The sequence below is a fragment of the Ruegeria sp. AL1 genome (genome assembly GCF_056540905.1).
On sequence record NZ_JBQFXP010000001.1, the window covers coordinates 169,101 to 394,308 of the forward strand.

At 58.7% G+C, this 225,208-nt stretch carries 234 protein-coding genes, 1 tRNA gene and 1 riboswitch (1 of these 236 running past the window's edge); of the genes, 142 read left to right on the top strand and 93 right to left on the bottom strand.

Going from position 1 to position 225,208, the window contains the following annotated elements; translation table 11 throughout:
• Positions 1-82: 82 nt before the first annotated feature.
• From ACRZ9X_RS00835 to ACRZ9X_RS00855, 5 genes are all read right to left on the bottom strand, one after another.
• Positions 83-400 carry a hypothetical protein gene (locus ACRZ9X_RS00835; RefSeq protein ID WP_480515252.1) on the bottom strand — a complete coding sequence of 106 codons (318 nt, stop codon included), beginning with the start codon at positions 398-400 and terminating at the stop codon, positions 83-85.
• Between the two features lie 51 nt (positions 401-451).
• Positions 452-1,429 (bottom strand): formylglycine-generating enzyme family protein, encoded by a 978-nt coding sequence (locus tag ACRZ9X_RS00840; RefSeq protein ID WP_480515254.1) that lies wholly within the window; start codon positions 1,427-1,429, stop codon positions 452-454.
• 130 nt (positions 1,430-1,559) lie between these two features.
• On the bottom strand, positions 1,560-2,837 hold the full coding sequence (gene eno, locus ACRZ9X_RS00845) for a phosphopyruvate hydratase (protein WP_480515255.1): 1,278 nt from the start codon (positions 2,835-2,837) through the stop codon (positions 1,560-1,562).
• A gap of 176 nt (positions 2,838-3,013) precedes the next feature.
• Complete coding sequence (locus ACRZ9X_RS00850; RefSeq protein WP_480515257.1) at positions 3,014-3,427, bottom strand: Fur family transcriptional regulator; 414 nt, start codon at positions 3,425-3,427, stop codon at positions 3,014-3,016.
• Between the two features lie 55 nt (positions 3,428-3,482).
• Positions 3,483-4,205, bottom strand: coding sequence for an endonuclease/exonuclease/phosphatase family protein (locus ACRZ9X_RS00855; protein WP_480515259.1), 723 nt, complete (start codon positions 4,203-4,205; stop codon positions 3,483-3,485).
• Positions 4,206-4,411: 206 nt separating this feature from the next.
• Here ACRZ9X_RS00855 and ACRZ9X_RS00860 point away from each other — a divergent pair, with 206 nt between their 5' ends.
• Positions 4,412-5,299, top strand: a complete 888-nt coding sequence (locus tag ACRZ9X_RS00860; protein WP_480515261.1) for a DMT family transporter — start codon at positions 4,412-4,414, stop codon at positions 5,297-5,299.
• Between the two features lie 48 nt (positions 5,300-5,347).
• Here ACRZ9X_RS00860 and ACRZ9X_RS00865 read toward each other — a convergent pair whose 3' ends face one another.
• Positions 5,348-6,763, bottom strand: a complete 1,416-nt coding sequence (locus tag ACRZ9X_RS00865; RefSeq protein ID WP_480515263.1) for a protein adenylyltransferase SelO — start codon at positions 6,761-6,763, stop codon at positions 5,348-5,350.
• Between the two features lie 84 nt (positions 6,764-6,847).
• Between ACRZ9X_RS00865 and ACRZ9X_RS00870 the strand changes: the two genes are divergently transcribed.
• Positions 6,848-7,270, top strand: a complete 423-nt coding sequence (locus tag ACRZ9X_RS00870; RefSeq protein WP_480515265.1) for a cupin domain-containing protein — start codon at positions 6,848-6,850, stop codon at positions 7,268-7,270.
• Between the two features lie 93 nt (positions 7,271-7,363).
• Here the strand turns inward: ACRZ9X_RS00870 and ACRZ9X_RS00875 are convergent, their stop codons facing one another.
• Positions 7,364-8,443, bottom strand: coding sequence for an anhydro-N-acetylmuramic acid kinase (locus ACRZ9X_RS00875; RefSeq protein WP_480515888.1), 1,080 nt, complete (start codon positions 8,441-8,443; stop codon positions 7,364-7,366).
• 340 nt (positions 8,444-8,783) lie between these two features.
• Between ACRZ9X_RS00875 and ACRZ9X_RS00880 the strand changes: the two genes are divergently transcribed.
• Positions 8,784-10,088, top strand: a complete 1,305-nt coding sequence (locus ACRZ9X_RS00880) for an MFS transporter (RefSeq protein WP_480515266.1) — start codon at positions 8,784-8,786, stop codon at positions 10,086-10,088.
• 93 nt (positions 10,089-10,181) lie between these two features.
• Positions 10,182-11,426 (top strand): tyrosine--tRNA ligase, encoded by a 1,245-nt coding sequence (tyrS, locus tag ACRZ9X_RS00885; protein WP_480515268.1) that lies wholly within the window; start codon positions 10,182-10,184, stop codon positions 11,424-11,426.
• Between the two features lie 86 nt (positions 11,427-11,512).
• Here the strand turns inward: tyrS and ACRZ9X_RS00890 are convergent, their stop codons facing one another.
• Positions 11,513-12,373 carry a hypothetical protein gene (locus ACRZ9X_RS00890; protein WP_480515270.1) on the bottom strand — a complete coding sequence of 287 codons (861 nt, stop codon included), beginning with the start codon at positions 12,371-12,373 and terminating at the stop codon, positions 11,513-11,515.
• A gap of 179 nt (positions 12,374-12,552) precedes the next feature.
• Between ACRZ9X_RS00890 and ACRZ9X_RS00895 the strand changes: the two genes are divergently transcribed.
• Positions 12,553-13,308, top strand: coding sequence for a 3-hydroxyacyl-CoA dehydrogenase (locus ACRZ9X_RS00895; protein WP_480515271.1), 756 nt, complete (start codon positions 12,553-12,555; stop codon positions 13,306-13,308).
• A 9-nt stretch (positions 13,309-13,317) separates the two neighbouring features.
• Positions 13,318-13,869 carry a sugar O-acetyltransferase gene (locus tag ACRZ9X_RS00900; RefSeq protein ID WP_480515273.1) on the top strand — a complete coding sequence of 184 codons (552 nt, stop codon included), beginning with the start codon at positions 13,318-13,320 and terminating at the stop codon, positions 13,867-13,869.
• Positions 13,870-13,878: 9 nt separating this feature from the next.
• On the opposite strand, the gene ACRZ9X_RS00905 is transcribed toward ACRZ9X_RS00900, so the two are convergent.
• From ACRZ9X_RS00905 to ACRZ9X_RS00915, 3 genes are all read right to left on the bottom strand, one after another.
• Complete coding sequence (locus tag ACRZ9X_RS00905) at positions 13,879-15,687, bottom strand: ABC-F family ATP-binding cassette domain-containing protein (protein WP_480515275.1); 1,809 nt, start codon at positions 15,685-15,687, stop codon at positions 13,879-13,881.
• A 68-nt stretch (positions 15,688-15,755) separates the two neighbouring features.
• Positions 15,756-16,490, bottom strand: coding sequence for a GNAT family N-acetyltransferase (locus ACRZ9X_RS00910; protein ID WP_480515276.1), 735 nt, complete (start codon positions 16,488-16,490; stop codon positions 15,756-15,758).
• A 98-nt stretch (positions 16,491-16,588) separates the two neighbouring features.
• Positions 16,589-17,065: an outer membrane protein assembly factor BamE gene (locus ACRZ9X_RS00915; protein WP_480515278.1), complete on the bottom strand. Its 477-nt coding sequence runs from the start codon at positions 17,063-17,065 to the stop codon at positions 16,589-16,591.
• Positions 17,066-17,150: 85 nt separating this feature from the next.
• Here ACRZ9X_RS00915 and ACRZ9X_RS00920 point away from each other — a divergent pair, with 85 nt between their 5' ends.
• From ACRZ9X_RS00920 to ACRZ9X_RS00955, 8 genes are all read left to right on the top strand, one after another.
• The gene (locus tag ACRZ9X_RS00920; RefSeq protein ID WP_480515280.1) at positions 17,151-17,687 is read left to right on the top strand and encodes a YceD family protein; all 537 of its coding nucleotides are present in this window, start codon (positions 17,151-17,153) and stop codon (positions 17,685-17,687) included.
• A 206-nt stretch (positions 17,688-17,893) separates the two neighbouring features.
• On the top strand, positions 17,894-18,100 hold the full coding sequence (gene rpmF, locus ACRZ9X_RS00925) for a 50S ribosomal protein L32 (protein WP_037316137.1): 207 nt from the start codon (positions 17,894-17,896) through the stop codon (positions 18,098-18,100).
• 24 nt (positions 18,101-18,124) lie between these two features.
• The gene (gene plsX, locus ACRZ9X_RS00930) at positions 18,125-19,213 is read left to right on the top strand and encodes a phosphate acyltransferase PlsX (RefSeq protein WP_480515282.1); all 1,089 of its coding nucleotides are present in this window, start codon (positions 18,125-18,127) and stop codon (positions 19,211-19,213) included.
• Between the two features lie 22 nt (positions 19,214-19,235).
• Entirely contained in the window at positions 19,236-20,207 is a 972-nt protein-coding gene (locus ACRZ9X_RS00935; RefSeq protein WP_480515284.1) for a beta-ketoacyl-ACP synthase III, read from the top strand.
• A gap of 98 nt (positions 20,208-20,305) precedes the next feature.
• Entirely contained in the window at positions 20,306-20,608 is a 303-nt protein-coding gene (gene ihfA / locus ACRZ9X_RS00940; RefSeq protein ID WP_480515285.1) for an integration host factor subunit alpha, read from the top strand.
• An 18-nt stretch (positions 20,609-20,626) separates the two neighbouring features.
• Positions 20,627-21,205, top strand: coding sequence for a MerR family transcriptional regulator (locus ACRZ9X_RS00945; protein ID WP_480515287.1), 579 nt, complete (start codon positions 20,627-20,629; stop codon positions 21,203-21,205).
• Between the two features lie 61 nt (positions 21,206-21,266).
• A tRNA-Pro gene (locus tag ACRZ9X_RS00950) sits at positions 21,267-21,343 on the top strand.
• A gap of 61 nt (positions 21,344-21,404) precedes the next feature.
• Positions 21,405-22,484, top strand: coding sequence for a 2'-deoxycytidine 5'-triphosphate deaminase (locus tag ACRZ9X_RS00955; protein WP_480515289.1), 1,080 nt, complete (start codon positions 21,405-21,407; stop codon positions 22,482-22,484).
• Here the strand turns inward: ACRZ9X_RS00955 and ACRZ9X_RS00960 are convergent.
• The 6 genes from ACRZ9X_RS00960 to argS all read right to left on the bottom strand — a co-directional run bounded on the left by ACRZ9X_RS00960 (position 22,481) and on the right by argS (position 28,110).
• Entirely contained in the window at positions 22,481-22,714 is a 234-nt protein-coding gene (locus ACRZ9X_RS00960; RefSeq protein ID WP_480515291.1) for a hypothetical protein, read from the bottom strand. The two genes, ACRZ9X_RS00955 and ACRZ9X_RS00960, sit on opposite strands and share 4 nt — an antisense overlap.
• A gap of 64 nt (positions 22,715-22,778) precedes the next feature.
• A complete protein-coding gene (scpB, locus tag ACRZ9X_RS00965; RefSeq protein WP_480515293.1) occupies positions 22,779-23,432 on the bottom strand; it encodes an SMC-Scp complex subunit ScpB in 654 nt (217 codons plus the stop codon).
• Positions 23,425-24,219, bottom strand: a complete 795-nt coding sequence (locus ACRZ9X_RS00970) for a segregation and condensation protein A (protein ID WP_480515295.1) — start codon at positions 24,217-24,219, stop codon at positions 23,425-23,427. The genes scpB and ACRZ9X_RS00970 overlap by 8 nt, the downstream gene beginning before the upstream one ends.
• Positions 24,209-25,216, bottom strand: a complete 1,008-nt coding sequence (nagZ, locus tag ACRZ9X_RS00975; protein WP_480515889.1) for a beta-N-acetylhexosaminidase — start codon at positions 25,214-25,216, stop codon at positions 24,209-24,211. The genes ACRZ9X_RS00970 and nagZ overlap by 11 nt, the downstream gene beginning before the upstream one ends.
• A complete protein-coding gene (locus tag ACRZ9X_RS00980) occupies positions 25,213-26,325 on the bottom strand; it encodes an SPOR domain-containing protein (RefSeq protein ID WP_480515297.1) in 1,113 nt (370 codons plus the stop codon). Before ACRZ9X_RS00980 ends, nagZ begins: the two co-directional genes overlap by 4 nt.
• A 39-nt stretch (positions 26,326-26,364) precedes the next feature.
• Positions 26,365-28,110 (bottom strand): arginine--tRNA ligase, encoded by a 1,746-nt coding sequence (gene argS, locus ACRZ9X_RS00985; protein WP_480515299.1) that lies wholly within the window; start codon positions 28,108-28,110, stop codon positions 26,365-26,367.
• 133 nt (positions 28,111-28,243) lie between these two features.
• On the opposite strand from argS, the gene ACRZ9X_RS00990 reads away from it, so the two are divergent.
• Positions 28,244-28,795, top strand: coding sequence for a putative pterin-binding protein (locus ACRZ9X_RS00990; RefSeq protein ID WP_480515301.1), 552 nt, complete (start codon positions 28,244-28,246; stop codon positions 28,793-28,795).
• Here ACRZ9X_RS00990 and ACRZ9X_RS00995 read toward each other — a convergent pair.
• Positions 28,777-29,934 (bottom strand): deoxyguanosinetriphosphate triphosphohydrolase, encoded by a 1,158-nt coding sequence (locus tag ACRZ9X_RS00995; protein ID WP_480515303.1) that lies wholly within the window; start codon positions 29,932-29,934, stop codon positions 28,777-28,779. The two genes, ACRZ9X_RS00990 and ACRZ9X_RS00995, sit on opposite strands and share 19 nt — an antisense overlap.
• A gap of 76 nt (positions 29,935-30,010) precedes the next feature.
• On the opposite strand from ACRZ9X_RS00995, the gene ACRZ9X_RS01000 reads away from it, so the two are divergent.
• Both ACRZ9X_RS01000 and xth read left to right on the top strand, forming a co-directional pair.
• Positions 30,011-30,334, top strand: coding sequence for a HesB/IscA family protein (locus ACRZ9X_RS01000; RefSeq protein ID WP_480515305.1), 324 nt, complete (start codon positions 30,011-30,013; stop codon positions 30,332-30,334).
• A 281-nt stretch (positions 30,335-30,615) separates the two neighbouring features.
• Entirely contained in the window at positions 30,616-31,395 is a 780-nt protein-coding gene (gene xth / locus ACRZ9X_RS01005) for an exodeoxyribonuclease III (protein ID WP_480515307.1), read from the top strand.
• A 4-nt stretch (positions 31,396-31,399) separates the two neighbouring features.
• Here the strand turns inward: xth and ACRZ9X_RS01010 are convergent, their stop codons facing one another.
• Together ACRZ9X_RS01010 and dksA are read right to left on the bottom strand one after the other, a co-directional pair.
• Positions 31,400-32,551: an FAD-dependent oxidoreductase gene (locus ACRZ9X_RS01010; RefSeq protein WP_480515309.1), complete on the bottom strand. Its 1,152-nt coding sequence runs from the start codon at positions 32,549-32,551 to the stop codon at positions 31,400-31,402.
• 71 nt (positions 32,552-32,622) lie between these two features.
• The gene (gene dksA / locus ACRZ9X_RS01015) at positions 32,623-33,045 is read right to left on the bottom strand and encodes an RNA polymerase-binding protein DksA (protein ID WP_480515311.1); all 423 of its coding nucleotides are present in this window, start codon (positions 33,043-33,045) and stop codon (positions 32,623-32,625) included.
• Between the two features lie 370 nt (positions 33,046-33,415).
• Here dksA and ACRZ9X_RS01020 point away from each other — a divergent pair, with 370 nt between their 5' ends.
• The 8 genes from ACRZ9X_RS01020 (at position 33,416) to ACRZ9X_RS01055 (ending at position 39,301) form a co-directional block, all read left to right on the top strand.
• A complete protein-coding gene (locus tag ACRZ9X_RS01020; RefSeq protein WP_480515313.1) occupies positions 33,416-34,261 on the top strand; it encodes an AAA family ATPase in 846 nt (281 codons plus the stop codon).
• A gap of 186 nt (positions 34,262-34,447) precedes the next feature.
• The gene (locus tag ACRZ9X_RS01025) at positions 34,448-34,837 is read left to right on the top strand and encodes an N-acetyltransferase family protein (protein ID WP_480515890.1); all 390 of its coding nucleotides are present in this window, start codon (positions 34,448-34,450) and stop codon (positions 34,835-34,837) included.
• Positions 34,834-36,198, top strand: a complete 1,365-nt coding sequence (locus tag ACRZ9X_RS01030; RefSeq protein WP_480515315.1) for a DUF2927 domain-containing protein — start codon at positions 34,834-34,836, stop codon at positions 36,196-36,198. The genes ACRZ9X_RS01025 and ACRZ9X_RS01030 overlap by 4 nt, the downstream gene beginning before the upstream one ends.
• Before the next feature lie 6 nt (positions 36,199-36,204).
• Complete coding sequence (locus ACRZ9X_RS01035) at positions 36,205-36,375, top strand: hypothetical protein (protein WP_480515317.1); 171 nt, start codon at positions 36,205-36,207, stop codon at positions 36,373-36,375.
• A gap of 3 nt (positions 36,376-36,378) precedes the next feature.
• Complete coding sequence (locus ACRZ9X_RS01040) at positions 36,379-37,563, top strand: vWA domain-containing protein (protein ID WP_480515319.1); 1,185 nt, start codon at positions 36,379-36,381, stop codon at positions 37,561-37,563.
• Positions 37,564-37,667: 104 nt separating this feature from the next.
• Positions 37,668-38,003 carry a cupin domain-containing protein gene (locus tag ACRZ9X_RS01045; protein WP_480515320.1) on the top strand — a complete coding sequence of 112 codons (336 nt, stop codon included), beginning with the start codon at positions 37,668-37,670 and terminating at the stop codon, positions 38,001-38,003.
• Between the two features lie 93 nt (positions 38,004-38,096).
• Positions 38,097-38,531: a lipocalin-like domain-containing protein gene (locus ACRZ9X_RS01050; protein WP_480515322.1), complete on the top strand. Its 435-nt coding sequence runs from the start codon at positions 38,097-38,099 to the stop codon at positions 38,529-38,531.
• Between the two features lie 80 nt (positions 38,532-38,611).
• A complete protein-coding gene (locus tag ACRZ9X_RS01055; RefSeq protein ID WP_480515324.1) occupies positions 38,612-39,301 on the top strand; it encodes a M48 family metallopeptidase in 690 nt (229 codons plus the stop codon).
• 75 nt (positions 39,302-39,376) lie between these two features.
• Here the strand turns inward: ACRZ9X_RS01055 and ACRZ9X_RS01060 are convergent, their stop codons facing one another.
• From ACRZ9X_RS01060 to ACRZ9X_RS01080, 5 genes are read right to left on the bottom strand one after another with little or no spacing between them, the layout of a single operon-like run.
• Positions 39,377-39,919, bottom strand: a complete 543-nt coding sequence (locus ACRZ9X_RS01060; protein WP_480515326.1) for an RSP_2648 family PIN domain-containing protein — start codon at positions 39,917-39,919, stop codon at positions 39,377-39,379.
• Positions 39,916-41,115: an RSP_2647 family RNA methyltransferase gene (locus ACRZ9X_RS01065; RefSeq protein ID WP_480515328.1), complete on the bottom strand. Its 1,200-nt coding sequence runs from the start codon at positions 41,113-41,115 to the stop codon at positions 39,916-39,918. The genes ACRZ9X_RS01060 and ACRZ9X_RS01065 overlap by 4 nt, the downstream gene beginning before the upstream one ends.
• Before the next feature lie 38 nt (positions 41,116-41,153).
• Positions 41,154-41,426, bottom strand: a complete 273-nt coding sequence (locus ACRZ9X_RS01070; protein WP_480515330.1) for a hypothetical protein — start codon at positions 41,424-41,426, stop codon at positions 41,154-41,156.
• On the bottom strand, positions 41,413-44,199 hold the full coding sequence (locus tag ACRZ9X_RS01075) for a [protein-PII] uridylyltransferase family protein (RefSeq protein ID WP_480515332.1): 2,787 nt from the start codon (positions 44,197-44,199) through the stop codon (positions 41,413-41,415). Before ACRZ9X_RS01075 ends, ACRZ9X_RS01070 begins: the two co-directional genes overlap by 14 nt.
• On the bottom strand, positions 44,196-44,624 hold the full coding sequence (locus tag ACRZ9X_RS01080) for a DUF4440 domain-containing protein (protein ID WP_480515334.1): 429 nt from the start codon (positions 44,622-44,624) through the stop codon (positions 44,196-44,198). Before ACRZ9X_RS01080 ends, ACRZ9X_RS01075 begins: the two co-directional genes overlap by 4 nt.
• Before the next feature lie 113 nt (positions 44,625-44,737).
• On the opposite strand from ACRZ9X_RS01080, the gene ACRZ9X_RS01085 reads away from it, so the two are divergent.
• The 3 genes from ACRZ9X_RS01085 (at position 44,738) to ACRZ9X_RS01095 (ending at position 46,558) form a co-directional block, all read left to right on the top strand.
• Positions 44,738-45,163 carry a DUF2852 domain-containing protein gene (locus ACRZ9X_RS01085; protein WP_480515336.1) on the top strand — a complete coding sequence of 142 codons (426 nt, stop codon included), beginning with the start codon at positions 44,738-44,740 and terminating at the stop codon, positions 45,161-45,163.
• 63 nt (positions 45,164-45,226) lie between these two features.
• Entirely contained in the window at positions 45,227-45,658 is a 432-nt protein-coding gene (locus ACRZ9X_RS01090; protein ID WP_480515337.1) for an RDD family protein, read from the top strand.
• A 75-nt stretch (positions 45,659-45,733) separates the two neighbouring features.
• On the top strand, positions 45,734-46,558 hold the full coding sequence (locus ACRZ9X_RS01095; RefSeq protein WP_480515339.1) for an arginyltransferase: 825 nt from the start codon (positions 45,734-45,736) through the stop codon (positions 46,556-46,558).
• Positions 46,559-46,796: 238 nt separating this feature from the next.
• Here the strand turns inward: ACRZ9X_RS01095 and ACRZ9X_RS01100 are convergent, their stop codons facing one another.
• The 3 genes from ACRZ9X_RS01100 to ACRZ9X_RS01110 all read right to left on the bottom strand — a co-directional run bounded on the left by ACRZ9X_RS01100 (position 46,797) and on the right by ACRZ9X_RS01110 (position 51,299).
• A complete protein-coding gene (locus tag ACRZ9X_RS01100; RefSeq protein WP_480515341.1) occupies positions 46,797-49,151 on the bottom strand; it encodes a TRAP transporter large permease subunit in 2,355 nt (784 codons plus the stop codon).
• A 17-nt stretch (positions 49,152-49,168) separates the two neighbouring features.
• On the bottom strand, positions 49,169-50,095 hold the full coding sequence (locus ACRZ9X_RS01105; protein ID WP_480515343.1) for a TRAP transporter small permease subunit: 927 nt from the start codon (positions 50,093-50,095) through the stop codon (positions 49,169-49,171).
• Positions 50,096-50,216: 121 nt separating this feature from the next.
• Positions 50,217-51,299, bottom strand: coding sequence for a TRAP transporter substrate-binding protein (locus ACRZ9X_RS01110; RefSeq protein ID WP_480515345.1), 1,083 nt, complete (start codon positions 51,297-51,299; stop codon positions 50,217-50,219).
• Positions 51,300-51,544: 245 nt separating this feature from the next.
• On the opposite strand from ACRZ9X_RS01110, the gene ACRZ9X_RS01115 reads away from it, so the two are divergent.
• Positions 51,545-52,978, top strand: a complete 1,434-nt coding sequence (locus tag ACRZ9X_RS01115; protein WP_480515347.1) for a cache domain-containing protein — start codon at positions 51,545-51,547, stop codon at positions 52,976-52,978.
• Positions 52,978-53,622: a response regulator transcription factor gene (locus ACRZ9X_RS01120; protein WP_480515349.1), complete on the top strand. Its 645-nt coding sequence runs from the start codon at positions 52,978-52,980 to the stop codon at positions 53,620-53,622. The genes ACRZ9X_RS01115 and ACRZ9X_RS01120 overlap by 1 nt, the downstream gene beginning before the upstream one ends.
• 81 nt (positions 53,623-53,703) lie before the next feature.
• Here ACRZ9X_RS01120 and ACRZ9X_RS01125 read toward each other — a convergent pair whose 3' ends face one another.
• Positions 53,704-54,087, bottom strand: a complete 384-nt coding sequence (locus ACRZ9X_RS01125; RefSeq protein WP_480515351.1) for a bleomycin resistance protein — start codon at positions 54,085-54,087, stop codon at positions 53,704-53,706.
• Between the two features lie 38 nt (positions 54,088-54,125).
• Positions 54,126-54,971, bottom strand: a complete 846-nt coding sequence (locus tag ACRZ9X_RS01130) for a HalD/BesD family halogenase (protein WP_480515353.1) — start codon at positions 54,969-54,971, stop codon at positions 54,126-54,128.
• Between the two features lie 424 nt (positions 54,972-55,395).
• On the opposite strand from ACRZ9X_RS01130, the gene ACRZ9X_RS01135 reads away from it, so the two are divergent.
• The 4 genes from ACRZ9X_RS01135 to ACRZ9X_RS01150 all read left to right on the top strand — a co-directional run bounded on the left by ACRZ9X_RS01135 (position 55,396) and on the right by ACRZ9X_RS01150 (position 60,115).
• Entirely contained in the window at positions 55,396-57,147 is a 1,752-nt protein-coding gene (locus ACRZ9X_RS01135; protein WP_480515355.1) for an acetolactate synthase 3 large subunit, read from the top strand.
• 59 nt (positions 57,148-57,206) lie between these two features.
• On the top strand, positions 57,207-58,454 hold the full coding sequence (locus ACRZ9X_RS01140) for a glycosyltransferase family 87 protein (RefSeq protein ID WP_480515357.1): 1,248 nt from the start codon (positions 57,207-57,209) through the stop codon (positions 58,452-58,454).
• Between the two features lie 38 nt (positions 58,455-58,492).
• A complete protein-coding gene (ilvN, locus tag ACRZ9X_RS01145; RefSeq protein ID WP_480515359.1) occupies positions 58,493-59,053 on the top strand; it encodes an acetolactate synthase small subunit in 561 nt (186 codons plus the stop codon).
• Positions 59,054-59,347: 294 nt separating this feature from the next.
• On the top strand, positions 59,348-60,115 hold the full coding sequence (locus tag ACRZ9X_RS01150) for a helix-turn-helix domain-containing protein (protein WP_480515361.1): 768 nt from the start codon (positions 59,348-59,350) through the stop codon (positions 60,113-60,115).
• Positions 60,116-60,168: 53 nt separating this feature from the next.
• Here ACRZ9X_RS01150 and ACRZ9X_RS01155 read toward each other — a convergent pair whose 3' ends face one another.
• The 3 genes from ACRZ9X_RS01155 to prfB form a co-directional block, all read right to left on the bottom strand.
• Entirely contained in the window at positions 60,169-60,945 is a 777-nt protein-coding gene (locus tag ACRZ9X_RS01155; protein WP_480515362.1) for a DUF2189 domain-containing protein, read from the bottom strand.
• A gap of 26 nt (positions 60,946-60,971) precedes the next feature.
• Positions 60,972-62,369 (bottom strand): amidase, encoded by a 1,398-nt coding sequence (locus tag ACRZ9X_RS01160; protein ID WP_480515891.1) that lies wholly within the window; start codon positions 62,367-62,369, stop codon positions 60,972-60,974.
• 184 nt (positions 62,370-62,553) lie between these two features.
• A complete protein-coding gene (gene prfB, locus ACRZ9X_RS01165) occupies positions 62,554-63,678 on the bottom strand; it encodes a peptide chain release factor 2 (protein ID WP_480515364.1) in 1,125 nt (374 codons plus the stop codon).
• Between the two features lie 77 nt (positions 63,679-63,755).
• Here prfB and ACRZ9X_RS01170 point away from each other — a divergent pair, with 77 nt between their 5' ends.
• Entirely contained in the window at positions 63,756-64,589 is an 834-nt protein-coding gene (locus ACRZ9X_RS01170) for an aminoglycoside phosphotransferase family protein (protein ID WP_480515366.1), read from the top strand.
• Here the strand turns inward: ACRZ9X_RS01170 and ACRZ9X_RS01175 are convergent.
• The 3 genes from ACRZ9X_RS01175 to ACRZ9X_RS01185 all read right to left on the bottom strand — a co-directional run bounded on the left by ACRZ9X_RS01175 (position 64,583) and on the right by ACRZ9X_RS01185 (position 69,615).
• Positions 64,583-67,069 carry a penicillin-binding protein 1A gene (locus tag ACRZ9X_RS01175; protein ID WP_480515368.1) on the bottom strand — a complete coding sequence of 829 codons (2,487 nt, stop codon included), beginning with the start codon at positions 67,067-67,069 and terminating at the stop codon, positions 64,583-64,585. The two genes, ACRZ9X_RS01170 and ACRZ9X_RS01175, sit on opposite strands and share 7 nt — an antisense overlap.
• Positions 67,070-67,164: 95 nt before the next feature.
• Positions 67,165-68,385 (bottom strand): N-acetylmuramoyl-L-alanine amidase, encoded by a 1,221-nt coding sequence (locus tag ACRZ9X_RS01180; RefSeq protein WP_480515370.1) that lies wholly within the window; start codon positions 68,383-68,385, stop codon positions 67,165-67,167.
• Between the two features lie 66 nt (positions 68,386-68,451).
• On the bottom strand, positions 68,452-69,615 hold the full coding sequence (locus ACRZ9X_RS01185; protein ID WP_480515372.1) for a pyridoxal phosphate-dependent aminotransferase: 1,164 nt from the start codon (positions 69,613-69,615) through the stop codon (positions 68,452-68,454).
• Here ACRZ9X_RS01185 and ACRZ9X_RS01190 point away from each other — a divergent pair.
• A complete protein-coding gene (locus tag ACRZ9X_RS01190; RefSeq protein ID WP_480515374.1) occupies positions 69,614-70,996 on the top strand; it encodes a M48 family metalloprotease in 1,383 nt (460 codons plus the stop codon). The two genes, ACRZ9X_RS01185 and ACRZ9X_RS01190, sit on opposite strands and share 2 nt — an antisense overlap.
• The gene (locus ACRZ9X_RS01195) at positions 70,993-71,751 is read left to right on the top strand and encodes a DsbA family protein (RefSeq protein WP_480515376.1); all 759 of its coding nucleotides are present in this window, start codon (positions 70,993-70,995) and stop codon (positions 71,749-71,751) included. The genes ACRZ9X_RS01190 and ACRZ9X_RS01195 overlap by 4 nt, the downstream gene beginning before the upstream one ends.
• A gap of 59 nt (positions 71,752-71,810) precedes the next feature.
• On the opposite strand, the gene ACRZ9X_RS01200 is transcribed toward ACRZ9X_RS01195, so the two are convergent.
• The 4 genes from ACRZ9X_RS01200 to hemA all read right to left on the bottom strand — a co-directional run bounded on the left by ACRZ9X_RS01200 (position 71,811) and on the right by hemA (position 76,294).
• On the bottom strand, positions 71,811-72,377 hold the full coding sequence (locus ACRZ9X_RS01200) for a hypothetical protein (RefSeq protein WP_480515378.1): 567 nt from the start codon (positions 72,375-72,377) through the stop codon (positions 71,811-71,813).
• A gap of 158 nt (positions 72,378-72,535) precedes the next feature.
• A complete protein-coding gene (ispG, locus tag ACRZ9X_RS01205) occupies positions 72,536-73,657 on the bottom strand; it encodes a flavodoxin-dependent (E)-4-hydroxy-3-methylbut-2-enyl-diphosphate synthase (protein WP_480515380.1) in 1,122 nt (373 codons plus the stop codon).
• Between the two features lie 71 nt (positions 73,658-73,728).
• Positions 73,729-74,943 (bottom strand): helix-turn-helix domain-containing protein, encoded by a 1,215-nt coding sequence (locus tag ACRZ9X_RS01210; protein WP_480515382.1) that lies wholly within the window; start codon positions 74,941-74,943, stop codon positions 73,729-73,731.
• A 127-nt stretch (positions 74,944-75,070) separates the two neighbouring features.
• The gene (gene hemA, locus ACRZ9X_RS01215; RefSeq protein WP_480515384.1) at positions 75,071-76,294 is read right to left on the bottom strand and encodes a 5-aminolevulinate synthase; all 1,224 of its coding nucleotides are present in this window, start codon (positions 76,292-76,294) and stop codon (positions 75,071-75,073) included.
• A gap of 337 nt (positions 76,295-76,631) precedes the next feature.
• On the opposite strand from hemA, the gene ACRZ9X_RS01220 reads away from it, so the two are divergent.
• Positions 76,632-78,023: a M20/M25/M40 family metallo-hydrolase gene (locus ACRZ9X_RS01220; RefSeq protein WP_480515386.1), complete on the top strand. Its 1,392-nt coding sequence runs from the start codon at positions 76,632-76,634 to the stop codon at positions 78,021-78,023.
• Between the two features lie 127 nt (positions 78,024-78,150).
• On the opposite strand, the gene lpdA is transcribed toward ACRZ9X_RS01220, so the two are convergent.
• The gene (gene lpdA / locus ACRZ9X_RS01225) at positions 78,151-79,545 is read right to left on the bottom strand and encodes a dihydrolipoyl dehydrogenase (protein WP_480515388.1); all 1,395 of its coding nucleotides are present in this window, start codon (positions 79,543-79,545) and stop codon (positions 78,151-78,153) included.
• A 215-nt stretch (positions 79,546-79,760) separates the two neighbouring features.
• Here lpdA and ACRZ9X_RS01230 point away from each other — a divergent pair, with 215 nt between their 5' ends.
• Positions 79,761-80,195, top strand: a complete 435-nt coding sequence (locus tag ACRZ9X_RS01230) for a hypothetical protein (protein ID WP_480515390.1) — start codon at positions 79,761-79,763, stop codon at positions 80,193-80,195.
• Here ACRZ9X_RS01230 and ACRZ9X_RS01235 read toward each other — a convergent pair.
• The 4 genes from ACRZ9X_RS01235 to ACRZ9X_RS01250 all read right to left on the bottom strand — a co-directional run bounded on the left by ACRZ9X_RS01235 (position 80,192) and on the right by ACRZ9X_RS01250 (position 86,734).
• Positions 80,192-80,770, bottom strand: coding sequence for a DUF924 family protein (locus tag ACRZ9X_RS01235; protein ID WP_480515392.1), 579 nt, complete (start codon positions 80,768-80,770; stop codon positions 80,192-80,194). The genes ACRZ9X_RS01230 and ACRZ9X_RS01235 overlap by 4 nt on opposite strands.
• Before the next feature lie 106 nt (positions 80,771-80,876).
• Positions 80,877-82,148: an MFS transporter gene (locus tag ACRZ9X_RS01240; RefSeq protein WP_480515394.1), complete on the bottom strand. Its 1,272-nt coding sequence runs from the start codon at positions 82,146-82,148 to the stop codon at positions 80,877-80,879.
• Positions 82,149-82,255: 107 nt separating this feature from the next.
• Positions 82,256-83,302 (bottom strand): tRNA preQ1(34) S-adenosylmethionine ribosyltransferase-isomerase QueA, encoded by a 1,047-nt coding sequence (gene queA / locus ACRZ9X_RS01245; RefSeq protein ID WP_480515395.1) that lies wholly within the window; start codon positions 83,300-83,302, stop codon positions 82,256-82,258.
• 45 nt (positions 83,303-83,347) lie between these two features.
• Positions 83,348-86,734, bottom strand: coding sequence for a YhdP family protein (locus ACRZ9X_RS01250; RefSeq protein ID WP_480515397.1), 3,387 nt, complete (start codon positions 86,732-86,734; stop codon positions 83,348-83,350).
• A gap of 69 nt (positions 86,735-86,803) precedes the next feature.
• Here ACRZ9X_RS01250 and ACRZ9X_RS01255 point away from each other — a divergent pair, with 69 nt between their 5' ends.
• The 4 genes from ACRZ9X_RS01255 to ACRZ9X_RS01270 all read left to right on the top strand — a co-directional run bounded on the left by ACRZ9X_RS01255 (position 86,804) and on the right by ACRZ9X_RS01270 (position 90,158).
• Positions 86,804-87,265: a peroxiredoxin gene (locus ACRZ9X_RS01255; protein WP_480515399.1), complete on the top strand. Its 462-nt coding sequence runs from the start codon at positions 86,804-86,806 to the stop codon at positions 87,263-87,265.
• Positions 87,266-87,324: 59 nt separating this feature from the next.
• Positions 87,325-88,164: a ferritin-like domain-containing protein gene (locus tag ACRZ9X_RS01260; RefSeq protein WP_480515401.1), complete on the top strand. Its 840-nt coding sequence runs from the start codon at positions 87,325-87,327 to the stop codon at positions 88,162-88,164.
• Positions 88,165-88,342: 178 nt separating this feature from the next.
• Entirely contained in the window at positions 88,343-89,668 is a 1,326-nt protein-coding gene (locus ACRZ9X_RS01265; protein ID WP_480515403.1) for a DUF5930 domain-containing protein, read from the top strand.
• Positions 89,658-90,158: a bactofilin family protein gene (locus ACRZ9X_RS01270; protein WP_480515405.1), complete on the top strand. Its 501-nt coding sequence runs from the start codon at positions 89,658-89,660 to the stop codon at positions 90,156-90,158. The genes ACRZ9X_RS01265 and ACRZ9X_RS01270 overlap by 11 nt, the downstream gene beginning before the upstream one ends.
• Positions 90,159-90,218: 60 nt before the next feature.
• On the opposite strand, the gene ACRZ9X_RS01275 is transcribed toward ACRZ9X_RS01270, so the two are convergent.
• Positions 90,219-90,911: a VPLPA-CTERM sorting domain-containing protein gene (locus ACRZ9X_RS01275; protein ID WP_480515892.1), complete on the bottom strand. Its 693-nt coding sequence runs from the start codon at positions 90,909-90,911 to the stop codon at positions 90,219-90,221.
• 102 nt (positions 90,912-91,013) lie between these two features.
• Positions 91,014-91,307 (bottom strand): hypothetical protein, encoded by a 294-nt coding sequence (locus ACRZ9X_RS01280; RefSeq protein WP_480515407.1) that lies wholly within the window; start codon positions 91,305-91,307, stop codon positions 91,014-91,016.
• Between ACRZ9X_RS01280 and aqpZ the strand changes: the two genes are divergently transcribed.
• Entirely contained in the window at positions 91,291-91,977 is a 687-nt protein-coding gene (gene aqpZ / locus ACRZ9X_RS01285; protein WP_480515408.1) for an aquaporin Z, read from the top strand. The two genes, ACRZ9X_RS01280 and aqpZ, sit on opposite strands and share 17 nt — an antisense overlap.
• Positions 91,978-92,025: 48 nt before the next feature.
• On the opposite strand, the gene ACRZ9X_RS01290 is transcribed toward aqpZ, so the two are convergent.
• From ACRZ9X_RS01290 to ACRZ9X_RS01300, 3 genes are all read right to left on the bottom strand, one after another.
• The gene (locus tag ACRZ9X_RS01290; RefSeq protein WP_480515410.1) at positions 92,026-92,475 is read right to left on the bottom strand and encodes a MaoC family dehydratase; all 450 of its coding nucleotides are present in this window, start codon (positions 92,473-92,475) and stop codon (positions 92,026-92,028) included.
• Positions 92,476-92,700: 225 nt separating this feature from the next.
• A complete protein-coding gene (locus ACRZ9X_RS01295; protein WP_480515412.1) occupies positions 92,701-93,249 on the bottom strand; it encodes a peptidylprolyl isomerase in 549 nt (182 codons plus the stop codon).
• Positions 93,242-93,748, bottom strand: a complete 507-nt coding sequence (locus tag ACRZ9X_RS01300; protein ID WP_170793244.1) for a peptidylprolyl isomerase — start codon at positions 93,746-93,748, stop codon at positions 93,242-93,244. Before ACRZ9X_RS01300 ends, ACRZ9X_RS01295 begins: the two co-directional genes overlap by 8 nt.
• 132 nt (positions 93,749-93,880) lie before the next feature.
• Between ACRZ9X_RS01300 and ACRZ9X_RS01305 the strand changes: the two genes are divergently transcribed.
• From ACRZ9X_RS01305 to ACRZ9X_RS01335, 7 genes are all read left to right on the top strand, one after another.
• Positions 93,881-95,071, top strand: a complete 1,191-nt coding sequence (locus ACRZ9X_RS01305) for a phosphoglycerate kinase (protein WP_480515414.1) — start codon at positions 93,881-93,883, stop codon at positions 95,069-95,071.
• 265 nt (positions 95,072-95,336) lie between these two features.
• Positions 95,337-95,636: an FtsB family cell division protein gene (locus ACRZ9X_RS01310; RefSeq protein ID WP_480515415.1), complete on the top strand. Its 300-nt coding sequence runs from the start codon at positions 95,337-95,339 to the stop codon at positions 95,634-95,636.
• 176 nt (positions 95,637-95,812) lie between these two features.
• Entirely contained in the window at positions 95,813-96,802 is a 990-nt protein-coding gene (pdhA, locus tag ACRZ9X_RS01315) for a pyruvate dehydrogenase (acetyl-transferring) E1 component subunit alpha (RefSeq protein ID WP_480515417.1), read from the top strand.
• Between the two features lie 15 nt (positions 96,803-96,817).
• Positions 96,818-98,188 carry a pyruvate dehydrogenase complex E1 component subunit beta gene (locus tag ACRZ9X_RS01320; RefSeq protein ID WP_480515418.1) on the top strand — a complete coding sequence of 457 codons (1,371 nt, stop codon included), beginning with the start codon at positions 96,818-96,820 and terminating at the stop codon, positions 98,186-98,188.
• The gene (locus ACRZ9X_RS01325; protein WP_480515420.1) at positions 98,188-98,448 is read left to right on the top strand and encodes a hypothetical protein; all 261 of its coding nucleotides are present in this window, start codon (positions 98,188-98,190) and stop codon (positions 98,446-98,448) included. The genes ACRZ9X_RS01320 and ACRZ9X_RS01325 overlap by 1 nt, the downstream gene beginning before the upstream one ends.
• Position 98,449: 1 nt before the next feature.
• Complete coding sequence (locus ACRZ9X_RS01330) at positions 98,450-99,751, top strand: pyruvate dehydrogenase complex dihydrolipoamide acetyltransferase (protein ID WP_480515421.1); 1,302 nt, start codon at positions 98,450-98,452, stop codon at positions 99,749-99,751.
• Between the two features lie 155 nt (positions 99,752-99,906).
• Positions 99,907-100,152, top strand: coding sequence for a hypothetical protein (locus ACRZ9X_RS01335; protein ID WP_480515423.1), 246 nt, complete (start codon positions 99,907-99,909; stop codon positions 100,150-100,152).
• Positions 100,153-100,164: 12 nt separating this feature from the next.
• Here the strand turns inward: ACRZ9X_RS01335 and cysE are convergent, their stop codons facing one another.
• From cysE to ACRZ9X_RS01350, 3 genes are all read right to left on the bottom strand, one after another.
• The gene (gene cysE / locus ACRZ9X_RS01340) at positions 100,165-100,974 is read right to left on the bottom strand and encodes a serine O-acetyltransferase (RefSeq protein WP_480515424.1); all 810 of its coding nucleotides are present in this window, start codon (positions 100,972-100,974) and stop codon (positions 100,165-100,167) included.
• Positions 100,975-101,458: 484 nt separating this feature from the next.
• Entirely contained in the window at positions 101,459-102,472 is a 1,014-nt protein-coding gene (locus ACRZ9X_RS01345) for a tyrosine-type recombinase/integrase (RefSeq protein WP_480515426.1), read from the bottom strand.
• A gap of 157 nt (positions 102,473-102,629) precedes the next feature.
• Positions 102,630-103,103 carry a helix-turn-helix domain-containing protein gene (locus tag ACRZ9X_RS01350; protein WP_480515428.1) on the bottom strand — a complete coding sequence of 158 codons (474 nt, stop codon included), beginning with the start codon at positions 103,101-103,103 and terminating at the stop codon, positions 102,630-102,632.
• Positions 103,104-103,238: 135 nt separating this feature from the next.
• On the opposite strand from ACRZ9X_RS01350, the gene ACRZ9X_RS01355 reads away from it, so the two are divergent.
• From ACRZ9X_RS01355 to ACRZ9X_RS01470, 24 genes are all read left to right on the top strand, one after another.
• Positions 103,239-103,529, top strand: coding sequence for a hypothetical protein (locus tag ACRZ9X_RS01355; RefSeq protein ID WP_480515430.1), 291 nt, complete (start codon positions 103,239-103,241; stop codon positions 103,527-103,529).
• Between the two features lie 112 nt (positions 103,530-103,641).
• Positions 103,642-104,136, top strand: coding sequence for a crossover junction endodeoxyribonuclease RuvC (locus ACRZ9X_RS01360; RefSeq protein ID WP_480515432.1), 495 nt, complete (start codon positions 103,642-103,644; stop codon positions 104,134-104,136).
• Positions 104,137-104,247: 111 nt separating this feature from the next.
• Positions 104,248-105,597 (top strand): DEAD/DEAH box helicase, encoded by a 1,350-nt coding sequence (locus ACRZ9X_RS01365; protein ID WP_480515434.1) that lies wholly within the window; start codon positions 104,248-104,250, stop codon positions 105,595-105,597.
• Positions 105,591-106,238 (top strand): hypothetical protein, encoded by a 648-nt coding sequence (locus ACRZ9X_RS01370; RefSeq protein ID WP_480515435.1) that lies wholly within the window; start codon positions 105,591-105,593, stop codon positions 106,236-106,238. Before ACRZ9X_RS01365 ends, ACRZ9X_RS01370 begins: the two co-directional genes overlap by 7 nt.
• Complete coding sequence (locus ACRZ9X_RS01375) at positions 106,231-107,505, top strand: DUF2800 domain-containing protein (RefSeq protein ID WP_480515437.1); 1,275 nt, start codon at positions 106,231-106,233, stop codon at positions 107,503-107,505. Before ACRZ9X_RS01370 ends, ACRZ9X_RS01375 begins: the two co-directional genes overlap by 8 nt.
• Positions 107,506-107,516: 11 nt before the next feature.
• Positions 107,517-108,119 (top strand): hypothetical protein, encoded by a 603-nt coding sequence (locus ACRZ9X_RS01380; protein WP_480515439.1) that lies wholly within the window; start codon positions 107,517-107,519, stop codon positions 108,117-108,119.
• 66 nt (positions 108,120-108,185) lie between these two features.
• Positions 108,186-108,452 carry a hypothetical protein gene (locus ACRZ9X_RS01385; RefSeq protein ID WP_480515440.1) on the top strand — a complete coding sequence of 89 codons (267 nt, stop codon included), beginning with the start codon at positions 108,186-108,188 and terminating at the stop codon, positions 108,450-108,452.
• Positions 108,449-108,742, top strand: coding sequence for a DUF2312 domain-containing protein (locus tag ACRZ9X_RS01390; protein ID WP_480515442.1), 294 nt, complete (start codon positions 108,449-108,451; stop codon positions 108,740-108,742). Before ACRZ9X_RS01385 ends, ACRZ9X_RS01390 begins: the two co-directional genes overlap by 4 nt.
• Entirely contained in the window at positions 108,739-108,930 is a 192-nt protein-coding gene (locus ACRZ9X_RS01395; protein WP_480515444.1) for a hypothetical protein, read from the top strand. Before ACRZ9X_RS01390 ends, ACRZ9X_RS01395 begins: the two co-directional genes overlap by 4 nt.
• Positions 108,927-109,154, top strand: a complete 228-nt coding sequence (locus tag ACRZ9X_RS01400; protein ID WP_480515446.1) for a hypothetical protein — start codon at positions 108,927-108,929, stop codon at positions 109,152-109,154. The genes ACRZ9X_RS01395 and ACRZ9X_RS01400 overlap by 4 nt, the downstream gene beginning before the upstream one ends.
• Positions 109,151-109,861: a DNA-methyltransferase gene (locus tag ACRZ9X_RS01405; protein WP_480515447.1), complete on the top strand. Its 711-nt coding sequence runs from the start codon at positions 109,151-109,153 to the stop codon at positions 109,859-109,861. The genes ACRZ9X_RS01400 and ACRZ9X_RS01405 overlap by 4 nt, the downstream gene beginning before the upstream one ends.
• Positions 109,858-110,358 carry a hypothetical protein gene (locus tag ACRZ9X_RS01410; protein WP_480515449.1) on the top strand — a complete coding sequence of 167 codons (501 nt, stop codon included), beginning with the start codon at positions 109,858-109,860 and terminating at the stop codon, positions 110,356-110,358. The genes ACRZ9X_RS01405 and ACRZ9X_RS01410 overlap by 4 nt, the downstream gene beginning before the upstream one ends.
• Positions 110,355-111,755 (top strand): DNA cytosine methyltransferase, encoded by a 1,401-nt coding sequence (locus ACRZ9X_RS01415; protein WP_480515451.1) that lies wholly within the window; start codon positions 110,355-110,357, stop codon positions 111,753-111,755. The genes ACRZ9X_RS01410 and ACRZ9X_RS01415 overlap by 4 nt, the downstream gene beginning before the upstream one ends.
• Positions 111,752-113,908, top strand: a complete 2,157-nt coding sequence (locus ACRZ9X_RS01420) for a DNA polymerase (RefSeq protein ID WP_480515453.1) — start codon at positions 111,752-111,754, stop codon at positions 113,906-113,908. The genes ACRZ9X_RS01415 and ACRZ9X_RS01420 overlap by 4 nt, the downstream gene beginning before the upstream one ends.
• Before the next feature lie 259 nt (positions 113,909-114,167).
• Positions 114,168-114,362, top strand: a complete 195-nt coding sequence (locus ACRZ9X_RS01425; RefSeq protein ID WP_480515455.1) for a hypothetical protein — start codon at positions 114,168-114,170, stop codon at positions 114,360-114,362.
• A 562-nt stretch (positions 114,363-114,924) separates the two neighbouring features.
• Entirely contained in the window at positions 114,925-115,707 is a 783-nt protein-coding gene (locus tag ACRZ9X_RS01430) for a hypothetical protein (RefSeq protein ID WP_480515457.1), read from the top strand.
• Complete coding sequence (locus ACRZ9X_RS01435) at positions 115,704-115,931, top strand: hypothetical protein (protein WP_480515459.1); 228 nt, start codon at positions 115,704-115,706, stop codon at positions 115,929-115,931. Before ACRZ9X_RS01430 ends, ACRZ9X_RS01435 begins: the two co-directional genes overlap by 4 nt.
• A 48-nt stretch (positions 115,932-115,979) precedes the next feature.
• Complete coding sequence (locus ACRZ9X_RS01440) at positions 115,980-116,318, top strand: hypothetical protein (RefSeq protein ID WP_480515461.1); 339 nt, start codon at positions 115,980-115,982, stop codon at positions 116,316-116,318.
• The gene (locus ACRZ9X_RS01445; RefSeq protein WP_480515463.1) at positions 116,315-116,704 is read left to right on the top strand and encodes a hypothetical protein; all 390 of its coding nucleotides are present in this window, start codon (positions 116,315-116,317) and stop codon (positions 116,702-116,704) included. The genes ACRZ9X_RS01440 and ACRZ9X_RS01445 overlap by 4 nt, the downstream gene beginning before the upstream one ends.
• A 301-nt stretch (positions 116,705-117,005) precedes the next feature.
• Positions 117,006-117,392: a hypothetical protein gene (locus tag ACRZ9X_RS01450; protein WP_480515465.1), complete on the top strand. Its 387-nt coding sequence runs from the start codon at positions 117,006-117,008 to the stop codon at positions 117,390-117,392.
• Entirely contained in the window at positions 117,389-117,766 is a 378-nt protein-coding gene (locus ACRZ9X_RS01455) for a hypothetical protein (protein WP_480515467.1), read from the top strand. The genes ACRZ9X_RS01450 and ACRZ9X_RS01455 overlap by 4 nt, the downstream gene beginning before the upstream one ends.
• Positions 117,766-117,969 (top strand): hypothetical protein, encoded by a 204-nt coding sequence (locus tag ACRZ9X_RS01460; protein ID WP_480515469.1) that lies wholly within the window; start codon positions 117,766-117,768, stop codon positions 117,967-117,969. The genes ACRZ9X_RS01455 and ACRZ9X_RS01460 overlap by 1 nt, the downstream gene beginning before the upstream one ends.
• Positions 117,966-118,124, top strand: a complete 159-nt coding sequence (locus ACRZ9X_RS01465) for a hypothetical protein (RefSeq protein WP_480515471.1) — start codon at positions 117,966-117,968, stop codon at positions 118,122-118,124. Before ACRZ9X_RS01460 ends, ACRZ9X_RS01465 begins: the two co-directional genes overlap by 4 nt.
• A gap of 44 nt (positions 118,125-118,168) precedes the next feature.
• Positions 118,169-118,852 carry a hypothetical protein gene (locus tag ACRZ9X_RS01470; protein ID WP_480515473.1) on the top strand — a complete coding sequence of 228 codons (684 nt, stop codon included), beginning with the start codon at positions 118,169-118,171 and terminating at the stop codon, positions 118,850-118,852.
• Here ACRZ9X_RS01470 and ACRZ9X_RS01475 read toward each other — a convergent pair.
• The 3 genes from ACRZ9X_RS01475 to ACRZ9X_RS01485 all read right to left on the bottom strand — a co-directional run bounded on the left by ACRZ9X_RS01475 (position 118,839) and on the right by ACRZ9X_RS01485 (position 123,074).
• The gene (locus ACRZ9X_RS01475; protein ID WP_480515475.1) at positions 118,839-120,122 is read right to left on the bottom strand and encodes a hypothetical protein; all 1,284 of its coding nucleotides are present in this window, start codon (positions 120,120-120,122) and stop codon (positions 118,839-118,841) included. The genes ACRZ9X_RS01470 and ACRZ9X_RS01475 overlap by 14 nt on opposite strands.
• Positions 120,122-122,686 (bottom strand): Ig-like domain-containing protein, encoded by a 2,565-nt coding sequence (locus ACRZ9X_RS01480; RefSeq protein ID WP_480515477.1) that lies wholly within the window; start codon positions 122,684-122,686, stop codon positions 120,122-120,124. Before ACRZ9X_RS01480 ends, ACRZ9X_RS01475 begins: the two co-directional genes overlap by 1 nt.
• 76 nt (positions 122,687-122,762) lie before the next feature.
• On the bottom strand, positions 122,763-123,074 hold the full coding sequence (locus ACRZ9X_RS01485) for a hypothetical protein (RefSeq protein ID WP_480515479.1): 312 nt from the start codon (positions 123,072-123,074) through the stop codon (positions 122,763-122,765).
• A 969-nt stretch (positions 123,075-124,043) separates the two neighbouring features.
• Between ACRZ9X_RS01485 and ACRZ9X_RS01490 the strand changes: the two genes are divergently transcribed.
• On the top strand, positions 124,044-124,214 hold the full coding sequence (locus ACRZ9X_RS01490; RefSeq protein WP_480515481.1) for a hypothetical protein: 171 nt from the start codon (positions 124,044-124,046) through the stop codon (positions 124,212-124,214).
• Positions 124,202-126,304, top strand: a complete 2,103-nt coding sequence (locus ACRZ9X_RS01495) for an AAA family ATPase (RefSeq protein WP_480515483.1) — start codon at positions 124,202-124,204, stop codon at positions 126,302-126,304. Before ACRZ9X_RS01490 ends, ACRZ9X_RS01495 begins: the two co-directional genes overlap by 13 nt.
• A 694-nt stretch (positions 126,305-126,998) precedes the next feature.
• Here the strand turns inward: ACRZ9X_RS01495 and ACRZ9X_RS01500 are convergent.
• The 3 genes from ACRZ9X_RS01500 to ACRZ9X_RS01510 all read right to left on the bottom strand — a co-directional run bounded on the left by ACRZ9X_RS01500 (position 126,999) and on the right by ACRZ9X_RS01510 (position 128,274).
• On the bottom strand, positions 126,999-127,181 hold the full coding sequence (locus ACRZ9X_RS01500; protein ID WP_480515485.1) for a hypothetical protein: 183 nt from the start codon (positions 127,179-127,181) through the stop codon (positions 126,999-127,001).
• A 234-nt stretch (positions 127,182-127,415) separates the two neighbouring features.
• Positions 127,416-127,634, bottom strand: coding sequence for a hypothetical protein (locus ACRZ9X_RS01505; protein ID WP_480515487.1), 219 nt, complete (start codon positions 127,632-127,634; stop codon positions 127,416-127,418).
• A gap of 121 nt (positions 127,635-127,755) precedes the next feature.
• A complete protein-coding gene (locus ACRZ9X_RS01510; protein ID WP_480515489.1) occupies positions 127,756-128,274 on the bottom strand; it encodes a helix-turn-helix transcriptional regulator in 519 nt (172 codons plus the stop codon).
• Between the two features lie 413 nt (positions 128,275-128,687).
• Here ACRZ9X_RS01510 and ACRZ9X_RS01515 point away from each other — a divergent pair, with 413 nt between their 5' ends.
• The 23 genes from ACRZ9X_RS01515 (at position 128,688) to ACRZ9X_RS01625 (ending at position 150,074) form a co-directional block, all read left to right on the top strand.
• Positions 128,688-129,167 (top strand): hypothetical protein, encoded by a 480-nt coding sequence (locus ACRZ9X_RS01515; RefSeq protein WP_480515491.1) that lies wholly within the window; start codon positions 128,688-128,690, stop codon positions 129,165-129,167.
• Between the two features lie 554 nt (positions 129,168-129,721).
• Positions 129,722-130,990: a hypothetical protein gene (locus ACRZ9X_RS01520; protein ID WP_480515492.1), complete on the top strand. Its 1,269-nt coding sequence runs from the start codon at positions 129,722-129,724 to the stop codon at positions 130,988-130,990.
• A gap of 8 nt (positions 130,991-130,998) precedes the next feature.
• The gene (locus ACRZ9X_RS01525) at positions 130,999-131,640 is read left to right on the top strand and encodes a DUF4376 domain-containing protein (protein WP_480515494.1); all 642 of its coding nucleotides are present in this window, start codon (positions 130,999-131,001) and stop codon (positions 131,638-131,640) included.
• Complete coding sequence (locus ACRZ9X_RS01530) at positions 131,628-131,894, top strand: hypothetical protein (RefSeq protein ID WP_480515496.1); 267 nt, start codon at positions 131,628-131,630, stop codon at positions 131,892-131,894. The genes ACRZ9X_RS01525 and ACRZ9X_RS01530 overlap by 13 nt, the downstream gene beginning before the upstream one ends.
• Positions 131,891-132,283: a hypothetical protein gene (locus ACRZ9X_RS01535; RefSeq protein WP_480515498.1), complete on the top strand. Its 393-nt coding sequence runs from the start codon at positions 131,891-131,893 to the stop codon at positions 132,281-132,283. The genes ACRZ9X_RS01530 and ACRZ9X_RS01535 overlap by 4 nt, the downstream gene beginning before the upstream one ends.
• Positions 132,280-132,861 (top strand): hypothetical protein, encoded by a 582-nt coding sequence (locus ACRZ9X_RS01540; RefSeq protein WP_480515500.1) that lies wholly within the window; start codon positions 132,280-132,282, stop codon positions 132,859-132,861. Before ACRZ9X_RS01535 ends, ACRZ9X_RS01540 begins: the two co-directional genes overlap by 4 nt.
• On the top strand, positions 132,861-133,682 hold the full coding sequence (locus tag ACRZ9X_RS01545; RefSeq protein WP_480515502.1) for a hypothetical protein: 822 nt from the start codon (positions 132,861-132,863) through the stop codon (positions 133,680-133,682). Before ACRZ9X_RS01540 ends, ACRZ9X_RS01545 begins: the two co-directional genes overlap by 1 nt.
• A 15-nt stretch (positions 133,683-133,697) precedes the next feature.
• Positions 133,698-133,889: a hypothetical protein gene (locus tag ACRZ9X_RS01550; RefSeq protein ID WP_480515503.1), complete on the top strand. Its 192-nt coding sequence runs from the start codon at positions 133,698-133,700 to the stop codon at positions 133,887-133,889.
• 50 nt (positions 133,890-133,939) lie between these two features.
• The gene (locus tag ACRZ9X_RS01555; RefSeq protein WP_480515505.1) at positions 133,940-134,125 is read left to right on the top strand and encodes a hypothetical protein; all 186 of its coding nucleotides are present in this window, start codon (positions 133,940-133,942) and stop codon (positions 134,123-134,125) included.
• A gap of 148 nt (positions 134,126-134,273) precedes the next feature.
• Entirely contained in the window at positions 134,274-135,872 is a 1,599-nt protein-coding gene (gene terL, locus ACRZ9X_RS01560; protein ID WP_480515507.1) for a phage terminase large subunit, read from the top strand.
• Positions 135,872-138,004, top strand: a complete 2,133-nt coding sequence (locus ACRZ9X_RS01565) for a hypothetical protein (protein WP_480515509.1) — start codon at positions 135,872-135,874, stop codon at positions 138,002-138,004. The genes terL and ACRZ9X_RS01565 overlap by 1 nt, the downstream gene beginning before the upstream one ends.
• 77 nt (positions 138,005-138,081) lie before the next feature.
• A complete protein-coding gene (locus ACRZ9X_RS01570; RefSeq protein WP_480515511.1) occupies positions 138,082-139,074 on the top strand; it encodes a hypothetical protein in 993 nt (330 codons plus the stop codon).
• Between the two features lie 15 nt (positions 139,075-139,089).
• Positions 139,090-140,172 carry a phage major capsid protein gene (locus ACRZ9X_RS01575; RefSeq protein WP_480515513.1) on the top strand — a complete coding sequence of 361 codons (1,083 nt, stop codon included), beginning with the start codon at positions 139,090-139,092 and terminating at the stop codon, positions 140,170-140,172.
• A 58-nt stretch (positions 140,173-140,230) separates the two neighbouring features.
• Positions 140,231-140,743 (top strand): hypothetical protein, encoded by a 513-nt coding sequence (locus ACRZ9X_RS01580; protein ID WP_480515515.1) that lies wholly within the window; start codon positions 140,231-140,233, stop codon positions 140,741-140,743.
• Between the two features lie 11 nt (positions 140,744-140,754).
• Positions 140,755-141,468 (top strand): phage adaptor protein, encoded by a 714-nt coding sequence (locus ACRZ9X_RS01585; RefSeq protein ID WP_480515517.1) that lies wholly within the window; start codon positions 140,755-140,757, stop codon positions 141,466-141,468.
• Complete coding sequence (locus ACRZ9X_RS01590) at positions 141,468-142,907, top strand: hypothetical protein (RefSeq protein ID WP_480515519.1); 1,440 nt, start codon at positions 141,468-141,470, stop codon at positions 142,905-142,907. Before ACRZ9X_RS01585 ends, ACRZ9X_RS01590 begins: the two co-directional genes overlap by 1 nt.
• Positions 142,907-143,356 (top strand): GNAT family N-acetyltransferase, encoded by a 450-nt coding sequence (locus tag ACRZ9X_RS01595; RefSeq protein WP_480515521.1) that lies wholly within the window; start codon positions 142,907-142,909, stop codon positions 143,354-143,356. Before ACRZ9X_RS01590 ends, ACRZ9X_RS01595 begins: the two co-directional genes overlap by 1 nt.
• Before the next feature lie 4 nt (positions 143,357-143,360).
• Positions 143,361-143,981 carry a hypothetical protein gene (locus tag ACRZ9X_RS01600; RefSeq protein WP_480515523.1) on the top strand — a complete coding sequence of 207 codons (621 nt, stop codon included), beginning with the start codon at positions 143,361-143,363 and terminating at the stop codon, positions 143,979-143,981.
• A 12-nt stretch (positions 143,982-143,993) separates the two neighbouring features.
• Entirely contained in the window at positions 143,994-144,683 is a 690-nt protein-coding gene (locus ACRZ9X_RS01605) for a hypothetical protein (protein ID WP_480515525.1), read from the top strand.
• 9 nt (positions 144,684-144,692) lie between these two features.
• Positions 144,693-146,114 carry a hypothetical protein gene (locus ACRZ9X_RS01610; RefSeq protein WP_480515527.1) on the top strand — a complete coding sequence of 474 codons (1,422 nt, stop codon included), beginning with the start codon at positions 144,693-144,695 and terminating at the stop codon, positions 146,112-146,114.
• Positions 146,114-148,954, top strand: coding sequence for a hypothetical protein (locus tag ACRZ9X_RS01615; RefSeq protein ID WP_480515529.1), 2,841 nt, complete (start codon positions 146,114-146,116; stop codon positions 148,952-148,954). Before ACRZ9X_RS01610 ends, ACRZ9X_RS01615 begins: the two co-directional genes overlap by 1 nt.
• Positions 148,951-149,562: a transglycosylase SLT domain-containing protein gene (locus ACRZ9X_RS01620; RefSeq protein WP_480515531.1), complete on the top strand. Its 612-nt coding sequence runs from the start codon at positions 148,951-148,953 to the stop codon at positions 149,560-149,562. The genes ACRZ9X_RS01615 and ACRZ9X_RS01620 overlap by 4 nt, the downstream gene beginning before the upstream one ends.
• A 173-nt stretch (positions 149,563-149,735) precedes the next feature.
• Complete coding sequence (locus ACRZ9X_RS01625) at positions 149,736-150,074, top strand: TraR/DksA family transcriptional regulator (protein ID WP_480515532.1); 339 nt, start codon at positions 149,736-149,738, stop codon at positions 150,072-150,074.
• Here the strand turns inward: ACRZ9X_RS01625 and ACRZ9X_RS01630 are convergent.
• From ACRZ9X_RS01630 to ACRZ9X_RS01705, 16 genes are all read right to left on the bottom strand, one after another.
• Positions 150,055-150,351 (bottom strand): DUF7742 family protein, encoded by a 297-nt coding sequence (locus ACRZ9X_RS01630; RefSeq protein WP_480515534.1) that lies wholly within the window; start codon positions 150,349-150,351, stop codon positions 150,055-150,057. The genes ACRZ9X_RS01625 and ACRZ9X_RS01630 overlap by 20 nt on opposite strands.
• 8 nt (positions 150,352-150,359) lie before the next feature.
• Positions 150,360-154,316 (bottom strand): baseplate multidomain protein megatron, encoded by a 3,957-nt coding sequence (locus tag ACRZ9X_RS01635; protein ID WP_480515536.1) that lies wholly within the window; start codon positions 154,314-154,316, stop codon positions 150,360-150,362.
• Positions 154,316-154,756: an NlpC/P60 family protein gene (locus ACRZ9X_RS01640; protein WP_480515538.1), complete on the bottom strand. Its 441-nt coding sequence runs from the start codon at positions 154,754-154,756 to the stop codon at positions 154,316-154,318. Before ACRZ9X_RS01640 ends, ACRZ9X_RS01635 begins: the two co-directional genes overlap by 1 nt.
• Complete coding sequence (locus ACRZ9X_RS01645; protein ID WP_480515540.1) at positions 154,753-155,637, bottom strand: DUF2163 domain-containing protein; 885 nt, start codon at positions 155,635-155,637, stop codon at positions 154,753-154,755. The genes ACRZ9X_RS01640 and ACRZ9X_RS01645 overlap by 4 nt, the downstream gene beginning before the upstream one ends.
• Positions 155,637-156,269: a phage distal tail protein, Rcc01695 family gene (locus ACRZ9X_RS01650; protein WP_480515542.1), complete on the bottom strand. Its 633-nt coding sequence runs from the start codon at positions 156,267-156,269 to the stop codon at positions 155,637-155,639. The genes ACRZ9X_RS01645 and ACRZ9X_RS01650 overlap by 1 nt, the downstream gene beginning before the upstream one ends.
• Positions 156,270-156,281: 12 nt before the next feature.
• Positions 156,282-156,944: a phage tail tape measure protein gene (locus ACRZ9X_RS01655; RefSeq protein ID WP_480515544.1), complete on the bottom strand. Its 663-nt coding sequence runs from the start codon at positions 156,942-156,944 to the stop codon at positions 156,282-156,284.
• Entirely contained in the window at positions 156,931-157,140 is a 210-nt protein-coding gene (locus tag ACRZ9X_RS01660) for a rcc01693 family protein (protein ID WP_480515546.1), read from the bottom strand. The genes ACRZ9X_RS01655 and ACRZ9X_RS01660 overlap by 14 nt, the downstream gene beginning before the upstream one ends.
• On the bottom strand, positions 157,137-157,451 hold the full coding sequence (locus ACRZ9X_RS01665; RefSeq protein WP_480515548.1) for a gene transfer agent family protein: 315 nt from the start codon (positions 157,449-157,451) through the stop codon (positions 157,137-157,139). Before ACRZ9X_RS01665 ends, ACRZ9X_RS01660 begins: the two co-directional genes overlap by 4 nt.
• Positions 157,451-157,864, bottom strand: a complete 414-nt coding sequence (locus ACRZ9X_RS01670; RefSeq protein WP_480515550.1) for a phage major tail protein, TP901-1 family — start codon at positions 157,862-157,864, stop codon at positions 157,451-157,453. The genes ACRZ9X_RS01665 and ACRZ9X_RS01670 overlap by 1 nt, the downstream gene beginning before the upstream one ends.
• Positions 157,865-157,884: 20 nt before the next feature.
• Positions 157,885-158,298 carry a DUF3168 domain-containing protein gene (locus ACRZ9X_RS01675; RefSeq protein WP_480515552.1) on the bottom strand — a complete coding sequence of 138 codons (414 nt, stop codon included), beginning with the start codon at positions 158,296-158,298 and terminating at the stop codon, positions 157,885-157,887.
• Positions 158,295-158,633, bottom strand: a complete 339-nt coding sequence (locus tag ACRZ9X_RS01680) for a phage head closure protein (RefSeq protein ID WP_480515554.1) — start codon at positions 158,631-158,633, stop codon at positions 158,295-158,297. Before ACRZ9X_RS01680 ends, ACRZ9X_RS01675 begins: the two co-directional genes overlap by 4 nt.
• Positions 158,630-159,229 carry a head-tail connector protein gene (locus tag ACRZ9X_RS01685; protein WP_480515556.1) on the bottom strand — a complete coding sequence of 200 codons (600 nt, stop codon included), beginning with the start codon at positions 159,227-159,229 and terminating at the stop codon, positions 158,630-158,632. The genes ACRZ9X_RS01680 and ACRZ9X_RS01685 overlap by 4 nt, the downstream gene beginning before the upstream one ends.
• Before the next feature lie 171 nt (positions 159,230-159,400).
• On the bottom strand, positions 159,401-160,579 hold the full coding sequence (locus tag ACRZ9X_RS01690; protein ID WP_480515558.1) for a phage major capsid protein: 1,179 nt from the start codon (positions 160,577-160,579) through the stop codon (positions 159,401-159,403).
• Between the two features lie 33 nt (positions 160,580-160,612).
• Positions 160,613-161,158, bottom strand: a complete 546-nt coding sequence (locus tag ACRZ9X_RS01695; protein ID WP_480515560.1) for an HK97 family phage prohead protease — start codon at positions 161,156-161,158, stop codon at positions 160,613-160,615.
• Between the two features lie 26 nt (positions 161,159-161,184).
• Positions 161,185-161,400, bottom strand: coding sequence for a GTA head formation protein, RCAP_rcc01685 family (locus tag ACRZ9X_RS01700; RefSeq protein ID WP_480515562.1), 216 nt, complete (start codon positions 161,398-161,400; stop codon positions 161,185-161,187).
• Positions 161,393-162,553, bottom strand: coding sequence for a phage portal protein (locus tag ACRZ9X_RS01705; protein ID WP_480515564.1), 1,161 nt, complete (start codon positions 162,551-162,553; stop codon positions 161,393-161,395). Before ACRZ9X_RS01705 ends, ACRZ9X_RS01700 begins: the two co-directional genes overlap by 8 nt.
• A gap of 232 nt (positions 162,554-162,785) precedes the next feature.
• On the opposite strand from ACRZ9X_RS01705, the gene ACRZ9X_RS01710 reads away from it, so the two are divergent.
• The gene (locus tag ACRZ9X_RS01710; RefSeq protein ID WP_480515566.1) at positions 162,786-163,661 is read left to right on the top strand and encodes a class I SAM-dependent methyltransferase; all 876 of its coding nucleotides are present in this window, start codon (positions 162,786-162,788) and stop codon (positions 163,659-163,661) included.
• A 233-nt stretch (positions 163,662-163,894) separates the two neighbouring features.
• Here ACRZ9X_RS01710 and ACRZ9X_RS01715 read toward each other — a convergent pair whose 3' ends face one another.
• From ACRZ9X_RS01715 to ACRZ9X_RS01730, 4 genes are all read right to left on the bottom strand, one after another.
• Positions 163,895-164,893, bottom strand: a complete 999-nt coding sequence (locus tag ACRZ9X_RS01715) for a glycosyltransferase family 2 protein (RefSeq protein ID WP_480515569.1) — start codon at positions 164,891-164,893, stop codon at positions 163,895-163,897.
• 108 nt (positions 164,894-165,001) lie between these two features.
• The gene (locus ACRZ9X_RS01720; RefSeq protein WP_480515570.1) at positions 165,002-165,613 is read right to left on the bottom strand and encodes a class I SAM-dependent methyltransferase; all 612 of its coding nucleotides are present in this window, start codon (positions 165,611-165,613) and stop codon (positions 165,002-165,004) included.
• Entirely contained in the window at positions 165,606-166,613 is a 1,008-nt protein-coding gene (locus ACRZ9X_RS01725) for a glycosyltransferase family 2 protein (protein WP_480515572.1), read from the bottom strand. The genes ACRZ9X_RS01720 and ACRZ9X_RS01725 overlap by 8 nt, the downstream gene beginning before the upstream one ends.
• Positions 166,614-166,833: 220 nt before the next feature.
• Positions 166,834-167,967, bottom strand: a complete 1,134-nt coding sequence (locus ACRZ9X_RS01730; RefSeq protein WP_480515893.1) for an NAD(P)-dependent oxidoreductase — start codon at positions 167,965-167,967, stop codon at positions 166,834-166,836.
• Positions 167,933-168,136: riboswitch (cobalamin riboswitch) on the top strand. It overlaps the preceding gene by 35 nt.
• A gap of 83 nt (positions 168,137-168,219) precedes the next feature.
• Between ACRZ9X_RS01730 and ACRZ9X_RS01735 the strand changes: the two genes are divergently transcribed.
• Genes ACRZ9X_RS01735 through cobJ form a run of 7 tightly spaced genes read left to right on the top strand, consistent with a single transcriptional unit; the run spans position 168,220 to position 176,188 of the window.
• Positions 168,220-168,600, top strand: a complete 381-nt coding sequence (locus tag ACRZ9X_RS01735; RefSeq protein ID WP_480515574.1) for a DUF1636 family protein — start codon at positions 168,220-168,222, stop codon at positions 168,598-168,600.
• Positions 168,597-169,652, top strand: a complete 1,056-nt coding sequence (cobW, locus tag ACRZ9X_RS01740; RefSeq protein WP_480515576.1) for a cobalamin biosynthesis protein CobW — start codon at positions 168,597-168,599, stop codon at positions 169,650-169,652. The genes ACRZ9X_RS01735 and cobW overlap by 4 nt, the downstream gene beginning before the upstream one ends.
• A gap of 3 nt (positions 169,653-169,655) precedes the next feature.
• Positions 169,656-172,949, top strand: coding sequence for a cobaltochelatase subunit CobN (cobN, locus tag ACRZ9X_RS01745; protein WP_480515577.1), 3,294 nt, complete (start codon positions 169,656-169,658; stop codon positions 172,947-172,949).
• A complete protein-coding gene (gene cobG / locus ACRZ9X_RS01750; RefSeq protein WP_480515579.1) occupies positions 172,946-174,085 on the top strand; it encodes a precorrin-3B synthase in 1,140 nt (379 codons plus the stop codon). Before cobN ends, cobG begins: the two co-directional genes overlap by 4 nt.
• A complete protein-coding gene (locus ACRZ9X_RS01755) occupies positions 174,085-174,714 on the top strand; it encodes a precorrin-8X methylmutase (RefSeq protein ID WP_480515581.1) in 630 nt (209 codons plus the stop codon). Before cobG ends, ACRZ9X_RS01755 begins: the two co-directional genes overlap by 1 nt.
• On the top strand, positions 174,711-175,439 hold the full coding sequence (locus ACRZ9X_RS01760) for a precorrin-2 C(20)-methyltransferase (RefSeq protein ID WP_480515583.1): 729 nt from the start codon (positions 174,711-174,713) through the stop codon (positions 175,437-175,439). The genes ACRZ9X_RS01755 and ACRZ9X_RS01760 overlap by 4 nt, the downstream gene beginning before the upstream one ends.
• A complete protein-coding gene (gene cobJ / locus ACRZ9X_RS01765) occupies positions 175,436-176,188 on the top strand; it encodes a precorrin-3B C(17)-methyltransferase (protein WP_480515585.1) in 753 nt (250 codons plus the stop codon). Before ACRZ9X_RS01760 ends, cobJ begins: the two co-directional genes overlap by 4 nt.
• Here cobJ and ACRZ9X_RS01770 read toward each other — a convergent pair.
• Positions 176,161-176,925 carry a cobalt-precorrin-6A reductase gene (locus ACRZ9X_RS01770; RefSeq protein ID WP_480515587.1) on the bottom strand — a complete coding sequence of 255 codons (765 nt, stop codon included), beginning with the start codon at positions 176,923-176,925 and terminating at the stop codon, positions 176,161-176,163. The genes cobJ and ACRZ9X_RS01770 overlap by 28 nt on opposite strands.
• On the opposite strand from ACRZ9X_RS01770, the gene cbiE reads away from it, so the two are divergent.
• The 13 genes from cbiE (at position 176,924) to mdoH (ending at position 191,635) form a co-directional block, all read left to right on the top strand.
• Positions 176,924-178,123 carry a precorrin-6y C5,15-methyltransferase (decarboxylating) subunit CbiE gene (gene cbiE, locus ACRZ9X_RS01775; RefSeq protein WP_480515589.1) on the top strand — a complete coding sequence of 400 codons (1,200 nt, stop codon included), beginning with the start codon at positions 176,924-176,926 and terminating at the stop codon, positions 178,121-178,123. The genes ACRZ9X_RS01770 and cbiE overlap by 2 nt on opposite strands.
• On the top strand, positions 178,120-178,488 hold the full coding sequence (locus ACRZ9X_RS01780; protein ID WP_480515591.1) for a cobalamin biosynthesis protein: 369 nt from the start codon (positions 178,120-178,122) through the stop codon (positions 178,486-178,488). The genes cbiE and ACRZ9X_RS01780 overlap by 4 nt, the downstream gene beginning before the upstream one ends.
• Positions 178,485-179,279 carry a precorrin-4 C(11)-methyltransferase gene (gene cobM, locus ACRZ9X_RS01785; RefSeq protein ID WP_480515592.1) on the top strand — a complete coding sequence of 265 codons (795 nt, stop codon included), beginning with the start codon at positions 178,485-178,487 and terminating at the stop codon, positions 179,277-179,279. Before ACRZ9X_RS01780 ends, cobM begins: the two co-directional genes overlap by 4 nt.
• Positions 179,266-180,588 carry a cobyrinic acid a,c-diamide synthase CobB gene (locus tag ACRZ9X_RS01790; protein WP_480515594.1) on the top strand — a complete coding sequence of 441 codons (1,323 nt, stop codon included), beginning with the start codon at positions 179,266-179,268 and terminating at the stop codon, positions 180,586-180,588. The genes cobM and ACRZ9X_RS01790 overlap by 14 nt, the downstream gene beginning before the upstream one ends.
• Positions 180,585-181,313 carry a uroporphyrinogen-III C-methyltransferase gene (cobA, locus tag ACRZ9X_RS01795; protein WP_480515596.1) on the top strand — a complete coding sequence of 243 codons (729 nt, stop codon included), beginning with the start codon at positions 180,585-180,587 and terminating at the stop codon, positions 181,311-181,313. Before ACRZ9X_RS01790 ends, cobA begins: the two co-directional genes overlap by 4 nt.
• On the top strand, positions 181,306-182,055 hold the full coding sequence (gene cobF / locus ACRZ9X_RS01800) for a precorrin-6A synthase (deacetylating) (RefSeq protein ID WP_480515598.1): 750 nt from the start codon (positions 181,306-181,308) through the stop codon (positions 182,053-182,055). Before cobA ends, cobF begins: the two co-directional genes overlap by 8 nt.
• A gap of 93 nt (positions 182,056-182,148) precedes the next feature.
• Positions 182,149-182,607 carry a DUF302 domain-containing protein gene (locus tag ACRZ9X_RS01805; RefSeq protein WP_480515600.1) on the top strand — a complete coding sequence of 153 codons (459 nt, stop codon included), beginning with the start codon at positions 182,149-182,151 and terminating at the stop codon, positions 182,605-182,607.
• A 78-nt stretch (positions 182,608-182,685) separates the two neighbouring features.
• Complete coding sequence (locus tag ACRZ9X_RS01810) at positions 182,686-184,305, top strand: thiamine pyrophosphate-binding protein (protein WP_480515602.1); 1,620 nt, start codon at positions 182,686-182,688, stop codon at positions 184,303-184,305.
• On the top strand, positions 184,292-185,476 hold the full coding sequence (locus tag ACRZ9X_RS01815) for a CaiB/BaiF CoA transferase family protein (RefSeq protein WP_480515604.1): 1,185 nt from the start codon (positions 184,292-184,294) through the stop codon (positions 185,474-185,476). The genes ACRZ9X_RS01810 and ACRZ9X_RS01815 overlap by 14 nt, the downstream gene beginning before the upstream one ends.
• Before the next feature lie 181 nt (positions 185,477-185,657).
• Positions 185,658-187,028, top strand: a complete 1,371-nt coding sequence (locus ACRZ9X_RS01820; protein WP_480515605.1) for a tetratricopeptide repeat protein — start codon at positions 185,658-185,660, stop codon at positions 187,026-187,028.
• 28 nt (positions 187,029-187,056) lie between these two features.
• Positions 187,057-188,274, top strand: coding sequence for an OpgC family protein (locus tag ACRZ9X_RS01825; RefSeq protein WP_480515607.1), 1,218 nt, complete (start codon positions 187,057-187,059; stop codon positions 188,272-188,274).
• Positions 188,271-189,770, top strand: a complete 1,500-nt coding sequence (locus ACRZ9X_RS01830; RefSeq protein ID WP_480515609.1) for an OpgD/OpgG family glucan biosynthesis protein — start codon at positions 188,271-188,273, stop codon at positions 189,768-189,770. Before ACRZ9X_RS01825 ends, ACRZ9X_RS01830 begins: the two co-directional genes overlap by 4 nt.
• Entirely contained in the window at positions 189,767-191,635 is a 1,869-nt protein-coding gene (gene mdoH, locus ACRZ9X_RS01835) for a glucans biosynthesis glucosyltransferase MdoH (RefSeq protein ID WP_480515611.1), read from the top strand. The genes ACRZ9X_RS01830 and mdoH overlap by 4 nt, the downstream gene beginning before the upstream one ends.
• A 1-nt stretch (position 191,636) precedes the next feature.
• Here the strand turns inward: mdoH and ACRZ9X_RS01840 are convergent, their stop codons facing one another.
• Both ACRZ9X_RS01840 and ACRZ9X_RS01845 read right to left on the bottom strand, forming a co-directional pair.
• Positions 191,637-192,452, bottom strand: a complete 816-nt coding sequence (locus ACRZ9X_RS01840) for a CE1 family esterase (protein WP_480515613.1) — start codon at positions 192,450-192,452, stop codon at positions 191,637-191,639.
• On the bottom strand, positions 192,449-192,940 hold the full coding sequence (locus ACRZ9X_RS01845; RefSeq protein ID WP_480515615.1) for a rhodanese-like domain-containing protein: 492 nt from the start codon (positions 192,938-192,940) through the stop codon (positions 192,449-192,451). Before ACRZ9X_RS01845 ends, ACRZ9X_RS01840 begins: the two co-directional genes overlap by 4 nt.
• A 203-nt stretch (positions 192,941-193,143) precedes the next feature.
• Between ACRZ9X_RS01845 and ACRZ9X_RS01850 the strand changes: the two genes are divergently transcribed.
• Genes ACRZ9X_RS01850 through selD form a run of 7 tightly spaced genes read left to right on the top strand, consistent with a single transcriptional unit; the run spans position 193,144 to position 201,239 of the window.
• Positions 193,144-196,014, top strand: a complete 2,871-nt coding sequence (locus ACRZ9X_RS01850) for a monovalent cation/H+ antiporter subunit A (RefSeq protein ID WP_480515617.1) — start codon at positions 193,144-193,146, stop codon at positions 196,012-196,014.
• On the top strand, positions 196,014-196,373 hold the full coding sequence (locus tag ACRZ9X_RS01855) for a Na+/H+ antiporter subunit C (RefSeq protein WP_480515619.1): 360 nt from the start codon (positions 196,014-196,016) through the stop codon (positions 196,371-196,373). The genes ACRZ9X_RS01850 and ACRZ9X_RS01855 overlap by 1 nt, the downstream gene beginning before the upstream one ends.
• Positions 196,370-197,914: a monovalent cation/H+ antiporter subunit D gene (locus tag ACRZ9X_RS01860; protein WP_480515621.1), complete on the top strand. Its 1,545-nt coding sequence runs from the start codon at positions 196,370-196,372 to the stop codon at positions 197,912-197,914. The genes ACRZ9X_RS01855 and ACRZ9X_RS01860 overlap by 4 nt, the downstream gene beginning before the upstream one ends.
• Positions 197,911-198,411, top strand: coding sequence for a Na+/H+ antiporter subunit E (locus tag ACRZ9X_RS01865; RefSeq protein ID WP_480515623.1), 501 nt, complete (start codon positions 197,911-197,913; stop codon positions 198,409-198,411). The genes ACRZ9X_RS01860 and ACRZ9X_RS01865 overlap by 4 nt, the downstream gene beginning before the upstream one ends.
• Positions 198,408-198,680 carry a K+/H+ antiporter subunit F gene (locus tag ACRZ9X_RS01870; RefSeq protein ID WP_480515625.1) on the top strand — a complete coding sequence of 91 codons (273 nt, stop codon included), beginning with the start codon at positions 198,408-198,410 and terminating at the stop codon, positions 198,678-198,680. Before ACRZ9X_RS01865 ends, ACRZ9X_RS01870 begins: the two co-directional genes overlap by 4 nt.
• 7 nt (positions 198,681-198,687) lie before the next feature.
• Positions 198,688-199,074 carry a Na+/H+ antiporter subunit G gene (locus ACRZ9X_RS01875; RefSeq protein WP_480515627.1) on the top strand — a complete coding sequence of 129 codons (387 nt, stop codon included), beginning with the start codon at positions 198,688-198,690 and terminating at the stop codon, positions 199,072-199,074.
• A gap of 5 nt (positions 199,075-199,079) precedes the next feature.
• Positions 199,080-201,239 (top strand): selenide, water dikinase SelD, encoded by a 2,160-nt coding sequence (selD, locus tag ACRZ9X_RS01880; protein WP_480515629.1) that lies wholly within the window; start codon positions 199,080-199,082, stop codon positions 201,237-201,239.
• Here selD and mnmH read toward each other — a convergent pair.
• Together mnmH and ACRZ9X_RS01890 are read right to left on the bottom strand one after the other, a co-directional pair.
• Positions 201,230-202,282 carry a tRNA 2-selenouridine(34) synthase MnmH gene (gene mnmH / locus ACRZ9X_RS01885; RefSeq protein ID WP_480515631.1) on the bottom strand — a complete coding sequence of 351 codons (1,053 nt, stop codon included), beginning with the start codon at positions 202,280-202,282 and terminating at the stop codon, positions 201,230-201,232. The two genes, selD and mnmH, sit on opposite strands and share 10 nt — an antisense overlap.
• A gap of 44 nt (positions 202,283-202,326) precedes the next feature.
• Positions 202,327-202,992, bottom strand: a complete 666-nt coding sequence (locus ACRZ9X_RS01890; RefSeq protein ID WP_480515632.1) for an SOS response-associated peptidase — start codon at positions 202,990-202,992, stop codon at positions 202,327-202,329.
• 49 nt (positions 202,993-203,041) lie between these two features.
• On the opposite strand from ACRZ9X_RS01890, the gene ACRZ9X_RS01895 reads away from it, so the two are divergent.
• Complete coding sequence (locus tag ACRZ9X_RS01895) at positions 203,042-204,694, top strand: tetratricopeptide repeat-containing sulfotransferase family protein (RefSeq protein WP_480515634.1); 1,653 nt, start codon at positions 203,042-203,044, stop codon at positions 204,692-204,694.
• A 61-nt stretch (positions 204,695-204,755) separates the two neighbouring features.
• On the opposite strand, the gene ACRZ9X_RS01900 is transcribed toward ACRZ9X_RS01895, so the two are convergent.
• A complete protein-coding gene (locus tag ACRZ9X_RS01900) occupies positions 204,756-206,342 on the bottom strand; it encodes a bifunctional metallophosphatase/5'-nucleotidase (protein WP_480515636.1) in 1,587 nt (528 codons plus the stop codon).
• Between the two features lie 108 nt (positions 206,343-206,450).
• Here ACRZ9X_RS01900 and ACRZ9X_RS01905 point away from each other — a divergent pair, with 108 nt between their 5' ends.
• The 4 genes from ACRZ9X_RS01905 to arsC are packed head-to-tail and all read left to right on the top strand — an operon-like array spanning position 206,451 to position 208,610.
• Positions 206,451-206,789 (top strand): DUF952 domain-containing protein, encoded by a 339-nt coding sequence (locus ACRZ9X_RS01905; RefSeq protein WP_480515638.1) that lies wholly within the window; start codon positions 206,451-206,453, stop codon positions 206,787-206,789.
• Complete coding sequence (locus ACRZ9X_RS01910) at positions 206,786-207,217, top strand: DUF1330 domain-containing protein (protein WP_480515640.1); 432 nt, start codon at positions 206,786-206,788, stop codon at positions 207,215-207,217. Before ACRZ9X_RS01905 ends, ACRZ9X_RS01910 begins: the two co-directional genes overlap by 4 nt.
• Positions 207,214-208,272, top strand: a complete 1,059-nt coding sequence (locus tag ACRZ9X_RS01915; RefSeq protein WP_480515642.1) for a quinone-dependent dihydroorotate dehydrogenase — start codon at positions 207,214-207,216, stop codon at positions 208,270-208,272. Before ACRZ9X_RS01910 ends, ACRZ9X_RS01915 begins: the two co-directional genes overlap by 4 nt.
• On the top strand, positions 208,269-208,610 hold the full coding sequence (gene arsC, locus ACRZ9X_RS01920) for an arsenate reductase (glutaredoxin) (RefSeq protein ID WP_480515644.1): 342 nt from the start codon (positions 208,269-208,271) through the stop codon (positions 208,608-208,610). The genes ACRZ9X_RS01915 and arsC overlap by 4 nt, the downstream gene beginning before the upstream one ends.
• Here arsC and ACRZ9X_RS01925 read toward each other — a convergent pair.
• From ACRZ9X_RS01925 to ACRZ9X_RS01935, 3 genes are read right to left on the bottom strand one after another with little or no spacing between them, the layout of a single operon-like run.
• Positions 208,607-209,923 (bottom strand): MATE family efflux transporter, encoded by a 1,317-nt coding sequence (locus tag ACRZ9X_RS01925; RefSeq protein ID WP_480515646.1) that lies wholly within the window; start codon positions 209,921-209,923, stop codon positions 208,607-208,609. The genes arsC and ACRZ9X_RS01925 overlap by 4 nt on opposite strands.
• A gap of 6 nt (positions 209,924-209,929) precedes the next feature.
• A complete protein-coding gene (locus tag ACRZ9X_RS01930) occupies positions 209,930-210,448 on the bottom strand; it encodes a PaaI family thioesterase (RefSeq protein ID WP_480515648.1) in 519 nt (172 codons plus the stop codon).
• A complete protein-coding gene (locus ACRZ9X_RS01935; RefSeq protein ID WP_480515650.1) occupies positions 210,449-210,868 on the bottom strand; it encodes a PaaI family thioesterase in 420 nt (139 codons plus the stop codon).
• A 116-nt stretch (positions 210,869-210,984) separates the two neighbouring features.
• Between ACRZ9X_RS01935 and ACRZ9X_RS01940 the strand changes: the two genes are divergently transcribed.
• The 8 genes from ACRZ9X_RS01940 to ACRZ9X_RS01975 all read left to right on the top strand — a co-directional run bounded on the left by ACRZ9X_RS01940 (position 210,985) and on the right by ACRZ9X_RS01975 (position 218,935).
• Positions 210,985-211,353: a MerR family transcriptional regulator gene (locus tag ACRZ9X_RS01940; RefSeq protein ID WP_480515652.1), complete on the top strand. Its 369-nt coding sequence runs from the start codon at positions 210,985-210,987 to the stop codon at positions 211,351-211,353.
• Between the two features lie 263 nt (positions 211,354-211,616).
• Positions 211,617-212,018, top strand: a complete 402-nt coding sequence (locus ACRZ9X_RS01945; protein ID WP_480515654.1) for a MerR family transcriptional regulator — start codon at positions 211,617-211,619, stop codon at positions 212,016-212,018.
• Between the two features lie 44 nt (positions 212,019-212,062).
• Positions 212,063-213,844 carry an acyl-CoA dehydrogenase C-terminal domain-containing protein gene (locus ACRZ9X_RS01950; RefSeq protein ID WP_480515657.1) on the top strand — a complete coding sequence of 594 codons (1,782 nt, stop codon included), beginning with the start codon at positions 212,063-212,065 and terminating at the stop codon, positions 213,842-213,844.
• 53 nt (positions 213,845-213,897) lie between these two features.
• Positions 213,898-214,110, top strand: coding sequence for a hypothetical protein (locus tag ACRZ9X_RS01955; protein ID WP_480515659.1), 213 nt, complete (start codon positions 213,898-213,900; stop codon positions 214,108-214,110).
• 281 nt (positions 214,111-214,391) lie between these two features.
• Positions 214,392-215,030 carry a glutathione S-transferase family protein gene (locus ACRZ9X_RS01960; RefSeq protein ID WP_480515661.1) on the top strand — a complete coding sequence of 213 codons (639 nt, stop codon included), beginning with the start codon at positions 214,392-214,394 and terminating at the stop codon, positions 215,028-215,030.
• 11 nt (positions 215,031-215,041) lie between these two features.
• Positions 215,042-216,253, top strand: coding sequence for an acetyl-CoA C-acetyltransferase (locus tag ACRZ9X_RS01965; protein WP_480515663.1), 1,212 nt, complete (start codon positions 215,042-215,044; stop codon positions 216,251-216,253).
• Positions 216,253-216,741: a cupin domain-containing protein gene (locus tag ACRZ9X_RS01970; protein WP_480515665.1), complete on the top strand. Its 489-nt coding sequence runs from the start codon at positions 216,253-216,255 to the stop codon at positions 216,739-216,741. Before ACRZ9X_RS01965 ends, ACRZ9X_RS01970 begins: the two co-directional genes overlap by 1 nt.
• Positions 216,734-218,935 carry a 3-hydroxyacyl-CoA dehydrogenase NAD-binding domain-containing protein gene (locus ACRZ9X_RS01975; protein WP_480515667.1) on the top strand — a complete coding sequence of 734 codons (2,202 nt, stop codon included), beginning with the start codon at positions 216,734-216,736 and terminating at the stop codon, positions 218,933-218,935. The genes ACRZ9X_RS01970 and ACRZ9X_RS01975 overlap by 8 nt, the downstream gene beginning before the upstream one ends.
• 57 nt (positions 218,936-218,992) lie before the next feature.
• Here ACRZ9X_RS01975 and ACRZ9X_RS01980 read toward each other — a convergent pair whose 3' ends face one another.
• On the bottom strand, positions 218,993-219,766 hold the full coding sequence (locus ACRZ9X_RS01980; protein WP_480515669.1) for a Hint domain-containing protein: 774 nt from the start codon (positions 219,764-219,766) through the stop codon (positions 218,993-218,995).
• A 403-nt stretch (positions 219,767-220,169) separates the two neighbouring features.
• Between ACRZ9X_RS01980 and ACRZ9X_RS01985 the strand changes: the two genes are divergently transcribed.
• Positions 220,170-221,183: a hypothetical protein gene (locus ACRZ9X_RS01985; protein ID WP_480515671.1), complete on the top strand. Its 1,014-nt coding sequence runs from the start codon at positions 220,170-220,172 to the stop codon at positions 221,181-221,183.
• 6 nt (positions 221,184-221,189) lie between these two features.
• On the opposite strand, the gene upp is transcribed toward ACRZ9X_RS01985, so the two are convergent.
• The 4 genes in view from upp to ACRZ9X_RS02005 are tightly spaced (each overlapping or abutting the next) and all read right to left on the bottom strand, a layout consistent with a single transcriptional unit that may run on beyond the window.
• On the bottom strand, positions 221,190-221,822 hold the full coding sequence (gene upp, locus ACRZ9X_RS01990) for a uracil phosphoribosyltransferase (RefSeq protein ID WP_480515673.1): 633 nt from the start codon (positions 221,820-221,822) through the stop codon (positions 221,190-221,192).
• Positions 221,819-222,805 carry an adenosine deaminase gene (locus ACRZ9X_RS01995; protein WP_480515675.1) on the bottom strand — a complete coding sequence of 329 codons (987 nt, stop codon included), beginning with the start codon at positions 222,803-222,805 and terminating at the stop codon, positions 221,819-221,821. Before ACRZ9X_RS01995 ends, upp begins: the two co-directional genes overlap by 4 nt.
• Positions 222,802-224,013 (bottom strand): phosphopentomutase, encoded by a 1,212-nt coding sequence (locus tag ACRZ9X_RS02000; RefSeq protein ID WP_480515677.1) that lies wholly within the window; start codon positions 224,011-224,013, stop codon positions 222,802-222,804. The genes ACRZ9X_RS01995 and ACRZ9X_RS02000 overlap by 4 nt, the downstream gene beginning before the upstream one ends.
• On the bottom strand, positions 224,010-225,208 hold the 3' portion of the coding sequence (locus tag ACRZ9X_RS02005; protein WP_480515679.1) for a thymidine phosphorylase. Its footprint extends 109 nt past the window's final position; only the last 1,199 of its 1,308 coding nucleotides appear in the window; its start codon lies beyond the right edge, outside the window; the stop codon is at positions 224,010-224,012. Before ACRZ9X_RS02005 ends, ACRZ9X_RS02000 begins: the two co-directional genes overlap by 4 nt.

Below are 225,208 nucleotides of genomic sequence, written 5' to 3' on the forward strand. Positions count from 1 at the left end.
CCTGTAGGAACAATTTCACACAAAATTCAACTTTTGTTAACTTTTTTCGGCTTTTTGGGCCAATCTTGGGGCTGCGCGCCCGTCAGGTGCAGTTCTTTCGCATTGTCTGCTCCATGGTTTTGAACTGCCGCGGCACGCGCTTTGGCTGTGGCAGGGCCTTTAACTGATCGGTGACATTTTCACCTGTGAACCAGGACCGGAACAACAGAGTCTTGATGTCATCATCCAGCACCGTATCAGCCACGTTATATGTACACAGGCACTCTTCCATCGTGATGTCGCCGCTGGGATCGGTTTCGACCATTTTCTGGCATACAGCTTTGGGGGGCTGCTCGGCCAAGGCAATCTGCGGCAGAAACAAAAGGGCTGTGCAGCCGAGTAAGTATTTGACGGCGATCATAAGTATCCCCTTGTCAGTGAATATGAAAACCCGTGAACATCTTCGGTCAGCCTACTTAACAACCTGGAGACTGTTCAACTGCCTCAGCACGCGAAAGCCCGAAACATGGGATTTAGACCCCACCACTCCGCTACCTCTCACAGCAACCCGCGAATAATCCATTGCAGCTGGATATGCCCCTCCCCGCGTTACAGTTCTTTGACACTTTGTATTGAGAGCTTGCTGCAGGTAGATGCTGGAATACGCCCAATCTTTATGCCTGTCCGTCCAACACGACATGGTTTCCTCCGCAACGTTCCCGGACATGTGCCGAAGCCCCCACGCATTCGCTGCATCAAGCTCATCCACGGGAACCGGTTTCCCACGCGACGCTAACTCGGGGCGTTTTTCTCCCAGCATTTTTTCAGTCGCGCGTCCGAGGAAATTCACTTGGTCGGTTGTGACTTCCTCCCCCTGCGCAAAGGGCGTTTGGGTGCCAGCGCGCGCGGCATACTCCCACTCAGCCTCGGTTGGCAGACGATAAACATCCGCACCAACTTTTGTATTGAGCCAATTGGTGTACGAAACGGCATCAAGGTAAGACACAGTGATGACCGGATGTTTTCCGGTGATCTTGGCACGGGGCGCGTTTCTTCGAAGCACATAGTCTTGTGGCACATATCCACCGCACCCGCCATCCGCCACGCACGTCATCCATTCATCGTAGGTAATTTCGTTGCGGCCCATGGCGATCGGCACGTCGATTGTCACTTTGTGTAACGGTCCTTCTTGATAAGCAATGTAGGGATCATCTGGCGTGACAAGGCGAATGTTTCCGACTTCCAAGTGGACATTCAGCTTCGACTCACCGGGAGGACCGCCCATGATGAAATCGCCTAGCGGCAAAACGATCATCTCGGGGCAGACGTCGCATTCCTGAAACATCTCAAGCGGCGAAACCGTCGAGCCATCGGTCAGCTTGTACTCAGCCCAAGCAGGCAGCGACAGCATGTTCAGGAGGCAGGCCATCAGGAGTTGTTTGTTAAGCAAGATGCGTATTCTCCAATCAACCCGCACAACTTATGCCAGCATTGTCGTGGAAGAAAACATGTAGGGCCCCGATGCAACGAAAAACCGGCCCCTGTGGCAGGGACCGGTCAAAGTCTTTGTCTGGACTGGTTTAGCGCTTCAGGATCGACGCCCCGGCATATTCTGCGACCTCACCCAGAGATTCCTCGATGCGGATCAGCTGGTTGTACTTGGCCAACCGGTCCGAGCGCGCAAGCGAGCCGGTTTTAATCTGTCCGCAATTGGTTGCCACGGCCAGATCGGCAATCGTGGCGTCCTCGGTCTCGCCCGAGCGGTGGGACATCACATTGGTGTACCGCGCGCGATGGGCCATATCGACGGCGCGCAGGGTTTCGGTGAGCGACCCGATCTGGTTGACCTTGACCAGCATCGAGTTGGCGCAACCACGGTCGATCCCTTCGGCCAGCCGTTCGGGGTTGGTCACGAACAGGTCGTCACCGACCAGTTGCACTTCGTTACCAATGGCGTCGGTCAGGGCTTTCCAGCCGTCCCAGTCATCCTCGGACATGCCGTCTTCGATGGAAATGATCGGATAGTCATTGACCAGCGCCGCCAGATAGGCCGCGTTTTCCTCGGAGGTCAGGGTTTTGCCCTCGCCCGACAGAACGTATTTGCCGTCCTTGTAATATTCGGTCGCCGCGCAATCCAATGCCAGATGGATTTCTTCGCCAGGGCGATAGCCCGCCTTTTCGATGGATTTCAGAATGAAATCCAATGCCTCGCGGGTCGAGGCGATGTTCGGGGCAAAGCCACCCTCATCGCCCACACCGGTGGCCAGACCAGCGGCAGACAGCTCTTTCTTCAGCGTATGGAACACCTCGGACCCCATGCGCACCGCATCGCGGATATTGCTGGCCGAGACCGGCATGATCATGAATTCCTGAATGTCGATCGGGTTGTCCGCGTGCTCGCCGCCGTTGATGATGTTCATCATCGGAACCGGCAGGATGCGGGCCGAGGTGCCGCCGACATAGCGATACAAAGGCTGCGTGGTGAAATCCGCCGCTGCCTTCGCGGTCGCCAGTGAGACACCCAGAATGGCGTTCGCGCCCAGACGGCCTTTGTTTTCGGTCCCATCCAGTTCGATCACGGCCTGATCGATGGCGACCTGTTCAGTCGCGTCAAAGCCCACCAGTTCCTCGGCAATCTCGCCGTTCACGGCAGCAACAGCCTCAAGTACGCCCTTGCCCATGTAGCGCGCTTTGTCACCGTCGCGCTTTTCCACCGCCTCATAGGCGCCGGTTGATGCGCCCGAGGGTACCGCCGCGCGGCCCATGGTGCCGTCTTCCAAAATCACGTCAACCTCGACCGTCGGATTGCCCCGGCTGTCCAGAATTTCGCGTGCGTGGATGTCGATGATCGTGCTCATGAGGCCGTCCCTGTGGCTGCATTCGGTTGCAGGCGTCATAGCAGCCCATCACAAAAAGTAAACCATGGATGTTATCGCTAACGGAGCCTCATGGCACTGTTTGCGCCAAACTGCGACGATCCGTCAGATACAAACAGAACAAAGCCCCAGACGCGAACCTGTCCTGTCCCAGGCGGTCAGTCTTTGTCTAGCGGAACACCGTATAATTCAAGACGATGCCCTTTGAGCTTGTAGCCCAGTTTGGCGGCAATCTTCTCCTGCAGGGCTTCGATTTCGGGATCCACAAACTCGATCACCTCGCCTGACTGCACGTCGATCAGGTGATCATGATGATCACGCTCGGCATCTTCATACCGCGAACGGCCGTCGCCAAATTCCAGGCGCTCCAGAATCCCGGCCTCTTCGAACAGTTTCACCGTGCGATAGACTGTCGCGATAGAGATGCCCGAATCTACTTTCGAAGCCCGCGCATACAGCTCCTCTACGTCCGGGTGATCCGCGCTTTGCTGCAGAACTTGCGCAATGGTCCTGCGCTGGCCTGTCATACGCAGGCCTTTTGCTTCGCAGCGAGAGATGATCGTATCGGACATGGTGACCCTCGGGGCTTATTCGGTTCTCTGTCTTAATATGTCTGCGCGGCGCGCGCTACCGGGGAAACGCCTCATGGGCTACACGCCGCAGGTCGGCCCAAATGGGCAGATGGTCTGATGCGATATGCGCCGGTCGCGCGTCATGCACACCGTGCACAACCGCCTCCAGCCCGGCGCCCAGCGCGATCCGATCCAGCGCGCCCAGCGGCTGAGCAGCCGGGAAACTGGGAACGGGCGGCAGAAAGCGCATGTCAGGCGCCAGATGATCCAGAACGGGTTGGCGCGACCATTCGTTGAAATCCCCGGCCCAGACCGTGGGCATCTGGTCAAGGTCCGCGTCGCAACGCCGGATATGCGTGATCTGCTGGCGGCGGGACGCTGGCAACAAGCCCAGATGCATCCCCATGACCCGCAGCGGTCCGATGGGCGTGTCAAATTCTACCCGAACAGCACCGCGCGGTTCCAGACCCGGAAGTTCGTGATGCCCTTTGCGCCGTTCCCGGATCGCATCGCCGCGCCAGATTACGGCATTGCCATGCCAACCCAGACTGCCCGCGCCGCCCAGATCAACCACCTGCCATCCGGCTTCGTCCAGCATGAAATGCGGCAGCGCGGCAGGGCGCGGCGGCAGGCGCTTGTCGGCCTCTTGCAGCACCACGATATCGGCCTGCATACCGTCGATCACCTGCATGATCCTCTGGGGCTGGCGTCGAAAGTCCAGCCCGACGCATTTCTGGATGTTGTAACTGGCAATGCGCAGGGTTGGATGAGTTTGCATGAGACCCCGATCAGACGACTGTCCACAAAGTGCCATTCTGAACGCCGGGCGCAACCCTTTCATCTCGATGATGTGACAGAAGCGGACTCACCCCCGCGCGCCGCCTGAAAACTGATCAATACTTGGCCGAGATGGTTGATCCCGGACACCGAGTGGCTTTATCCCGATGAGAAAGCCACCAACGGACCAACGCGCGAGGTTCAGCCGTGATTTCGAACGAAGTACAGCCAGGCACCCATATGCGCGCCGGTGTTGTTCTGGTGATCGGTGGCATGATGTGGGGTCTGTACTGGATTCCGGTGCGCTTCCTGCTGGATCTCGGGCTGACCGGACCTTGGCCGGGCATTGCGATGTACAGCGTCGCAACACTTGCGCTGACGCCTCTGATCTGGCGCGAACGTCAGATGCTGGCCGCGCAATGGCGCAATCTGATACTGAGCGGGATGTTCACCGGGGCGGCGTTCAGCCTTTATTCGATCAGTCTGGTCTATACCGACGTTGTCCGTTCGATCATTCTTTTCTACCTGACACCGATCTGGGGCACGCTGCTGGGCGTCCTGTTTCTGGGCGAACGTCTCAGCAGGCAACGTCTTGCGGGCCTGATTTCCGGTCTGGCAGGATTATTTGTCGTCCTCGGCGAAACCGGGCTGGTGCCATGGCCCCAGAATATCGGCGATTGGCTGGCACTTGCCTCGGGCTTCTGCTGGGCGCTTGGCACTTTGGGCCTTTACAAAACCAGCAGCGTTTCCGTGTCCGGCCAAGTCTTTGCCTTCGTCGCAGGCGCATTGATTCTGTCGCTGTTCAGCCTTGTCTTTCTGCGCGGCGAGGTGTTGCCATCCATCGCCCTAGACGATCAGGCCCGGGTTCTGACATTTGTTCTGCTTTCGGCGCTTTACACATTGCCGATGGTCTTCATGACGATCTGGCCCGCAACGCAGCTATCACCGGGACGGGTCGGTATTTTGCTGATGAGCGAGGTCGTCGTTGGCCTCGCCTCAGCCGCGGCCTTGTCAGGAGAACCCTTCGGGCTGCGCGAACTTATCGGCGCGACCCTGATCGTCAGCGCGGCGGTGCTGGAGATCGTGCGAAAATAGTCGGAATCGGCACGCGTCGAGTACACGAACCGGATCACACCACGCGCGCTATGTACCACAAAATGTCGCGTGAACCACTTCGGTCTCTGCTGGCGGTCTCGCATATTCCGCAGCGTCCGGCTGATCTGCGTACGGCTCTGCCAGAACCTCACTCAACCGAACAAAGGGTCCATAATCGCCCTGTACCGCCGCCTGTATCATCTGCTCGATCCGGTGGTTACGCGGGATAAAAGCCGGGTTGACCACAGCAAGATCGGCCGCTGCCCCCTCGCGCCGCCTGCGCGCCACCCATCCCTCGGCCCATTGATCATAGGCGGTGGGGTCCACAAACTGATCCCGCGCCGCATCAGAACCCAGTGTACGGAAAGTATTGGTGAAATCCGCCTGGTTCTGCGCCATCCGGACCAGAAGATCCGAGATCATCTCGGCATCCCCCTCTTCCGCTGTCGCCAGCCCGATCTTGGCCCGGAAACGCTCAAGCCAGCACTGCTGCAACAGATCAGGCATGGCGTGCACGATCTCGGTCGCTTCCTCTACCGCAGCGTCCTTGTCATCCATCTGCTGGATCAGCGCCGTCGCCAGCTGGGCCGCATTCCACACCGCGATGTCGGGCTGATTGGAATAAGCATACCGCCCGGTCCGGTCGATGGAACTGAAAACGGTATTCGGATGATAGCCGTCCATGAAAGCACAGGGCCCATAATCAATGGTCTCGCCCGCGATCGAGCAATTGTCGGTGTTCATGACGCCGTGGATAAAGCCCACACTCATCCACGCAGCAACCAGCTGGGATTGCGCCCCGACCACCGCCCGCAACAGGCCCATCGGGCCGTCAGCATCCGGGTAATGGCGTTGAATGGCGTAATCTGTCAGACGGCGCAAACTGTCCAACTGCCCGCGGGCAGCAAACACCTGGAACGTGCCAACCCGCAGATGGCTCCGGGCCACACGGGTCAGAACGGCGCCGGGCATCGGCCCCTCGCGCAGTACGACCTCGCCAGTCTCAACCGCCGCCAGCGCGCGGGTGGTGGGAATGCCAAGCGCGTGCATCGCTTCGGATACGACATATTCGCGCAATACAGGCCCCAACCATGCACGCCCGTCGCCCTGTCGCGAAAATGGCGTCGGCCCCGACCCTTTCAATTGTATATCGCGGCGCACACCGTCAGTGCCCACGGTCTCGCCCAGCAGAACCGCGCGCCCATCCCCAAGCTGCGGATTGTAAGATCCGAACTGATGGCCGGAATAAAGCTGTGCAAGGGGCTCGGCCCCGGCGGGCAACGCGTTGCCGGAAAACGCCTCGGCCATATCCTCAACATCGCCCGGAGTAACGCGTAAAATTCGCGCAAGCTCCGAATTGAACGCAATCAGCCGGGGGGCCCGCACTGGCACTGGCGCCTGTCGGGCATAAAAACTGTTGGGCAGCCGGGCATAGCTGTTATCGAATGGGATCGTCAGGGTCATGCGGGTTACTTATTCCTGTTCGACGCAAATACCATAGCCCAAAACGCGCTCCCGTGCATAATCGCCGAAACACAGGAAGGCGTCATGACCGCACAAGAGATCATCACACATCTGAACCTGCAGCCCCACCCCGAGGGCGGGTGGTTCCGCGAAACCTGGCGCGCCGACAATGAAGGTCGCGCCACGGGCACCTGTATCTATTTCCTGCTGACGGAAGGTCAAAGCAGCCATTGGCACCGGGTGGATGCCACGGAAATCTGGCTGTTCCACGCCGGCGCCCCCCTGGTCCTGTCGCTCAGCCCCGATGAAACCGGCCCCGCCAGAGATCGCTTGCTGACCCCGGACCTCAAGCACGGCGCCCCGCAACTGATCGTTCCCAAAGACCACTGGCAAGCAGCCCGGTCCACAGGCACCTATACACTGGTCAGTTGCGCAGTCTCCCCAGGGTTCGAATTCGACGGTTTCGACCTGGCCGAACCGGGCTTTGACATCCCCCGCGACCAATAGGCAAACGCCGCCCCCTGCCCCAAAGTCACAACTTCATCTTTTGGAAAATACTCCGGGGGAGTCGCGGTTTGCCGCGACGGGGGCAGCGCCCCCTTAAACCTGCGCCATCGCACTCTGCGTTGGCGTTGACACAATGCCCCCCCCGACCAGAGCCTTGACCCCGGTTGTCCCGGGACAGGAGGTCGGCATACCCCGCGCGACGCGAACCGCAAGGTAGGCAAAAGCCTGCGCCTCCAACATGTCGCCATTCAAACCCACCGCCTCAACCGGCTGGACCGGACATTCCAAAGACACCCTTAACATTTCCATCAAGACCGGGTTGTGGCGCCCTCCACCGGTGACCAGAACGCAGATCGGGGGTTTGGGGCAATGTTCCATCCCCTGCAGCACCCCCGCGGCGCACATCCCTGTCAGGGTTGCGACGGCATCCGCATCTCCGAGCTCTTTCACAAGCCCGATCATCTCCGAGAAATCATTTCTGTCCAGCGACTTCGGCGGCATGCGTGCAAAGAATGGCTCGGCCAGAAACAGCTCCAGCGCGCCGGTCTCGACACTTCCCTCGCGCGCCAGCGCACCGTCCCGGTCCATCGGCAATCCCAAACGGGCCTGAACCAGATCATCAATCGGCGCATTGGCCGGTCCGGTGTCAAAGGCCAGTACGGCCCCGTCCGCCTCTGGCCCTTCAAACGAGGGGTCCACATAGGTCAGGTTTCCCACCCCACCCAGATTGAGAAAACACAACGGTTCTTTGGCACCGAACCACTTGGCGCAGGCGAAGTGGAAAAACGGGGCCAGCGGGGCACCCTCTCCGCCAAGCGCCACATCATCGCTGCGGAAATCCCAGACCACCGGAAGCCCCAGGGCCTGCGACAGGCCGACTCCGTCCCCAACCTGCAACGTCCCTTTCCCGTGCGGATCATGGGCCAGCGTCTGCCCATGAAAGCCGATCAGATCTACATCTTCAAACTCTGACAACACATCCGCATGGGCATGAGTCACAAGCTCCGCCGCTTCATCCACCGGACCGCCGTGCCACAGACCCAAGGCTTGGCGCAGCGCGGTTTTTTCTGCGTCCGAGTAAGGCCTGTACTGCGTATCACCAAACCCAAATATGGACCGGCCATCGGTTTCCACCACTGCCGCATCCACCCCGTCCAGCGACGTGCCCGACATGGTTCCCAAAGCTCTGAGCACTTCGCTGTCTCTGATGGTCCGTCTCAAGCCTGTCTCTCCCGTTTAGCACGTCCGATGTGGATGTGACCTGCGCTGGCTGCACAACCATACAGTGAAACACGTTCAAACTGACCCGAGAACCCAAGACTGCGCAAGGCCCGACTCGCCAATCAGGTTTCGCGCCCTGTAACCAAGCGCCAAGTGTTGCAAGATGGCAAAACCTGGCGCGGCGGGAAACTGTTGCGCGAAAACGGTATCTGGGCAAACATGCCGCCAAAGCCGAACTGCCATGAAACTAAAACTCCACCCGAACATGTGACCACACAGGATAAAAAACCGCATGGTCGCTGAGCAGACCCCAAAAGCACCCAGGAATTCGAACACGTCGGGCGACGATCGCAACTATCAGCTGATTTTCTGGTCTGGCGCGCTTGCAACGATCGGTGGGCAGTTGGTCAATCCACGCCTCGTTTTGCCGTTCCTGTATCTCGCGCTAGGTGCACCCAGTTTCATCGCCGGATTGCTGTTGCCCTTTGTGACCGCCGCGCGCCTGATCGCCGAAATTTTTGTGTCACCCTTCGTCAATCGCATAACCCGGGCCAAACTGGCGGTTTATGTGCCGAACATCTTGACCGGTACAATTCTGGCCATCGTCGCCCTGTTCGCAACCAATCTGTCGCAATTGATGGTGGTTATGCTTTTTCTGACCACCGCCATCATCATGGGCTTATGTCAGGGCATTGCCAGCCTGGGGACCAGTCAAATCTACGGCGTGTCCGTCCCCGAGACCAAACGCAACCGGATGGTCTTTGCGCAGGCTACGGTGTCTGGAATTCTGGCCATCTTCGTGGTCTGGACAACCAAGGACCTGCTGGCCTCGGACCAGCCGATGCAACGCCATATCGTTGTCATGTGGTGCGGCGTGATCGCGATGTTCGCCGCCGGGATCAGTTTCGCCGGTGTTCGTATATTCGAAGAAGAGCGCACCGCACCCCCTGCCCCGACCGCCAAACCAAAACCCATAGCGGAACTGACAACCGGCTTTTACACCGGGATGGGATATCCTTGGTATCGCAGGTTCCTGACCGCGCGGCTGATGTTTGTCTCGGTCGAACTGGCGATGCCGTTTTATACGATCCACGCTGCCACCTTCCACACCGGCACCAAGCATTCCCTGAGCTATTTCGTGATCGCCGCCAGTGCCGGAACAGTGTTGGGCTCGATCATCTGGGGGCGGCTCAGCGATCGCATCTCGGTCAAGCCCGTGATGTGGCTGGGCTGCGTGACCTCTGCTTTCTCGGCGGTTCTGGCGATCGGCTTCACCCTGATGGGCTATGCCACCAATGTCTGGCTATATGCGCTGGTGATCCTGCTTCTGTCATTGGGCGGCAATGGCGTCATCCTGGGTCGCTATCTGTATGTCATTGAGATGACCAAGAAGACTGAACGCCCATACCTCGTGGCCCTCGGGGATGTAAGTGCGGGTCTCGTCGGCATTGTATTCGCCGCAGCCCTTGGAGCGCTGGCGCATCTGCACGATCCGATCACCCCGATTTTCATCCTTGCCATCCTCAACATAGCCGCCATGATCTTTGCTTTTCGCCTGCCTACCCTAGGCCAACCGGCTCCTTCCGAAGCATCATAGGCGCGCCAGGGACCGACGGATAAAAACGCATCTTTTCCTTACCCATCGCGCCGCCTATACAGTGCCCCGCAATATCAACCCAAAGGGCACGCCATGACCTACCACCCCAAATCGGATTTCATCGCCACGATGATCGAGCGCGGCTTCCTCGCCGATTGCACCGATTATCAGGGCCTTGATGAGGCGCTGATCAGCGGGGTGCGGACGGCCTATATCGGTTATGACGCCACCGCGCAGTCGCTGCATGTGGGCCACCTGATGAACATCATGGTGCTGCGCTGGCTGCAAAAGACCGGCCATAAACCGATCACCCTGATGGGCGGCGGCACCACCAAGGTGGGTGACCCTTCGTTCCGCTCGGATGAGCGCCCCCTGCTGGGGCCCGAACAAATCGACGCCAATATCGCCGGAATGCAGAAGGTGTTCGCCAAGTACCTGTCCTATGATGACAGCGACACCGGCGCGCTGATGTTGAACAATGCTGAATGGCTGGACAGCCTCAACTACCTCGATTTCCTGCGCGATATCGGGCGGCATTTCTCGGTCAACCGGATGCTGTCCTTCGAATCCGTGAAATCGCGTCTGGACCGCGAGCAGTCGCTCAGCTTCCTCGAATTCAACTACATGATCCTGCAGGCCTATGACTTCCTAGAGCTGAACCGCCGCTATGGTTGCGTTCTGCAGATGGGCGGCTCGGACCAGTGGGGCAACATCGTCAACGGCATCGACCTGACCCGCCGCGTGCTGGATCAGGAAATCTATGGCCTGACCACGCCGCTGCTGACCACCAGCGATGGCCGCAAGATGGGCAAATCCCAAGGCGGCGCCGTCTGGCTGAACGGCGACATGCTGTCGGCCTATGAGTTCTGGCAGTTCTGGCGCAACACCACCGATGCGGATGTGGGCCGGTTCCTGAAAATCTTCACCGAGTTGCCGGTTGACGAATGCGACCGCATGGCCGCGCTGCAGGGATCCGAGATCAACGAGGCCAAAATCCGTCTCGCAAACGAAGTCACCACCCTGCTGCATGGGGCCGAGGCTGCCGCGACCGCCGAGGCCACCGCGCGCGAGGTGTTCGAGAAAGGCGGCGTGGGCGGAGACCTTCCAACTCTGACGCTGAACGCCGAAGACCTGCCCGCCTCGATCGTGCAGATCATCGTGAAATCAGGTCTGGCGAAATCCGGCAAAGAGGCCAAGCGCCTGATCGCCGAAAACGGCGCACGGCTGGACGACGCGCCCTTGACCGATGCAGGGATGATGATCGACGCGGGCGCTTTGTCCTCGCCAATCAAGCTGAGCGCAGGCAAAAAACGGCACGCTCTGGTGCAGCTGGGTTAACCTCACACTTTTGGATCAAAAGTAACAAAAACGGCCACCCAGACGGGTGGCCGTTTCCACATACTCCAAAGAGTTACGCGGCTGACTCAGCGTTTGGACTTGCCCTTTCCGCCTTTCCCTTTCCCTTTGCCTTTACTCTTCCCCTTACTCTTACTCTTGCCTTTGCTTCTGCTCTTTCCCTTGGCTTTGCTTCCCGATCTTGCGGCTTCTGCTCGGGCTCTTGCAGCCTCGACCGCGGCATTGGCATTCTCACGGGCGGCTTCGGCTCGTGCCCGGGCTTCTGCCGCGCGGGCTTGCCCATCATTCAGACCGCCCGTTTCACCTTCTCCTTCTTCACCACCACCCGTTTCTCCTTCTTCACCGCCACCGGTTTCACCGCCGGTTTCGCCTTCACCGGTTTCACCGCCGGTTTCGCCTTCACCTTCTTCGCCGCCGCCGCCGGTTTCCCCACCGGCTTCGCCTTCGCCTTCTTCGCCGCCGCCGCCGGTTTCACCGCCGGTTTCACCTTCACCTTCTTCTCCGCCGCCGCCGGTTTCGCCTTCGCCGTCTTCGCCGCCACCGGTTTCGCCGCCACCGACATCATCATCGTCTTCGTCGTCAGGTGCGCTCGCATCGGAGCTTTGATCTTCGCCGCGGAAGGTTACGGCACCAGACACAGTTGCTGTCGGCAAATCGGTCAACAGCGAGGCAAGTCCCGGGCATTGCGCCCCGGTGAAACCCAAAACTGCTTCAAAGTCCGATCGCCTCTGCAGCCTCTTCAAAAAGCTCGGGGTGACCTGCGCACAATCGCACAACCCCGCATAATCCCCGGCATTGGCCAACGCCCGCGCCGTTCGTCCGTCACAGACCTCTGGCGCAGCAACCACGCTGCCGGTCATCATTACCCCCAGGACAGGTGCCGCAACAATCGCGCCCAGTGTCCGCTTCGCATTCGTTAACATAACCATATCGGTACCTCCTGAAACTTAAACACGCGCACTCTGCAGATTGTTCATTCACAAAATGCCCACGTTGATGTGATCTCTCAGCCCGAGAGTTCGCAGCCGGTCAAAACCATCAAAAAAGTGGACAGATCCCCATCGATCCGTTTAATGAACGAGTGTTCATATCTGGGGAGGAACCGATCATGCAACTATCCACCACCGCAGCGATCGTCACCGGGGGCGCATCGGGACTGGGCGAGGCTACTGCCCGCCATTTCGCAGACAATGGCGCGCAGGTCACTCTCTTGGACCGGGATGCCGAGCGCGGCCAGCAGGTTGCCTCAGAGATCGGCGGGCATTTTGCCCTCACCGACGTAACGGATGAAAGCTCTGTCGCCGCGGCCATTTCCTTGGCAATGGAACAGATGGGCAAGATCACCGCCGCTGTAAACTGCGCGGGCATTGCCATTGGCGCCAAGACCGTTGGGCGCGAAGGTCCGCACCCGCTAGAGGCCTTCCAGCGGACCATCGACATCAATCTTATCGGTACTTTCAACGTCTCGCGCCTTGCGGCGGTCGAAATGGCAAAGAACGCCCCGGAGCCGGATGGCGCGCGCGGCGTCATCATCAACACCGCCTCTATTGCGGCATTTGACGGGCAAAAGGGTCAATCGGCCTATGCGGCCTCCAAAGGGGGCGTGGTCGGCATGACGCTGCCGATGGCACGTGATCTGGCCTCAACCGGAATCCGGGTGATGGCCATCGCACCCGGGATATTCATGACCCCGATGCTGACAGGTCTGCCGGAAGAGGTGCAGCAGCAGCTCGCCGCCGATGTTCCCAACCCACCGCGTCTGGGCGATCCGCGTGAATACGGGCGGCTGGCCGGGTTCATCGTCGAGATGGGTTACCTGAACGGCGAAGTCATTCGCATCGACGGGGCCTTGCGGATGCGCTAAGCACGGCACATGACCGAGCGGGAGAAGATGGAAGCGGGACAGTGGTATTGCTGTCTGGACGATGAGCTTGAATCATTACGCGCCCAGGCGCGGCGCGCTGTTCATGATCACAATAGCTGCGATCCGGATCGTCGCGGCAGACTGTCTCCGGCGCTTCGGTCTCTGCTTGGCACAGTTGGTGAGGATTGCTTTGTCGAGGCGCCCTTCCACTGCGCCTATGGTCGGAACATTCACCTTGGACACCGCATCTATTTCAACTCGGGCTGCGTGGTTCTGGACACCGCCGCCGTTCGCATCGGCGACGGCACAATGTTCGGGCCGCATGTTCAAATCTATTGCGCCCAGCATGCCAAAGACCCGGTCGAGCGGGCACAGGGGCTCGAGATCGCCCGACCGGTCACCATTGGCGCAAATGTCTGGATTGGCGGCGGCGCGATCATCATGCCCGACGTCACAATCGGCGACCGCGCCATCATCGGCGCGGGCAGCGTCGTGACCAAAGATGTCCCCGTGGGCGAAACGGTTGTGGGCAACCCGGCGCGCGTACTGGCGACGCCATAGCCCCCGTTTCTAAGCGCCGTCAGCCTTTTCTTCCAGCATCAGCCACTCCTCCTCGGCGGCCGAGAGCTTTGCCTGCCGCTCGACCAAAGCTTCGGTCGCCTTTTGGAATTTCACAGGCTCACGCGTGAACAATTCGGGGTCGGACATCAATTCCTCAAGCTTGCCGATCTCGGCTTCAAGGCGCGCGATCTCGGCTGGCAGTTTGTCCAGGCGATGCTTTTCCGAAAAAGACAACCCTTGTTTCTGCGCGCTTTCCTGCTTGACCTTGGGCTTTGAAGCTTTTGATTTCTCCACTTTCTTACCCGCAACCTCACCGCCTTGGGCAATATAATCCGACCACCCGCCCGCATACACGGTGGCGCGGCCATTTCCCTCCATCGCGATGGTCGTGGTGGCGACGCGGTCCAGAAAATCCCGGTCGTGACTGACCAACAAAACCGTGCCGTCGTAATCGTCCAGAAGCTCCTGCAGCAAATCCAGCGTTTCCACATCCAGATCGTTGGTTGGCTCGTCCAACACCAGCAAGTTCGAGCTTTTCGCCATCAGCTTGGCCAGCAACAACCGCGCTTTCTCCCCACCGGACAGCGACTTGACGGCCGCTCTGGCCTGTGCGTCGTCGAACAGAAACTCCTTGAGATAGCCAACAACATGCTTGGGCTGCCCGCCAACCATCACCTGATCAGCCTTGCCGGATACCCGCATCTCGGGGTCACCGGTCAGGCTGTCCCACAGGGTCATCTCCGGATCCAACTGCGCGCGCGACTGATCAAAAACGGCGATTTCGAGATTGGTGCCCAGCGTGACCGACCCTTCATCCGCGCCTTCCTGCCCCAGCAACATCTTCAGCAATGTGGTCTTGCCAACCCCGTTCGGCCCGACAAAGGCCACGCGGTCCTCGCGCTGAACCAGAAGGTCGAAATTGCGCACAATCTGCTGCGCTTCGAAGGCTTTCGACAGGCCGCGGGCCTCGATCACCTTGCGCCCGGATTTTGGTCCCGCCTCCAGCGTCATTGCGGCCGAGCCCTGGCGTTTGATCTGCGCCGCCTTCTCGGCCCGCAACGCCTGCAGCGCCCGTACACGACCCTGATTGCGCTTGCGCCGCGCGCTGATGCCTTCGACCGCCCACTTCGCCTCGGACTTGATCAGACGGTTCAGCTTGTGCCGCTGCTGATCCTCTTCTTCCCAAATCTTGTCACGCCAACTCTCGAATGCGTCGAACCCCTGTTCCTGCCGCCGCACCACGCCGCGATCAATCCACAAGGTTGCCCGCGTCAGCGCCCGCAAAAACGCCCGGTCATGCGAAATCAGAACATAGGCCGCCCGCGTTGCGCCCAATTCCCGCTCCAACCATGCAATCGCTTCAATATCCAGATGGTTGGTCGGCTCGTCCAACAACATCAAATCCGGCGCTTCGGCCATCAGCTTGGCCAAAGCCGCGCGACGCCGCTCCCCGCCCGAGGCCGTTTCAACCGGGCGCGACGGATCGAATTTCAGACCCTCACCTGCCCGCTCGACTTTATACAGCTCGCCTGGTTCCAGGCCGCTGGATGCGTAGTCGCCCAAAGTAGAGAACCCGGCCATCTCCGGGTCCTGCTCCATGTAACCCACGGATTTACCGGGCGGGATAACGATGTCGCCGCGATCCGCCTCGACCAGCCCCGCCATTACCTTCATCAGTGTCGATTTGCCCGATCCGTTCCGCCCGACCAGCGCCACACGGTCGCCCGGCTGCACCACCAGATCCAGCCCCGAAAACACCGGATCGCCCCCGAAAGTCAGGGAAATGCCGGACATCTGCAACAAAGGAATTCTCGCCATGCCCGCCAGCTAAACCGGTGGGCGCAAGGCGTCAACGCCCCTGTTTCACCTTTTCCCAAATACTCAATTCACCCGGCCAAAGCCCGCAGCAACCGTTTCCGTGCCGGGGGAATCGCCTGCACCTCCAGCCCGGTGAACACATGCAGCGTGTTCATGTGTCGGTCCACAACCGCATGGTCGCTGACCCAACCGCCCATCATCAGATAGCTGCGCAACAAAGGCGGCATTCTCAGCATCGCCTTTTTCGCATCCGGCCGCCGACGCAACCGCGCGGCAAACCGAAACACATCCGGAGCCTTGACCCGCGGCAGCCAGCGCTTCGGGGCCAGATGCCGATGTTTGAGCATTGCAAACGCGTCCAGATACTCGGCCGTTTCCGTTCCCGCAAACGACGCACAGCCAAACAACATCTGCACATCATTGCGATCCACATATGCCGTCATCGCACCCCAGGCGACGCGCAGGATATCGGGATCGTTATATGCCGGGTGCACGCAAAACCGGCCCATTTCCACCAAGCGCCCCTCAAATCCCTCAAGTGCGGAAAGATCGTAAAACTGTGCGGAATAACTGCGACCGATCTCTGCGCCCTGATTCATTCTCAGCATGCGAAAGCAGCACACAAGCCGACGCCCGGCGCGGGCGTCTTCGACCAGAATATGCGTGCACACCGGATCGAACGCGTCATGGTCCCTTTCTGCAGTTCCAAACGCCAGCGTTCGCAGACGCTGCGCCGCAACGATATCCCCGGGTGAACAGGCCATACGCGCCCGGTACCGGTCTTGTCCAAACCCTGTCGCCATGGGCGCATCCTCCGGCAGTGCCGAGCCGTTCCCGGTCACACGATCTTTGTCACAATACATGTGACGAACAGGTGACCACCGCAAGCTGTTGCCGGAACTCAGTTCGATACACCCGGAAGATTGCCCGGATTGAAGTTGCCAATATTCCCCAGAAGCTGGCGCAGGAAACCGGTGTTTTGCACCGAGGATTCTGTCACCCGCCGCTCCAGCGGGATCACAATCCCATCCTCAAGCCCGAAACGTTCGATATTCCGGACCACTCCGCCCTGATCGAAACTGATCGCCACCAGTTCGCGGGACACGACTTTTGGCTTTCTCGGGCCGGATCGGCGAATCCGCGACCGGACATAATAAAAACCGGAATCACGGACCACACCTGACGAGCTGGGCGCGCCGACCGCCTCGACCACGCTTTCTCGGGTGTCTACACCGACCTGAATCTCGGCCAGTTCTTCGGGCGTCGGGATATATCCGTGATTCTTGAACACCGGCGAACATGCGCCGATAACCGCCAGACAGACCGCAAGGGCAAGCGTTCTTGACGCCGGTTTCAACCTGTTCACACCCATCACCATTCGCACCCTCTTGCCTTGGCCCCTTGCGGACCCTATCCGATTACATCAAACCGCAGCCCCGGTTCAACACAGGAAAGGGTCACGAATGAGCAACCAGACAGCCCTGCGGGTCGCTGACCTGCCGCAAAACGCGCCAACCGCCTTTGAATTGCGCCCCGATGCAACCGCTATGGGCGCCATCAAGGACGCGTTGGGCCTGTTGGGGCTACGTAAGGTCAGCTTTACCGGAGACGTTCGCGCGCAGGGAAAACGCGACTGGGTTTTGGCCGGAAAACTGGGTGCCACGGTGATTCAGCCCTGCGTCGTGACACTGGAACCGGTCACCACGCGGATCGATGTTGCAGTGGCCCGGACCTATCTGGCGGACTGGTCCGATCCGGACGAAGAAGAGTTCGAAATCCCTCAGGGTGACGAGTCGGAACCGCTGGGGGCGGAAATCGATCCATCTGATGTGATGATCGAGGCCCTGTCACTGGCCCTGCCCCAATATCCACGAAAAGACGGCGCCGCGCTGGAGCAGTCCGACTATACCGAACCGGGCAAACAGGCGCTGACGGACGAGGACGTCAAACCCTTTTCCGGGTTGGCCAGTTTGCGTGATGCAATGAAAAAAGACGAGTGACAGGAGCTGGAATTCCTGTCATAGCACGCCCTCAGAAAAATCGCTTGAACATGACGAGAATCGCAGTATTTTCGCGCGCTCATCGGAATTTGGGTTGGACATTGCGGGGCTCGTCCCCTAAACGCGCGTCAAACCACGAGAAAAACAAAGAATGTAACCCGGTCGGCGGCGAATCTGCTGACCCCAATTAGACAAAGGTTGAGACCATGGCCGTCCAACAGAACAAAGTTTCCAAGTCGCGCCGCAACAATCGCCGCGCGCACGACGCTCTGGTTGCTGCAAACCCGAACGAATGCGCAAACTGCGGTGAACTGAAACGCCCGCACCACGTCTGCGCGTCCTGCGGCCACTATGATGACCGCGAAGTCGTCGCTCAGGCCGACGAAATCGACCTGGACGAAGACGCGGCCTAAGCCTTTCGAAGCGCAGGCCAAGGCATGACGGAACAGCCCTCGCAAACCGGACGGATCACCATCTCGGTTGACGCTATGGGCGGAGATTCGGGGCCCGCTGCTGTTGTGGCGGGCATTGCCAAGTCAGCGGACATAAATCCTGATATCGGATTTGTCCTGCACGGGCCTGAAGAAATGCTGCGCAAACTTGTCGCCAAACGGCGTGTCCTGAACGGGCGCGTCGTTTTTCGTGATTGCCCGGATGTAGTCACGATGGAGGACAAGCCCAGTCAGGTTGTGCGCAACGGCAAGCAGACCTCGATGTGGTCGACGCTGGAATCGGTGCGCCAGGGTGAGGCGCACGGGGCTGTGTCCTGTGGCAATACCGGTGCGCTGATGGCTCTGTCGATGATGCGCCTGCGCAAACTGCCAGGCGTCAACCGTCCGGCCATCGCGATACTGTGGCCTTCGCGCAACCCGCAGGGGTTCAACGTGATGCTTGACGTGGGTGCGGATGTACGCGCCGACGCCAAGGACCTGCTGCAATACGCGCTGATGGGGGCCTCTTACGCACGTAACGGCATGGCTCTGGAACGCCCGCGGATCGGCTTGCTGAACGTGGGCACCGAGGAACACAAGGGCCGCGCCGAGCTCAAGGAAGCGCACACCCTGATCGCGGATTTCGCCGATCAGGCCAGCTTTGACTTTGTCGGCTTTGTCGAAGGCAGCGACATTCCCGGCGACAAAGCAGATGTCATTGTAACTGATGGGTTTACGGGAAATGTCGCCATCAAGACAGGCGAAGGCACTGCCAGCCTGATCGGAGACCTGCTGCGCGAGGCGTTCAAGTATTCCCCCCTGTCACGATTGGCGTCGATCCTTGCGATCACCTCGCTCAACCGCCTGAAAAAGCGCATCGACCCGCGTCGTGTGAATGGCGGGGTCTTCCTTGGCCTCAACGGAACGGTCGTCAAATCGCATGGTGGCGCGGATTCGACCGGTGTGTCGGCTGCTGTCAAACTGGCCTTTACGCTGGCGCAGTCCGGTTTCGCCGAAAAATTGGCGGCACGGGTTGCATCAACAGCCGAGCTTGCACAAGATGCCGCGCATGCACCGCCGACGGCGGGAGAATAACAAAAAAGGCAGTACCCCGAAAATGGCAGGCCGTTCAGTTGTAGTTGGTGTCGGACACTATTTGCCCGAGCGCATTGTTCCGAATTCCGAGTTTGAAAAGACGCTGGATACGACGGATGAGTGGATCCGGACCCGTTCCGGTATCGAGCGCCGCCATATCGCCGCCGAAGACGAGACCACGTCGGACATGGCCACAAAGGCCGCCGAGGCTGCACTGGCAGATGCCGGGCTGACTGCGGATGATATCGACGCCATCGTTCTGGCGACCTCGACCGCTGATCTGACCTTCCCTTCCGCCGCCACCATGGTTCAGTCGCGCCTTGGCATGACCAAGGGGTTCGCCTTTGATGTTCAGGCGGTCTGCGCCGGCTTCGTCTATGCGCTGACCAATGCCAACGCACTGATCCTGTCCGATCAGGTCAAGCGTGTTCTGGTGATCGGGGCCGAGACCTTTTCGCGAATCATGGATTGGACCGACCGATCGACCTGCGTGCTGTTCGGCGATGGCGCAGGCGCGTTGATACTGGAACGGCAGGACGGCGCGGGCACATCCGAGGATCGTGGCATTCTGGCGACCGATCTGAACTCTGATGGTCGCTACAAAGACATGCTCTATGTCGACGGCGGTGTTTCGACCCAGACCACCGGCTACCTACGAATGAAGGGCAATCAACTGTTCCGCCAGGCGGTTGAACGTCTGACCTCAACTGCCGAGGCCAGCTTGGAAAAAGCGGGTTTGACGCATGATGATGTAGACTGGATCGTGCCACATCAGGCCAATATCCGCATTATTCAGGGCACTGCCAAGAAACTCGGGGTTCCCATGGACCATGTTGTCGTCACCCTGCAGGACCATGGTAATACTTCCGCCGCGTCCATCCCACTGGCCCTATCGGTCGCCAAGCAACGCGGGCAGTTTAAACAGGGTGATCTTCTGATTACCGAAGCAATCGGGGGTGGTTTGGCATGGGGTTCGGTCCTCCTGCGGTGGTAACTGGCACAATTCGGCTTACACACCGACCTGCAATTCATTGATATTGACAGCGAATTTGCCCTGCCCCTATGCTCGACCATCAACAGGGGAAAAATAGCATGGGCGACAAAACACTGACCCGAATGGATCTGAGCGAGGCCGTCTTTCGTGAGGTTGGCCTGTCACGCAATGAAAGCGCGCTATTGGTTGAAAGCGTTCTGAACCATATGTCCGACGCGCTGGTGCGTGGCGAGCAGGTGAAGATTTCGTCTTTTGGCACCTTCAGCGTTCGGGACAAGACAGCCCGTATCGGTCGCAACCCCAAGACCGGCGAAGAGGTTCCGATTCAGCCCCGCCGTGTTCTGACCTTCCGTCCGTCGCACCTGATGAAGGATCGCGTCGCCGCAGGAAACCGCAAGTAAGCTCGGGACCAGAAAGACATGAGCAAATCCCCCGACGCCTTTCGCACCATCAGTGAAGTTGCGGATTGGCTTGGTGTTCAAGCTCATGTGCTGCGATTCTGGGAAAGCCGGTTCACGCAGGTCAAACCCGTCAAACGCGCCGGAGGGCGGCGATATTACCGCCCCAACGACATGCGACTGCTGGGTGGGATCAAGAAACTGTTGCACGAGGACGGTATTACTATCAAAGGCGTTCAGCGTATCTTGCGGGAACAGGGCGTGGCCCATGTCGCCTCGCTGTCGCCTTCGTTGAATGATGACGCCCCGACACAAGTTGTCGAGGATGCGGCAGACAATATCGTGGTGCCCTTCACGGCGCAGCCAGCGGCCAGCCAACAGATGGATATGGATCTGGACGCGCCCGTTGATGCCCAGCCTGCGCCGGTCTCTACCCACCCCACGTCAGTCAATCTGGATGAAGCCCCTTTGTTGGGCGGCATCGCTTCTCGGGCCTGGAGCAAGGTCGATTTCGACGACAATTTGCTGCGCCAGATCGCGCCCGTCGCGCAAGAGCTTCGGGCGGTCCTGAACCGAATCGAAACCCGGTCGGCGGGATAAAACAAAAGGCGATGATTTCCTCTTGCCCCTGCCGGGAAAGTCTTTATGAACACTCCAACGTCGGGCTATGGCGCAGCCTGGTAGCGCGTCCGTCTGGGGGACGGAAGGTCGCAGGTTCGAGTCCTGCTAGCCCGACCAAATCACACCGACGTTTAAGGCAGACAGGCCAGATCCCGCTCTGGCATCAGGGGGGATCGGAATGACAGGCGTATGCCCGAACCAGCAGATCGAAGGGATGATTGCGCGCGCCGAAATTATTGGCAGCCCTGACATTCTACCTGCGCAAATCCAACCCGCCAGTCTTGATCTGCGTTTGGGAACAGTGGCTTATCGGGTCCGCGCCTCATTTCTGGCTGGCGAAACCCGATCCGTGGCAGACCGTCTGACAGAGTTTGAGATGCACCGCATCGACATCACAAACGGCGCCGTGCTGGAAAAGGGCTGCGTGTATCTGGTGCCGCTGATGGAATCGCTGGCCCTGCCCGATGACGTCAGCGCCGTCGCCAACGCCAAAAGTTCGACCGGGCGGCTGGACCTGTTGACGCGCACGATCACCGATGGCGGCACCGAGTTTGACCGCGTGCCCGCAGGCTATAGCGGTCCGCTTTATGCCGAGATTTGTCCGCGCTCGTTCTCGGTGCTGGTGCGTCCGGGGATGCGTCTGAACCAGATCCGATTCCGTCAAGGTCAGGCAGTGCTGAGCGACGCGGAACTGACGGCGCTGCACAATGACTCGCCGCTGGTGGACGGAGCTGCCGTCATTCAAGACGGTTTGGGATTTTCAGTTGATTTGCAGCTGCCCGACACCGATCTGGTTGGCTACCGTGCCAAACCCCATACCGGCGTCATCGATCTGGACCGGATCGGCGAATACGACCCGCAGGAATACTGGGAAGAGGTGCACACCACCGAGGGGCGCATCATTCTGGACCCCGGTGCGTTCTACATTCTGGTCAGCCGCGAAGCGGTGCACATCCCGCCCATGTATGCGGCAGAAATGGCCCCCTATCTCGCCATGGTCGGAGAGTTCCGCGTGCATTATGCAGGTTTTTTTGACCCCGGTTTCGGCCATGCTTCCGCCGGAGGCGCCGGGTCACGCGGCGTGCTGGAAGTGCGCTGTCACGAAGCCCCGTTTGTGCTGGAGCATGGACAGGTCGTCGGGCGGTTGGTTTACGAGAGAATGGCCGAGATGCCGACGCAGTTATATGGTGCGGGTATTGCCTCGAACTATCAGGGACAGGGGTTGAAACTGTCCAAACATTTCAAACCGGTTGGTTAAAATTTCATGAACCGGCGCATCTGACGGCTCATCCGCTGCGCCTGTTTCATATTCTGCCGCTGCCGCTGCGCATCCTGCCGAACATGACTGCCAGCGTTCGGGTCGCCGGCGTCCTGCCCCGGTTTGCGCCCCATTCGGCCCGCCATGTCAAAGCCCTTGTCAACGCCTTTATTGACAAGGCGACGCATGACCTGACGCACAATCATATCGATCAGTCGATTGGCATTCATTGCTCGTCTCCGTTTCCTGATCCTCAACATAGAGGTCTCGTGCGGCCATAAAAGGGCGGCGTGATCACTCTTCCTCGAACAGTTCGGTCTGATCCTCGTCTTCCTCGTCCTGCCCATCGCTCAGCGGCACAGCTCCGGGCGGTGGGCGGTTTTCCAATAGCCCGGCAGCGCGCAACTCTTTCAGCCCCGGTAGATCGCGGGCATTTTCCAATCCGAAATGGTCCAGAAACTGCGGTGTGACCACAAAGGTGACCGGCCGGCCCGGTGTCATGCGGCGACGTCCCAACCTGATCCATTCCATATCCAGCAATTGATCAATTGTGCCGCGTGAGACGGACACGCCGCGAATCTCTTCTATCTCGGCCCGTGTGCAGGGTTGATGATAGGCAACGATGGCCAGTGTCTCGATTGCTGCGCGGCTGAGCTTTCGGGTCTCGACTGTTTCCTTCTGCATCAGGAATCCCAGATCGGGCGCGGTGCGAATGGCCCAGGCCTCGCCCACCCGAACCACACGGACGCCCCGCCCCTCATAGCGTTTCTGCAGCATTTCAACAGCTTGCGCCGCGTCGCTGCCATGTGGCATCCGCGCCTCAAGATCAGCGATCAACACCGGCTCGGCGCTGGCGAACAAAACCGCTTCGACCATCCGTTCCTGTTCGGCCATGGGCGGTGCTTCGAACAGGGTGCCGGTGCCTTCGTCCTGGTTGGCGTCAGTCACGGGTTTCAGTCCTTTTTCGCAGATGGATCGGGGCAAAGGTGTCGCTTTGCTTGATCTCCATATGTCCTTCTTTCACCAACTCCAGCGAGGCCGCGAAAGTCGCCGCCGTCGCCGACCGCCTGCGCACCGGGTCGGCGTCCCAGCCATCGGGCAAATAGGTTTCCATATCCGTCCAGGTGCCAGCAAATCCGATCAGAGGCCGCATCCGTTCCAACGCCTGTTCCATGGTAAAGACAGCGTCGCGATCCATCACAAAGGGGCGGAATTCGTCACGTGTCCGGATGCGGGCATAGCCTTGCATCAGGTCCAGCAGGGTGGCGGAATAGTTCACCGTCCGCAGGCGGGTCACGTCCTCGCCCTGTCCGCGTTTGAAAAAGTCGCGCCCCAGCTGATCCCGGGCCATCAGTCGCGCGGCGGCGTCACGCATCGCTTGCAGACGCTCAAGCTGGAACGCCAGATGCGCCGCCAGTTCCTCGCCCGAGGGGCCTTCGTCATCCGGGTCTGGCGGCAACAGCAGGCGGGATTTCAGGAAGGCCAGCCATGCGGCCATCACCAGATAATCCGCCGCCAGTTCAATCCGCAACTGCCGGGCTTTTTCCACAAAAGTCAGATATTGCTGCGCCAGCGCAAGAACCGAGATCTTACGCAAATCGACCTTTTGCGTCCGTGACAAGGTCAGTAGCACGTCCAACGGGCCTTCGAACCCGTCGACGTCAACGATCAGTGCCTCGGCGGCAAGACGGTCAGCAACCGAGACCGGGTCTTCGCTGAAAAGGTTATCCTGCATATACCTGCCCGCCCATTAGGGCAGATAGTTCCGCCTCGGCGGCTGGGATGTCAAGTTCCGCTGGCTTACGGCGCATCGAAAGCGCCTTCTCCGCGCGTTTTTGCGCCTGTGCCGTCATTTCACCGGCGGCGTCCAACACTCGTTTGCGCGCTTCAAACGAACCATTGCAATGCAGAACCACATCGCACCCAGCATCAAGCGCCTGCCGGCCGATCTGTTCTGGCGCACCGGACAGCGCTTTCATCGAAATGTCATCGGTCATGATCAAACCATCAAAGCCGATCTTATCCCGGATCAGACCAATCATTTTGACTGAGATCGTAGCAGGTTGAGGGTCGATTCTGTCATAAACCAGATGGGCCGTCATCCCCATCGGCAGGTCATTCAGTGCCCGGAACGGCGCGAAGTCTTCCTGCTCCAGCGCGTCTTGTGTCAGGTCCACATGCGGCAGGTCGTAATGGCTGTCCAACGTTGACAGACCATGGCCGGGCATATGTTTGAGAACGGGCAGGACTCCGCCATCCAGATGCGCATCAGCAACCGCGCGTCCCAAACCGGAAATCGTTTTTGAATCAGAACCATAACATCGGTTCTTCAGGAAGGCGTGGGTGTCTTCGCGCGCCAGATCGACCATCGGCGCGCAATTGCTGTCGATGCCCAGCTCAAACAATTCCAAGGCGATCAAGCGATAGCGCAGATACATGGCCCGTTCGGCCTGATCCCCGGCCCGCGCGACGTGATCCAGCGGTGGCATCCATTCCCGCGCCAAAGGGGCGCGTAGGCGCTGAACGCGGCCACCTTCCTGATCAATGGTGATCGGGCAGTTGCGCCCGACAGACTCGCGGAAATCATCGCAGAGGGCCCGTACCTGATCCGCGCTTTCGATATTGCGGGCAAACAGAATGAACCCGAACGGGTTCATCTCGCGGAACAGGTGCTTTTCGTCTGACGTCAGGCGCAGACCTTCGGCATCGGTGATCGCAGCGCCGAATGTCACCGCACGGAAACCGGAATACAATCGGCATCCTGGGCCACCAGCGCAGCACAGAACTGGCGGGATTCACTCAGATCATCAAACCCAAGCACGCGCAGACGGTAGAAAGTTCGTCCACCGCTTGAGGTTTTCTGAATAACGCGCTGTTTTCCATTCATATAATCGCCAAATCTGCTGTTCAAACGATCCCATTCGCCGCGCGCGACCTCGGGGCTTTCAAACGCTCCGAGTTGCGCCATACGGGTGCCCTTGGGCAGCGCGTCCGGGTCAACATCCAGACCCACAGCGGCTTTGACGGCGGCATTGATTGCGTCTTCGGTTTGGCTGTTTGGTGTGACGCCGCTGGGCGTCTTGCGCGCCGGGCGGACAATCGGCCGCAGCGACCGGCGTACCCCGGGCAGCGCGGCGATTTTGGGATCGGGCAATTGCGCCGCAAGATCAGCGGGATCAATCGCGGGTTCATCGTCGAGAGTGGTCAGCGCAGCAAGCTGGACGCCCGGAGCCTGTCCTTCGTCCGGTTTGTCCGCCTCGGTGGCCAGCTCGGCCACCAGAGCATCAACGATCCCTTGACGCAGCTTTGCCGCATCCTGTGTTGAGATTTCCTCCTCAACCTTATGCACTGCAGGCGTCGGCTTGAGGTTTTCGATCGGCGTGTCTTCGTCGGCCAGAGACACCGGGCGCGGTGCCAGGATCAGGCGATCCGCCGGAGGGGCCGCCGAACCAACCGCAGCCACCGCGTTCACTGCCAGTCCCTGATGGTCCGCCGGAGTGCCGCCGGGGCTTTCCGGCTGTATGCGCATCGGGCCTTCGACCGCTCGAACGACCGGCACGCCGCTGACATCTCGAACGACCAGCTTGTATCCCCAAACACCGATGCCCGCGACCAGCGCCAGCGACGCAACGGCGCCCAGCGCGTTGACAATACGTCCCAGACCTGCCCCGCGCGGAGCCGTCTCATAGTGCTGCGTATCACCGGAATAGTCGTACCCATCCTGAGGATCGGGTTGATTCGTGTAATGCATCTGCTCGGGACGCATTTGCCCCGAGTAATCGTAACGTGCCATATCCGCCTCACCGCCCGATTGCGCCTTAAAACGTGGCGCGCGGGTCATTTCTTGCCTACCTCGTACCGGCGGTTCGGGCGATATTGATTATCGCATCTCCTGCGCCGGGGTAACGCCAAGAATACCCAGGCCCGCTGAAATCACAACAGAAACAGCCCGGGCCAGTGCGATTTTCGACTGGCTTGTGGCAACATCGCCATCCTGAATGAACCGAAGCTGGGTTTCATCATTGCCCTTGTTCCAGAGCGCGTGGAAATCCCCTGCCAATTCATAGAGATAGAAGGCAACGCGGTGCGGCTCGTTCGTGCGGGCGGCGACCTCGACCAGACGTGGCCATTCGGCCAGTTTCTTGGCGACGGTCAGTTCCGAGGCATGGTCGTTCTTGCTCAGATCGGCCGCCACGAGCGCTGCGTCATCAGCCGCAATCCCGGCCTCGGCAGCACGGCGCAGCACACTCATAACGCGGGCATGGGCGTATTGAACGTAGAACACGGGGTTCTCGCGGCTTTGTTCCAGCACCTTGTCGAAATCGAAGTCCAAAGGCGCGTCGTTCTTGCGGGTCAGCATGACGAAACGGGTCACATCAGGGCCAACCTGATCAACCACATCGCGCAGGGTAACAAAGTTCCCGGCCCGCTTGGACATCTTGAACGGCTCACCATTCTTCCAAAGCTTCACCAACTGGGTCAGCTTGATATCCAGCGGCACCTTGCCATCGGACAGGGCCGAAACGGCGGCTTTCATCCGCTTGACGTAACCGCCATGATCCGCCCCAAACACGTCGATCAGCGCGTCAAAGCCACGGGTCACCTTGTCATAGTGATAGGCGATATCCGGTGCGAAATAGGTCCATGAGCCATCCGATTTCTTCACCGGGCGGTCCACGTCATCGCCATGTTCGGTCGATTTGAACAAGGTCTGCTCGCGCGGTTCCCAATCTTCGGGCTTCTTACCTTTGGGCGGCTCCAGCACGCCTTCATAGATCAGGCCCTTGTCGGTCAGGGACTGCAGCGCAGCCTCAATCCGGCCAGTGCCGTAAAGCGATTTTTCCGAGAAGAACACGTCCATCTCGACACCCAGCGCCTTCAGGTCGGCGCGGATCAGGTCCATCATCGCGTCGGTGGCGAAGCTGCGCAGATCTTCCAGCCATTCGCTCTCTGGCTTGTCGATCAGGCTGTCACCATATTTCTCTTTCAGCGCCTCGCCAATCGGGATCAGGTAGTCACCGGGATAAAGGCCCTCGGCAATCTCGGGGCTGAGGCCATTGGCCTCGCGATACCGTTCATAGGCCGAGCGTGCCAGCACATCCACCTGCGCGCCGCCATCGTTGATGTAATACTCGCGGGTCACGTCATGGCCCGAATAGGCCAAGAGGCTTGCCAAGGCATCGCCGAACACCGCCCCCCGCGTATGGCCCACATGCAGCGGGCCGGTGGGGTTGGCCGAAACATATTCCACGTTGACCTTCTGCCCATGACCCATGGTCGAGCGGCCATAGTCGGTGCCCGCTTCAAGCACCGCTGCCAGAACACCCTGCCAGACAGACGGCGCAAGACGCAGGTTCAGGAATCCTGGCCCGGCGACCTCGGCACTGGTGATACGCTCATCCGCCGCCAGTTTCCCGGCCAGCACGTCGGCAATATCGCGCGGCTTCATCTTAGCCGGCTTCGCCAGCACCATCGCCGCATTGGTCGCCATGTCGCCATGCGCGGCATCGCGTGGCGGCTCAACCGCCACGTTGCCAAAGCTCAGCCCCTCTGGCAGCGCGCCTTCGGATTGCATCTGCGTCAGCGCGTCCAGCACCAGAGCGCGGATCTCGGAAAACAGGTTCATTTCGAATGTCCTTTTGCTTGCCGCGGGGTTTACCACGCAAAGCGCCAAGGTCAATGGACGCCTAATATTTGCGCTTGGTTTGGCGCGCAGTCCGGATAGTCTCGGGCCAAACCGTACCAACCGGAGACTGCCCATGCGCCGCGCCCTGCCCCTTGCCCTGCTTCTCAGCACCACCCTGCCCGTCTGGGCCGAGATGCCCGCCCCCGAAGGCCATGTCATCCTGACGCTGGGCGGTGCTGTCGGTGAAACCAACCTGCCCGCGCGCGGGGCGGATGATGGCGGGTTGCTGGGCTATCTCGAAGTCACGCATGACGGTGCGGCAGGCTTTGACGCCGCCATGCTCGACGGCCTGCCGCAGATCGAGATCACCATTCCATACGGCCCACCCGACAAGCAACGCGACTATGCTTTCTCGGGCCCGTTGCTGTCTTCGGTGATGGCCATGGCCGGGGCCGAAGGCAAATCGGCCCTGCCCATGGCGCTGGACGGCTATCAGGCCGAGATCCCGTGGCAGAGCATCGAGACCCACCAACCCATCGTCGCCACCCACGCGGATGGCGCTCCGATGGGCATCGGTGGCTATGGCCCCACGATGATCGTTTTCCCCCCCACCGAGGACGCAGATCTCGCCCGGACACAGGCCGGGCAACAGGTCTGGGCGATTGCCTATATCGCGATCGAGTGATCGCCGGTCAGCCGGGCATGATCCTGCAACGCAAACCTGTCGGTCATGCCTGCGATATAGTCTGAAACAATGCGCGCCAGCGCGGTCTCATCGGGTGCGGCTTCGATATCGCCGTGCCAGTGACCGGGCATTTGCTTGGGATCACTCATGTAAATCGGGAACAGGTCCTCGACCACCTTGCTGACCTCGGCGCGCACCTTCATCACGCTGGGCGCGCGGTACATACGTGAGAACAGAAAGGCGCGGATTTGTTTGAGCTGCGCCCAAAGCCCGTCCGAGAACCGAATAACAGGATAGCCCAGATGCCTGATCTCCTCGACCGACCGCGCGCCTGAATCGGCGATCAGATCGCGTGAGGTGTCGATGACATCCGAGACCATGACACCGAACACCCGCCGCAAAGCCTCATGCCGGCGGCGATACGGGTCAAGCCCCGGATATCTGGCGTCGACCTGCGCATAACAGGCATCGAGAATGGGAAGCTGCTGAATGTCATCGTCGCTGAACAGACCGGCGCGCAGACCGTCGAACAAGTCGTGATTGTTATAGGCAATATCGTCCGACAGCGCGGCCACCTGTGCCTCGGCGCTGGCATGGGTATGAAGCTCCAAATCAAAGCTCTGATTGCACGCGGCCAGCGCCCAGGGCAAATCGCCCGTCACCGGACCGTTATGCTTGGCGATCCCTTCCAGACATTCCCAGGTGAGATTACAACCGTCAAACTCTGCATAGTGACGCTCCAGCCGGGTCACGATCCGAATGGCCTGCGCATTGTGATCGAACCCGCCATAGGGCTGCATCAAAGCGTGCAGCGCATCCTCACCCGTATGACCAAAGGGCGTATGACCCAGATCATGCGCCAGCGCCACCGCCTCGGTCAGTTCCGGGTTCAGGTTCAGGGCACCTGCAATCGTGCGCGCCACTTGCGCCACTTCAATCGAATGGGTCAGACGCGTGCGATAGCTGTCACCCTCATGCTCAACAAACACCTGCGTTTTGTGCTTGAGCCGCCGAAACGCGCTGGCATGGATGATCCTGTCGCGATCGCGCTGAAAACATGACCGAAAGCTGCTCTCTTCTTCCGGGACCAACCGCCCGCGTGCGTGCTCCGGATCGGAGGCAAAACCCGCTCTGTTCAAAGGTCTTATCCTTGTCGCCTGTCGTCGGGTTTCATATATTGTAGCCAATTGAGGAAATAAACCTTTGGAGCCCGGCATGAATCTGCCTCCAACAGTTACCGAACGCGCCTTTGATCGTTTGGCCGAAATCGGCGCAGCGGATCAGGGTCAAGCCTTGCGTGTTGCCGTGGAAGGCGGCGGATGTTCCGGTTTTCAATATGAAATCGCACTGGACACTCCCAAAGAAGACGACATTGTCCTTGAGGGCAAAGGCGAAAAAGTGATTGTCGACGCGATTTCGCTGCCGTTTCTGGAAAATGCGGTGATCGACTTCACGCAGGAACTGATCGGCGCACGCTTTGTGATCGAAAACCCGAACGCCACCTCATCCTGCGGCTGTGGCACATCGTTTTCGATGTGAACGCATGCGGGGGCTTTGCCCCCACACCCCCAGGATATTTTCAGCCAGATGAAGAGGGATCCGCTCTCTGACCCGAAGGCCAGAGAACTTCACCTGGCGCGGTCATCGGCGTCCCCGCCTGTACCGCCATAAAACTCTACGTATAGACTGGTTAAGAATCCGTTGCTTCATCTGGCTAAAAATATCCCGGAGCGCGAGGCAGTGCCTCGCAACCCAGGTCGGCCACTTGCCGCTCGGGCGTTTCTGCGCGATAGGTTGCCGCAAGCATCGGAGGATCGCGCATGAAAATCGCCACTTTCAATATCAACGGCATCAAAGCGCGGGCCGAAGCCCTGCCCCGATGGCTGGATGAGGCGCAACCGGATGTAGTTCTGTTACAAGAAATCAAATCAGTGGACGAGAACTTCCCCAGCGAGATTTTTGAGGCGCGCGGGTATAATGTAGAAACCCATGGTCAAAAAAGCTTCAACGGTGTTGCGATCCTGTCAAAGCTGCCGCTTGAAGATGTCTCGCGCGGCTTGCCCGGTGACACTGACGACGAACAGGCCCGCTGGATTGAAGCCACCGTGGTCGGAACGCAGGCGCTTCGGATTTGTGGATTGTATCTTCCCAATGGCAATCCCGTCCCGGGGCCGAAATATGACTATAAGCTCGCCTGGATGGAGCGGCTTTATCATCGGGCGCAGGACCTGATGGCCGCCGAGGGACCCGCTTTGATGGCAGGGGACTACAACATCATCCCGCAAGCCGAGGATGCTGCCCGGCCGAATGCGTGGCGAGAGGACGCGCTGTTTCGTCCAGAAAGCCGGGCAGCATTCCGAAAGATCCTGAATCTCGGGTTCACCGAAGCGTTTCGGGCGCGCACCCAAGGGCCAGGTCACTATTCATTTTGGGACTATCAGGCCGGAGCCTGGAACAAGAATGACGGAATTCGCATTGACCACTTCCTTCTGACGCCGCAGGCCGCTGATCTGATGCGCGATTGCCAAATTGACTCGGAAATTCGTGGGCACGAAAAGCCCTCGGATCATGTTCCGGTTTGGGTTGACCTCGATCTTTAATGGCTCAGACCGTCGGGTCGTAACCATAAACCCAATCATATCGCCGTGCCAGCCTGGGACCAATGGCCATCAAAGCAGCCTGCGCCGCCAAACGCATTGGTCCACGCAGATGAAAATTGCGCGCATTTGCGCCTGCGGCCAAGACCACTTGCTGCGCGCGGGATCGGCGGGTTGCTTCATAGGCCGCAAGGGCTTGAGTGACGCCGGATTGGGCTTCGAAAGCGCGGGTCAGAACCCACGCGTCCTCGAGCGCTAAACACGCGCCCTGGGCCATAAAGGGCAAGGTCGGGTGCGCCGCGTCCCCCAGCAGCGCCAGGCGCCCGTTTTGCCAATGCCGCGCGACAGGACGCAGAAACAGCGCCCACAGATGCACCTGCTGCACTTGTCCGAGAATGTCCCCAACAAGACCTCCGAAATCGGAAAACCGTTGCTGCAGGTCGACCGGATCCCCTTGCCGCCGCCAACCTTCTTCGCGCCAGTCCGAGCGTTCCTCGACCGCCACCACATTCATCAGCGTGTGATCGCGCAGCGGGTAGGTCACTACATGTCGCCCAGGCCCCATGGTCAGAACCGCGTGGGCGGTTTTGTCACTGCGGTTCCACGGGATCGTAGCGCGCCAGGCGACCTGATGGGTGAATTCAGGCGCTTCCGGCCCGTTTAGCTCGGAGCGGATTACGCTTCGCCCGCCATCGGCTGCGATAGCGCATTGCGCGCAGAAGCGGGCACCTTCATCAAGAACGACCTCGGCCTCGGCCGGGTGTTTGATAACGTCCTTGACACGGGCTCCCAACCGCAGGTCCACCCCGGCCCGCAGTGCCGCCTTGTGCAGCAAGCCCAAAAGGTCGGCCCGGTGGTAGTAAAAGGTCGGACCGGCGGCAGGGGGTGGGATTTCACCCACCAGCCGACCAGCCCGATAGTCACGCAGTATTGTGCCGCCGGATTTTACCGCCGCTTCGGGTTCGGCCCCCGCAACGCCAAGCGCGCGAAGAACTGCCATTCCATTTGCGCTGATCTGCAATCCCGCGCCAACCTCGGCCAGTTCAGGTGCCTGTTCGAACACCGTCACCTCGGCCCCGCGTTGCCGCAATGCCAGAGCCGCCGCCAACCCGCCAATGCCACCGCCGATTACGGCAAATCTCAACCCGTCGATATTCATGGCTCTGGCTTAACGCAAAAACGCCGGAGTGGAAGACCCCGGCGTTGAATGTGTGTTTTGATGGCCAGCGATCAATCGTCGCGGTGGACCTTTTCCCGACGTTCGTGGCGTTCCTGTGCCTCGAGCGTCATGGTGGCGATGGGACGCGCGTCCAGCCGCCTCAGCGAGATCGGATCGCCCGTCATCTCGCAATAGCCATACTCGCCCTCATCGATCCGCCGCAGGGCCGAGTCGATCTTGGCCACCAGCTTGCGCTGACGATCCCGGGTGCGCAATTCCAGCGCGCGATCCGTTTCCTCGCTCGCGCGGTCGGCAACGTCCGGAATGTTACGGGTGTTGTCCTGCAGCCCCTCGATCGTATCGCGGCTGCCAGCCAAAAGTTCGGTTTTCCAGTCCAGCAGCTTACGACGAAAATACTCAAGCTGCCTGTCGTTCATAAATGGTTCGTCTTCGGCTGGACGATAATCTTCGGGCAGAAATACTTCCTGCTTCATTTTTGCTCCCTCGGTGCGGCCTGCAACGCCGAGTGCGTTTTGTTCACCTGACATGCGGCAATCCCTTCTGCGGAGCGTTTAGCTGACGGCGTCGGGAATGTCACTATGCAAACTGAGCGTCGCCGTCGCCTTATCATGTGATGTCTAAATATGAGACATCAAACAACAAAACCTTGTTTTTCTGTGAAGATTAACGGGCGATTTCTGGGCAAATTCTAAAGTGTCGCACTGAATGTTAGCGCCCGAATCAACCAAAGGCATTGGAGTCATTGCGCAAATTCGCGTCAGGCGACGCAGCGGTCTGTCTTGTAAAAATCTCTGCCGCTCTGTAACCCGATAAGCACACACGGCGCCATGAGATGAGAGGCCAATGACCGCACGTTTCCAAAGCACAGCAGATTATGTTGCAACAGATGATCTGACCATTGCGGTGAACGCCGCCGTCACACTGGAACGGCCTCTGCTGGTCAAGGGCGAGCCCGGCACCGGCAAGACCGAACTGGCCAAACAGGTGGCCAGTGCGTTGGGTTTGACGATGATCGAATGGAACGTCAAATCCACGACCCGCGCGCAACAGGGTCTGTACGAATACGATGCCGTCAGCCGCCTGCGCGACAGCCAGTTGGGGGACGAGCGGGTCCATGACGTCTCGAACTACATCCGCAAGGGCAAACTGTGGCAGGCCTTTGACGCCGACGAAAAGGTCGTTCTGCTGATCGACGAGATCGACAAGGCCGATATCGAGTTTCCCAACGACCTGCTGCAGGAGCTCGATAAGATGGAGTTCCACGTCTACGAGACAGGCGAGACGATCCGGGCCAAGCACCGCCCCATCGTCATCATCACCTCGAACAACGAAAAGGAACTGCCCGACGCCTTTCTGCGGCGCTGTTTCTTTCACTATATCCGGTTTCCGGACGAGACCACGATGCGCCGCATCGTCGAGGTGCATCACCCCGGCATCAAGGATGCGCTGCTGACCACCGCGTTGACGCAGTTCTACGAAATCCGCGACACTCAGGGATTGAAGAAAAAGCCTTCGACCTCGGAAGTGCTGGATTGGCTGAAACTGTTGCTGGCCGAGGATTTGACCTCGGAAGACCTCAAGCGCGACGGCGCAAATGCGCTGCCCAAGCTGCATGGCGCCCTTTTGAAGAATGAACAGGATGTGCACCTGTTCGAACGTCTTGCCTTCATGGCGCGCAGTAAGCGTTAAACCGCCATATTTTCTTGGCGATCAACCGATCTCGGCTTGCCTTCTGTCATGCCGGGTGTCAGCATTGTTTCAAACATGGCCACAATCCGGTCGTACACCACATAATACTTAGAGCAGGACCCCCAATTGCCCGACGCCCCCGTCATCCGCGCGCTACGGCCCGAAGACCGTGCACAATGGTCCGAGATGTGGCGCGATTATCTGGCGTTTTATGAGACCGAAGTACCGGACGCCATCTATGAAAGCACGTTCGCGCGGCTTCTTGGCGACGACCCGCAGGACTTTTCCTGCTTCGTGGCCGAAGCCGAAGGCCGCTTGCTGGGTCTGACCCATTACCTGTTTCATCGCCATGCCTGGAAGGTTGAACGGGTTTGCTATCTGCAGGACTTGTTCGCCCGGCCAGAGGCGCGCGGAACCGGCGTGGGACGTGCCTTGATTCAAGCGGTTTATGACGAGGCTGACCGGCAAGATGCGCCAACAGTTTATTGGCTGACACAGGATTTCAACCAGACGGCCCGAAAGCTATACGACCGGATCGGAACCTTGACACCCTTCATCAAGTATCAGCGCCCATGAGACGGCTCGGGGTCGCGCTTCTGCTGACATTGCTGTCGGCCTGTACTTCGATCGAAACGATCGAGTTGCCGACACGCATCAAGGTGGTCGAGGCGTCGTTGCCGCCGACCAAATCCTTTGGTCTGGCGCGGCCCAGCCCTCCGGCGCGGTCTAACCAGAACATCGCCGCCGATTTCGTGTCGTTGCACTTCGCGTTGGAAAGCGGTGCCCCCCTGCCCGTTTTCACGCGATTTGAAGGCCCGGTCACCGTCAGGTTGACCGGCACCCCTGCACCATCGATGCAAACCGACCTGACCCGGCTGCTGACACGCATCCAGCGAGAAGCCCGGATCGACATTCGCCAGATCTCGGACGGCCCGGCCAACATCACCATCGAGGCGATCAGCCAGAAACAAATCCGCCGCATCCTGCCACAGGCGGCCTGTTTCGTGGTGCCCAACGCGTCCAGTCTGGAAGAATACCGCCGTGACCGCCGGAAAAGCAAAAGCAACTGGACCGAGTTGCGCAGCCGTGAACGGATCGGGATATTCATTCCGTACGACGTCAGCCCGCAAGAAGTGCGCGATTGCCTGCATGAAGAACTGGCGCAAGCGCTCGGGCCGCTGAACGACCTGTACCACCTGCCGGATTCGGTGTTCAACGACGACAATTTCCACACCGTGCTGACCGGGTTTGACATGCTGATCCTGCGTGCAGCCTATGCGCCTGAACTCCGCAACGGCATGACCCAAACACAGGTCGAGGCAGTGCTGCCCGGGGTTCTCAAACGCCTGAACCCCCGCGGAGAGGCTTTGGCGGCTCAACCGCTGTCCGACACTCCGCGTGAATGGGTCGATGCAATCCAGAACGCGGTTGGCGCAGGTGGTCCCTCGCCGCGCCGGGTTCGAGCCGCACAAAAGGCCGCGCGGATCGGGCAGCAACAGGGCTGGACGGACCATCGACGCGCTTACCCGCATTATCTGCTGGGCCGGATGACCCAGTTCGATGATCCGGATGCCGCACAGCAACAGTTTGCGCTGGCGCAGCAATACCTGAAAGCCACCCCCGGCACCGAAGTACAGCAGGCGCACGTCACCGCACAAACAGCCGCCTTTGCGCTGGCCAATGGGCGCGGCGAAGACGCCCTACCCGACCTTAACAAGGCAATCGACGTCATGACCCGTGCCGAAAACGCCGCGCAACTCGCGACCTTGCTGTTGCTGAAATCCGAGGCGCTGCGTCAGGCAGGTCGGATCAACCAGGCACGCGCCGTCAGGCTGGACAGTATCGGATGGGCACGCTACGGCTTTGGCTCGGATCTGGTGGTGCGGTCTGTGACACAAAGCGTGGCGCAGGCGACCTCTGTCAACACGGGTGGATAACGACACATGCTGGTGGTTGTGGGAATGGCTGTTCTGGGCGCGATCCTGGGGGGCCTGACGGCGCGCAAACGCAACGGAAGCGGCGCGGATATTGCCCAATATGCCGCCGGCTATGGCATTGCCTTTGCGCTTGTGGGGCTGATCTTGTCGCTGGTCCTTGTCCGTCTGGTGATCTGAGCGATGTTTCTGCCCTTTTTCGAAAACCTCCGTATAGCCGGTATTCCTGTGTCCTTACGCGAATATCTGACTTTTCTGGAGGGCATGAAGAAGGGTCTGGCCACCTATGATATCGAAGCGTTCTACTACCTTGCCCGCGTGTCGATGGTGAAAGACGAGCGCAATATCGACAAGTTCGACCGCGCCTTTGCTGCCAGCTTCAAAGGGCTGGAGGATATCAGTTTCGATCAGGTGCTCGAGGCCGTCGATATCCCGGCCGAATGGCTGCAGAAAATGGCCGAGAAACACCTGAGCGACGAAGAGAAGGCCGAGATTGAGGCCCTTGGCGGGTTTGACAAACTGATGGAAAAGCTGCGTGAGCGGCTGAAGGATCAGCAAGGCCGTCATCAGGGCGGCAACAAGTGGATCGGCACCGCCGGCACCTCTCCGTTCGGGGCCTATGGGTACAATCCCGAGGGCGTGCGCATCGGCCAGAAAGAAAGCCGCCACCAGCGCGCGGTCAAGGTCTGGGACAAACGCGAATTCAAGAACCTCGATGACACGGTTGAACTGGGCACCCGCAACATCAAGGTCGCCCTGAAACGCCTGCGCCGCTGGGCGCGCGAAGGGGCCGCGGAAGAGCTGGATCTGGATGGCACCATCCGCGCCACGGCCGAGCATGGTTATCTGGACGTCAAAACCCGCCCCGAGCGGCACAACGCGGTCAAGGTGCTTTTGTTTTTGGACGTCGGCGGCTCGATGGACCCGCATATCAAAGTGGTGGAAGAGCTTTTCTCGGCCGCGCGGACCGAGTTCAAGCATCTGGAATATTACTACTTTCACAACTGCCTGTATGAGGGCGTCTGGCGCGACAATCGCCGCCGCTGGGACCAGCAAACCTCCACCCACGAGGTGTTGCGCACCTATGGGCCCGACTACAAATGCATTTTTGTCGGCGACGCGTCGATGAGCCCCTATGAGATCGCCTATCCCGGCGGTGCCAGCGAACACTGGAACCCCGAGACCGGGCAGGTCTGGCTGCAACGTGCCCGGGAACAGTGGTCGTCAAATCTGTGGATCAACCCGGTGCCCGAGAAGTATTGGGAGTATACCCACTCGGTCGGCATGATCCGCGAGATTTTCGAGGACCGTATGGTGCCGATGACTCTGGCCGGGCTGGAACAGGGCATGCGCGAGCTGACGCGATAGACCGCTTACTTGGCTCAAAGAAAAAGACCACGACAATTGCATTTGAAATCCTGCGCTGCCAAGGTAGTGTCCAGATTTTCCGACCCACCTTTCAGGATAACCTTATGTCTTTCCCCAAATTCATCACAGACTTTCCAGGCCTCGACGTGCCGTTCCCAGAGGACGTCGTCACCACGGCAGTGATCAAATCCGAGGCAGGGTTGGTTGCATTCTTCACTTTTCATAAGGATATGGAACTTCCCGCACATGCACACGGCGCGCAATGGGGAACTGTGATTGAGGGCGAGATCGAACTGACTATCGATGGATCGACCAAAGTATATCGTCCTGGCGACAGCTATTCCATTCCGACCGGAATCGAGCATGGCGGCAAGATCAAGGCGGGCACGCGTGTGATCGACGTGTTTGAAGAAGCGGACAGGTATGCCCTCAAAAACTGACCAGCCACGCAATCCCGATTGTTTGACCGCGCCCCACCGAACAGACATGGGCAACGCGCCGCTGCCAAGCGTAATTCATGGAAAGATGACCCGATGAAAGGGACGACACCGCTGACCGGGACCTGGTCGTTGATGAATTGGTATAACGAGACCGAATCCGGCCAACACCTCTATCCCTTGGGGCCGAACGCAAGCGGTTACATCAACTACTCTCCGGATGGGTTTGTATTTGTGCAACTGATGGCGGCAGACCGGCGGTTGTTCAAAGAAAGCGACCCATTTGGCGGAACAGAAGCCGAGGATTCAGCGGCCTTCAAGTCACAGATCACCTATGCAGGACCATATGAGTATTACGGCGATCACGTGATACATCGCGTCACGCAGGCTTCTTTTCCGAACTGGGTCGGGACAGAACAGCGTCGTCAGGTAAGATTCCTGGACGGGACACTGCAGCTGAGCGCGGCTGAGGTCGTTTTTCAGGGACAGATCGTAACAGCCTGCGTCGAATGGCAACGCTCTACCGCTTGAGCTGGCAATTTTTTTGGGAAGCGAAACCCAAAAACCGATTTTGATTTGCTCTCTTTGGCAAAGACCCCCATATCCAGTTCATGCTGCGTTTGACCCCGATCCTGCTGGCTGTTGGTTATGCCATTGTGATGTACCGGATTTCCGTCTGGCGCACGCATCGGGATCTGGATGCGAAATCGACGGAGTTGGCGGACCCGGCGCTGAAGCGTATGACCGACAGGCTGGCTGCGGCATTGGGGATCGAACGGGTACCGGTTTACATCTACGAAATCGACCCGGTGAACGGATTGGCCGCGCCGGACGGTCGGATTTTCATCACACGCGGGTTTTACCGCAAGTTTCGCAACGGAGAAGTTTCGGCCGAGGAGATGGCCAGCGTGATTGCCCACGAGTTAGGCCACGTCGCGCTGGGACATGCGCGGCGGCGGATGATTGATTTTTCCGGCCAAAACGCGCTGCGGGCGGCGTTGATGATGCTGTTGAACCGGTTCATTCCCTTTGTCGGGGCGTGGATTGCGAATATGCTGACGCATCTGCTGGCCTCGCGCTTGTCGCGCGGAGATGAATATGAGGCGGATGAATATGCCGCCGCTTTGCTGACCAAGGCCGGGATCGGGATCGGACCGCAGAAATCCCTGTTTCACAAGCTGGAAGATCTGACTCAGCAGCGGGCGGGGGTCACGCCGGCCTGGTTGATGAGTCACCCCAAAACCGATGAGCGGATAGCGGCGCTGGAGGTTTTGGAAAAGCGGTGGGGGGCAGAAGGCTAGCGTTCGTGCAGCGAGGGGCCAGCCCCTCGCGCTCCCCGGAGTATTTTTGAAAAGATGAAGTTCGGGAGGTGGAGCTCAGGTTGACAGGGCTTTACCGAGCCGCGGCAGGCGCGCTTTTTTCATCAGGGTGCGCAAGGTCCACTGATCGCCGGAAAGCCGGTTGGCTTCGGTGAGAACACGGTTGGCCATTTCGCTGAGACCATGGGGATCAGTTTGCCAGAAGCCGTGCAACAAGGCGTCGGGATCGCGGCGGCTGAGCCCCTCTTCAGCCAGTATGTTTTTGGGAAAATCCTTTGCATTGAGCGTCACGATCATGTCGGCGGAAGAAGAAATGGCCGTGGCGAGGACATGTATGTCGGCTGCGTCCGGCAACCAGAGGCGGTGTTCGAGGCCCGGTGCCGGAGGGTGTTCGGCCTGTGGCCAGTTGGTCTGGCTCAGGGCGATTTCCGCACGCGCCTGTTCTTCGCCCGTTGGTCCCAGTTTGCGGGCGGCGCGGGCCCATTCTTCTAGAATTCGAGTAGACCAGATCGGTTGGAAATGTCCGAGTTTAGCGGCACCCAGAAGCATCTCGCGCATCACCGTCGGGTAGATGACGCAGGTATCGAGGACCGCTTTCACAGGCGATAGAACACGGCTTTGAGATAGCCGCTTTCGGCCAGTTGCGGCAATTGTGGGTGATCAGGTCCGGCAAAGCCCGTATGGATCAGCTGTGCCTGCCGCCCGGCCCGGCCCATCCCGCGCGAAGATGCATCCCGGAACCGGCCAAGATCGGCCGCGTGAGAGCAGGAACATAAACCGAGATAGCCACCCGGTTTAACCAGCGGCGCGGACAGGCGGGCAATGCGTTCATAGGCGCGCAGTCCAGCGTCCAGCGCTTGTTTCGAGGGCGCGAAGGCGGGTGGGTCGCAGATGACCACGTCGAACTGTGCCTGTTCCTCGCCCAGCGCTGTCAGCGTGTCAAACGCATCACCCTGGCGGATTTCAAAGCGATCAGCGACGCCCGACGCCTGCGCCCCTTGTGCGGCCAGGGCAAGCGCGGCCGCGGATCCATCGACCGACACCGCCTGATCCGCACCGCCTGCAAGCATGGCCAGACCGAAGCCGCCGACATGACTGAACACGTCCAGAACTCGTGCGCCCGGTGTAACCAGCTGCGCGGCGAAGGCATGGTTTGGGCGTTGATCATAAAACAGGCCGGTTTTTTGTCCGCCTGTCAGATCCGCCATATAAGTCGCGCCGTTCATCGGCACCGAAACCGGTGCCTTGGGTGCAATTCCGCGCAGCGTTTGGTTGACATTGTCCAAGCCTTCCAGACCACGGGTCCGGCCTGAGGCGTTTTTCAGAACCGTCGTGACCCCGGTGACCGAGATGAGCGCATCTGTCAGGGTTTGCAGATACGTCTCGGCCCAGGCGGCATTGGGTTGAATCACGCAGGTATCGCCGAAACGGTCAATGATGACACCGGGCAACCCGTCGGCCTCGGCATGGATCAGGCGATAGTAAGGCGCGTCGAAGACGCGAGCGCGCATATCCAGCGCGCGGCGCAAGCGGGTTTCGAACCAGTCGAGAGTCAACTCGGCGGTCAGGTCGCGATCCAGCACGCGACACATGATTTTCGAGGCCGGGTTCACCGCCACCAGAGCGATGGGCGCGCGCTTGTCATCTTCAAGAATCGCCAGAGCCCCTGCCGGAATTTTTCGGGTGCGTCGGTCGGCCACGATGTCATTGGCGTAAACCCAAGGGAAGCCGTGGCGCAGACCGCGCGCATTGGCTTTGGGTTTCAATCGGATACGGGGGCGGTCGGGTTGGGTCATAGCGCCCTCTTAGTGGCGAATGCACATGGGGGAAAGCCCTAGCGTTGACGCGCGCGCCAGCCGCCGCGCCGTTTTGGAGCCTGCGCCGCCTGCAGACCTTCGGCCAGCACCTGTGTCATCGGGTGATCTGCCGCCTGTGCCGAATACAGCGCATGTAGGTCCGACAGTGCCTGCCTTTGATCCCGATCAGCCGGAAGGCTCAGCGCCCAGTCCAGAAAGATGCTCCGGCATTCGGGCAACGAGATGCCGTCGATGTTATAGGCCTCGCGGATCAGGCCCTTGTGGTCGTTGGGATCGTCACTGCGCGCCATTGTCATCCTCTGTAATCACTGTGCCGATCAGCGCGGCGGCAGTGTCGTAACTTTCCTGCAGCGCGGCCTGAAGCTGTTCGACCTGTTCGAACCTGGTGGCCCGACACAGAAAAGCCGCGCCACCCTCACCGATCTTATCGGCCTCAATCACTTTGCCCGACAGCAGCCGGGCCGCGCATTGTACCGACCAGCATAGATCGTAGCAGTCTTTCAGCGTTTGCACCTGCGCGACATCGAACAGGCCAGCTGCGACAGCACCGTCCAGACCGGTATGCACATCGCGTTGCGCCAGTCCGGCCAGCAGGGCTCCGGTCTCGGCCATCAGCTCGATATCCATCATGCGCCCGGCTCCGGTTTTGGCATCCCAGATGCCAGCGGGCGACTTCGCGGCGGCCAGACGCGCGCGCATTTCGGCCACGTCGTGCAACACCTGCGCGCGATCCCTGGGACGCGCGAGAAGCGCGGTGCGGAACGCTTCGATGTCGTCAGCAAGGGCCGCGTCACCGGCCACCACATGTGCGCGGGTCAGGGCCAGATGTTCCCACACCCAAGCCTCATTCTGCTGATAGTTGGTAAAGCTCGCCCAACTGGTGGCCACCGGCCCCTGATTGCCCGAGGGGCGCAGGCGCATGTCTACCTCATACAGCCGTCCCTGTGACATCGGGGCCGAAAGCGCCGTGATCAAAGCCTGCGTAAACCGCGCATAATAGGTGCGGGTGGCCAACGGGCGCGGACCGTCGGACATATCCTGATCCAACGGATCGTAGATCACGATCATATCCAGATCCGATTGCGAGTTGATCCGCCCTGCCCCCAGCGATCCCATGCCCAGCACCGCAGCTCCGCGCCCCGGAGCAGGTCCGTGCTTGGCTGCAAACTGCGCCTCGACACAGGGCAGAATGGCGGCGATGACCGCACTGGCCAGATCGGCATATTGCTGGCCCGCCTGGGTTCCGGCGATCAGGCCACGCAGATGGTGAACGCCAACGCGGAAGTGCCATTCCTTGCACCACCGCCGGGCCAGGTCCAACTGGCTTTCATAGTCCGCCTCTTGCTGCAGCGCCTGTTCCAGATCAGCCTGCAAGGCGTCTTTTCCCGGCCAGTCATCGAAGAAACTGCCTCCGATCACCGCATCAAACACCGAGGCATTGCGCGACAGGTGCGCCGCCAGCGCGTGCGAGGTCCCCACGATATCGACCAGCAAATCGATCAGGTGCGGATTGGCCTCGAACAGAGAAAACAGCTGCACCCCGGCGGGCAGGCCGGAAAGGAACCCGTCAAGCGCCAGCAGTGCCTCATCCGGTTTCGCGGTCTTGGCGAGGCGCGTCAGCAATTCAGGCTTCAGCCGCTCGAATATCCGGGCCCCGCGTTGCGAACGCAGCGCCGGATAGGTCCTCCAACGCGCCATGACGCCCTTATCAAAGGAAATCTCAGGCGATGGCACGGAGGCTGCGGCACCGGGCGCAAAAAATCCCTCGGTAAGATCATGTACCTCGGTCAGGCGGCGGGTCAGGTCGGCGGCCAATTCGGTGCTGTCGATGCCCATCAGGCATGCCACCCGTTCAATACCGTCCGGCGACTGCGGCACTTTGTGGGTCTGGGCATCGTGGACCATCTGAATGCGGTGCTCAACTTCGCGATGCGCGCGATAGTGATCGGTCAGCTTCTCGGCCACGTCCTCGGGAACCCATCCCTTTTCGGCCAAAGCCGCCAGCCCCGGCACCGTCCCGCGTACACGCAGATCGGGGTCGCGCCCCCCGGCAATCAACTGTCGGGTCTGGGTAAAAAACTCGATTTCGCGGATACCGCCCTGCCCCAGCTTCATATCATGACCCGGAATGGTCAGAGCGCCACCCGTTCCCTTGTTCTCGCGAATGCGCAGGCGCATGTCATGCGCGTCCTGAATGGCAGCGAAGTCCAGGTGCCGCCGCCAGACGAAGGGGCGCAACGTATCCAAAAAGCGCTGGCCTGCCGCGACATCTCCGGCACAGGGCCGCGCCTTGATATAGGCGGCCCGCTCCCACGTGCGACCGAGGCTTTCATAATACCGCTCGGCAGCCTCAGCCGCGATGCAGACCGGGGTGACAGCAGGGTCGGGCCGCAGACGCAGATCCGTGCGAAACACATACCCGTCTGCCGTCTTTTCGCTGAGCGTGGCACAGAAATTCCGCGTCGCCCGCACCATCCCCTGACGCGCCTCATAAAAGTCATCAGGGTCGAATCGGGTCTCGTCAAACAGCACGATCAGATCGATATCCGAGCTGTAGTTCAGCTCATGCGCACCCATCTTCCCCATCGCCAGAATGATCATGCCAGCGGCCGTTTCGGCGTCTTGCTCGGTCATACCCGGCAGTTTACCGCGCCGGATCAGCGCCTCGATCTCGGCCCTGGCGGCCACATCAGCGGCTAAAGCGCCGAAATCCGTCAGCGCCGACGTGACTTTCTCCAAAGGCCATGCCCCTGCCAGATCGGCCAGGGCCGTCAACAGGGCCACCTGCCGCTTGGCCTGGCGCAATCCCGGTTTCAACTGATCCCGGGGCAATTCCTGCGCCGTTGCCATCACCTGTGCCAGCGCCTGATCCGGGTCCTGTAAAGCCTCCGGCAGCCACATTCTTTCGCGCTCGATCAGACTTTTCAGGTATGGGCTCGATCCTGCAGCACCCGCAATGAGGTCACCGTGATCCGGCCCCACATCGACCTGCTGTCTGGTCTCTTCGCCCAGCGACGGATCAAACGGACGCGGCATACGCCGGATAGCGATTGGCCCGGTCATTGGTCCTCCAACGGGGTATCCTGGCTGAAACTGTTGATCCAGACGCCATTGCGCCATTCCCATAGCGAGGTGATCAGCATGGCCTCCCCTCTGTCCGAGCCAGGACGCTGATAATCTGCGCGATAAGACAGAAGCACAATGTCCGGCGTCAGAACGCGTAACCTTTCGTCGCTAAGATCGAACCGCGCCATGGTCGGGGCGTCGGCAAACTGACCCACGTGATCGTCCCGGTTGGCGAACCCGCTGGGATAGACACCCAGGAAATCAGGGCTCAGCAACGCCCGGTCCGCAGCGGCGTCCCCTTCGACCAAAGCCGCCCACACCTGTTTCTCGAGATCCAGAATTTCAGCAAGCGACGAAGGGGATGTAGTCTCGGTATTGTTCATAGCCGGAACCTGCGCCTGATCCGAACCGAGGTCAACCAATCAACCGCCACCGCACATAAATGTAAATCTTTTTCACATTCACCTCTTGCATCGCCAGCCGGGCTCCCCATCTAGACAATGTGAACAAGATTTACATCAACCCGGAGATCAAAATGACCGCATTGTCTGAAACCGCCGTCCCTCAAAATCCGGGATGGCTGCACCGCGCTGAAACCTGGATGGACGCCAAGGGCAAAGGGGCCTGGATCGCCGCTATGGTTCTTGGTTTCATCTTCTTCTGGCCCGTTGGCCTGGCCCTTCTGGCCTATATGATCTGGAGCAAACGCATGTTCAGCAAATCCTGCAGCCGCCGTACGTCCTGGAACAGTCACATGAGCGCGATGAAACCTTCCGGCAACAGCGCCTTTGACGCCTACAAGGCCGATACGCTGGCCCGGCTGGAGCGCGAGCAGAAGGAGTTCGAGGCCTTCCTGCACCGTCTGCGCGAAGCCAAGGACAAGGCCGAGTTCGATGAATTCATGGACGAACGCGCCCGCGACAATCGCGATGACACCGAAAACGGTGCACAACCTGCTTGATCCAGCCTTGCCCTGTCCCGATCTTCGGGACAGGGTGCCTTTGACCAATAACCGGACCAAGACATGACCAACCTGCCTGATCCCGACAGCCAGCCGGAATTCTACCAATCCGTCGCCACCAAGCGTTTCTTCGCATGGCTGTTTGATATCGCTTTCATCTCGCTGCTGTGTACGGTGGCCATCCTGTTTACAGCCGGGCTGGGCCTGTTCTTTCTGGCCCTGATCTATGCCGTGCTCAGCTTCATTTACCGCGTCGTCACCATCTCGAACGGGTCAGCGACGCTGGGAATGCGCTTCATGGGGATCGAACTGCGCGACGCATTTGGCGAACGGATGGATACCGGCAAGGCGGTTGCCCATACCGCCGGATACTTCGTCAGCATGGCCTTTCCGATCCTTCAGATCATCTCGGTCATCATGATGATGACCAGCGCCCGGTGTCAGGGTCTGACCGACACGTTTCTTGGCACGGTCATGATCAACCAACGCGCCTGAAAATCACCTGCGTGAAGGGCTTGGCGGACCCGGGAACGGTTGCTATCATCCGGCCCGAGGAAACGCGGACCCTTCATGCGACACACGCTGCCAATTGCGCCACAATTCTATGTGACGGCTCCCCAGCCCTGCCCTTACCTTGAGGGCAGAATGGAACGTAAGCTGTTTACCGCACTGCAAGGCGAAGGTGCGGACGGGCTGAACAATTGTCTTTCGCAGCAAGGGTTTCGTCGATCTCAGAACGTGCTGTATCGCCCCTCGTGCACCGATTGCGCCGCCTGCCTGTCCGCCCGGATCGACATCTCGGCCTTTCGTCCCAGCAAAAGCCAGAAACGCGCCACGAAACGCAATTCCTACCTGAAACGCCGCGCCACCTCGCCCTGGGCAACGGATGAACAGTTCGATCTGTTCCGACGCTATCTTGATGCCCGCCACGCCGATGGTGGCATGGCCGATATGGATGTGTTCGAATTCGCCGCGATGATCGAGGAAACTCCGATCCGCAGCCGCGTGGTCGAATATGCCCACCCCGAAACGGACGAACTGATCGCTGTCAGCCTCACGGATGTTCTGGATGACGGGCTCAGCATGGTCTACTCGTTCTTCGAACCCGCGTTTCACCAAAAATCGCTGGGCACCTACATGATCCTCGACCATATCGAGATCGCGCGCGAGGCGGCGCTACCTTATGTATATCTGGGCTATTGGGTCCCGGGCAGCCCCAAGATGGGCTACAAGGCCAAATTCTCGGGCCTGCAGGCCTATCTGGGCGGCGAGTGGCGCAAAATTTCCAACCCTGAAGCATTCACCGACACCTCGCACCACCCGCTCTCGTCGCCACCGATTGCCGAGCAAGTGGCAAATATCCAGCTACCCGACCGGCACCCCACCAAAGGCTGACGCGCCCGGCAAAGCGCATCGACCCCATCTCACGATCCCGGACAGCCCTGAACTCATCTCGACACCCTCCGCTGCGCCGGTGCACCAAGGCGCCCGTGCAATTGCCTCCGATCCGCTCTTCATCTGGCAAAAAATATCCCGGGGTTGAATTGGCCAAAGGCCAAGAAGGGGCTGGCCCCTTCCAGAACAAAAGGGGGACGACGGCCCCCTTTTTCTCGTGCTCTTTCCGTTTACCGGCTCAATTCGGGATCAGATCCGGCACAATGGTCACGATGGACGGGAATGACCACAAGATCGCGATCCCGACCACCTGAATGATCACAAACGGAATGATCCCGCGATAAATATGCCCTGTCGTCACCTCTTTGGGTGCCACCCCGCGCAAATAGAACAGCGCGAACCCGAACGGTGGTGTCAGGAACGAGGTCTGCAGGTTCACCGCAACCATGATTGTGACCCATTTGGGATCGAATGACCCACCATAGATCACCGGCCCCACAATCGGGATCACGATGTAAATGATCTCGAGGAAATCCAGCACGAAACCCAGAACAAACAGCACCAGCATCACGATCAGGAAGACCGTGAACTCGTTGTCGAAGCTCTTGAGGAATTGCTGAATGTAGTGCTCTCCGCCGAACGAGATCACCACAAGGTTCAGCAACTGGGACCCGATCAGGATGGTGAACACCATCGACGTCACCTTGGCGGTTTCACGGACAACCGGTGTCAGAACACCGCCCGCAAACAACACCCAGCACCCGAACAACAGGCCGAACAGCGCATATAGATATGTCGAATATGCAAAGACGAAGGCGATCCAGCTTTCAACCGACACACCACCCTGATTGATCCGAAGGTCGAAGTTCACCCCCAACAACAAACAGATGATGATGGCAAAGGTCGACCAGATGATCACCATGCCGGATTTTCCCTGATCCTGCAGCTTGCGATAGGCCGCCAGCATGATGGCCCCGCCTGCACCCAGCGCCGCCGCAGGAGTCGGGTTGGTGATGCCACCCAGAATCGAGCCCAGAACCGCGATGATCAGAACCAGGGGCGGGAAGACCACCCGGATCAGGTCATTCGAGGAACATCGGATCGCCGCTTCCTTACAACCGTAGATCGCCAGCGCAAATGGCAAGGCCAGCAGCAGGAAGGTTGCGCCAGACGATGTCGTGGGCGCAATCAGCAACACATCGACCAGCAGCATCAGCAACAGTCCGATGGCCCCTAGGATCAAGGGCTGCGGTGATTTCGACGGGGCGATCCCGCGTCCCAGCACCAGCGTCAGGCCCAGCAGAACCACGATCACGGCAACACCGTTACCAATGGGCGCCGCAGCCGCAATCTTGGCTTCGCGCGCGGCAACCAGCTCTTCCTCGGTCAGACGCTGCGACTCTGCGGCGCCACCGGCAGCATCCAACGCCTCCTGCTCGGCCACCGCCTGATCCCAGGCCGATTGGCCATGTAGCTCGATCATCGACGCTTGGCACTCTTCCGACACGTTGGTGCGCAGCGACGCCCCTTCTCCGATATCCGAGAAGGCCGAAACCGTTGTGCTTTGACTGCCGATGACACCGGCACTGCCCAGCAACAACGCGCCTGCAATCAGGGCAATTGGTGCGCCCAGGAACCAGATCAGCCCTTCCGAGCGAGTGATCGGCTCTCCGGTGCCGCCAGCCATCTCAACAGCCGGCGCCTTATCCGGGTTCAGCATCGCATAGCCAAAGGCATAGAGTGCATAGAGAAGCGCCAGCATAATGCCTGGCAGCAGCGCCGCCTGGAACAGCGTCCCCACCGAAACCACCGCAGGTTCACCCAGATAGGTCAGCGCGTCGGTACAGCCTGCCTCGACCGCGCGGGTTTCCTGCGCAGTGGAGTAAAGATCACCGGCCAGTGTCCCCAGCAGAACGATCACAATCGATGGCGGGATGATCTGCCCCAGTGTTCCCGAGGCCGCGATCACACCGGTCGCCAATTCCGGCGAGTAATTGTTCCGCAACATGGTCGGCAGGGCCAACAGGCCCATGGTTACCACGGTCGCGCCAACGATCCCGGTCGAGGCGGCAAGGAACGCGCCCACAACCACAATCGACACCGCCAGACCGCCGGGCAGCGGGCCAAAGACACGCGCCATCGTGGTCAGCAGGTCGTTTGCGATCTTCGAGCGTTCCAGCGTGATGCCCATCAGGACGAACATCAGAACGGCCAGCAGAGTCTCGATGGACTGCCCGGCCAGAACACGCTCGTTCATCCGGTTCACGATGAAGGACACATTGCGGTCCAGCGCCGTTTCCCAACCCTGAACAAAGACCGGCTCGGCGATACGTGGCAGGTCCGGGTATCGGAACACGGACACCGTGTCCGGCTTGATCCCCGAATTTACCAAATCCCGATAAGCTTGCGAGCCGGTATCGATGGCCTGATGGATCAGCAGCCCGGCGCTGTCCAGCGCGGCGATGATCCCGAAGGAAATGATCCCGGCCCCGCCGATGGCGAAGGCCACCGGAAAACCGGACAGGATGCCTCCGAAAAGGCAAAAGAATACAATTATGAGGCCGATCTCGACGCCATCAAGTCCGAATAGCATAGTCTGGGTCTCCGTCCCTAATGCGCGCCTTCATAGGCTTCTTCACCTTCGCCAAGGCTGTCCTTGTCGAGGTATTTCCCGACACTCTCCGGCCCTTCCACAAATTCCAGATACGACCGGTACAGGAAGGCGACCGCGTGCAGGAAGACCATGCCCGCAAAGGCGACCAGCAGAATTTTGAACAGGAAGTAGGCGTTGAACCCGTTGGGGCTGAAGCCGATGGTTTCAACATTCCAGCGCAGGGCACGGGATTTGGCTACCAGCCGGTCCAGTGTGTCGCTGGCCGAAGGTTTCGGCACGATCAGGTGCCGCCACATGAAATACCAGCCATACATCCATGTCAGCACCGCCATCGGCATCATGAACAACACGGCCCCGCACATGTCGACCACACGTTTGGCGCGGTGACTGATGCCCGCATAGACCAGATCAACGCGGACATGGCCGCCCTGCACAAAGGTGTAGGTACAGCACAGGCAAACAACCATGGCATTGTAGAGTTTCAGTTCTTCCGCAAACCAGCTGATATCCATCTGAAACGGGATACCAAAGCCAAAGCTCATATCCGGTCGCGCGAAAACCCGCTGCATAAAGACAATGACGATCTGCTGAATCACCATCAGCAAGCCTGCCCATGCAAAGAAGCGGCCTGTGGTATTGGCAAAGCCTTCCAGCACCCGCACCACGCCCCACATGAAGCTGTTGCGGTAAAGGCCAACGGCTGTCACCACCAGAAAGACTGCGAAGATCACGAAAAAAAACTCGATCGACCCGCCGTAATAGACAAAGCGCATGATGGCTTGTTTGTCTGACCAGTCCAGCCAGAGTTGCGGATGCGTGATCGCGTATCCAAAGTTATAGAAGGCTTCGGCAATGTTCTGAATGAACCAGATCAGTCCATTCCACAGGGCGCCGAAAAACGAGATACCGTTATCGTCCTGCATGTTGTCCCCAGGTCGTCTCGGTTGCACTTTTGTTGAACGCGGTCAGTCCGAACCGCTTTTGCGCAACGGGAAAGGCCTCCCCGCACAAGCGGGGAAACCGGTCTGTTTGTTGCAAGTCAGCTTAGCCGCGTACGCGGTCACGCTGCGTGGTGTAGGCACCCGACGACAGGTTCTGCCACGCCGAAGATGCGGCCATCGAGGACATTGCGCTGTCGTGGATTTTCTTGAACAGTTCGTCGCCCATGTTCTCGTCCAGCACTTCCTGGCTGGCCTGACCGAAGGCATCCCAGACGCTGTCGGGGAATTCCAGAACCTTCACACCACCAGCCTGCAGGCGCTGCAGAGCGGCACCGTTATTGGCCAGGAATTGCGCCAGATTCCACTGGTGCGCTTCGGCGGCGGCGATCTCGATGATCTTCTGCTGTGCTGGTGTCAGTTCATCAAACACGTCGCGGTTGGTGGCCAGCGACAGACCTGCGCCCGGCTCGTGGAAGCCAGCGGTGTAGTAGGTCTTGGTGATTTCCTGGAAACCGGCTTTTTCGTCGGCCCAGGGACCGATCCACTCGGTGCCGTCAATCGCGCCGGACGACAGCGCCTGATACACTTCCGAGCCCGGGATGTTCTGCACCGATGCGCCCAGTTTGCCCAGCGCCTTGCCGCCCAGACCCGGCATACGGAATTTCAGGCCGTTGAAGTCTTCGGGGCTGTTAATCTCTTTCGAGTACCAGCCACCTGCCTGTGCACCAGTGTTACCGGCCAGGAAGGATTTCAGGCCGAAGATTTCGCCCAGCTCGTCATGCAGCTCCATACCACCGGCATGGTAGTACCAGTTCACCAGTTCCTGCGCGGTCATGCCAAACGGCACGGCCGTGAAGAATGCATAGCCCGGGTGCTGACCGACAAAGTAATAGTCCGCCGCGTGGTACATGTCCGCCTGACCGGACGATACCGCGTCAAACACCTCAAACGCGCCAACCAGTTCACCTGCCGCCTTGATGTCAACCGTCAGGCTGCCATCAGACATGGCGTTGATGCTGTCGGCACAACGCTGCGCGCTGTCAAACACACCAGCCAGACCGCGACCCCAAGATGTCACCATGGTCAGGGTGCGATTGCCCTGCGCATAAGCCGGTGCCGCCAGCGTGGTGGCCGCAGCTGCCGAGCCGCCCAGAGCAGATGTTTTCAGAAATGAACGACGATCCATATGAGTGTTCCTCCCCTGCATATTCAATACCCGGCACATACCGGGTCAGTCGTTGTCAGTGTGCGCAGCCTAATCAGGGGCATGGGAATGTGAATACCTACAACTGCGTAGACGCGCCCTTTTTTGCGCACTCAATTCCCTCTCAAGGCTCAATGTGATCCCAGTTGGTGCCGATCCGGGGCCAGATCACCCGGTTTGGCCCAATGTTTTTGCAATTTCCACGCAGCTTGCGTATCGATTCGGCTATGGGAGGAGTTCGAAACCTAATCAGGCTGACCTACGGACAGAAGCTGTCGCTTGTGGCTGCGATTCCGCTGATTGTCGCGGTGGCCGCCATTGCCGCACTTGTCACCTACGAATCCCGCGCGACAGCCGAACGCGAAATCCAGGCACTTGAACAACGCTTGATCGAGGCAAAAAGGGCCGAGCTGCGCAATTATGTTACGCAGGCCCGCAACGGTTTTGCCTACATATACGGACGCGCCGCGCCCGATGACGCCGAGGCGAAAAGCCTGGTGACCCAAATCCTGTCGGCGATGATCTATGGGAAGGACGGGTTTTTCTTTGTCTACGATTATGACGGCAACAACCTGGTCAGCCCACGCCAGACCGAATTCATCAACCGAAACTGGGAAGGCCTGACCGACAGCGACGGCACCCCTGTGGTCGACGAGTTTATCCGTCTGGCCCGTCAGGGTGCGGGCTGGCACAATTTCATGTGGCAGAAACCGTCAATCGGAGAAGAGGCGCAGATGATCGCTTATGTGGTCGGCCTGCAGGATTGGCGTTGGGTCGTGGGCACCGGCGTGTTCATCGACGACATCGTGGCGACCGTGGCCAATGCCCGCGCCGAGGTCGAAACCCGGGTTCGGCGCACTTTCATGTATATTGGCGGTATCGTTCTGGCCGCCGTGCTGATCGTGTTTGCCTCGGGCATGTTGCTGAATATCCGCGAACGCCGTCTGGCGGATGCCAAGCTCAAGGAACTGACGCAAAGAGTATTCGACACCCAAGAAGAAGAGCGTGGCCGGGTGGCGCGCGAACTGCATGACGGCATCAGTCAGATATTGGTGGGCGTCCGCTATGCGCTGGACAATGCCCGCCGTCGGCTGATCAAGGGGGATGAAGACGGGGCACGTGAACCTTTGCAGAAAGGCATCGACAATCTGGGCACCGCGATCACCGAAGTGCGCCGGATCAGCCGGGACCTGAGGCCCGGGGTTCTGGATGATCTGGGCCTGGGACCCGCCTTGAAAGCGCTGACCGATGATTTCCGGGAACGCACCGGTGTTGAAACCGAGTTTTCGACCGTGGTATTCCGCAACCGGCTGGACCAGGACAGCAAGATCGCCCTCTACCGCATCGCGCAGGAAGCGTTGACCAATATCGAGCGCCATTCCGGCGCGACCCAAGTGACCATCGACCTGAGAGGGCACAAGAAAGGCGCCACCATGCGCATCACCGACAACGGACGCGGGTTGCGGAATGAACCGGGCTCAGCCGGCACCGGGATCGGCCTGCGCAACATTCAGGAACGTGTGGACCGGCTTGACGGGACCCTGCGTATCCTGTCATCCCGGGGCACACGCAGTGGTACGGTGATCGAAGTGACCCTGCCGCTGAGCCACCTGCTGTCGCCTCAGGATGACGCAACCCCAACCCGAAAGGCAGGTTCGTGATGACAGAACCGGTACGCGTACTGATCGTCGATGACCACCCGATGGTGGCCGAAGGTATCCAGTCACTTTTGGAAAGCTATGACGAGATTGAAGTGGTCGGCACACTCTCGAGCGGTCAGGAGGCCGTCGATCAGGCCGACGCGCTGCGGCCGGATGTCGTGTTGATGGACCTCAACATGCCGGGTCTGAACGGGCTGAGCGCCACCGAAATCATTCTGGAACGCGCACCCGACACGCGGGTTCTTATCCTGTCGATGCATGACAGCCCCGAGTATATCTCGACCGCTCTCAGCCACGGCGCGCGCGGGTATATCCTCAAGGATGTGCCCACCGATGAGATCAAACAGGCGATCGACGCGGTGATGCGGGGCGAGCGTTATCTGTGCACCGGGGCCAGCGGCTCGCTCGAACCCAAGGACGGCAACACGCGCGAGGCATTGACCGGGCGGGAACAGACCATTCTGCTGGAATTGGCGCAGGGCAAATCAAACAAAGAGGTCGCCCAGACGCTGGATATCTCGGTCCGAACAGTCGAAACGCACCGCAAGAATATCAAACGCAAGCTTGGCATTTCCTCCACCGCCGGTCTGACCCGCTATGCGCTGGAGCATGGGGTTCTGCAGGGCACCGGTTCCGGCCTCTGACCGCAGCGCGGCACGCGCTGCCCGGCCCAACCGGCGAAGACGCGCCGCAGGCGTGTCTACACCGGGCGGGAGCGGCTTGGGTCAGCTTTTGCTCCGAATATCCTCGCCAAAGAAGATCAGCGTTCCATCCTCATCGATGACGTGAAATTCGCGCTGCTGATAGGGCTGATCAAACGGGGCGCGTATACGCCCGTCCGGCAAATCCTCCAACCCCGGACGAAGGCTGTCATACAAGGCATCAATATCCACTACGTCGATATAGAAAGACTGATCGGCACCCAGCGGCTTGCCATCCGGTCGTGGCGGGCATTCCAGCAGACGAATGGCCACCGGATCACGCCTGAGATAGGCGTAGTTCTCCTGCCGGAACGTGCAGGAAAACCCAAGTCGCGTGCAATAAAACGCGATCTGCCGTTCCAACGAGGAACACAAAACAAATGGCGTGAGGCCCAACAGGTGCGGCATGTCCCCTCCTGACACAGTTTGGTTCAGCCTATCACAGTTCAGTCCAGCAACCGATCCGTCCTGTTGCCATCGCGCGCATGATGATGCGGCAGCACGCGGCCATATAACTGCCGGGTCCGCTCGACACTGCCACACATGCCCGGTGCTTCGACAAACGAGAATATTCCTACATAACGCTTGCGCGCGCCCCTCACCGGCGCAACACGGTGCAGGGAATACCGGCCCCGGAAGATCTGCAGATCACCCGGTTGCAACTCGAGCCTGCGCACCCGCCCCATATTGCCATTCAGAACCGACGTGACGGCGGCAAAATTCTCATCATCTGCGCTTCGCAGATTGGCAGCGTATTCAAACGCCCCGCCTTCTTCGCCATTTTGGATCGCCAGCGTGACCGTGTAATTGTTGGTATCGAAATGCCAGGGAAACCCCTGCCCCTCTTCCACCACATTGATGATCACATCGGCCAGCGGATCATCATAGCGAAAGAACCGGTCTTCGGGCTCGTTCAGGGCCGTGCGGATGAAGGGCATGAAGCCTTCGAATTCGTATATCCGGCGCAGCGGGCCATCCTTGGCAAAGTTGTCAGCCGGCACAAAGGCGTTTGAACGGTCATAGAACCGGCGCAAAGGGTGCCCGATACCAAAACGCGGGTCATCCTTGGTAAAATACGCATTGGTCCGGTTGAACGAGCGATGGGCGTTGGGCGCAACCGCGTCGGCCTCGGCCAACAGCTGTGTCAGCCCTGCCTCATGAACAAAGCCCGGCAGCACCGCGCAGCCGTCCTGATCCAGATCACGGCGCAGGTCCTCGATCAGCCGGTCATAGGCATGCGAGCCCGAACAATCGATCGGATACCGGCCCAAATCCACCAGATCGTGCAACATGACAACCCTCGTTCACTCATCCTCTGTCTGAACAGCCTGACGCAGAGCACGCAGGTCATCATGCCTGTTTCGGACATCGCCCTGACGCATTTGACCCACGAATATTTCCGATTCAGCACCGTTAACCCCCATCAATTTCGCGGAAATTCCGAGTAGGCGGCGCCAGACGCAACAAAATGTCGCGAAATAGATCGCCTGAGATAGAAAATTTGCACAATTGCCTGTTGACGCCCCTCGCGCCCGCCCATAATGTCCGGTCCAGCAGAAAAGGAGCCTCTGGCGATGAGAACGCTAGTCGTAATCGTAGGAACCACGCGCATGGGCCGGTAACGGTAAACCATAATCGAACCCATGCGCCTCCGAGAAACTCGGGGGCTTTTTTTTGGCACAACGCAAGACACATGTCGCGAACGGAGCAAAGCAGATGACACGTGAGATGACCGGCGCAAAGATGGTGGTTCAGGCCCTCAAGGATCAGGGCGTGGACACAGTATTCGGATATCCCGGCGGCGCCGTCCTACCCATCTATGATGAAATCTTTCTGCAAAACGACATTCGCCACATTCTGGTGCGTCATGAACAGGGAGCCGTGCACGCCGCCGAAGGTTATGCGCGCTCGACCGGCAAGCCGGGTGTCGCGCTTGTGACCTCGGGTCCGGGCGCGACCAACGCGGTGACTGGACTGACCGATGCGCTTATGGATTCGATCCCGATCATCGTTCTGACCGGTCAGGTGCCCACCTTCATGATCGGCTCGGACGCTTTTCAGGAGGCTGACACCATCGGCATCACCCGCCCCTGCACCAAGCACAACTGGCTGGTCAAGGACACGGATTCGCTTGCCGGAACCATCCATGAGGCGTTCCATGTCGCCACGTCGGGCCGTCCGGGCCCGGTTCTGATCGACATCCCCAAGGATGTGCAGTTTGCGTCCGGTGAATACAGTGCACCCAAGCCGTCGACCTCGCATTACCAACCGGTTCTGAAAGGCGATCTGGAAGAGATCACCGAACTGGTCGCCGCCATGGAGATCGCGAAAAAGCCGATCTTCTATACTGGTGGCGGCGTCATCAACTCTGGCCCCGCCGCCAGCCAGTTGCTGCGCGAGCTTGTGGACGCAACCGGTTTTCCAATCACCTCGACCCTGATGGGTCTGGGCGCCTATCCGGCCTCGGGCAAGAACTGGCTGGGAATGCTTGGCATGCACGGCCTTTACGAGGCCAACATGGCCATGCATGACTGTGACCTGATGATCAATATCGGTGCCCGCTTTGACGACCGGATCACCGGGCGGATCGACGCGTTTTCACCAAACTCGATCAAGGCACATGTGGATATCGATCCATCTTCGATCAACAAAGTGATCCGCGTGGACATCCCGATTGTGGGCGACGTAGCCCATGTGCTGGAAGACATTCTGAAGGTCTGGAAAGCGCGCGGACGCAAAACAGATGCGTCCAATGTTCAGCAATGGCAAAACCAGATCGCCGAGTGGCGCAAGATCAACTGTCTGGCTTTCACCAACAGTGAAAAGACGATCAAACCGCAGCATGCGCTGCAACGTCTGGAAGAGCTGACGAAAACCCACGACCGCTACATCACGACCGAGGTCGGTCAGCACCAGATGTGGGCTGCGCAGTATCTGGGGTTCGAGGACCCCAATCGCTGGATGACATCCGGTGGTCTGGGCACTATGGGCTATGGCTTCCCGGCCTCGATCGGCGTGCAGATGGCGCACCCGGATGCGCTGGTCATCAATGTGGCTGGCGAAGCCTCGTGGTTGATGAACATGCAAGAGATGGGCACCGCCGCACAGTACCGTCTGCCCGTCAAGCAATTCATCCTGAACAACGAACGTCTTGGCATGGTGCGCCAGTGGCAGGAATTGCTGCATGGCGAGCGCTATTCGCATTCCTGGTCCGAGGCTCTGCCCGATTTCGTCAAGCTGGCCGAAGCGTTCGGTGCCAAGGGCATCTTGTGTTCCGACCCCGCCGATCTGGATGACGCCATCATGGAGATGATCGCTTATGACGGTCCTGTCATCTTCGACTGTCTGGTCGAAAAACATGAAAACTGCTTCCCGATGATCCCGTCAGGCAAGGCCCATAACGAGATGCTGTTGGGCGAGGCTGAAACGCAGGGCGTGATCGACTCGAAGGGATCAGTTCTCGTCTGACTTTTTTCAGACCCGGCCGACAAAACGTCAGCTTAACTTCAATTCGACAAGGCGCTCAGATGCATACGGACATACGTACCGAAAAGGACTACGCCGATGCGCGCCTGTCGATGTTTGAAAGTCGCCGCGCGTGGCAAGCCGGAACGTTGGTACCTGCACTTCTGATCCTGTTCTGCATCATCTGGAATTATACCAGCTATCTGGAAATCGTCCGCGATGGAAAAATCGCCCTGAACATAGATTTCAGGGTGTTTTGGGCAGCTTCGCGCCTTGCCATATCCGGAGCCCCCCTGGACGCGCTTGACATGGACAAGCTCATGCAAACGCACCAGATCATCAACGAAGACTGGATGCCATGGATATATCCAGCAGGTTTCCTGATTGTCCTCACACCTTTGGGAGCCCTGCACTTTTCAGTGGCATGGGCGGTCTTCACCGCAATATCTTTGCTGGCCTCTTTGGCCGCATATCGCCCCTTTTCGGGCGGAGTAACTCCTGTCTGGCTCGGGTTCGCGCTGGCCCCTGCCATGATGCCCAATCTTACCACAGGACAAACCAGCGTCTTGTGGATTGCAGGCCTGATCGGCGCGTTGGCTCTTCTTCGGGATGGTAAACCGATTTGGGCAGGTATCGTGATCGGCGCGCTGACATTGAAGCCCCAGCTTGGACTTCTGATCCCAATCGCGTTGATCGCATCAGGGTCCTGGGCAACGTTTTTCTCTGCAGCCGTCACAACAATTGCGATCACGGTACTGTCCACTTTCGTTGTTGGCGTCGAATACTGGTCTGAATTGCGCGCTCTGCTGGATTTACAGGTCGAATATGTAAGAAGCGCCAGCAGTGCCAACGATCTTATGATCAGCGCCTATTCGGTTTTCGCAGGGCTGGGTTTGCCCGACGCAATGGCATTGTCGATGCAATGGGTAATGGCAGCTTTGGCAGCAGTCGTTGTGTTCGTGACCTGGCGCAGCCCAAAAATCTGCTTTGATCTGCGCGTCGCCACTTTGTTGCTTGGGATTATCTGTGCAAGCCCCTACTTGTGGTTTTATGAATCCACACTGATCGCGGCCGCCGCCCTCTTTTTGCTGCGTGCAGGGGTGCTTGGCTCCAGCCCGGCAGGGCTGGTTTTGGCGGGCTTCATGTGGGTCGGGATCACCCCCGCTTTCGTGGTTATGTTCTTTACCGACTTTGACCAGTTTGAAATGCGCGCGGCTTTTGCCCCGGTTGCGTCAGCCGCGATCATTGTTTGTTGTGCAGCGATCATTCGACGATTGCGCACACCCGCCTCAACCGAGCCTCTGACTTGAGGCGCACCATGTATATTGTCTATCCGGAGTAATCCAACATGTCTGCTCTACACATCAAAAAAGGCTCGACCCGCCATTCGGCCTATAATCTACGCCCCACCTTCTCGGACGTTCAGGAACAGCACACCATCGCCGTTCTGGTCGAGAACGAACCGGGTGTTCTGGCCCGTGTGATCGGGTTGTTCTCGGGGCGCGGATACAACATCGACAGCCTGACCGTGGCCGAGGTTGACCATACCGGACATCTCAGCCGCATTACCATCGTGACAACGGGTACGCCGCAGGTGATCGAACAGATAAAGGCACAGCTGGGTCGGATCGTTTCCGTACGCGACGTGCATGACCTGACAGTCGAAGGCGCTGCGGTCGAGCGGGAGCTGGCGATTATTAAGGTCGTTGGTGAAGGCGACAAGCGGGTCGAAGCATTGCGGCTGGCCGATATCTTCCGCGCCAACGTGGTCGACAGCACGTTGAATTCATTCATATTCGAGATCACAGGCGCGCCGGATAAAATCGATGCCTTCGCGGATCTGATGCGCCCGCTGGGGCTGATCGAAGTAGCCCGCACCGGTGTCGCCGCCTTGTTGCGCGGTGATTGACAGATCAGGGGCTTTCATCTCATTCCAGATGAAAGCCTGTTTCCCGCGCGCAGAAACGCGGCCCGCCTGTGTCTTTGCAACAGTAAATTAGACCTAATGCAGGCATAACATAAATAAAACACAAACATAATTACTTTAATATGTTGCTTTTATTGGCAGCACGTATAGCCTGCAGCCTCAAGTGATCCTCGGGGATTGCTTGCAGGGGTCTTTTAACGATTTCGCAGGACGACAATGCAGCCCTCAGGCTGTGTACGTCATGTTTTGGAATGCCAAGATCAAACTGGGACAGACATGACTGAAACCACTCGCAGTCCCGCTGACTTGCGCGCCATGTTTGGCGCAAACTTGCGCCGGCTTGCGCAAGATTATCCTTCTGTCTCGGCATTGTGCCGTGAGTTGGGAATCAATCGGACCCAGTTCAATCGCTATCTCGCAGGAGAGAGCTTTCCCCGGCCGGACGTACTGGATCGTATTTGCCGGTTTTTCAACGTCGATGCGCGCATTTTGCTGAAACCGCTGGACGAAATTGACCCGCCTCTGGATCATCCAGCCGAGGCTTTGAACTGGTTCATGTCTCATCAGAACCGAGCGTCCCTGCCGACCGGATTCTTTCTGCTTCTGGAGGCACTTTCCACTGTTAACGAGGTATCCAGGTCTCGCCTGCTTTTTGTTCGACAGATCGGCGGAGTCACATTGGTGCGGGGATACGAGCCGCGCGCTCTTGCGGCGTCCGCGTCACCGCATCACCGCAAAGTCATGGGTTTTGTCGCTGGAACGAAAACCCATGTGTGTGCGTTGATCACACGAAAAGACGCACGACAGGGCCGGATGATCGTAGTGTCTGAGCAAAAAGGGCTGGACGCGCGTATCTGGGTTGGGAAAGGTTTCGACCTGTCTGCCGAAACCGGCGGCGATGTCAGACCGCAGCATGTTGAGTTGCACCACATAGGCACAGATCTGCCGACAGCATTGCGCATTGCGCGCCGCGCACCTTACTCTGATGGTTCCGATTTTCATCTCAGATTTCCGCCGAGCTCTGCGCCCACGTCGGAATCCTGACGGTTCAGCCCGGGCTATAATCGCTGGCCCGGCGACCCATAACCTTCCAAATTCTAAGCGCTTGCGGGCGGTTCCGATATCTGACGATACAGATGCCAACTGGCATGCCCCAGCAGAGGCAAGACAAGAAACAACCCCAGGAACCAGGGGATCATCGCCAGAAAAGTAATAACCGCAATGAAAGCCCCCCATCCCAGCATCACCTTTTTGTTGGCGCTGACATAGGCGAAACTGGCGATCATGGCGGTGACAAAGTCCAGTTCACGATCCAACAACATGGGAATAGACAGAACCGTGATCATGTAAAGCAGGATCGCAAACACGGCGCCGACTGCGGTTCCCACAGCCAACATGGTCACCCCGTTCGGCGTCAGAAACACTTCGAGAGAAGACGACACGTTCGTCATGGTGGACAGCCCCATGAACAAGGCAAAGATCATGTGGCCCAGAAAGAACCAGAACAGAAACATGACCACTATGATGGCGCAGATAGACGGCAATTGCCTGCGACTTTGCTGGACGACGACACCAAAAATTGCTGCGGAATCCAAGGGCTCGCCCTGATCCAGCCGATGCGACACCTCATACAGTCCGACCGCAGCAAATGGTCCGATCAGTGGAAATCCGATCGCGGCCAGAACCAGCCAGAAAGACGTGCCCGACTGAATGGTCACCCATGCCATCACCCAACCGGCCAGCACGTAAAACCCTGCAAAGATCAAGCCAAAAAGCGGCGCGCGCCGGTAATCCCGCCCCGCCTGGCGCAGCGCTTCTTTCAGCATCGCGGTGTCCACGGGTCTCAACGTCGGTACACCAAACTGTCTCTCCATTCTCGGTCTCTCCTCCCCGAAGATGTCTAAAATGCCGGTCGCCGTTGCGGCCAGGTTGTGGCTTCGTGATAGGCCGCGCCCATTGACAACAAGCGCGCGTCCGACCCGCGCGGTCCAAACAGCTGAATCCCCATCGGCAACCCATCGATCCCAAATCCGGCGGGCATGCCCAGACAGGGAAGACCCAGCAGGCTGACCGGAGTCACCACCTGCATCCAGCGATGGTAAGTGTCCATCAGACTGCCCGCGATTTCAGTCGGATAGGGGATATCGATCCGAAATGGCCAGACCTGAGCCGATGGCAGGACCAGCGCATCAAAATCTTCAAACACCCGAACTGCCTTACGAAACCAGTCCGACCGGATGACACTGGCGCGATGTATCTCCATCGCGCTCATCGCCAACCCCCGGTCAAGTTCCCACTGAGCACTGTCTTTCAGCGCGTCCTTTCGCTCGGACATCGGCTCTAACCCCGCCGCGATCGACCAGGATCGCAAGGTGATCCAACTCTCCCAGATAAGATCGGCATCAAATGGCGGGGCCACTTCGTCCACATGGGCACCAAGCTCGGCAAAGACCCGTAGTGCATACTGACAGATATCCGAAATACCCGCCTCATACGGAAATGCGCCGCCCCAATCCCCCAGCCACCCAATCCGCATACCGGACAGGTCAGATGGCAGCACCGGGCCGCCGTTCTCAAAGGGGCTGTTGTTGGGTAGCCTTGCATCCGGACCGGCCATGACATCCAGTAAGATCCCCAGATCTGCCGGTGACCGCGCCATCGGACCCAATGTCGATAGTTGATGCAGGAATCCATCGCCTGAAGGCTCTGATGGAACCACGCCCCAGCTTGGCCGAAAACCGTACACATTGTTCCACGCGGCAGGGTTGCGCAAACTGCCCATCATGTCCGAGCCGTCCGCCAAGGCCAGCATTCCGGTTGCCAACGCGACCGCGGCGCCCCCGGACGACCCGCCACAGGTCCGTTGGGCATTATAGGGATTGCCCGTCGCGCCATAGACCGGGTTGAAAGTGTGCGATCCCAATCCAAACTCCGGCGAATTGGTCTTGCCGATCAAAATCGCCCCTGCCGCCCGCAGCCGAGATGCCATCAAGTCATCAGCCTCGGGCACAAAATCCCGAAACAACGGCGAGCCCTGCGACGACACGATGCCCGCCACATTGACCAGATCCTTGACCGCCATCGGCAAACCGTGCAACGGCCCCCGAACGGGTCCTGCATCCAGCGCCTGCGCCTCTGCCAACAGCGACCGCTCATCGCGCATCGCAACAATGGCATTCACATCAGGATTGACCTGTCCGATCCGGTTCAGAGTGGCCTGCATCACCTCCGCACAGGACACGCGTCGATCGGCCAAATCAGCCAGCAGGGTCTGGGCGGAAATCTGGGTCAGGTCCATCAATGGCTCGAGCGTCCTCATCAGCGGTTACCAACCAGCCTAGCCAAGCCGTCCCGGCATTTAAACCCACTGTTTAGATGTATCTTTTCCCATCCGACCGCGCACCCGCCCCGGCTTCATCTGGCCAAAAATATCCCGGGGGAGTCGCGGCTTGCCGCGGCGGGGGCAGCGCCCCCTGCCCGACCTAATCGCCCTGCGCTTCGGACCGGCTTTTGCCTGCTACGTCCAGGGCCAGCGTTGCAGCCATGAACCCATCGAGATCACCGTCCAACACCCCTTTGGTGTCAGAGGTTTCGAAATTCGTCCGCAGATCCTTGACCATCTGGTAAGGCTGCAGAACGTAGGACCGGATCTGGTTACCCCAGCCCGCATCACCTTTGGCCTCATGCGCCGCATTGATATCCGCGTTCCGCCGGTCCAACTCTTGCTGGTAAAGCCGCGATTTCAGCGCCTTCATGGCGATATCCCGGTTCTGGTGCTGCGACTTTTCCGAACTGGTCACAACAATTCCGGTCGGGATATGGGTAATCCGCACGGCCGAATCCGTCGTGTTCACGTGCTGCCCACCCGCACCTGACGACCGGTAGGTATCGATCCGGATATCCGACGGGTTCACTTCGATCTCGATATTGTCATCGACCACGGGATACACCCAGACCGAGCTGAAAGAGGTGTGCCGCTTGGCCGCGGAATCAAAGGGCGAGATGCGCACCAGCCGGTGCACACCACTTTCCGATTTCAACCAGCCATAGGCGTTATGGCCGGAAATCTTGTAAGCTGCGGATTTGATTCCAGCCTCTTCCCCAGCCGTCTCGGACTGCAGCTCGACCGTATAGCCCTTCTTCTCGGCCCAACGCACATACATCCGCGCCAGCATCGAGGCCCAGTCACAGCTTTCTGTCCCTCCGGCGCCCGAGTTGATCTCGAGGAAGGTATCATTGCCATCCGCTTCACCGTCCAGCAGCGCCTCAAGCTCTTTCTTGGCCGCTTTCGCGCCCAGTTTGGCAATCGCATCCTCGGCGTCTTTGACGACTTCTTCGTCTTCCTCCATTTCACCAAGTTCGATCAACTCGATATTGTCGCTCAGATCGGTCTTGATCGACTCGTAGGTTTCAATGGCATCCACCAGCATCTGACGCTCGCGCATCAGTTTCTGGGCGTTTTCCGGGTTATCCCACAAGTTGGGGTCTTCGACCCGGGCGTTGAACTCTTCCAGCCGGTGCGGCGCGGTTTCATAGTCCATGCGCTGCGACAACAGCTCCAGCGACTTTTCGATGTCCGCCACGATATTCTGGGTTTCCGCGCGCATGGTTACGTCCCAACTTGCTCAATCAGGCCTGCGTGATAGCAAGAGGTTCAGGCCACCACAAGATGAAGGAGACGCGAATGCCTGCCGCTCTGGCGGATATCCTTGATGCATGGGGGCTGAGCGGGGCCATTCTGGTCTCGGAAACCGGCCACGCACGTGTGTGGAAGGTCCGGACGCAGGACGGGCAAATGGCGGCCCTCAAACTCTACAACCGCCAGGATCGTGGAAACGAAGCTGCGGGAACTCGAATTCTTCGGATGTGGAACGGTGCCGGGGCAGTCAGGATTTTGGCCGAGGCAGAAGAAGCGGTCCTCATGGAATGGCTGAGCGGCCCGACACTCGGCGATGTGGCCCGCGACGGCAAGATAATGCAGGCACTGTCCCTTTTTGCTGAAACGGCAGAACGGCTCCAATCAGCACCAATTCCCGATCATCCGGCATGGCGACCCCTCAGCCACATCTTTGATCCACTTTTCACTTGCACGTTTTCGTCGGATTGTCCGGTGGGGTTGAAAACCGATATGCAGATGGCCTGCGATCTGGCGCATCATATGCTCGACAACCAAACAAACCCCGTGCCACTGCACGGAGATCTGCACCCCGACAATGTGATCCTGACAAACACCGGACCTAAGGTCATTGACGCCAAAGGTTATGTGGGCGATCGCGCGTTTGAGCTGGCCAATGCCCTGCGCCACCCCAAGGGGATGTCAGATCTGGTCCGGCGTCCGGAACAGATCGAACGATGTCTGACGCTCTATGCTGATGCTATGAACGTATCGCGCGACCGGCTTGCGAAATGGGCTGCCGCCAAATGTGCGCTTTCAATCTTTTGGCGCGCTGGTGGAACAATCGGGCACGACCCCGAAGCCGATCTGTTGCGTCTGTTGCTGGAGGCAGCGGGTCAATAAAGCCCGCCGCCCTGCAGATCGCCCTGGCTGGCGTTCGGGCCAACCGTGATCGTGTTCCCGGTCGAGGTGGTGACCTGACGGCCCGAACTGGCCTCTTCGAACAACGGCAGGTCAGAGCCCATCGCAAAGCCGCCGTCATAGACGCGGTCGATGAAGCCATCGACGCCATCGCGGAAATACTCGGCGACCACATAGTCGCCGGTCGCGCTTTCGGGCAGGCGCGCGCCGCTGAAGCGGTCGATCTTGATGAAATGTCCGCCCTCTGGCACGTCGAACGGGCCGCCACCGTATTTCTCGGTCGCGTGTTCCATAAAGCTCTGGAAGACCGGGCCGCACATGGTGCCGCCATAGGCGCCACGTCCCATGGGGCGCGGGCGATCATAACCGATGTAACACCCGGCGACGATGTTGGATGTAAAGCCGATGAACCACGCATCCTTCGAGTCGTTGGTCGTGCCCGTCTTGCCCGCCGTCGGCACCGGCAAATTGACAAAGCTGGATGCGGTGCCGCGATCCACAACGCCTTTCATCATCGAGGTCAGCTGATAGGCGGTAATCGCGTCCATGACCTGAGACCTGTTTGTCTCGATTGTCGGAGCCTCGTCAGGCTCCAACCAGCTTGAGTTACAATCCAGACACTGGCGGTCGTCATGGCGATAGATGGTTTTGCCAAAGCGGTCCTGAATGCGGTCGACCAGTGTGGGCTCAACCCGCTCACCGCCGTTGGCGAACATCGCGTAGGCCGCGACCATCTTATAAAGCGTCGTCTCCTCGGACCCCAGCGAGTTCGCAAGGAACGCGCCCATCCGGTCATAGACGCCGAACCGTTCGGCATAACCTGCGACCACGGGCATGGTCACTTCTTGCGCCAGACGAATGGTCATTAGGTTCCGTGATTGTTCAATTCCGGTGCGCAGCGGTGTCGGGCCGTAAAACTTGTTCGACGAGTTCTTGGGACGCCAGAGCCCCTGCGGTGTGTTCACCTCAATGGGCGCGTCCACAACGATTGTCGCCGGGCTATAGCCACTGTCCAGAGCGGCGGCATAGACGAAGGGCTTGAAGCTGGACCCAGGCTGCCGCTGCGCCTGCGTGGCACGGTTGAACACCGAATCCTGATAGGAAAACCCACCCTGCATCGCCAGCACGCGGCCCGAGTTCACGTCCATCGCGACAAAGCCACCCTGTACCTCGGGCACCTGACGGGCCGACCATTGGCCGTCTTCGCCCGCCATGACCAGAATGACATCACCCCGTTTGAAATTGTCGAAGAAATTGCCCTGCATCCATTGGATATCCGAGCGTGGGACTGTCCCGTCGGCAGGGCCATCTTCGATTCCGACCGTCAGCGATTGCTCGGCCACGTTCAGCACAACAGCCGGATACCATTGCGTTGGCAGTACCACATCACGCGGGATTTCCAGCGTCGACAGGGCCTCGCGCCACTTGGCTTCATCCGCCAGCGTCTCATCGGCGATCACCTCTCCGGTGCCCCGCCACTTACCGCGTGAGCGGTCGTATTTCTGCAATGCCACGCGCAGGGCCTTGGCCGCCTCGACCTGCATTTCCTCGTCCACCGAGGCGCGTACGGTGAACCCGCCGGTAAAGAACTCACCCTCACCGAAATCCTCGCTCAGCTGGCGGCGGATTTCGTCGGTGAAGTAGTCTCGAGGCGGCAAAGCTGTGCGGAAACTTTCAAAATCGCCGTTCTGGACCGAGCGCAGCGGCATGGCGACCTCGGTCTCATAGGTTGACGCGTCGATATATCCGTTCTGATTCATCTCACGCAGAACGTAGTTACGGCGGTCCAGCAGGCGTTGTTTCTCGAACACGGGGTGATAGTTTGACGGGGCTTTTGGCATCGACGCCAGTGTTGCAGCCTCATGCGGGGCCAGTTCCTGCAGCGTCTTGTTGAAATAGGTCTGCGCCGCCGCCGTCACGCCGTAAGAGTTCTGACCCAGAAAGATCTCGTTCATATAGAGTTCAAGGATCTGTTCCTTGTCGAGCGTATCTTCCAGACGGGTGGCCAGGATGATTTCCTTGATCTTTCGCTCGGCCTGACGGTCGCCGGACAGCAGAAAGTTTTTCATCACCTGCTGGGTGATCGTGGACGCGCCGCGGACATTCGCGCCCTTGGATTGGACCGCCTCGACACCTGCGGCAACGATCCCGCGCGGATCATAACCCTGATGCGTATAGAAGTTCTTGTCTTCCGCCGAGATGAACGCCTGTTTCACCAGATCGGGAATTTCTTCGGACGGCGTAAACAGGCGGCGTTCCTGCGCGAATTCATCGATCAACTGACCCTCGCCGGAATAAATCCGGCTGATCGTCGGCGGCTTGTACTGCGCCAGCGATTCATGGCTGGGCAGGTCGCGCCCATACATCCAGAACACCGCACCGATCACCAGTGCGGCCATGAAGATACCCAGGGTTACGAGGCTGAAGATCGCCCCGAAAAACGAAAGAATGAAACGGATCACGTTACTGCCTTTTGCTCGCGGTGCCGCCTATATAGGAGCGACCCTGTTCGGGGTCAAAACACGATGGCCAATATTAGCCGGTTTACGCCGTCGGGTCACTGGCCAATCAGGGACCGATTGATCACATCATCCTGACGCCAGCGTTGCAACCCGTCGCGAATGCCGCGCGCCATGCCCATGCGCCAATCCGGATTCTGAATGTTTTTCAGGTCGCGAGGACTGGACAAAAAGCCAAGTTCGATCAGGACGGACGGTATGTCTGCCGCCTTGAGAACCGAAAAAGACGCCGTTCGCACCGGTTTGCTGTTCATCGGCCCGCCCTGCTGCGTCATACCCTGCGACAGCGCCTGCGCCAGAGCGTCCGTGCGCGGCCTGGTCTCCTGACGGGCCATGTCCAACAGGATATCAGCGACCTGATCATCGGTACCGCTCAGGTCGATCCCCGCAATCAGGTCGCCGCGATCATGGCGTTCGGCCAGCTTGTGGCTGGCCACATCCGACGCGTCTTCGGACAGTGTATACACCGCTGCCCCGTGCGCCCTGCCTTCCGACAGCCAGTCCGCGTGCAGCGAGATGAACACATCCGCCCCGGCCCGATGGGCCAAAGCGATACGCCGTTCCAGGGATACGAAGTGGTCGTCGGATCGAGTGAGGACCACGTCGAACCCACCGGTCCGCAACAACAGCTCACGCAATTCGCGGGCGAAGGTCAGCATCAGGGTTTTTTCGTTGATTCGCGCAATTTCGGCCCCCGGATCGATGCCGCCATGACCGGGATCCAACATAACGCGCAAAGGGCGTGACCCGTCCGCGTCGCGTCGCGTCGCAACAATCTCGGGCGGTGGCAAGTCCCAGCCCGGCTGACGCGGTGCCCCGGCAGTGGCCGCGAACTGATCGAAATCGGTGCCTTTCAGGCGCAAGATCAACCTGGCCGAGCCGTCGCCCTCATCCACTCGCATATCGGCGGTGTCGACCGCCAGCGGCGCGCCAAGATCCAGCACCATGCGTGACCAGCCGGGCACGTAAGCCCCGTATTGCACGCCACTGATCCGATCGGTTTGCAAGAACGTGTCGCGGTTCAGACCGGTCCAGTCGACCTCCTGAAAATCCAGCACCATGCGGTAAGGGTCGCGCAGCGTGAAAACGCGGTACGGCACACCCTGGCTCAGGCCCAGTTCGACAACCACCCCTGCACGCCCGTCATCGCGGATGCGGCTGTCATCTGGCAAAATACGCGCAAGTGCGCTGAAATCATGCGCAAATGCAGCACTGGTCATCGCCAATACCAGCGCGATGGCGTAGAAAATCCTGCTCATGGCCTCAAGTGTTCCCGAGATCGTTTGACCGCCAGACTATCGCACCGAGGCAGTTTTGTGAACGCCTTACACCTGTTCCGGGATCGCGCCACGCTCAGACATAAAACGATGCAGGCGACGCAGGCCTTCTTCGATATCCGCGGTTGCACGGGCGTAGGAAAACCGCAACGTTCTATGGCCGCGCCGCGGGTCAAAATCCAGTCCCGGTGTCACGGCGACACCGGCTTTGTCCAGAATCTCGGCCGCGAAGGCACGGCTGTCATCTGTCAGATCAGACACATCCGCATAAACATAAAATGCCCCGTCCGGCGGTGCGATATTGGTGAAACCGGCCTTTGGCAGCCCCTCCAGCATCAGCGCGCGGTTGCGTCGGTACACGTCCAGATTGGCCTGCAACTCCTCCTCGCACTCCATCGCTGCAAGTGCGGCGACCTGACTGGCATGCGGGGCGCAGATGAACATATTCTGAGCGATCCGTTCGACGACGCGCACCTGATCCTCGGGCACCACCATCCATCCGACACGCCAGCCGGTCATCGAGAAATACTTTGAGAACGAGTTGATTACATAGCACTCATCCGTCAGTTCCAGCGCGGTGACGGCTTTCGCCTCGTATTCCAGACCGTGGTAAATCTCATCACTGATGAACGAGGCCCCCTGCGCCTGAGCCGCGTCAATCAACGCTCCCATGGCCGTGTGATCAAGCATTGTTCCTGTGGGGTTTGCAGGTGAAGCCACCATCAGACCCTGCAGGTCCAGCCCGGAAAAATCATCTGGCACTGGCTGTAACCGGTTTTCCGGCGCAGTGGGCAGATCGACCGGGACCAGGCCCAGCGCCCTGAGAATTTGTCGATAAGACGGATATCCCGGCGCACCAATCCCGACACGATCTCCGCTGTCGAACAGCGCCGTGAAGGTCAGCAGGAAACCGCCGGATGAGCCCGGCGTGATCACCACCCTCTCGGGGTTCAGATCGACATTGTACCATTCGCCATAAAGCCGTGCGATGCGCTGTCGCAACGCAGGCAGTCCCAGAGCGACCGTGTAACCCAGCGGGCCTTGATCCATTGCCTTTGCAAGCGCCTCGGACGCCCCTTTGGGCGCACCGGTGCCGGGCTGGCCAACCTCCATGTGAATGATGTGGCGACCGGCCTCTTCGGCGCGGCGCGCGGCCTCCATCACATCCATCACGATAAAGGGATCGACCTCGGACCGGGTTGAGTTTCGCATGCCCATCTCCCACATTGCGTTCATGGCTTTTGAGCGTGTATCCAGGCTGGCGTCAATCCCGGCCCTGTTGCTGATTGCAGCGACATGGATCACCAGTGCTGCGCAAAGCGCCGCCCAAAGCTTGATCCGGGATGCCGATATCGAACACGGCCTGCGAGAACTGGCGTTTCCGGTGCTGCGCGCCGCTGGTCTGAACACCAATCAGGTGCGCATCATTGTGGTCAATGACAGCACGTTCAACGCCTTCGTCGTGGACTATAACGCCATCTATGTGAACTATGGCCTGATCCTCGCGGTCGACAGCCCCGAAATGCTGCAGGCCGTGATCGCGCATGAGGCCGCACACATTGCCAACGGTCACCTCGCACGGCGGGTCGAAAACCTGCGGGCAGCGGAACGCAACGCCCGGCTGGGCACTGCGCTGGCACTGATCACCGCCGCAGCCGGAGGCGGCCAGGCGGCAGCCGGGATCGCTGCCGGTACCACATCATCCGCCCTGCGCAGCTTTCTGGGCCATACGCGCGCCGAAGAGGCGTCGGCCGATCGCAGCGCCGCCAGCTATTTGCGATGGGCAGGCATTTCGCCCAGCGGCATGGTCAAGCTGCACCGGAAATTTGCCGGTCAGGAGTTTCTGAGCGAGACCAATCAAGACCCCTACATGCGCTCACACCCCACCAGCCGCGAACGTCTGCGCGCCGCCGAGGCGTTCATGGACGAGTTCGGTGATCAGGCACAGCCCAACCAGAATGCCGACTATTGGTTTGCGCGGGTGAAGGGCAAGCTCTCGGCCTTCCTGCGCTCGCCGACCTGGACGATGCGGCGCGCGAAAGAAGAAACGGCTCAGGACATTCGTCTCATGCGCGAAGCGTCCGCCCATCACCAGAACCGCGATCTGGCCAAGGCGCGCGCCGCCATTGACGGTGCATTGGCGCTGCGACCAGATGATGCGTTTTACTATGAGCTCAAAGGACAGATACTTCTGGAAAACCGGCAGATAAAAGAAGCCGTCGCAGCTTATGGTCAGGCGGTCGAAATGGCACCCAACGATCCGCTGGTCCTGGCGGGCTATGGTCGGGCCCTGCTGATTGATGGCCAGACCAAAGATGCACTGGATATGCTTGAGCAAGCACGCGCACGCGATCATCGCAATGCGCGGCTGATGCGGGATCTGGGTGTCGCTTATTCACAAGTCGGCAATAATGGCATGGCGTCTGCCGTGACCGCTGAACGATATGCCTTGCAAGGCAAGATGGCTGATGCAGGTATCCATGCAAAACGCGCAGTTGCGCGGCTTCCCGTCGGCTCTCCGGGTTGGCAAAGGGCACAGGATGTGTTGATTGCTTCCGAAAGAGCGACAAAAAAGAAAAGGAAACGGAAATGATCCTCAGACATGCTGCACCCGCCCTTCTGGGGCTTTCCCTGATCGCAGGTCCCACACAGGCACTGGACCTGAACGCGATGACCGACGCGGAACGGGCCGAGTTTGGCGCGCAGGTGCGCGAATACCTGCTGGCAAACCCCGAGGTCATCATTGAGGCGGTCAACATCCTCGAAGAGCGCAACGCCGCCGCCGAGGCGGCCGCAGACAAAGAACTGGTGGCTGCCAATGCAGACGATCTGTTCAACGACGGCTATAGCTGGGTGGGCGGTAACCCCGATGGCGACATCACTCTGGTCGAGTTCATGGACTATCGCTGCGGCTACTGCCGCCGTGCGGTTCCCGAAGTCGCCGATCTGCTGGCCGAAGATGGCAACATCCGGTTGGTCATCAAGGAACTTCCGATTCTGGGCGACGCCTCGGTGATCTCTTCGCGCTTTGCCATTGCTACAAAGCAAGTGGCCGGGGATGACGCCTATAAGCAGGTCCATGACGCGCTGCTGGAATTCAGCGGCGAACCGTCCGAGGTGACCCTGCGCCGAATCTCGGATGGGTTGGGTCTGGACAGCGACGCGATCCTGACGGCCATGAACAGTGACGACGTGACCGCCGAGATCGCGCAAACTCGCGAGTTAGCGCAGCGAATGCGTATCTCGGGCACGCCTTCGTTTGTTCTGGGCACCGAGATGTTGCGCGGTTATCTGACCGCCGACCAGATGTTGCAGATTGCAGACGGCGTGCGCGCGGAACAGGGGTAATTCCGGCGAGGAGCGAAAACCGCCGCCCCCCGCCCAAAATTTAACTTTGAAACGCACCCTCAGTATGGAAAGGGTGCGTTACATTTCAGCCAAACAACCCATCTGTTCGTCCCATCCGAACGGAACTGCGCAGCGGGCACAGATTCTCCTCGGATCCCGGCGGGAATAACATCGCGCCCCTGCCTGCGGCTTTCCGCCAGAACTGCATTGATGTCCTGCAGATTGGTGATGCGCCGGACACCGTTATTGGCGGTGATCGGACCGGATCGGCAATAGGTTGCGCGGGCGACCTGTTGTGCGACACTCATTGCGGCTTTGGGGTCGCTTCCGTCCCAAAGCGATTCTGCGACCCGAGCCGCCAGAATCGGATCGGCCAGGACCTGCGGTTTATCTTTGGGCGGTTTTCCCTGACCCCCAACCGTTAAGGTGACGATAAGACTATCGACAGCGTCGCCAGTACGACCCGGTGCCAATCCGGCGGACAGGTATCGCAGCTTCGTCCGGGCGACGTTGTCTGGCACCGGAACAACCACCTGTCTTGGATAGCGGTCTAACTCACCCGAGCCACTGCTGCACGCCGCCAACACGACGCACATAAGCACCGCGATACTGTAAGTTAGTTTCATTAAGTGATGCCCTTAAGTATTTTTATTATATAGGCTTTCTTCATTCAGACCTGGGCAACAATATGGCACCGAACCTCGGGGTTCGAAAAAATCTTCAAACGCGAAATACGGCCTTAGAAGCTTCCCAGTGTTCAGGCAGCGAGACAGTTTTTCCTGGATTACTCGGCAGCTTCAGCCGTCGCATCCAGTTCGGCTGCCTTTTTCTCGACCTGTTCCACGATATGATCGATCATTTGGTCATTCGACATCTTGTGGCTGGCCTTGCCTGCCAGATACACCATACCAGACCCGGCCCCGCCGCCAGTAAAGCCAACATCGGTCATCAGCGCCTCGCCCGGGCCGTTCACGACACAGCCAATGATCGACAAGCTCATGGGCGTCTTGATGTGCTCCAGCCGATGCTCAAGTGCTTCGACCGTTTTGATCACGTCAAACCCCTGCCGCGCACAGGAGGGGCATGAGATGATGTTTACACCGCGGTGTCGCAGGCCCAGGGATTTCAGGATTTCAAATCCGACCTTCACCTCTTCTACCGGATCGGCGGACAGGCTGACGCGGATCGTGTCGCCGATGCCCATCCACAGCAGGTTACCCAGACCGATGGCGGATTTGATGGTGCCGCTGACCAGCCCCCCGGCCTCGGTAATACCCAGATGGATCGGTGCGTCGGTCGCCTCGGCAATGCCCTGATAAGCGGCAGCCGACAGGAATACATCGCTGGCTTTCACACTTATCTTGAAGTTGTGAAAGTCGTTATCCTCAAGAATACGGATATGCTCCAACCCGCTTTCGACCATCGCCTCGGGGCAAGGTTCGCCATATTTCTCAAGCAGATGCTTTTCCAGCGACCCCGCGTTAACCCCGATACGGATCGAGCAATCGTGGTCGCGCGCGGCGGCGATCACTTCTTTCACCCGTTTTTCGTCACCGATGTTTCCCGGGTTGATACGCAAGCAGGCGGCACCAGCCTCGGCAGCCTCGATCCCGCGTCGGTAATGAAAGTGGATATCCGCGACGATCGGCACCGGACTTTCCCGCACGATCTCTTCCAACGCTTTCGAGGAGGCCTCATCCGGAACCGACACCCGCACGATATCAGCGCCTGCCTCGGCTGCCGCCAGCACCTGCGCAACCGTTGCCGCCACATCAGTGGTCAGCGTGTTGGTCATGGTCTGCACGGCTATCGGCGCGTCGCCTCCGACGGGCACGTTTCCGACCATGATCTGGCGGGATTTGCGGCGATAGATATCGCGCCATGGGCGCACGTGGTTCAGAGACATGGGAACGGGCTCGCGTCTGCCTTGGTTGCGCCTTTAGATAGTCCGGCAGATGCTGTGCCGCAATGGCCCGATTACTCGGTGGGCTCTTCTGTCGCCCGGGTCTGCAATTCCGCAACCAGTTGCTTGAGCGCGCTGTTCTGATCGGCTTCAAGATCGGCAACCGAGAAGTTTTCAGCCACGGCGTCTTTCGACAACACAACGCCCTTGGCCACAGTGCCCGGCGCGCCGACAGGGCCGAAATGTTCGCCGTTCATCGAGAAATAAACCGATCCCGAAGCGCCAGCACGCAATTGCGGTGGCTCCTCGGTCAACGGCACCTCGAACGTGTTGCCCTGTTCGACGGTGCCCAGCGTGCCTTCGAAAATTACGCTGCCATCCACGGCAGTGACACGCATCCAAGCTGGGGCAACAGCCACGATCTTCAAGGTTGTATCAATCTTTTCGACAACCTGCGGCAGATCAGGACGCACCACCGTGTGAACCTCAGCCACTTCGATCTTGGGCGGTTCCGGCGGCCGGAATGTACCCACGGTGCGCGGATCAAGGGTCGAGATCGGCGCATCACGCGCGACCAGAACCGGAACGTCCAACGCTTGCGGACGATACAAACGGTCCAGCGCCTCAACACTTGGGTTTTCTGCGCTGGCCACTTCGTCACTCTGCGGCTGAACACGGGCGGCATCCAATGGGTCAAGGTCGGTCAGCACCACAGGCGCCTGTTCAACCGGGCTGACCTGGACTTGCTGAATACGGTTCAGAACCGACCAGCCGCCATAACCAATGCCACCAATCACCGCCAGCAAAACCAGAGTGGATCCAATAGCCCTCGGCTCAATCTGACTGACTACGGATTCGCGACCGGGAATATAAGGTGTGTTCGGAGAAATGAACGGATCGCGTCCCATAGGCCCACGAGACGGCAACCCACCCGAGACTTTCTTGACCACCGAAGCCTCGGCCGACATGCCATGCGCAACCTCAAACCCGCTTTCCTCGCAGAAAGTGGCAAAGGTTTCGTCGGGATTCATACCCAGATAGCGGGCATAAGACCGGACATACCCGGCAATAAAGCCAGGGGTATCGAAAGCGTCGGGATCGGCGTTTTCTATGGCGGCGATGTAGTTGGCCTTGATCCGCAGTTCACGCTGCACGTCCAGAAGTGACTTGCCCATTGTCGCGCGTTCGCCGCGCATGACATCGCCAAGACTAACTTCGTAGTCGTCAAACCCTTTCGGTCTGACGTCCGTATCTATTTCGGAATCGCGCTGTGATCTGCGCCCAATCATCCTGCTGCCCCATTCTGCCTGCCGCGTGTTTCACGCTAACGGAGAATCGTTCCCATTACGATTCGTCCGTCACTTTTGTTACCTAAGCTTAACACGCAGCAAACGCGTTGCACACTTTAGCGTGAGGTTATCCAGCAAGTTCGGCGCGATTTAGCGCACAATGTGACCAAAGTTCGTCCATCGCCTGAACCAGACGGTTCATTTCTCCGGGCCCATGAACCGGAGAAGGCGTAAACCGAAGGCGCTCGGTTCCGCGCGGAACAGTGGGGAAGTTGATCGGCTGAACGTAGATTCCGTAGTCATCCAGCAGCATGTCGCTCAATTTCTTGGTGTGGACCGGGTTGCCCACAATCACAGGAACAATGTGGCTGCCATGATCGATCAGCGGCAATCCCATCCCCTTCAGGCGCAGCTTGAGGATACTGGCTTGCGTTTGATGCTGCTCGCGCAGTTCCGGCGCGGTCTTGAGATACGCAACCGAAGCCGCTGCACCTGCGGCGACCGCAGGCGGCAGTGAAGTTGTAAAGATAAAGCCCGGCGCATAAGAACGCACCGCGTCGCACATCTTGGCGCTGGCCGCGATATAGCCGCCCATCACACCAAAGGCCTTGGCCAGTGTTCCGTTGATGATATCGATGCGATGCGCCAGGTTATCACGCTCGGTCACGCCTCCGCCACGCGGGCCATACATGCCAACCGCATGCACTTCGTCGATATAGGTCAGCGCACCGAATTCATCGGCCAGATCACAAATCTCTTCGATCGGACCAAAATCGCCATCCATGGAATAGACCGATTCGAATGCGATCAGCTTGGGTGCGGCAGGATCATCCGCTTCAAGCAATTCGCGCAGATGGGCCACATCATTGTGGCGGAATATCCGCTTGGCCCCGCCATTGCGGCGCACGCCTTCGATCATCGATGCATGGTTCAGTGCGTCCGAGTAGATGATCAGACCGGGAAACAGCTTGGGCAATGTGCTGAGGGTCGCGTCGTTGGCAATATAGGCGCTGGTGAACAGCAGCGCGGCTTCCTTGCCGTGCAAATCCGCCAGCTCGGCCTCCAGCCGCTTGTGATAAACTGTGGTGCCCGAGATGTTGCGTGTCCCGCCCGACCCGGCCCCTGCCGCCTCAACCGCTTCGTGCATGGCGTTCAGCACAACCGGGTTTTGCCCCATCCCCAGATAGTCATTGCCGCACCAGACGGTGATATTCTGCTGCGACCCGTCCGGACAGGTGCGAACTGCGTGCGGGAAATGCCCTTTGCGACGTTCAATATCGATAAAGGTCCGGTAACGTCCTTCGTCATGCAGCCTGGCAATCGCTGAATCGAGCTGAGCAGTATAGTCCACCGGACCCTCCTTGAATGCCCGGCCTCTGTTCGCGGCAGCCGGGCGACTTTATGTGTCACGGTCTACAGGCGGTCCTGTGTCGGCGACTTTGCGTTCCTTATGGGCCAATCACCTACAACCCCAAAGGAAACGCATCATTGATTTGCATCAAATATAGGTTTGGACCGGCACCGACAAGTAAACTTACGTCTATCAGACGCGAGGAAACGACGCAGGTCACGGCAATTTCGAATACGAAGATATCCTTTGGCATCCGTGCTTTCCATTGAATCAGACTGGACGCCCGGGGCAGCCCTGTTAGGGTCAGCGCCAAACCCCACATTTTCAGGAGACCCTCATGTCGCTCGAAGCCGTCTTGAACAGGATCGACACTGACCTGACACCCTCAATCGACCGGTTGATGGAATTTCTGCGCATCCCGTCGATCTCAACCGATCCCGCGTTCAAGGATCACGTTGATTCAGCCGCCGACTGGCTGGTGGCCGATCTTCAGAGCATCGGCGTTGCCGCTGAAAAACGCGTGACACCCGGCCACCCCATGGTTGTTGGTCATGTTGGAGAAGGTGATGGGCCGCGTGTCCTGTTCTATGGCCATTACGATGTGCAACCGGTGGACCCGCTGGATTTATGGAACCGCGATCCGTTCGACCCAGCGCTGGAAGATACCGATCATGGGCAAGTGATCCGGGGACGCGGCGCATCGGATGACAAAGGTCAATTGATGACATTTGTTGAGGCCTGCCGCGCATGGAAAGCAGTGCATGGCACCCTGCCCTGCCGCATCACCTTTTTCTTTGAAGGGGAAGAGGAGTCCGGCTCGCCCTCCCTTGTCCCGTTCCTTGAAGCCAACAAGCAGGAATTGCAGGCCGATCTTGCGCTGGTCTGCGACACATCCATGGTTTCGCGCGGCGTACCATCGATTGCGTCGCAACTCCGCGGCATGCTCAAGGACGAGTTCACCATCATCGGCCCCCGCATTGATCTGCATTCCGGACACTATGGCGGGCCGGGCCTGAACCCACTGCGGGAATTGTCACGCCTGGTTGCCTCATTCTATGACGAGGACACCGGTCGCGTCGCGGTCGAGGGCTTCTACGAAGGGGTTCAGCAAGTCCCGGCGGATCAATTGCGTCAATGGGAAACCTGCGGGTTTGATGAGACCGAATATCTCACATCTGTCGGCTATACCCAGCCACATGGAGAAAAAGGCTACTCGACACTCGAACAGCAATGGGCCCGGCCGACACTTGAGGTCAATGGGCTGTGGGGCGGCTATAACGGCGCCGGTTCAAAAACGGTGATCCCGTCCGAGGCGCATTGCAAAATCACCTGCCGATTGGTCGGCGATATGGACCCGGATGCACTTCGAAACAAAATTCGCAAACACGTCGAAGATCGTCTGTCCCCTGACGCCAAAGTGGTCTGGGACAATGATCTGGAAGGTTCTCCGGCCTCGGTCATGAACCTCGATCGCCCGGAATTCGAGGCTGCGCGCAATGCGCTGTCCGATGAATGGCAGCGCGAGGCGGTCTTTACAGGGATGGGCGGCTCGATCCCGGTAGTTGGTTATTTCGACACTGTTCTCGGGTTGGATTCGATGCTGGTGGGTTACGCAAACGACGATGACGCCATTCACTCACCAAACGAAAAATATGATGTCAAGAGCTTCCACAAAGGCATTCGGTCCTGGGCCCGAATTCTGGATGCTCTGAGCAGTCAAGCATCTTAAGCGAGGCTCTGCCTCGCGCTCCGGGATATTTTTTGGCCAGATGAAGTAAGGATCCCCTGCTTCATCTGGCTATAAGTATCCCGGGGGAGTCGCGGCTTGCCGCGGCGGGGGCAGAGCCCCCTGTGATTTACATGTGAATCACGCGCCCATAGGCGTCCAGGACACTTTCGTGCATCATCTCTGACAGAGTCGGGTGCGGGAAGACCGTGTTCATCAGGTCTTCTTCGGTGGTCTCCAACTGGCGACCCACCACATAGCCCTGGATCATCTCTGTGACTTCCGCACCGATCATATGCGCACCCAGCAATTCGCCGGTTTTTGCGTTAAAGACGGTTTTGATCAGGCCTTCAGGTTCGCCCAACGCAATCGCCTTGCCATTGCCGATAAAAGGAAAACGGCCGACCTTGATATCATAACCAAGCTCTTTCGCTTTGGCTTCGGAATAACCGACCGAGGCGACCTGTGGATGGCAATAGGTGCAGCCCGCGATGCTTTCGGGTTTGACCGGATGCGCGTGTTTGCCTGCGATCAACTCGGCCACCATGACACCTTCATGGCTCGCCTTGTGCGCAAGCCAAGGCGCGCCGGCGATGTCGCCGATGGCATATAAGCCTTCGACCCCGGTGCGGCAGAACTCGTCCGTGACCACATGAGTGCGATCGACCTTCACGCCCAAAGCCTCAAGCCCGAGATTTTCGACATTGCCGACAATACCCACAGCCGAGATCACGGTGTCAAAGTCGTGTTTCTCGACCTTGCCTTTGACCTCGATATGCGCGGTAACCTTGCCCTTGGCGCGGTCCAGTTGCTTGACCATCGCCTTCTCCATGATGGTCATGCCCTGCTTGGTGAACGCTTTCTTGGCGAAGGCGCTGATTTCCGCGTCTTCCACTGGCAAAACCCGATCCATTACTTCGACGACGGTCGTATCCGCCCCGAGCGTGTTGTAGAAGCTGGCAAATTCGATGCCGATGGCCCCCGAACCGATAACCAGCAGCTTTTTGGGCATCCGCGGTGGCTGCAGAGCATGCTTGTATGTCCAGACCAGATCACCATCTGCCTCGAGACCCGGCAATTCGCGCGCCCGCGCACCCGTGGCCAGAACGATGTTCTTTGCCGTCAGCTCTTCGGTGCCTTTGTCGGTTTTGACGCTGACCTTGCCCTTGGACGGGATCGTCGCCTCACCCATCACCACGGTGACTTTGTTCTTTTTCAGCAGGTGTCCGATACCGCCCGAAAGCTGTGCCGCAACCCCGCGCGAGCGTTTGACGACCGCGTCCAGATCATAACCAACCTTGTCCGCCTTCAGACCGAAATCCTTGGCGCGCTCCATCAGGTGAAACACCTCGGACGAGCGCAGCATCGCTTTGGTCGGGATACAACCCCAGTTCAAACAGATGCCACCAAGATGCTCGCGTTCGACCACGGCCGTTTTCAGGCCCAGTTGTGCGGCCCGAATTGCGGCCACATACCCGCCGGGGCCTGCCCCGATTACGATCAGATCAAAGGATTGTGCAGCCATGTTTACCTCTCGGCCCAGGTCGGTTGAAAAACTAGTTTACCGTTAAACTATTTTTTTTACCGCATCAACATTCGCACCCGCGACATATGTGACGCAGGGTCATTTTTTCCTTCATGTGCGGATTTCAGCCTATACCCGGTGGGTGTCAAAGGCTAGAACCGGATTGCACCCAAGTTCCGAGCGCAGAGATTTCGTAATTTCTATAAGGGGATACCATGGCCAAAACCATCAAAGACCTTCTTCTCGCCTTGCTGAATGCCACGTTGATCCTGTTGGCGATTTGCTTGTTTTTGGGATGGAAGCTGGCCCAGACCGTCGAGAATGTTCAAAACGGTTTTGCTGACAATCTTCAGGTCGTGGCACCCCTGCAAGAGCAAGCGCAAGGCATTCGTCAGGAACTTGCGGGGCTGTCTGCAAACCTGTCTGCCCTTCGGGATCAAGACACCGCACTAGATGTCTCAAGCAGAGCAGCGCTTAACTCCACGCTGCAAAAACTGGACAATGTGACCGAAAAACTGTCGGACACGCAGCAAAGATTGGCAGGCCTGGCCGAACGCCCCGAGGATTTGATAAACCACGCAATCACGACCTCGACCGAGGTCGCGACGAACAAGCTGATCGAGTTGCGTGGCTGTCAGCCCGCCTCTTAGCGCGCGGCTTGCAAGGCCCTGACCGTTGCACCATATCCGCCATTGCTGACATAGATCGCTTCGTGCTCGGTTGTGGGGCGCTCTAACGCTTCGTTGCGATACGGGAAACGACCGAAGGTTCTGATCACCTCACGATGCGCGCGTGCGTGCAGCAGGTTACCGGCGCCATGTTCGGGCATTCTTTCCAGCATCAGACGCACACAGCGTTCCTGATCACACAGGTTTTCCGAATGCATCATCGGCAGATAGAAAAACTGCCGGGCCGGTTCGTCGATCTTCAGGTCCCACCCCTTGTCGACTGCCGCTTTCGCTGCCGCCAGCGCAGCGCGATCTGATGCAAAGGCCTTTCCACTGCCGCGGAACATATTGCGTGGCAACTGATCCATCAAAATGATGTAGGCCAGCGCGCCGCTTGGATAGGTCAACCACAGCGAAAACTTGCCTTCGCATGCGGCCTGCCATGTTGAGAAAAACTTTTCCCGGATTTTGGCGTCCAGCGCCTCATCCTGCAGATACCACCCATCTGGGCCGATCTCATCCAACCAAAAACTCAATACTTCTTCAGGACCAACCATGCCCTTGACTCCGTAATTGCCCTCCCCAGGACGTAACGTCATTTAAATCCGTTTAACAGATTTGCGACAGTAACATATTGCAACATCACCGTCACAAATCCGGCGTTCAGGCGGTTTCCTGCGTATCCGCCTCATCCAGCGCCGCCTCGATCGCGACTTCCTGCGCGACCTCCAGCGCAACCGGCGAGGAAGTTGGATAGATCGGGGCGATGGTTCCGGTTTCATCCACCGGCACGTAAGCCCGCTGTGTCATGCGGTAGAGCGCATAAAGCGCCATTGCGAACATCAATGCCGCAATGAACAGGAAAAACCCCTGTGCCCCGACAACGCCTGCCCCCATCAACCAGCCCGTGGTGATGGGTCCGGCAATCGCCCCCAGGCCGTTGATAAAGATCAACCCGCCTGAGGCCGCCGACATGTCGTCATATTCGAGGTAATCATTGGTATAGGCGATCAGCAGCGAATAAAGCGGGCTGGTCATACCGCCGATGATAAAGGCCGCGACCAGCAGGATCGAGAAGGTCAGCCCGAACACCATGCCGATCAGCGCCCCGACACCCCCGACTGCAGACACCGTCAGGATCAGGATGCGGCGGTCCATTCGGTCCGAAATCCACCCGATCGGGTATTGCAGGACGACCGCGCCCACGTAAAACGCCGCAACAAAGGTCGAGATTTCCACCAGCGTCAAACCCGCCTCGGCACCATAGACGGCGCTCATGCCGAATTGCGCTGAAAAGATGCCGCCCAGCAGGAACATCCCGACACAGCCCAGCGGCGACGTCTCCATCAGTTTGCGCAGCGTCATCGGCTTGGTGGTGTCGAAGGCCGGTGTTGGAGAGATCGACAGAAGAATCGGGGCAAACGAAATCGAAACGAGGATGGAGGCAATGACAAAAGATTCGTAGCCCGCCGGGTCCCCCAGCAGCAGCAGCGCCTGAGCGCTGACCACGCCCGTCATCTGCACGATCATGTACAAAGACAGCGCCTGCCCCCGGTTTTCGTTACTGGCCGCGTTGTTCAGCCAGCTTTCGGCGGTGACATACACGCCCGAAAAACAGAATCCGATCACCACGCGCCCCAGAAACCATGCAATCGGATCAGTCAGCATTGGATACATGATCATCACAGCCGATATGAACGAGGCCAGCGCCGCAAAGACACGTACATGCCCGACCCGGCGGATCATCTCGGGGGCCAGCCGCGAGCCTCCGAGGAAGCCCAGAAAGTAGGCCGACATGACGAATGACATCTGCAGGGTCGAAAACCCCTCAATCTCGCCGCGAACGCCGAGCAATGTGCCCTGCATCCCGTTGCCGACCATCAGCAACCCCATACCGAGCAAGAGCGCCCATGCGCTGGAAAGAACCTGAAGCATATCGTGTGTCCAAACGTGTCGATGTGTGGTTGTTGTGGTGCGATCAAAGACCGTGCTGATCAGATTTGTCTACGAGTTTGTCCTAACACTCTGTCAAAAAAACACGGTTAAGGGATCAAAAGCGACGCGTCCCCGTATGAGAAAAAGCGATAGCGGTTGAAGATTGCGTGATCGTAAATTGCCCGGACCCGGTCCTGCCCCATCAGCGCGGAAACCAGCATCAAAAGCGTGGATTTTGGCAGGTGAAAATTGGTCATCAGCGCATCGGTCACTTGGAACCGAAAGCCGGGGTAGATGAAGATATCGGTTTCGCCTTCCCAGGGCTGGATAGCGCCCTCGCGCGATGCGCTTTCGATCAACCGCAGTGCTGTCGTGCCCACCGGGATCACGCGTCCGCCTGCGTTTTTGGTCGCTTGGATCTCGGCGGCGGCTTGTGGGCTGACCTGTCCCCATTCTGCATGCATTTTGTGGGTCGTTACGTCTTCGACCTTGACCGGCAGGAAGGTCCCCGCACCAACGTGCAGCGTGACATGCGTAAAAGTGATGCCGTGTTCCTTAAGTGCCTGCAACAATACCTCGTCAAAATGCAGCGACGCAGTGGGGGCGGCCACGGCCCCTGACCGGCGCGCCCAGACGGTTTGATAATCGGTTTTGTCCTGTTCATCCGCCGCTCGTTTGGCGGCGATATAAGGCGGCAACGGCATCGCGCCTGCCTGTTCCAGCGCGCGGTCAAAGTCTTCGCCGGTCAGGTTGAACCGCAGATAGGCCTGCCCGCCCTCGACCCGGTCCAGATGGGCGGTCAGATCGTCAGAGAACACAATCTCTTCCCCCGGCCTCACTTTTTTCAAAGGTTTGATCAGGGCCGCCCAGCTTCCATCCGCTTGCGGATCCAGCAATGTGGCTTCGATGGCGGCGGACACCGGGCCCTGAGCGCTATTGCGATGCCGTCGCCCGCTGAGCCTTGCCGGGATAACCCGCGTGTCGTTCAACACCAGACGGTCACCGGGCCGTAGGATGTCTGGCAGGTCGAACACATGGCGGTCCCCGATGCGCTCGCCCTGTGCCACCAGCAACCGCGCCGCGCTGCGGGGGCTGGCGGGTCGGGTGGCAATCAAGTCCTCAGGCAGGTGGAAATCGAAATCACTCAGCTTCATGCGCGCGCCTTACAAGGCCCGAACAGATTCGGCCACCGCTGATCGCTAGCGGTCTTCGCCCCGGTGAAGCAGCGCGGGATTGGGTTTATCCCTGTTCACAGGCGAAGCGTTTGGTCCGTCTGACACCGTGGGGGCCGGCGCACGCATCAGGTTACGCAAAAACAACGGGGCCAGCCCCGATAGCGGGTTCACCGACACTTTCGGGTCCCGTAATGGTCCTTTGAGCGTATAGTTGAAGGCAAACACCCCCTCGCCCTTTCGGGTCAACACGCTGCCAATGGCGTTCACCAGATAAATCGGAGAGATCGCGCCGCGCAGGTCCAGAAGACCCGCCACCGTGTTGACCGTACCATCAAAAGACAAACCCATCGAAGGGCCTACGGCGCTGCCGCTGAGGATTTTGACTTCAGTCGGGGTGATCCGCATCTTGCTGTCAATCGAGGAAAAGAAGATGCCTTGTCCGGCCATTTCGTCGATCAGCCCCACAAGGCTGATCGCGTTCAGCAAGGCCGCCATGGCCGGGGCGTCCTTGACCCGGGTGTTTTTGATCTTGAGGTCCACGTCGTAATTGCCAGGGCCTGCGACAGGTTCAAGCTGAAGATCCAGCGTGCCCTTTTGCGCCTGCGTGATAATCCCCGCCGAACGCAAAACCGCGCCCGCATCCGCCGAGGTCAGCTCAACCGCGCTGCGCGCTGCCCGCGGGGTCACCTGGCCTTTGACCGGCGCGCCGCCGTTGACCTGCGCAGTGAACCCACCCGTCAGACCGCCGGTTGTCTGAAACGCGCCATTGAGACCGGTCAGCGCGACCGTCTCGGTCACCTGCAAACGGTCCAGTTTCACATCAAGCTTCGGGCCTTGCCCACCGCCGCCACTGCCACCCCCGCCGCCTTCGCCGATCGTGGATTTAGCAAGGTTCAGCACGCCTCCCAAAACACGGATATCCGGTACGGCCGACCCTCGCCCGATCAGGACCGCCGGAACCGCCAGCCAGTTTCCCAACTCAAAAGAACTGAATGTGACGCGGTCAAAGCCGCCGTCGCGGAACGAGATAGATGCCAGCGCCCGCAGTCCCGACGCGTTGATCCGCAGCGAATCCACGCTGAGGGCCGATCCCAGCGTCACTTCGGTGGTCAGAGTACCGCTGCTGCTGGCGGCCTTGCGCCAGCCCAGTTCGGGAATGGCCAGACCAACACCGACCAGATCGGACTGGGCGGTCAGCTTTGGCGGCGCTCCTGCGCCGATATCCAGCGTGAAATCCGCCTGGCCCAACCCGGTCAACATACCACGGGGCAGCCCCGCGTTAAGCTGATCCATCAAACGCGGCGACAGTTCGATCTGACCAACCAACTGGCTGCGCTGCGCGGTCTCTCCGCCGATAGGCTGCCGCCATTGCGCCTTCAGCGGGATATCCCCGAAATAGCCGTCGCCACTGATCTCGACCCCCGATTGATCCCCGTCCAGCTGCAACAGCCCGGCGCTGACATCAAAACCGGGCACCAGCCTGGTGCTGTCCAGATTGGCGAGGTTGCCATCAAAGTGAAACTGCGTGTCTTCGAACTTGAGGCCCTTCTTGAGCGGCAGCGACAGCGTGCCGATCAGTTGCACCTGACCTGCGGCCAGTTCGACCGGCAGATTGGCTTTGCTGAGCAAGTTCAGTGGCGGTCGCTCCAGCAAAGACAAAGCAGCTGTCACACTGCCCCGTGCCTGTATCCTCGCGATGGCCGGGGCTGATTTCTTGATATCGGTGTCGGGAATGATGAACGACGTCCCCGACGCATCGACCGCGCCGCCTTCATCAGCAATCACGATCCCTTCTTGCGCGGTGACAGTGAACCGGCCATTCAGCAGGCTGGCCTGACCCTGAGCGTCCTGTATCGTCGGCAGGGTCTTGGCAAAACGGACCTCGGTCTGTTCGAACTCGAAATCCAGATAGACATCTGGTTTTTCGTCAGGTTTCAGGCGCAAGGCGAAATCGAGATCTGACATTTCGCCCTGATACAGGTTTTCCGTCACCCAAAGGCGCGGCTTGGGTGCCAGCAATTCGGGCCAGTAATTCAAAAGTTGTTGTGAGGACATCCCGTCAATCTGTGCATTGATCTGAGCGGCCCAACCTTCGGTCTGCCCTTCCAGCGCACCGTTCACAAACAGACGATGCTCGCCATCCTCGACGGTCATCTGCCCCAGACGCAGCTGGAATGGTTCCAGCTTGACCTGAAAATCCAGATCGGCGCGCTTGAGCGTCAGGTCCTCGGGGAACAGGTCTGCGGGGTTGATCTGAATGCCGCTCAGCTGGAACTGTGCGGCCATACTGTCCAGCGTACCTGCCTCGACCCCTTGCAGGAAGGCCTTGCCTTCGGCCTGCACTTTCCCCCAGGCCGAGTTGATCGAAACCTCGTTGAAGTCCAGCATCTGTTTCGCCGGATCATAGGTGAAATAGGTCCGCGCGCTTTCAAATTTGACCGGCACGGTTTCAAGGTTGGGTTGCAGGGCCCCTGCGCCCAGATTGAGCGTTGCAAACACCGGACCCAGCGCCCCGTCCTGATCCATACTGCCGCGCAACGCCCCGGAGATGGGCGAGGTCAGAACTTCCATCCAGGCAAGTGCCGGGGTATGCCCCGCCAAATCCTCGGCGGGCAGATCGGTGATCGACACACCGAACTGTGCTTCGGCGCTGTCGAGCGTACTGGTATAGTTCGCCTCGATCGAGCTGACGAAATCGCGCCCCGACAGGACCGAAAATCCGGTCGCCAGCCGCACCGTGCGCTGGTTCCGGGTCAGTTGGATATGACCGCCATCCAGCACCCAGGACCGGCCCTGACGCAGGTCTTGAAAATTCAACGTGATCGCGTCGATCTGGGCGGCGGTCAACGCCGACAGGACCGGAGACTGGAACATGATATCCGTGTCCTCGATCAGCTCGGCCAGATTGGGCGCCTGCCCCAGTGGCGCGCTGTCAGTTCCGACCGTCATCGACAAGGCACCGTCCAGCCCGCGCGTCAATGCAATCTGCGCGCCCTGCAGGATAATGCGTTTTGGGCGCACCTGACCCCGCAGCAGCGGCCGCATGGCAAGCGATGCCTGCAGGTCCGACACTTCAGCAATCTGCTGACCCGCTGCGTCGCTGATCTGCACATCCGACAGCCGCAGCCTTGGCCGCCAGCCCTTATGGATCACAAAGCTCACATCGCCAAAGCGAACCTGCACCCCTCCTAAAGCGGTATCCAGACGCGCTTCGACCCGGTCACGGACCCATGCGGGGGCGTGCAAATTGTGGCCAACGACCATGAACGCTGTCAGCACCGCCAACAAGGTCAGGATCAGAACACCGCCACCCGCCCATATCCCGAACTTGCGCCGACGCGACCTTTTGCGCGGCGCTTTGCCCTTGGGATCGGCATCCTGCTGTTCTTGCTGGACCAATTTACGTTTCACGTCTTTCAACCCGTCTGCGGCGCCCTATGATAGATGGCATCCGTTCATTTTGTCAGCCGGAGTTTTCTCATGCCCGACGTCTCAAACCTCGCCCCCGACTTTACCTTGCCCCGAGATGGTGGCGGCGAGGTCAAACTGTCGGACCAACGTGGCCAAAAAGTCGTTTTATTCTTCTATCCCCGCGATGATACGCCGGGCTGCACCAAGGAATCCATCGGTTTTTCCGAGCATTTGCAGCAGTTCACGGATGCGGGTGCTCACGTTTTTGGCATTTCGAAGGATACGGTTGCCAAACATGACAAGTTCGTAGCCAAACACGCCTTGACCACGACCATGCTGTCCGATGAAGGACAAACCGTTTGCGAAGAGTATGGTGTGTGGGTCGAAAAGAACATGTATGGCCGCAAATCCATGGGGATCGAGCGGGCAACCTTTCTGATCGACGCTGACGGCCGCATCGCCCGCGTCTGGCGCAAGGTCAAAGTGCCTGGCCATGTCGACGAAGTGCTGGAGGCGGTGCAGGCGCTATAACCTCTCGACCCGCGCGGTGTTCAGGTTTAAGACCGCCGCGCGGCATTCAGGTGGGGCAAATGACCAAAACGCTGACTCAGATGGCAACCGAGGTTCTGACCACAGCCAACGGTCGGGACAAGACCGCCTTGTCCAAACGCCATGCCGCATCCTGGTTTGCCGCCCGCAAAGGGGAAGCCCCCGACATCGCGGTCGGCACGGCCTCTCCGCCGCTCAACCCTGCGCGCCCGGAACAGCCCGAACTTCTGTCACCCCGCGACGTGCCGCGCAGGCGGCCCGGTTCGGAAGCCGGACGTATCGCCTTGTTGCACGCGGTTGCGCATATCGAGCTCAACGCCGTCGATCTGCATTGGGACATCATCGCGCGTTTCGGGCATGTGACCATGCCCATCGGATTCTATGATGACTGGGTCAAATGCGCCGAAGAGGAATCGCGCCATTTCGAGATGGTCTGCGATTGTCTGGAACAGATGGGCAGCCATTACGGTGCCCTGCCCGCCCATGCCGGGATGTGGCGCGCCGCCGAAGATACCGCAGAGGATCTGATGGGGCGTCTTGCCGTCGTGCCCATGGTGCTAGAGGCGCGCGGGCTGGACGTGACACCGGGCATGATCGACATCTTCCGCAAGGCTAAGGCAGACGACGCCGTGGCGGCGCTGGAAGTGATCTACGCCGAAGAAGTTGGCCACGTGGCCTATGGTTCGAAATGGTTCCATTTTCTGTGCGGACGCGAGAACGCCGATCCCAAGGACGTGTTCCACCAGTTGGTCCGCCGTTACTTCCACGGCCCACTCAAACCGCCCTTCAACGAGGAAAAGCGCGCCGAGGCCGGGCTGCCGCCGGATTTCTACTGGCCGCTGACCGAAGACCTGCCGCCACCGGGAGTTGTAGCGGATTGAGACTTTTCCACCGCTTTCGGCGAATTCCCGCCGATAATGTGCGGGAAATCTCCGGTTGGAACTGTTGATTGGTTAACAAACTTGCCCAACACCAATTGCCCCATTAAGCAATCGGGCCAAGGAGCGGCTACTCACTCACGACCGGCTCCGGGATATGGGGACAATTGAGGTAAGACGCGTGCGGACACGTCTGGCAATAAAACTACATGCATGGCTCGAGCGACGCTTTCCCGAACGCCGGGTCTTCCTGAAATCCGACACAGATACACGATTCATCCGGCTGAGTTCCGAGACGCAATTCGTTGCAGTCGCGGGTGTTGCCGTGATGGTGGGCTGGACCGCCGTGGCTACCGCGATCCTGCTGATGGACAACATCGGGTCAGGCAATTTTCGCGAACAGGCGAAACGGGATCAGGCAACCTATCAGGAGCGGCTGAACATCCTGTCGGCAGAGCGGGACGCCCGCGCCGCCGAAGCACTGGCCGCCCATGATCGCTTCAATGCGGCGCTGGAGCAGGTTTCGGTCATGCAATCGGAACTGCTGGCCTCGGAAAACCGCCGACATGAGCTGGAAACCGGGATCGAAGTGATCCAGACCAAACTGCGCGCGACAATGAAACAACGCGAAGACGCGCGCGTCGAGCTGGCAGAGTTGAAACAGGCAACCGAAGGCGGCGGCGCATATATGATGGCCGCCGCCAACCCCGCCCAGATGGCATTCATGACTGATGCGCTGGCTCGAACCGCCGCGCAGCGCGACCAGATTGCCACCGACGCGCAAGGCGCACTGGATCAGCGTGATGAACTGGAACTGGAAATCCGGCTGATGCAGGAACGCAGCGATGAAATCTTCCGCCAGCTGGAAGAGGCCATGGTGATCTCGGTCGAGCCGCTGGACAAGATGTTCCGCAGCGCAGGCATGCCCACAGATCGAATCCTCGAAGAGGTCCGGCGCGGATATAGCGGTATGGGCGGTCCGCTGACCCCTTTATCCTTCAGCACCCGCGGTGAGGAACTGACCCCCGACGAGGTGCGCGCCAATACCCTGCTGCAACAGATGGATCAGCTGAACCTCTATCGCATCGCTGCCGAAAAGGCCCCCTTCGCCAGCCCGGTGCGCGCAGCAGTCCGCTTTACCAGTGGCTATGGCACCCGCCGCGATCCTAAAACAGGTGGTCGTCGGATGCACAATGGTGCTGATTTTGCCGGTGCACAAGGCACCGATATCTTCGCAACTGCCGACGGTGTGGTCACACATGCGGGCTGGCAATCGGGCTTCGGACGACTGGTCAAGATCAAGCACGCCTTCGGAATTGAGACACTTTATGCGCATAACACGAAGTTACGCGTAAAGGTTGGTCAAAGGGTCTCGCGCGGGGATCATATTGCTGATATGGGTAGCACCGGACGGTCGACCGGCACCCACCTTCACTACGAAGTGCGCGTGAACGGTAAACCTGTTAACCCAATGACCTATATCAAGGCTGCGAGAAATGTTTTCTAAGAGCAAAATCAACGAGCCCGGTTCAAAAGAGACTGAGGCAGTAAAACCTGCGGCTCCGGCCACTCCGGCGGCCCCTGCCCCCGCTGAATCAAGGCCCAGCACAGCACCCAAGCCAAAACCTCCGGCATCGGTTCTGTCATCAGATCTGCATGTCACCGGAAACATGAAAACTTCGGGTGACATTCAGGTTGAAGGCACGGTCGAAGGCGACATTCGCGCGCACCTGCTGACAATCGGCGAGACCGCAACGATCAAGGGCGAAGTGACCGCTGACGACGTTGTGGTCAATGGCCGCATCGTGGGCCGCGTCCGTGGCCTGAAGGTTCGCCTGACTTCGACCGCGCGTGTCGAAGGCGACATCATCCACAAAACCATCGCAATCGAAAGCGGCGCGCATTTCGAAGGTTCCGTGCAACGCCAGGACGACCCCCTGAACCCGGGCCGCAGCGGCAAAGCCGGTGCCAATCCGGCGGCGGAAGTGAAGCAGTAAGCGCGCTGAATTCAATCTAAAGAAAAACGCCGCAAACTGATTTTGCGGCGTTTTGTTTTGTCAGGCTGTGGCCGGTCGTCTTCGCCAGCGCCGCATTGCCCCCAACGACCCGATGCCCGCAACCATCAACCAACCAGCTGCCGGCAGCGGCACGGGCGACACGTTAAAGTTCACATCACCGGACCCCCCGGTGGACTTGAGCCCATACGTCGCCAGTTCGGCGGCCGATGCCGTCCAGTAGAACCAATTGGAATACCCGAAATTCAGGTCGACCCAGTTCGCGCCATAACCGAATTGTGGTGGTTTTGTTCCATCGGCCGGCTTGATCGCCAGATCGAGGGTCAAACCTGACAATACGCCAGATACCCCGCGCAAAATGGCGCTGCTGAAATCGAAGTATTTGACGTTTGAGACCATGTCCGGCGTCGGATTGGAACAACCGGGCCTGCCACACGCCGGTGACCCGGCATGCGCGATTTGATTGAGGCTAAAGTCAAACTGCAGTTTCAGAGCGGAGTTTGAATTATTGGTCACATTGCCCAACAGGTTCAATGTTCCGGCATTCTGATCGTATTTCAATTTACCGTCTGTCACGGTCCATGTTGTTGACGCCCCATTCTTAAAATTGGGAAGCCATAGACCATGCGACGGAAACGCATCCCCAAGATTATACGTGCCCGAATAATCTCCGGTCACGCTTGGCAGCGACATTGCTTCTGCTTTTTCTGAAATCAAAGTGAGGCCAACGGCCATCACAGAGGCAACGGCAAGTTGCCTCAAATATCTTAGTTTCATAACACTTATCCCACACACTGGTTACCCAAACCCGCCACAATTTCGCCTCATTCCTAGCGGTCAGTCAACTTTTTCGTGAACATGAGCTTGTTTCGGAAACAGTAATGAAGATGTGGTTGGAATTGTCACCGCCACCACCCACAAATAACGCGAAATTCGTGCGAAACCCGGAAGTGTTGCGTGGATATGGCCGCGAAAACGCGTGGCAAAATCCCCCAAGTGGCCTTTCCGATATTCGTGGGCATGAGTTACCGTTCCGTACGAGCCCAATAGTTCAGTTTCACAAAACAAAATTTCTGCATTACCCTGAAACTTGTTGATATCTGGAGGGCTTTTCATGTCATCAAAACTCATGGCCGAATTCTTCGGCACGTTCTGGCTGGTGCTGGGTGGATGCGGCAGCGCGGTGCTGGCGGCCGGTGTGGCCGATGTCGGTATCGGCTGGTTGGGTGTATCCTTTGCCTTTGGCCTGACCGTCCTGACCATGGCTTACGCGGTCGGACATATCTCGGGCGGGCACTTCAACCCGGCGGTCAGCCTGGGGTTGATGATCGGCGGGCGGTTTGAGGCGAAGGACCTGATCCCCTATTGGATCGCACAGGTATTGGGCGCAATTGCTGCGGCGGTTGTCCTCTATCTCATCGTCAGTGGCGCGCCTGGGTTTGAAGGTGTTGGCGGCTTTGCCTCTAACGGATACGGCGCGGCATCCCCTGAAGGGTATTCGCTGATGTCCGCGCTGGTGATCGAGATCGTGATGACGGCGTTTTTCATCATCATCATTCTTGGCGCGACATCGAATTTTGCACCCGAAGGATTTGCCCCGATCGCCATCGGGCTGGGACTGACGTTGATCCATCTGATTTCGATTCCGGTGACGAACACATCCGTCAATCCGGCGCGCTCTACCGGAGTTGCCCTGTTCGCGGATGGCCCTGCCCTTGCGCAGCTATGGCTGTTCTGGGTTGCCCCCCTGATCGGAGCCGCCATAGGTGCGGTGATCTGGCGGGCGATGGGCGACGACTGATGGCTTACAAGTCCAGACCCACGTTCCGCGACATAACGGCAGACAGGCTTACGCCCGCCGCGCCATTACGTGGTCCATGATCAGATTGAGCACCTCGACATCTTTTTGATTGTAAGTCCGATAGCGGAATCGAACGGTCCCGCGATCGGGCTTCGAGCGTGATGGCGTGAGCACCTCGACCGAAACGCGCGCGCGGAGCGTGTCGCCCGGAAATACGGGCGCCATCCACCGCACTTCGTCCATGCCATGGCCGCCCAAGTTCGTGCCGGTTAGAACACCCGTGTCACGAAACAGCCGGAAGGTAAGAGCAATGGTTTGAAAGCCGCTGGCAATGATCCCACCGAAAATTGACTCTGCCGCCGCCACTTTATCCACATGGAAAGGCTGCGGGTCGTAGGTAAGTGCAAAGTCGATAATCGCGCCTTCGGTGAGTGTAATCCCACCGGTTTCGAAGGTGTCTCCAACTGACAGATCGTCAAAATACTTTCCGCTGGTCATTCAAAAAGCATAATTTAGTGGGGGCTTGTCCGTCAACGAGCTCGCCCGTCAACCACCCGCCGACTGTATCCAGGAGCAACCGCTGGCGAACGCATTCCGCTTCGAAACCATGAGTTCGTGGTCATGTGTCAGCGATACGGGCTGCGTTCAGCAGTTGCGCACATTGCCAGAGGTCGGCTTCAGGCGAGAAAGGCCCCGATGCGAAACAGCACCGGGGCCAATTTCTTATTCCGTGACAGTAACCTTCTTCATCACGTCCGGCTGACCGATCACCGCGCCGTTTGGACCATCACCGCGTTTGATCGAATCCACGACCTCCATACCCTCGGTAACCTGACCGACCACAGTGTACTGACCGTTCAGAAACGGGCCCGGCGCAAACATAATGAAGAATTGCGAGTTCGCGCTGTTGGGGTCCTGCGCACGTGCCATGCCGACAACGCCCCGGTCATAGTTATAATCCGAAAACTCGGCCGGAAGATCTGGCCGATCCGAGCCGCCTGTGCCTGCGCGGCGCAGATCGCTGCCCAGCAAACCATGCTCTACATCCCCGGTCTGGGCCATGAAGCCCTCGATCACGCGGTGGAACACCACGCCATCATACTTGCCCTCGGCGGCAAGAGTGCTGATCTGTTCAACATGTTTCGGGGCCAGATCATCGAACAGGTCAATGGTGACGGTGCCATTGGCACCCTCGCCTTCGATTTCGATCTCAAGCCCAGTGGCCAGCGCGGGGCTGGCCAGCAAGGCAACTACAGCGGCCAGTTTATGCATCGGCGGCCACCTTGACGCTGATCATGCGGTCAGGGCTTGCGGGTGGCTCGCCGCGCACGATGGCATCCACATGCTCCATCCCGTCAATCACGCGTCCATAGACCGTATACTGGCCGTTCAGGAAATGGTTGTCCTTGAAGTTGATGAAGAACTGCGAGTTGGCCGAATCCGGGTTCTGAGACCGTGCTGCGCCCAACGTGCCGCGATCATGGGGCAGCTTCGAGAATTCCGCCGGAACATTCGGCAGAGATGATCCGCCAGTACCCGCCATACGCAAGTTGAACCCGTCTTCCATATCACCGTGCTGCACGTCACCGGTTTGCGCCATGAAGCCGTCAATCACACGGTGGAACGCCACGTTGTCATACTCCCCTCCCCGGGCCAGCTCTTTCATGCGAGCGCTGTGCTGAGGGGCCACATCCGGCAGCAGCTCGATCACGACGTTGCCGTCTTTCAGCTCGATGATGATTGTGTTTTCGGGATCCTTGATCTCGGCCATCTGGCCCTCCTGTCGTTTGTCTTGCGCAAATACCTATGCGCCATGCGCGTGAATGCCAAGTGACGCATTGACCTGAGGGCAAAATGCAGGAAAAGAACCGCCTAAACCGGTTTGCAGAACAAGGACAGCACGATGACATGGAAAACACTGGATGACATGGAGCTAAGCGGCAAACGCGTGTTGGTGCGCGTTGATATCAACGTGCCGGTTGCTGACGGTGTTGTGACCGACGCCACCCGCATTCAGCGCATCGTGCCGACCGTGCGCGATATCCTTGCTGCGGGTGGTGCACCGATTCTGCTGGCGCATTTCGGCAGACCGGGCGGCGAGCGGCGCGAAGAACTGTCCTTGAAACAATTGGTCCCGACCCTTGAAAGCGCTTTCGGTGCCACCGTTCTGTTCGCCGCCGATTGCGTCGGGGCTGAGGCTGAACTGGCCGCCGGGCAATTGCAGGCCGGACAGGTGCTGCTGCTTGAGAACACGCGTTTCCATGCGGCCGAAACCAAGAATAACGCCGATTTGGCTGCCGGTATGGCCAAGCTGGGCGACATCTACTGCAACGACGCCTTCTCTGCCGCCCACCGCGCCCACAGCTCGACCGAAGCCATCGCGCGTTTGCTGCCCGCTTGTGCTGGTCGTCTGATGCAGGCCGAGTTGGAGGCCCTGGAGGGCGCGTTGGGTGCGCCTAAACGCCCCGTAACAGCCGTTGTGGGCGGGGCGAAGGTATCGACCAAGCTGGAGTTGCTGGGCAACCTGATCGACAAGGTCGACTATTTGGTGATCGGTGGTGGCATGGCCAATACCTTCCTTGTCGCAAAAGGGGTGAATGTGGGTAAGTCGCTGGCGGAAACCGCCATGAAAGACACCGCTGCCGAGATTATGGCGAAGGCGGAAACCTCGGGCTGCAGCATTGTTTTGCCCACCGATATTGTTGTGGCGGAAAAATTCGAAGCCAACGCGCCGCATCAGATTCTACCTGCGGACCAATGCACCGAAGACGGCATGATCCTGGACGCAGGTCCCGAAAGCGTCGCAGCTGTTGTCGGGATTTTTGACAAGAGCCAGACTTTGATCTGGAACGGCCCACTCGGCGCGTTTGAAATCGCCCCCTTTGACGCGGCGACAAACGCGGCGGCCCTCAAGGCGGCAGAGCTGACGCGCGCTGGAAAACTCGTCTCGGTTGCCGGTGGCGGCGACACAGTTGCAGCGTTGAACGCATCGGATGCAGCCAAAGATTTCTCGTATATCTCAACAGCAGGCGGCGCGTTTCTGGAGTGGATGGAAGGCAAAACCCTGCCCGGTGTCGCGGCACTCGAGCAGTAAGCCACGGGAGAGCTTTTGGCGGAGCTTGCGGTTCGTAGTTACCTCTCATGGTATTCCACGCGATTTGCCATGAGACCCGCAACCGTGCCGGTTCTGCTTCCTGCTTTCTCAAACCCGCAACAGAAGGCCATGCAATCACAATTGCCGCTGATGGCGATATTTGGCGACATAAGGGATTCACAAGCCGAATCACCTGTGACATAGTGCTGACAGAAGCCCGCGAAAGGGCTCGTTTCGAGGCAGTATTCATACGGCGGTAAGCAGAGTGTCCCGTTCCAGTCGGCCCGGTTTGGGCGCAGTTGTTTTCTTCATGGTTGCATTCATGCTGGGTGTGTATTTCACCTTCGCCGCCGTGCAGGGCGATTTCGGCTTGTTTCGACGTGTCGAAATTGCAGCGGAACGGGACGCCCTGTCACGCGATCTGGCGGAGCTGCGGGCGGAAATCACCGAGATGGAAAACCTGACGCGTCGGCTTTCGGACACCTATCTGGACCTCGACCTGCTGGATCAACAGGCGCGATCCGTTCTCGGGATGATCCGCGCGGACGAAATCGTCATTCGCTGAGGGTCGTAGAGATTTTTCGTCGAAAAATCTTGGTAACCCTTTGTTTTTTTCAATTCTCCCGGCCAGAAGGCGCGTAAAGCGACGCTGCGTCACATTATCACTCGCCAGGCGGCAGGAAATGCTTTAATAGATAGTTTAACGCTAAACTATCTTGCCGAAAGGGGGAGTTCGCCACTATGGCTGCGCGAAAAACCACAAAGAAACCAAATGTTTCTGCGGAAGAACTGACCACGTACTACCGCGAGATGCTGCTGATCCGTCGATTCGAAGAAAAGGCAGGCCAGCTATACGGCATGGGTCTGATCGGCGGGTTCTGCCACCTTTACATCGGACAAGAGGCGGTTGTTGTCGGTCTCGAGGCTGCCGCGAAAGAAGGCGACAAGCGGATCACCTCTTATCGCGACCACGGACACATGCTGGCTTGCGGCATGGATCCGGGCGGCGTCATGGCCGAACTCACCGGGCGCGAGGGTGGCCTGTCCAAAGGCAAGGGCGGCTCGATGCATATGTTCTCGAAAGAGAAGCATTTCTACGGCGGTCACGGCATCGTCGGCGCGCAGGTCCCGCTCGGCGCAGGTCTGGCCTTTGCCGACAAGTACAAGGAAAACGGTGGCGTCACCTTCACCTATTTCGGGGACGGCGCAGCCAACCAGGGTCAGGTCTATGAGACCTTCAACATGGCCGCCCTCTGGGATCTGCCGGTCGTCTTCGTGATCGAGAACAACCAATATGCGATGGGCACGGCGCAGGCGCGTTCGACCTCCTCGCCAGACATATACGTGCGCGGCGAGGCGTTCGGCATCCCCGGCGAGATCGTCAACGGTATGGACGTGCTGGCGGTCAAAGCCGCTGGCGAAAAGGCCGTCGCACACTGCCGCGCGGGCAAGGGCCCGTACATCCTTGAAGTCAAAACCTATCGCTACCGTGGCCACTCGATGTCCGACCCGGCCAAGTACCGCACCCGCGAAGAGGTTCAGAAGGTCCGCGAGCAAAGCGACCCCATCGAACACGTGCGCGAGCTGCTGCTGACCGGCAAACACGCGACCGAAGATGACCTGAAAGCGATCGATAAAGAGATCAAAGAGGTCGTCAACCAGGCCGCCGAATTCTCAAAAGAAAGCCCCGAGCCCGCATTGGACGAGCTCTGGACTGATATCTACGCCTGAGAGGACGAATAAGACATGGCAACCGAAATTCTCATGCCCGCCCTTTCGCCCACAATGGAAGAGGGCACGCTGGCCAAATGGCTGGTCAAGGAAGGCGACACCGTATCTTCTGGCGATATCATGGCCGAGATCGAAACCGACAAGGCGACGATGGAGTTCGAAGCCGTCGATGAAGGTATCGTTGGCAAGATCCTGATCGAGGAAGGCACCGAGGGGGTCAAGGTGAACACCCCCATTGCGATCCTTGTAGAGGAAGGCGAAGACGCCTCTGCCCTGCCCGCGGCTGCGCCTGCAGCCGCAGCGGTGACCGAGGCCGCCCCTGCGGCGGTTGAGGCCCCCGCTCCCGCGTCGGCCCCAGCCGCTCCGGTCGTTGACCTGTCGCCGGATTGGCCTGCCGATGCCGAGATGAAATCCGAAACCGTCCGCGAAGCGCTCCGCGATGCGATGGCCGAGGAAATGCGCGGCGACGGAGACGTCTACCTGATGGGTGAAGAAGTCGCCGAATATCAGGGCGCTTACAAAATCAGCCAGGGTCTGCTGGACGAATTCGGCCCCAAACGCGTGATCGACACCCCGATCACCGAGCATGGCTTTGCCGGTATCGCCGTGGGTTCAGCATTTGGTGGCCTCAAACCAATTGTCGAGTTCATGACCTTCAACTTCGCCATGCAGGCAATTGACCAGATCATTAACTCCGCCGCCAAGACGCTCTATATGTCCGGCGGTCAGATGGGCTGCCCCATCGTGTTCCGTGGCCCCAACGGTGCCGCCGCCCGCGTGGCCGCGCAGCACAGCCAGGACTACGCCGCATGGTACATGCAGATCCCCGGTCTGAAAGTCGTCATGCCCTACTCGGCAGCCGACGCCAAAGGTCTGCTGAAATCGGCGATCCGCGACCCCAACCCGGTGGTCTTCCTGGAAAACGAAATCCTCTACGGGCGGTCCTTCGACGTACCGCAGGTGGATGACCTGACCGTCCCGCTGGGCAAAGCCCGCATCTGGCGCGAAGGTTCGGATGTGACCATCGTCAGCTTCGGCATCGGTATGCAATATGCACTGGAAGCCGCCGACAAGCTGGCCGAAGAGGGCATCAGCGCTGAGGTTATTGACCTGCGCACCATCCGCCCGATGGACACCGGTGCGATCATCAACTCGGTGATGAAAACCAACCGTCTGGTGACCGTCGAAGAAGGCTGGCCGCAAGGCTCGGTCGGCAGCTACATCAGTTCGGTCGTAATGCAGGAGGCGTTCGATTATCTCGACGCGCCGGTCATCAACTGCACCGGCAAGGATGTTCCGATGCCCTACGCCGCGAACTTGGAAAAGCTGGCGCTGATTACCACCGATGAGGTGATCGCGGCAGTGAAACAGGTGACCTACCGCTAATGGAGATCAGGGGGCGCGATCCAGAAACTGAATGCTACCGTGTTGACGTTCAGATCGATAGCCGCACAGTCACTGCGCTTGTCCCAGAGCGGCTGGCGGCGGATATGCGGTTGATCGGCGCGCGCCCCTCTCATCAGACGGCCTATGTCTGGATGGCTGAACACAAAAACAAAATCGAAGCCGCGATTGCGACACTCGCACGTGGCACGGGGCGCCCCAAAGCGCCCTATGACCAAATTACTCTGATTGAGGAGCGCTGAGATGCCCACCGAAATCCTGATGCCCGCCCTGTCCCCGACGATGGAAGAAGGCACCCTTGCAAAATGGCTCGTCAAAGAGGGCGATACCGTCTCGTCCGGTGACCTGCTGGCCGAGATTGAAACCGACAAGGCCACGATGGAGTTCGAGGCCGTTGACGAAGGCACCATCGGCAAGATCCTGATCCCGGAAGGCTCCGAAGGGGTCAAGGTCAACACCGCGATTGCGGTCCTTCTGGAAGATGGCGAAAGCGCCGATGACATTGGCGCAACTCCTGCCACAGCTCCAGCGGCTGCCCCCGCAGCCGCCGCGGGCAACGAGACTGCCGCGCCAGCGGCATCCGAGGCGCCTGCCCCTGCCCCGGCAGCGCCCACCAAGGCCGATGGTGGTCGTATCTTCGCCTCGCCACTGGCCCGTCGCATCGCCGCGCAAAAGGGCCTTGATCTGGCACAGATCACCGGCTCTGGCCCGCATGGCCGTATCGTCAAAGCGGATGTGGAAGGTGCAACCGCAACCGTTCCGGCCCCCGCTGCAGTACCTGCAGCAGCAGCCCCGGCGGCCGCAGCCCCGGCTGGTCCGTCCGCAGATGCCGTGGCCAAGATGTACGAAGGCCGCGACTACGAAGAGGTCAAGCTGGACGGAATGCGGAAAACAATTGCCGCGCGCCTGTCCGAAGCCAAGCAAACCATCCCGCATTTCTACCTGCGCCGCGATATCAAGCTGGATGCGCTGCTCAAGTTCCGCAGCCAGCTGAACAAGCAGCTGGAAGGTCGGGGCGTCAAGCTCAGCGTCAACGACTTCATCATCAAGGCCGTCGCCAACGCGCTGCAGCAGGTTCCAGAATGCAACGCCGTCTGGGCGGGTGATCGGGTTCTGCAACTGAAACCTTCGGACGTGGCCGTAGCGGTCGCCATCGAAGGCGGTCTGTTCACTCCGGTCCTGCAGGACGCCGACATGAAGTCACTTTCCGCATTGTCCACCGAGATGAAAGACCTGGCCGGTCGTGCCCGCGAGCGCAAGCTGGCCCCCCACGAGTACCAAGGCGGCACCTTTGCAGTTTCGAACCTGGGCATGTTCGGTATCGACAATTTCGACGCTATCGTGAACCCGCCGCACGCTGGTATCCTTGCCGTCGGCACTGGTGTCAAAAAGCCGGTTGTTGGCGATGACGGCGAGTTGACGGTCGCCACCGTCATGTCGGTCACCATGTCCGTCGATCACCGCGTGATTGACGGGGCACTCGGGGCAGAGCTGCTCAAGGCTATCGTGGAAAATCTTGAAAATCCGATGGTTATGCTGGCCTAAAGCCATTCTGACTGCAAAACGCGCCGGAGCATTCTTCGGCGCGTCTTGCGTTTGTGCTGACGTGTTGTGAGCAGGTGTGATCTGCCCAGCCATTGTTTCATACCGCAGCCTGTCCCACCTTGGATGCAGACCAATTTCGGATGCATAGGTGTACGATGAATTTCGCAAAAAAAGCCCAAACCCTTTTGATCCTGTCTGCGCTGGCCCTTACCGCCCCTGCGGTCGCATTAGCCAAGCCCAATACCTATCCGGGCGAGAATTCAAAGTTTAAACAGAACGATCCTGCCGCTATTGCCAAATGGGAAGAGGAACGTGCCAAGCGGATCGAACTGCGCAAGCAGCGGCGGGAAGAACGTCGGCTTAAGCGGTTGAACCGGAAGAACAGCCGCGCCAGCCAGTGATCTGACGAAAGGTTACTGGTTCTTGCCCAGCATGTGATCCATCGAGATCGAAGGCTGCTCGCACCCGGCTTCTCCGACGATCTTCGCGGGGATGCCAGCAACGGTTTTGCACGCGGGCACCTCTTGCAGCACAACGGACCCGGCGGCAATGCGGCTGCAATGTCCCACCTCGATATTGCCCAGAACCTTGGCGCCGGCCCCGATCAGCACGCCGTTCCCGATCTTGGGATGGCGTTGCTCTTCTTCCTTGCCGGTCCCGCCCAGCGTGACCGAATGCAGCATCGAGACGTTGTCGCCAACGACCGCCGTTTCGCCAATCACAATGGAATGAGCATGGTCGATCATGATTCCCTTGCCGATCTTTGCGGCAGGATGAATGTCGATCCCAAAAATCTCGGACGACCGCATCTGGAAGAAATACGCCAGATCATGCCGTCCTTTTTGCCAAAGCCAATGAGCCACACGATAAGCCTGCATGGCCTGATAGCCTTTGAAGTACAGGATCGGCTGCAACAGACGGTGGCAGGCCGGGTCGCGTTCATAGACCGCCATAAGATCTGCCCGCGCCGCTTCCAGCAGCGAAGGATCGTCAGCATAGGCCTCATCCACGATCTCGCGCAGCACCATCATCGACATTTCGTTCGAGCAAAGCTTGGCCGCCACCCGATAGGAAAGCGCGCGTTCAAGGCTACGGTGATGCAGAATACAAGCGTGCACCAGACCGCCCATCAGCGGCTCTTGCTCGACCGCCGCATTGGCTTCGGTGGTGATCCGATCCCAAACCGGGTCAACTGGGGTCACATGGCTGCGCTTTTTGAACATGGCTTTGATCCTTTGCTGCGCCTAGAATAGCCATACAATTCTGAGGGCGTTGTCGGGAGTTGTATGGTTTTCCTGAATCATGTTTTTCAGGTGCCTAACTCGTCTTTGTCCGTTGTTGTCCGTTTTTGTATGGTGACCACAAGGCCCATTTTGCGCACTTGTGCCCATAGTGTATAGCAACTGCGCGCAAAGAAAAAGGCCGCGATTCTATCGTCGCGACCTTCAAGATAATTGCCTCGCCGGGCAAATCAAGCGGTGTCACGGACGACTTTAAGCCCGACAGACCCGAGCACGAAATCTAACTGCGAAGCAAGCGCTCTCTGCGCACTTTCGCAACCACTTACTGCGCTGAACAATGGCCCGGGGCAATTTGCGAAAAGCGTTGCCGCCCATTGCTTACGCAAATCCAATTCCTCTTTTTCAGACCGGGCCTCCGAGAGTTGTCGCGATACGGCTTTAATCTCATCAATAGTGCTCTGACTAATCATTCCGCAGCCATCCTTCCTGAAATTGCATTTACAGCATCGACCAGCATTTCCGGGCTGTGTTTGGCGTAGACCTTTTCGACCTGTTCCACAGTATTACCCAGAACCTTTGCGATGAGCCAGAGCGGCACACCAGCCCGTGCCATGCGTGTCGCGGCCGTGTGGCGCAGGACATGGGGTGTGACGCCCGTCACCCCTGCAGCCTTGGCTACGGCGTGTACGGGGCGATTCACACGCCCCCCTACCCCAATAACGTAGTCGTCCTTGCGGTTTTTGTGCATATATTCGAGCACGGGGCGCAGACGATCCGAAATCGGCACGCTCGCACGACGCTTACGGGTCTGCTGTTCGCCGGGTGGGAGGAAATGGATCACGCCGGTTTCCCAATCGATCTGGTCTTTCCATCGCAAATCCTGAATGGCGTTTCGGCGTGCCGGGGCTTCCAATGCGATATGCAAGAACGCCCAAACCCGTGATCCTTTCTCTGCAGCGGCCAAGAGACGTTCGACCTCATCGTCTCGCAACCATCGATCTCTCGGCGGGGAGCTAGGTGGCAGGTCATCCAAAGCGGGTAGATCATCTGAACTGATGACCCGTTTCTTGACAGCGTAGTTCCAAGAGGCCCTGAGCATGGCCAATTCACGTCGCAATGTGCTTGGGGCTACGTCTCGATGCGCTCCATATCCCGCCTCAATATCCGAAGTCACGTCTTTTGGGTGCATATCACCGAAGAATCCGACAATCGGTTTCCGAGTATAAAATTCCATGCTGCCGGGATCCGCGTCACCGTATTTGAAGTCCCAAAGCTCTTCACAGGTATACGTCTTGGACGCTTCGGAGCTTTCAAGTTTCAGCCATTCATCTAAGAACGCATCCGCCGCAGCTTCTTCCGTCTGGCCTGTACTCTGGCGTTTTGAACGGCGGTTTTCGCTCCAATAGATGTACCAGACCCCGTTCTTGGCCGGTCTGCAGGCGTATCTTTTCCCATTCGCGTTTCGAGTGATCTGTCGCATGTCTGCTTCACATACCTCGCTAGTTCGTAATCGGGGATAAGGACCGGACGGCCCGGCAAAAAACCTAGCTCGCCGCGCTGTCGGAGGCCGCGGACCCGCTCAACGGTTCCGCGGAGAATTTCCGCGACCTCTGCTTGGGTGTAGAGACGCAAGGGCGTCACTCTTCGTCGTTACCGGACTGTATCTGATCAGATTCGATCAGCTCTACGACTTTTACGGCTGTCTGTAGTGAGACCAGACGGTTTACCTGCAACCAGGCGGTGTTGGGTGCCGAAGTCGATACGCGCATGTTCAAGGATGGTGAGTCCTCTTCAATGGCCGATGTGATCGAGTTGGGTAGGAGATCAGCCTCTTTCATATCCAGAGCCTTCGCGAGTTTCCGAAGACTTTTGGGTGTCGGGAACGAAATTCCGCGAATGTAAGTCGATACACTGTCCCGTGGCAATCCAGCTTGTCGGGCAAGTTCGGACTGGTTCCAGTTCCGGGAAAGCATTTCGTGATAAAGTCTGCGTCCAAATTCTTGCTTCGTCAAATGCTTAGGGGTGTGCTCGCCGGACGGTAACTCATCTATATGAAACCGCGTGCTCTTAGTCACAATATGTCCTCCGTAAGGGGTGTTAGTGTATGCCATATGTATCGCACTTGAAGTCAAAATACAAGGCTTGTCCGGAAACTTTGTCCAGAATGTGTCTGATATCACAATGATACATTGACATTTTGTCCGGAAAATGCAATATTACGGGATACAAAACCAGACGAAGGACCCATGATTAACGTAAAGAAATTTATTGAGGCCGAGTTTGCGTCCGCCGAACACATGCGGAACGAGTTTCTGGACCTCGGGCTAAAACCGCCCGAACTGGACTCGATCCAAAAGTGGTCAAGACGCAATTCCATTCCGGGGAATTGGCTTGCTGCGGCACTCGCCATGCGCGAAGCCTTTATGAGCAAACCAATTTCCGTTTTACCCTACATTGAAGGAGGCAAATTAGAATGCAGTCTCTCCTCGAACGCGAAGCTATTGCATACTGGCGAGCAGCCAAATGTGTTCGACTAAACGATGGGAACAGTGAAGAGATTGAAAACGCGCTCGATGACCTGTCACTGGTCTTACAATACACGAACAACAAAACGATTCGCCGAGATTATTCTAGGCTCATGAGAAGCCGATGCGCATCCTCGGCGTAGACCCCGGGGGCACCGGAGCACTCGCATTATTAACGGAAAACGGCAAGAATGTGACGGTTTCTGACATGCCTGTGTTCAAAGTGACCCGAGGCAAATCGACTAAAACCGAGCTTGATGTGCACGGTTTGGTCGATTTGCTCGAATTCTGGGATCCGGACTATTGTTTCTTTGAAAAAGTCGGAGGTATGCCCGGAGAATCCCCCTCGTCATCCTTCAATTTCGGCCGTATTGCCGGAGCTGCAGAGGCCCTGTGCAAGGCCAGGAAAGCCCGGTTCACGTTTGTTGCCCCTCACGCATGGAAAAAGGCTATGAGACTGGTTCGTGCACAAAAGGACGACAGTCGGGCCAAGGCGACTGACATGTGGCCAAGTATCGCATCAGAGTTCAGAAGGAAGAAGGATGACGGTCGAGCCGAAGCGGCTCTGATCGCCGAATACGGACGTCGCCAACTCGTCCAGCAAGGGGTGTTCGGATAGAATAATTTTTGTCCGTTTTGTCTGGTTTTAATCCGGACTACTATTGACATACATCTTCAATACGAGTAGTAAAGCGCCGTATCGCTCGAAACGCACGGAACGGATGGCACGATGCCTACACCCCTGCCTCACCAGCTTTCAGGTGCTGAGTTTCTGTCTAAACACAGAACCGCCCTGTTAGCGGACGCCCCCCGGGTAGGGAAGACCGGCGCCGCGATAATTGCTGCAGACTATGTCCAGGCTAAACGAACACTCGTTATTACGACAGCTTCTGGACGCCCTGTTTGGGCTCGCGGTTTTAAAGATTGGTCCGTGTTCGATCTCAAAACAGCCGTTCTCTATAAAGGTGGTCTGACTGACGAGCATCTTTCAGCAGACAGGCTGATTGTCGGGTGGCCTGCCCTACAAAAATGCGGTTCAGACCTTGCATCTGTATCCTGGGACTTGCTCCTGACAGACGAGAGTCATTACGCAAAAAGTGTCACGGCGAAGCGTACACAAGCGCTGTACGGGACATTCGATAAATCTATTCGTATCGCCAAGGACGCGGTTTCCGATGCTGCTACCCGCGTGTGGTGCTTGACAGGCACTCCGATTCCGAACGCACCGAATGATCTCTATCCGATGCTGCGTGCGTTATGCCCTGAAAGGTTAACGACGGAATGGGGACCCGTTGACGTATCCAGCTACGAGGCATTTTTGCATAGGTACTGTATTGTCCGAAAAAAGGTGATTAGTCGCTGGACTAAAATCGATGTCATTGTTGGTGGCAGAAACCTTGAAGAGTTAAACGAGCGTCTGAAAGGGTTCTGGCTTCGTCGGACGCAAGATGATGTCGGCATAACTGCCCCGATATACGAGATTTTACCTCTGCATATCACTGCTACGCAGCGGAAAAAGCTGGAAGCTGAAATAGAAGACGCTGCGGATATCCTTGACGCTGCTGAAACCGGCGAAACGCAGTCCCTCGAGATGCATATGGGCCCGCTTCGCAGGCTGACAGGTACGATTAAAGCAACTGGTGTTACACAAGTCGTGAAAGACGAATTCGAATGCGGTTTAGACAAAGTCGTGCTGATGTGCTGGCACAAAGATACAATGAACGCACTTGAAAAAGACCTGTCTTCATTCGGGGTTGTCCGGATTGACGGCGGAACTTCACCGACAAAACGACAGGCTGCACAGGATTTGTTCCAGACGGATCCTGATACCCGCGTCTTCATTGGCCAGATTACCGCCGCCGGAGAAGCTATCGACCTGTCGGCAGCTGCAGAACTCATTTTCGTAGAAATGTCATTTGTGCCGAAGGACGGCGCGCAGGCATCGCTGCGGATCACTAATCACGGTCAAAAGCGGCAACCCCGTGTCCGTGTCGCGGCCCTGGAAGGGTCAATCGACGAGGCGCTGCAAAGCGTCTTAACCCGAAAAGTCAAAACAATAGCGGAGACAATGCGATGCTGAAAGTAGAGTTCTATGGTGACGCCTCAGAAGTCATCAGGGATATTAAACTCTTTTTGAGTTTAAACCCTCTCGCCGAAAAAACTGACACGGCTATCCCAGCCCCGAAACTGGAACAAGCCGCTCCGGCCGAAGCCTCTGAATCGCCGTTTGAGGGGGAAGCCAAAGAGCTCAGAAACTACGAAACGGCTTCCCGTAAATATGGTGAATCCGAGTGGGACAAGACGCGCCGCACGAAAGAGCAGATGGCGACTGACAAGGAAATCGAGGAACTGGCTTCGGCTCTGGGCATCGAGATCGACAAGACCGTTCCGGCTGATCGCCTCGTGATGCAGTTACGCGAAAAATCCGCAGATGGTGGGGACGACGCGTCGGCGAATATCTCGGCTTCCCCGGAAGACCGAAAAGACCCCGAACAGGAGGCCAAGACCGGCGAAATTGTAGACGGTACTGCCTACACCCGCGACGACGTTCGTCAAAAACTCGGCGAATTCGCTGAGAAATACGGCATGGTCACCGCCCAGAAAGAAGGCCCGAAACTGCTTGGTGCTGCAAAACTGTCGGAGATTCCCGACACGCCCGAAGCGTTCAAGACAGCGATCGACAATCTGACAGCTGCAATTGAGGCCGACATCAATGGCTAACCACGGGGTCCGGGATCACGCAACCTGGAGCGCATCCACGTCCGAAAGGCTGTGGAACTGCCCGGGCTCGTTGGCGCTTAATATGTCGGCGCCAGCCGATAAGGAGTCCTACGCTGCGGCGTGGGGCACCGCCTGTCATCAAGTATCTGAGAAATGCCTTCACGCCTATATCGCTGGGTCGGAAACGGACGCGGATGCCATCGACTATCTCGGCACGATCGAAAAAACCAAATCGCACTCGATCGAAGTTGACGAGGAAATGTGCGAAACCGCGCAAGCCTATGTGGATTACGTTCGGGACGCCGCAAAGGGCAAAAAGTTGCTCATTGAGCAGAAATTCTCGTTAGCCGATCTGGACCCGCCGTTCGATGCGGGCGGTACGGGCGATGCGGTCATCTTGTCGCCAGACAAAGGTCTGATTGAGATCGTCGATCTAAAAGGCGGCCGTGGTGTCGTTGTAGAAGTCGCTGGTAACAAGCAGCTTCGCACTTATGCTCTCGGGGCGCTTATGGCGAACCTCGGCCCGTGGAAGCGGGTAAAAGTGACAATCGTACAGCCTCGTGCGCCGCATAAGGACGGGCGTATCCGCTCCGAAGAGTTTCACGTCGCGGATTTGATCGACTGGACGCAGGATTTGATGGCGGCGATGCAGCGAGCCGCGAAAGCTTGCGCAGAAACACTAAAGGCCGACTACCCTAAATGGGTAGGCGTTCACCTATTTGCAGGCGAGCACTGCACGTTCTGTCGATCAGCCCCCACATGCCCTGCCCTAGAGAGTAAATCGCTGGAAATCGCACAAACGCACTTCACGCCGCAAAACACCTTGGCAAATGAACCCCCGGCCCCCGAAACGCTCTCAACGGAGCAGATCGTGCGGATCCTGGACCACGCCGACATGATTCAAGGTTGGCTTAATGCTGTTCGTGCCTATGCGCAGGATCAGGCCGAAAGCGGTTACCAAATCCAACACGGTGACAGCGAATACATCCTAACCGAGAAACGCGGTCGCAGAGCGTGGATCGAAAGCGACGAAGCCGAGCTGATCAAGAAACTATCTGATGCGACCGGCGAGGGCGTCACGGAATTCTACAACGAGCCGAAACTGATGTCGCCCGCACAGGTCGAAAAGGTTCTCGGATCCAAACGCAAAGGCGAGATTGCGGACTTCTGGGACACTAATTCCAGCGGCTACAACCTCGTTCGCGCTGACAAGACGTCCCGGGCCGCTGCGGTGGCTCCGGCACAGAAATTTTTCCAACCCGAATAGGAGAACCAAAAATGGCAGACAAGAAGTACATCGGCGAGGAGTTCCGAGGCCCCCTGGCCCGGATCAGCTTCGCTCACGGCCTCTTTAAGGCGAACGACATGGGCAAGCATATGCCGACACTGATTTTCCCCAAGTCCGATATTGGCGCCTTGCAAAACGCAGTCGCCGACGTCGTCACAAACGAATGGGGCGAAAAGGGTGTTGAGCGGTTCAAGAAAGAACTGATCAAAAACCCGATACTGGACGGAGAAGGCAAATCCGCTCACGACAAGGACGGAAATTTGCGCGATGGCATGGGCTCAGATGTCATCTTTATTCGACCGTGGTCGAAAGACCCTATCAAGTGTTTCGGGCCTGACGTCCTGCCAATGGACGCGAAGGAGATCAAATCCGGCTGGTGGGGTTACCCCGTCCTGACCCCGTTTGCGTGGCATAACGACGAACAGGGCGATGGTGTCGGTTTCTGGATTAACATGTGGCAACACATCAAGGAAGACGAGGTCTTTGCGGGCGGTCGTGAGACTGATCCGGACAAGTTCTTCCAGAAAGAAAAGGTCGAAACCGATGGTGACGGCAACGTCGGTTCAGGCGGGGCGTCCGACCTGTTTGGCTAATTTGTCCTGTCTGTCCGTTTTGAGGGCCGACAAAGGCCCTCATACTCCTTAGCAATTGGAGGTAGTATGTCTAAGCGTTCCGACTTCCCGCCCAACACCCGCAGTATTGTAACCGTTGTCTTCCGTGAGACCGGGGAAATAAAGGAGTACCCGATTTCTGCCCATCCGGGGATAAGCCGCTATCTGGCCGATCAGATCGCCGCGACCGGTTGCCTGTGTCTGCTTTCCGGCGAAATCAGTCACACCATCTTAGCCGACCGTATCCAGGAATACTCGATCGAAGAACTTCGGATCTCCGACGAGGTACCCGAATCTGATGAGGCCCAATTATGACAGAAGAAACCCCCGGCACAGGCCACAATTCCGGTGACGCTAATTACCGCGTAACGGCCGGCGAGCTGCGTCAATTTGTTGAACGCTTCGAGCGCCTGGAAGTCGAAAAGAAAGACATAGCCGACCAGCAAAAAGAGGTCATGGCCGAAGCTAAGGCACGAGGCTACGACACAAAAATTATCCGTCGTGTCATATCTCTCAGGAAGCGTGACAAAGACGATCTCGCAGAAGAATCCGCGATCTTGCAGATGTATTGCGAAGCACTCGGCATGGACTCGGTGTTCACATGAGCCGCCAAGTAACTCTGATCGGTGAGATACTCCGACCCTCGTCGCACCGAGCGATTCTGTTCAGGTGTGAAAACGGCGCGGAAAAATGGATACCGCGCAGCGTTTGTCTGGACGGCGATACGCTCAGTGAAGGCGATACGGAGATCGTCGTCGCGGCGTGGTTTTGCGAGAAGGAAAGCATCGAATGAACCTCGCCAACCTGATTACCAAAGCGGCCTCCGAGGGACTGCTTGATACTCTCGCAGTCTACGAGCGAAACGGCCAATATCAGGCCAACGCTAAGCGTAAAGGAGGGGGCTGGCAGTGTGTCCCCTGCTCCGACCCGGCCGAGGGTCTGGAAAAAGCTGTACGGGGCCTGTTTGGGTACAGCAACCAGCCGAAAGACGAAGTTGCAGGCGACATTTTCGCATGATCGAAGGGCTGCACAATCTTGACGCGCGGTTCGGACTTGACCTGTTGCCAGACGGGTCAGTGGACATGATTTTCACGGATCCTCCTTACCGAACTATTTCAGGGGGTAATCGCCCCAAGACAAGTAAAGCCCCGTCTGGAATTCTCGCGAAAAACAATGGCAAGATTTTCAAGCACAACGACATAGAGCCCGATGAGTATGCAGCGGCCTTGTTTCGCGTTCTGAAAGACCCCGGTCACGCCTATGTGATGTCCAACGAACTGAACCGACGGCCTATTGAAAATGCGTTGCTAGAAGCGGGCTTCTTGACGCATCAACTGCTCGTTTGGGGCAAAAACAATTGCACGCCGAGCCGATACTACATGAAGAACGGCGAATTCACGTTTTTCGTGCGCAAAGGCCGGGCCGTGACGATCAACAACCCGGGCTCCAAAGCTATCCACAACTTCGACAATCCAGTCGGTCGAAAGCTGCATCCTACTGAAAAGCCCGTCGATCTGGTTCGGATGTATATCGAAAACAGCAGTCAGCCGGGCGATCTGGTACTCGATCCTTTCTTCGGTGCTGGTGGGACAGCCGTTGCCGCATATGAGTCCGGCCGTCGTTTCGTCGGCTTCGAGATCGATCCCGAACACTACGCTGTTGCAAATAATCGTGTGTCCGACTTGACGACTGACAAACCCCTTCTCGAAGGAGTATTCGCATGAACACTGTACGACGCATCTGGCGAGCCAGCTTTACGCGCCGCTGGCACACAAACTACGACCTCTGCGACACTGCCGACCCGGTTCACGGACACCAAGGCCGGGTTGCGTTGCTGGTGCTGGGGCTGTTTCCCCACGCATCTCGTACACTTCTCGTTGCGGCGCTCACTCATGATCAAGGCGAGCACGCCGCAGGAGACGCTGCTTACGATGCGAAGCGCGCACATCCGGAACTCAAAACACTGCTGGACACGATTGAAGCCGACGAACTCTACACACAGGGTTTGGATTACGCGCCCTCACTGACAGGCGAGGAGAGACACGCTCTGGAAATGTGCGATCGGCTCGATGCTTGGCTTTGGATGATGTGCCATGCCCGACACCTATACGCCCGTCCCGATTGGCAGGCCCAGCTGCGCGAGACGAAACGCACCGCGCAAACCCTTGGTGTCGGCATGGAAGTCGAGGAGTTGATCTCGGAAGAGGTCAGTGTGCGGTGACAGCCTATTACAACGACAACGACAAGGCCGTTGCCGAATGGTTACGTGAGCTAATCCGGGCCGGTGAAATTCCGGACGGCGACGTTGATGAAAGGAGTATTCTGGATGTCCAGGCCGACGACCTTAAAGGATACACCCAATGCCATTTCTTCGCCGGAATCGCAGGATGGCCCCTTGCCTTGCGACTCGCCGGGTGGCCTGACAGCCGACCAGTCTGGACTGGATCCCCGCCTTGCCAGCCGTTCAGCTCAGCAGGCGAAGGGAAGGGGCGAGACGACGCTCGACATCTTGCCCCCAAATTTATTGGATTGGTACGGGAAGGACGCCCCGAAGTGCTGTTCGGAGAGCAAGTCGCAAGCGCGGCTGTCTTCGGAAAGGTTGCAAAGCCATCTCGAAAGAGAATTGCAGCGACGCCTGAATGGGCGTGGCTCGACGATTTATCGGATCGCCTGGAAGCCGCACATTACGCCGTTGGGGCGACAGATATCCCGTCTGCGAGCGTCGGCGCACCGCATATCCGCCAACGGACATTTTTCGGGGCCTACGATCTTGGACTTGCCGCAGATCGGATACAACACGCCGAGAGCGACAGACGGCTCGAACGGTGGTCCGGGTCAGACGGGTGGAGCTTTGCCAGCGGATACTGCGTTGATGGGCTGGCCGACGGCTCAAGCTCGCGACCACTTCCCGCCTCACAGCCCGGAATACATTGCCGAGAAGAAATCGCAGGGGCACGGGATGGCGAACCTGAACGATTGCGTGATGCTGGCGGGATGGGGCACTCCGGTCGCGCACGAGGCGAGACTTGGTTACCAGAATCGGCGAAACGGGAAGAAAGGCTCGCAGAAGTCTTTAACGACGGAAGCGATAGACTATCTCGATCCGACGCGGGGCGACCCTGCACTGGCCGGGTGGCCGACACCACAAGCGGGCACACCGGCGCAGAATGGCAACAACCCGGCCGGGAATACCGACTACAGTCGAAAATGCGCGGAGGTACTTTCGGGCTGGCCAACGACGACCGCGGTAGACCGGTACTGCGACGAGGCGACGATGCAAAAGCGCTTGGAGGCTCGACAGAAACGCGGACGGACGTCGGTTCCACTTTATCTCGGCGAGACGGCTCAACTGACGGGCCTTGCCCGACTAACGGTTTCTGGGGAGATGCTGATTGGCTGTTCTGCAGAGATGGAAAATGGCGGCCAGTTAAATCCGGAACATTCCCGTTGGCTCATGGGGTTCCCGGTCGTGTGGGGCTCCTGCGGGGCTACGGCAATGCAATCAATCCGTGGGCAGCGAAAGAGTTCATCGAAGCGTTCGAGGAAGCCCGTAGCGAGTGTTTTCGATTAGACCGTGCGTCCGTTTTGGCTACTGACAATTCAGGAGCGTTTGGGTGATAGACTACATTTACAACGACCTCGAAACCCGAAGCACCGTGAATCTGCGGTCCCGCCCTGCCCCCGGCGCGTATCGCTATTTCGAGTGTCCTTACGCCGATGTGCTCTGCGCCTCATGGGCCATAAATGACGGGCCTGTTTACTCAATCGGCTCCGACATGGAATGTCCTGACGATCTGGCATATGCGATCAAACACGGGTTGCGCCTTTCAGGTTGGAACTGTGGACAATTCGAAAAGATCGCTTTTAAAACAATTCTCGGCCCTCGATACGGTTGGCCAATTCCCCGCGACGATCAATGGGACGACACCATGGCCCAGGCTGCTGCGATGGCGTTGCCGATGGCGTTGGAAATGTGTGCTCAAGTCCTCGATATGGCCGAGCAAAAAGACAAAGAGGGGACGCGATTGATAAACATGTTCAGCAAACCGCGTCGCATTCTAAAAGCCGATTTGGCGAAAGGCGTTGAGCCCGGAACCATACTTTTCAAAGAACCCGAAGAATATCCAGATGATTTTCAAAAATTTCGAGATTATTGTGATCAGGATGTCCGGACTGAACGCGCGATCAAGAACAAACTCGTGCCACTCTCAGACACAGAACGCGCTGTCTGGCTGCTTGATCAGAAAATAAACGAACGCGGAATCTACTTGGATCGCGAACTGGTAGATTCTCTCGAAGACATCGCAACGGAAACGAAATCCTCCCTAGATAAGCAAATGAAGCAGGCCACGGCCGGCGAGATTACAGCGTGTTCGCAGGCAAAGGCTCTTACAGCATGGATCAATCATGAATGCGTCGAAAAAATTGTCGAGGGTGTGTCTGCAAACGAAGTTGACCGCGCTCTGAAACACACCGACCTGCCCGAACACGTCAGGAAAGCCCTCGAATTGCGTCAGATGGCGGCAAAAACTTCAACCGCAAAGCTGGACAGCATGAAAGCGACTGTTTGCCGTGACGGGCGCATTAAGGGCACAAAGCAGTACCATGGTGCATCTACGGGCCGTTGGGCTGGACGTCTCACGCAGGTCGATAACATGCCACGCGGTACAGGCACGATCAAAGACCCCGACAACGCGCGTCAATGGCTCGTGAAGCGCGATCCGGAACTGATCGACATGTTATACGGCAACCCTCTTTACGCCGTTTCCGATTGCCTGCGTGCCTGTTTTACGGCCAGTCCGGGAAATCATCTCATGGTCGCAGACTACAGTTCGATCGAGGGACGCATCACGGCGTGGCTGGCAGGCGAAGAATGGAAGCTCGAAGTATTCCGCAAGAACGACCGAAAAGAAGGCCCGGGGGCCTACGAGGCGGCTGCAGGCGGCATTTTCAACATCCCTGCTGAACAGATCGGTAAGGAAGACCCGCGCAGGCAAGTCGGCAAAGCCGCTGAGCTTGGCCTTGGGTTTGCGGGCGGTGTGATGGCGTTCAAGGCAATGGCGGACATCTACCGGGTGAACATGGCCGCGGTGTATGAGCCCGTGAAAGCGAGCGCGGATCCGGAAATGTTTGAGAAGGCTGTCGAGTCCTACGAGCGCTGGTCTGAGGAAGGATTGTTCGGAACAGACATCCTGAGCCGGGAATGGTGGATTGCAGCAGAGGTCACGAAAGTAGCTTGGCGCCAAAAACACCCGGCCATTGTGTCACTTTGGGACGAGCTGGAAAACTGCATTTATGCGGCGATCCGTGAACCGGGGACGATCGCGTCTTACGGCAACGTCTCTTACCTTGTGCGACGAGGCTTCCTTTGGTGCCGCCTGCCCTCCGGTCGGTGCCTGGCCTACGGGTCGCCTCGTATTGGTGACACGAAAACACCGTGGGGGACGGACACGAAGTTTGTCTCTGTCGTCGGCATGAAAACGATCAAAGGAAACCAACAAAAGTGGATGCGATATCCGCTCAACAAGTCTGTCATAATCGAAAACGTCGTTCAGGCTGCCGCGCGTGACTTGCTAGCAGCTGGGATGCTGAAACTCGACGCTGCGGGATACCCGCTGATATTACATGTCCATGATGAGGCCGTTGCAGACGTCCCGAAAGACTTCGGATCACTGAAAGAGTTTGAAACCCTACTCTGCGACCTTCCCGAATGGGCCGAGGGCTTACCACTCGTGGCCGAGGGGTACATAGCACATAGTTATCGCAAGTGATGTCTTGACTTGTATGGCATTTTAGCATACAAATAGCATACATTCCGGACAAATGGAAACAGGGTGGCGACATGTCCAAATCGAAAACTGCACCAGAGCCTCGCAAACAGACTACGATGCGTCTTCGCAAGAACATTCTTGACGCACTCGACAGTGAATATCGCAGGACAGGTGCTGTGTCCCGTACCGCCATGTTCGAAACGATTATGACGAAATATTTGCGTTCCCGCGGCTACAAGCTCCCCCCGCGAGAAATGATGTGACCCTCGACGAGTACCGGGAGCATCACCCGGACCACGGGATAGCCGTGTCAGCCTATACGCCCGGCGAACTTGTCACGATCGAAGTTCTATTGCCGGACGGCACGTTGATCCCCGTTCAGGGCGAAACTGAATCCCAGGCGTGGGACGTTCTGCTTGGACCGCCAGAGCAGGAACCGTCTGTTTTTGATTAGGATACGCTATGATTGGATCCGGGCTATCTGGAAACTTCAAACACGACATCACCATCCATAACAGGAATCCCCATCGTTCGGGTTACCGAGCGACATACGAAGATTGTCGCTGCGAAAAATGTAAAGCCTTGGATAGCAAAGTGACGCAAACAGGTGCGGGCTCCTATTTAAATCTGAAAGGTGTCGCACGGGACAGAGAGTGTCTGAATTGCGGGCACACTTGGCGAACTATAGAAGTAACAACCACCAACATTGCCGACTACGAAGACGGCCAACTATCTGAAATAAATCGCCTTAACGACAAAATAGCCAAAGCCTCCAAAGCGCTTAGGTGAGACTATGCGTATTCCGAGCCTAGCACAAAATGGCGCGTACCATCCAGTAGAGTTACTTGAATTCCTGGATGACTGCATATCGCAAAACGTCTCGAACGAGTCAGCTGCTCGACAACTTCGTGTCCCGTTGGACCGGATAATTTACGCGACGGGGAAAGGCTATCCACTTTTTAAACGACGTGCAGAGAGGATGAGAGATGGCAGAATTTAACCTAGGAGCACATGTCATGACAGAGACGCTGAAACCCTGCCCGTTCACCCGTGAGAAACCAAAGCACGGACTCACTAAGGGCACTCGCGACATGCACGGCGACCTTAATCAGAACTATCAGGTTTGGACGAAGTATTGTCGTGTAACCGCCTCCGACAAAGAGCGCGCTTTCGAGATTTGGAACCAGCAAGCCGACACCCGCGCCACTCCTAGCCGTGAGGATGTGGCGGAAACGGTTTACCAAGCAATGATTTGGGCCGCGCAACAATCTCCGCCCCCGAACGGGGCAGCTTACCCTTCTTGGCAAAACGGAAACAGTGGCGCGGAAACAGAAGCGCGCCGTACCGCCGACGCCATTCTCGCCCTCACCCCCTCAGATGTGGCCGATCCGCAGAACGGGTGGCGGCGCGTCAAACATATCAAACGCGGCTCGACTTATCAGGTGATCGCTGAGGGCATGATCCAAAGTGACAGACCGCTAAAGGACTATGACAACATTGTGGTCTATCGCGGAGAATCTGACGGTATGGTCTGGGTGCGCCCGCTCAATGAGTTCGAGGACCCGGATCGCTTCGAAGAACTACCACCCACCCCACACCCCGCAACGGACGAGGCTGCGGTGCAGGAGGCGGCGCGGGTGCCAATGGTAAGCCGATCCTTTGCGGAAGGCTTAATCAAAGACATTGAGGCTGCTCAGGGTAAATACGACGCGGAGTCGGAAAACGCTCACCTACTCTTTGATGCACGAAAGACGATAGAAGCACTGCTTCGCGCCCTCTCTCAGGAGCCGAAATCATGATGCCTGTAGCTATCGCGTTTCTCAAGTCACTGGCATGGAACATTATCAGCACGGCAATTGCGGTAGCTGTGGTGAAGTTCTCCTTCGGTGAAAACTGGCTTATGTCCGCCGCCCTTGTCTTCCTCGTCATCGGGGCCTTCCGACCTGTTGAAGAAGCTGTACGGGCCGCGTGGCGTGAGTTTCGGGACGGGCCACTCTCTCAGAAGGAGCAAGGGAATGGGTGAAAGGCAACTAAAACCTCAAATTCGGCCAGCGCCTCGCCTTGAATTACGTTGGCGATACTCGACAGAGCAAGAGAGAGAGAAAACGCGTTCAGCAGTGATATGAAATATGCCTGTGATTATGGGCTAGTTTTGCCTGTGCCTCGCAACGACATTCGGTCCAATGTCTACGACGAAGATTCGGACGTCGAGCTAATCGGCGGGCGCTCTGAGGTTTTCTACAAGTTCAACACAACGATGCGCGGCGGCCCCCCACCGGGCGAACTTGAGACGCCGATACGTGACGGTGTTCACGCTTCTGAGGATGCTCAGAAACTTGGCGGCTTAGAAGTGTGGGTCGAGGGGCTTCACGGCAATCAAAATCCGCTGCCAAAGGACCCCACCCCATGACACCCCTCAAGGAGCTAGAAGCGAAGATGGAGGCTGGTGAATGGCCTGCGTCTGGTGATGGCGACGATATGTGGCTGAAATTCCACGACGCCTTTAAAGGGCATAGATTTACGTGGTCGCAGATTGATACGTGGGCATACAAGGCGTTTCGCGGCTCTCTTGACGCAGCCGAGGCGCTTCATGAGGCCGTACTGCCGGGGTGGTGCTATCGCGTCGAAGACAGTTGGCAAAACGCCAAACAAACAATCGTCACCTTGACCCTGATGGATGATCGCGGAACCGGGCCCGTTACGGACGTCGAGGCAAGATACTACTACAACCCCGCCCGCGCATGGCTCCTTGCAATCGTGCGCGCCCTGATAGCCCAAGCCGAGGAGGAGGAATGATGCTCTGGGAAGACGTAACCTCATATTCACAGGGACAAAGGGGCGTGAAGCAGCCAACAGCGTTCCAACTAGACACCGGCGACGGCGTACTTATCTGGATATCCTGTGGCCATCTGCACTACCCCGGAAAGTGGGTAGTCAAGTGTCGCGCGCTTCATATCGATACCCCGAAAGAACTAAACGCTAACTGCTTTGAAGATGCGACTTCGGAAGCAACGCGCTTAGTTGCCCAATTGGCGCGCGATCAAGCTGAGAAACTCTTGAGTATCGCGGAGTCTCTAAACGCCGAGGAGGACCCCTCATGAATACAAAAGCTGCTGAGCTAACGCTTGAGGAAAAAGTAGTCTGGCGAGTTGTTGGAAACCGGGACGACACCGAAGGCCGAGGGCCGACCTACACCAAGGCGTTCTGCGAAATCCAAGCCACAGCTATAAGACTGGCAAAGGGAGGGTATGTTCAGGGCAGTGATTGTCCAGTTGAAGAAATCACCCTCTATCGGCGCAAGTTGCACGGCATTCTCGGCCCATGGCTCGGACCTGTTTCCATCCAAGACCCGACTAATGCAGACCTGAAAGTTCAGGAACGACTGGATGAATTAGCTGAAAAGCGGCGCGCGAAAGAAGCTGCAATCGCAAAGGCTCAGGATCTTGGCCTGAGTGACGAAGAATTGGAGGCGTTACGGTCATGAACCATTCTCCGCAAGAACTCCTACGACGCCTTGAGGAAGAATGCTTGTTTGAGTGCGAAGCCGGACCTCTCACGCTCTGCAAGGACTGGCACGATCTAAAGGATGCCGTCGCCACCCTCCAAGCAAAGCTGGAAGCCGCAAGGACGGTGAGGCCGCTACCCACTGTTTGGGCGCGGTCATACAACGAATTCGGCGAAATGTGGTCACACGGTGATTATCGAGCGTTCAAAATGGCTCCGGACGGTCAGTGGCATCTCTCATATCGCGGCATCAAAATAGCGAGCGATGAGTTCCTGCAAAACGTCATGGTAGAGAAAGCTAACGCCCACCATCGCGCCCTCGTCCTGTCCTCTCTCGAACAGGAGGATGGGTGATGCGCCAATGGATGCTGAGATACTGGCAGGCTTACTGCGCGGTCCCCGACGGAAGGAGCAACAACATATTCGCGCTCGTGATGGTGGTCTACGGGTACATACTCGGCCATCAGGGCGGCGGTATCCTTCAATACCTGCTCTTTGCGGTCGGCGTTGGCCTGATGGTGATGCGATTGATCGCGCGTTGGGATTCGGACAAATGACCCGTGACACCGCGATATTCAAAGCCGGTTTGCTTGTCGGCCTGCTCTTGGGGATCGGCCTGGCTTGGCTGACCGCCGCAGCCCTGATTCACCAACGCGATTACTGGCAGAACGCCTATTGCCGGGGTGTTCAAAACGCAGAAGTTGCAAAGTGATACTGTTTTAGCTTAGCCTAGACTCATTACGAGGGGCTATTGATATGAAACTGTTTCTTGCAGCCATTGCTTTGTGCGTGGCAGGTTCAGCTAATGCGCTAACCATTACCTTCGAAAACAATTTCGTGGGATATACTTCAAACGGTGTCCTGCAAAGCTCGTCAAATGGCTTCCAGTATCACAACAGCGACGTATATGTCGGCGGCGCGTACATGTATCTGCACGACGACAACGGGATTACCTCATCAACGATCCAACATGCCGGCGGGGCGAGGTTTTCGGCCAATTCTCTAGATTTTATAGGTTACAGCGGGTTAAGCCGTTCTGGTTCCGGCCCCGCTCCGACAACTCAAGTGGCAGCAAATGCATGGATTGGATCAGGCGGCCCGGTCCAACAGGCTTCATTGGTTCTGACTGGAATAAAAAACGGCGTAAGTGTTGCCAGTCTATCGGCAAGTCTGGCGTCCAGCTGGACCACTCTCAGTTTCTCGAACGCATTTAAGTCGCTGGATAGCCTAATCGTTCAATTGAGCATTCCAAACGCCGCAAGGGTCTTTGACTGGCGGCAGATACAGGCAGATCAAACATGGTGCTATGACTGGTGTGCAGGTGTGACCGTTGACAATTTGAGTGTTGACGTCGCCCCTGTGCCCCTACCTGCGAGTGGACTGCTGTTGATCGGGGCGCTGTTGGGGTTGATCGGGCACCGACGGCTCAAGGCACATTGACCAAAGCCGACACACCTCCGGCCGGAATGACCGGGATGGACGACGCGCCCCGACTCCTGATCCATGTTAAATTGTCGAATGGATAGGCTGTGTGAACAGGCGCACCTTTGCCTGATCCGAAGGCCGTCCCGCCAGATTTAAAGGGCCATTGGTTATAGCCATGAACAGCACCGGTGCGCAGTTGGTCATACTCTGCGGCGTGATTTGTAGGATCGATGATCAGATTGCCAGTTTCGACGTTATTAGTCCCGGCTTGGCTGTAGTTGATCAAGTTGGTGACGTTGTTGTCGATATCAACGTTTGTGCTGCCGTTTTCGATGTTAATGCGGGGATTGGTGCCGCCGCCAGTCTGATCGGGTGGGGTCGGAACTTTGATCAACGTGTTGTTCCCGATTGTCGCGCCGTCCACCTGATTAAGCGTGATGCCGTGTTTGTCGCTAATGTAGACAATGTTGTTCCGAATGATCACGCCAATATGCCAATCGCTCGGCGTGCCTTGCTGGCGACCGTCACCACCTGAGAAGATACCTTGCGCCCAGCCACCGCCCGCGATGTCGATGATATTGTGCTCAATGAGAGGCCGTGTAACTCCGCCGGATGCCCCTCGAATCTGAATTGCATCGCGGTGTTCAGCAGCGCTTCCAAGCCCTCTGTTCTCAAAGTCGTGAAACCAGTTCCACGCGATGCGGCTGTCGTCCGACGACCCAAGCGCGATGCAATCCGCGCAAATGCGGCTAAAGTCACATCCGAGAATAAGATTGTCGGCGGATCTCGGGCCGTTGGACGAGTTTATGAATACTGCTGACCACCACAGATCGAACCGATTGTCGATAGCCTGACAGCCAATTGAGCTTGAGAACACAATCGCCTTGCCAGTGCCGTAACCGGCCACAACCTGATCACCCCCGTTTCCGGTGGGATAAGACTGTGTTGCCCGCGTCGTTTGATAGTCGCATCGTTCGAGATTGATATTGGTCCCTCTGGTGATGAACGTATGCTCAAACCGCAGTCCATCAGTGGGGGAGGTGTGCTGATAGAAGCAGTAAAGGTCCTGGAACGTGATGTTTTGCGCATCGCTCATCAGAATGTTGGAAAACTGCGCCGGGTTAGCCGGGTCCTGTGATCGAACAATCACCTCGCTGGCAAAGGACCAGGAGCCCGAGGTAATCGCGTAGACGCTTCCCTGCACACATTCGATAATGTCGCCACCGCTGGCGCTGCTCAGAGCGGCCAGAAGCTCAGTCGTGTTGTTGACCGTGACTGTCGCCATCAGAACGCCCCGTTGCGCTGCTCAAACAGGCCCGTGCCAGCCTGGTTGTTGAATGTGGTTTCGGTGTTCACGGCGTCTTCGGTGTAAACGTCCATGATCTTGGTCCCGCCCGTGACACTGGTGTCAGGGTTGGACATCTCAGCACGGTTGCCAGCAATCGACAGATCGTTGGATGCTCCGGTCCAAAGGGCTACACGCGCCATATCGCCTGCGAACTTGTTTTGCCCGTTGGTCTGAGCACCGATGGCCCAATTGCCGCGCGTCACGTCCACTGTGCCCGTTGTGAGCGTGCCGCCAGTTCCGCTGGCATCAGTGCCATCGATGTAGACTTGCAGCGTTCCGGCAACGCCATCGTAAGACACGAATATTTCGTGAGGATTGCCGTCGCCGAGATTTGCGTCTGCACAGTCTCTCTGAACGATGAATGCGTTTGAGGCGTCTTTAAGCTGGATGTAGAGATGATTGCCTTCGATATAAAAACCGAGAGCGCCTGAGCTGGCTTGCAGGATCGCACCATAGCCATCAGTTGAGGCGATGTCGGCATAGAACATCAGATTTGTGCTGTCGGTCTCGTTGCTGAACGCAGCACCTTTCTCGATGAAATCGGCAGACCCATCGAACGTTGCAGCGACAGGCGTGGTGCCTCCGCCGCCTGCGACTGTGGTGAAGTTGTAGGTCGTGCTGTCGTTGATATCGACAAGAGCATTGCCCGCCAAATCCTCAATCGGGCTGCCGCTGAACTGGATCGAATAGCCATTGCTGTAAGCGAAGACATTGGTCGGCTCGATGGTCAGGGTCGCCCCGGAGATGCTGACCGACCCCGGGCCAGAGCCTACATCTGTGGAAACATCGAATACCTCGAAGTTAGCGGCACCCGTGTCGTCATAAAGGATGATGGAGCCGGATGCGGCGAACTGAACATTCTCATCGAACACAGCGGTCGGCTTAGCATCGATGGCCACGCCAGTTGCATCATCCCCCGGCGCGCCGCCAGAGATAGACGGCGGGGTCGTATCGGTCGCCTGGAAATCATATTGATTGCTGATGACGTTTGAATATCCCGACCCGTCTTTCGCGACGATGTTCAGATAATGATTGCCGGTGGTCGTCGGGAAGGTCCATGTCAGATTGTTTGCGCCAGGGGTGATAGCATCACTGCCGCTGTCCAACGCGGCAACGGCGGCTTCGATGTCCGCCGCATCGATCTCAGACGCGATGGTGGTTGACCAGAACACCGTTGCGGCCCGATTGAGGTTGAATGAGACCTGCCCCGTGCCCTCGTTGAAGCTGTAGGATGTAATCGCCAGCGGAACATCCGTGACCGCGTTGGTCGGCGCGCTGGTGGCGCTGTCGCTGCCCGCAACGTTCGTCTCTGTCTGTTCGACCGTGATCAGCGCTCCAAGGTCGGCGGACACCAAGGCATAGGTGTTGTTCGTGGCCCCTGCGATATTCACCCCGCCACGCTTCCACTGCCATGTGGTCGTGGGTGCCGGGTTGCCCCCGGCTGCTGCAGCGGTCGCGGTCAGGACCTGCCCTACTACCGCGCCGCCACTGATCGTCGGGACCCCTGAGATAGACGGTGCTGTATTGCCGGATGAGATCACGCCAGTTGCCGCACTTTCGGCGCTGTCTGAACCCAGCGCGTTCGTCTCGGTCTGAACAACAGTAAGGGTCGCACCAACATCAGACGCTTGAAGGGTGTATGTGGGTCCAGTTGCCCCTAAGATCGGCGCACCATCGCGTTTCCACTGCAACGCACCCGACGGGGCGGGATTGCCAGACACACTTGCCGCCGTTGCCGTCAGGATCGATCCTTGAGCCTCGGTCCCCGAGATCGTCGGGACGCCTGTGATCGATGGCACAGCGAAGTCGTCAGCTATAACAGCATTCGAATTGGCCGGAACTGATCCACCTGAGTTGGTGGCCGTGATCACGCAGCGCAGGGATGCGGCGTCATCGGCCAGAGTGATCGTATAGGTGTCTGATGTCGCACCGGGGATGTTCACACCATTGCGCTGCCAGCGATAGCCGAAGATCAGGCCACCGCCGGTCCATGTGCCTGTCAAGGCGCTTAGGGTGTCTCCGAGGCCCGTGCTGCCGGTGACCGATGGGGCGACAGTGTTTGTGGGCGCCGGATAGGTGATTGTTCCGCTGGCAACGGTTTGCCACGGCGTAGCGCCATCGTTTGAGCCGCCAGCCTCAACGGCCCGCCATTGGCGAACACCAGCCTGAGTGTCTGCCGACGCAAGGTAGGCGTAACCCGCAGCTATACTGACCGGCAATCCGTTCACCAAGTGCTGGAATTCGTAAGTAATTGATCCTCCACCTGTAGCAATCGCAGTGCCCGGTGTGACAGTTTCAATTACTCCGATCTTGAAGGTAGAACCTATGGCGGACCCGGGGGCCGTGATGGTTGGACCGGACGGGGCAGACAATGTGAAACGGGTGTCGATCCCCGGTGACGGGAACCGATTATCAACGCCCGGAGTGTCGAACCGGGTATCAACCCCCGGTGATGGAAACCGATTGTCTACACCAGGATTATCGAAGCGATTGTCCGTCACGAGCGGCCTCTTGGGATCAGGGGCAGTTTCGCGACAGTATAGGTTATTGTCCGTATTTGTCCATTATTGTCCGTCTCTATATCGGACGATCATCCACAACGACTTTTAGCTGATCCCACAAAATGCAAATCTCGCTGTCCGGCTGGATTATTACCATAAACCTGAATTTTTCGCTTTCACCGATGAAACCGACATAGTCGCCTCGATTCATTTCGGGGCCGAAAACGAACTCGTAGTCCCCATATACCTTTACAAGGTCATTAAGATCGAATGTGCAGGCGGCGCCAATGGCAGACACGTACGGTTCAGCAGTGACGAATGTTGTCAAAATCAAAAAACAGAAAAGAGTCATAAACAGTAAATGCAATGCGGCGGCTGTTGATTTCATGAGCGTGCGTCCTCCTGCTTTCGAGTTGGATATTGCACCATTCGTCCGACTTTGTCCAGAAATGTAGTGTTTATGCTTGACAAATCATACAGTGTAGGCCTACATGAGTTTCACTCAAAAACGATTCAGAGTTGCGAAGATATGGGACCAAAAACTCTAAAGCTATTTTCGAAATCCGACTCGAACGAGATGAAATCTTTTCTTCTTTCCGCGACACACGTGTTTGTCGCAAGAGATACCAAAAAGGTAGTTCAAGACGTTATCGACTCACTCGTGCGTCAAGCCTGTGATGACCCGCTTAAATACCCAGCTTTTGAGTTTAGATGTCCCGCCCCGGAGATGGTTATAGAGTTTCAGGGCTCAGGCGTCGTACTTATTGTCTTCGAAGACAAAGACGACGTCATAATTCACGGTTACCTTTCGGCTGATGGCAATCTCGCTGGCTCGGTACGGCTCACCAAAAAATCACACAACATCTGGACGTATGATCCAAAGGGAAAAATCCACTCCGACGATTCTGAGGGGCGAATTTCCCTTTGGGGTTGTACAATAACCCTAGATTGTCTTTTCACCCTAATAGCCGAACCCCGAATTGCTAAACTGAACCCTCCGAGTCGGGGGATGCGTCGGCAAGCAAAGCGCACCCTGGGGTCAAAAACGCCCCGGAACTGGTCTACGATTCGTTGGACAGTCGGAGAGGAAGTAAGTCGATCCGTTTCCGATTCTCGAAAACAGATTCGTCAGCCCCTGCACTACTGCCGGGCGCATTGGCGTCGTACTCACGAAAACGCACCGAAATCTGAAACCCGAAGAGGGCACATCGGCCATTGGTGTTGGGTCCAAGGCAGTTTCAAAGGTCACCCCGAATACGGCGTGAAGCTGTCTGCCTACGAGCCGCACATTGACCCCTCGGGTATCAGTGCCGCCGTGATTGAAGCTGCCTCTGTAGCCTAGAGCCGAGATAAATCCATGCCAGACTTTGAACGCCAAAAACGGTATCGCCGCCGCGTGCTTCTCAAGGCCCGCCTATATGATCAAATCGTCGAAAAGCTCGGCCCTCTCCGCAAAAGTCATGACGAGATCGATCGGATTTTGGCAGAAGCCGAAGAGGCCAAAAGGCGAGCAGAATGCCTGACATAGATCCGGAAGATTGGTTCGACAAAGGTTACACTTCTGTCCTTTCCGTCACGCCACCTAACGCAAAAGTTCGTGACGCGGGTAAAAGGCCCGGTCGATGGTGCGAAGATGAGCAACGGTGGGACAGCAAAGGATGGAACACCTACCACGCTAGCCGCGTTGAATTAAAAACATGGCAGTCTTGGGGCGCGAACCTTGGTTTGCGTAACGACGGCGACTTGTTTTTATTGGATATCGACGCCCTCGATCCGGACACATCTAATGTGGTTCGCCACAAAGCTGAGAAATTACTCGGCGAGGCTCCGGTAAGGGTCGGTCGCTACCCGAAACAACTTCTTATGTATCGAGCGTCTGAACCCATGGCGACGCATATATTGCCTTACAGCGCCGGTGATAGAACAGATCGCATTGAGACAGTTGGAGTCGGTAAGCAGGCCGTGGTGCAAGGCACGCACCCTTCTGGCTCTGAGTACACGTGGGACCGACCAGTTCCCGCTTTATCTGACCTCTCGGTTGTCACTCCGGAAATGGCGGAACGGTTCTTTGCAGAACTGTCTGAGATGCTGCCCGAAGCAAAACTCACAAAGACCGCCATTGATGACGGGTCGGCCCGAAACCCCGAAAGCCTACTAGGTGATCCTGCGCTTGTACGAGACGCATTGTTCGCAATCCCGAATGACGAAAACATGCAGTACGAGCCGTACATTGCGGTAGCACAAGCAGTGCGCGGGGCGTTCGGCCCTGGGAACGAAGATGAAGCGCTCGACTTATTCATGGAATGGGCCGAGACCTGGACCGGAGATCATAACCCGGAAGCAGTTTATAAGCACTGGGCTACTATGAAACCGTCGCGAACAGCTGGGGCAGGTAGTCTGTACAGAAGAGCCGAAAGTCACGGATGGAAAGGCCGAGCCCAAGTGTTTTTCAAACCGGTCGATCCGGATCAGATAGCAACGAACATTTCAGTCAACGACATGTTCGCACAAAACGACAATGGCCCACGCAAGCTGAAATTCCTGTTTCGCGATGACATCCGTAATCGCAAAGCCCCGCCATTTATGATCAAACGACACATTCCTGCGCAATCTGTCGGGTTCCTCTACAGCGAGCCAGGCTGCGGGAAAACTTTCATGGCCTTGGACATGAGTATGCACATCGCGTACGGGCTGCCAGAGTGGCACGGAGACGCGCTAAGCTACGAAAAGAACAGCTGGGTCGTCTACCTGTCCCAAGAGGGAACCGGCCAGTTCGATAAGCGTATGCGGGCATGGGAGAAATCAAACTTGACACCCGTCAATGCGCAATGTCGCCTGGCGTTGACGGAAGAAAGCCTTAACTTCATGCAAGAGTCCGACGTGAAAGCTGTCATAGACTCTGTCAAAAACCTTGGCCTTGAAAATATCGCGATGATCGTTGTGGACACGGTTTCACGTGTCTTGCCGGGTGCAGACGAGAACCTGCAGAAAGACATGACACTATTCGTGAAGGCCTGTGACGCTCTCCGCAACGAATTTGATTGTGTCGTCATGGGTGTCCATCACGCCGGTAAGGGTGGTGGAGGGTTGCGCGGATCGTCTGTGCTGAAAGGGGCCGGGGATTTCGTGTTCAGCATGGATAAGAGCAAGCACAATCCTCTCTACCGCATCCTGCATTGCGAGAAGCAAAAGGACGCACGGGACGGATGGAGTGAGGCTTACGCCATGAACATCGTTACGCTCGATCCAAAACCTGATCAGGACCCGGACGAAGACAATGAAAGCGTGGTGCTAAAACGCGCAGCGGGTAGCCCGGAAAGTGAAGAAATAGCCCCTGCCCTCTCAGCGTCTATGCTCGACTTCATAGAGGCTGCGTGGGTCCGGGGTAAGCCGCTTTCCAAAGCCCCGCAGGCGAAAGACAGATACGGTCCTCGCAGGCTAAGCCAAGAATTCGGGATCTCGTCTGAACAAGCGTCCGCGGTGCTCGAATTGTGGGAAAATACAGGTCAGATTGTTCAGGATGTGCGCGATAGTCGCGCTAAAATGTCAGGGTACCGAGTTGTTCGTGACGACAGCGATACGGACGTTTCGTCCGAAGAGGCTCATATTTTCGGGTGACATATCGTCCGCTCGGGTAGCAGCGTCTAACTTAGCGCCCTTAACTTGTATGTCAGATGTAGTTGCGGAGGTTGTGCGGAGGTTTGCGGAGAAGCCAAGCTAACCCCTTGATTTTAAACGAAAACGGAAGTTGCTGCGGTGGTTGCGCGGAGATGCGGAAGTTGTCTCGTAAGCTATTGAATTTTATCAATATTTTATGCGGAGGTTAGACGTGCGGAGGTGCGGAGGTTGCGCATATAAGGGTTACGCGTCTCCGTAGGCCGGTTTATACCGGCCACTACGGACGCTAAGAACCCGATAATTGTATCCCAAGGAGACATACACAGGCCAAGGAGAATTTTGACGCCCCCGGGGTTAAGCGAAATTTGTCTAAATGTTTTTAGGACGATTTGTCCGAATTGAGCTTTACCTTGAATTGAGCGCGATTTGTGCTGATGTTGAAAGGACGGAATTTTAGGAAAGGGTCAGGCTCGATGGCTGACTTAGTGATAGTAGGATTGAAACGAGCAGCGGGGATCGGTGCTGTTATAGGGGCAGCGCTTGCCGCATTAGAGATTTCCGTAACCGGTTCTTACGCAGGTATAGGTGCGAACCTAGATCGCGTAGCAGCGGGCGCATTGGCGGGGGCGTTTGTTCTGTGCATTGTAGCCATGGCGATTAACGCGTTTCGCCATGGCCGGTTGTGGTGATGAAATTAGTGTAAGCGCGATCCGCGCGTATTGAACGCTTCGACGATTGATTGCAGATCCTGCGCCAGTTCACGCGGCATTAACCCGTCTATCAGAACACGCGTGCTGTCAGGGTTTTCGATAATTTCGAGAGATGCCTTGTTCTTTGTCTCAGGCATAGGCTTGCCCGTTTTGAAGTCGATTACCATGCTGTTCACCTTTGTTAGAGGTTTCAAAATCCGGGGCTAACAAACCGAACAGTGACGGCCCCACACGCCTTTAGGCTTACGCCCTGGACATACGCGCATGGACCCCGGACAGGGTAATGACTCGGAACAACTGACCTTACGGGATGCAGTTAAACCGCACTGTTGACAGGCTTGTTAGACCCGTCAACAGGATAGCTTTTTGAGAGTTTGTCTGTCAATTTGTTTTGAGGTGGTTCAGGTGCCAGTGAAGTATCTGACAGCAACAATGACCGCGCCGAGTATGGTTGCGCCGCCACCCATTAAACCGCCCGCAACAACCACGGGGTATAGGCGGGACTCGATGCGGGTTTTGCGCGCCATTTCATAATCGAAAGCTGCGCGCGCCCATGACGATTCAATGTCAGCTTTCAAGCGTTGTTGGCTCAAGGGTTCCATAGTTTCAGAGTCTATCATCGGGATGACCTTTTTGATAGGGATTTGATTAACCGAGCAGCTAGGTAGGCAATCAGTTTCGAAGGGATGTAGATTGCGAATAGCACTGTGCCCACGATTAGGATGGCGATAACTAATAAGATCACGACTTATATTTGCTCCCGTACCATGCCCACCCTTTTTGTTGGCAAACGATGTGGATTAGCGCACCGACGCGACAGGCGGTCATTTCTTCCCAGCCTTTTTCGGTAATGTGTAATAACCATTCGAGAAGTTGTTCGGGCGTGTTAATTTGGTCTAAATCAAGCTCATAATTATAACCACCCCAACGTATGATGACTACGTTCCACTCATTGTCGAATTCACATAAGCAGACAGCCGGGTCAGTTCGGCAAGGGATGTTTAGGATATCTTCAATGGAAAGAACGTTAGACAATTTTGGTGTGCTAAACGAGGCGGATTCGATTTTGATCCATTCAAGAATATCGCAAACCCGATAGCGAGGACGGCCTTCTAGGTATGAGACGCGAGGTCCCTTATTTGCAGATGCCCATCGTTTCAGGGTTTGGATTGAAAAGCCAATAATGGGGGATAGCTGTTTGCGTGTTACATAACTTCCCGGGGGAAGCGTATCTAAGTCAATCAGGTTAGCGGTTTTCAAGATTATATTCTTCCGATTTTGTCTGCTGTCAAAGCGGACATGTTATAGAAATAAAGGCCACAGAGTTGCGATAATCAGGGCAATGCAGCCTATTAGGTCGCGTATGAGGTGCGGGCGTTTCATTTGCCCGAATTGCGATATGAATCGATCAGCGCGGCGATTAGGATAGCCATTGCGACGCCACTGCCGAAACTGAGTAGACAGGCTAAGTAAATCATTTCGCCAATCTCCAGGGTACAGGCGGCAAGGTCACGCCGCGTTTACGCTCTATTTGTTTGATGATCTCTCTTAGTGTCATTGCTGAGTCCTTCTTTTTGGTTGTGTCCGTAGTGTATGTCATTTGTATGTCAGTCGTCAACATACACATTGACGTTTTGTCCGTTGCTGCTTGCCTTGAATCATGATTTATGATAATGATGTTCTGGCAATATCATGAATTGGATTCATTAATGCCAAGACAAGACGGAACGCTAACACGTGGGGAATCAAGGTTCATTGAGTCCTTTTCTCAGCATGGGGATCGTAGGAAAGCCGAAAAGGCTGCTGGTCTAGCCCCTAACTCGGGCTATTCCGTGTTAGCTCGTCCAGAGATACAGAAACAGATCATACAACATCAGACGGCGCGCCTAACCTCCGACGCCCTGCCGACTGCCGTCGGAACGCTGATAGAGATCATGAAAAACAAGAAAGCCCCGGCCGCTGCGCGCGTTCAGGCGTCCAAGGTTGTGCTGGACCGTGCCTTGCCAGTGAACGGTGACGGACGATTGAAAGAGCTGCACGAAATGACGCCAGAGGAAATTGCGCAGTCAATCGCGCAGCTCGAAAGCAAGGCGTCGGACATGGCAAAGGATGTCACGCCTGATAAAGATCAAATGGGCAATATATTCGACTGATTGCCCCAAATAGTGCGCAACATTCGGCAATAGATCAATGAAATAAGGATATGCGACAGTATACGCTGTTCTGTTGCATGGCTTATCGGGCGTTGAGGCTACACCCTGGACCTGCCCCCGGCCCCTGGGGGATAGACCGAACGCGACGCGAAAGCCCGTGCCCTACTCGCGCACAAATTTGCGACAAGCCAACACTTTCGGACAGCCTGTCCGCTCTCAATACGTGTCGTCCGTGTAGCTATCGGAGGATATGCCCCCTACCCACCCGATAAGACCGATCAGTGCCGCCCCGAGCTGTTCGACTGCGTGTCCGTTTACAGGGTTGACATCTCCGGACAATTCGCATAGACAGAACAGGCTCGATGATACTGTGTGCAATGGGTTTTGTACCGTTGAACTGGTGATTATCTGTCCTTCGTACTCACCCGGAATTACCGACGCACATGCTCAGTAATTCCGGGCCTTTCTTATCCCTGACCCCGGCCAAGATCACCACATGTTGCGCTGTTTGATTTTGTCTGCTACTTTCCGGACATTCTCTACAAGGGCGGACAATGTCGTATCCCAACGAACCAACGCTGGACACGAGTTACACGGCCAAGGCACAGGCAGTCGGGGACGGTTCGTTTCCGGGCCAGGAGCTTGATCGCGATTTTGCGGCGCTTCGGGACGCAATTGTTGCGCTGCTGAGTTTCGTAAAACTGATTACGAGATCAGATGGGAAACTGGCAAACGGTTCGGTGAATCCGGAAACGCTCGGATCGGGAATTACGCTTGGTTTTGAGCCTCCGAACGCATGGGCCACGGCAACAACATACGCCGCAGGGAACACTGTTTTCGAGAGCAGCAAGTTCTATCTCTGCGTTGCCGGTCATGCATCGACAGTTTTTGCGAATGATCTTGCTTCCGGCCGCTGGTCGTTGTTGGCGGACTTTGCGCAGACGGCGCAGGACGCGCTGTCGGAGTTCCAGACCGACTATGCAGGCTTTCAGGCTGAATACGCGGAATTCAAGACACGGTTTTTGGGGGTTTTTGCCGCTGATCCGGTACTGGACGCTGATGGAAACCCGGTTATCGCTGGTGCGATCTATTTCAATACGACGGTGCAGGAGTTCCGAACGTTCGACGGTACTGACTGGCGCATGTTTTTGGAAAAATCGCTGCTGAAAGCGAGTAATTTGTCGGACTTGGCGGATCCCGCAGTGGCTCGGCAAAACTTGGGGCTGTCAGGTGATTATCTGCCTCGATTTGGTGTCGGAGATGACTTGCCGACGGCGGATATAGGTCCGATTTGGCACGCAGATTACAACTCGTTTATGACGTGGCAGGTGTTCGACCAGAACGGTGCGAATTACACAGGATACGCCAGTGTTGAAATTGGCAAACCGCTGTTTGATGGCCAACCAACCGCGCGTTCCGGCTTTCTGAAAGGCAACGGAGCTATCCTGAATGACGCGCAGTACCCCGCTTTGAAAGCCTACGCGCAGCATAATGGGTTGATAGTACCTTCGTGGGTCGCGGGCCGATGGGATTTCGAAGATTTGGCTAATGGGACATTTCGCATTCCAGATGTTCGGGGGGAATTTGTTCGAATCTGGGATGATGGTCGCGGCGTGAACAGTGGTCGCGCTTTTGCGTCCTGGGAAGCTGATCTTTTTAAGTCTCACAGCCACTATGTCAGCTGGGACGACGCGGCCAATGGCGGCGGTTCCCAAAACACGGTTCGCAGCTACACAAGTGCTCGAAGGGTTAGCACGTCCTCTGTAGGGGGATCGGAAACCCGGCCCCGAAACGTGGCCCTCGGCTTTTTGATTAAGTTCTGAGGTTCGGAATGCTGGTATATCATTTTTCAGAACAAAACGGCGAATACCTCGCTTCCGGTCAGGCGGATCCGAACCCCTTGTCGCCGGGTGAGTTCTTGGTTCCATACAATGCAACGGCTGATGCGCCTCCTGTGTTGGGTGCCAATAAGGTTGCTGTGCGTACCAACAACGCATGGGTCGTTCAGGACGATTTCCGGGGCACGATTTACTGGTTGAACGGACAGCAGGGTGAAATCACCGACATAGGCGACACGGTTCCGTCCGGTGCTGTGCTTATCGAGCCCGCACCTGTCATGGATAATACGGATGTGAACGCGGAAAGAGACCGTCGCATCCTGATCGGTAAATCCTTCACCGTCACCGGTTATGCTACGCCGATCATGGTCGCGGGCGACAGCACGACCCAGACTAACCAGATGGCATTGGCGGTGGCAGCTCAGGCCCGGATCGCATCGGGCGACGTAACAACGCTGACACCTTACCGGGACGAGAACAACGATATCCATCAACTGACGCCGCCGCAGGTCTTCGAGCTTTGGTCCGTGGGCGCGGCCTGGGTGTCGCTGGTTTATCAGGCATCCTGGGCGATCAAGGATGATCCGGCCGGCATCCCGTCCGACATAGCGGGGGATTCAAGATGGCCACCATAGGGAAGTTCCTATTCGAAATGTTCTCACTGATGTCCCGCTTCTTGAATGTCATGCGGGGCGGCGATGCCGGGACCACCCTGTCTGAGGCATCTCATGTCGAAGGGCTGCGCCTGGAGCGGGTGATCGACGTGATTTTTATCGTTCTGACCCTGGGTCGGGAAAAGCATCATTGTCGCGATGCCTGGAACGACGAGGTCGCTCGTATGCGGCGCATCGTTGCCCAAGAAGGTTATCAAGAGGGGGTCACGGATTGAAACAGCAGTCCATAGAAAGCGCCCATTATTGGCTGTCCATGATGTTTACGGGGCTCGGCATATCATTCGCGCCTCACCAATTCGTGGGGGGTTTGTTTCTTGCGTTGGCAGCTGGCGCTCTGGTTGCTCGTCATCGTCGCAGCAAGCGACGGATTTGGAGCGTCCTTGGCACGGCTGCACTGGTCGCGACGATCACCGTTTTGGTCACGCAGGAATCCAATCATTGGGACATTGCCCCACAGCTCATCATGGCTGCGTCCGGCGGGGCCAGTGGTTGGCTGGTGAACTTCTTTATCAAGTTGATGGATGAGGCGACGGAACGATCAGAGCGGATCATCGACCGGCTGATAGATCGAATTCTTCCGTCGAGAAATGGAGGGGGCAAATGAACCTGGATAAGTTCTTGAAAATCGTCACAGGCACCTTGTTTTATGGGTCCCTGCCATCATGGCAAAAACAGCCCGTTTTGCGTATTGTCGAGGAGGGCAATCGACGCGGCCGGTCTGTCGAAGAGATCGCTTACGTTTTGGCAACCGGTTATCACGAAACCGGGCGCTGGAAGTTTGACGAAGAACTTGGCAGAGGCCAGGGCCGAGATTATGGCGAGAGCATTTGGCTCATTCGCGGGAAGAGTGTGACCTATCATGGACGTGGCGATACACAGCTGACGTGGCTGCATAACTACGCAAAGATGTCCATTTTCCTCACTCTCGAACACCAGCGAGAGATAAATTTGGTCAGCAATCCGGATATCGCGAAAGAACCGGAAATGTCGGCTCTGATAATCTGGGAAGGCATGATCCGAGGGATGTTCACGGGTCACAATCTTGCCGATCATATTCGCCCCGGCGAGGTTGATTATGTTGGCGCCCGCCGTATCGTTAACGGAACCGACCGGGCAGAGCAAATAGCTGGTTACGCCATTACATTTGAAGCAGCACTTCGTGCAGCTGTGGAGATGGAATAATGGCGGACCCGATTACGTACTCAGTGAGTTATAGCTTTTCGGGATTTCAGGCTATCAGTCCCGACACTCCCCTACCCGCATCTGATCTTGATATCGAGTTTCAAAATCTCGAATCCAGCGTCGGATCAATCATATCCGCGCTTGATGAGGTTCGTCGGTCTGATGGAAATCTGCAGAACGGCATCGTGTCATGGGACGGGCTTTCCGACGATGTAAAGGCAAAATTCAGCAATTTGGATCAACGTGTCGTCGTTGGGGATATTAATTCTGCTGCATTTGCCACTCAGCAGGAGGCAGAGGCCGGTGTTGCAGGCGACCGGTTGATGACGCCTTTAGCAGTCGCTCAGGCCCTGGATGGACAGCGAGCGTTCGCCACTCAATTGCAGGCGCAAACCGCGACGGACAACAGTACCGTCGTGACGCCACTCCGCGTCAAAGAGGCGCTGGACACACTCCGTGCTTACGCCTCGCAGGTAGAGGCGGAAACAGGTATCGAGAACACGAAGGTGCTAACGCCTCTGCGCACCGCCCAGGCCATCGATAAGCGTCGTGAAGCTCACTCTAACAGTGTGTCGTTGACATGGGGCGCGATAGCGGCCGGCGCGTTCGCGGACCAGACAATTCCAGTCGTAGGCTCCGAAGTCGGTGACAGAGTCACTATCGCTTTACCAGCAACAGGTCTCGATGCGGGGATCATATCCGACGCATGGGTTGCCACGGATGGTTTTGTGACAGTTCGGCTCAATAACGTCTCAGCGGGCGCGATAACCCCCTATGCGGGCGTGGCGCAGACCTTTTCCGCGACAGCCATCGGCTTCTGACAGGAGGTTTTGACGATGAATAAGACATTCAAACGGGAATACGCGGCTGGGCTTATGTCTTTCGTGCTCGGTCTGTTTGTTTGGGGGATGGTTGCTCAGCGTCCGGACATTATCGAAGTCGCTCAATTCCTGACCAAGCCTGTCCTTCTCTTCAACGCTGCAGCGTTTGGCCTGGACGCGGCTGCCAAGCAATTGATGGGGCGCTGATGTTTAGTCGGGTGTGGATGAAAATTGCGTCGGTTGTAGGAGCGATTGGAATGCTCCTCGCGCTCGTTCTGCGGATGCAGAACCGTGCTGAAAAACGAGGCGCCGAGCAGAAAGAGCGGGAGATGAAAGATGCTGACAAGGACCGCGCAGACAAAATTCGTCGTCGTGTTGATGACATTCGTACTTCTCGGGATGCCCGGATGCGTGAAGACGACGCCCGCGGCTACCGAAACTGAATATGAGATTTGCCGGGCGTGGCAAGAGTCCCTGCCGACGCGTTCCAGAGCCGATACGCAGCAAACGAAAATCGAAATTGGCAACCAATATGACGTATTTCTGGCGGCGTGCGAAGGCTGGTCTCTCACGGTCTAAGCGGAGAGTGAATTGAGTCAGAAAGAGCCGGAGCAGCAGTCGCTCGAAGAGATAAACCGGAACATTTTGCTTTTGAAGCGGCAGCAGAAAGCGCTGTCCGCCCGGGATAATTTCATGGACTTCACAAAGTTCACGATGCCGGATCCGGAAGACCCTAATGACGTTGAACGCTCTGTCTACGATAACGCCTTGCACCATGATGCAATTGCCCGGGTAATAGAAGAGGTCGAAAAAGGCGAAATACAGTTTCTCATTTTGACTGTTCCTCCGCGGCACGGAAAGTCTGAACTGGTATCGCGCCGCCTGCCCGCCTGGTACATGGGGCGGCACCCGGATCAAAACGTCGTTGTCGCGACGTACAATGATGACTTCGCCAAAGATTTTGGCGCAGATGTCAGGGGCATCATAACGTCGCATCAGTTCCGGCAAGTGTTTCCCGGAATCAGTCTGCAGCGAGGCGGCTCGGCCAAGGACCGGCTTCAAACCACTCAAGGCGGTATGGCGACATTCGTCGGTGTCGGGGGTTCGTTGACGGGGCGTGGCGCACATTTGCTCGTGATCGATGATCTGATCAAGGACTACGAACAGGCCCGCTCTCAGGCGTTCAGAGACCGAGCTTGGGAATGGTTCACGAAAGTCGCGATGACCCGTAGAATGGGCAAGAAACTCGTCATAATCACTTTCACCCGTTGGCATACGGACGACATTATCGGGCGGTTGACGGACCCTGAAAACGAGCATTTCAACCGAACCCTTGCGGAGAAAATTCGTATCGTTGACTTCCCGGCAATCGCGGATGACGACGATACTCTCGGTCGCGTGCCGGGTGAGCCGCTCTGGCCGGACCGATATGATTTGGATTTTTTCGAAGAACAGCGGTCCTTGGATCCTCTCGGGTTCGAGGCTTTGTATCAGCAGCGCCCGAGTGTCGCGGACGGGACGTTATTCAGACGCGAGAGCATCCAGTACCACGGCCCAGACGAAACAGTGAAAACGCCGCCACTTGAAGAACTTCGCATCTACTGTGCGTCGGATCATGCGGTTTCGACTGCACAGCGTGCCGACTCAACGGTGCTCTTGCGTGTCGGTCTTGACCGTCAGCAGAATATATTCATTCTGGATTGTTGGTGGCGAAAAGCTCCGACAAACGCAACTGTGGAAGCCATGCTGGCCATGGCAAAGCAGGAACCGCAACCCCTCATATGGTGGGCAGAGAAAGGCCATATTTCGAAGTCGATCGGTCCGTTTCTGAAAAAACGGATGATGGAAACAGAGACGTTTTTCAATCTTGTCGAAGTGACTCCTGCAGCTGATAAAGAACAGCGGGCGCAGGCTATTTCGGCGAGAATGGCAATGGGAAGGGTGTATTTTCCGAGGGGTAAGCAGTGGGTCGAGAAAGCGATCAATGAGTTGTTGGCATTCCCGAACGGTTTGCATGACGACTTCACGGACGCGTTCGCTTACATCGGTCTTGGACTTCAAAGCCAAATTCCGTTACAACGAAAGACAAAACCGGACAAACCCGTAAAGAGTGGAACGTTCGGCTGGCTCAAACGCGAACTGAAACGGATGGAGCGCGCTCAGGCGCGACTCAATACCGGAGGCTTCTGATGGACAACGAAATCCAGACCGCAGACACCGCGCGTGATGCACTTGCGACTGAGACTCCGGAAACGCCTGTTTCGGAGGGTGAGCGGAAACTTGTTGCGAAGCTGATTGATCGTATCAAGGTGGATAAGACGCATCATAAACCGGCGTTTGATACGATGCGCGAAGACATGAAAATCGCTCGCACTGGTGCTGGTGATGGGTGGCCTGTCGGGCATTATCGGGCCAATGTTACCGGGCGCCACGTAAATCAGAAAGTTACAGCACTTTATGCGAAAAACCCCAAAGCAGTAGCGCGACGTCGGGAACGACTGGATTTCGCGATATGGGACGAAAGCGAAACGTCAATTGCCCAGGCAATGACGGTTTTGCAACAGGCGTCGCTGGGGGGCTTGGACCCTGTAACGGGACTGACTATCCCCATGAATCCTGTTCAGATACAACAGGCAAAAGTCCTTCTGCAGGACTTCGAACAGGGGATGCGGGCGCGCGAGAATGCACGTCGTGTCGGAAAAACGCTGGAACTCTTGTTCGATTATTTCACGAAAGAGCAAACGCCAGTAGATTTCAAAACGAGCATGAAACAGTTGGTGCGACGCACCGCGACGACGGGTGTCGGCTATATCAAGCTGGGGTTTCAGCGCGATATCGAACAGGATCCACAAGTAGCTGAGCGCCTGGCTGATTTTCGCAATCAGTTGTCACACGTTGCGATGCTGGCCGAAGATGCGGAAGATGACAAAGTCGCGGACAACGAGGTTAAAAAAGCAGAGCTTGAGGCGGCTATCGCGTCGCTGGAACAGCAGGAATATATCCTTGCCCGAGAGGGTCTTGTTTTCGATTTCCCGGACGCTACCCGCGTCATTCCTGACAAGATGACAAAAAATCTTACCGGATTTGTCGGCGGGCGCTGGCTGACACTGGAATACCTGTTCACACCCGATGAAGTGAAGAAGATTTTCAAAGTCGATCTCGGTCAAGGATTTACCGAGTATAGCCTTAAAAACGGTGCTAAGAATTCGGACGATTCATCGATCGCCGAGCCAGAAGCGGTCGAGGGGGGTGATAACGCTGACACGAATGGTTTGGCCTGTGTATGGGAACATTTCGACCGTCAAAGCGGTACGACGTATTATGTTTGTGACGGACATACGAAGTTTTTGCGCGCCCCCGGCCCTCCTGACGTGTACGTTGAGGATTTCTGGCCTGTGCTTGCGCTTGTGTTCAATGAAGTCGAGGATGAATGTACGCTTTTCCCGCCGTCTGATGTTCGTCTCATTAAAGACATGCAGGACGAGTATAATCGGTCTCGTCAAGGTAAACGCGAACATCGTCAGGCTGCCAGACCGAGGTTTGCAACTCCAAAGGGGGTGCTAGGGGACGAAGACAAAACGAACCTAGCCACTGCGGAACCATTCACGGTTACCGAAGTGAACGTGCCTCCTGAAACAGATATCCGCACCGTGATACAGGCGATTCCGGTCCCGGGTGTGGACCCGAACCTGTATGACACCAATGAAGTCATGGCTGACGTACAGATCGTTGCCGGTGCGCAGGAGGCTCAATTCGGGGCGGTCGCAAAGGCTACGGCAACGGAAAGCTCTATCGCGGAATCGTCCCGCATCGCGTCGGTGGACAGTAATGTCGATGATCTGGACGGGTTCCTTACTCGTATCGCGCGTGCTTCTGGCGGTATTCTCCTTAAAGAGATGTCCAAAGATCAGGTCGTAGAGGTCGTCGGTCCCGGCGCTATCTGGCCGGAGCTAACCTTGGAACAGATCGCGAAAGAGATTTTCCTTGAAGTCGAGGCGGGATCATCGGGGCGTCCAAATCAGGCACAGGAGATTCGAAATTGGCAGCAGATGTTGCCTTACTTGCTGCAGATGCCGGGGATACCCGGAACATGGCTCGCCCGAGAATCTTTGCGTCGTCTCGATGACAAACTCGATCTCACCGAAGCTATCGTTGAGGGCTTACCGTCCATCATGGCGCTCAACGGTGCACAGCAACCCGGTCCCGAAGACCCGGCCAACGCTCCGAACGCCCAAGGGGCGGAAGGTGGCGACAACGCCCCTGCCCCACCAGGAGGCGCTGCCGGAACGGATGCACCTTTGGGTAATAATCAAGTTTTGTAGCTTTATGTCCGTCTTGACTTGATACATTTCCGGACAATGTGTATGCTCGCCTCGAAACCGACAACTTGGAGGTTCTAATGGGCGAGAAGGAATTGGAGTTGGAGTCGCCCGACAACTCCGAAAATCTGGACGATACAACCGCTGACGAAACGTCAGATGGTACTCCTGGCCCGGACCCGTCCCCCGAGGCAAATGAAGACGAAAAGTTCGATCTGCTATCTGTGGTCCGTGAGGCGGTCCCTTCGGAAGCGGATAACTCGGAGTCGTCTACCGAGGAAGAGAATGACAGTGACGACGCGGATAGCGCCGATACTGACTCCGAAAATGGCACCGAAGACGGTGAAACGGACGAGGAAAACTTCTCGGACGTGCCGTTCCACAACCACCCTCGGTTTAAGCAGCTCATCGCTCAACGGAACCAGTATAAGGAGGGCGCTACGGAATACGCTAAGGTTCAGGCATTCTTGCAAGAATCCGGCGTATCCGCAGAGGAAGCAGCGAACGCGCTGAATATCCAAAGCCTTCTGAAATCTGACCCGCATAAAGCATGGGAAGAGCTAAAACCGATTGTCCAGCAACTCGTTCGCGACGTTGGTCTGGTTTTGCCCGAGGACTTGCAACAGCGAGTCGCGAAAGGCGAAATTACCAAGGAAGCGGCTGCTGAAATAAGCCGGTTACGGTCGGAGACCGCGACAGCGAAAAAGCAGGACGAGCTTCGCCAGGAGAAGGGCGAGCAGGACAAGCAGCGAGACGCCGCAAAAGCGGTTACGGACGCTGTTGCATCGTGGGAACTGGAACAGCGGAAAGACCCGGATTTCGAAGCCAAGGCCGAAGACCTCATGCGTGAGGTTGTCTGGTTACAGAGTAAAGAGGGGAAACCCGACACTCCGGACAAGGCCACGGATCAGTTGAAGCGGGCCATGAGCACAGTGAACAAAAGAATTGCTGCGCGTACCAAGCCTAAACCATCCAAAGAAACCCTTACCGGGGGTCGCACTGCCAGCATTACCGACGCTGCAGAACCGAAGTCCGTTTTGGACATTGTGAAATCTGTGAGCGACGCGGGCTAGTAGGAGTAGAACCAGATGGCCTTCACAGCAGCAGAACTTGAAAACATCACCAACTCGACCCTTGAGCACTACATGGGCCGGGGTAAGGTTTACGCGCAGGCGATCCAGAACAAGCCGATGATGAAGGCTTTCGACGCCGCATCGAAGACGTTCCCGGGTGGTAAGGACAACGTATCGTTGGCGGTCAAGCAGGGCCGTGGGGGTACTTCGTTGGCCGGTTACACGCACGACGACACTGTTGGGTACACTAACCCGGTCGGCACCAAGCGCGTAGCCTTCCCCTGGAAGGAACACCACCAGGGTATGGGCTTGACCCACACCGAACTGAAAATCGATGGTATCACCGTTATCGAGAATAACGCCTCGCAGAAGACCAGTGAGAAATCTGGCCGGGAACAGCAAGCCCTTGCGAATCTGCTCGAAGAAAAAATCGAGACGATGAATGAGGACTACGCTGTCGATTGGGATGCGCTGATTCACGGTGACGGAACTTCGGACACTAAGGCTCTCGCCGGTATCCGTGCGTTTATCCTGGACGACCCGTCTCTGGGTTCGACAGGAGGTTTGGTGCGTACGAACACTTGGTGGCGTAACCGTGCAGCTACTGCTGCCGCGAATGCCGCTGGTTCAGGTAACGACGTGATTACCTCTTCCCCTGCAAACGGCGGTGCACTGCTGCAGTTCTTGCAAGCGGAAGAGCGACAACTCAATCGTTATGCGATGGGTTCGCGTCGGTCGAAAAAATTCGCCGGGTCAGATTTCATCGGTGCGATCGAAACTGAACTCCGCGCGAACGGTCAATACGCTCAGACCGGCTGGAAAGGTGGTGACGGGGCGATTGATGGCGCGATGCCTCAAGTTGCATGGAATAGCATCGTGATCGAATACGATCCGACATTGGATGATCTGGGACTGGAAAAGCGCATGTTCGACATCGATATGCGCCGTCTGTGCCTGTACTACATGCAAGGCGAAAAGATGAAGAAGGCCAATCCGGCTCGCCCGCACGACAAATACGTCATGTATCGCGGCGTCACCACGACCGCCGTCATGGCCGCGCAGCAGCTTAACACTTCTGGCGTTTACGACATCTCGTAAACCTTCTCAGAGCCCTTCCGGGGGCTCTGTTTCCTGAAATCTGATAGGGATTCCCGAAATGCAATTTGCGAACATAATGGTCGCTCTCGCAGGCGACAAAGGGAACACCGTACCGAAGACCCGGGTGACACCGGCCGAGGTTGCGGTATTGCTGACGATTCATGGTGATGATGCCGTTTTTGACATCGACATCTTGCCGGAAGACCCGGACGCTAAAGTCGTCACCGCTCGCGAAACGGTTGAGCAGCTTCGTGATCGATACCGCGCGAAGAACGAAGACGGTGATTTGATTATTGACCTGGTGTATCCCGGTCGCAGTCCGGTGATTCACAAAACCTTCGCTGAATTGGAGCTACCCGACGGGGCTTTCAAGGCGATCGGCCACGCGATCCCCGTCGTTGAGTCCCCACCGGGACCCCCACCGGGACCCCCACCGGAACCCACACCGGAACCCACACCGGAACCCACACCGGAACCCACACCGGAACCCACACCGGTACCAAAGACGGCCCCCAAGGCCAAGGGCAAGAGCGCGTCGGCTTCTGACAAAACCAACTCGGTTCTCGATTAAGGGGGTGAGTTGTGGCGCGAAACAAATCACTGCTCTCGCTACTGCAGGACTTTCGCGTTGAGATAGGTGCGTCGGTTAATCCGGCGCACAACCAGAATTCTCGGGACTCGCATGTCCATGCTTTACAACGAAATCAAGAATTGCTTTGGGAAAGTCATGACTGGCCGCATTTGCGTGTTAAACGCATGATGCCCTTGCAGGCCGGACAGCGGTACTTCGATACCCCTACGGACATGATCATCGATCGTGTTGAAGATATTCATGTCCGATATTCTGGTGATTGGTGCCGGTTAAAACCAGATATTACAGATCGTCATTACGCCGAGTGGGAAAGTGACCTTGACGAACGATCATGGCCGGTCGAAGCATGGCAGGTTTACGAGGACGAGCAGATTGAGATATGGCCCATTCCGTCCGAAAATGCAGAGGAATCCTCTGGTGAGGGCGTTTTACGTTTGACCGGAATTCGATCGCTGCGTCCGTTGGTGAAGGATGACGATCGTGCAGACCTTGATGACAGACTTATCGTTTTGCACGCCGCCGGTGAGTATTTGACCTCAAAAGGCGGCAAGCGTGCGCCCCTGGTTTTACGGGCTGCGGCAAAGCGGCTTGAAAGTCTCACCGGCAATATGTCCAAGATAAAGCAATTCTCTTTGGGTGGGTCGAACGGATATCAACGTCGACGGGTGCCAATCCCTCGTATACACTATCGAGACCGTGAGTAATGGGCACGATTTGGATCCGCGAATTTACGGGCGGGCTTGATACCCGCAGGCTTCCGGAAACTTCGCCGGGCGGTACGCTAATGCGATTGCGCGACGCGCATGTAAATCGCGGCGGCGAGATTGAACAGCGTGCCATATTCGAACGGGTTTACCAGCTCCCGGTCGGTGAGACCAAAGGACTTGCATCCTCCGCGAACGGGTTGGTCGTTTTCGGTCACCAGAGCGCTTCACCAGCGGTTCCAGACGGGGTGACCTATCTTTCATTACCGCATCCTTCAAATGCAGCATTGCGGACGATAAATTCGTGGGAATTATTTCGGGGTGAAGTCCAGGCGGTTGCAGAATTCGAAGATGATTCTCGATACATTTTTAATAATGGCAATCGCGTCACGGATACCCAAGCGCCCCCAAATCTGGTCAATTCCGGTAAGCCAGGGGCCTTGCTCACGACAGCTTCTAAGTTGTTTGTTTCATCCGGCCCGAACCTGTTTTTCTCGGCAGTAAATGACAGTTCAGACTTTGGAGATGGATCCGGTGTAGGGAATGGGTTCATCGACATGTCTACTCATGCGAAGGGGGCCGAGGAAATCGTCGGGATCGGCGAATACGACAATTTTACTGCGGTGTTGGGTAAACGGGTAGCACTCATTTGGTATTTCGATCCCGATCCGAACTTGTCCCGAAAGAACCAGGTATTGCGTGGCACAGGCACTCTTTCCGCGGGCAGCGTCACACAGCTGGGTGACGGTGACATTATCTATTTGAACGAATCCGGTGTGCGTTCGCTTCGGGCGCGAGATAGTTCGAACTCAGCAGCTACATCAGACCTCGGAAGCCCGATTGACAGTATCATCGTCGAGGCGCTTGAAAATGCTACGGACAGCGATTTGCGAGATGCCAAAGGGGTTATCGAGCCTCGTAGCGGGCGGTTCTGGCTATCTCTGAACGATCGAATTTATGTGTTCAGCTATTTTCGCTCTGATAAAGTCTCGGCTTGGTCGGAGTATCTGCCGGGTTTTCGTGTTGACGACATGATCGAATATGACGGACGAATTTGGCTGCGATCCGGAGACGATATCTACGTATATGGGGGGCAAGGGCCTAAATTTGCCTACGATGAAAGTGTTCAGGCCGAAGCGTGGTTACCGTATATGGACGCCGACGAGCCATTCCGACAGAAAACCCTGGACGCTGTAGATGCCGCGGTAAGGGGGACTTGGGAAGTCAGGATCGCGATGGACCCGGACAACGAGAATGCGTCTGATTTGGTCGCGCGAATTGCCAAAACTACGTTTTCAGATAGTGCGATTGACGCTGTTGGAGAAGCGACGCATTTCAGTCTTCGGTTCAAATCCATAGCGCCGGATAGCACAGACAAACCGGCTATTCTGTCATCCGCAGTTGTCCATTTTGACCGGGATGAGCAGGAGGACAATTGATGTTCGCCCGCCTTGCAATGCCGGAAGACAAAGATACCGTGATGGACCTTTGCCAGATGCAAGTCGAGGAGACTTTGCCGCATCTTGATTTCGTCCGTGAACTGGCCGAGGAAACTTACGATCAGAGCATGGAACACGCCGACCCAACGTTTTTCGTGGTTGAAGAAAACCGCGAAGTTATCGGGTTTCTAATGGCGTTCTTACAGTCATACGCGTTTACCACTGGCGTTTTTGTCGTCCAGGAGGTATTGTATGTGCGACCCGACAAGCGCGGCACTCGGGCAGCCGTAAAGCTCATCAAAGAGTTCGATAGATGGGGTGACATTGTCGGGTGCCGTGAATGGATTTTCGGTATCTCCAATAAATTCCAACCAGATCGAACCGCACGCTTATTCGAAATTGTAGCGGGCGCGGAGCAAGTAGGTTTCTACTTGAAGAAGACGAGGTAGGGTCATGGGCGGGGGCGGCAAAGGCGCAGCTGATCGACAGGCCAAAGAGGCTCGAAAGGCGGAAAAGAAACGCCAACGCGAGGTTCGAAAAGGCACTACGCGGATCAATGACACGTTCAATCAATTCGATGACGACTTCTTCGACGGAGTTCGGCAAGGGTTTATTGATTTCGCAACGCCGGACCTGGAAGACCAGTTTTCCGAGGCACGGGAAAATACGACTTATAATCTTGCACGGGCCGGTGTGCTGGACAGCAGCATTCGGGCCGATGCGTTTGGCGATCTGGCCGACGAGCGCACAACGGAACTGCAAAATTTGTTCGATCAGGCGAAAAGCTACGAGACAGACGCCCGCAATAACGTCGAAAACGCCCGATCCGATCTGATATCACAATTACAGGTTACAGGGGACGCGTCTGGTGCCGCAAATGCTGCACTGGCGAGGTCTAAAGCCTTGTCCACCCCTCCGGCGTATTCGCCTTTGCAACAGCTATTCCAGGATTCAGCCTCAATTTTGGCTTCGCAAGCCGCGCTGGAACGGGCCGAGGCGTATGGTAGTTCTGTTCGCCCGAGGATTAATACTGGCCTATTCGGACCGTCCCGAAACGCAGTCAAAGTGAGCTAACAGGAGGTCGAGATGCCCATTCCACTAATTCTCCCCGCCTTGTTTGCAGCAGGGTCTATCGCAGCTAATACAATTGGCCACGGCAGGGCGTCTTCCGCCTTAGCAGGGGTGAACAGTCGCGAGACAAAGCGGCAGTCCGATTTTGATCGTTTAGCGTTCGACCTGAACGAAAAGGCTGTCAGCGAGTATGAAGATTTTCGTGATCAAAAGGACGTCACTTCGGAAGAGTTGACCGAGTATTTTAAGGGCGCAGCGACCGAAGCGCCCATTGCAGAGGCCGCTGTACCAAAGACAAACAGCAATCTTGTTGTAAGTGCAGACGCAACTGCCGCTGAAAAGGCGAAACAGAAGGGCGACGCTCGCGCAGAAGCTCTTGGGAACCTCCGTTCGTTGGGAGATTTGCTCGGAAATTTTGGCCGTCGGAATCAGCAATTCGCAAACGAATTGAATACGCTTGGCAGTTTCAAACGCGGGTCTGCAAGTATCCTTCCCGCGGAACAGGCCGCCGCGCAGCAGCAAGGATCAGGTTTCCGTACACTTGGTGATTTGCTGACCATCGGCTCGGCTCTGACATTGCCAGCCGCATTGACAGCCCCCGCAGCTACGGGTCCCGCTTGGTTAACGTCGCTGAAACCAACAGCCGCAGGGACGGCAGCACAAACAGGCGGTTACAGCAGTACTTTCCTGCCTGCGCTCTACTAGGAGATCGGAATGGGTACACGTATCAATCCACTCGCCGGGCGGTATTTCAACGATCCGAGCTTTGCGTCGTCAGTTTCGCAATTGGTTGAGGCTTTCGCACCGCCAACTGCAAATGAGCAATACAGCCTTGTGCGTGCCCAAAACGAACGCGCAGAGGGGCAGAGATTGGCCGATTTGTGGTCTTCGGCCGGCGACGATTTTGACAAACGCAGCATCGTTGCTGACCTCTACAATCCGGACCAGTCCTTTTACGCCGTGAACACTGCAGACGCGACGGCGCGGCGTGGTCAGGACATCGACGCCGAGACATCGCGTGCCAATAATGCCGCGGATAATGATCGGGCTCTGGCAGAGGCTATTATTGGTCTCGGGGACACTCCGATCACGCATAACGAAGTTCTGTCCGGACTTCCGGCAGAGGTCGCGGCCGAATTGGGTGTTCCGGCCTTTCCCGCTCAATCTGGTGCTGCGCTGGGTGCGCCGCAGACGCCGCTGACAGAAGCGCAACTTGAGGCCCAACTGTTCGAAGAAGCTATCGCGAATGGCCTGTTCGATGCAGAAGATATTGTCACTGAACGCAGAAGTGACGTCCCTGTTGAAACGATTGTCACTCCGGATGGACCGCGTATCGCGACCCGCGCTGACGCCATTGGCCAAGAGCCGCATATCAACGCCGGAGCCGAGGCGAAGCCGACACTAGAGACATATCGCACGCCGGACGGGCAAACAGGAACGGCGATTTACGATACGGGCCTCGAAAAGTGGGTGGATACGCAATCCGGATCGGTTTTGCCAGAGGGTTCTGTTACCGGCAAGATCGAGGATACGTCGGAAGGTTTCGGTGCCACGACGTCAAACGTAACCAAAGGCAATCAGATTGTTGCAGAGTCTAATTACGGCCTAATACGTCTCGGTGAATTCCGCACATTGCTGCAAGAAAACCCGGGTGTAATGGGCATTCCCGGGATGGTTCGCGGGTTTGCACAAGACCTCGTTGCCGCTGCAGACGAAGCCGGGGCCGCGTTCGGCACGATCGACAGTATCGAAGAGGCTCGCGCCTTGGCAGCGCGTGTTGGCGCGAATGGTCGATATGATCCCGCAATAGCTCAAGCGGGGGCATACGCCCTTGAAATGGCCTATCTGCAGGCAAAAGCGCAAGATCCTGGTGGCGAAGTGAATGTCCGAGAACTGGAACGGCTGCTCGGTCTTTACGATGGGGGTATTGCTGGAAACCCGAAAGTGCTTTCGAATCTTGAAACGCTGGAAAGCCAGTTGCGACAACGTCTAACTTTTGGCTCGGAACTTCGGGGGGAGGTTTCGAAGACGCCGACCGAGACCCCGGTGTCGTTACAGCCCGGACACGTCGAAGATGGTCACGAATTCTTGGGGGGAGATCCGAGTGACCAAGCAAATTGGAGGGCTCTGGAATAATGGCCGGTCCTTGGGAAAAATATCGAGGAAACGCGCAGCCTACTGGTTCGGGTCCTTGGACAAAATATCAGACTAATTCGACAACGTCCGTTTCGAAAACGCCAGTCGAAGACGAATCTTGGCTTGATGTCGTGATGGATGGTGCGGAGACCGTGTTAGATACGACAGGGTACCTAGCCGAAAAGGGGGCGCAAGGCTTAACACGGTTAGCGACGTCACCGATTGACCTCGTGAATTCGTCACCTATGCTCGGAAACCTTCTGCCCGGTGAGCAAGGTCTTGAGCCTTTTTCAGAAAGCCCAATAGGCGGATATGATCATGTGTGGGGCCTGCTATCTGCCCCTAGAGATGCCGCTCAAACGGCCATGGGTGAACCCGTGGGAGATGATGTCCCAGAGAATATAGTTGAGCGTGTCGGGGGTCGTCTTGCAGAAGAATTAGGTGCCACTGCTCTGCCCCTCGTCGGCGTCCTGTCCGGGGCAGCAAAAGTTGGTACGGCAGGGGCTCGCGCGATGCAAGAATCATCGCGCCGCGGAAAACGTATGCTCGGCTCAATTCTGGAATCTGCAGCGGTAAATCCGAGCAAATTTGCAGGGAAAGAAACGCTATACGCGGCCGGAGCGGGCGTCGGGGCTGGTGTGGCAAATGAAGCCGTGTCGGACGGGGATCCGACAACGACGACGCAAAGGGAGGCATTGGCGGACTTGCTTGGCGCCATAATGGGCGGAGCAGGCGCGTCTGCGATTGATGCCGGTGTACGAACAACGCTGGACGTCGGCACTGCTGTTACAGGCAAAGGAAGTTCAGAGGTTGTGCGTGACGCCGTAGCGGGTGAATTGGCGCGGGCTGCGGACGCCCCTACGGCTCCGTCAGGAGCGCTTGACACCGCTATGTTGGCAGATTCTTTGAACTCTGGATCGCGGGTTGCCAAGGCCGTTCCGGGCTTTCAGGAGTCCACTGCTGACGTGACCCAAAACCCCGGATTGGCATCACTTGAATACGGCCGGCAGAGTGGCGAAAATTCCGGTGATTTCGCGAGACGCCGTAGTGACAATGCCCGGGCCGTGAATGACGCGATAGAGGTCGAGGCGCCCGATGCGACACCTGGCGTGTTTCGGCAGACACTTTCCAACAACCGGGATACCGCGCTGCTCGAAGCCGAAACAAAGCAGTACCTCGCGCAAACTGAATTCGAGAAAGCGGCTGATAATCTGGCTGCGGTTCAATCGGGCGAAGCGCGCGGTCAGACGGTTCGCGCTGCCCTTGACGATGCGCTGGACAAAGCTAAGACCGTTGAGCGTGAGGCGTGGGCCGGTATTGAGGGCCAGATCGACCCAACCGGGTTGGACGCGGCTTTCGACGACGTCACGAGCCGCTTGACGCTTGCAGAGCGTGACGTAATCTCGGGCGATCAGTCCATCCTGTCTATCCCCGGCCGACTCGTCGGCGACGGTGACACGGAACTCCTGTCGCACATCACCGGAGAGGGAACGCGCTTGTCCGAAGTGACGACGCTGCGCAGTTCGTTGACCGACAAATCGCGTTCGGCGCGCTCCGCTGGCGATCACAACAAAGCCCGGGTTCTCGACATGTATGTTGGCGCGATCGACGGATTTCTCGACGATGCCGCGCCCGATGTGGTCGAACAGATGGAAACAGCCCGGGCTGTCACCCGCGACCTCAATGACCGGTTCACACGGCCCACGACACCGATTGCACAGACGCTCGATCGCAACCAGGGTCAGCCTCGGGTTCCCGATAGTGAGGTTACGAGCAAATTCGTGCGCCCTGATGAAGGACAGGCTTCCAACATCGACGCGCTGCTGAAAGAGACAAACAACGCTGATGATGTCCGTGCCGCACTAGGCGATCAGATTAGAGCGGGTGCGCAGAATTTCTTGGACAAGCCCGAACAGCTTGAAACTTATCTCGATCAGTACAAAGCGGTGTTCGACAAGTTCCCTGAACTGCGCGACGAGTTTGGTACGGCAGCGGCGCTAAAGCGCACTGCAGACGACGCGCAGGCGGCGAATAAGCAGGTTCGGCGTGAACTCGGGACCAACGATACCGTAGGTAAAGGTGCTGTCGGTCGATATCTCAAGTTCGGCGACGAGCGAGCGGTTGACGCAATGGCGGGTGTCGTAAACGCGCCGGATCCTGCCAAGGCAGCTGATGATCTGCTGCAATTCACTGGCGGCGAGCCGCAAGCAATCGAAGGGGCGAAATCTGCTTTTTGGAAGTTGATGGAACGGGACGCAAAATCGAGCGGTGTCACGACACGCGCCCCGGGCGGCGCTCAAAATTGGCGTCCGCAATCGTTGCAAAATTTCCTGCAAAACCCAAAAAATCGAGCTGTTATGGAGCGACTTTACGCAAACGACCCGGAACAGATGGCTCGCATCGACGAGATTGCGAACGCACTGGCTGAGGTCGATATGCGCGTGACGGGTAAAGCCCCGAACAGCTCTGGCACGCCACAGGCGATTAAAGGCAATGAGGTTCTGCCCTCGACAGAAACGATCGGCGCGTATTCATTCGCCTATCAGCGCGGGCAGGTCGGTTTGCCGTTTATCGGTTTGCGCCTGGTATCGACGATGGCGCGGAAAGCGACGCTCAAAGGACGGGGCCAAGAGTTTCAGGAACTTCTGGACGAAGCGCTGTTGAACCCGGAAGTCGCTAAGTTGCTACTCAGCGAACACAACCCGGCCAATGTAGCAGCGATGACACGTGGTGCTAAAATCTGGCTTGGAACGCGTGCTCCGGCAATTGCGGAATTGCTCGAAGACGAGCCGTCCGAGGACGACGAGTTGTTAGACCTCATAAATGGAACCGGCCCATGATATCGGTCGAAGACATCATCCGTGCCTCTGCTGCGCGTCACGGTATCGATCCCCAGGCCATGCTACGCATCGGACAGATTGAGAGCGGATTGAACCCGACAGCGCAGAACCCCCATTCCTCGGCCGGGGGGATTTTCCAATTCATCGATTCAACATGGGGCCAGTATGGCGCTGGTCGGGATAAGCTCGATGCCTACAGCAATGCAGATGCAGGCGGGGCGTACCTCAGTGATACGAGCGCCCATTTGGCTCGGGCCCTAGGTCGTGCGCCCGAAGGATGGGAACTCTATCTCGGTCACCAACAGGGCCCGGGCGGAGCATCAAAGTTGTTTTCCGCTGACCCAAACTCACCGGCCGCTAGCCTGGTCGGGCATGACGCGATCAAGCTGAACGGCGGAACTGCGGACATGTCTGTCGGTGATTTCTTGTCGATCTGGCGAAATAAGTACAACGGAACGAGTGCCCCGTCATCGGCCTCTACGCCCCTGCCCCCGGCCGTTCAAAATGAATTGGCATTCCCGTCACTGTTTGATGTTTCGATTCCAAATATCCAACAAAAAGAGAAGCCTTCGAACACTCGCTCTTTGGCCGAGCTTATCCGATATTAAAGGAATATAGTGCGCAAAAGAGTGCGCAAAAATCCTTTCCGGACAGTACCAGACAGAATATTTTTCTATAATTTTATGGGGTATTTGACGCGCAATCGTATTGATGTAACTGTTATAGCCATCTAGGGGCAAAAAGGCCAAACGCAAACCCTTGATATGGAATGCAACAAAAAATGAACGAAAAAGACTGGCCACATTTCAAGGCTTTGATCGAATCCCGGTTGCGCGACTTGGCCAATCAATCGAGTATCGGACAACAGGCGCAATCTGTTGTGGAACTGGATCAGCAGGCAGTCGGACGCCTGAGCCGTATGGATGCTTTGCAGAATCAGGCAATGGCCAAAGCGCAGCAAACCCGACGCGATATCGAAACGCGGCGTCTGACTGAGGCGCTTGCCCGTATCGACGAGGGCGAATACGGGTATTGCGAAGACTGTGGTGAACCGATTGCCCGGGGACGGCTTGAACTGGACCTCGCCGCCAGCCGGTGCGTCAGTTGCGCGTCCGGCTGACGTGAAAGCGGATCAGGGCCTGCAGGATCATCTCGAAACACTGGCAATATTGGCGGTCGTCAAAACTGGGCTCATCCGCCAGGGGCCGGGTCCGCGCAGCCGCCATCAGCGAGCCATTGCCAAACAGCGGATGCAGTCGCCCGGTTTCGGCGACATAAACATCGGCCAGTTCCGCTTCGACAAGCAAACGCGCGCACAAGCGGCGGCGCAGGCGCGGCGGAACCGCCAACAAAGCCCGAGCCGCCGCGCTGAGATCACCATGTAGCAACGGGCGCATGTGTCGGTTTATCCAACCGACAGGCGCGCAATTGCCCCCGGACCGTACTCGGCCGAGATCTGGGCCACTTCGACATCATAGCCCTGCGCCGCTCCGTCCGAGGCTTTCATAGCATTGGAATAAGACCAGATCGGAGAATTGGTCAGAACTTCGCGGACCAACGCGCCTGAGGCCCGGACTCGGATCAGATAGGATTCAGTTTCCTCCGCCAAGGGCACGTCGAACCCGCTCCAGTCATCCCCGCCAACACGGGTACGCCTGATCCACGTCATCTGGTCTCCGACCGGTGACTTTTGCACCCTCAGATGAACAGGGGCGTAAGGGCGCAATCCGTTGCCATCAAATGCCTCGACCAGATGAATAAATGAGGGATCCTCGTAACCCCGTGTGGCCGGGCCAATGCGGTAATGTCTGGCAATGCGCCGTTCGGTTGGCAACAGATCGGTCTGATAAACACGTTCGTCCAGCAGAACAAAGGTCGATCCCTCGGGCCAGACATCGGGCATGATCGCATCTGTTCCAAGCTGGCCGCGCAACCGACCCGAAAGGGCATAGACACCGGGTTCCTGCAAGGCCGCATCGGCGAACTGAAACACTTCCCATCGACCCGGGGTTCCGTCCCCAATCGCGGCCAGATTATAGCCACTCAGCAACGCGCCGCGAGACCGGGATTCCAGCACCCCGTCGATCAGATTGACACGCAACGGACTGCCTTCATCCCAGATACCCGCAGCGGCGCGGCGCAGGGGCGATTCAGTGAACCCCATGACCGCCTGTCCAGCAATGACCTGAGCAAGCGTATAGTCTTCGTCCTGGGCCGAGGCATACATCGCCACGCTGCCCGGCCAGGGTTCAGCTGAAACCGCCAAGTAAGGCGCATATGGCGATTCCGCACCGGTGATCAGCGGCAAGTCCATGAACACCGGGTAAACAGGGACTGGCGCGTCAAACGGTTTGGCCGTCGCGCCGTCATCTTCCACCTCGGCGGCAGAATAGACTTCTGGTTCAATCCGCACAGCGTCAGCCAGCTGCAACTCGGCCTGTTCCAGACGGTCGACGCGATACAGCGCATCGCCCGCCCCGTTCAGCCGTACAACATCCCCCGCCCCGATGTGCGACATCGACGGCGGCAACGCAAAGCGCGCCGTTTCGCGGGAAATCCGGGATTCGCTCAACCAGCGCTCGACGGTTTGCCGCCCCTCTGCACGTGTCATGGACAACGGCATTTCGTTGACGGCTACGGCGTGGGTCTGATCATCGGGCAACACCGCCTCTTCCGCCACCAGATCGTGGTCGGCGTCCGACTGCACGAACCGCAGGCGGACACGCCCGGTCATCTCGGCCTCGGCCTCACGCCGATGCTCGATCGGGCCGTCGATGTCCGTACTGACGGCGATCTGTTCGGGCGACACATCGATGGCACGCTGCGTTCCCCGAGTTCGAAACACCAGTTTCCCATCGCGCTCAATTGCATCGAACCCATAACGCATCATCAGAGGCTGAAGGGCCTGGCGAGCATCCATCACGTCTTCGACGGCGTAGCCACGAACCACGCCATAAAGCTCGGATACATCAATATCCGTCAAGCCGGCACCATGACAGATTTCGGTCACGACCGAGGCCAGGGTCCGCGACCCCGACCGTCCATTCAACCAATGCCCGCGGGCATAGTTTTCACCGTCACTCCACTGCCTGCGCAGGTTCGGGAAGGTTGGAAATGGTCGCGCATCCCAGGCCCAAACATAGGCGTTTGACATGTCTACCATCGGCGCGTCGTAAATGTCAGAAACCGGGTTTCGGGAAGGGTCGTTCCAGTATCCCAGTACCGCCTTAAGGTATTGCACCTGAATAAAGTCATCCCGCATTCCGTTGGAAAACTTGGGTAAACTTGATTCCGACGATTTAGGATCAAGAAACTTGTTCGGTTCGTTCGTTCCCTTGTCGATGGCTGCACAACCCAACTCGGTGAACCAGATCGGTTTCGAGCCCGGCACCCAGCTTGTGGGAGACGCCTGCCGCACCCCACCGATCCGTTCGTGATGCCGGTTGCCCCACCAGTTGCGCAAGTCCTTATAGCGCCAGATCCAGGCCTCATCATGCGCCACGTCGGTAATCGGCGTTCGAATCTGTGCTTCGGCTTCTTCGGGTGAAGCGTAATACCAGTCATACCCTTCGCCGCCTTCGACATTTGCGCGCAGATAGTCCAGATCATAGATCGAACCTGTCCCGGCCTGCGCATCCAGATGCGTGTCGCCTTCGCGCCAGTCCGACAGAGGCATGTAATTGTCGATGCCTACGAAATCGATGTTGTCATCGGCCCAAAGGTCATCAAGGTGGAAATAGCGATCTCCGCTACCAGCGGGAGAATAGCCGAAATACTCGGACCAATCCGCCGCGTATCCGATTTTGGTGTTCGCGCCCAGAATCTGACGCACCTCCGCCGCCAGTGTCCGCAGCCGCGCTACAGCCGGAAATCCGGATGCACCCCGAACCTGTGTCAGGCCGCGCATCTCGGAACCGATACAAAACGAAGCCACACCACCCGCTGCTTTGCACAGGGCCGCGTAATGCAAAATGAACCGGCGCAAGCCCCACTCCTGCGGACCTGAATAGACCACGGATCCGTTCTGAACCTTAAAATGCGAAGCGCGCGCAGAACCGAAAAACGCCGCCACCTGTGCGTCCGCCTCCGCCGTCTGATCCGGCGATCCGCTGCGCCCCGGTGCAATGTCCAGCGTGATCCGGCCCCGCCAAGGCAAATGAGGCTGCTCACCCGCATCAGACCACGGGTCTGGCAAGCTATTGCCCTGCATTTGCTCCATCAGGATGAACGGATAGAACATCACCCGTTTGCCATTATTTTTAAGGCGCTTGATCGCCTGTATCACTGCGCCGTCGGCGGGTGTGCCGCCATAAATCGGGCGACCATCCTTCCATTTCACATTCTGCGCAGATGCACGGGTCAACCCGGCCACCCGCCAAGGCATGTTCTTGCCATCAGCGTTCTTGCGTTCCACCTTTGGTCGAATATCGCAGCTCCCGCAGCGCAGATCGTCACCAAACCACGAAACAACAAGCGACGCCGCCTCGCACCCCGGCAATTCATTTTGCAAAGCCCGCAATGAGGTCGCCATATCGGAAGAGCCGGAGCGGGAATGTGCATTTGCGGCCCAGTTTCGGCCTTTGCCCTTCCAGTAATTGACCTGCGAGGTGGCAAGCGTGTATTCGCCTGTTCCCGGCATCAGAGCCACACCTTTGACCGCCTGCGACAGGGCCTCGTCATAGTCCGGCATGTCCTTTTGGTCCTGACGGACCACCTCGAACGAGAATTGCGGCACCCGGTTTCCGTATGACCCCAGCGGGAAATCCTCGATCACGACATAGGCCGTGCCGCGATAGGCCGGTACAGTGCCCGTGCCCTCAACCGCCTCGATCAATGGGTCGGGCAACTGATCCGACGTTCCGTGATACACGCGCATCGTTAACGAGTTTCGCTCGATCTCTTCCCCGTCGGCCCAGACACGCGGCACATCCGCGATTACGCCTGTTCCGACGGCAATCGCCAACGACACCGAATAGCTGTAGGTGACAGTCTTTGTTTTGACCTCGGCGGGTTTGGGTTTGCCTTTGCCGCCGCCGGTGGATTGGGTCGAGGTCGAGGTGGTGCGGGTTTCAAGAAAGTCCGACGCCCAGATTACCTGGCCACCCACACGCATCCGCCCAAACACAGTGGTCACGGGCGAACCCTCTCCGGTTTCGGTCAGCCGAAAGCGGTCCAGACGCCCGGTTTCCACAACCTCGCTGCCGCTTCCCAAAACCGACTGGCCCATCAGCCGTTGGTCGATAACACGCCCCAGCGTGGCACCTACGGCCCGGCCGATAATCGCAGACGACAGCCCCGCAACGGTTCCGCCGATCGACCCTCCGATTGCGGCGCCAGCCGCTGACAGAAGAATTGTAGCCATCAGAAATCCCCCAGCGGAAACTCGAAACAAGCGACCACGCGGCGCTGCCATGGCGCGCTCAACGCGTTTTCGACCACACCATGTCCTGAATAGGCGTGAATAAAGCGCGGCACCGCGCCCGCCTCGCTGACAATGCCCAAATGTTTGGCGACGCCCTGATCACGCATCCGAAACAGCAGCGCATCGCCCGGCTCGAACTGGGACGGGTTCCGTTCGACCAGATGACGCCGGGCGGCCGCCCACATGCGTTCATCGCCTTGAGGTTCAGACCAGTCCATACTGTAGACCGGAACCGCCTCGGGTTCGCATCCCAACACGGCGCGCCAGACGCCCCGCAACAACCCCAGACAGTCGGTTCCGGCCCCTTTGACCGAGGCCTGATGCACGTAAGGTGTCCCCAGCCAACTCCGCGCTTCGGTTACGATGTTTTGCTTGTTCATCGTCTGCTCCTGCCTCTGTTCGAACCACCCTTTTTGGGCACGGCCATCACCCAGTCTTCGCTTGGAAGGTCAGGAAAGCCCTGGAAGTTCATCAGATTGTTGAATTTCAGCCGGCAAGTCTCCATGCGCTTGTCACAACCGGCGGTCAGCCGCACGCGATCCCCGATGGTCAGCCCACCGCCTACCGCTGACCACAGCGTGATTTTGCGCCCGGCGTCCAAACGATGATCCTGCTTGACCGCCCGCCACAAACCCGCAGCTGGACCGGTCAGAACATCCAGTCGACCACGCTCGAACCAGTTTTGGCTTGCACCGGTGCCACCGCGTAGCTGCACCGACGCGCCCTCAAGCGCGCTGATCTCGGCTTCGATCCAAAATCCGGGTGCAGTAAGATTGAACCCGCAGGACCGATCCCCCAGAACCGCTGTGCAAGGTTTCTGATAGATCCGCCCCAGGGGGCGATTCAGCAGATCGGTCAAACCGCGCAGCTCGGCATGAAACGCCCCGCCCGCCCGACGCAGCTCGCCAATCGAGCCGCGAAACTGCAGGCTGCGTTGCGCTGGATCGGCCCAGTTGACCAACCATGCCCGGACCTCGGCGCCATCGAAACGCCCGGCCTCGATATCCTCTTCACGTACAGAAGCATCGGAAAAGGCCCCCATGGCCTCGGTATTGTCAATCGACAAGCCAGTCGCCTGTTCGATCGCCGAGGCAGTCAGCCCGGTACTGGCCTTGAAGGTCAAGCCTTCAAACGCCAGTTCCATATCATGATCGGTAAACCCGAATTGTCGCCCATCTGATCGGGTTATCGACCAACATCGACATACGGTTGTGAGGCCCGATTTCAAATACGATTCAAGGGATTGCGCATCATTTCTCATCAGACACGTACCTCAACCACTGGTACGTTCGGTACATCTCCGGCCTGAAAACTGGCGACGCTTGTCTGAATTTTGTCAGTGTCGAACCTGACGGGCACATCGAATTCGAACCCGGCAGTGATTTCGACCTGTTCGGGCGGTGCCGAAGCCATGGTTATCAAGCCGGTGGACAGATTTACGTCAAAGTCGATGCCTTCGCGCAGCGCGTCCTGATCGAGACCCAGCTTCACTGTTCCCAAGACCGGTTTCAGCACCGGCCTCACATAGCTAAAACCACCTGAACTATAAGTCTTAATCAATTGAAAGTTGGTACTTACTCCATCTCCCCGTGCAATCACTTGATCGCCCGTACCGACTTCAGCCGTAGCCGCGCCGGATTTGTAGTCGGACCAGTCTTTCCAGCGGAACCCAAACATCTGACCCTGTCGCGCCTCGAAGAAGGAAATCAGCGTTTCGATATCGTCAAGCGACCGCATCCCCAGCCCCGCATCATAACGCCTGCGCGAATGTGCCCAGGGCGTGTTGCGTTCCTCAAACCCGTTGGCCAGCGTCACGATATCCGTGCGCCGCTCGGGCCCCCCGACCGAGCCGAAACTCAGACTGGCGGGAAATCTCACCTCATGAAAATTCATCCGCTGCTCCCCTTATCTGTTGCGATTTCCGCGGCCCAAGGCCCGGCTCATCTGCGCCGCGATCTGGCCCTGAGACCGGCGGAACCCTTGCACATCGGGCGTGGAGATGTTCATCACCACATTCACCGCCCGGCCCCCGCCTTGCGTACGCACGCCCAGCTTGCCGTCCGCCCCGCGCGCCAGCGGCATAATCGCCTCAGGGCCCGCCTCGCCCATCAACCCGGTGCCGCCGCGCATCGGGAACATGGTCGGGCTGCTGACCACGCCACCATTGGCAAACGGCATCACGCGGCCCTGAGAGAAACTGCCACCATCCGCAAAGGGCAAAATTCCCTGCACCAGATTGCCGACCCCGTTGGCCAGCATCCCGCCAAAGTGATCCGTCACCGGCTTGATCGCCGCCGAATAGGCGGTCTTGATCATCGAGTTCTTCAGCACATCCAGCGCGCCTGACAGGTTCATCCCGTCCAGCACCACGCCATCAAACGCCTTCCGCAAACCGCCGGACATGCCACGTTCCAGCGTCGCCACATCCTTGCCGGTCTCTTCGAACGCGGCCCTTATGCGCTTCATCTGGCCATCAAACGCTCCGGCCATGGTCGCCGCATCGCCCAGCGCGTCACCCAGCGCCTCGCCCCGCTCCTGCAGGTCGTCAAACCCTTCACGATCCATCATCACGCTCTCCTTGTTCCTTGTCCGGGTAAGCCGCCAGCAGCGCATCCAGCCCCGCCCGGTTCATCGCAGGCATCCCCGCGCCCTGCCCCAGCATCAGCCGCAACTCGGCCGGGGTCAGACGCCAGAACTGTTCCGGCGCCAGCCGCAGGCCCAGGAACCCGGCCCGCATCAGCGCGGGCCAGTCGAACCCGCTCACTCGGGCACCATGAAGGCGCGCGCCAGCAATTCAGCCGCCGCCCGCGCGCCCGCCATCGGCCCGCCCGCAATCTCGGCATGCAGCAGGTCGGCACGGCTCACCTGAGTGCCGCCGCCGCGCAGCCCCGCAACAAGCAAAGCCAGCACATCGCCGCTGGAATACCCGCCGCCCTCGAACCGCTGCACCAGCTCGACCAGAGACCCGGCCTGCAATTCCTGCTCCAATTCCGCCAAAGCACCCAAAGTCAGCTTGAGCACCCGCTGCTCCCCATCGATGGTCAGCACCACCTCGCCCGTCCACGGATTGGCCATCAGAGCGCCGTAAAGCTCAGCGCACCAGCGCTTGCCATGCTCATCTCATAGGTCGCCTCACCGTTATGCGAGCCCGCATATTCGATGCTGCTGACCTGAAACGGCCCCTCAACGATGCCGAAATCAGGGATGATGACCTGAAAGGCCGGCGTTTCACCGTCAAAGAACAGCTGACGCGCACGCTCGTCGGTCCCCGCATCCTTGAACACGCCCGAGCCGGAAATCGCAGCGGATTTCACCCCCGCTCCCGACAGCAACTCGCGCCACCCGCCCTGACTTTCCAGGCTGGTCACATCCACGCTTTCCGCATTGAAACTGATCCGCGTGGCGCGCAGGCCCGCGATGGTCTGAAACAGGCCCGTGCCGTTCATATCCACTTTGACCAACAGGTCTTTTCCGTTCTGGGCAGCCATATGCTCTCTCCGTTGATTGCTTAGTCGTCTTCCACGCGCGCGCGGAATCTCAGATCGATCTGGCGGATCGCGCCGCCGGTTCCCGTGCGCCGGGCGCTGGCGCGTTCGAACCACAGGCCCACAAGGCGGCCCCGGTTCAGGGCCAGCGCCGCACCTTCCAGCGCGTCACACACCGCGCCCGCCAGCGTTTTGGCCGCACCAAAGCCTGCCGCCTCGGACACCACCGACACGGTGAACCGATGCACAGCCCCCGCGCCTGACCGGTCCGAGGCATCGCGCACCTCCTCCGGCCCCAGCGTCACGTAGGTCTGCGGCAAGACGCCCGAGGGCACCGCGTCATAAATCGCCCCGCCCGACAGCGCGCTAACCTGCGCGTCGCCAGAAAGCTGTTGAAACACCGCCGCCTGCAAAGCGGCTGATACGCCGTAACTCATGCCGCCACCTCTTCATCCGCAAAACAGGTCAGGTACTGGCCGCGCCCATCGCGTTCCGCCACCGCACGGATTACAAACCGCCGCGGGCCTTCGCGAAACCGCTGATCCGGCGCGGGCCGCATGTCGGACCCCTCGGGGGCGCCGCGCACCACGATCCGATACCCAACCCGCGACACCGAGGCGCCACCCACAGCCCGCTCAGCCCCGCTACGCGCCGTCACCTCGGCCCAAAGCACGCCCATGGCGGCCCATGTCTCGGTGTACCCGCCCGCTCCATCGGCCACGCGCGTGGGGGCCTCCAGCACCAGCTTGCGGTTCAGTCGCGGCGTGCTCATTGCATCACCCCTGCGCCAAAGCGCACCGTGCGATAGCGCTGGATCAGGCTGGTCACGCCAAAAGGCATACACCCCGCGCCCAGCGCCGTCTCATCGCGGTATTCATAATAATGCGCCGCCAGCAGCAGCACCGCCTGCCCCAGATCGGCGGGCAAACCGCCCCAATCCGCAGCCATCCCGGCGGTGAAGGCGATCTTCACCGACCCACCTGCCTGCGCCTTTGGCAAACAAGACCCCGAAGGCCGCAGCCGGGGGCGCTGCATATCGCCTTCCAGCCGATACCCCGACACATCCACCACAGTCTCGACCCCCGCCGCATCGCTCAGCGTCACCGCACCAACCGACACCACCGGAGCCACCGGCAGAACCTCACCCGCCGGATCACGCCAGGCACTAACGGTCCACGAGAAATCCCGCTCGATCAGCACCTTGCCGGTCCGCGCCTCAATCGCCGCAAGGGCCGCGCGCAGAAACCCTTTCAGCACCTCGTCCTGCACATCACCCTCGGCAAACCCCGTGCCCAGCCGCAGATGCGCCTTGAACTGATCCACCGGCAGCGCCGCATCCGCGATGGCGGTTTCTTCGATCAACATCATCCATTCACTCCGCAATCTCGGACCCCTCCGGGGCCGACCTTCAGAAAATGACGGGCACGCGCCGCCCCACGTTGCTCGGACGGAGGGGAGCAGCTAGACAACGCAGGGGATCTCACCCCGGCCCGCGCCCGCCGCCCGAGGGGCCATGCAGCCCCCCGGATTCAGCCCGCTTTAGGCGGTGCCGAATTTCACCAGCTTGATCGCAGCAAAATCGCTCACATCGCCGCCAACGCGCTTGGTGGCGTAGAACAGGACATGCGGCTTGGCGCTGAACGGATCACGCAGGACGCGCAGATCAGGACGCTCGGCGATGGTGTAACCCGCCTGGAAATCACCGAAGGCAATCGAGAAACTGTCGGCACCCGCATCCGGCATATCCTCGGCGATCAGGACCGGATAGCCCATCAGACGCGCAGGCTCACCCGCGGCCAGACCATCCGACCACAGGAAGCGGCCATCGCTGTCCTTCAGCTTGCGGATCAGACCGGCGGTTTTCGAGTTCATCACGAAGGTGCCATTGACCCGGTACTGCGCGCCCAGCGCGTAGACCACATCCACAATGGCATCCGCATCGACACCGCCATCCGTGCCGGTCGCCACATAGCCCAGATTGCCCCAGGTCCAGACGTCATTATCGACAGCCGGGTGGTCCAGAATACCCTTGGGCTTGTCCGACCCATCGCCACCAATAAACGCCGCCGCCTCGGCGCGGGCGAACTTGTCGGCGATACGACCGGCTAGCCAGCCCTCGACATCAAACGCGCTGTCATCCAGCAAGCGTTGCGAAGCCTTGGGCAGCGCACTCAGCTCATGCAGCGGGATGGAAATGCGATCAATCGACGGCGTCGCGGTCTCAGTCGCGGCCGACGTCTCATCCGCCCAGCCCGCGCCCACATCGGTGTGGTCGATCAACACGTCGAACGAGTTCGCCTCGACATTCACCACCGACGCGATCGAGCGGATCGAGGCGGTCGAATTCAGCACCGACTTGATCATCTCAGCGGTCTGCGGATCAACCAGATAACCGCCATCGCTGTTCACCGCGCTCGACAGCGATTTCGCTTCAATCTCCAGCCCGCGCAGCCCGTCATCCTCGCCCGAACGCACATAGGCGTCGAACGCCTTCTGATGCGGGGCTCCGTCCTCAACGGATGCCGCAAGATGCGGGCGCGCCGCGATGGTTGATTTACGATCCAGCATGGTCAGTCGCTCTTCTGTTTGTTGCAGTTGTGTTTTAACTTCGGCCTTGAGGCCCTTGAATTCATTCACGAAGCCAGCCATCGCCTGCTTCACCTCCTGAACCAGGGGCGCACCCTCTCCGGTCAAGGCCGGGGTCTCGGTCTTGCTCATCAGCATGTCCTTTTCTGGGTGAGTTTTGAGGCGCTAGATCCGCGCCAGCTCCTGCCGGGCGTCGTTAAACACCTCGGCAATACTGCGCCAGGTGAACGCGGTATCAGGCTCAACGCCCTTCGCCGCCACCCGCGCACTGGGCAGCATCGGGAACGTCACCAAAGACACCTCCCACAGCTCCAGTTCGGTCAGGACACGTTGGCCCTTGTCGTTCTTCACAGCCCGCTTGGTGCGATAGCCAATCGACAGACCGTCCATCGCGCCCGCCCGGATCAACTCCGCCGCCTCACGACCCTTTTGCGTCGCCTCCAGCAGACGCCCCTTGACCCACAGGCCTCGGTCGTCCTCGCGCACCTCGTCCCAGACACCGATAGGCTGCGCCGGATCGTGCTGCCACAGCATCTTGACCCGCTGACCAGCGGCCTTGAGTTCGTCCAGAGACCCCCGATACGCCCCACGCTGCACCACGTCGCTACCCTGATCGACCTGCCCGAACAGGCTGGCATAACCCTCGATCACCGCATCCTCGGACACCGAAAGCCCGTCTCCAAACCGCGCGAATTTATGTTCCAAATCCATGAACTTCTCCATGTAACCCACTGACATTACGGTGCTACTGCCAGTAACGACTGAAACGCCTGCGCCAAAATCACCGCCGCCACGCCGTAAACCGTCAGCCACAACCGCTTCTCCAGCCGCTCCATCATCTCTTCGATCTGATCCAGCCGCCTGCACAGATGCGCATGCTGGATCTCGGCCACCCGCTCATGCGCGGCCAGCCTCAGCCCCGGCGCACACTCGAACGAGGGATAATCACCCATCGCCACGCTCCGGCAGCCCCAGCAACGCTCGCTTCTCGGCATCGCTCAGGAACTCGGCCCTGCTGACCCGCGCCCATTGCGCATCGCGCTCGGCCGACAGCGCGGGCACCTGATCCAGATCGGGCTTCAGCACCAGATCCTCACCCGAGAACCCTGCCAACCATTCCGACACCGCCGCCGCCACCCGCGTCACCAGAGGCAGCACGGTCAGGCGATAAAACGCCCGGTTGGCCTCCTGATAGTTCGAATAGGTCGCGTCGCCCTGGATCCCCAGCAACATCGGCGGGACCCCAAAGGCCAGCGCGATCTCGCGGGCGGCGGCTTCCTTGGTCTTTTGAAACTCCATATCGGACGGCGAAAAGCCCATCGGCTTCCAATCCAAGCCCCCTTCCAGAACCATCGGACGGCCAGCATTCCGCGCGCCCCGATAGTTCTGCTCGATCTCATCCGACAAACGCCGGAACTGATCCTCGGCCATCACCCCATGGCCATCGCCCTTCCACACCAGCGCCCCCGAAGGCCGCGCCGCATTGTCGAGCAGGGACTTGGACCACCGCGACGCGCTGTTATGCACATCAATCGCCATCGCAGCTGCCTGCATGGGCGAGAACCCATAGTGATCATCTTGTGGGTGGAACGACTTGATATGACAGATATTTTCCGCCGCAAACCGGTGCTTCTTGCCGCCAACCGCGTAATCATACGCCTTGGGCCAGCCATCCGCCCCGGGCACCACGCTCATCCGGTCCGAGCGCAACACATGCAGCTCAACCGGCAGCCCTTCCTCGGCCTGAACCGCCTCGACATAGGCATTGCCCGACAGCAGCAATTGCCCGAACAAGGCCTCCATCAACTCCGCCCGCCCCTGCGCCGCATTCGGACGACGCATCAGCGACAGGATCGGATGGGTATCAAACCGCTGCGCCTGATCCTGCAACACCAGAGGCAACGCCGCCGCCGCCTCGGCAATCAGCTTGACGCATCGAAACCCCACCGGGTTCCCCGAAAACCCCGTCCGCGTCAGCGACACCGCATCCCGAGGGCTCCACGCCACGCGCCCGCCCGTCTGCCACGCCACCACCGGCCCCGCCGCGCTCGCCTTCGCCTCGGGCGCTTCGCCTGCCGATCCACGACGCAAGAAATCGAATACCATCTGTGCTCCTTTCTGCCGCCGCTCTGCCCGGCTTGTTGAAAGGAGTTATGAGGGAAAGAAGTTTAAGCCTTGGGAATGGAGCGTCCGGGGGGTGGGCAACACCGAAAATGCCGCATTGCAGAGTGATCCGTGATGCCCTGCTTCAAGGTTGCACTGCGATAAAACCGGTGCATTCGCCAGCGCGTCTCATATGCTGATATCGGCATAATCGGGATTCTCAGGACACTTCGAAATGGCAAACGAACCAGAACAAAAGGGAGTCGTGTTTTCCAGACTCAAGGACATCAATATGAAACCTGACGTGTTCAGCTCATACACCGCAAAAGAACTTTGGGCCGATGAATACCGCTCAAATCAGATGTTGCAGTTTCACCTGAACGAAACAATCGACGTATCGTCCAAAAATGCCGAATTTATCGACCGGTCTTGCGAGTGGATTTCTAATCGCTTTCAAATCGGACCTGCCAAGTCGGTTTGCGATTTCGGCTGCGGACCCGGGTTATATACTTCTCGCCTTGCAAAGTCGGGCGCGCAAGTTACGGGTTTGGACTTCTCAAAAAACTCGATCCAATATGCCCGACGGCACGCTGAGCAGTTTGATCTGACCATCAACTACGTTGAGGTCAACTATCTCGACTTTGAGACTTCTGAACGTTTCGATTTGATCACGTTGATTATGTACGATTTTTGCGCGCTGAGCCCCGAACAGCAAAGACAGTTCTTGTCAAAATGCTGTCTTTTTCTGAAAGACGGCGGCTCTATCCTATTGGACGTATATTCAATGCCAGCGTACATTGCGCGGGAAGATATCAGAACTTACGAAAAGAACCAGTTGAACCACTTCTGGCATAAGGAAGATTATTACTGCTTCCTTAACACTTTCAAATACGACGCTGACGCAGTGGTGTTAGATAAATACAGTATCTTTCCAGAAATCAGTGAACCGGAAACGGTATATAACTGGTTGCAATACTTCAGCCCTGAAAGCCTTGCGCAAGAAATCTCGCAAGCTGGGCTCGAAGTCACGAAATTCCTCGGGGATGTGTCAGGCCAACCATTTTCAGAACAGCACTCCGAGTTCGCAGTTATCGCAACAAAACCAACCTAACGAAGTTCTCACTTGCTCAATTGGGACGCAAAAATGCCGGGAATACCAGTCTTTTGACAATTGCCCATGTTCACCAAAGCAAAGCCTCTACAACGCCCGCATCCTCGACCGCCGTTACGCCTGCGCAGGCTCCGCAGCCAACCATGCAACGACGTACCCACCGGTTTGGCTTGCAAAACGTGATGCACTGAACCAACTAAAATGCACAGGCATCCGCGCGCCCGAAACTGTCGCTAAGACCCGGCCAGACCCAACCTGTTCCGCAAAAGGAAGTTTCGGAACTCTGACCAGTCCGGTCTTTGGTTCAACTCTTCGATCTTGTCACGATGCCATTCACAGGCGTGGGCATGCAGGTCCGACAACCGCGGATCCTCCATCAAACGGTCCCTAACGGGCATCGCCTTTTGCCATATCGGCAAAATGGATCGGTCCTCGGCGATATTGGCATTCATGTTCAGCCAATATTTCTCGGCCTGATCATCATGCACGTGATTGGTTTTTCCCCGGTCTCGCTTCACCAGAAACGACCCGATAGAGCGCGTGACATAGTGGTGAAGGCGCGCAAAGTCGTGCCGAAACGTGCCGTCCGACCGCCACGTGACCTTTTCCGGGTCCAGACACTGACCACCACCATCCACCCATCGGACAGAAGCAATCGCCTCGGGGGCGGCACCTTTAGGGCGATGCGGGCCATAACGGGTGAATATTCCGGTGTTGCGGGTAATGCTTTTGAACCCTGCGGCGACGCCGGAATGAAAACTGTCCTCGGCATCACACAGAAAAAACTGCTCGGTCACCGGCTTGTCTTCAAAACTTTCCTGCCCACCACAGCCAAAGATTTTCCAGGTGAACGAAGCGACATCAACAGGCCCACCGGCCGCGTCCTCCAGCCTGGCCAAAAGCGCCGGAAGGGTCGGTTCAGGCAGACGGATGTTGAGGTATTCATCTACATCCACCGAGAAGGTCCAGTCCGCCGCCAGAAATTCGGGATGCGCCCGCACCCGCCTCAGCATCGTGTTCTGAGGGCTTTGACCGGGTTTCACGCTATTGTCGATATGCGTCGCAACGCCGAGCTCTTGCAGACGTTGCGCAATCAGATCCGTCCCGTCGGCGCAGTCATTTGTGTAGATCAGAAAATGTGAAACGCCGAGGGACAGGTAATAAGCTACCCAATCGATCATGAACGGACCTTCGTTTTTCATCGTCGAATAGATGACAATTCTGTCGGTCAAAATCTGATCTCCGAGTGGCAATCAGATACGCCAAACGGTTTGCCCTCAATCGGACGGGTATCCCAATAAATATTTGTCGCAACAGGGGCCATCGAAGGATCCACAATGTTAAAGTTTCTGAACAGCGACCTGTGCCCCCTTAATCGCTTTCAGTCGAACCTCACCGGCATGTTTGCCCAAAAACTCGTGAAATGCGCGCATAACGCCGTCTTTCCACCACCCTTTTCGATGATAGTCATCCAGCATGATGACCCCGCCCGCCCCCATTTTCGGCATCAAAGCCTCAAGGTCGGCAGTGACCCCTTCATAGGAATGATCACCGTCAAGATAGGCAAAGCCGACTGTTTCATCCTCAAATTGCCTCAGGGCAGGAACTGAGAAATCCCGAATGACCGAGACCTGCCCCAACGCGATCTCTTTGCTGTATTTTTTGCACACGGACTCATAAATCAGATCCATGTCCGTCTGGCTGCGAGCACCAGCAAGCGAAGCACCACTCTCTGCATCGGGCTGGACGCCCCAAGGATCGATGAGACACAGTTTGGTCGGCTTCAACTCATCCAGAAGTATTTGCGAAAACTCGCCTCGCCAGACTCCGATCTCAAGGATAAGCTTCCCTTGCGGCATTGTGCTCAGAAGTTCGCGACGCAAACTGTCCTTGCGTTTGCGCTGCTCGGCCTGTCTGCGGCGGCGATCTTCCTTGGACAGAGCCTCAGCCATAGGCTTGTTCTCCCTTTTCCGAGTTTTGCAACGCCTCGACCAAATCAATCCATTCTGGTCGCGCACGCAGTTCCCGGGCCTTTGCACGATGCCAGTCGCATGCACGCTCGTGTAAGGTAGACAGCTGCGCATCTTCCATCATTGCGGCGCGAATGTCGTGCATTGCGGGCATATGCGGCAAGATCGAACGATCCTCGACCGTGTTGTGGTTCATAATAAGCCAGTAGCTCAGACCTTGGTCTTGTCCGACATGGTTTGTCCGCCCCCGATCCCGTTTCACCAAAAAGCTGTCGGTGCTACGCACCGCATAGTGGTGAATACGAGCGAATTCGTGACTGAAACCGCGCCAGGCTTTCCATTTGACCTGATCCGCCGGGTACAGATTTCCGCCCGCATCCCGCCATTTCACGCCTTCATAAGGCGCGTCAGGATTGGGTGCATGTTCCGAATCGATCCGGGGGCGATGTGCCCGAAAACGGCTAAACTTGCCGTTGTTGCGAAACAACGTCTTGAAGCCCTTGGTCCGGTGATGGGGGTAACCATCTTCCGGTGCCGCCATGAAGAATTGTTCGGGCACAGGATTATCGTCAAATTCATTAAGCCCTGCATTGCCGAACATCCGCCACGTGATCGAAATGGCATCAGCGTCACCGCTGGCTTCGACCACCGACTTGATGGTCCCCTCGGGCAGGCGAACATTGATGTATTCGTCCACATCCAGGCTCATGACCCAATCGGCAGCGGCATAGCTGGGATGGTTCCTGGACAATGAAAATGCGCGGTTTTGCGGGGTGGCACGCGGCCCCAGAATGTTTCGCTCGTGATGCGCCCAACCCAGAGCCTGCATCCGGTCCGCAATTTCATCGGTCCCGTCCGCACAATCGTTGGTATAGATCAGGATATCGTCGAAACCGATGGCACGGTTGAACGCCACCCAGTCGATCATGAACGGCCCTTCGTTCTTCATCGTTGTCACGATGAGAAAGGTCTCATCCTTCATATGTCGCTCTCTTGCCTGTCCGTTCCGGTTTATTGCCGCTCTGTTTAGAACAACCTCAGGATTTTGTCCAACTCGGCTGTCACCACTACGCGCTTTGCTTTTAAGAAACTCTCAACGATGCAGGCAATTACAAAACGCCCGATATCAGAGCGTATCGGCAACCCGCAAAATCCATACGGCGACACACGCAGATATCCCTACAAAACAACAAAGAACAGGGTCAGGCCCCACGATTTTGCGGAATGACTTCATAGCCGGGCTCTTCCGGCTCATCATCCGTCATTTCTGGAGGAAATCCGGGAGCCAGGATCTCCATACCAGTCACATCTTCCAGCCGTTTGATAATGTTGGGGGACAATTCACGTTCACCGTATCGGGCGATCCCGTCTTCGAAAATCTTGATCATCAGCGGGTTGATCTCCAGCGGCACTCCGGTGCGGTCGGCGACCTCTTGAAACAGGCCGATATCCTTTTTCACCAGATCCATGGTGAAGGAGATATCGCGCGAGCCGTTCAGGATGACCTGACTTTCGGTCTCATGCACAAAGGAAGTCCCCGAGGAAATCTTGATCGCTTCATAGGTGGTGCCAAGGTCCATACCAGCGGCCTTGGCGGTCACCAAAGCCTCGGCACAAGTGATCAGGTTGGCGGTGGCCAGATAGTTGGTCAGCACTTTCAGAACCGAGGCCGAACCCAACTCGCCCGTGTGCAGGATGCGCCGGCCCATGGTGGTCAGGAAGGGCAGTATACGCTCGAACGTCGCGCGATCGCAGCCCGCGAAGATCGAGATATTGCCGGTCGCCGCCCGGTGACAGCCACCCGAAACGGGGCAGTCCACCGCGGCGCCTCCGCGTTCGATGACCAAAGCGCCAAGGCGTTTGACCTCGGCTTCGTCGGTGGTCGACATCTCCATCCAGATTTTGCCGGGGGTGACCTCGGGCAGCATCTCTTGCATCACCGCGTCTGAGGCGGCGGGGGATGGCAAACAAGTGATCACCGCATCGCAATCGCGCATCAGTTGGGCCGGGCTTTCAGCCGCCTTGGCCCCTTGGGCGACAAACGCGGCCACCAGATCGGGGTTCAGATCATGCACCGTCAGATCGATCCCGTTGCGCAACAGCGATCCCGACAGCTTGCCCCCTACATTGCCCAGCCCGATAAACCCTACTTTCATGCGCCGCATCCTCCTGTTCGCGTCTTGCGAACCATGCCAGCACGTCGGCCCAACCGGATCATGCCGCCCAGCGACCCGGACAGGTCGCTTTTTACCCGCGTGATCACGGATCGGCGCGTTGCGCTTGACAAGCGGGGCAACCCTGCCGCATGTCCCTTTCGTTGGTGTCTGCGACAGCAGATGAAAAGGGAATGCGTCAGCGGATTTTCCGTTAAACGCAGCCGCCCCCGCGACCGTGACCGGAGAGGGTGCCCAAGCCACTGGCGAATGCCGGGAAGGCGGGACATCCGACAGAGGCCTGCCTCTGACATCCGCAAGCCGGGAGACCTGCCAGCACCCGAAGATGAAACCGGACGGGGTGTTCCGGTGTCGGGTCAATGGACCCGCATGAAACCCCGTCCCCCACGAAGAGGATTTGGGGGGATGAGAGACATGACCGAGACCGCTCCGGTCGAATTGCTGGTTTGCACCACTTGCCGTCGCGGGCTGCCCGTCGAAGACGATGCCCAACGCCCCGGCACGCTTTTGCACAAAGCGCTGGAACAGGCGGACCTGCCCGAAGGGATCACTCTAAAAGCCGTGGAATGCCTGTCGAATTGTGACGAGGGCTGTTCCATCGTGCTGCGGGGTGGCCCGGATCGCTGGACATTCGTGTACGAGCATCTGAATGAGGTCGACCATGTTGACGTGATCGTTGACGGTGCCACCAAGTACCTTGAGACCGAGGACGGCCTAGTAAAATGGCGCGAACGCCCTGAACATTTCCGCAAAAACTGTGCGGCCCGCATTCCCCCGATTGGAGCCCTGAAATGAGCAATCTCGAAAAACTCCCCGTCACCGTGATCACCGGCTTTCTGGGTTCAGGCAAGACCACGCTGGTGCGCCACCTGATGCAGAACCCGCAGGGCAAGCGTTTGGCCGTTGTCGTCAACGAATTCGGCGATGTTGGTGTTGATGGCGATATCCTGAAATCCTGCGCCATCCCGGATTGCCCGGCGGAAAACATCATGGAACTGGCGAACGGTTGCATCTGCTGCACCGTGGCCGACGATTTCATCCCCACGATTGAGGCCCTGATGGCGCTGGAGCCGCGCCCCGATCACATCCTGATCGAAACCTCCGGCCTCGCCCTGCCCAAACCGCTGCTGAAAGCCTTCGACTGGCCCGATATCCGTTCGAAAATCACCGTCGATGGCGTGATCGCTCTGGCCGATGCCGAGGCCGTCGCCGCCGGTCGTTTCGCGCCCAATGTCGAGGCGGTCGACGCCCAGCGCATGGCTGACGACTCGATCGACCACGAAACGCCCCTGTCCGAGGTGTTCGAAGATCAGATTTCCTGCGCCGACATCATCCTGCTGACCAAGCCCGATCTGGCCGGTCCCGAAGGCGTTGCCAAAGCGCGCGAGGTCATCGCCGCCGAAGCCCCGCGCCCGCTGCCCGTGGTTGAGGTTGCCGAGGGAGCCGTGGACGTGCGCGTTGTACTGGGTCTGGAGGCTGCTGCCGAGGATGACATGGACGCCCGTCCCAGCCATCACGACGGCCACCACGATCACGAGCATGACGATTTCGAAAGCATCATCGTCGAGCTGCCGGAACAGTCTGACCCGCTGGATCTGGTTGCCAAGATCGAACGTCTGGCCAAGGAACTGAACATCCTGCGCGTCAAAGGTTATGCCGCCGTTCAAGGCAAACCGATGCGCCTGCTGGTGCAGGCCGTTGGTGCCCGTGTACGTCATCAATACGACCGCCCGTGGGAACCCGGCGAAGACCGCCGCTCGCGCCTTGTCGTGATCGCCGAGCATGACGACATCAAAGAGGCCGAAATCCGCGACATCCTCGTGGGTGTGACCGAGGCCGCCGAGTAAGCCATGCACGTCGTCTTCCGCGAAAGCCACGGGTTAGAAGAGACCGAGACCCCGACCGATCTGGGCCAGAGCCCGGCGGATCTGGTGGTGCTGTCATTCTCTGACAGCGACCTCGGCGCTTTCGCGGCAGGCTGGCATCGTGGAGGCGGTCCCGATGGGCGCATGCCGACCCTTCGGCTGGCCAATCTGACGGCGCTGAAACACCCCCTGTCCGTTGACACCTATGTCGAACGGACGCTGGAGGGTGCCAAGGGCATCCTGATCCGCCTGATCGGAGGGGTGCCTTATTGGGCCTACGGGTTGCAGCAGGTTCTGGCGCTGGCGCAGGCCAAAGGGATTGCTCTGGCCGTCCTGCCTGCCGATGGGCGTGAAGATACGCGGCTGGATGAGTATTCCACCCTGCCCGTCTCGACCCTGAGGCGACTGGCGCATCTCTGCGACACGGGTGGAGAGGTTGCGGCGCAGGCCGCCTTGGCGCAAATGGCGCTGGCGGCGGGCCTTTATGCCGGGCCGGTAATGGGGGCGAAAACCATCCCCGAATGCGGCGCATGGTGCCCGGATCGCGGCGTGATCCCGGTGGACACAGCGTTTTCAAGCAATGCCAAACGCATCCTCGTAACGTTCTACCGCGCCTATCTGACCTCAGCCGACACCGCCCCGGTCGCTGCCCTGATCCGCAGCCTGCACGCGCGCGGGTTCGACGCGGTCGGCCTGTTCGCCCCGTCGCTGAAAGCCCCCGCAGCTGCCGACTGGCTGCGCGAGACCATAACGGCGCTGGCCCCGTCTGCGATCATCAATGCCACGTCATTCTCGGGCAAAGGTGCGTCGGGCACCTCACCGCTGGATGCAGCCGAAGTGCCCGTGTTTCAGGTCGCGCTGGCCACCTCGCGCCGCAAGGCCTGGGCCGAGGCGGAACGCGGCCTCTCCCCCGCCGACCTCGCCATGCATGTGGTGCTGCCCGAGGTAGACGGTCGGATTTCAGCAGGCATCGCCTCTTTCAAGGAACCCGGTAAGCGCGACCCGCATCTGGAATATTCGCGCTTTGCCCACCGGGCCGAGCCCGAACGGATCGAAGCCATCCTCGACCGCGTCACCGGCTGGCTGAACCTGCAAGACAAACCCAAGGCCGATCAGGTGCCCGCGCTGGTGCTGTCGACCTATCCCGGCAAGGATTGGCAGATGGCCCATGCCGTGGGTCTCGACGCGCTGGCTTCGGCCGAGGCAATGCTGTCCGACTTGCAAGCCGAAGGCTACAGCACTGCACCGGCCGAGCCGATTGCCGAAACCCTGCTGAACGCGCGGATTTCATGGCCTCTTGCAGACTACCACAGGGCCGTGGCAGACCTGCCCCAGCAACTGCGCAACGATCTGCACGCTGTCTGGGGCAAACCCGAAGACGACCCCGCCTGCACCGATGGAGCCTTCCACTTCACCGCTCTGCGCCGTGGCAAAGCTCTGATCGCGCTGCAACCGGAACGCGGCTCGCCCGAGCTACGCGATGACGATTACCACGACCTGTCTCGCACCCCGCGCCACAGCTATGTCGCCTTCTATCTGTGGCTGCGAAAGGGCCTGGGTGCAGATGCGCTGATCCACATCGGCGCCCACGGCACACTGGAATGGCTGCCGGGTAAGTCGGTCGCCCTGTCCGCTGATTGCTGGCCCGAGGCGCTGATCCGCGATCTGCCGGTGATCTACCCCTTCATCGTCAACGACCCCGGCGAAGCCGCGCAGGCCAAACGCCGGATCGGAGCCGTCACACTGGGCCATATCCCCCCCGCGTTGAAAGAAAGCGGCACACCCGACCGGATGGTGCGTCTGGAATCGCTGCTGGACGAGTTCTCGAATGCAGATGGGCTCGACCCCAAGCGCCGCGACCGCTTGCAGGAAGACATCAGGGACGAGGCGCAGGCCATTGGGCTGGAAAATGATCTGGGGCTGGATCAGGCCACCTGCACCGCCGAGGCCATCACCCGCATCGACCGCTTTGTCTGTGACATCAAGGAAAGCCAGTTCGGCGACGGGCTGCATATTTTTGGCCGCGTGCCCGAGGTCACTGGCAATTTCGACCCCGCGCCGTCGGCCCGTGCCGAAAGGCAGGGTCTGATCGACGCGCTGGCCGGAAAACGGATCGAGGCTGGTCCATCTGGCTCTCCTTATCGCGGGCGTTCGGATGTGCTGCCGACAGGGCGACACCTCTACACCACCGACCCGCGTTCTGTACCCACACGCGCGGCCTATACCCAAGGTGTGAAACTGGCCGAGGAACTGGTGCGGCGGCATTTGCAGGAGGAAGGCGACTATCCCAAAGGTCTGATCGTCGATCTCTGGGGCTCGGCCACCATGCGCACCGCAGGGGAAGAGTTTGCCATGGCGCTGCACCTGCTGGGCGTGAAACCGGTCTGGGACAAGGGGTCCGAGCGGGTCTCGGGTATCGAGGTACTGCCGATCACCGACCTAAGTCGCCCGCGTCTGGACGTGACTCTGCGGGTCTCGGGCCTGTTCCGCGACGTATTCCCGACGCTTTCGGCACTTTTCGGTCAAGCTATTCGCGCGCTGTCGGCGCGGGATGAAGCCCCCGACTGGAACCCTTATGCCGGTCAGGAACCGGCGGCTCGCGTCTACGGCCCGGCCCCCGGCAGCTATGGCCTGAACATGACCCACCTGTCTGAAACCTACACCGACGAGGCCCGCGCGCAGGCTGGAGAAGCATGGCTCGACGCCAGTTCCTTCGCACTGGAAGGCGAGCATATCGCGCAGGACAAAGACGGCATTACCCAGCGCGTTGCCGATGCCGACAGCTTCGTCCACCTGCAGGACCTGACCGAGACCGATCTGTTGCTGGCCAATGACTATGCAACGCATGAGGCCGGGTTTGCGGCGGCCAAGAAGATCACCGGCGGCAGCGCACAGCTTTACCATCTGGACAACACCAACCCCGATACGCCCCGCGCGCGCACCTTGCCCGAGGAAATCAGCCGCGTGGTCCACGCCCGCGCCGCAAACCCCGGCTGGATCGCCGGGATGCAACGCCACGGGTTCCGAGGGGCCGCGGAGATCGCGGCGACGCTGGACCACATGGCATCGTTTGCGCACCTGTCCGGCACCGTCGCGCCGCATCTGTTCGACCTCTATCATGATGCCACGCTGGGCGATGCCGAGGTTGACGCGTTCCTGCAAGAGGCCAATCCGCAAGCGCATCAGGCCATGCAGGATCGGTTCCGCGCCCTGCTGGACGCCGGTCTTTGGAACACCCGCCGGAATTCGATCCGCGCGGGTCTCGAGGGGCTGGGATGAGCGCGCCCGCCTCGAAGCCAGTCGTCCAGGGCTGGTGCCCCGGCGCGCATCGCCCGATGATGTCGGGCGACGGCTTGGTGGTGCGGGTGCGCCCCCGGCTGGCACGTCTGGACGCCGCGCAGGCCTTGGGTTTATGCGCGCTGGCCGGTCGGTTCGGCAATGGCACCATCGACCTGACCAACCGCGCAAACCTGCAGCTGCGCGGGGTGGCCGAGGCAGATCATCAGCCACTGCTGGCCGAACTGGCCGCGCTGGATTTGCTGGACGCCGAACCCGGCATTGAGGTGCGGCGCAACATTCTGGTCTCGCCGCTTTATTGCGCGGGCGACCTGACAGCCCGGCTGACCCAGCAGTTGATCGACCGGTTGGGCGAGTTGCCCCCCCTGCCCGCCAAGTTCGGCTTTGCCATCGATACCGGCCCCGCGCGTCTGCTGGCCGGGGACTCGGCGGATATCCGGCTGGAGACCGGTGCAAATGGCCTGATCCTGCGCGCCGATGGCTGCGAGACCGGGCGTGCCGTGACCGAGGGCGAGGCCATCGACCAACTGATCGCGCTGGCCGAGTGGTTCGCCAAGACCTACACCCCCGAGACCCGCCGCATGGCGCGTGTGATCGCCAGCCATGGCTTGCCAGAGGAATGGCAAGGCACCGCGCCTGTTCCCGCCGGAGCGCCGCTACAACCCGGCCCCAGTGTCCAAGGGACGCTCTATGGCGCGGCTTTCGGGCAATTGCCTGCGCAGGACCTCTCGGAACTAATCGTGGATAGCGGCGCTACTGCTCTGCGGGTCACCCCGTGGCGGCTGATCCTGCTGGAAGGCGGGGCGGCGATACCCGCCCCGGCCTTTGTCACGGAAGGCACCGACCCGCTTATGACCACCGACGCCTGCCCCGGCGCACCGTTCTGCCCGCAGGCGCATATGGCGACCCGCGACATCGCTCGTGTGCTGGCCCCGCGCGTTTCCGGCACCCTGCATGTCTCGGGCTGTGCCAAAGGATGCGCTCGGATGGGGCCTGCCGATATCACTCTGGTGGGCCGAAACGGACGATTTGATCTTGTCAAACAGGGCCGCGCAGGGGATGAGCCCTGCCAGACCGGCCTGACCGAAGAAACACTCATGACCATGGACTTCACCTGATGCCCTATACTTACGAAACCGATGGCGCGGCGATCTATAAGGAAAGCTTTGCCACCATCCGGTCCGAGGCCGATCTGGCCCGCTTTGACGCGGACGAGGAACAGGTCGCTGTCCGCATGATCCACGCCGCTGGCATGGTCGGGCTGGAAGAGTTCGTGCATTTCTCGCCCGGTTTTGTGCACGCGGCCCGTGCCGCGCTGGAAGGTGGCGCGCCGATCCTGTGCGATGCGCGCATGGTCAGCGAGGGTGTCACCCGCTTTCGCCTGCCCGCAGACAATGAGGTGATCTGCACCCTGCATGACGACCGCGTGCGCCCTTTGGCCGCTGAGATGAGCAACACGCGCTCCGCCGCCGCGCTAGAGCTGTGGCGCCCGCATCTGCAGGGGGCCGTGGTGGCAATCGGCAACGCGCCCACCGCCCTGTTCCACCTGCTGAACATGCTGGAAGACCCCGACTGCCCGCGCCCCGCCGCCATCATCGGCTGCCCCGTGGGCTTCGTTGGCGCAGTCGAATCCAAGGATACCTTGTGGGAGGCACAGCCGGTCCCGTCCTGTATCGTCAAAGGCCGTCTGGGCGGCAGCGCCATCACCGTGGCCGCCGTCAACGCCATCGCGAGCCGCGCGGAATGAGCGCGGGCAAGATATACGGATTGGGCCTCGGCCCCGGTGACCCGGATCTGATGAGCGTCCGGGCCAACCGCCTGCTGCGCAACGCGCGGCATGTGGCGTTCTTCCGCAAACCCGGCCGCAGCGGTCAGGCGCGTAAGATCGTCAATGGCATGATCCCCGGCGACGCGGTCGAGTTCGCAATGGAATATCCGGTCACCACCGAAATCCCCCTGAGCGATCCACGCTATAACGAGCTGCTCTCGGCCTTCTATCAGGACTGCGCCGCGCATCTGAAGGCGCTGTCTGAACAGGGTGAGGACGTCGTGGTTCTGTGTGAGGGAGATCCGTTCTTCTACGGCTCTTTCATGCATCTTTACAGCCGCTTGCGCGACGAAACTAACGTCGAGGTCGTGCCCGCAATCACCGGCATGTCCGGCGCATGGACCGCCACTGGCGATCCGATCACATGGGGCGACGATGTGCTGACGGTGCTGGTTGGCACCCTGCCCGAGGACACTCTGGCCGAGCGGATGGCGCAAACCGACGCGTTGGTTGTGATGAAAATCGGGCGCAATATCGACAAGGTGAAACGGGCGCTGAAAACCGCAGGGCTGTATGATCGCGCGTGGATCGTGGAATTCGCCCAAATGCCCAACCAGACGGTGACCAAACTATCCGAGGCCTGCGACAAGGTTACCCCCTATTTCTCGATCATCATCGTCCACGGTCAGGGACGGCGACCATGAGCGGCTGGGTCAAGATCGCAGGGCTTGGGCCGGGCGATGAGGCGCTTGTGACGCCCGAAGTCACGGCGGCGCTGGCTGAGGCCACAGATGTGGTCGGCTACATCCCCTATGTCGCCCGCGTGGCCGAGCGTGACGGGCTGACGCTCCATGCCAGTGACAACCGGGTTGAGATTGACCGTTCTGAACACGCGTTGCAGATGGCGGCTGAGGGCAAGCGGGTGGTTGTCGTTTCCTCGGGTGATCCGGGCGTGTTTGCGATGGCGGCGGCAGTGTTCGAGGCGCTGGAGAACGGCCCCACCGAATGGCGTGATCTTCAGATCGACGTTCTGCCGGGCATCACCGCGATGCTGGCGGCATCCGCCCGTGTTGGCGCTCCGATGGGGCATGATTTCTGCGCGATCAACCTCAGCGATAACCTAAAGCCATGGTCGCTGATTGAAAAACGGCTGCGGCTGGCGGCGCAAGCAGATTTCTCGATGGCCTTCTACAACCCTCGCTCGAAGTCCCGCCCAGAAGGGTTTGTCAAGACGCTGGAAATCCTGCGTGAGGAATGTGAGCCCGAACGGTTGATCCTGTTCGCCCGCGCGGTCTCGCGCCCGGAAGAGGCGATCCGGATTTCAACGCTGGCCGAGGCAACACCCGAGATGGCGGACATGCAGACGGTGGTCATCGTCGGGTCATCCCTGACCCGTGTGATCGAGCGCGACGGTCCCCCGATCGTCTACACCCCGAGGTTCACTCCGGAATGAGCGAGCCAGTCCAGAACCTGCGCCACGCTTTCCAGTTCGGTCCGCTGCGGCAAGGCCGGTCGGTCGATCATCAGCACCGGCACCCCCAGCGTCCGCGCGGCGTCCAGCTTGGCCCGCGCGCCGGTGCCACCCGCATTCTTGGAGACGACCAGTTGCGTGCCGTGCCGTTGCATCAAAGCGCGGTCGTCGGCTTCGGTGAAGGGGCCTCGGGCCACGACGACCTCGGCATTCGGCTGGGGCAATGCGTCGGGCTCGTCCACCAGCCGCAGCAGGTAATGATGCTGGGGCTGGGCGGCGAAGTCCTCAAGATGCATGCGCCCCACGGCGAGGAACACCCGCTGCGGGGCGCACGACAGTGCCTCGACGGCTGCAGCGACATCCGGCACGTACCGCCATACGTCGCCGGGTTGCGCGGCCCACGCCGCCCGCGTCAAGGCAGCCAGCGGGGTCTGCATTTCTCGGCAGGCCTCAATCGCATTTCGGCTCATCTGCGCTGCAAAGGGATGGGTGGCATCGACCACATGGGTAATTCCGTTTTCGCGGATATAGCGGACCAGACCCTGTGGACCTCCGAACCCGCCAACGCGGGTCGGCAGTGGTTGCGGACGCGGGTTCTCCACACGGCCCGCATAGGAATATACCGCCGTAACGCCCTGTTCAGCAAGGGTTTTGGCCAGCGCGTTTGCCTCGGTCGTGCCGCCCAGAACAAGCACATTGACGATCAGGAGGTTTGGCATGTCTGACGCTCCGTGGCTGACCGTTCTGGGTTTGGGCGAAGATGGGCTTGATGGCCTGTCCCCTGCCAGCCGTCAAGTGCTGGACCGGGCCGAGGTCGTGATGGGGCCGCCCCGTCACCTTTCGTTATTACCTGAAACAAGGGCCGAGCGGATCGAATGGCCGGCGCCCTTCTCGGAGGGGTTGCCCCTGCTGCAACAGCAGCGCGGGCGGACGAGTGTGGTTCTGGCCTCGGGCGATCCGTTCTGGTTCGGTGTGGGGTCGGTAATTGCACGGAATTTCGAGGTCGGGGAGTGGACCGCACTGCCCGGCCAGTCGACCTTTTCGCTGGCCGCCGCGCGTCTGGGCTGGCCGCTGGAAAGCACCCAGACCTTCGGGTTGCATGCGGCCCCGCTGACCCGGCTGCGCCCGCACCTGTCGCCGGGCCTGCGCGCCATCATCCTGCTGCGCAATGGCGCGGCGGTGGCCGAACTTGCGTCTTACCTGACCGAAACAGGCTTTGCTGACACAAAGCTGCATGTGATGGAGGCCCTCGGCGGCCCCCGCGAACGCGCCCGCTCGGTGTCGCTGACCGAGGCGCTGCTGGGTACGTACGATCACCCGGTCTGCGTCGCGCTTGAGGTGGCGGGCGAGGGCCGCGCGCTGCCCAAAGCGTCCGGCAAGCCGGATGAGATATTTGAAACCGACGGTCAGATTACCAAACGCCCGATCCGGGCGTTGACCCTGTCGGCGCTGGCTCCGCAACGGGGTGAGCATCTTTGGGATATCGGCGGCGGCACCGGATCGATCAGCATCGAATGGCTGATGTGTGATCCGACGCTGACAGCCACGACCATCGAACCACGCGAGGATCGCGCCGAGCGTATTCGACGGAATGCCGACGTTCTGGGACAAGACCGCCTGAACGTCGTGCACGGCACTGCCCCGGATGCGTTGTCGGGTCTGCCCTTGCCGAATGTCGTATTCATCGGAGGTGGGCTCAGCGCCAACCTGCTCGAATGGCTGCGCGATGCCCTGCCCGCCGGAACACGGTTGGTCGCGAATGCGGTGACTCTGGAAAGCGAGTCCTTGCTGGCCAGCTGGCACGAAGAACTGGGCGGAGACCTATTGCGCATCGAACTGGCGCAGTCCGCGCCTCTGGGTCCGCGCCGTGGCTGGAAATCGGCCTATCCGGTCGTGCAGTGGAGCGTGACGCTATGATCGTTGCCGGGATCGGATTTTCATCAGCCGCAACAGCGGAGAGCCTGCGCGCCGCATACCGCGCCGCATCGGCAGGACATAAGGTCGAGGCACTGGCAACCGTGGCGGACAAAGAAGGGCATCCCGCGCTTGTCGCCTTTGCCGAAGACCTGCCGGTGCCATTGCAGTTCGTTGCCGCCGCCGATCTGGCCGGGCAGCGAATCCTCACATGCTCGAACCGCAGCCGGGCGACCTATGGCACCGGCAGCGTGGCCGAAGCATCTGCTCTGGCCACCGCCGGACCGGGTGCGCGGCTGCTCGCCCCACGACAGATATCACACGACCGGCTGGCCACCTGCGCCATCGCCATCGGAGGACAATCATGACCGTTCATTTCATTGGCGCCGGACCCGGCGCTGCCGATCTGCTGACCCTGCGCGGGCGCGATATCATCGCCTCCTGCCCTGTGTGTTTGTACGCGGGCTCGCTGGTGCCCGAGGAGATTCTGAGCCATTGCCCCGAGGGCGCAAAGATCATCAACACTGCTCCTATGGATCTGGATCAGATCATGGCCGAAATTGAGACCGCGCATAAGGCCGGTCAGGATGTGGCCCGCCTGCACTCGGGCGACCTGTCCGTCTGGTCGGCGATGGGCGAACAAATCCGTCGGCTGAAAGAGATGGGCATCCCGGTCAGCGTGACCCCCGGTGTTCCGTCCTTTGCCGCTGCCGCAGCGGCCTTGGGCACCGAGCTGACCTTGCCGGGGCTGGCGCAATCGGTGGTGCTGACCCGCACACCGGGGCGCGCATCCTCGATGCCCGAAGGCGAAACGCTTGAAAATTTCGCCCGCACCGGCGCAACGCTGGCCATTCACCTGTCGATTGGCAATCTGGACAAGGTCATTGACGATCTGGTTCCGGCTTACGGGGCCGACTGCCCGGTCGCTGTCGTCTATCGTGCCAGCTGGCCGGATGAGCGGATCATCCGCGCAACGCTGGCGACGCTGAAGGATGCTTTGGACGACAGCATTTCGCGCACGGCGTTGATTATGGTCGGCCCGGCGCTGGCAGGCGAAGGGTTCGACGAAAGCTGCTTGTATTCCAAGGATTATGACCGCCGCTATCGCCCGCAAAGCGCCGATAGCCCTTGGTCAAGCTGGAGCCATGGTGATGACTAATCCCCCCGGCCTTCTGATTTCGGCCCCCTCTTCAGGGACCGGCAAGACCACCGTGATGCTGGGCCTGCTGCGAGCTCTGGCCGAGGACGGGTTGACGGTGCAGCCATTCAAGAGTGGGCCGGACTACATCGACCCGGCCTTTCACCGCGCTGCGGCGGGGCGGGCGTCGTTCAATCTGGACAGTTGGGCGATGGGCGATCCATTGCTGAACGCGATTTCCGAACAGGCGGATGGTGCGGACATTGTCGTCGCCGAAGGCTCGATGGGCTTGTTTGACGGCGTGGCCAAACCCGGAGAATTAGGTCATGGCTCCAGCGCCGAAACCGCGCTGAGGATGGGCTGGCCGGTGGTTCTGGTGCTGGATGTGGGCGGTCAGGCGCAATCGGCGGCCGCCACCGCGCTGGGGTTCAGGATGTACAATCCCGACCTGCCCTTTGCCGGTGTGATCCTGAACCGCTGTGCCAGCCCCCGGCATGAGCGGCTGACGCGGTTGGGGATGGAGCGCGCGGGCCTGCCGGTTCTGGGCGTGCTGCCCCGGCGCGGAGACCTGACTCTGCCCGAACGGCATCTGGGTCTGATCCAGGCGGTCGAGCACCCTGATCTGGAAAGCGCGATTGTCGGCTATGCCGCGTTTTTGCGCAAGCATGTCGATCTTGAGGCGATCAAAAAGGCGGCCTCCTCAGGCCCGAACGGGCCATCGTCAGCCGCGCTGCCGCGGCCTCCGGCCCAGCGGATCGCCTTGGCCCGGGATGCGGCGTTTTCGTTTACCTATCCGCATTTGCTGGAAGGTTGGCGAAAGGCAGGTGCTGAAATCCTACCGTTCTCGCCATTGGCTGATGAGGCACCTGCGCAAGATGCCGATCTGGTCTGGTTGCCGGGCGGTTATCCTGAATTACATGCCGGGACGCTAGCCGCCTCGGGAACGTTTTTGGCGGGACTGCGTAAACATGCAGAGACCAAACCTGTGCATGGCGAATGTGGCGGCTACATGGCACTGGGGCAAGCTCTGATCGATAAGGATGGTGTTCAGCACCAGATGGCGGGGCTGCTCGGCTTGGTGACCTCGTACCAGAAGCGCAAGTTCAATCTGGGTTATCGTCGGGCGGAACTGCTGACGCAGATGCCCGGATTTGCCGAAGGGGCAGCTTTGCGCGGGCATGAATTCCATTATTCATCGATCATCGAGCAACCCGATGCTCCACTCGCACGTGTTTTCGACGCCGAAGGCGCCGAAGGGCCGCAGACCGGATCGGTGCGTGGTCAGGTGACCGGCACGTTCTTCCACCTGATCGCAGAGGCCTCGGCATGAACGGGTTTGTCTCATTCATTGGCTCCGGTCCCGGCGACCCGGAATTGCTGACACTGAAAGCCGTGGACAGAATGCAGAAGGCCGATGCGGTGCTGTTCGACGACCTCAGCAGCGGGCCGATCCTGACCCATGCGCGCGACGACGCCGATCTGGTGGGCGTTGGCAAACGGGCTGGTCGTCCCTCGCCCAAACAGGATCATGTCAGCCGGTTGCTGGTCGAATATGCTCAGACCGGTCAGCATGTCGTGCGGCTGAAATCCGGCGATGGCGGCATGTTCGGACGGCTTGAAGAAGAGCTGGTCGCGCTGCGGGCTGCCGGAATCGAGTATGAGATCATTCCGGGCATCCCCTCGGCCATCGCAGCGGCCGCTGCGGCGGGGATCCCGCTGACCCGGCGCCTCACGGCGCGGCGGGTACAGTTTGTCACTGGGCACGACGTCAGCGGCAAGCTGCCCACCGACCTGAACCTGCCTGCGCTGGCAGATCCCGGGGCGACCACGGTGGTGTTCATGGGCAAACGCACCTTCCCCCTGCTGGTCGAGGCGCTGCATGCCCATGGCTTGTCCCTGGATACGCCAGCGCTGATGGCCGAATCCGTATCGACACCGGATCAGACGCTGCATCGTTCCACCATCGGGACCCTGTCGAAAGAGCTGCAATCCGAGATCGGAACCGCCCCAGCCCTGATCCTTTATGGTCCATTGGCAGAGTTCGACGATGTTTGACCTGACGCTGATTGGTATCGGCACCGGCAATCCCGATCACATAACCTTGCAGGGCGTGCAGGCGATCCGCGCGGCTGACCTGATCCTGATCCCGCGCAAGGGCGAAAACAAGGCTGATCTGGCAGGCCTGCGTGAACAGATCATCTCGCAGGTCACCGACACCACACCCGAGATCACCTATTTCGACATCCCCAAGCGACGCGCGGATGATGGTTATCTGCCCGGTGTGGATGACTGGCATGACGCCATCGCACTGCGCTGGCGCGAGGCGATTGATGCGCATCCCGACGCACGCCATGTCGCACTGCTGATCTGGGGGGACCCCTCGCTTTATGACAGTTCCCTTCGCATCGCCGCCAGGCTTGACCCGCACCCTCAAACCCAGGTGATTCCGGGCATCACCGCGCTGCAGGCGCTGACGGCAGCTCATGCCATCCCAATCAACGATCTGGGCGCTCCGTATGTCGTCACAACCGGACGGCGCATCCGCGACGAAGGCTGGCCCGATGCGGCCTCGACCGTGGCGGTCATGCTGGATGGCGAATGTTCATTCCAGAGCCTTGAGATGGCGGATTATGACATCTGGTGGGGCGCTTATGTGGGCATGAAAGAGGAAATCCTGATCAAAGGCCCTCTCGCCGACATGGCTCGGCAGATTGTCGAGTCTCGGGCCCAGGCGCGGGCTGATCACGGCTGGATCATGGACATTTATCTGCTGCGCAAACGGGCAAGCGCGGGCTAAACACCAAAACCCCTATACCTCCCACGAGATTGTGAGCCCGGTTTCATCGCTTTTCTGTCATCACTCAGCTGACCGTCACAGGAGGGCCAACAGATGAAAGCACTTTCGATCGCACTTGCCTTGCTGGCCCTGCCCGCCTCGGCACAACAGCCACTGTCAGGCTGGGCCTCCTATCCGACCGACAAGTCTTATGACCAACTGGTCGCGGACACGCGGGCTGCGGTCAAGGCGAACGGCCTGATCGTGGTCACGCAGGCCGGCCCGACCAAAGCCGCCGCGTCGCGTGGCATCACCATTCCTGGCAACCGGGTGATCGGCGTTTTCAATAACGATTACGCTGTTCGGGTGCTGGAAACCTCGGTGAACGCGATGATCGAGGCTCCAATCCGCTTTTACGTGACCGAAAATGACAATGGCACAGCCACTTTGTCCTACAAGACTCCAAGCTTCGTCTTTGCGCCCTATGTCCCTGAAGGCGGGGAACCCCTGCGGGATATAGCGGAAGAACTGGACGGCAAATTTCAAACGATAGCTGAAACGGCAGTCAAATAGTCACACTGGCGTGATCCGCCTTGCGTCCGGGACGGTCCTCCGCAATCTGCTGTGAAACACTTTCTCGGAGCATAACTGATGCAGGACCTCTCGCCGCGCGCTGCGGATCTTCTGGCCCAACGCCTGTACGAGGCCGGGTGTCGCCACGCCTTCGGCATGCCCGGGGGCGAGGTCCTGACATTGGTCGACGCGCTGGAGCAGGCCGGGATCACCTTCCACCTGACCAAACATGAAAACGCCGCCGGGTTCATGGCCGAGGCTGTGCACCACCGCGATGGCGCGCCCGCGATACTGGTGGCCACGCTTGGCCCCGGTGCGATGAACGGGATCAACGTGGTGGCCAACGCGTTGCAGGACCGGGTGCCGATGATCGTGCTGACCGGCTGCGTGGATGCGGATGAGGCACTGACCTATACGCATCAGGTCATGGATCATGCACAGGTCTTTCGTTCGATCACCAAGGGAACGTTTACGCTGACCGCCAAGGGTGCGGATATCGTGGCGGATAAGGCGGTTACACTGGCCAACCAGCCGCGCCCCGGCCCGGTGCATATCGACGTGCCGATCTCGGTTGCCGACACGCGTGTGTCCGGTGTGAAACCACGCCGCCGCGCCATGATTGCCGCCGTCGCACCCGAGGGGAACTGTGTCGAAAAGGCCCGCCGCTGGGTCTCCGAAGCAGAACGTCCCATCGCGATTGTCGGTTTGGATGTCTTGTATGACGAGTCGCGTAACGTGGTGCAGGCGTTTCTGGAACATTTCAATATTCCCTTTGTGACCACCTACAAAGCCAAAGGCGTTGTATCTGAGGATCATCCGCTATGTCTTGGCGGTGCCGGGCTTTCTCCGCTGGCTGACAAACATCTGGTGCCACTGGTCGAGCAATCCGATCTGGTTTTGTGTCTGGGATATGACCCGATCGAGATGCGTCCCGGCTGGCGCGAAATCTGGGACCCCGACGAAAAGCGGGTCATCGATATCTCGGCTGTGCCCAACGACCATTATATGCATCAGGCGGGCTTGAATCTGGTGGCGCATACCGGGGCCACGCTTGAGGCCATCGCCAAAGGCAACGCTGCCCGCACAACATGGCCCGGTGGTGAACCTGCACTGGTCAAAGCCGCACTCGCCCGGGCGTTCCCGACCGATGAGGGCTGGGGCCCCGCCGCCGTGATCGCAGAAACCCGCGCCGTGCTTCCATCCGACACGCTGGCCACAGCCGACAGCGGCGCACACCGCATTTTGCTGAGCCAGATGTGGGCGTGTACCGAAGAACGCGGGCTGATCCAGTCCTCGGCGCTGTGTACCATGGGTTGCGCCGTGCCAATGGCCATCGGATTGAAACTGGCCGAGCCGAACCGCCCGGTGATCAGCTTTTCAGGCGATGCCGGTTTCCTGATGGTCGCGGGCGAGCTTTCGACCGCCGCCGAGATGGGCGGCAACCCGATCTTTCTGGTTTTTGTCGACGCCAGCCTTGCGCTGATCGAGCTGAAACAGCGCCAGCGCCAGATGGGCAACACAGGTGTGGATTTCGACCGCCACGACTTTGCCGCGATGGGCCGCGCCTTTGGTGGGAACGGCCACACCGTGCGCAACCGTGACGAGTTGCGTGCCGCGTTGAAAGCTGCTGTATCTGCAGATAATTTCACCGTCATTGCCGCTGAAATCGACCGTGGAGGTTATGATGGCCGGATCTGAGGGGCCGTTGAAGGGCGTCAAGGTACTCGACCTGTCGCGGATTCTTGCCGGGCCGACCTGCACGCAGTTGCTGGGGGATCTGGGCGCCAGCGTCATCAAGATCGAAAACCCGGCGACAGGTGGCGACGATACCCGGCAATGGGGACCGCCCTACGTGACGGATGCTGATGGGAACCCGTCGGACCTCAGTGCTTATTTCATGTCGGCCAACCGTAACAAGAAATCGGTGGCCATCGATATAACCACTGCCGAAGGTCAGGCCGAAATCCGGCGGCTGGCCGGGCACGCCGATATTCTGATCGAGAATTTCAAACCCGGTGGCCTGGCCAAATACGGGTTGGATTACGAATCCCTGTCGCAAGCGTATCCCGGCCTCGTCTATTGTTCGATCTCGGGCTACGGGCAAGACGGGCCAAACGCGTCAAAACCGGGTTATGACCTTATGGCGCAGGGCTATGGCGGCATCATGTCCCTGACCGGCGACCCTGACGGTGCACCGATGAAAGTGGGCGTGGGCATCGCGGATGTCATGTGCGGCATGTATGCAAGCGTCGGCATTCTGGCCGCGCTGCGTCACCGGGACCAGACCGGAGAAGGCCAGCAGATCGATCTGGCGCTGGTTGATGCGCAGGTTGCGTGGCTGATCAACGAGGGCGTGAATTACCTGACCTCGGGCCATGTCCCGCAGCGCCGGGGCAATGGCCATCCCAACATTGTCCCATATGATGTCTATGAAACAGCGGACGGTCACGTGATCCTTGCGGTCGGCAACGACAGCCAGTTCTCCCGTTTTTGCGACTTTATCGGGCGTCCGGACCTGGCCGAAGACGCCCGGTTTGCAACCAACCCGGCTCGGCTGGAAAACCGCGACGCTCTGAATGCAGTTTTGCGTCCGGCGGTAAAGGCTTACGATACGTCCAGCGTCATTTCCGAACTGGAATCCCGCAAAGTCCCAGTAGGTCCGGTTCAAACCGTTGATCAGGTCTTTGCGACCGATCAGGTTGCCGCGCGCCAGATGCAGATCGCAATGCAGGCCGCACCGGCCAAAGTTCAGCTGATCGGGAATCCTCTCAAACTGTCGCGCACACCGGTAACATATCGCACCGCACCACCCGTCTTTGGGGCCGACACCAAGGCCGTTCTAAGCGCCGAAAACCCGTTTGAAGATTGAAACACTCTGCCTAATTCGGCGGCATGTTGCTGAAACATGCCGTTGAATCGGCGGTTTTTTTCACGTTTTGCACACACATGCTTTCACCAATTCGAGAGCAAGGTCGATACTGATACGACCCCGCTAGAGTCTCTGATAAGTCGAATATTGTAAAAAACCGCAAGTGGAATGGACCTCGAGCATGAAACAAGACGTTTTTGGACAGATGAACACCATCAGCCAAACGACGAGTGTCGAGGCGTGGAACGGTGTTCTGCTCGGGTTCATGGCGCATGCAGCGGTCACGCCTCAACATCTGGGAAAGGTGCTGGAGCTTGAGCCCGACTTTGCGTTGGGTCATGCGGTCAAAGGCCTGTTCATGGTACTTCTGGGCCGTCGCGAGATGATCTATGTGGCCGTCGACTCCCTCGCCGCTGCCAACGCTGCGATGGAGCGTCAGTCGATTTCGGCGCGCGAGCGGCTGTATGTCGATGCGCTGTCTTTGTGGCTGGCCGGTCAACAGAGCCAGGCGGTTCAGAAATTCGAAGCAATCCTGCGCGATCATCCGCAGGATTCGCTTGCGATGAAACTTAGCCATGCCACCCGGTTCGTACTGGGGGACGCGCAAGGCATGCGCCGCTCGATCGAGCGCGTGATGCCCGCCTATGCGCCCGATCATGCCGGGCGCGGGTATTTGCTGGGATGCCACGCGTTTGCGCTTGAGGAAACCGGCGCTTACGAGAAGGCCGAGATTGCAGGCCGTCAGGCGCTGTGGATGGCTTCGGACGATGCCTGGGGTCTTCACGCCGTGGCGCATGTGCATGACATGACCGGCAACGCCGCGCAGGGTCTGGACTGGCTGTCGGGCCGGGAACAGGCCTGGGCGCATTGCAACAACTTCCGCTATCATGTCTGGTGGCACAAGGCCCTGATGCATCTGGATCTGGGTCAGGTCGATCAGGTGATGGAGCTGTATGATCACCAGATCCGGAAGGACAAGACCGGCGATTACCGCGACATCTCGAACGCGACCTCGTTGTTGTCACGGCTAGAACTGGAAGGCGTGAATGTGGGTGACCGCTGGGAAGAGCTGGCGGACCTCAGCGCCGCCCGGACCGAGGATGGCTGCCTGATCTTTGCCGACCTGCACTATCTGCTGGCCCTGACCGGCGATAACCGCCCCGATGCCACCGCCCGAATGCTGGGTCGTATCCACAAGGATGCGCAACAGTCCAAGGACGACACTGCCCGCCGCATGGCCGATCCGGGTCTGGCTGCGGCCCGGGGGCTTGAGGCCTTCGGCGACGGCCAGTATGACACTGCCTTCACCCACCTGTCCGCTGCTCGCGGATCGATGCAACTGGCCGGTGGCAGCCACGCCCAGCGCGATGTTTTTGAGCGCATCACCATCGATTCCGGTCTGCGTGCAGGGCGTCTGCATGATGTCGAACGCATCCTGGACGACCGCCGTGCCAAGCGCGCGGGTGGTGAGGACAACTATGCCCTGGCGCGCCGCGAACTGATAGCCGCGGCCCGCGACAGCGGAGGCGCGCAAAGCGTCCCCGCCGAATAACAAAAAGACTAAGAAGGACAGAACTCGTATGGCGACTGCATCGCCCGCTTCTGATTTTGCACCGGTGGCGGCCTCGGCGGCCACCCCTGCCCGCACGCGCGACCCTCGTCTGGATTTTTATCGAGGCATCGCGATGTTCATCATCCTGATTGCCCACATTCCGAACGACCCATGGGCCAAGTGGATACCGGCACGGTTCGGTTTCTCGGACGCGACCGAGATTTTTGTGTTCTGCTCGGGCATGGCCTCGGCCATTGCGTTTGGCGGCGCGTTTGCCCGCAGGGGGTGGTTGCTGGGAACCGCACGTGTGGCCTTCCGCATCTGGCAGGTCTATTGGGCGCATATCTGCCTGTTCTTCTTTGTGGCCATGTCGATGGCCGCGCTGGACCAGACGGGATTGTTTGAGAAAACCTATATCTCGTCCCTGAACCTGCAGCATTTTTTCAATGACCCTGCCCCGCAGATCGTTGGCCTGTTCACCCTGACCTATGTGCCGAACTATTTTGACATCCTGCCGATGTATCTGGTGGTTCTGGCGATGATGCCCCTTTTCATGGGCTTGCATCGCATAGGCTTCTGGGCGGTGGCTGCGGCCTCGGTCACGATCTGGCTGATCGCGCAGTTCGACTACCTTGATCTTCCGGCCGAGCCCTGGTCGGAACGGCAATGGTTCTTCAACCCCTTTGGCTGGCAGTTATTGTTCTTCACGGGCTTCGCCTTCATGCGGGGCTGGATTCCGGCACCGCCAGTGTCGAAAACCCTGATTTGGGCCGCAGCGCTGTTTCTGATCCTGTCGATGCCCTTCGGGTCCTGGAAAGTGTTCACCTGGATCAACGCGGGATTTCCGGATCTCGCCGATGAAATCCGCAAGGTCTGGCCCGTCACCAAGGAGTTCCGCAACAAATCCGACTTTGGCCTGTTCCGCTATATTCACTTCCTGTCGCTGGCTTATCTGGGCTGGGTTGTGGCAGGTGAACACGGCCACCGCCTGATCGCCACCGGCCACGGCGCGGCAGCGCGGGTCTGGCAGTTCCTGCTGACAGTGATCACCAAAGTGGGTCAGCAATCACTGGCGGTGTTCGTATTTTCCATGGCAGCAGCACGGCTTATCGGTGTTGGACTGGATCTGAGTGGGCGGGATGTTGCCAGTGTTTTCATCGCCAACATGATTGGCTTTGCCATGATCATCGGCGTGGCCTATCTGGCCGCGTGGTTTAAGTCTCATCCCTGGAAATCGAAGAAATGAATTTTACACGACGCGCATTTCTGGCATCCACCTCGGCCCTTGCCTTTGCTCCGGCCACGTTCGCCGTCGGCGGCGAGGTCCCCTTTGACCGTAACGACGTGATTGCGCTGGCCCGCGACATGGCCAGCCGACCCTATGCCGAGCGCGAAATGGTCCCGCAGGAATGGCAGGACCTGACGTATCAGCAGTACCGCTCGATCCGGTTCCGGCTTGACCGCGCGCTGTGGTACGAGACCGAGACACCCTTCAACGTCGATTTCTTCACTCCCGGCCTGTACTTCCCGCGCACCGTCAAAGTCTCGACGGTCGAGGACGGGATGACCACGCCTGTCAGCTTTGACTTGTCCATGTTCGACAAGTCCGAGGACGTGCCTCAACTGCCCATCGACGACACGCTGGGCTTTTCCGGCCTGCGCCTGCGCACTGAAATGCACCGTCCCGGCAAGACCGATGAATTCTGCGTCTGGCAGGGGGCCAGCTATTTCCGCGCCATTGGACTACACGAAGTTTACGGGCTGTCCGCGCGCGGTCTGGCGTTGAAAACCGGCGACCCGGATGGTGAGGAATTCCCCGAATTCATCCGTTTCTGGCTGGAACGTCCCAAACCGGGTCAGCGCGACATGGTCGTCCACGCCCTGATGGACAGCCCCAGCGTGACCGGAGCGTATCGGTTCAATGTCACAGCGGGTGCGGATTGCATCATGGATGTCGAGGCCACGTTGTTCCCCCGCGAAGAATTGCCTCATGTGGGCATCGCGCCCGGCACCTCGATGTTCCTGTTCGACCAGACCAACCACAGCCGGTTCGACGATTTCCGCCCCGCCGTGCATGACAGCGACGGGCTGCTCATCCGCAACGGGGCCGGAGAAGTGCTGTGGCGTCCGCTGGCCAACCCGACCCGACTGCAGATTTCCTCGTTTGTCGACCTGAACCCACGCGGGTTCGGCCTGATGCAGCGGAAACGCAAGTTCTCGGACTATGCCGATCTTGAGGCGAACTACCACAAGCGCCCCGGCCTGTGGGTCGAACCCAATGGCGATTGGGGCAAAGGCACCGTCACGCTGGTGGAAATTCCCGCCGATCAGGAAATCTATGACAATATCGTCGCGTATTGGCGCCCCGCGGAACCCTATGCGGCGGGCAGTCAGGTCGATCTGTCTTACCGTCTGATCTGGGGCGAAGAACCGCAACGCACGCCGATGCCGCGCGTGATCAACACCGCAATGGGCGAAAACACCTTTGGTGAGGGTCGACTGGCCGTCATCGACTTTGAAGACAGCGACCTGTTCGACGACCTCGAAGCGCTGACCATCTTTGTCGACTCGCCCCATGCCGAGACCTCGGATGGTGTTCTGCAACGCAACCCCGACACCGGTGGTATGCGTCTGGCTTTTTCCTTCCAACCCGGCGACCGCAACCATGTCGAGCTGCGCGCGCAGTTGTTGAAGGACAGACAACCTGCATCCGAAGTCTGGCTTTACCGTTGGACCACATGAGCCGCGATTTGCATATCATGCCGCCCGAGGCCCCTCTGGCGATGCCCGCGCAAAACTTCAGTGCCGGTTTTCGCGATGCACAGGTCCCGCAAGGCAAGCGCGCCTCAGCCGGATTCTGGCGCACGCTGGCGTTTTCGCCCGCGATGGTGGCCACGCTGGGGTTGCTTTGGGTTATGTCAGATTGGTTCGGGGCCGAAGGGATCAACCTTGTCGAAGGCATCCTGCTGGCGCTGATCTCGTTCAACTTCTTCTGGATATCCTTCACGGTCTGCACCGTGTTGCTGGGCATGGCGTCCCTGTCCCGCCAAGAACCGCCCAAGCGTCAGGGCCGCGCGCAGCCTCTGCGGGTTGCCCTGCTGATGCCGGTCTATAACGAGGTGCCATGGAACGTTCTGGGCAACGCCCGCACCATGCTGGAGGACCTGCAAAGGCGCGGCGGTCAGCACCACTATGCCATGTTCATCCTGTCCGATACGCGCGATCCTGAAATCGCCGCGCAGGAACAGGCCAGTATCGAGGCTTTGCGCACCACACTCGCGCCCGGACTGGAGCTGTACTACCGCAGGCGCGAAGAAAACACCGACCGCAAGGTTGGCAATATCGCCGATTGGGTCAGCCGGTGGGGGGGCGATTGGGACGCGATGCTGGTGCTGGATGCCGACAGCCTGATGACCGGTCGTGCCATCACCCGCCTGACCGACGCCCTGGCACGTGATCCCGGTGCCGGGCTGATCCAAAGCTACCCGCAACTGATCGGCGCGCAATCGGTCTTTGCTCGAATGCAGCAATTCGCCAATGGTGTCTATGGCATCGCCTTCGCCGAAGGTCTGGCCCGCTGGTGCGGGCAAGAGGGCAACTATTGGGGTCATAACGCCATCATTCGCACCCAGGCTTTTGCCTCAAGCGCCGGGCTTCCCAAGCTGCGTTCGTTCAGCGGTCAGGAAAAGCTGATCATGAGCCATGATTTCGTCGAGGCCGGCCTGCTGCGCCGCGCCGGTTGGGGCGTGCGTTTTCTGCCGCGCATCCGCGGGTCTTACGAGGAAACACCGCCTACGTTGATCGACCACGCCTTGCGCGACCGGCGCTGGTGTCAGGGCAATCTGCAACATCTCAAGCTGCTGGGCTCGACCGGGTTCCGGGCCGTGTCGCGTTTTCACATGTTCCACGGTGCAGTCGGCTATCTGATGTCCCCACTGTGGTTTGCATTGCTGGTGATGTGGGCGCTGATCGGTCAGGGCGAAGACGCCTCGGTCCTGTATTATTTCAGCCCTGATAACCCGCTGTTCCCTCAATGGCCCGAGATGTCAGAGACCCGGCATGTTCTGATCATTCTTGTAATGTATGCGATGCTGCTGGCCCCCAAGGTGCTGGGTGTTCTGGCCCTGCCGCTGAGCGGGGTGCGTTATGCCGAGTTTGGCGGCGGTGGCAAGTTCCTGACCTCATTCCTGGCCGAGGTCCTGCTGTCGATCCTTTATGCCCCGATCCTGATGGTCCAGCAGATGATCGCCGTGTTCCGCACCGCATTTGGCGTGCAAAACGGCTGGTCTCCGCAGGCACGCGATGGCGGCAGCTACAGCCTGCGCACGTTGGTTCTGTGTCACATTCTGGAAACCGTCAGTGGCATTGCGCTGAGCGTTGGTATTCTGTCGGGGCTGGTATCAATCTGGTTGGCGCCCATTGCCGTCAGCCTGGCGCTGGCGATCCCGCTTTCGGCGCTCAGCGGTGTCTCATCCGGGCCTGCGCGGCGTATGATGGGCATGAAAGAGGACGTGCGTGAACCCGCCATCACCCGGTCCGCCCGTCGTCATCGGGATGAATTGAAACGCCTGATCGAGGGCAAAGGCGTGATGACCCCGGCCGAGTGACCTAACCGCCCGGCAAACCTTCGTACCAATCCACCATCATGTCCGACCAGCCTTTGGGGACCGTGTGACCGCCCGGAAACAGCGCAAATTCCAGCGCGCCGCCCTCTGCACATCCGGCCCAGTACCGGCGCATGAACTGGCCGGTGGTGGAAAAGCCACTGGGTTTGGTGTCGGCGCATTCATTGGCGACGCGCCAGATTTCCAGCCCTGCAAAGATATCACCCTGATGGAAACGTCCGCCACCAAGGATACGTCCTTCCAGCGGAACGACGTTATCCGTCCAGCCATGCGTGTGGAACATCCGTACCGGCCCATCGCAGCTTTGCGGGTCGGGACGCCAGAACCCGCCTGATACAGGCACATAGGCCGAAAAGGTTTCAGGGGCCGCACAGGCGAGGTAATAAACCATGAACGCGCCCGCCGAAAACCCGCCCAGGACAACCCGATCAGGATCGATACCAAACCGGTCCGACGCATCCTGCACGGCTTCGGTCAAAAAGGCGGTCTCATCCCGCCCTTCCCAGCCCGGAAAGAAGTTCCAGCTTTGACGACCATTGCGCTCGGACCCTTCGGGGGCCATCACCGCATAGCCACGCGCCAGCAACGGTGCGACCATGCGACGGTTCTTCAAAGTTCCGGTCGCAGTGCCGCCATACCCGTGCAGAAACACGACCAGAGGCGGCTTGTCGGCGTCGGGCAATTCAATGTGATAGCCCCCCGACGCGGTTTCGCACATCCCCTCCTGGTCGGCGCAAGCAGCCAGACCCACTTGACCGGTCACGGCGAAGGCTGCCGCCAGAGACACAGCCCGGATCATTGCGAGGCCTCATCATAATCGCGCACCGGCAAACCGGAACGAACCCAGCCCGGCCCCGCCGCCGATCCCAACATACCTTCGGGTACATCAATGATATTGGTGAACCCGGCCTGCGTCAGACGATTGCTCATCCGGGCCGACCGCACGCCGCGCGCGCAGATCAAAGCAACCGGTGCGCCGTGATTGCCGTCGACAAGATCAGACAGAACCTCTTCGAAGTCATCGCGCCGCATATCCAGCGGATAGGCCCCTTCCCCCACTCCGGACGCGCGCCACTCGCGCGGGGTGCGGATGTCGATCAGCAGGATGTCACCCGAGGCCGCTGCATCATGGGCATCTTGCACTCTGAGCTGACCACCGGCATAGGCTGGCGGAATCAAACGGTATTCGCGGATTGCAAAGCCGCCGGCGACGGCTGCGGCCCCGCCCAGCACGATCCACCGGCGTGTTCGATTAATCCTGTTTGGCAAACCGCGTCCTCCTGTCATCTCGCCGCATTTCTAGCACAGCCAAGCGATGGTTTGTGCCTCAAAAACGGAGAGATCGATCAAGATCATGTCAGGTTTCAGCAAGAAAATGTTGCAGGCGCCGAGCTCTAGAGCTTGCGCGATCACTTGCAACATCTGGACAGTTAGAAAATTATCTTTACAAAATCAGGATCACATCGACCGCCCAGACCGGAGTATCGCACTTGTCCCTATTCCTCATCGCGGCCCTTCCCTTTCTTGGCGCTGTCTTTCCAGCCCTTCTGATCAGGGCAGGACGAAACGCAGCTGCCTCGGCAGCAGGTCTGACAACATTTATGGCGCTGGCCGGTTTGTTCATCCACATCCCCTCGGTCATGCGCGGAGATGTGGTGACCGCACGGTTCGACTGGATACCGGGCCTTGGCCTGAACGCCAATTTCATGCTGGACGGGCTTGGGTTCCTGTTTGCGCTGCTCATCCTCGGGATCGGTTTGCTGATTATCCTGTACGCACGCTTCTACCTGTCGCGCGAAGATCCGATGGGGCAGTTTTATACCTATCTGCTGCTGTTTCAGGGCGCGATGGTGGGTATTGTTCTGTCGGACAACATCCTGCTTCTACTTATTTTCTGGGAGCTTACGTCGCTCAGCTCATTCTTGCTAATCGGCTATTGGAAACACCTGCCCGAGGGACGGCAAGGCGCGCGCATGGCGTTGGCCGTTACCGGATCGGGCGGGTTGGCGATGATCGCGGGCATGCTGATCCTGGGCAATATCGTGGGCTCTTATGATCTGAGCGTTATTCTGCAAAACAAAGAGCTGATCCAGGCTTCGCCGTATTACCTGCCAGCGCTGATCCTGATCCTGCTGGGCTGTTTCACCAAATCGGCGCAATTCCCGTTCCATTTCTGGCTGCCGCACGCCATGGCCGCGCCTACGCCGGTATCGGCCTATCTGCACTCGGCCACCATGGTGAAAGCGGGCCTGTTCCTGATGGCGCGGATGTGGCCGGTGCTGGCGGGGACCGAGGCGTGGTTCTACATCGTGGCCACCACGGGGCTGATCACCATGCTGATTGGCGCAGTGATCGCGCTGTTCAAGGACGACCTCAAGGCGCTGCTGGCCTTTTCCACCGTGTCGCATCTGGGACTGGTCACCATGCTGCTGGGCTTTGGCACCAAATTCGCCGCCGTCGCGGCCGTGTTCCACATCATCAACCACGCGACGTTCAAAGCCGCCCTGTTTATGACCGCCGGGATCGTAGACCACGAAACCGGTACCCGCGACATCAAGCGACTGGGCGGGTTGCGGCATCTGATGCCGATCACATTCACCATCGGAACTATCGCGGCGCTGTCCATGGCAGGTCTGCCGCCACTGAACGGGTTCCTGTCAAAGGAAATGATGCTTGAGGAAACCACCCACACCACATGGCTGCATTCGCATTATCTGGTTCCCGGTCTTGCCGTTTTGGCTGCACTATTTTCAGCGGCCTATTCCTTCCGCTTTGTCAGCCATGTCTTCCTGGGCCCCAAACGTGCCGAGTATCCCGCGCATCCGCACGACCCGCCTGTCGGACTGTGGCTGGCTCCGGCGTTCCTGGTGGTGCTGGTCGTCCTGATTGGGCTGTATTCCAAAGCCATCGTCGGCCCTCTGGTCGCGGTGGTGGCAGGCGCGGTCATTGGTGGGGAAAAGCTGCCTTATTATTCGCTGAAACTGTGGCACGGCTTCACACCGGCGCTTTATATGTCAGTGGTTGCGACGCTGGGCGGCCTGTTCCTGCTTTCCCTGCACAGACGCGGCGAGCAGATCTGGAACACCCTGCCCCGCCCCGAGGCCAAGGTGATCTTCGAGGCGGTGATTCACGCCCTGACCCAACTCAGCCGCTGGATCACCGACGGGCTGCATAACGGCGTTCTCAGCCGCTATGCGGCCATCATGATCGTGTTCACGGTCGGGCTTGGGTATTACGGCTATTACACCGGTACAATCGGGATCGAAACGCGTGTTCCACTGCCCGCCCCGATCATCCCGATCATTGGCTGGATCTGTCTTGTGGGCGCGACGATCGCAATCATGTGGTTCCACCGCAACCGTTTGCTGTCGCTGGTATTGATCGGTGTGGTCGGCCTGATCGTCTCGATGGCCTTCAACTATCTCTCGGCGCCAGATCTGGCCCTGACGCAGATCTCGGTCGAGGTGGTGACGATGATCCTGCTTCTGCTGTCGCTGAACTTCCTGCCTACCGATACACCCTGGGACAGCAGCGCCGCCCGGCGGTGGCGCGACGCAGCCATCTCGGTGGTCGCGGGGATCGGGACGGGTGCGCTGATCTATGCCCTGATGTTGCGCGATTTCGCCTTCCCGACAATCTCGGAATTCCATCTGGCCAACTCTTACAAAGGCGGCGGCGGCACCAACGTCGTGAACGTGATCCTCGTGGATTTCCGTGGCTTTGATACGTTTGGCGAGATCATCGTTCTGGGCATCGCCGCGCTGATCATCTTTGCCCTGACTGAATCCGTGCTGGGCAGCAACGTGCGCGCGTATCTTCTGAACCGCAAACCGCATTGGCCCCAGTCGGGGGATTCACACCCGCTGATGATGGTGGTTGCGACCCGCGTGATGATGCCCATCGCGCTGATGGTCGGTGCTTATATCTTCTTCCGGGGCCACAACCAGCCGGGCGGCGGGTTCATCGCGGGTCTGATCGTGGCGATTGCCTTCCTGATGCAGTACATGGCCAGTGGCTACACCTGGGCGATTGAGCGGCAGCGGTTCTATTACCACGGCACAATCGGCTGGGGTGTCCTGATTGCGGCAGCCACCGGGATTGGCGCGTGGTTCAATGACCGCCCGTTCCTGACCAGCGATTTCGGCTATATTCACTGGCCGCCGCTAGAAGAGTTTGAATGGGCCACCGCAATCCTGTTCGATACCGGCGTATTCCTTGCTGTTCTGGGTGCGGTGATGCTTGCGCTGGACAGCCTGTCGCGCTTTGCATGGCAACCGGGCATGGCACAGGAATTCCCGATGGACATCAATCCGCTGCGGGATGATCCGCCAGAAGAAGACAACGAGAAGGAGCCGGCCTGATGGAAGCGCTTGTAGCCTCTGCCGTGGGCGTGATGACCGCCGCCGGGATTTTCCTGATCCTGCGCCGCCGTACGTTCCCCGTCATTCTGGGCCTGTCTCTGATCACCTATGCGGTGAACGTTTTCCTGTTCGCCACCGGGCGGCTCGCCCTGGACGCGCCCGCCGTTCTGAACAAGTACAAGGACGTGCCATACACCGATCCGCTGCCGCAGGCGCTGGTGCTGACTGCCATTGTGATCTCGTTCGGCATGACGGCGGTGATCGTGATGATCGCGCTCAGCGCATATCTGTCGGCCAAGGATGACCATATCGACATGGCCGCCCACGACAGCACGGACGCTTCGGGAGAAGACGCATGAATCACTGGATCGTTGCGCCGATCGTCCTGCCCGCGATCCTGGCCCCGTTCATCATCATGGTGCTGCGTTACCATCTGGACCTGCAGCGCATCTTTTCGGTCGCGGGTGTTGTCGGCCTGCTGGGCGTCGCCCTGACCATCACCGCACAGGCCACCGGCGGGGATATTCAGGTTTATGAACTCGGAGACTGGCCCGCCCCGTTCGGGATTGTCATGGTTCTGGACCGGCTCTCGGCCATGATGGTTCTGCTGACGGCGCTGTTGGCTCTGCCGATTGTGCTGTATGCCATTGCCTCGGGCTGGGATGAACGCGGCAAACACTTTCACGCCCTGTTCCACTTCCAGCTTATGGGTGTGTGCGGCGCGTTCCTGACCGGTGACGCATTTAACCTGTTCGTGTTCTTCGAGGTTCTGCTGATCGCGTCTTATGGTCTGATGACCCATGGTGGCGGTGCGGTGCGGCTCAAGGCCGGTGTGCAGTACGTGGCCTATAACCTGCTGGGCTCGACTCTGTTCCTGTTTGCCCTCGGCACGCTCTATGCGGTGACCGGGACATTGAACATGGCGGATATGGCGGTGCGCGTGGCGGAAATCCCGGCCGAGGATACCGCCCTTTTGCGCGTAGGTGCTGTTTTGCTGCTGCTGGTGTTCTGCATCAAAGCGGCCGTCTTGCCGTTGCATTTCTGGCTGCCTGCCAGCTACGCCAACGCCCCGCTGCCGGTCGCAGCGCTGTTTGCGATTATGACCAAGGTCGGGGCTTATTCGATCCTGCGGATGTATACGCTGGCCTTTGGTCCCGAGGTTGAGGTGACACAGGGCCTTGTCGGATCATGGCTGCAACCCGCGGCGCTGGTGACCCTGGCTGTTGGAGCGATTGGCATTCTGGGATCAAAGCACATCGCCCGAATGGTCGCGTTCTGCGCCATCGCCTCAATGGGCACTCTGCTGATTGCCATTTCGCTGTTCAGCGAGACCGCAGCGGCAGCGGCACTGTACTACATCTTCCACTCGACGCTGGCGACGGCGCTGATGTTCCTTGTGGCTGATCTGGTGATGCAGCGCAGGGGCGGCGCGATTTCGCCCTCCAAACCCATGCCTCAGAGCGGCCTGATCTCAGCCCTGTTCTTCGTCGGAGCCATCGCTCTGGCCGGAATGCCGCCGCTGTCCGGCTTCATCGGCAAGCTGCTGGTGCTTGACGCCGCCCGGGATGCGCCGGATGCCAACGCGATCTGGGCCGTGATCCTGATCGGTTCCTTCATTACAATTGTCGGGCTAGCCCGCGCAGGAACCATGATCTTCTGGAAAAGCCACGACGCCCAGCACAACACCGAACCCGACCCCGAAAACGACGAAGAGGTCGTGGCTCTGCCCGCCCCTGAACCGCAACCTGGCCTCGCCTTTACCGCAGTGTTCGGCACCGTCGCGGGACTTGTGCTGTTGACCTTCTTTGCGGGGCCCGCGTTACAATATGCCAGCAAGACGGCCGCGCAATTGTATACGCCGGATGACTACATCTCAGCCGTATTGGGAGCGGACGAATGATCAGATTGCTTCACAGGATATTTCCGCACCCGCATCTGACAGTCCTGCTGACTTTTGTCTGGATTTTACTGGCAAATTCGCCTTCGCTGAACTCTCTGGTGTTTGGTCTGATCCTGGGAATCATCATTCCCTTCATCACCCAACCCTATTGGCCCGACCGCCCCAAGCTGCGCAACTGGCCCATGATCGTCGAATACATGCTGGTTGTTCTGTGGGATATCGTCATCGCCAACATCGCTGTTGCGCGGATCATATTGCTGAAACGTGACGCGGATCGAGAGCCGAACTGGGTCTGCATCCCGCTTGAGCTGCGCACGCCCGAAGCAATCACGGTGCTGGCCGGAACCATTACCATGACCCCGGGAACGGTCAGCTGCGATCTGTCTGCGCAAGGGCACAACCTTCTGGTTCACTGCCTTGATGCGCCCGATCCCGAAGCAGTTCGCGATCAGATCAAAGACCGGTACGAACGCAGGCTAAAGGAGATCTTCGAATGATCATGGACTATGCGATCTGGTTTACCTTCGCCTGCTTCGGAGCCGCCATCATGATGTGTCTGTGGCGGATCATCACAGCCGACGGTGTCGGGACCCGCGTTCTGGCGCTGGATACGATGGTGATCAACACGATTGCGTTGATGATCCTGTATGGCCTTGCCCTGGGAACCGAGATTTTCTTCGAATCCGCAATGATCATCGCCATGCTGGGCTTCGTTTCGACCGTGGCCTATGCGCGCTTCATGCTGCGCGGAAATATCATCGAGTGAGGGCGGAATGACTTTCATCTTCGAACTGTTCATCGCCTTTTTCCTGATTGTCTCGGGCATTTTCGGCTTTGTCGGCTCGTTCGGCATGATCAAGCTGAAAGACCCGATGTCGCGACTGCACGCGCCGACAAAGGCGACGACGCTGGGCGTGGGCGGCGTTTTGCTGGCCTCGATCGCTCATTCGGTGCTGCTGGAAGGCAAACTGTCGCTGCATGAACTGCTGATCACGCTGTTTTTGTTCCTGACCGCTCCGATCACGGCCCTGTTCATTGCCAAATGGCATATTCATCGGCATGAAAAATCCAGCGATCTGCCGGATGCGGGCGAGGATGAACTTTGGGCCACGCACGCGGTCGAGCAGGTCGAGGACGTCCCTGACCACAGCAAGAACTGAACCTCATGCATACACCACCGCTGCCTCTGACCCGCGATCTGGTTTTGATAGGCGGCGGGCATACGCATGCTTTGGTACTGAGACAATGGGGCATGAACCCGCTACCCGGTGCGCGGCTGACGGTCATCAACCCCGGTCCCACCGCGCCTTATTCGGGAATGCTGCCTGGTTACGTCGCCGGGCATTACGACCGGTGGGAGCTGGATATCGATCTGGTCCGTCTGTCCCGGTTCGCGGGGGCGCGCGTTGTTCTGGGGGCCGTTGAAGGGATCGACAGTGCGCAGCAGCGGGTTCACGTCCCGGGCTATCCTCCGATCGCGTTCGACGTCGCGTCGGTCAATGTCGGGATCACGTCCGACATGCCCGCCCTTCCGGGGTTTGGTGATCACGCGATCCCGGCCAAACCGCTGGGTCCGTTTGCCGCGCGATGGGCAAGTTATCTGGACGGAACCGGCCCTGCCTCGGTTGCCGTCATTGGCGGCGGTGTGGCCGGGGTCGAGCTTGTCATGGCCATGGCACATGCGCTGAAGTCCAAAGGACGCAGCGCGCAGGTCACCCTGATCGACAATGCGCAGGCCCTGACGGCCACAGGGACCAAGGCCGCTGCCACCATCCGCCGGGCGATGGACGCACTTGGGGTCGAGGTGATCGAAAACGCGCCGATCTCGCACCTCGCTGAAGGCCAGATCGTATTACAGGACGGTCGCCAGATTTCCGCAACATTCATCACCGGGGCCGCCGGGGCACGGCCGTACGACTGGATGGCACAGTCAGGGTTAGAGCTGCAGGACGGCTACATTCGGGTCAACGGGTTTCTTCAGTCCAGCTCGCCCACGATCTTTGCCGCCGGAGATTGCGCCCATCTTGCAGACAACCCGCGCCCCAAAGCCGGGGTCTATGCGGTCCGTGAGGCGCCGGTTCTGTTCGACAACCTGCATGCGGCGCTTGGGGCGGGTCAGATGCGGCGGTATCAACCGCAAAAAGACTATCTCAAGCTGATTTCGTTGGGGGGTAAGGCAGCGTTGGCGGAACGGCTGGGCACTTCGTTCAGCGGGTCCCTGATGTGGAAATGGAAAAACCACATCGATCAGACATTCATGAACAAATTCCGAAACCTGCCAAGCATGAAAGCGCCGGCTTTGCCACGGCACCATGCAGCCGGATTGCAAGAGGCACTCGGCAAAGCGCCCCTGTGCGGCGGGTGCGGCGCAAAGGTCGGGCGGGGTGCGTTGCAAAACGCGTTGGAGGGTCTTTCCCCGCCCGGTCGCACCGATGTAACGCCCCTGCCCGGTGATGATGCGGCCCTGCTGACAACTGGCGGGGCGCGGCAGGTCATGACCACAGACCATTTGCGCAGCATCACTGATGACCCGGTCCTGATGACACGCATCGCAGCCGTACACGCACTGGGGGATATCTGGGCAATGGGTGCACAGCCGCAGGCCGCCACCGTGACGATCATACTGCCGCGCTTGTCACCTGACCTGCAACATCGCACCATGGCCGATATCATGGCCACTGCCGATGAGACCATGCGCGCAGCCGGTGCTGATGTTGTCGGCGGCCACAGCTCGATGGGTGACGAGATGACCATCGGATTTACCCTCACCGGGTTGTGCGAAAACGATCCGATCACCCTGTCCGGTGGCAAACCCAGGGATGCGCTGATCCTGACCAAACCGTTGGGCAGCGGCGTATTGATGGCCGCCGAGATGTCCGGTCAGGCCGATGGTGCCTGGGTCGCTGCAGCCTATCGCCAGATGATACAGACACAGGGCGAGGCCGCGCGGATTCTCAGCGCCGCTCATGCAATGACGGATGTTACAGGGTTTGGGCTGGCGGGCCACCTGAGCGGCCTGTGCGAAGCCTCGGATTGCGGAGCCTCGATTGATCTGGAGGCTGTCCCTCTGATGATGGGCGCATTGGACCTCAGCAGCGGGGGCGTCCGTTCGTCGATCTTCAACGACAATCGGGCAATTGCCTATGATCTGCCCGAAGGAGGCAAGGCCGATCTCTTGTTCGATCCGCAAACTGCCGGAGGTCTGTTGGCCGCCGTTCCCCCCGATGAAGCGCAGAAACTGTGCGAAGAGTTGCGGCATGCAGGATACCCCGCGGCCATCATCGGGCACCTGACCGACCAGCCCGGTCTGCGCCTTCAAAGCTGAGACAGAATATCTTCGATCCCGTCCACCGCCGCCTCCAGACCTGCATCCTGCAGCGAAGGGGCCTCGATCTGCGCAAGGACTTCAGCCTTTCGGCTGCGGCTGGACTTCGCATAGGCCGGGTCGTAGTGCTGCTCCATCAGCGCGCGGGTCAGCGCGTGTTTGTCGCCTGATCTGAGCAGCGTCAGCCAACCGTCGACCACCGCATGCCCGCGATGAAAGCGCAGGGGCGACAGGCGGTCCTGCAACCGAGCAGTATCCGACAGAATATCGTCATAAGCTTCGACCAGATAGGCCGTGCGCGCCTCGATCGGCGCGTTGACCTGAATGCGCGGCGCTGCACACAGCGCCGTCCAAAGCGAAGGCGGGACGATCAGCGTGCCGATCTTGGACGATTCCGCCTCGACCACCACAGGGCGCGCCGGATCAAAGGCACATAACGCAGCGGCCAGCGCGGATTCAAAAGCCTTCTGGGCAGGTTGCCCGCCCGGTCGTTCGCCCAGTAGCGACCCACGATGATTGGCCAACCCTTCCAGATCCAGCACCTGAGCGCCACGGGCATCCAGCCGCGCCAGAATCTCGGTCTTGGCCGTGCCGGTATAGCCGTCCAGCGCGATCAGACGATGAGGAAGCCGGTCTTGATACAGGTATCTGTTCACCAGACGGCGGTAGGTCCGATATCCGCCCTCGATCACATCCGCCCGCCAGCCGATCTGCTGCAACATCCATGCAAACGACCCGGACCGCTGCCCCCCCCGCCAACAATAGACAAGCGGTCGCCAACCGCCCTCATGATGGGACAGGCGGTGTTCGATATGATTGGCAGCATTGCGAAAGACCAGGGCCGCGCCCAGTTTGCGGGCCAGAAACGGGCTTTGCTGGACATATATGGTGCCTACCTCGGCCCGCTCGTCATTGTCCAGAACCGGAAGGTTGATCGCTCCGGGCAGGTGGTCCTCGGCAAATTCCGCCGGGCTGCGCACGTCGATCACCGCGTCGAACGTATGCGCGTAAAGCTGAGGCAAGCTGATGAATGTCTGAACCATACCAACGGTTTATCCTGCGTTGAACCGATATGAAAGTACGACTGTCAGGCCGCGATAGGAGCGATCAAGTCCGGCCCGCTGGCGCGGTTCGAATTGACTGCCGTATCCACCCGGTGAAACTGCAAAATATCTTCGGCTCCGGGGCGCATAAGACGCGCCGCCCCTTTGCCCAATTCGCCCAACCATAACGGCCAGTCGGCGGGTTCAAGGATCAGGGGCATACGGTGATGAATAACCCCGAGATTGGTATTGGCCTGCGTCGTGACAATCGCGCATGTGCCCTGCCGGTTGTCTTCGGCTCCCCAATTCTGCCAGACGCCCGCAAAGGCAATCGGTGCGCCATCTGCGCGGTGGATGTACCAGGGCAGGCGTTGCCCCTCTTCGGTTTTGGTCCATTCGAAAAAACCGGTCGCAACGATCAGACATCGCCGTTCCCGACAAGCCGAACGGAATGCAGGTTTTTCCGCCAGCGTCTCGGCCCGCGCGTTGATCAGCAGGGGCCCGGCGGTTTCGGTCTTGTACCAATGCGGAAGAAACCCCCACCGCAGCGCATCAAGGCGCCGCACCCCGTCCGAGGACCGGATCACATGCACCTGATTGGTTGGACAAATGTTGTAATTGGGCACATCTGGCAGCGCATTTGCCGGGCGCGCGGCAAACAGTTGTGCCATCGCATCATTTGGAAGAGTTATTGCAAACCGTCCACACATCAGCAATGAACCCCTCATCCTTTCATACCGGCACAGGTCTTGCGCGCTTATGGCACATCAAACAGCGAAATCCCTCAAGAACAAAGCGCTGGATGATCTCAATGCCGGAAAACTGCCGCAAGCGCTCAAGAAGGCGCTGTTGGGAGTAAAAAAATTCCCGAAAGATCCGGATTACCACGCCATTGCCGGGTTCGTTCTGACCGAACAACGGCAGTATCGCAAATCCATCCCCCATTTTGCAGCGGCTGCGAAACAGAAACCAAACGATCCGCAATTTGCCGAGAATTTAGCCAACGCGCTGCTTCAAACCGGTCAGTTGCTGCAGGCTTTGTCTTTTGCCGAAAGAAAGCTTGAGCAGTTTCCCGGCAACACGGAACTTGCGCGGGTAGTGGATGAAATCGAGCTGAAAGGCAAAAACTGGCGCGAGGTGATTGCAAACGCCTCGGATCGACTGAACACGCGCCCTGATGATGCAAATGTGCTGGCCATCCGCAGCCGCGCATATGAACGTATTGGCTTTGAGCAACACAGCACGGACGACATCCAACGCGCTTATGCACTGGACCCGACATCAGAGGCAGTCGCCTTTCAAATGGCCCGGAACCTGCATCACGCGGGCGACAAATCGGGGTGCATTCGCATTCTGCGGGACATTCTGAAGACATCTCCCGGCCATGAGGCCTCGTTGCTGCAACTCTCGTCGGTTGCCCCCAAAGAACAGGCTTCGGAATGGCTGAAACAGGTAGAAGATGCGATAACCGGTCTGGGCCATGCGTCCGATAAGCTGGAATTCGCAAAGGCTCAGCTGATAATGCTGCAAGACGGGTTGGAGACGGCCCTGCCACAATTTGCCCGCGCCAACGCGATGCAGCAGGCTGGGAACCCTTATGTCGCTGCGGATGAAGAAAACAAGTTGGACCGGATTTGTCAGCTATTCCCGGACGCATCGACGTTGGCAAAGTCGGGACATTCCACCGCACCGGTGCCGATCTTTGTAATCGGTCAACCGCGTTCGGGCACCACTTTGATGGAAATGATGCTGAGTGCAGGACCAGATATTGCCGGGTGCGGAGAACTGGCTTTGGGGATCGATCTGTCCTTGCCCTACATCGATGACGGCAAGGATTTTGGCGAGGCAGAGGCCCGCGAATACGCGCAGGAATTCATACGGCTGATGCCACCGATCTCCGACGGATCGGTCGCCTTTGTCGACAAGATGCCTCACAACTACCAGCTGGTCGGCTTCCTGCTTTCGGCGTTCCCGAACGCTAAGGTCATCAACATGCTGCGCGATCCGCGCGATGTCGGGCTGTCAAAGTGGATCCGCCGGTTTCCCGTCGGGGGCATGCGCTATGCTTCGGACCTTGCGGCCATTGCCCATTCGGCCAACCTGTATCGCCGTTACATGAGCCATTGGAATGATCTGTTCGGCGACCGCATTCTGACTGTTTCATATGAAAATCTGGTTCAGGACCCCGAAGCCCACAGCCGATCCGTCGCTGCGTTCTGCGGGATCGAATGGCATGATCGGATGACGCGGCCTGAGAAAAACACCAAACGTGTGCGGACCGCCAGTGTGGATCAGGTGCGCGAAGGTATCTCGGCCAGATCGGTCGGGGGCTGGCGTGCAGTTGCCGACCATATTCAGCCCATGCTTGCCGGGTTTGACCCGAACCTTTGGCCCGAATACGATTGGGACTGACCCGATTTCCAATGCAAAGACCGCCCGGCCAGGGCGGTCTTTATTCTTAATTTCCAGCAGGTTATTTCTGCTTTATGCGCCCATCGAGATAAGGCTGATACGGTGCATTCTTGGCAAGGTATTCTGCGGTGACATCTGCAAGGTCCGGGCCAAAATCATAGGCGTTCTTGTCGTCACCCGAGAACATCTTGTACCCGTCACCCCCGTTGCGGACATAGTTGTTGGTCACCACGCCATAGACCTTGTCCATCTCAAGCGGCCGCCATTCGCCGTCATGGTTGACCTCGACAAGCGTGATCCGTTCGTTGGTCGCACCTTCGGGATCGAACTCATAGCGCATCCCCGCGACTTGTGGGAACCGGCCGTTCTTTTCCTCTTCATCGAACTGCGCCATGCCGTTTTCCAGCGCCGCCTTGATGGTCGCGCCGTCGGTCTGGAAGGTCGACAGCGTGTTCTGGAACGGCAGAACCAGAACAACTTCGCCTTGGGTGATGTCGCCCACGTCGATGCTGGTCCGCAGACCGCCGCCATTCTGGATCGCGATCTGAACGCCCTGATCCTTGACCCGGTCCAGCATCGCGTCGGCCACAAGGTTGCCCATCTCGCATTCCATGTGGCGGCAGGAGTCCCGCGCGCCGTCAATCGGAGCAGCGGCAGAGGCAACCACGCGCTGCTTCATCTCTTCGATCGGAGCCCCCATTTCGGCCACGCGGGCTGCGATATCGGGGTCAGGCGTGACGGATGCATCCAGCAGGATCGGCTCACCTTCGGCCGAGACCAGATTGCCGTCATCGTCAAAGGTCAGCGTGATCTCACCGAGATATTTGGAATAGGCATAGGCCTGCACGACCGGGACATCGCCCACCATGGTCGGATAGGCACCCGCCGCACCGTCCTGCGTGTTGGACAACAGCGTGTGCGAATGGCCGCCAATGACAAGGTCCAGGCCCGGCACCTGCTCGGCGATTTTCATATCCTTGGACAGGCCCACATGGTTCAGGGCAATGACGATATCCACGCCTTCGTCCTGCAATGCAGCTACATCCGCCCGCAGGCTTTCGATTTCGTCCTGAAAGACAACATCGCCGCCCGGGCTTGAGGTATCGACCGTATCGGTGGCCAGCGCGGACACAATACCGATTTTCTTGCCGCCGACATCCAGCACAAGATGGTTGTCGACCTTGCCTTTCAACTCTGCCGACGATGAGAGATCGAGATTGCCCGAGATTACGGGGAAACTGACTGCGTCGATAAAGGCGGCCAGACCTTCCGGACCATCGTCAAATTCATGGTTACCGACAGCCATGGCGTCATAACCGATGGCGTCCATGAACTCGGCCTCTGCCGCACCTTTATAGGTTGTATAAAACAATGAGCCCTGAAACGGGTCACCGGCATCCAGCAGCAGAACGTTCTGGTCCTGCAACGTGTCCCGACGGGCATCGACGATGGTTTTCAGCCGTGCAACGCCGCCGAAACACTTGCCTTCGGCCTCGCCCTCGGCGTCACAGGTGGAATCGTATTTATTGATGGATTCGATCCGGCTGTGAATGTCATTGGTGTGCAAAATGGTCAGCTTGTATTCTGCTGCAGCTATGCCAGCGGTCAGGCCCAGAATGGCGGCTGATGCCAGAAAACGGGTGAACATCTGGAAACTCCCTGTTGTTATTTGCGGCGATGGTGCGCCGTGTCGCAGAAAGAGTCAAAGGGGGAAATCCGGCTTGATTCTACCCGTCGCGCGGGGCATCACCGGCACATGTTGATATACAAGATTTTCCGCGCCGACGAATGGGCGGCATTGCAGGCCGAAGGGGCCACTGACGGGGCGCCGATAGATGTGGCCGATGGCTATGTGCACTTCTCGACAGCCACTCAGGCAGCTGAAACCGCTGCAAAGCACTTTGCCGGTATCGATGGTCTGACCCTGCTGGCCTGCGATGCCGAAGCCATGGGCGACGACCTGAAATGGGAGGTGTCGCGCGGGGATGCACTGTTCCCGCATCTCTATCGTCAGATCCGCCTCAGCGATGTCGTGTGGTCGCACCCTCTGCCTTACGACGGACAGGCGCACCAGTTTCCGGAGCGGATGGAATGACCCGATTTGTGGACCCCGACCGCGTCCAGTTCGAGGCGTTCAAGGGGCTCGACCGGGACCATCCGATCGAGATGCTCAATCTGGTCAGGTTTCGCGCCCGGGCGGTGTATCCGGCGGGACATGATCTGGCGGATGCCGGGCTGACTGGCGCGCAGGCCTACCGCAACTATGGCAGAGACACCGCGCCGATCATCGCGCGGCTGGGCGCGTCGATCTTGTGGCGCGGCGCGTTTCAAACCACGTTGATTGGCCCCGAGGACGAACAATGGGACGCCGTCTTCATTGCACGTTACCCGACCGCGCATGCATTTCTTGAGATGGTCACCGATCCGGATTACCAACGCGCAGTTGTGCACCGGCAAGCCGCCGTAGAAACCTCGCGCCTGATCCGCTGCGCGCCGACCCAAGGCGGAGAAAGCTTCGGATGAGACTGACCGAGAAACTGGGCCTTGCTGCCCTGCACAAGCTGGACCCGGAAACTGCCCATGGCCTGTCAATCAAGGCCTTAAAGGCGGGGCTGGCCCCCATGCCGGGGCCGATCACTTCACCACGGTTGCGCACGCAGATCGCGGGTCTGGACCTGCCCAACCCGGTCGGGCTGGCCGCCGGGTTCGACAAGAACGGCGAGGTTCTGACCCCGCTGTCCCGCACAGGTTTCGGGTTTATCGAGGTCGGCGCAGTGACGCCGCGCCCGCAGCCGGGCAACCCCAAGCCCCGACTGTTTCGTCTGACCGAAGACAAGGCGGCCATCAATCGGTTTGGGTTCAATAACGAAGGCATGGAGGTGATGGCAGATCGCCTCTCCACGCGCCCCAGGGATGCCGTGATTGGCCTGAACCTCGGCGCGAACAAGGACGGCGAAGACCGGCCCGGAGATTTTGCAAAAGTGCTTGCCCATTGTGCGGCGCATCTGGATTTTGCCACAGTCAATGTCTCTTCGCCCAATACCGAAAAGCTGCGCGATCTGCAGGGCAAAGCCGCCCTCGGAGCATTGCTGTCCCGCGTGATCGACACGCGCAACACCCTGCCCCGCCCTTTACCCGTCTTCCTGAAGATTGCGCCCGATTTATCGGAGGCCGAGATTCAGGACATCGCGGATGTGGCGCAGGAAAGCGGCGTGGACGCCGTGATTGCAACCAACACAACCCTGTCCCGAGATGGGCTGCGCAGTCGTCACAAGACGGAAACGGGTGGCTTGTCCGGTGCACCGCTGTTCGAAAAGTCCACCCGCGTTCTGGCGCAGCTCAGCCACATTACCGGCGGGCAAATTCCCCTGATCGGCGTTGGCGGGATAAGTTCGGCAGAACAGGCCTATGCAAAGATTTGCGCCGGGGCCTCGGCGGTGCAGTTCTATACTGCGATGGTCTATGGCGGCATCTCACTGGCTTCTGATATCGCGCGCGGCTTGGATGACTTGCTTGCACGCGACGGGTTCACATCTGTCGCACAGGCCGTTGGCAGCAAACGAGAGGACTGGCTGTGATTGAATACTGGCACAACCCCCGCTGTTCGAAATCCCGCGCCGGTCTTGCGCTGCTGGAACAGAACGGCGCACAGATTGAGACACGCAAATATCTTGAGAACCCACCTTCGGAACATGAAATCCGTACCGTGATTGAGCGGCTTGGGATCCGCGCCATTGAGATGATGCGGACCGGCGAGAAGCGATTCAAGGAACTGGAATTGTCCAAGACAAGCCCCGAAGACCTACTGATCCGGGCCATGGCCGAAAACCCGATCCTGATCGAACGTCCCCTGGCCATAGCGGGCGAAAAGGCCGCCATCGGTCGCCCGCCGGAAAACCTGTTGAAGCTGCTTTAGGTCACCTGTGCCTCGAGCCTGGGGTAACGCCAGCCCATCGTCACCCCGCGTGCCGTGTTCAGAACCATCAGGGCGGCCCAAAGCCCGTGATTGCCCAGCGCCGGGACCAGAATGAACAGGGCCACCACGTAGATGGCGACGGATTGGATCATCGCGTTGCGCATGGCGCGGGTCCAGGTGGCCCCGATATAGATGCCGTCGAACATCCAGCTTGCGACCCCGATCACGGGCGCAATTGCGGCCCAGAACAGGAATTCTCGGGCCGCGATGCGAACATCGGGTGCGGTGGACATCAGGTCGATCAACGCAGGCCCGGCCAGATAGAACAGGACCCCAAGCGCAACCGCGCCACCGGCCCCCCACTGCGAGGCCATCACGGCCGCCTGTCGCACCTTGTGCCTGTCGCGAGCCCCCACCGCGCCGCCCACCAGAGCCTCGGCCGAAAAGGCGAAACCATCCAGCGCAAAGGCCGTGATCTCAAGGAATTGCAGCAGCACCTGATTTGCCGCCAGATTGACGTCTCCAAGGTCAGAGCCAACGAACAGAAACGTGGTGAACGAGCCCGTCAGAAGCACCGACCGGATCATGATATCGGCGTTCACCTTCAGCATCCGGCGCAGACGCGCCGCGTCAAATATCCGCGGCCAGTCTTTCCACTGGTTCCCGGCAAAGGCGCTGCGACATAACCAAAGGCCCAGCGCCAGCCCGGTCCATTCGGCGATCAGCGTGGCAATGGCCACGCCTTCCACGCCCCAGCCGAGACCCAGCACAAACCACAGATCCAGAAGAATGTTCAGCCCGTTCATCCAGACCTGCAACAAAAACACGCCGCGCGTGCGTTCGATTGCGATCAGCCAGCCTGTCACCGCATAAAGCGCAATGGTAGCCGGTGCGCCCCAGATGCGGATCTGCAGATAATCCCGGGTCAGTGCCTCGACCTCGGGGCTGGCTGGGGACAGGGCAAATGCGCCCCAGAACACCCAGACCTGGGTCAGGATAAACAGCACCCCCGCCGCGCCGCCCAGCAACAGGCCCCGCATCAGCAGCGCGCCGGTCTCGGCCACATCCCCTGCCCCGCGCGCCTGAGCCGCCAGGCCGGTCGTGCCCATACGCAAAAAGCCGAACATCCAATAGAGCGCAGACAGTATGACCGCCCCCATGCCAACGGCCCCGATCGGGGCCGCCAGACCCATCTGCCCGACAACGCCGGTATCCACGGCGCCCAGGATCGGCACCGTGGCGTTGGACAACACGATCGGCGCTGCAACCTTCAGCACCCGTTTGTGCGTGATGGGCGCCGAAACCGTCTGCATCGCGGCTTACTGGTCGCCGGTCGGGGGCTGCGGCATCAGGAAATGCCCCGTGGCCTGCGCAAACAGCCGGGCGTGATTGTCCTGCCACGCCTCGACCCGAACCGAGGCATAGCGCCGCCCGGACCGGCTGATAAACGCCCGGGCATAGGCATCGCGCGGCAGACCGGATCGCAAATAGTCGACCGTGAAATCAATCGTCTTGGGAAAGCGAATCCGACCATCGGTCAGCAGGTCATCAGCATCGATCTCACCACTTTCGATCTGCGGAAACATATGCTCCCAGCTGAGCGTGATGACGGCTGTGACCTCCAGAAACGCCGCCGTCACACCGCCGTGCAAAGCTGGCAGAAACGGGTTACCGATAAGTTTCTGGTCAAAATTCAGCACGCCGGTCAATTCATCACCGCGCCGGTCAAAGCTGATATTCAGAAACTGGATGTAAGGCACCCCTTCGACCAGCGCGTTCAGCGCAGCGTCGCGGCGGTGCTTGACCACCTGCATGGGTTCAGGACGAGGGCGCGCCATCTACCGGCTCTCGACCGTGAACGACCCTGATGCCGTCGCCACCGGGTGGTCCGTGTCATCATCCATCGCAGTCGCCCGGACAAATGCCACATTGCGCGTAATATGATAGCAGATGGCCCGGGTTCGGATTGTCTGACCGGGTGACGCAACCCGCATATAGTCAATGCGCAGGCCAATCGTCGCTGTCGCCCCCGGTGCTGCCGGGTGGCTCATGACCGCAGCCCCGCAACACGTGTCCATGATGGTTGAAACAGCGCCGCCATGGATCACTCCGGTCCGGGGGTCGCCGATCAGCTGCTCATTGTAAGGCATGGTGATCTCGGCCTCTCCCTCCCCCAGATAGGTCAGGTCCAGACCCAGGGCCTTTGCATGGGGGATCGCCTCGATAAACTGGCGCGCCAATACTGTTTTGTCCGTCATAGCATGCGGTCCTGTCCTGTGTTGCACCCTTTATGGGCTTGCGACGTGGCAAAGGGCAAGCCTGCCTGTTGCGCTTGGTCGCAGCACGCCATAACCTGTCGCCAAGGAGATCAGGAATGCCCGGCAACCGTTTGTCATTCAAAGAGATGTGCGCCGAGTTCGACGTAACCCCGCGCACCCTGCGCTATTATGAGTATATTGAACTGCTGCAACCTGAACGCGAGGGGCGATCGCGGTTCTACGGCCCTCGGGAATGCGCGCGCATGACCCTGATCCTGCGCGGCCGCAAATACGGTTTCCCACTGGAAGACATCCGCCAATGGCTTCTGATCTACGAAGACAAAGGGAACGAGGCCCAGATGGCGGCCTTCGTAAAAATGGCCGATGAGCAAATGAAAGAGCTGCTGCAACAGCGTCAGCAGCTGGATGAAGCCATCGAGGCCCTGCAGCAGATGCGCGATCAAACTGCCAAATCACTGGGCTGAGCCTGCCCTCTACCGCTCACTCCGGCTAGTTTTTTCGTGAACTGTGAACCGCTGAAGCCGGTTTTCCCAGACAAACCCTTGGGTTGTGCCGTCACGTCACACTCAGATTTTCCTGCCATCCGCATCTTGACGCGCAAGGAAGTCACGTCAACTTTGAATGTGACGTAGCGTTTGCATTACGTGAACGTCATCTCCGTGTTGTAAACAGCGCATCGACTGCGCAACTGACTTTGATAGACGCCAGCGACGAGAGAAATGAAACGATGACCGAAGACCTGATGACCATCCGCGAAATGTGTGAAACCTATGATGTCACACCTCGCACCCTGCGGTTCTATGAGGCCAAAGAACTTCTGTTTCCGATCCGCGAAGGACAGAAACGCCTGTTCACCAAGCGGGATCGTGCTCGACTCAAGCTGATCCTGCGGGGGAAGCGCTTTGGGTTCAGCCTCGAGGAAATCCGGCAACTGCTGGATCTGTACCATGTGGGCGACCAGCAGATGACCCAGATGACGCGCACATTCGAAATTGCGCGCGAGCGTCTGGCAGATATGGAAGCCCGCCGGGAAGAGCTGTCTCAGGCTATCGACGATCTGAAAGAGCAGTTGCGCTGGGGCGAAAAAGTCATCGCCTCGATGAAAACCGAAAAAAACGCCGCAGAATAAATCTGCCGGTCCCTCGAAGACCTGAATTTTAAAGGGAGCGTCACATGCCCGTTTATAACGCGCCAACCAAAGACATGCAGTTCATCCTGCACGAAGTGCTCAACATCTCGGGATCCGACACTCCCGGCTATTCCGAGCTTGAAGCCGAATTTACAGGCGCTGTGCTGGAAGAAGCCGGCAAAATCTCGACCAATGTATTGCAGCCTCTGAACGTGGTTGGCGACGCCGAAGGCTGTCGTCTGGAGAACGGTGTTGTTTACACGCCAACCGGGTTCAAGGACGCCTTCGAGCAGATGAAAGAAGGCGGCTGGACCGGTCTGGATATGCCCGAGGACTATGGCGGGCAGAATATGCCCTACGTCATGGGCACGGCGGTCGGCGAAATGTTCTCGGGCGCGAACCAGGCGTTTGTGATGTACCAAGGCCTGACCCACGGCGCGGCATCGGCCATTCTTGCGCACGGCACTGAAGAACAGAAGAATACCTACCTGCCCAATATGGTCACCTGTGAATGGACCGGCACCATGAATCTGACCGAACCGCATTGCGGCACTGACCTGGGCCTTATGCGCACCAAGGCAGAACCGCAGGGCGACGGCAGCTACAAGGTTTCCGGTCAGAAGATCTTCATCTCGTCCGGCGATCATGACATGGCCGACAACATCATCCATCTGGTTCTGGCCAAAATCCCCGGCGGCCCCGAGGGCATCAAAGGCGTGTCGCTGTTCATCGTGCCCAAGTTCCTTGTCAACGAGGATGGCAGCCTGGGCGAACGCAACGGCGTGTCGGTGGGCAAGATCGAAGAGAAAATGGGCATCCACGGCAACTCGACCTGTGTGATGAATTACGACGAAGCCACCGGCTATTTGCTGGGCGACCTGCACAAGGGCATGCGCGCAATGTTCACCATGATGAACGAGGCGCGTCTGGGTGTTGGCATGCAAGGCGTCGCACAGGCCGAGGCCGCCTACCAAAACGCCGTTGAATACGCCAAGGACCGTTTGCAGGGTCGCGACGTGACCGGCGCCAAAAACCCCGACGGCCCGGCTGACCCCCTGATCGTGCACCCGGACATCCGCCGCAGCCTGATGGATCAGAAGAGCTTTACCGAAGGGGCGCGCGCGTTCCTTCTGTGGGGCTCAACCATGATCGACAAAGCGCACCGGGCGGGCGATCAGGATGCCAACGGGCTGATCTCGTTGTTGACCCCGGTAATCAAGGGATTTCTGACCGACGAAGGCTATGACATGACTGTCAAAGCGCAGCAGGTCTATGGCGGCCATGGGTACATCGAGGAATGGGGCATGTCGCAATTCACCCGCGACGCCCGCATTGCGATGATCTACGAAGGCGCCAACGGCGTGCAGGCGCTGGACCTCGTGGGGCGTAAACTGGCGCAGGATGGCGGCAAACATGTGATGGCGTTCTTCGAAATGGTCAAATCATTTTGCAAGGATAATGCAGGTCAAAACGATGCGTTTGACTCAGCGTTCCTTGAGCCCCTGAAAGCGGCGTCCAAGGACCTGCAGGCTGCGGGCATGTATTTCATGCAGCAAGGCATGAAGAATCCCAACCATGCGCTGGCAGGATCGAACGATTTCATGCACATGTTTGGCCATGTCTGCCTGGGGCTGATGTGGGCACAGATGGCGAAAGCATCTTATGCCGCCCTTGATAATGGCGCGTCGGACGCCGAATTCTACGAAACAAAGATCGTCACCGGCCGGTTCTACATGTCGCGCCGCCTACCGGCGACTGCCTTGCACCTGGCGCGTATCCAGACCGGAGCAGAGACCGTAATGACGCTGGACGCCGCCAGCTTCTGAGGATGAGCCGGCTCCGGGGTTTGTACAGGAGCCGGTAATTCAAAGGGGAACACATGCCAAAGCGCTTTCGCCTGACCCGCCGCTTTCCCGTCGCCATGACGGAAGACGGGTATCGCAAACTCCGGTTGTTCGCGCGGGACGCCGGTCTGGACGAAGGTGAGGCTCTGTCATTTCTGTTCGAGAACTTCAACAGCGTCATTCATGAGGAGAACCTGACCCATCGCCTGCGCCTGTTTAATTCCGAGTTGGATGCGCGCAAACGGTGACGGATTGAAAAGACCACATTAACCGGCCTCAGCTTCAATGAACTGAATGCCCCCGGCGGGAGTATTTTTAAAAAAGATGAAGATGTGATGCGTCCCTGCCACCGGGCCCACTCGCCATTAGGACAGGGGCGACTTCACCTTTTGCGGTCATCGGCTCTCCAGCCTGTACCGCAACTCGAACAAAGCAGAAGACTGTTAAACAATGGTTACATATCAGGCTTCATCTTTTCAAAAATACTCAAATCCGACCGAACCACACGCGCCACGGGAGGGGCGATCGCATGACCATCAAACTGCACTGCTTCGGAGAAAGCGGGAATTCGTACAAGGCCGCTCTGGCGCTGGAGATGTCCGGTTTGGAGTGGGAGCCAGTTTATGTCGACTTTTTCAACGGTGCGACCCGTGCGCCTGAATACCGTGCAAATGTGAATGAGATGGGCGAAGCGCCGGTGATGATCGACGGCGATTTCCACACCAGCCAATCCGGCGCGATCCAGGCTTATGTGACTGAGAAGTCAGGCAAGTTTGGTGGAAAGAACCGGGAAGAGAATTACGACATTTTCCGCTGGGTTCTGTGGGACAATCACAAGCTCAGCTCGAACGCTGGGCTGACGCGTTTTTTGTGCAATTTCTTGCCTGAAGAACACCGCAACGCAGATGTCATCGCATTCAATCAAGGGCGATTGAAAGCTGCCTATGGCGTCTTGAACGCGCATCTTGATGGTCGCGACTGGATCGTCGGGGACGGTGTAACCAATGCCGACCTCAGCTGTTGCGGCTATCTGTATTACCCTGAACCCTTCGGCTTTGATCGTGCCGACTGGCCCCATATCGACGCCTGGCTGACGCGCCTCAGCGAACAGCCCGGCTGGAAACACCCCTATGACCTGATGCCCGGCAACCCGTCGGATCGAGCTTGAGGAGAAGACCCATGACCGAAGCCTATATCTATGACGCCCTGCGCACGCCACGCGGCAAGGGCCGCAAGGATGGCAGCTTGCACGAGGTGACCTCGGTGCGCCTGTCCGCCCTGACCCTGAATGCGATGAAAGAACGCAATAATCTGGAAGGTCACGCCGTTGAGGATGTGATCTGGGGCAACGTCACGCAGGTGATGGAGCAAGGCGGCTGTCTGGCGCGCTCGGCGGTTCTGGCCTCGGACCTAGATCAATCAATCCCCGGCCTGGCGATCAACCGCTTCTGTGCCTCGGGCATGGAGGCCGTGAACCTTGCGGCCAATCAGGTCAAAGGTGGTGCGGGTGAGGCCTATATCGCGGGTGGTGTCGAGATGATGGGCCGCGTGGCCATGGGCAGCGATGGCGCGGCGATTGCAGTTGACCCGACGCTGGCGATGGAGACTTATTTCGTGCCGCAGGGTATCTCGGCGGACATCATCGCGACCGAATATGGTTTTGATCGCGATCAGGCGGACGCGCTGGCCGTTGAATCGCAAAAACGCGCGGCCAAGGCCTGGGAAGAGAACCGGTTTGAAAAATCAGTCATCAAGGTCACGGACCAGAACGGCCTGACCATTCTGGACCGTGACGAATACATGCGCCCCGGCACTGACATGCAAAGCCTCGGCGCGCTGAACCCGTCCTTTGCGATGATGGGTGAGCAGATGCCGGGCTTTGACAAGGTGGCGATGCTGAAATACCCGCATCTTGAGCGGATCAACCACATCCACCACGCGGGCAACAGCTCGGGCATCGTGGATGGCGCCGCGGCTGTTCTGATCGGTAATAAGGAATTCGGTGAGAAATACGACCTGAAGCCCCGCGCCCGCATCAAGGCGACCGCCAAGATCGGCACCGACCCGACCATCATGCTGACCGGACCGGTTCCGGTCACCGAGAAAATCCTTGCTGACAACGGCATGAAAATCAGCGATCTGGACCTGTTTGAGGTGAACGAAGCCTTTGCCTCGGTCGTGCTGCGGTTCCAGCAGGCGTTTGATGTTGACCCCGCGTTGGTCAACGTGAACGGCGGATCGATCGCGATGGGTCACCCGCTGGGCGCAACCGGCGCGATGATCATCGGCACCCTGCTGGATGAGCTTGAGCGTCAGGACAAGGAAACCGGTCTGGCCACCCTCTGCATTGCGTCCGGCATGGGCGCGGCAACCATTATCGAGCGGGTCTGATGCCCAAGCTGGACCTTTCGCAAATCCCATACAAGGGCGGTTCGTCCTATCCCGGCCAACTGGCCAAGGCGGTCGGAGGCCGCTTTAACCAGGGCGTCGGCGATGCGGGCGGGCTGACCCAGTTCGGGGTCAACATCGTGCGGCTGGAGCCGCAGGCCCTGTCCTCGCTGCGCCATTATCATATGGAGCAGGACGAGTTCGCCATCATGCTCAGCGGCGAATGCGTGCTGATCGACGATGATGGCGAGCACCAGATGCTGCCCGGCGATTGTGCCGCCTGGCCCGCTGGTGAGACCAATGGCCATCACCTTGTGAACAAAACCGATGCGCCCGCGACCTTTCTGGTGGTGGGCACGCGGACCCCGACCGAGACCGGCTACTACAGCGACATAGACATGATGGTGAAGGACGACGAGAACGGATTCGTTTTCACCCGCAAGGATGGCAGCCCGCTAACGGCTGACCAGATTGGAGAGGATAATGACTGATTTCACTCTGACCAAAGACGCAGACGGCGTCGCCACGATCACTTGGGACGTCCCCGGCAAAACGATGAACGTGATGTCCTTTGACGGGTTGGCGCAATTGAGCGACCTGATCGATCAGGCGCTGGCGGATGATGAGGTGAAGGGCATCGTCCTGACCTCTGGCAAAGAGGGATCGTTTGCGGGCGGCATGGACCTGAACCTGCTGGCTGTCATGAAGGAACAAGCGGGCGATAATCCGGCCAAAGGTCTGTTTGAAGGCACGATGCAAATGCACGCCCTGTTGCGCAAGATCGAAATGGCGGGCATGGATCCCAAGACCAAGAAAGGCGGCAAGCCAATTGCCACCGCCCTGCCCGGTACCGCCGCTGGCATCGGTATGGAACTGCCTCTGTCCACGCATCGTATTTTTGCCGCCGAGAACCCCAAGGCGAAATACGGCCTGCCCGAGATCATGGTTGGCATCTTCCCCGGCGCGGGCGGCACCACCCGGATGGTCCGCAAGGTGGGCGCGATTGCGGCGGCTCCGCTGCTGCTGGAAGGCAAGATGCTGGACGTCAAAAAGGCTAAGGGCGCGGGGTACATCGACGAGATCGCTGCGGATCCGGTGGCCGCCGCCAAAGAATGGGTGCTGAACGCCAAGGATGCCGATCTGGTCAAGCCGTGGGACGCCAAGGGCTACAAGATGCCCGGCGGCGCGCCGTATCACCCCGCAGGCTTCATGAACTTCGTCGGGGCCTCGGCCATGGTGAACGGCAAGACGCAAGGCGCCTTCCCGGCAGCCAAAGCTCTGCTGAGCGCGGTCTATGAAGGCGCGCTGGTCGATTTCGACACCGCGCTGAAAATCGAGGCGCGCTGGTTCACATCGGTGCTGATGAACCCCTCGTCGGGTGCAATGATCCGGTCGCTGTTCCTGAACAAGGAAGCGCTGGAAAAAGGGGCCGTGCGCCCTGCCGGAGTACCAGATCAGTCGGTCCAGAAGATCGGTGTTCTGGGCGCGGGCATGATGGGGGCCGGCATCGCGCTGGTCTCGGCCCAGGCCGGGATGGAGGTGGTCTTGATCGACCGCGATCAATCCGCCGCCGATAAGGGCAAGGCCTATACCGAGACCTATCTGGACAAGGGCATCAAGCGCGGCAAATCCACCCCGGAAAAGAAAGAGGCCATGCTGGCGCGCATCACCGCGACCTCTGATCTGGACAACCTCAAGGGCTGTGACTTGATCATCGAGGCCGTCTTCGAAGACCCCGGCGTCAAGGCCGAGATGACCAAAAAGGTCGAGGCAATCATCCCCGAGGATTGCATCTTTGCCTCGAACACCTCGACCCTGCCGATCACCGATCTGGCCAAGGCCAGCGTGCGGCCCGAGCAGTTCATCGGCATTCATTTCTTCTCACCGGTTGAGAAGATGTTCCTGGTCGAGATCATCAAGGGCAAGGAAACCGGGGATCGCGCGGTCGCCAAGGCGCTGGATTACGTGCGCCAGATTCGCAAGACGCCCATCGTGGTCAATGATGCGCGGTTCTTCTACGCCAATCGGTGCATCATCCCCTACATCAACGAAGGCGCGCGCATGATCACCGAGGGCGTCAGCCCCGCCCTGATCGACAATGCCGCGCGGCAGCTGGGGTTCCCGGTGGGCCCCATTCAGCTGACCGATGAAACCTCGATTGATCTGGGTGCCAAGATTGCGCGCGCGACCAAGGCTGCGATGGGCAATGCCTACCCCGAAAGCCCCTCGGACGATCTGATCTTCTGGATGGAGGAACAGGGGCGTCTGGGCCGCAAGGCCAATGCAGGCTTCTTCGACTATGACGACAAAGGCAAGCGCGTCGAATATTGGAAGGGCCTGCAGGACAAATACCCGCTGGCCGAAGATCAGCCCGACCTGATCGAAGTGCAGGAACGTCTGATGTTCGCACAGGTTCTGGAAGCGGTGCGGTCGCTGGAAGAAGGTGTTCTGGAAGACATCCGCGAAGGCGACGTGGGCGCGATCCTTGGCTGGGGCTTTGCGCCGTGGTCCGGTGGTCCGCTCAGCTGGTTAGACATCATCGGTACGCCCTACGCTGCCGAGCGTTGCGATCAACTGGCCCAATCCTATGGCGAACGCTTTGCCTGCCCTCCGTTGCTGCGTGAAATGGCGGAAAAAGGCCAAAGCTTCTATGGCCGCTTCGACCCCGAAGCACAGGCCGCCTGAACCGGTGATGCTGGCGCATGATATCACGCGCCAGCATCGTTCTTCATAAGTGTTTAGTCAGGTCTGCCATTCAGGCCGCAGAAACAGAGCCGGAGCATGAGGTCTGCCCGGTCGCCCCGGACGCCGCACTCCCACCTGTGGACGTATCGGGAAAATCGGTTCCTGCGGGATGGGTGCAGGCAGTGCACCCAACGGGTTTGCAAAGGCTGAAATATCCGCCCTGCTTGCAATTGATTCAACGATGGCCTCGGCCTGATCCGCGTCGGGCACGTCATAGCCACGCGAGCCCGCGGCGGGTGATCTGCCCAACCGGCCGGCCGAGCAAAAGGCCTGAAATCCGCCTTCGATGAAAACGACCTCATCGTGGTCGAAAAACAGCGATACCACTTCAAAACTCTGCGCAGGTGTCTGAGACGTCATCCGTCCCACCCCGCTCAGCATGCGCGCCGGAATGACAGAGACCCCATTCCCCTGCTGCCCGGTTTTACCGAGATCCACCGCCATGCCCTGTTCCGGCATCAACCAGACGCGCCGCCCGTTATAGGCCGCGCGGGCCGGGACCTGCACCGGCAGATGCTCGGGCCGGGTCTCACCGCTTTCGATGGCGATATGATCGACCGAAACGCGCCGCAGTTCCTGAAACCCATTGTCCAGCGTCCGCACCCGATCACCGGTCTTCAGCCGTTCAACAAGTTTCCAGCCGCTGGTGGTCGCAACTTTGGTTCCATACAGCAATCCGCCGCGACGCGCTGAAACGGCCCTGCGGGCAATTGCTGTCCGATCACTGTCGGAATAGTCCGAATACCCTTTAACACTCACTACTTCTAACACGTGCCATCCCCCTTTTTTGGCACCTTCAAACAACACAGAAGGATGGATCAGTACTGCCCCATTCCGCCCCAGCTCTGCCACATTTGGGGCGTAATTGGGCCGATTTCGCCCCATTCCGGGCTGCATTTGGGAACAACCAGGGGCTTCATCCTCGCTTTTGTTCGGTATTTGAAACGATCAACCTTCTGCGCCTGACCTAAGTCCCCACGCGAATCTCAGGATTGACGGTGACCACCGCAGGATCGGATGCGCCGGTCCCCCGCCCCTCGTACCAGCCCGCACCGCACATTCTGGCGGCCGGTCTTTGCAGGTCATTTTGTCTTGGAGTCCCGCAACAGGTTTGCGCGCCAAGAATTCAGCATGTTAAGATCAAATCAAAACAAGACCCGAGCAGCACCAGATCATGACAGCACTTAAACAGTATCAGCGGATTGAGGCGACGGGTCTGTGGCGGTCCACTCCTGAGGACCAACGCCGCGAGGTCGTGGTATCCATCGGAGAAGCCACGCTGACCATCTCGGATTTCAATGACCGGGCGCTGACCCATTGGTCTCTGGCCGCGCTCAGGCGGCAGAATCCCGGTGGTTATCCGGCGGTGTTCAACCCTGATGGCGACCCGGATGAAACGCTGGAACTCGCTGAATCCGAAACCACGATGATCGAGGCGATCGACCGCCTGCAGCGCGCCATTGACCGGGCGCGTCCCCATCCCGGACGACTGCGATGGGCCAGCGTCGCCGGTGTTGTTGCCGCCGTCGTCGCGCTGATGTTCTTCTGGGTGCCTCAAGCGGTACAGAACCACGTCGTCTCGGTTCTGCCCGATATCAAACGGCAGGATATTGGTGACGCCATCCTGCATCGGATCGAACGCGTCTCGGGCAAAGCCTGCGCGTCCGAAGACGCACAAGCTGCGCTTGACACGTTGGCGGCACGGACAGGCGTGGAACAGATCATCATCCTGCCCGCGGGTGTGCAAAGCAGCCTCGGCCTGCCCGGAGGGATCGTGCTGTTGAACCGGGCGTTGGTGGAAGATCACGAGGATCCCTCGATTGCCGCCGGATACATTATCGCTGAACGCGCGCGGTCCGAAGCACAGGATCCGTTGGACAATCTGATCGACCGCACAGGTGTCGGCACTGCCTTTCGCCTTCTGACAACCGGAGAGCTGACGCCGGATGCGGTGGACGCCTATACCGAGCAGGTTCTGATCGAGCCCCGTCCGGATTTGCCGGACAATGATCTGCTGGCCGTATTCGCCCAGGCCGCTTTACCATCGACGCCCTACGCCTTCGCGATGGACGTCACCGGAGAGACGGTTCTGGGCCTGATCGAGGCTGACCCGATGGCAGGTCGGCCCATGCAACAGGTATTGCCTGACCGCGACTGGGTCCGACTGCAGAATATTTGTGGCGAATGAACCGGCTTATTTGGTTCCGAACATCCGGTCTCCGGCATCGCCAAGGCCGGGCATGATATAACCCTTGGAATTCAGCTCGCGATCCAGCGCCGCAGTGACGATATGCACGTCCGGGTGTGCCTCTTTCATGCGCGCGACGCCTTCGGGCGCGGCCAGCAGGCAGAGAAAACGGATATCAGTCGCGCCCGCCTCTTTCAGCAGATCAATCGCTGCGGCCGAGCTGTTGCCGGTGGCCAGCATTGGATCAACCGCAATCACCAGACGGTCCTTCAGCCCTTCGGGCGCTTTGAAATAGTATTGAACCGGCTGCAGCGTCTCTTCGTCGCGATAAAGGCCAACAAAGCCCACCCGGGCCGAAGGGATCAGTTCCAGCACCCCGTCCAGCATCCCGTTCCCGGCCCGCAGGATCGAGACCAGCGCCAGTTTCTTGCCCGCCAGAATGGGCGCATCCATCTCCTCCATCGGGGTTTCGATGTGGCGGGTGGTCAGCTTGAGTTCCCGAGTGACTTCATAGGCCAGCAGCAAGGTGATCTCGCGCAGCAATTGCCGGAACGCGGCGGTCGAGGTGCCCTTGTCCCGCATGAGCGTCAGTTTGTGCTGCACCAGCGGGTGATCGACGACGGTCAGATGTTCGCTCATGAGTTCTCCAGTCTTGTCTTGACCCGCGCGCGGGTGTCTTCATCACAGAATGCCGCATTCAGGGCGTTCTGGTTCAATTCGGCAAAGTCTTCGGCCTTCCAGCCGAAGGCTGCAGCCAACATCTCATATTCGCGGCGCATTGTGGTGTGGAAAAACGGCGGGTCATCGGTTGAGACTGTGACCTTTACGCCCGCGTCGCGCAGCTTGGCAATCGGATGGGCGGCGAAGTCGGGAAACAGACCCAGCACCACGTTCGAGCCCGGACAGACCTCAAGCGTTACATCCCGATCGACCAGTTCGCGGATCAGATCGGGGTCTTCAATGGCGCGCACGCCATGACCAACCCGTTCGACCCCCAGATCACGAATGGCATCCCTTATGCTGTCGGGCCCACCGAATTCTCCGGCATGGGTTGTCAGGCGTAACCCCGCCTCGCGGGCACAATCAAAGGCCCATGCGAAATCGCCTTGTGTATGGACGGCTTCGTTGCCGCCCATGCCAAAGCCGGTGATCCCGTCGCCAGCTGTCTCAGCGGCGCAAAAGGCGCTGCGCTTGGCCTGCTCGGGGCCGAAATGGCGCACGCAGGTCACGACACCGCGCAGGGTGATGTTGAACTTGCGCTCGGCCTCGTCCGCAGCATCCTGAATCGCGGTCAGATAATCGCGCCATGCATGCAGATCGCCACCGCCGCAGAAGTCGGGGCTGAGGAAGGTCTCGGAGTAGACCACGCCATTTGCCGCGCTTTCTTCGAGGATAGCCAGCGTCAGGCGGCGGAAATCTTCGGGCGACTTCAGCACTTCGCAGGCCGCCTCGTAGACGCTGAGGAAATGCGCGAAGTCGCGGAAGTCGTACGAGCCATCGGGCTTGAAAATCCCGCTGAGATCCACCTTCTTTTCATGCGCCAACTGTCTGATGAAGGCGGGCGGGGCTGCGCCTTCGTGATGCAGGTGCAATTCGATCTTGGGCAGGTCGGCAACGGTCATAGAAAGCTCCGCCCCGGTCCGTGCGCGGGGATGTTCAGATGGTGTGCGATGCTGGCCGCGACATCGGCAAAATTGATCTGGCCGATCTCGCTCGCGCCCTGCCCCGCCACCAGCACCGGCACCTGTTCGCGGGTGTGATCGGTGCCGATCCAACTGGGGTCATTGCCGTGATCTGCGGTCAGCAGCATCAGGTCTCCGGGGCGCAGCTTTTGCAGGATCACCCCGATCTCGCGGTCGAACCATTCCAGAGCACGGGCATAGCCGCTGATATCGCGGCGGTGGCCATAGAGACTGTCGAATTCGACGAAATTGGCGAAGGTCAGGCTGCCCTCTTCGGCCTCATCCACCAGATCGGACAGGTGCCGCATCAGGTCCGCGTCCGGGCCCTTGCGCAGCGTATCAATTCCCTGCATCGAGAAGATGTCGCCGATTTTACCCACCGCATGAACGCGGCGGCCTGCGTCCTGCGCCCAGTTCGTCAGCACCGGCGCGGGCGGCAGGATGGCGAAATCCTTGCGGTTGGTGGTGCGGGTAAACCCATCCTCAGCCGATCCCACGAAGGGCCGCGCAATCACGCGCCCCACTTTCATCTCATGCAATCGCGGCGCAAGCGTCCGGCACATATCCAACAACCGTTCGAGGCCAAAGCTCTCCTCATGCGCGGCAATCTGGAACACGCTGTCGGCAGAGGTATAGCAGATCGGCCAGCCGGTACGCATGTGTTCGGCCCCGAGGTCGGCGATGATGGCCGTGCCCGATGCGTGGCAATTGCCAAGGATACCTTCGGTTCCGGCCGCCTTGGCAGCGGCCCGGCTGAGATCATCGGGAAATGCGGGCTTGGTATCCGGGAAATAGTGCCAGTCCCACGGCACTGGCAAACCCGCCAGTTCCCAATGTCCCGAGGGCGTGTCCTTGCCTGGTGAATATTCCCGCGCACAGCCCCAGAGACCCGTTGGCGTGGCGTCCAGCCCCGGCGTTGCGTCACCCGAGGCCAGCCGCACCGCAGCCCCCAGACCCAACGCATCGAGATTGGGCAGGCGCAAGGGGCCCGAGCGCCCGTCCTCGGCGCGTCCCTCAGCGCAGGCCTGCGCGATATGGGCCACCGTGTTCGCGCCGGTATCCGGTGCGGTGCCGTTGAAGAACTGATCTGCATCCGGCGCGCCCCCGATGCCAACCGAATCCATCACCACAAGGAAAGCGCGGCTCATGCGCTGATCCTTTCATGCACATGCGGCGGCTGGTCCACGAGCGTATCGCTGATCGTCACGGCATTCAGCACCGCCTGAGACGCCTGCCGCGCCGCGTCTTCGCGCGCGGCATGGACCACGGCCAGCGGTGCGCCTTTCTGGACCTTCTCGCCCAACCGTAAGATGCCGGACAATCCGACCGCCGGGTCAATCTCATCGCTTTCGACCTGACGCCCGCCGCCCAGCGCAACCACGGCAAGGCCCAGCGCCTCGCCATCGATGGCCGAGATATAGCCATCGCGCGGTGCAGGTATTTCCTGAATCACGTTGGCCTCGGGCAGGAACCGCGCCCATGTGTCAACGAAATGCACCGGGCCTCCGACAGCGGCCATCATCCGGCCAAACCGTTCGGCGGCGCGGCCATCGCGGATTATTTCGGCGATCTGCGCCGTGCCCTCTTCGACCGAGGCGCACATCCCAGCATCCGCCATCAACACACCGCCCAGTTCGGCAGAGATATGGGCCAGAGGTGAATCCTGCCCGCTGGTCATGACCTGCATCACCTCGGCCACTTCCAGCGCATTGCCCAGCGCCGGGGCGAGCGGCTGGTTCATATCGGTGATCACCGCCGATGTCTTGCACCCTGCCGCATTCGCCGTCTCGGTCAGCGCCTGCGCCAGCCTACGCGCATCGTCGAGCGTTTTCATGAACGCGCCGCTGCCCACCTTGACGTCCAGCACCAGTGCGTCTGGGCTGGCCGCCAGTTTCTTGGACAGGATCGACGCCGTAATCAGATCGAGGCTTTCCACCGTCGCCGTCACATCGCGTATCGCATAGAGCCGTTTATCCGCAGGCGCGATCTGGCCGGTGGCGCCGACAATAGCGGCGCCGGTCTCCTTCAGAACCTGCGCCAGACGGGACTGTCCGATCTGGGTCGCCACGCCGGGAATGGCCTCAAGCTTGTCCAGCGTGCCGCCGGTATGGCCCAGCCCCCGGCCCGAGATCATTGGAACATAAGCCCCGCATTCCGCCAGCGCCGGGGCCAGCACGAGGCTGACGCAATCCCCGACGCCGCCGGTCGAATGTTTGTCGATCACCGGGCCGTCCAGATCCCAGCGCAGCACCTCTCCACTGTCGCGCATCGCACGGGTCAGATCGGCGCGCCCTTGCGCACCCAACCCGCCCATGCAGACGGCCATGGCAAAAGCCCCCGCCT

Coding starts and splice junctions, on each gene's coding strand:
- rpmF (WP_037316137.1), top strand. CDS start 17,894: ATGGCCGTCCAACAGAACAAAGTTTCCAAGTCGCGCCGCAACAATCGC.
- eno (WP_480515255.1), bottom strand. CDS start 2,837: ATGAGCACGATCATCGACATCCACGCACGCGAAATTCTGGACAGCCGG.
- ACRZ9X_RS00835 (WP_480515252.1), bottom strand. CDS start 400: ATGATCGCCGTCAAATACTTACTCGGCTGCACAGCCCTTTTGTTTCTG.
- ACRZ9X_RS01935 (WP_480515650.1), bottom strand. CDS start 210,868: ATGACGGACAAAACAGTATTGGCGCGCCAGTTTATCGAGGCGATCCCC.
- ACRZ9X_RS01190 (WP_480515374.1), top strand. CDS start 69,614: ATGCCCATCTCCCACATTGCGTTCATGGCTTTTGAGCGTGTATCCAGG.
- ACRZ9X_RS01085 (WP_480515336.1), top strand. CDS start 44,738: ATGACCGCATTGTCTGAAACCGCCGTCCCTCAAAATCCGGGATGGCTG.
- ACRZ9X_RS01680 (WP_480515554.1), bottom strand. CDS start 158,633: ATGAGCACGCCGCGACTGAACCGCAAGCTGGTGCTGGAGGCCCCCACG.
- ACRZ9X_RS01945 (WP_480515654.1), top strand. CDS start 211,617: ATGACCGAAGACCTGATGACCATCCGCGAAATGTGTGAAACCTATGAT.
- ACRZ9X_RS01325 (WP_480515420.1), top strand. CDS start 98,188: ATGGAGATCAGGGGGCGCGATCCAGAAACTGAATGCTACCGTGTTGAC.
- ACRZ9X_RS01255 (WP_480515399.1), top strand. CDS start 86,804: ATGCCCGACGTCTCAAACCTCGCCCCCGACTTTACCTTGCCCCGAGAT.
- ACRZ9X_RS01580 (WP_480515515.1), top strand. CDS start 140,231: ATGCAATTTGCGAACATAATGGTCGCTCTCGCAGGCGACAAAGGGAAC.
- ACRZ9X_RS01600 (WP_480515523.1), top strand. CDS start 143,361: ATGGGCGGGGGCGGCAAAGGCGCAGCTGATCGACAGGCCAAAGAGGCT.
- ACRZ9X_RS01525 (WP_480515494.1), top strand. CDS start 130,999: ATGCTGGTATATCATTTTTCAGAACAAAACGGCGAATACCTCGCTTCC.
- ACRZ9X_RS01505 (WP_480515487.1), bottom strand. CDS start 127,634: ATGATAGACTCTGAAACTATGGAACCCTTGAGCCAACAACGCTTGAAA.
- ACRZ9X_RS01055 (WP_480515324.1), top strand. CDS start 38,612: ATGCTGCGTTTGACCCCGATCCTGCTGGCTGTTGGTTATGCCATTGTG.
- ACRZ9X_RS01240 (WP_480515394.1), bottom strand. CDS start 82,148: ATGCTTCAGGTTCTTTCCAGCGCATGGGCGCTCTTGCTCGGTATGGGG.
- ACRZ9X_RS01930 (WP_480515648.1), bottom strand. CDS start 210,448: ATGGCGCGCCCTCGTCCTGAACCCATGCAGGTGGTCAAGCACCGCCGC.
- ACRZ9X_RS01365 (WP_480515434.1), top strand. CDS start 104,248: ATGCCTACACCCCTGCCTCACCAGCTTTCAGGTGCTGAGTTTCTGTCT.
- ACRZ9X_RS01755 (WP_480515581.1), top strand. CDS start 174,085: ATGCCCTATACTTACGAAACCGATGGCGCGGCGATCTATAAGGAAAGC.
- ACRZ9X_RS01095 (WP_480515339.1), top strand. CDS start 45,734: ATGCGACACACGCTGCCAATTGCGCCACAATTCTATGTGACGGCTCCC.
- ACRZ9X_RS01675 (WP_480515552.1), bottom strand. CDS start 158,298: ATGAGTTACGGCGTATCAGCCGCTTTGCAGGCGGCGGTGTTTCAACAG.
- ACRZ9X_RS00875 (WP_480515888.1), bottom strand. CDS start 8,443: ATGTCGGGCACGTCGCTGGACGGGGTGGATGCGGCAGTGGTGGAAACC.
- ACRZ9X_RS02000 (WP_480515677.1), bottom strand. CDS start 224,013: ATGAGCCGCGCTTTCCTTGTGGTGATGGATTCGGTTGGCATCGGGGGC.
- ACRZ9X_RS01695 (WP_480515560.1), bottom strand. CDS start 161,158: ATGGATTTGGAACATAAATTCGCGCGGTTTGGAGACGGGCTTTCGGTG.
- ACRZ9X_RS01520 (WP_480515492.1), top strand. CDS start 129,722: ATGTCGTATCCCAACGAACCAACGCTGGACACGAGTTACACGGCCAAG.
- ACRZ9X_RS01430 (WP_480515457.1), top strand. CDS start 114,925: ATGACAGAGACGCTGAAACCCTGCCCGTTCACCCGTGAGAAACCAAAG.
- tyrS (WP_480515268.1), top strand. CDS start 10,182: ATGACCTACCACCCCAAATCGGATTTCATCGCCACGATGATCGAGCGC.
- ACRZ9X_RS01380 (WP_480515439.1), top strand. CDS start 107,517: ATGGCAGACAAGAAGTACATCGGCGAGGAGTTCCGAGGCCCCCTGGCC.
- mnmH (WP_480515631.1), bottom strand. CDS start 202,282: ATGGTTCAGACATTCATCAGCTTGCCTCAGCTTTACGCGCATACGTTC.
- ACRZ9X_RS01475 (WP_480515475.1), bottom strand. CDS start 120,122: ATGGCGACAGTCACGGTCAACAACACGACTGAGCTTCTGGCCGCTCTG.
- ACRZ9X_RS00980 (WP_480515297.1), bottom strand. CDS start 26,325: ATGACCCGCGCGCCACGTTTTAAGGCGCAATCGGGCGGTGAGGCGGAT.
- ACRZ9X_RS01540 (WP_480515500.1), top strand. CDS start 132,280: ATGAACCTGGATAAGTTCTTGAAAATCGTCACAGGCACCTTGTTTTAT.
- ACRZ9X_RS01410 (WP_480515449.1), top strand. CDS start 109,858: ATGAACACTGTACGACGCATCTGGCGAGCCAGCTTTACGCGCCGCTGG.
- ACRZ9X_RS01620 (WP_480515531.1), top strand. CDS start 148,951: ATGATATCGGTCGAAGACATCATCCGTGCCTCTGCTGCGCGTCACGGT.
- ACRZ9X_RS00900 (WP_480515273.1), top strand. CDS start 13,318: ATGACCGAGCGGGAGAAGATGGAAGCGGGACAGTGGTATTGCTGTCTG.
- ACRZ9X_RS01275 (WP_480515892.1), bottom strand. CDS start 90,911: ATGGCCGTTGGCCTCACTTTGATTTCAGAAAAAGCAGAAGCAATGTCG.
- ACRZ9X_RS01180 (WP_480515370.1), bottom strand. CDS start 68,385: ATGAGCAGGATTTTCTACGCCATCGCGCTGGTATTGGCGATGACCAGT.
- ACRZ9X_RS01965 (WP_480515663.1), top strand. CDS start 215,042: ATGACCGAAGCCTATATCTATGACGCCCTGCGCACGCCACGCGGCAAG.
- ACRZ9X_RS01450 (WP_480515465.1), top strand. CDS start 117,006: ATGAATACAAAAGCTGCTGAGCTAACGCTTGAGGAAAAAGTAGTCTGG.
- xth (WP_480515307.1), top strand. CDS start 30,616: ATGAAAATCGCCACTTTCAATATCAACGGCATCAAAGCGCGGGCCGAA.
- ACRZ9X_RS01725 (WP_480515572.1), bottom strand. CDS start 166,613: ATGAAGGATGAGACCTTTCTCATCGTGACAACGATGAAGAACGAAGGG.
- ACRZ9X_RS01400 (WP_480515446.1), top strand. CDS start 108,927: ATGAACCTCGCCAACCTGATTACCAAAGCGGCCTCCGAGGGACTGCTT.
- ACRZ9X_RS01575 (WP_480515513.1), top strand. CDS start 139,090: ATGGCCTTCACAGCAGCAGAACTTGAAAACATCACCAACTCGACCCTT.
- ACRZ9X_RS00920 (WP_480515280.1), top strand. CDS start 17,151: ATGAGCAACCAGACAGCCCTGCGGGTCGCTGACCTGCCGCAAAACGCG.
- ACRZ9X_RS01355 (WP_480515430.1), top strand. CDS start 103,239: ATGATTAACGTAAAGAAATTTATTGAGGCCGAGTTTGCGTCCGCCGAA.
- ACRZ9X_RS01260 (WP_480515401.1), top strand. CDS start 87,325: ATGACCAAAACGCTGACTCAGATGGCAACCGAGGTTCTGACCACAGCC.
- ACRZ9X_RS01045 (WP_480515320.1), top strand. CDS start 37,668: ATGTCTTTCCCCAAATTCATCACAGACTTTCCAGGCCTCGACGTGCCG.
- ACRZ9X_RS01125 (WP_480515351.1), bottom strand. CDS start 54,087: ATGCCGCACCTGTTGGGCCTCACGCCATTTGTTTTGTGTTCCTCGTTG.
- ACRZ9X_RS01320 (WP_480515418.1), top strand. CDS start 96,818: ATGGCAACCGAAATTCTCATGCCCGCCCTTTCGCCCACAATGGAAGAG.
- ACRZ9X_RS01185 (WP_480515372.1), bottom strand. CDS start 69,615: ATGCGAAACTCAACCCGGTCCGAGGTCGATCCCTTTATCGTGATGGAT.
- selD (WP_480515629.1), top strand. CDS start 199,080: ATGCATACACCACCGCTGCCTCTGACCCGCGATCTGGTTTTGATAGGC.
- ACRZ9X_RS01035 (WP_480515317.1), top strand. CDS start 36,205: ATGCTGGTGGTTGTGGGAATGGCTGTTCTGGGCGCGATCCTGGGGGGC.
- ACRZ9X_RS01140 (WP_480515357.1), top strand. CDS start 57,207: ATGCATACGGACATACGTACCGAAAAGGACTACGCCGATGCGCGCCTG.
- ACRZ9X_RS01135 (WP_480515355.1), top strand. CDS start 55,396: ATGACACGTGAGATGACCGGCGCAAAGATGGTGGTTCAGGCCCTCAAG.
- ACRZ9X_RS01290 (WP_480515410.1), bottom strand. CDS start 92,475: ATGACCAGCGGAAAGTATTTTGACGATCTGTCAGTTGGAGACACCTTC.
- prfB (WP_480515364.1), bottom strand. CDS start 63,678: ATGCGCGCGGAAACCCAGAATATCGTGGCGGACATCGAAAAGTCGCTG.
- ACRZ9X_RS01555 (WP_480515505.1), top strand. CDS start 133,940: ATGCTCCTCGCGCTCGTTCTGCGGATGCAGAACCGTGCTGAAAAACGA.
- ACRZ9X_RS01350 (WP_480515428.1), bottom strand. CDS start 103,103: ATGGCATACACTAACACCCCTTACGGAGGACATATTGTGACTAAGAGC.
- ACRZ9X_RS01230 (WP_480515390.1), top strand. CDS start 79,761: ATGGCCAAAACCATCAAAGACCTTCTTCTCGCCTTGCTGAATGCCACG.
- upp (WP_480515673.1), bottom strand. CDS start 221,822: ATGAGCGAACATCTGACCGTCGTCGATCACCCGCTGGTGCAGCACAAA.
- cobA (WP_480515596.1), top strand. CDS start 180,585: ATGAACGGGTTTGTCTCATTCATTGGCTCCGGTCCCGGCGACCCGGAA.
- ACRZ9X_RS01590 (WP_480515519.1), top strand. CDS start 141,468: ATGGGCACGATTTGGATCCGCGAATTTACGGGCGGGCTTGATACCCGC.
- ACRZ9X_RS01345 (WP_480515426.1), bottom strand. CDS start 102,472: ATGCGACAGATCACTCGAAACGCGAATGGGAAAAGATACGCCTGCAGA.
- ACRZ9X_RS01915 (WP_480515642.1), top strand. CDS start 207,214: ATGAGACTGACCGAGAAACTGGGCCTTGCTGCCCTGCACAAGCTGGAC.
- ACRZ9X_RS01890 (WP_480515632.1), bottom strand. CDS start 202,992: ATGTGTGGACGGTTTGCAATAACTCTTCCAAATGATGCGATGGCACAA.
- ACRZ9X_RS01170 (WP_480515366.1), top strand. CDS start 63,756: ATGCCTGCCGCTCTGGCGGATATCCTTGATGCATGGGGGCTGAGCGGG.
- ACRZ9X_RS01270 (WP_480515405.1), top strand. CDS start 89,658: ATGTTTTCTAAGAGCAAAATCAACGAGCCCGGTTCAAAAGAGACTGAG.
- ACRZ9X_RS01960 (WP_480515661.1), top strand. CDS start 214,392: ATGACCATCAAACTGCACTGCTTCGGAGAAAGCGGGAATTCGTACAAG.
- ACRZ9X_RS01640 (WP_480515538.1), bottom strand. CDS start 154,756: ATGAACAAGCAAAACATCGTAACCGAAGCGCGGAGTTGGCTGGGGACA.
- ACRZ9X_RS01790 (WP_480515594.1), top strand. CDS start 179,266: ATGGTGATGACTAATCCCCCCGGCCTTCTGATTTCGGCCCCCTCTTCA.
- ACRZ9X_RS01040 (WP_480515319.1), top strand. CDS start 36,379: ATGTTTCTGCCCTTTTTCGAAAACCTCCGTATAGCCGGTATTCCTGTG.
- ACRZ9X_RS01150 (WP_480515361.1), top strand. CDS start 59,348: ATGACTGAAACCACTCGCAGTCCCGCTGACTTGCGCGCCATGTTTGGC.
- ACRZ9X_RS01495 (WP_480515483.1), top strand. CDS start 124,202: ATGCCTGACATAGATCCGGAAGATTGGTTCGACAAAGGTTACACTTCT.
- ACRZ9X_RS00970 (WP_480515295.1), bottom strand. CDS start 24,219: ATGCAGGATAACCTTTTCAGCGAAGACCCGGTCTCGGTTGCTGACCGT.
- ACRZ9X_RS01690 (WP_480515558.1), bottom strand. CDS start 160,579: ATGAGCAAGACCGAGACCCCGGCCTTGACCGGAGAGGGTGCGCCCCTG.
- ACRZ9X_RS01810 (WP_480515602.1), top strand. CDS start 182,686: ATGCAGGACCTCTCGCCGCGCGCTGCGGATCTTCTGGCCCAACGCCTG.
- ACRZ9X_RS01100 (WP_480515341.1), bottom strand. CDS start 49,151: ATGCTATTCGGACTTGATGGCGTCGAGATCGGCCTCATAATTGTATTC.
- ACRZ9X_RS01020 (WP_480515313.1), top strand. CDS start 33,416: ATGACCGCACGTTTCCAAAGCACAGCAGATTATGTTGCAACAGATGAT.
- ACRZ9X_RS01655 (WP_480515544.1), bottom strand. CDS start 156,944: ATGATGGATCGTGAAGGGTTTGACGACCTGCAGGAGCGGGGCGAGGCG.
- ACRZ9X_RS01385 (WP_480515440.1), top strand. CDS start 108,186: ATGTCTAAGCGTTCCGACTTCCCGCCCAACACCCGCAGTATTGTAACC.
- ACRZ9X_RS01455 (WP_480515467.1), top strand. CDS start 117,389: ATGAACCATTCTCCGCAAGAACTCCTACGACGCCTTGAGGAAGAATGC.
- ACRZ9X_RS01565 (WP_480515509.1), top strand. CDS start 135,872: ATGGACAACGAAATCCAGACCGCAGACACCGCGCGTGATGCACTTGCG.
- ACRZ9X_RS01445 (WP_480515463.1), top strand. CDS start 116,315: ATGACACCCCTCAAGGAGCTAGAAGCGAAGATGGAGGCTGGTGAATGG.
- ACRZ9X_RS01305 (WP_480515414.1), top strand. CDS start 93,881: ATGACATGGAAAACACTGGATGACATGGAGCTAAGCGGCAAACGCGTG.
- ACRZ9X_RS01105 (WP_480515343.1), bottom strand. CDS start 50,095: ATGCAGGACGATAACGGTATCTCGTTTTTCGGCGCCCTGTGGAATGGA.
- ACRZ9X_RS01490 (WP_480515481.1), top strand. CDS start 124,044: ATGCCAGACTTTGAACGCCAAAAACGGTATCGCCGCCGCGTGCTTCTC.
- ACRZ9X_RS01985 (WP_480515671.1), top strand. CDS start 220,170: ATGACAGCACTTAAACAGTATCAGCGGATTGAGGCGACGGGTCTGTGG.
- cobG (WP_480515579.1), top strand. CDS start 172,946: ATGAGCGCGCCCGCCTCGAAGCCAGTCGTCCAGGGCTGGTGCCCCGGC.
- ACRZ9X_RS01210 (WP_480515382.1), bottom strand. CDS start 74,943: ATGATTGGGCGCAGATCACAGCGCGATTCCGAAATAGATACGGACGTC.
- ACRZ9X_RS01110 (WP_480515345.1), bottom strand. CDS start 51,299: ATGGATCGTCGTTCATTTCTGAAAACATCTGCTCTGGGCGGCTCGGCA.
- ACRZ9X_RS01870 (WP_480515625.1), top strand. CDS start 198,408: ATGATCATGGACTATGCGATCTGGTTTACCTTCGCCTGCTTCGGAGCC.
- cysE (WP_480515424.1), bottom strand. CDS start 100,974: ATGTTCAAAAAGCGCAGCCATGTGACCCCAGTTGACCCGGTTTGGGAT.
- ACRZ9X_RS01865 (WP_480515623.1), top strand. CDS start 197,911: ATGATCAGATTGCTTCACAGGATATTTCCGCACCCGCATCTGACAGTC.
- cobM (WP_480515592.1), top strand. CDS start 178,485: ATGACCGTTCATTTCATTGGCGCCGGACCCGGCGCTGCCGATCTGCTG.
- ACRZ9X_RS00850 (WP_480515257.1), bottom strand. CDS start 3,427: ATGTCCGATACGATCATCTCTCGCTGCGAAGCAAAAGGCCTGCGTATG.
- ACRZ9X_RS01630 (WP_480515534.1), bottom strand. CDS start 150,351: ATGCGCCCGTTGCTACATGGTGATCTCAGCGCGGCGGCTCGGGCTTTG.
- ACRZ9X_RS01900 (WP_480515636.1), bottom strand. CDS start 206,342: ATGTTCACCCGTTTTCTGGCATCAGCCGCCATTCTGGGCCTGACCGCT.
- ACRZ9X_RS01155 (WP_480515362.1), bottom strand. CDS start 60,945: ATGGAGAGACAGTTTGGTGTACCGACGTTGAGACCCGTGGACACCGCG.
- ACRZ9X_RS01875 (WP_480515627.1), top strand. CDS start 198,688: ATGACTTTCATCTTCGAACTGTTCATCGCCTTTTTCCTGATTGTCTCG.
- pdhA (WP_480515417.1), top strand. CDS start 95,813: ATGGCTGCGCGAAAAACCACAAAGAAACCAAATGTTTCTGCGGAAGAA.
- ACRZ9X_RS01955 (WP_480515659.1), top strand. CDS start 213,898: ATGCCAAAGCGCTTTCGCCTGACCCGCCGCTTTCCCGTCGCCATGACG.
- ACRZ9X_RS01970 (WP_480515665.1), top strand. CDS start 216,253: ATGCCCAAGCTGGACCTTTCGCAAATCCCATACAAGGGCGGTTCGTCC.
- ACRZ9X_RS01200 (WP_480515378.1), bottom strand. CDS start 72,377: ATGAAACTAACTTACAGTATCGCGGTGCTTATGTGCGTCGTGTTGGCG.
- ACRZ9X_RS01235 (WP_480515392.1), bottom strand. CDS start 80,770: ATGGTTGGTCCTGAAGAAGTATTGAGTTTTTGGTTGGATGAGATCGGC.
- ACRZ9X_RS00865 (WP_480515263.1), bottom strand. CDS start 6,763: ATGACCCTGACGATCCCATTCGATAACAGCTATGCCCGGCTGCCCAAC.
- ACRZ9X_RS01605 (WP_480515525.1), top strand. CDS start 143,994: ATGCCCATTCCACTAATTCTCCCCGCCTTGTTTGCAGCAGGGTCTATC.
- ACRZ9X_RS00890 (WP_480515270.1), bottom strand. CDS start 12,373: ATGGTTATGTTAACGAATGCGAAGCGGACACTGGGCGCGATTGTTGCG.
- ACRZ9X_RS01500 (WP_480515485.1), bottom strand. CDS start 127,181: ATGGTAATCGACTTCAAAACGGGCAAGCCTATGCCTGAGACAAAGAAC.
- ACRZ9X_RS00990 (WP_480515301.1), top strand. CDS start 28,244: ATGCGCCGCGCCCTGCCCCTTGCCCTGCTTCTCAGCACCACCCTGCCC.
- cobF (WP_480515598.1), top strand. CDS start 181,306: ATGTTTGACCTGACGCTGATTGGTATCGGCACCGGCAATCCCGATCAC.
- ACRZ9X_RS01805 (WP_480515600.1), top strand. CDS start 182,149: ATGAAAGCACTTTCGATCGCACTTGCCTTGCTGGCCCTGCCCGCCTCG.
- ACRZ9X_RS01825 (WP_480515607.1), top strand. CDS start 187,057: ATGGCGACTGCATCGCCCGCTTCTGATTTTGCACCGGTGGCGGCCTCG.
- ACRZ9X_RS01360 (WP_480515432.1), top strand. CDS start 103,642: ATGCGCATCCTCGGCGTAGACCCCGGGGGCACCGGAGCACTCGCATTA.
- ACRZ9X_RS01435 (WP_480515459.1), top strand. CDS start 115,704: ATGATGCCTGTAGCTATCGCGTTTCTCAAGTCACTGGCATGGAACATT.
- ACRZ9X_RS01515 (WP_480515491.1), top strand. CDS start 128,688: ATGATGTTCTGGCAATATCATGAATTGGATTCATTAATGCCAAGACAA.
- aqpZ (WP_480515408.1), top strand. CDS start 91,291: ATGTCATCAAAACTCATGGCCGAATTCTTCGGCACGTTCTGGCTGGTG.
- ACRZ9X_RS01195 (WP_480515376.1), top strand. CDS start 70,993: ATGATCCTCAGACATGCTGCACCCGCCCTTCTGGGGCTTTCCCTGATC.
- ACRZ9X_RS01550 (WP_480515503.1), top strand. CDS start 133,698: ATGAATAAGACATTCAAACGGGAATACGCGGCTGGGCTTATGTCTTTC.
- ACRZ9X_RS00910 (WP_480515276.1), bottom strand. CDS start 16,490: ATGGCGACAGGGTTTGGACAAGACCGGTACCGGGCGCGTATGGCCTGT.
- ACRZ9X_RS00955 (WP_480515289.1), top strand. CDS start 21,405: ATGACAGGCGTATGCCCGAACCAGCAGATCGAAGGGATGATTGCGCGC.
- ACRZ9X_RS01770 (WP_480515587.1), bottom strand. CDS start 176,925: ATGCCAAACCTCCTGATCGTCAATGTGCTTGTTCTGGGCGGCACGACC.
- ACRZ9X_RS01670 (WP_480515550.1), bottom strand. CDS start 157,864: ATGGCTGCCCAGAACGGAAAAGACCTGTTGGTCAAAGTGGATATGAAC.
- ACRZ9X_RS01395 (WP_480515444.1), top strand. CDS start 108,739: ATGAGCCGCCAAGTAACTCTGATCGGTGAGATACTCCGACCCTCGTCG.
- ACRZ9X_RS01130 (WP_480515353.1), bottom strand. CDS start 54,971: ATGTTGCACGATCTGGTGGATTTGGGCCGGTATCCGATCGATTGTTCG.
- ACRZ9X_RS01705 (WP_480515564.1), bottom strand. CDS start 162,553: ATGGTATTCGATTTCTTGCGTCGTGGATCGGCAGGCGAAGCGCCCGAG.
- ACRZ9X_RS01065 (WP_480515328.1), bottom strand. CDS start 41,115: ATGACCCAACCCGACCGCCCCCGTATCCGATTGAAACCCAAAGCCAAT.
- ACRZ9X_RS01925 (WP_480515646.1), bottom strand. CDS start 209,923: ATGCAGACGGTTTCGGCGCCCATCACGCACAAACGGGTGCTGAAGGTT.
- cobN (WP_480515577.1), top strand. CDS start 169,656: ATGCACGTCGTCTTCCGCGAAAGCCACGGGTTAGAAGAGACCGAGACC.
- ACRZ9X_RS01330 (WP_480515421.1), top strand. CDS start 98,450: ATGCCCACCGAAATCCTGATGCCCGCCCTGTCCCCGACGATGGAAGAA.
- ilvN (WP_480515359.1), top strand. CDS start 58,493: ATGTCTGCTCTACACATCAAAAAAGGCTCGACCCGCCATTCGGCCTAT.
- ACRZ9X_RS01735 (WP_480515574.1), top strand. CDS start 168,220: ATGACCGAGACCGCTCCGGTCGAATTGCTGGTTTGCACCACTTGCCGT.
- ACRZ9X_RS01855 (WP_480515619.1), top strand. CDS start 196,014: ATGGAAGCGCTTGTAGCCTCTGCCGTGGGCGTGATGACCGCCGCCGGG.
- ACRZ9X_RS01645 (WP_480515540.1), bottom strand. CDS start 155,637: ATGAGAAATGATGCGCAATCCCTTGAATCGTATTTGAAATCGGGCCTC.
- ACRZ9X_RS00905 (WP_480515275.1), bottom strand. CDS start 15,687: ATGGCGAGAATTCCTTTGTTGCAGATGTCCGGCATTTCCCTGACTTTC.
- ACRZ9X_RS01845 (WP_480515615.1), bottom strand. CDS start 192,940: ATGACAGGAGGACGCGGTTTGCCAAACAGGATTAATCGAACACGCCGG.
- ACRZ9X_RS01295 (WP_480515412.1), bottom strand. CDS start 93,249: ATGCATAAACTGGCCGCTGTAGTTGCCTTGCTGGCCAGCCCCGCGCTG.
- ACRZ9X_RS01815 (WP_480515604.1), top strand. CDS start 184,292: ATGGCCGGATCTGAGGGGCCGTTGAAGGGCGTCAAGGTACTCGACCTG.
- ACRZ9X_RS01650 (WP_480515542.1), bottom strand. CDS start 156,269: ATGAATTTTCATGAGGTGAGATTTCCCGCCAGTCTGAGTTTCGGCTCG.
- plsX (WP_480515282.1), top strand. CDS start 18,125: ATGACGGAACAGCCCTCGCAAACCGGACGGATCACCATCTCGGTTGAC.
- ACRZ9X_RS01860 (WP_480515621.1), top strand. CDS start 196,370: ATGAATCACTGGATCGTTGCGCCGATCGTCCTGCCCGCGATCCTGGCC.
- ACRZ9X_RS00870 (WP_480515265.1), top strand. CDS start 6,848: ATGACCGCACAAGAGATCATCACACATCTGAACCTGCAGCCCCACCCC.
- ACRZ9X_RS01390 (WP_480515442.1), top strand. CDS start 108,449: ATGACAGAAGAAACCCCCGGCACAGGCCACAATTCCGGTGACGCTAAT.
- ACRZ9X_RS01000 (WP_480515305.1), top strand. CDS start 30,011: ATGAATCTGCCTCCAACAGTTACCGAACGCGCCTTTGATCGTTTGGCC.
- ACRZ9X_RS01030 (WP_480515315.1), top strand. CDS start 34,834: ATGAGACGGCTCGGGGTCGCGCTTCTGCTGACATTGCTGTCGGCCTGT.
- ACRZ9X_RS01910 (WP_480515640.1), top strand. CDS start 206,786: ATGACCCGATTTGTGGACCCCGACCGCGTCCAGTTCGAGGCGTTCAAG.
- ACRZ9X_RS00935 (WP_480515284.1), top strand. CDS start 19,236: ATGGCAGGCCGTTCAGTTGTAGTTGGTGTCGGACACTATTTGCCCGAG.
- ACRZ9X_RS01820 (WP_480515605.1), top strand. CDS start 185,658: ATGAAACAAGACGTTTTTGGACAGATGAACACCATCAGCCAAACGACG.
- ACRZ9X_RS01570 (WP_480515511.1), top strand. CDS start 138,082: ATGGGCGAGAAGGAATTGGAGTTGGAGTCGCCCGACAACTCCGAAAAT.
- ACRZ9X_RS01760 (WP_480515583.1), top strand. CDS start 174,711: ATGAGCGCGGGCAAGATATACGGATTGGGCCTCGGCCCCGGTGACCCG.
- cobJ (WP_480515585.1), top strand. CDS start 175,436: ATGAGCGGCTGGGTCAAGATCGCAGGGCTTGGGCCGGGCGATGAGGCG.
- ACRZ9X_RS01075 (WP_480515332.1), bottom strand. CDS start 44,199: ATGACCGGGCCAATCGCTATCCGGCGTATGCCGCGTCCGTTTGATCCG.
- ACRZ9X_RS01950 (WP_480515657.1), top strand. CDS start 212,063: ATGCCCGTTTATAACGCGCCAACCAAAGACATGCAGTTCATCCTGCAC.
- lpdA (WP_480515388.1), bottom strand. CDS start 79,545: ATGGCTGCACAATCCTTTGATCTGATCGTAATCGGGGCAGGCCCCGGC.
- ACRZ9X_RS01840 (WP_480515613.1), bottom strand. CDS start 192,452: ATGATCCGGGCTGTGTCTCTGGCGGCAGCCTTCGCCGTGACCGGTCAA.
- ACRZ9X_RS01595 (WP_480515521.1), top strand. CDS start 142,907: ATGTTCGCCCGCCTTGCAATGCCGGAAGACAAAGATACCGTGATGGAC.
- ACRZ9X_RS01460 (WP_480515469.1), top strand. CDS start 117,766: ATGCGCCAATGGATGCTGAGATACTGGCAGGCTTACTGCGCGGTCCCC.
- ispG (WP_480515380.1), bottom strand. CDS start 73,657: ATGTCTCTGAACCACGTGCGCCCATGGCGCGATATCTATCGCCGCAAA.
- ACRZ9X_RS01905 (WP_480515638.1), top strand. CDS start 206,451: ATGTTGATATACAAGATTTTCCGCGCCGACGAATGGGCGGCATTGCAG.
- ACRZ9X_RS01615 (WP_480515529.1), top strand. CDS start 146,114: ATGGCCGGTCCTTGGGAAAAATATCGAGGAAACGCGCAGCCTACTGGT.
- ACRZ9X_RS00895 (WP_480515271.1), top strand. CDS start 12,553: ATGCAACTATCCACCACCGCAGCGATCGTCACCGGGGGCGCATCGGGA.
- ACRZ9X_RS01070 (WP_480515330.1), bottom strand. CDS start 41,426: ATGGCGCGCAGTGACGATCCCAACGACCACAAGGGCCTGATCCGCGAG.
- ACRZ9X_RS01895 (WP_480515634.1), top strand. CDS start 203,042: ATGGCACATCAAACAGCGAAATCCCTCAAGAACAAAGCGCTGGATGAT.
- ACRZ9X_RS01050 (WP_480515322.1), top strand. CDS start 38,097: ATGAAAGGGACGACACCGCTGACCGGGACCTGGTCGTTGATGAATTGG.
- ACRZ9X_RS01995 (WP_480515675.1), bottom strand. CDS start 222,805: ATGACCGTTGCCGACCTGCCCAAGATCGAATTGCACCTGCATCACGAA.
- ACRZ9X_RS01090 (WP_480515337.1), top strand. CDS start 45,227: ATGACCAACCTGCCTGATCCCGACAGCCAGCCGGAATTCTACCAATCC.
- ACRZ9X_RS00945 (WP_480515287.1), top strand. CDS start 20,627: ATGAGCAAATCCCCCGACGCCTTTCGCACCATCAGTGAAGTTGCGGAT.
- ACRZ9X_RS01470 (WP_480515473.1), top strand. CDS start 118,169: ATGAAACTGTTTCTTGCAGCCATTGCTTTGTGCGTGGCAGGTTCAGCT.
- ACRZ9X_RS01120 (WP_480515349.1), top strand. CDS start 52,978: ATGACAGAACCGGTACGCGTACTGATCGTCGATGACCACCCGATGGTG.
- ACRZ9X_RS01530 (WP_480515496.1), top strand. CDS start 131,628: ATGGCCACCATAGGGAAGTTCCTATTCGAAATGTTCTCACTGATGTCC.
- ACRZ9X_RS01780 (WP_480515591.1), top strand. CDS start 178,120: ATGATCGTTGCCGGGATCGGATTTTCATCAGCCGCAACAGCGGAGAGC.
- ACRZ9X_RS01610 (WP_480515527.1), top strand. CDS start 144,693: ATGGGTACACGTATCAATCCACTCGCCGGGCGGTATTTCAACGATCCG.
- ihfA (WP_480515285.1), top strand. CDS start 20,306: ATGGGCGACAAAACACTGACCCGAATGGATCTGAGCGAGGCCGTCTTT.
- ACRZ9X_RS01280 (WP_480515407.1), bottom strand. CDS start 91,307: ATGAGTTTTGATGACATGAAAAGCCCTCCAGATATCAACAAGTTTCAG.
- ACRZ9X_RS01370 (WP_480515435.1), top strand. CDS start 105,591: ATGCTGAAAGTAGAGTTCTATGGTGACGCCTCAGAAGTCATCAGGGAT.
- ACRZ9X_RS00960 (WP_480515291.1), bottom strand. CDS start 22,714: ATGAATGCCAATCGACTGATCGATATGATTGTGCGTCAGGTCATGCGT.
- mdoH (WP_480515611.1), top strand. CDS start 189,767: ATGAGCCGCGATTTGCATATCATGCCGCCCGAGGCCCCTCTGGCGATG.
- ACRZ9X_RS00880 (WP_480515266.1), top strand. CDS start 8,784: ATGGTCGCTGAGCAGACCCCAAAAGCACCCAGGAATTCGAACACGTCG.
- ACRZ9X_RS01720 (WP_480515570.1), bottom strand. CDS start 165,613: ATGGCTGAGGCTCTGTCCAAGGAAGATCGCCGCCGCAGACAGGCCGAG.
- ACRZ9X_RS01115 (WP_480515347.1), top strand. CDS start 51,545: ATGGGAGGAGTTCGAAACCTAATCAGGCTGACCTACGGACAGAAGCTG.
- ACRZ9X_RS01465 (WP_480515471.1), top strand. CDS start 117,966: ATGACCCGTGACACCGCGATATTCAAAGCCGGTTTGCTTGTCGGCCTG.
- ACRZ9X_RS01375 (WP_480515437.1), top strand. CDS start 106,231: ATGGCTAACCACGGGGTCCGGGATCACGCAACCTGGAGCGCATCCACG.
- ACRZ9X_RS01300 (WP_170793244.1), bottom strand. CDS start 93,748: ATGGCCGAGATCAAGGATCCCGAAAACACAATCATCATCGAGCTGAAA.
- ACRZ9X_RS01830 (WP_480515609.1), top strand. CDS start 188,271: ATGAATTTTACACGACGCGCATTTCTGGCATCCACCTCGGCCCTTGCC.
- ACRZ9X_RS01160 (WP_480515891.1), bottom strand. CDS start 62,369: ATGGACCTGACCCAGATTTCCGCCCAGACCCTGCTGGCTGATTTGGCC.
- cbiE (WP_480515589.1), top strand. CDS start 176,924: ATGTCTGACGCTCCGTGGCTGACCGTTCTGGGTTTGGGCGAAGATGGG.
- ACRZ9X_RS01940 (WP_480515652.1), top strand. CDS start 210,985: ATGCCCGGCAACCGTTTGTCATTCAAAGAGATGTGCGCCGAGTTCGAC.
- ACRZ9X_RS00855 (WP_480515259.1), bottom strand. CDS start 4,205: ATGCAAACTCATCCAACCCTGCGCATTGCCAGTTACAACATCCAGAAA.
- ACRZ9X_RS01485 (WP_480515479.1), bottom strand. CDS start 123,074: ATGAAATCAACAGCCGCCGCATTGCATTTACTGTTTATGACTCTTTTC.
- ACRZ9X_RS01335 (WP_480515423.1), top strand. CDS start 99,907: ATGAATTTCGCAAAAAAAGCCCAAACCCTTTTGATCCTGTCTGCGCTG.
- ACRZ9X_RS01700 (WP_480515562.1), bottom strand. CDS start 161,400: ATGGGTGATTATCCCTCGTTCGAGTGTGCGCCGGGGCTGAGGCTGGCC.
- dksA (WP_480515311.1), bottom strand. CDS start 33,045: ATGAAGCAGGAAGTATTTCTGCCCGAAGATTATCGTCCAGCCGAAGAC.
- ACRZ9X_RS01635 (WP_480515536.1), bottom strand. CDS start 154,316: ATGGCTACAATTCTTCTGTCAGCGGCTGGCGCCGCAATCGGAGGGTCG.
- queA (WP_480515395.1), bottom strand. CDS start 83,302: ATGAAGCTGAGTGATTTCGATTTCCACCTGCCTGAGGACTTGATTGCC.
- ACRZ9X_RS01010 (WP_480515309.1), bottom strand. CDS start 32,551: ATGAATATCGACGGGTTGAGATTTGCCGTAATCGGCGGTGGCATTGGC.
- ACRZ9X_RS01625 (WP_480515532.1), top strand. CDS start 149,736: ATGAACGAAAAAGACTGGCCACATTTCAAGGCTTTGATCGAATCCCGG.
- cobW (WP_480515576.1), top strand. CDS start 168,597: ATGAGCAATCTCGAAAAACTCCCCGTCACCGTGATCACCGGCTTTCTG.
- ACRZ9X_RS01025 (WP_480515890.1), top strand. CDS start 34,448: ATGTGGCGCGATTATCTGGCGTTTTATGAGACCGAAGTACCGGACGCC.
- ACRZ9X_RS01975 (WP_480515667.1), top strand. CDS start 216,734: ATGACTGATTTCACTCTGACCAAAGACGCAGACGGCGTCGCCACGATC.
- ACRZ9X_RS00915 (WP_480515278.1), bottom strand. CDS start 17,065: ATGGTGATGGGTGTGAACAGGTTGAAACCGGCGTCAAGAACGCTTGCC.
- ACRZ9X_RS01545 (WP_480515502.1), top strand. CDS start 132,861: ATGGCGGACCCGATTACGTACTCAGTGAGTTATAGCTTTTCGGGATTT.
- ACRZ9X_RS01710 (WP_480515566.1), top strand. CDS start 162,786: ATGGCAAACGAACCAGAACAAAAGGGAGTCGTGTTTTCCAGACTCAAG.
- argS (WP_480515299.1), bottom strand. CDS start 28,110: ATGAACCTGTTTTCCGAGATCCGCGCTCTGGTGCTGGACGCGCTGACG.
- ACRZ9X_RS01685 (WP_480515556.1), bottom strand. CDS start 159,229: ATGATGTTGATCGAAGAAACCGCCATCGCGGATGCGGCGCTGCCGGTG.
- ACRZ9X_RS01220 (WP_480515386.1), top strand. CDS start 76,632: ATGTCGCTCGAAGCCGTCTTGAACAGGATCGACACTGACCTGACACCC.
- ACRZ9X_RS01405 (WP_480515447.1), top strand. CDS start 109,151: ATGATCGAAGGGCTGCACAATCTTGACGCGCGGTTCGGACTTGACCTG.
- ACRZ9X_RS01665 (WP_480515548.1), bottom strand. CDS start 157,451: ATGGCCAATCCGTGGACGGGCGAGGTGGTGCTGACCATCGATGGGGAG.